The following is a 220,643-nucleotide window of genomic DNA, read 5'->3' as shown; positions in this document are numbered from 1 at the left end:
GCGACCGTCAGGGCGCTGGCTCCGTGGCGAGCCATTCGCGTGGGGAGGGTGCGCAGGCCGCGCAGCATGGCGTAGGCATCTTCCCCCGAGACCGCCCATCCCATGTGGTGGACCCCGTCGCCCAGTTTGCGGACCAGCGCCGGATCGCGGGCCGCGGCCGAGCCCATGAACACGTCAGAGTGGCCGCCCACGTACTTGGTTAGGGCTTGGATCGAGATGTCCACGCCGTGAGCCAGCGGCTTGAACAGCAGGCCGGCCGCCCAGGTATTGTCGATGGCGGTGAGAATGCCCCGCCCTCTGGCCAGCTCGGCGATGCGGGGCACGTCCTGCATCTCGAACGAGAGCGAACCGGGGCTTTCGAGCAGGATCATCCGCACGGCGTCGGACGCCGTGTCCACCAGGGTCTCGGGCGCCGTCCGCGGATCGAAGTAGGTGATGTCCACGCCGAAGCGCTTCAGCACCTGGTCGCAGAAGCGGCGGACGGGCTTGTAGACGTTGTCGACGACCAGGAGCTCGTCGCCCGCCTTCAGCAGCGCCATCATCGTTCCGGAAATGGCCGCGATGCCTGAGGGGTAGAGCGAGACGCCGACAGCTCCCTCCAGCACCGCCAGGCCTTCCTGCAGCGCGACCTGCGCGGACAGCCCGGCCCGACCATAGGTGAGATAGTTCGCGTCGTCGTACAGCGCCTGCGCGCTGGGCAGGAGAACGGTCGAGCCCTTCTGGATCGGCGGGCCAACGGTCTTGGCCAAGGGACCGATGGTGTTGCCGACGTGGATCAGGCGGGTTTCGTCCGACATGCGGGCTTGCGGGTCCTGGCGACGCTGGCGAAAGTGCCAGGGCTCTTAGAGCCCCAAGCTATTCTGCGTTTCAAGGAGCAGTGATGATCCGGCGCCTCACGGCGATTGCGGCGATGATGGCGCTTCTCGGCGCCTGCAGCGGCCCGCAGCCCGAAGCCAAGGCTCCGGCGAAGGCTCCGGCCCCGAAGGCGGTGGCCGCGCCTCCGGGCGCCTATGAAGCCGCCAAGAGCCCCACCCTGGAGGCGGTCCGAAAGCGTGGTTATGTCGCCTGTGGCGTCCACGCCGGCTTGCCGGGCTTCGCGCTCAAGGACGCCCGGGGCGAGTGGCGGGGCTTCGACGTGGACATCTGCCGCGCCGTCGCCGTCGCCACCCTGGGCGATTCCGCGAAGGTGCGCTTCACCGTCATCGGGGCCCAGGACCGCTTCGGCGCATTGCGAAAGGGCGCGATCGACATCCTGTCGCGGAACACGTCCGAGACGTTCGCGCGCGACGCGGGCCTGGGCGTCACGTTCCCGGTGATCACCTACTATGACGGCCAGGGCTTCCTGACCCGGCGCGCGATGCAACTGACCAGCGCGGAGGAATTGAACGGCGCGCGCGTTTGCGTCCAGGAGGGCACCGCGAGCGCCGGCAACCTGGCGGACTACTTCCGGGTCCGCGGGATGCGGTACCGCCCCGTCATGGCGGCGTCCGAGGAACAGGCGCGCGGCATGTACGAGAACGAGAACTGCGACGTGTTCACCGCCGACATCTCGGCGCTGGCGGCGTCGAGGTCATTGCTCGCGAATCCCAACGGCCACGTGATCCTCCCCGACGTGATCTCCAAGGAGCCCCTGGGACCGGTCGTGCGGCGCGACGACCCTGTCTGGGCCGAGATCGTGCGCTGGACCTTCTACGCCACGCTGCTGGGCGAGGAGCTGGGCCTGAGTTCGCGGACCGTTGAACAGGCGCGCGAGACGGCCACCGATCCCGAGACGCGACGCCTGCTGGGTGTCGAGGGCGACCTGGGCGCGCTGCTGGGCCTGAAGGCGGATTGGGCCTTCCAGGTCATCCTCCAGGTCGGCGCCTATCACGAGATCTTCCGTCGCGACCTCGGCCAGGATTCCGCGCTGCGGCTGGACCGTGGCCTCAACGCCCTGTGGAACGCTCCGGCGTCCGGCCTGATGTACGCGCCGCCGATGCGGTGAGGCCGCAGCCTATAGGTCCATGACCATGGCGCAGCGGTTCGCGAGGCCCTTGGCCGCCTCGTAGGTCAACATCTGGCGTATGCTGGCGGGCGCTTCGGTGGGATCCCACTCGCGAAAGCCGAAGGACGCATAGAAGGGCGCGTTCCAGGGCACGTCGCGGAAGGTGGTCAGGCTCAGCCGGCTGAGGCCTGCAGCCCGGGCGTGATCGGCGGCCGTCTGGAGGAGGCGCCGCCCAACGCCCCGGCCCTGGTGGGCGCGCAGGACATCCACCTCGTCGATGTGAAGGCGGTCGTGCTGGACGCTGGCGGCGAGGTAGCCGATCGGCGTCCCATCCGCCTCGGCGATCCAAAGCGTGCCGGCGTCGAGATGCGGGCGCCAGGCGTCCGCCGGAGACGCGTCGGTCAACAGCCAGGCCGGGACGTCGCGCCCTTCGAAGGCGGCGGCGGCCGACGTCTCGATGGCGGGGATAAGGGCGAGGTCGGCGTCTCGGGCAGGGCGTATCTCGATGGATCAGGCTCCGGTGACTACGGCGGTGTCGGCGCGTCCGCCCCACTCGGTCCACGAGCCATCGTAGACCGCCACGTCGAAGCGGCCCAAGCGCGCCAAGGCCAGGGCCAGGACCGAAGCGGTGACGCCCGATCCGCAGGTGGTGACGATCGGTCGGCCCAGATCGACGTGACCGAACGCAGCCTGCAACTCGGACGCCGATTTCAGCGTCCCGTCGGGGTTCACCACCTGGTCGAACGGAAGGTTCAGCGCGCCCGGCATGTGCCCCGAGCGCAGGCTGGCGCGGGGCTCCGGCGCCTCGCCGCGGAAGCGGCCGGCCGAGCGGGCGTCGACGACCTGCGCCGATCCGGCGCCGAGAATGTCCGTCACCGCGTCCAGGTCCTTCACGAGCGCCATGTCGGGGGCCGGGGCGACGGTGACCGGGACGGGCGCATGCGGCTCGGTCTCGACCGGGCGGCCCTCGGCGCGCCATTTCTTCAGCCCGCCGTCCAGCACGAAGACGTTCGGGTAGCCCATCACCCGCAGCGTCCACCACACCCGCGGGGCGGAGTAGATGCCGTGGGCGTCGTAGACGACGATGGTGGCGTCACGCGCCAGGCCCAGGGCGCCGGCGTCGCGGGCGAAGGCCTCGGCCGTCGGCAGCATGTGCGGCAGGTCGACCGTGGTGTCGGCGATGGCGTTGATGTCGAAGAACACCGCGCCGGGGATGTGGCCCGCCAGGTAGCTGTCGCGGCCGTGGCCGGGCTGGCCCACGAGGGGGAGGGTGGCGTCGACGACGCGAAGGTCCGGGTCGCCCAGCCGGTCGGCCAGCCAGGCGGTGGAGACGAGGGGGTCTATTCCAGCCATGTGGGGACGGGCAGGCCCTTCTCCCGCAGGAACGGCGGGTTGAAGATCTTGGACTGATAGCGCTGGCCGTGGTCGCACAGCATGGTGACGATGGTGTGGCCCGGGCCCAGGTCCTGGGCCATGCGGATGGCGCCGGCGACGTTGATCCCGGTCGAGCCGCCCATGACCAGGCCCTCGAACTCCATCAGGTCGAAGATGGCGAGCAGCATCTCCTCGTCCGAGATGCGATAGGCGCGATCTACAACAAGACCCTCCAGGTTGGCGGTGATGCGGCCCTGGCCGATACCCTCACTGATTGAGCCGCCTTCGGATTTCAACTCACCGTCGGTGTAGTAGCTGTAGAGCGCCGCGCCGTGGGGGTCGGCCAGGCCGATCTTCACCTTCGGATTGCGCGCCCGCAGCGCCTGGGCGACGCCGGCCAGGGTGCCGCCCGAGCCCACCGCGCTGATGAAGGCGTCGACCTTGCCGTCGGTCTGGGCCCAGATCTCGGGGCCCGTGCCGTGGACATGAGCCTCGCGGTTGGCGACGTTGTCGAACTGGTTGGCCCAGACGGCGCCGTTCGGCTCCTTCGCATCAAATTCGGCGGCCAAGCGGCCGGAAATCTTGATGTAATTGTTCTCGTTGGAATAGGGGACCGCGTCCACCTCGACCAGCTCGGCTCCGAACAGGCGGATGGCGTCCTTCTTCTCCTGGCTCTGGGTGCGCGGGATGACGATGGTGCACTTGTAGCCCAGCGCCTTGCCGACCATGGCCAGGCCGATCCCGGTGTTGCCCGCCGTGCCCTCGACGATCCGGCCGCCCGGCCGCAGCAGGCCCTTCCGCTCGGCGTCGCGGATGATGTAGAGCGCCGCGCGATCCTTCACCGACTGGCCCGGGTTCATGAACTCGGCCTTGGCGAGGATCTCGCACCCGGTCATCTCGCTGGCGCGGCGCAGCCGCAGGAGCGGCGTGTTGCCGATGAGGTCGAGGATGGACTGCGCGACTTGCATGGCCTGCTACTTAGGCAAGCCGGGCATCGGCGAACAGGGGGCCGCTCAAGCTTTGATGAGGCTGAGCTGGACGACGTCGGTCCGTTTCGTGCGGAAGCCGGCCTCGCAGTAGCTCAGATAGAACCGCCAGAGCTTGCGGAACCGCTCGTCGAACCCGAGGTGGGTGATCTCGTCCCAGGCCGCCTCGAACCGGCGCAGCCACTCGGCCAGGGTGTCGGCATAGTGGACCCCGAACCGCGAGACCTGGCCCCACGAGAGGCCGGCCCTGTCGGTCACCAGCTTCAGCCGCTCTTCCGAGGGCAGCATGCCGCCGGGGAAGATGTACTTCTGGATGAAGTCGGGCGTGCGCTTGTAGTGCTCGAAATATTCGTCGCGGATCGTGATGATCTGCAGCCCGGCCTGGCCGCCCGGCTTCAGGCTGTCGCGCACCTTGCCGAAATAGGTGGGCCAGTAGCGTTCGCCCACCGCCTCGAACATCTCGATGGACGCCACCCGGTCGAACCGGCCGTCCACGTCGCGATAGTCGACGAGGCGGATCTCGGCCTTCTCGTTCAGGCCCTCGCGGAACATGCGCTCCTGGGCGAACTTGAACTGCTCCTGCGAGATCGTGATGGCCGTCACCTTGGCGCCGACCTCCTTGGCCGCGAACTCGGCGAACCCGCCCCAGCCGCAGCCGATCTCCAGCACGTGGTGTCCCGGCGCCAGGTCCATGCTCTCGCACAGCGTGCGGTACTTGCGGTTCTGGGCGTCCGGCAGCGGCTCGCCCGGCCGCGCGAAGCGGGCGGCCGAATAGGTCATCGTCGGGTCGAGCCAGCGCGAATAGAAGGCGTTCCCCAGGTCGTAGTGGGCGTGGATGTTCTTCTTCGACCCCGACCGGCTGTTGTTCCGGCCCAGCAGGTGCTCCAGCACGTTCAGCGCCGCCATGAACGGGTTGCCGAACGACACCTTCTCGAAGCGCGCGTAGTTCGACGCCAGCACCTCCAGCAGCACCGGCAGGTCGGGGGTGTCCCACTCCCCGGCCATGTAGCCTTCGCCGAAGCCGATGGTCCCGTTCGAGATCGTGCGCTTGATGAAGTCGTAGTCGTGGACGACCAGCCGCGCCTCGGGGCCCGGCTCCACGCCCTCCAGACGCAGCTCGCGGCCGTCCGGCAGCACGAAGGTCATCACACCCCAACGCCAGTTCCGGATGATCGTCTTCGCCGCTGTGCGGAACACCAGCGGTGTTCCTGAAAGGTCCGTCACCGCCGAACCTCCGACCATTCTCACGCCCCCATACCCACGCCGAGGATAGCACCGACGGCTGCGCGCGCTATCGGTCGTCGGACGGATACGGTCAAGACGGCGATCGGGACGCACGGAAATGCGCTTGAGATGATCGGCGGGGCAGGCGACTAGAGCGCCGAACTGTATCCAAGGAGCCCCATGGCCGCCCTGACGCTCGATCGCTGGAACCTGTCCATCGGCGACGGCTACCCGCTGGTGGTGATCGCCGGCCTGAACGTGTTCGAAGACCTCGACATGGCCCTGGACGTCGGCCGCCGCCTGAAGGCGATCTGCGCCGACCTGGGGCTGCCCTATGTGTTCAAGGCCAGTTTCGACAAGGCGAACCGCTCGTCGATTCGCAGCTATCGCGGTCCGGGCCTGGCGAAGGGCCTGGAGATGCTGGCCGCCGTGAAGGCCGAGCTGAACGTCCCGATCTGCACCGACCTGCACGAGGCGGACCAGGCCGAGCCGGTCGCCGCGGTGGCCGAGCTGGTCCAGATCCCGGCCTTCCTCTGCCGCCAGACCGACCTCGTGGTGGCGACCGCGCGCGCCACCGCGGCGGCCGGCGGGCTGCTGCATGTGAAGAAGGGCCAGTTCCTGGCGCCCTGGGACGCGCGGGCCATCGTCGACAAGATCCGCGAGGCGACGCCGGGCCAGGAGCTCACCATCCTCTGCGAGCGCGGCGTCTCGTTCGGCTACAACAACCTGGTCGTCGACATGCTGGGCATCGAGCGGATGAAGGAGCTGGGCGTGCCGGTCACCATCGACGCCACCCACGCCGTCCAGCTTCCGGGCGCCGACCCGCGCAGCAACAGCGTCGCCACCGGCGGCCGCCGCGAGGGCGTGCCGGTGATCGCGCGCGCCGCGGTGGCCGCCGGCGCCGACGGCGTCTTCCTGGAGTTCCACCCAGACCCCGACCGCGCCCTGTGCGACGGCCCCAGCGCCCTGCCGCTGACGGCCGCCGAGGGCCTGCTGAAGCAGCTCAAGGCGATCCGCGAGGTGGTGGGGTAGGTCCCGAGGTCAGTGGCCGCTTCGGCCGAGCTCGGACAATCAAGACATAGTCCGCTTGCGGCGAGATCGCGCCAGAAGGCGACGATCGCCCCGCAGCTTGAAGCAGACATTCCGCAACACCCCGATCACCATGCTGTCGAACCGCCAGCCCGGCAAGAACTCGCCGTCGCTGGGCAATGAGACTAGAATTCCGCGGACGAGGGAGACTCCTGTCGATGCCCGCGCCGATGAGAGTGTTTTACTATTCTGATTTCCTTCCGCCTGAGCGGACGCTGAAAAAGGCGATCCTGTTCTTCGACGAATTCCATCTCATGGATCGGCCGTCGCTGAAGATCACCGACAAGAGCGGCCTCATAGGCGCGGCTTCCCCGATGCGGTCCTTTGAGCAGTCATTTCGGGAGGGCGGCTTCCCGATCTACGTGCATGCGCAACCGCGGGATTCGGTGGATGCAAGAATCCGCATGGCCTCAGACTTGGGCGACCTGGCCTATCTGGACACATTCCAGACAGGTCTCCGAACCTCGGCCCGGTTCGCCGAACTGATGGTGCCGCCGGGCCAGTATCCGGGGGGCATTGACGCTGCGACCCTTCGCCAACGGCTTGCATCCGTCGACTTCAAAGCATCGTCCGCAGGCCTATGCCCTGCGGATATCATTGAGGAAACATCCACGCAGCCGTTCGACGTTTCGACGCCCTTCGGCCAAGCGAAGGACCTTGCCCGGCTCGCGGCAAGTTGCTCAATCAGGATGAACTTTCTCACTCTGTACGCCGATAGCTTGGGGATGGTGCCGCTCGCCGACGCGAGGCCGCTGCAACAGCTCATGAATCGGACCTACGGCAATGCCGCCACCGCGGCCTCATCTCGAGTGATCGATCTTAGCTTCGCAACATTCGATCGGTTAGTGCCTGATGAGACCGTGGAGCGGCTAGGCATCGAGGACGTGCTTAACTATCGGCGTCTCTCGGAAGGTGAACGGCAGGACTTCCTCGGTCAGCTCACATTGATAGCTAACCGCGCAGGATCAATACCGCCGAGCGCGGACTATCCCGCGGCGATAGATCGCCTAGTAGAAGCCGAGTTGGTTCCCGCAGCGCGAGCATTCGAGAACAAGCTTGCCGCCATCACTGACAAGTTTCTGGGAGCGCTCGCCAAGGGCGCGATGGTTGGGGCCGCCGGGTTAAGCGGCACGACGACGATCCTGGGCACGGCGACGCTCTCAGCGGTGCTCCCTGCCGCGATCGTGGGCGGTGCCGCGTTCCTCGGTAAGGAACTCGTAGACGCGGCTGTAGCGCGACGAGCGGCGACGAGGGAGTCTGCAGTGTCTTACCTGCTGGATTTGGGTTGAGGCCGGCGTAGCGAGTCGGTTGTCGTCCGCGGCAGAACGATCGCGCGTTCCTGGGGCCCGCCCAGCGCCAGCAGATGACCTTGGGAGCAGGCCGCGGAGCTGACGTTCCGACTATCTCGGCTAGCTGTCGATGGGCTGAAACACCTCGGGCGCGACGAGCCAGGTTCCGCCGTCGTCCATCCGCTTAGGGAAGAGATTCAGGGCCCACAGGATGCGCTCGGTGTGCCGATGGAGCGCCAGGAACGGCGCGCGCGACTGCCAGCTTCCGGGCGTGTCCCAGAAGTCGGTCAGGTCGACGTTGAAGACCGGGAACCAGCCGCTCAGGCCCACCTTGGCCAGCCGCTCGTGGAGGTCTGCATCATCGGCCAGGACATCTTGGTCGAGGCCCGTCCTGTGGCCGGCGAGATGGGCGGCGGCCACGAGGATGGCGCTCGAACAGGCCAGGGCGGCCGCGTAGTAGGCCTCGAGGTCGTCGCCGGGCGACAGGGTCTCGATGATCGGGCCCAGGACGCTCGGCGCCCGTTCGATCGCATCGATCAGCGCCTCCCGGTAGCGCGCCTCGAACTTCGCCTCCGATCCGAAGCCTGCGCTCTGTAGCGCGGCGTGGAAGGCGAAGGCCGCCAGCATCGCCGGTATGGTCAGGCGGTGCGTGTGCAGGTCGTCGCTGGATTCGAGCAGGAAGCCGGGCAGCGCCTGATCGATGCGCCGCGCGGCGCTGACCTCCGCGAGCTGATGGGCGATCACGTGCAGCGCCGTCGGCACGTCGTCCGGTTCATCGTCGTCGGCCAGCGCCCAGCCGATGTCGGAGTCGATGTAGGTCCTGGAATACAGCTTCCCATCGCGGACGATGACCGGCGAGGCCGCGCTCAGGTCCTGCGGCAGCACGTCGAGGGTGTACGGCGGGAGCCGCGGGTCACCTCGGTCCAGCGAGATGAGGGCCATTTGCGGCACGGAGGCGAAGGTTACCCCGAGCAGCCGGTCGAGCGCCAGGTGCGGACTGAGCCGGGCGATCAAGGCCTGGGTGCGGGCGATGGCTCGGGCACTGTATTCGAGATCGCCAAACGACGCCTCCACCTCGCAGAGGCGCGGCGGCTCCGTCGGCGGCGCCACGCGGGCCGGCGCGGACGGCTGGCGCCCTTCGAACTCGCGCATGACCTTGTCGACGAGGTCGGCGCGGAATGGGGCGGTGATGGCGCCGATGCGGCCCTTCAGCGCCTCCATGTCCGACCGGCGGACATGGGCGACGAAGAAGTGGTCGCTGGACGCCGCCGCAGCACCATTGAAGTCCGCCAGGTTCGGCCAATCGCCATCCGGCGGTGCGGCCACGAGAAGCCGATCCGCGGCCAGCGGGAACGCGACGCCGGCCGTATCGGTCCGGTCGCAGAGCATGAAGGGGCGCAGCTCGCCGGCGCCGGTCACGCCGAGAGCCACGCAGTCGGGAAGGATGCAGCCGCCCTCGGGCGCAGCCTCGATCCGCCAGCGGTAGCTGTCTAAGAAGTCGACCCGTGCCTGCCCGGCGAGATCCTCGGCCAACATCTTCCGGTGCCCCTCCGCAGCCTGCGCCGGCGCCTGGGCGATGAGGGTCCGAAGAGCGTCTTCCACAAGCGCGGCCTGCGGGGTGAAGAGCGCGTCGTACCCCTCGCGCGCCTGCACATAGGCCATCGCCACGAGCATATCGTCTGGGACATCGTGCATGCGGGCCCGCCGCGGATTCGCGCAGATCTCCGGTAGGGCGCGGTCGCGAAACACCTCCGTGGGTTCCGGCCCCTCCAACCCAGCCAAGCTGCGGATGACCTCGGGCCTGTTGAAGTGATCGCTCGCCCGCTGGAAAAGGTCGCTCACGGTGTCGCCCATGAAGTGGCGGAACCCTGGCACGCGCCGGGTCAGGTGCGAGACGACCTCGGAGGCGTCCTCCGCTGGCGCGGTTTCGCCGATATCCAGGCGGCGAAGGCCCATGAGCAGGGTGGCGAGGCGGTCTTCGTAGCGCGTGATGGCGTCGTCGAGCGTCGGACGGCCGTCGGGCGATGGCGCGGAGTAGAAATCGTTCTGCGCTGCGACGCCAACGATGTTGGGCTCGAAGATGCGGCCCTCACGACGCGCCACCCAGACGTAGGTCCGTGCCTCGTCACCCCTGGAGCGGAAGGCCCGAAGAAGCATGCGCGGAATGAAGTGTTGATTGCGCCCAGACATCTGCTTCGAACACCTTGAGTCGGCAGCAGAGCCTACCGCGGCCAAGCTTCGACGGTGAGCAGACCTTCCGAACAGTCACCTGCCGAAGCCGCCCCCGTCGCGCAACTCCGCTCGCCCCCCCCCCCCCTCGGCGGGCATCGGCCGGTCCGCTCGTAGGGTCGTGGGGGTTGCGGCCGAGTCCGCTTGACCCGCCCGACAACGCGCCGCACAGGCTAGCGCCATGGATCTGGCCGCTCTCCAGCACCTGCTCGGTGATCTTCCCGGCAAGCGGGTCGCCTGTGTCGGCGACCTGATGGTCGATCGGTTCGTCTATGGCAGCGTGACCCGGGTTTCGCCCGAGGCGCCGATCCCGGTGCTGGCGCGCCAGCGTGAGCTGAAGATGCTGGGCGGCGCCGGCAACGTCGCGCGCAACATCGCGGCGCTGGGCGGTTCGGTTGCGTTGGTCGGCCTGGTGGGCGGCGACGCCGAGGGGCACGACGCCTCGCGCCTGGTGGGCGAGGAGGAGCCGGCCATCGAGGGCTACCTGGTCACCGATCCCGAGCGGCCGACCACGCTCAAGACCCGCTTCGTCTCGGGCGGCCAGCAGCTGTTGCGCGTCGATCTGGAGGAGAGCCGCCCGGTGACGGGCGACGTCGAGCAGCGGCTGATCCGCACGATCAAGGACGCCGCCCAGGGCGCGGGGGTCATCCTGATCTCGGACTACGGCAAGGGGGTGGTCACCGACGCGGTGATCGCCGCCGCCCACGACGCGGCCGCCGAGACGGGCGCCAAGGTGATCGTCGATTCCAAGGCCCGGTCGTTCGCCCGCTATGGCGACATCGACCTGGTGAAGCCGAACGCGTCCGAGCTGTCGTACGCCACCGACATGCCCACCGAGACCGACGCCCAGCTGGAGGCGGCGATCGCCCGGGCGCTCGAGCTGTGGTCGACCAAGGGCGTGCTGGTGACCCGCGCCGCCAAGGGCGTGTCGCTGGGCCTGCGCGGCCAGGCGGTCCGGCATTTTCGCACCACGCCGCGCGAGGTGTTCGATGCCTCCGGGGCAGGGGACACCGCCTTGGCCGCCCTGGGGCTCTCGATCGCGGCGGGCGCCACGCTGGACGAGGCCATCGGCTTCGCGCAGCTCGCCTCGGGCGTGGCGGTGGGCAAGGCGGGGACGGCTACGGTGAGCCCGGACGAACTGGTCGAGGCCGTGCTGTCGGCCCATACGGCCGTCGCCGAGGGCAAGGTCGCGACGCTCCAGCGGCTGGGCGAGGAAGTGGCGCGCTGGCGCGCGCAGGGGCTGAAGGTGGGCTTCACCAACGGCTGCTTCGACATCCTGCACAAGGGCCACGTGGCCTATCTGGCGCAGGCCCGGACCTGGTGCGACCGCCTGATCGTCGGGGTGAACTCCGACGGCTCGGTGCGTGAGCTAAAGGGCGAGGGGCGGCCGGTGAACGACCTGGAGAGCCGGGCGCTGGTGCTGGCCGGCCTGCGCAGCGTCGACCTGGTGGCGCCCTTCGAGGAGCTGACGCCCATCCGGCTGATCGAGGCGGCGCGGCCGGACGTGCTGATCAAGGGCGCCGACTATTCCGAGGACCAGGTGGTCGGCGGCGACCTGGTGAAGTCTTGGGGCGGCGAGGTGAAGCTGGCCGAGATCGTCGACGGCTATTCGACGACGGCGGCCATCGCCCGCATGGCCAAGAAGGAGCAGAGCGCATGACGGGGTCCTTCGCATGACAAGGCGTATCGTCTTCGTCACCGGTGGCGCGGGCTTCATCGGCTCGAACATCGCCGCGAAGCTGGCCGAGGATCGCGACCTGGACGTCGTGGTCTGCGACCGGCTGCACGAGGCGGAACTGGGCAAGTGGCGCAACATCGCCAAGACGCCGATCGGCGACTTCGTGGCGCCCGAAGACATGTTCGACTGGCTGGAGAAGCGCTGGCGCGACATCGAGCTGGTGGTGCACATGGCCGCCGTTTCGTCGACGACCGAGCCGGACGCGGACAAGATCGTCCACTCGAACTTCACGCTGAGCCGTGACCTGTTCCGCTGGTGCGCCGACCGGCAGCGGCGGCTGGTCTACGCCTCGTCGGCCGCCACCTATGGGGCGGGGGAGCATGGCTTCGACGACGACAACGACTACGAGGCGCTGGCCGCGCTCAGGCCGCTGAACACCTATGGCTGGTCGAAGGCGCTGTTCGACCTGTTCGCGGTGCGCCAGGCCAATCGCGACTACGCGCCGCCGCAGTGGGTGGGGCTGAAGTTCTTCAACGTCTATGGGCCGAACGAGGAGCATAAGCACTCGATGAAGTCGGTGGCCTCGCAGATCTGGCCGAAGGTGCGCGAGGGCCATGCGGTGCAGCTGTTCAAGAGCTATCGGCCGGACGTGCCCGACGGCGGCCAGAAGCGCGACTTCGTCTATGTCCGCGACGCGGCCGACGTGATCCGCTGGCTGTTCGAGACCCCGCAGGTGAACGGCATCTACAACCTGGGCTCTGGCCAGGCGCGGACGTTCGAGGACATGGCGCGGCAGGTGTTCGAGGCGGCGGGCAAGAACGCCCAGATCGAATACACGCCCATGCCGCCGGCCATCCGCGACAAGTACCAGTACTTCACCGAGGCGAAGATGGAGCGGCTGGCCGAGGCCGGCTACGCGGCTCCGCTCACGCCGCTTGAGGAGGGGATCGGCGACTATGTCGGCCGCTTCCTGAGCCAGCCGGACCCCTATCGCTAGCCATGGCGGACCGGCCGGCCCGGCAGCGAACGCGCTGGTGGCTGGCCACCCTGCTGAGTGCTGCGCTGGTGCTGGTGATCGGCGTCATCGTCTTCTGGGGCGACCTGGTCTCGACGGCGCTGGACCCCAAGGTGCCGTTCCAGACCTATGAGCCGCCGCCGGGGCCGGACTATTCGAAGTCGGCGGCCTGGTACCTGCGCCCGAAGCCGGGCGGGGACCTGCGGGCGGACGTGTTCTTCGTAGCGCCCACCACCTATGACGGCGGCCGCAACTGGAACGCCCGGCTGAACGCGCGCAAGGCCAACCGGCAGTTCGAGACCGTGATGGCGCCCAACTATGTGGGCCCCTTCGTGAGCGTCGGCCGGGTCTTCGCCCCGCGCTATCGCCAGGCCAGCCTCTACAGCCTCACCACCCTGCGCGAGGACGCCCGCGAGGCCCGCCAGTTCGCCTATGGCGACGTGCGCGACGCCTTCCGCTGGTACGTCGACCAGGACAACGGCGGCCGACCCTTCATCATCGTGGGGGTGGAGCAGGGCGGCACCCTGGCCAGCCGGCTGCTGGCGGAGGAGGTGGCGCGCGACCCGGTGCTGCAGAGCCGGCTGGTGGCCGCCTACCTGATCGACACGGTCGTTCCGGCCGATGCGCCGCCGATCCCGCCCTGCGTGCAGAAGGGCCAGGCCGGCTGCCTGGCCGCGTGGGCGCGCGTGTACGAGGGCGACTTCGACGCCGGCAAGCGGCTGCTGGACCGGGCGCTGGTGTGGAACGAGCATGGGGAGCTGGCGAACCTGTCGCCGCGGCCGGCGCTCTGCTTCAACCCCCTGCTGGGGGCCGTGTCCGACCAGCCCGCGCCCGCCCGCCTCCACCTGGGCGCGGCCAACGCCACGGGTCTGGAGTGGGGCGCGCGTCCGGCCTTCATGGCCCGCCAGGTGGCGGCGCGGTGCGAGCGCGGCGTGCTGGTGGTCAGCCATCCCAAGTCGTCGTCGCTGAAGCCGGGCGGCGACTGGGCCGATCGCCGGAAGGTCCCGGGCTTCAACCTGTTCTACGCCGACCTGGAGGCCGACGCGAAGGAGCGGCTGGCGGCCTGGCTGGCGCGGTGACAAGGTCGTTCCAAAGAGCCTGGAGAACGCCGTGACCAATCGCCAGATCGTGCTGGACCGCCTGCCGCAGGGCGACAAGCTGGCCCCGGACCACTTCGCCCTGTCGACCAGCGAGCGGCCGACGCCCGGCGAGGGCGAGGTGCTGCTGAAGACCCGCTACATCTCGCTGGACGCCGCCAACCGGGCCTGGATGCAGGGCGCGACCTACCGCGCCGCGCTGGGCGCGGGCCAGGTGATGGCGGGCGGAGGGCTCTCCGAAGTGGTTGAGTCCCGCGTTGACCACCTCAAGCCGGGCGACCTCGTCTTCGCCGATACCGGCTGGCAGGAGTATGCCGCATTGCCGGGCAAGCCCCTGAAGAAGCTGCCTGACCTGAAGCCCGAGACCCATCTGCTCAGCGTCTACGGCGTGGCGGGCCTGACGGCCTACTTCGGCCTGCTGGAGTGCGGCCAGCCCAAGGCGGGCGAGACGGTCGTCGTCTCCGCGGCGGCCGGCTCGGTGGGCTCGATCGTCGGTCAGATCGCGAAGATCAAGGGCTGCCGCGTGGTGGGGATCGCGGGCGGCGAGGCGAAGGGCCGCTGGCTGGTGGACGAACTCGGGTTCGACGCCGCGGTCGACTACAAGTCTCCGGAATTCAAGCGCCAGCTCCGGGCCGCCGTTCCGGACGGCATCGACGTCTATTTCGACAACACCGGCGGCGACGTCTTCGAGGCCTGCCTGTTCGCGATGAGGACGCACGGCCGCATCGCCTGCTGCGGGGCGGTCTCGCAATACGACGGCGCCGCGCCGCCGCACGGCCCGCGTGGCGTGCCCGGCCTGATCGTCACCAAGCGGCTGACCCTGCGCGGCTTCGTGGTGATGGACTTCGCCGACCAGAACGAGCGGGCGTTGGCCGATCTCCAGTCGTGGGTAGCCTCGGGCCAACTCAAGGTGCAGGAGGACATCATCGATGGCCTGGAGAACCTGCCCTCGGCGCTGATCGGCCTGCTGGCCGGCGAGAACCGCGGCAAGCGGATGGTGCGGGTCTAGCCGAAGTCGAGTTCGGGGCGCACCTCCACGGTGGCGTAGCGGCCGACCGGGATCCCGCTGGCGATCTCGACGGCCTCGGCCTGGTCCTTCGCCTCGATGAAGATGAAGCCGCCCAGCACCTCGCGGGTCTCGGCGAAGGGGCCGTCCGTCACCGAGCGGTCGCTGTCCGTCCGACGGATCGACACGGCGGTCGACGCGCCCTGCAGGGCGGAGGCGGCGATGAAGTGGCCGCGCCGCTCCAGCTCCTGGTCGTAGGCGAGGGAGGCCTTGTCCAGCGCCTCGCGCTCGGCGTCGGTCAGGTCGGCCATGGCGCCGGGGGCGAAATAGACGAGGCACAGGTACTTCACGGGAAACTCCTCTCGAGGCCTCCCTGGTCGTCCGGGCGGCTTGGAAATCGACATAGTCGCCGAGAAATTTCAGCCGGCGTCGCGCAGCGCCAGCCCGGCCTTCCAATCGAACAGCTCCTGGAGCACCTGCAGCGCCTGGCCGCGGGGACTGGTCAGCTCGGGATCGCGGTTCACGATCAGGCGGGCGTCGTCGCCGGCCACGGCGATCAGGTCGCGGTGCACGAAGGGATCGGCGAAGACGTAGTCGGGCAGGCCGCTCTGGCGCAGGCCCAGCGCGTCGCCGCCGCCGCGCAGCTCCAGGTCCTTCTCGGCGATGACGAAGCCGTCGTCGGTGCGGCGCAGGATGTCCAGCCGCTGCTGCGCCGTCTCGCTGAGCGGCGGATCGTAGAGCAGGACACAGGCGCTCTCGCGCGCCCCGCGGCCCACGCGCCCGCGGAGCTGGTGGAGCTGGGCCAGGCCAAAACGCTCGGCCTGCTCGATCACCATGATCGTGGCGTTGGGGACGTTGACGCCGACCTCGACCACGGTCGTCGCCACCAGCACCGACAGCCTGTTGTCGGCGAAGTCGGCCATGACGGCGTCCTTCTCGGCGCCCGTCAGCTTGCCGTGGACGAGGCCGACGCCGGCTCCAATCACCTTCCTGAGCGCGATCGCCCGCATCTCCGCCGCGGCCAGGTCGCTGACTTCGGACTCGGACACCAGCGGGCAGATCCAGAACGCCTGCGCCCCGCCGGTCACGGCTTCCTTCAATCGGCCGACGATCTCGTCCAGGCGCGGCATGGGCACGGCGCGGGTCGCCACCGGGGTTCGGCCGGGCGGCTTTTCGTCGATCCGGCTGACATCGAGGTCGCCGTACATCGTGAGTTCGAGGGTCCGGGGGATCGGCGTGGCGGACATGGCGATCAGGTGGACGGCCTGGCCCTTGGCCTGCAGCCGCTGCCGTTCCGCCACGCCAAACCGGTGTTGCTCGTCGATCACCACCAGCTGGAGCTTGTGGAAGGCGACCTCGTCCTGGAACAGGGCATGGGTGCCCACCGCCACCTGGGCCACGCCCGACGCCAAGGCCCGCAATTTCTCGGCCCGCGCCGCGCCCTTGTCGCGGCCCGTGAGCAGGACGGCGGTGATCCCGTGAGCGGCCAGCGGGGCGGAGATGGTCTCGAAATGCTGCCGGGCCAGGATTTCGGTGGGCGCCATCAGCGCGCTCTGGCCGCCGGCGTCGGAAACGTCGGCCATGGCGCACATGGCGACCACGGTCTTGCCCGAGCCCACGTCGCCCTGCACCAGCCGGCTCATGCGCTCGCCGGCCTGGAAATCGGCGCGGACGTCGGCCAGGGCGCGCTCCTGGGCGCCGGTGAAGGCGAAGGGCAGGTCTGCCTTCAGCCGCGCCGCGGTCTGGCCGGCTGGGACCTTCGCGGCGGGTTCGCGCCGCCGCGCCGCCTTGCGTTGGGCCATGGCGAGCTGATGGGCGAGCAACTCGTCGTAGGCCAGGCGGCGCCGGTGTCGGCTGAGCGGGGACAGATCCGCCTCGCTCTCGGGCGCATGCAGGCGGGTCAACGCCTCTCGCCACGCCGGAAGCTTCTCACGCGCCAGCCAAGCCGCATCCTGCCATTCCGGCATCTCGGGCGCCTTTTCCAACGCCTCGAGCACGAACTGCCTCACCCGGCGCGCCGGCAGCCCCTCCGTCGCGGGATAGACGGGTTCGATCTCCGGGATGTCGACCGGCTTGGCGGGGTCGGTCATGTAGTCGGGATGCACCATCTGGCGGCCGAATTGGCTCTCCTCGACCTTGCCCGAGACGATGCGGCGCGCGCCCACGGGGTGCCGCTGTTCGATCTGGTCCCCGAAGCGGCCGAAGAACACCAGGGTCAGGAAGCCCGTGGGGTCGGACACCCGCATGCGCCACGGCTGGGCCTTTGTCCGGGGCCGCTGATGCTCCTCGATCACCACGTCGAATGTCATGATCTGCCCGTCCACCGCATCGGCCAGCTTCGCGGGGGTGCGGCGGACGATCGAATGGGGCTGCAGCCACAGGACATCGCGCACGATCGGTCCGGCCACGCGCTCCAGGAGCGGAGCGACGCGGGGCCCCACGCCCTTGAGGGACGTGATCGATGCGAAGAGCGGGAACAGAATCTCGGGCCGCATGCTTGGATCATACCCGACTGGCGCGCAGGCCCGCGCCGCTCTATATCCGGCCCCTCTCGATGACGACGGATGATGCACGGCTCAAGAAACTGAAGCTGCGCGCCTGGCGGCGGGGCTTCAAGGAAGCGGACCTCATCCTGGGGCCGTTCGCGGACAGCCATGTCTCGACGTTCAGCCCCGCCGAACTCGACTGGTTCGAGGCGCTGCTGGACCAGCCCGATCAGGATCTCTACGGCTGGATCCTGGAGCGCGAGGCGACGCCGACCGAGTTTGACGGGCCTTTGATGAACAAGCTCAAGGCCTTCCGCGACGAAGCTCACAAGGGCATCTCGCCGAAGGGGCAGGCGTCCGGGGGGCAGGCCGATGGCTGACGGAAACCGGCCCGACCCCCGCGCCCAGATGCGCCGCGTCGCCGACGATCCCGGCCGGCTGGATCTGGTAGGCGCGCCCGAGGGCTTCGATGCGCTCGTCATGGCCGACGTGGTCAAGGCTCGGAAGGGGCTGTCGGTCTTCGTCGCCCGCGACGCCGGGCGCTTGTCGGCCTTCGTCGACGCCTTCGCCTTCTTCGCCCAGGACGTCGAGGTCCTGACCTTCCCGTCCTGGGACTGCCTGCCTTACGACCGCGTCGGCCCCTCCGCCGGCGTCGCGGCCCAGCGGATGGCGACCCTCTCGCAGCTCGCCGGAGGCCTGGACGCCAAGCCGCGCCTGCTGGTGACGACCGTGCCCGCGTTGCTCCAGCGCGTGCCGCCGATCGCGTCGGTGAAGCGCGCGAGCTATTCGGCGAAGACCGGAAACGTGGTGGAGATCGCCGACCTCGAGGCCTATTTCGCCGTCAACGGCTACAGCCGCGCCTCGACCGTCTCGGAGAAGGGCGAGTTCGCCATCCGCGGGGGCGTGATCGACGTGTTCCCGCCGACGGCCGAAGAGCCGGTGCGGCTGGACCTGTTCGGCGACACCCTGGAGAGCATCCGCGCCTTCGATCCCGAGACGCAGCGCTCGACGAAACAGCTCAAGGAGGTTTCGCTCCTGCCGGTCAGCGAGGCCCTGCTGGACAAGGACGCGGTCAGCCGCTTCCGGACCGGCTATCTGGAGACTTTCGGCGCGCCCGGCGACGACCCGCTGTACGCCACCATTTCCGAGGGCGGCCGGCGCGCGGGAATGGAGCACTACCTGCCGCTGTTCTACCCGGACCTGGCGACGCTCTTTGACTACCTGCCAGGCAACACCGCGATCGCGCTGGACCACCTGGCCCGCGACTCGCGCGACGAGCGCCTGGCGATTGTCCGGGACGCGTACGAGGCGCGCTCCAACACCGAACGCAAGACCCACTACCATCCGCTGGATCCCACCCGGCTCTACCTCGACGAGGCGGAGTGGGACGAGCAGCTCAAGGTGCGTCCGACCCGCCGGTTCTCGGCCTTCAACGAGGCGGAGGGCGAGGCGGTCATCGACATGGGCGCGCGGGCCGGGCGCAATTTCTCGGCCGAGCGCAAGCTGGACAGCGTCAACCTCTTCGAGGCGACGGTCGATCACGCCAACAAGCTCAGTGCCGACGGCAAGCGCGTGCTGTTCGCCTCCTGGTCGGACGGGTCCTCCGACCGGCTGATGCACATGCTGGCGGACCACGGGCTCAAGAGCCTTCCGCTCGCGCCCTATTGGGACGCCGCGAAGGCCGCGGATCCGAAGAAGCCGCAGCGGGTGGTCTTGCCGCTGGACGCCGGCTTCGAGACCGACAGCCTGGCGGTCATCTCCGAGACCGACATCCTGGGCGACCGGCTGGCCCGTCCCCGCAAGCGCCGGCGCGCCGCCAACTTCCTGGCCGAGGCGTCGGCGCTGACGCCCGGCGACCTTGTGGTCCACATCGACCACGGCATCGCCCGCTATCTCGGCCTCAAGACCCTCGACGTCCAAGGCGCGCCGCACGACACCCTGGAGCTCCAGTACGGCGGCGAGGCCAAGCTGTACCTGCCGGTCGAGAATATCGACCTGCTGACCCGCTACGGCGCCGACAGCGAGGGGGTGCAGCTCGACCGCCTTGGCGGTGCGGCCTGGCAGGCGCGCAAGGCGAAGGCGAAGGAACGTCTGCGCGAGATGGCCGACGGCCTGATCCGCATCGCCGCCGAGCGCGCCACCAAGCTCAGCGATCCGGTCGAGCCGCCGCAGGGGCTGTTCGACGAATTCTGCGCGCGGTTCCCGTACGAAGAGACCGAGGACCAGCTCAACGCCATCGGCGACGTGCTGGAGGATCTGGGCGCCGGCCGACCGATGGATCGCCTCATCTGCGGCGACGTGGGCTTCGGGAAGACCGAGGTGGCCCTGCGCGCCGCCTTCGTCGTGGCCATGAGCGGCCAGCAGGTCGCCATCGTGGCGCCGACCACGCTGCTGGCGCGCCAGCACTTCAAGACCTTCTCCGAACGGTTCGAGGGCTGGCCGGTGCGCGTGCGTCGACTCTCGCGCCTGGTCCCCGCCAAGGAGGCCGCCGAGACCCGCGACGGCCTGGCCAAGGGCGAGGTGGAGATCATCGTCGGCACCCACGCCGTGCTCTCGAAGCAGGTCAGCTTCAAGAACCTGGGCCTGGTGATCGTCGACGAGGAGCAGCACTTCGGCGTGAAGCACAAGGAGAAGCTCAAGGAGCTTCGCGCCGACGTGCACATGCTGACCCTGACGGCCACGCCGATCCCGCGAACCCTGCAAATGTCGCTGAGCGGGATCCGCGAGATGTCGATCATCGCGACGCCGCCGGTCGATCGCCTGGCGGTGCGGACCTACATCACGCCCTGGGACCCGGTCGTGCTGCGCGAGGCGCTGCTGCGGGAGAAGTATCGCGGCGGCCAAGCCTATTTCGTCGCACCGCGCATCGGCGACCTGCCCGAGCTGGAGCGGTTCCTCCGCGAGCAGGTGCCCGAGATCAAATTCGTCGTGGGCCACGGCCAGATGGCGCCGACCCAGCTCGAAGAGGTGATGACCGCCTTCTACGACGGCCAGTACGACGTGCTGCTGTCGACCACGATCGTGGAGAGCGGCCTGGACATCCCCACGGCCAACACCATGGTCATCCACCGCGCCGACATGTTCGGCCTGGCCCAGATGTACCAGCTGCGCGGCCGGGTGGGGCGCTCCAAGGCTCGCGCCTACGCCTATCTGACGACGCCCGCCCAGAAGCAGATCACCCTTTCGGCCGAGAAGCGCCTGAAGGTGCTGCAGTCGCTGGACAGCCTGGGCGCCGGGTTCCAGCTGGCCAGCCACGACCTGGACATCCGGGGCGGCGGCAACCTGCTGGGCGAGGAGCAGTCGGGCCACATCCGGGAGATCGGCGTCGAGCTGTACCAGCAGATGCTGGAGGACGCGGTCAACGAGCTGCGCGCTCGCGCCGGCGCCGAGGAGGTGGCCGATCGGGGCTGGTCGCCGCAGATCAACACCGGCGCCGCCGTGCTGATCCCGGACGAATATGTGCCGGATCTCAACGTCCGCCTCGCTCTGTACCGGCGGATTTCCGACGCCGAGAAGGCGCAGGATCGCGAAGCGCTGGCCGCCGAGCTGATCGACCGTTTCGGCCCCCTGCCGCCCGAGGCCGACCAACTGCTGAAGGTGGTCGCCATCAAGGGGCTGTGCCGCGAGGCCAACGTCGCCAAGATCGACGTCGGACCCAAAGGCGCGGTCGTTACGTTCCGCAACGACGATTTCAAGAACCCGATGGGCCTGGTGCAGTTCGTCGCGAAAAACCAGATCGCCTGGAAGGTCCGGCCCGACAACAAGGTCGTCGTGAAGGGCGAATGGGAAACCCCGAAGCAGCGTCTCGACGCCGCCGAGAGGGTATTGGCCGAACTGGCGAAGCTGGCCGGCCAGGCTTAGTGAACCTGAAAGAGGGCGGGACGCAGTCTGCGCCACCCCCGAGGAGATCCGACATGCGTCACGCCGTGACCGCCTTCGCCGCCGCAGCCGTCCTGGCTGGCCTCGCATCGCCGGCCCTGGCGCAGGAAGCCGACGGGCCCGACGTCCGCTGCCTGCTGGTCCTGCAGACCATCAGCCGCGACCCCGCGCAGCGCGAAAAGGCCTCGATGGGCGTGTTCTACTACCTCGGCCGCCTTGGGGCGCGCGGACCGCTGTCGCGGATCGAACCGACCATGCTGGCCGAGGGCAAGAAGCTGACGGCGCAGCAGGCCCAGGTCGAGCTGACCCGCTGCGGCAACGAGCTCAGCCGTAACGGCGGCGATCTGCAGGCCATGAACGCCAGGCTCTCGAAGCAGGTCGGCGCGGCGCCGGCCCCCGCGGCGCCGGCCCCCGCGGCGAAGGCCGCGCCGGCGAAGAAGTAGCTACCCGGCGGCCGCCGACCGGGAGTCGGCGATCATCCTGCGGGCGCGGATCCACCATTCAAGCCGCTGGGCCGAGACAACGCCCACGGCGAGCAGCAGGAAGCTGTCGGTCGCCTCGGCGGCCGTCAGGTGGAGCATCGACGACTCGCCGGCCACGGCGCCCCGCAGGAGATAGCGCAGGCCGAAGATCCCCAGGATCAGCAGCATGCCCAGAGGCGAGACCTTGCTGGTCACCACGTGGGTGGCGGGATCGACCGTGAAGGTGCTGGCGCGACCACGCCACCAGCCGAGGAGGGCGCCCAGCGCCACCGCCGCCAGGTCGAGCGCCAGGCCGATGGGGCCGGGCGGCGGGTTGTGGCTGAACGCCAGCACCGCCAGCAGCATGATGATCGCCGGCGAGATCCACAGCCGCTCGACCCGCAGCGTCCGGGCCCGCGCGTTGCGCAGGATCACCATGGCGACGACGATGAGCGGGATCAGGTAGGTCCAATAGCCGACGCCGGGAGGCATGGCGCCGAAGGTGACTTGGGGCATCAACTGGCCTTGAGCGTATGGGCCATCGCGGCCGCCTGCTCCAAGGCGTAGCCCACACTTTCCGGCGACGCCACTTCGGCGACGCCCAGGTCGAACTCGACGACGAAGGGCGTGGCGCCCTGGCCCGCTTCGAACGCCGTGCAGCCGATCACCGCGGCGATGCGCTCGCCCGCCGCGCGCGCCGCGTGCAAGGGTGTCGCGGGCAGGGCAAGCGCGAAGACCTCGGGCGCCAAGCGCGCGGCCGTGTCCTCCACCCGGACCAGGCGGCCGATCATCGAGCCGATCTGCGGAACGGCGCGGGCGACCCAGCCGCCGGCGCGCGGCGCCTTGAGGTCGGGCTTCTCCGAGACCTTGAGCATGCAGACGCTCAACGGCCGGTTGCGTTCGCGGGCGCTGCGGGCCAGCCGCATCAGGTGGCCCGCGAACAGATCGCGGGTGAACAGGCCGGTGGCGGCGTCCATCAGGCCGGAACTGCGCGCCTGTTCCAGGGCCGCGCGCACGGCCTTCTGGCGGCGGAACGCGCGGGCCAGCTCGACCACGCGCAGCGCCGTCTCGCTCTCGGGCGTCTCGGGCGAAGCCACGTCGGAGATGCCCCGGTGATAAGCCTCGGCCGCCGTGACCGCCGATTCGGCGCGCATGTAGAGCAGCGCGGGCGTGTGGTAGAGGCGGGTGTTGCGGCGCAGGCCCGCGGCGATCGAGAGCGCCTCGTGCGGGTTGTCGCCCGCCCACAGGACCACGGCGTCGAACGGCCGCTCGTGCAGATAGTCGAAGGCCGTGAAGGCGGTGAAGGCGCCCACCACCTCGGCGCCGTTGCGCTGCAAAGCGTTGGAGAGGGCCAGGAACTGCGGCGCGGGCTCGCCGATGGCCAGCACGCGGAACGGATGCGGATCGCTCTCGGGCGCATCCAGGGTGTGGCCACGCTCGGCGAAAGTCTCGAGCCGGACTTCGAACTCTTCCTCCGCGACCGCGGTGCGGACCAGGCTCTCGAGCCGCATGGCGGCCTGGGCCGGATGCAGCGGCGCGGCCAGGGTGAGGTCGTATCCGAGGTCCTTCTGGAACGGATCGAGAGCGCCCATCGCCATGATCGGCAGACGGCGTGGGGCGCAGGCGGCGCGCAGCCGGTCGGCCAGGCCCGCGGCGTTCTCGTCCATCTCGGCGAGATCGACGATGGCGGCCTGGATCTGGAGATCGGAGAGGGCCACGGCGGCCGCGGCTTCGCTGCGCGCGGTGACCGTGCGCCAGCCCAGCCGGTCCAGTCCCTCCGCCAGAGGGCCGGCCGTGGAATCGTCGCGAGCGACAATCAGCACTCGCGCCTGGACCCCTGTCGCCATATCCCCATCCATTCGCGCCCTGATCTGTCCTAAGAGGAATCACGCAGGGCCGGAAGAGTTGTCCCATACCCGCGCGCAGGTTGCGGAAGGGTTTCATTGTCGCAGGAGGGTGCGTCTTGGCTGTTGATTTGACCGGGAAGGTGGCGCTGGTCACGGGCGCGAGCGGCGGTCTGGGCGCTCATTTCGCCCGGTTGCTGGCGGCCAACGGCGCTGCGGTGGCGGTGACGGCGCGGCGGGTCGACAAGATTCAGGCCTTGGCGGACGGGATCAACGCCGAGGGCGGCCGCGCTATTGCGCTCGCCCTCGACGTCGCGGACGCCCACGCGGTCGCCCCCGCCATGGACAAGGTCCAGGCGGAATTGGGCGGGCTCGACATTCTGGTCAACAACGCGGGTGTGGGCGGCGAGGGGCTGGCCCTCGACATCTCGATCGAAGACTTCGACCAGACCTTTGCCGTCAACGTGCGCGGCCTGTTCTTCGCGGCCCGCGAGGCGGCGAAGCGGATGATCGCCGCGGGCGTCGAGGGGCGAATCGTCAACATCGCCTCGATCGCCAGCCACACGGTCCTGCCGGGCCTCTCGGCGTACTGCGGCTCCAAGGCGGCCGTGGCCATGCTGACGAAGAGCCTCGCCCGCGAGTGGGCCCGGAAGGGCATCGCCGTGAACGCGCTGGCGCCGGGCTACATCGAGACAGCCATCAACGACGCGTGGTGGCCGACCGAGGGCGGCCAGAAGCAGCTGAAGGGCTTCCCGCGCCGGCGGTTGATGGACGCCGCCGACCTGGACGAGGCGTTCCTGCTCATGGCCGGCCCCGCGGCGAGCGCCATGACCGGCAGCCTGATCACCGTCGACGACGGCCAGTCGCTTCCGGGGGGCGGCTGAACGGACGGCGGACGGGTTGGCTGACCGAGGGGCAAGCCGCTTAGATCGGCCGCGATAGAGGGAGGAAGTAAGTTCATGCGCCAGGGACCGCTCACCGGCCTGAAGATCGTCGAGTTCGCCGGCATCGGCCCGGGACCCTTCTGCGGCATGCTGCTGTCGGATCTCGGCGCCGACGTCGTGCGGATCGACCGCAAGGGGCAGGGCAGGGGCGCACCTTCCGACATCACCGCGCGCGGCCGCCGCTCGGTGGCGCTCGACCTGAAGACGCCCGAGGCGGTGGAGGCCTGCCTGAAGCTGATGGCCACGGCCGACGCCGTGATCGAGGGGTTCCGTCCCGGCGTGATGGAGCGCCTGGGCCTGGGGCCGGACGTCGCCCTGAAGCGCAATCCCAAGCTGGTGTTCGGCCGCATGACCGGCTGGGGACAGACCGGCCCCTACGCCATGGCCGCCGGCCATGACATGAACTACATCGCCATCACAGGGGCGCTGCACGCCATCGGCACAACGGACAAGCCGGTTCCGCCGCTCAATCTCGTCGGCGACTTCGGGGGCGGGGCGCTCTATCTGGCTTTCGGCCTGCTGGCCGGCGTGATCCAGGCCCGCGAGACCGGCAAGGGCCAAGTCATCGACTGCGCCATGAGCGACGGCGCGGCCTCGCTGATGGCCATGTTCTACGGCTTCAAGGCCGCCGGCATCTGGAAGGAGGAGCGGCGCTCCAACATGCTGGATGGCGGGGCCCACTTCTACGACACCTATCAGTGCAGCGACGGGAAGTGGGTTTCGATCGGCTCGATCGAGCCGCAGTTCTACGCGCTGCTGCTGGAGAAGACGGGCATCAACGACCCGGAGTTCCAGAAGCAGCACGACCGCTCGGCGTGGCCCGCCCTGCGCGAAAAGCTCGCCCACGTGATCGCCCAGAAGACGCGAGACGAGTGGACGGAGATCATGGGCGGCACGGACGTCTGCTTCGCTCCCGTGCTCGATCTGGACGAGGCGCCGAAGCATCCGCACAACGCGGCGCGCGAAACCTTCGTCGACCTGGGCGGCGTGATCCAGCCCGCGCCCGCCCCGCGCTTCTCCGCCACGCCCGGAAAGATCCAGGGGCCGCCCCCCGCCATCGGCGCGCATGACCGCGAAGCGCTGAGCGACTGGGGCTTCTCCGAAAGTGAGATCGGAACGCTGAAGACGTCGGGCGCGCTCGCCTAAGCTGAAGTGTAACAACACGTTATCTGAAAGCGCCGTTCAGCCGCGGTTCAGCCGCCGGGGCGCACCTTGTCCCCCGGATCGGACGTCGCGCTCTCCCGTCCCTCGAAGCGGCGGCCGGCCCGGATGGAAAGACACGCCCATCGGCGGCGCGCCACCTACTAACCCGGGTGGCGCGCCGTTACCATTTGGGCCAAGGCTTACCGGACCTTGAGTCGAGCCCTACTTCCGCGCGCATGAATGTCTCCGATCTGATCCGCCGTCTCCGCGAGCGGGACTGGGATCCCATCCACGGATTGCGGCTGAGCCTGACGGTGCTGGGCCGGTCGCTGACCCGGCTCTGGGGTCGCGACGTGATGCTCTACAATGGCGGTGTCTCGTTCTTCGTCATGCTGGCGATCTTCCCGGCCCTCGCCATCGTGATGGGGCTCTACAGCCTGCTGTCCGATCCGACCCAGGTGGCGGCGCAGGGCGAGGCGATGGCTCGAGTGATGCCCGATGCGGCGCGGCTGATCTTCCAGAGCGAGCTGGTCCGCCTGTCGCGGGCTCCGCCAGAGACGGTCTCGGTCCAGAGCGGCGTCGCGTTGCTGATCGGCGGCTACGCATCGCACCGTGGCTTCAAGGCGCTGCTCGCCGGGCTGTCGTTCATCCATGACGAGGACAAGCCGCGCGGCTTCGTGGGCTTCAACCTCCTGGCCCTGGCGGTGCTGATGGCGGCCCTGGCGGCGCTCGGCATCCTGTCGACGGTGTTCTTCGGCTTTCGGATCCTCGGAGAAACGTTCAACCTTCGGCCCTTGCGCGGAGCGCTGTGGCTCTACAGCGAATGGACCTGGGCCAGCGCCGGCATGACCCTGGGCATGGCGCTGATCTACCGCTGGGCGATGTCGCGCGAGCCGGTGGAGTGGCGGGCGTCCTTGCTGGGTGGCGCGGCCGCCGCGGCCCTCTGCATCTTTGCGTCGTGGGCGCTCGGCTTCTACGTCGAGGACATCGCGGAGCTTGGCGTCACCTACGGGTCGGTCGCCACCGTGGTGATCTTCCTGATCTGGCTCTCGTGGAACGTGAACGCCGTGTTCTTCGGCGGGGCGCTGGCCACCGAGGTGGAACTCGCGCTGCATCGCCGCCGCGTGCCGCTAGCCTCCGAAATGGGCGGCCTTGTCGGGTAGAACCTGTCCGGTTCAGATGGATCCATCTGAGCCTGATAACCAGGCTCCGGTTCATAAGTGTAGTGCGCGTCGGGCGGGTTAGCCGGCTTCCGCTTAGCCCTGACGCGCCTAGGCCGCCGGCTTGACCACGACGAAGCTCAATCCGCCGTCGGCCTCGGCCTGCTCCAGCACCTGAGCCCCGGCCTGGGCTGCGAAGTGCGGAACGTCGATACGGGCGAGGGGGTCGTCGGCGAGCAGTCGAACCCGCGTCCCCGCCGGCGCCGCTTCGAGCGCGCGCCGCAGGCGCAGCGTCGGGACCGGACAACGATGTCCGCGCGCATCCACCAGGATTTCGTCGTCTGCCATGGGCGGCGCATACACCAAGGCCGACGGATACGAAAAGGGCGGCTCCGCGTGACGGAGCCGCCCCAGAAGGTGTCGTTGCCGTCCGCGGCTACTTGGCCAGGTGGAGCGCGGCGATCTGGCCGGCGATGCTCTGGAAGACCGCCGTCAGGGTCGAGGACTTCGTCACGTTGTAGTAGTGATCGCGGTCCGTGGCGCAGGCCTCGAGCAGTTCGCTAGAACCCGCCTCCACCCGGATCGTGTAGATCTCGATGTCCTTGGCCTTCATGTTCGTGCAGAGCAGGCTCAGGCGATAGTCGAGGGCGGCCGTACGCGTCTCGTCCGTGGAGCCCTGGGCCAGGGGCAGGCCGTTCGACTTGATGACGCGTCCCTGCCAGATATAGCCGGTGGCCGCGTAGGTGCCGTCGTTGGGCGTGTCGCGCTGGGCGATCGTGTTCTCGCCGTCCGTCATCAGCACGACGATCTTCTGGTGCTTCGGCGTGTTGTACGCGACGCCGTCCGAGAACGGGCCGTTCGGCGAGAGCGTGTTCCAGCCCCAGGACATCCCGATCGGGATGTTGGTGTTTCCGTCGGCGTTGAGGGCATCAATGTCGTTTCGGATTCCCTGGAAGTCGGTCGACAGCCGCCGCATCTTCGAGACGCCGCAGCCGCGATTGGGGCCGAACGTCGTGCTGAGCGTGGCCTTCTTCGATCCGCCATACTTGGTGATCGAGCCCTGGCGGACGCGCCAGTTCGAGCTGCTCGTGCCGTCGGCGACGTAGTCGTTCTGATAGTCCGAGCCGTAGCCGCTGGTCTTGCTGTCGGGTTCGTCCACCGCGAAGAAGGGCGTGTACAGGGTCGCCGGCGTCCCACTGGTCGGGGCGGTGTCCTGCACGTCGTAGGGCGCCTTGCGCATCTCGACGCAACCGCGCCACGTGGTCCCGGCGGTGGAGAACAGCGTGAAGCGGTTGGCGTGCTGCGTCCCGGTCGAGGTGGTGAAGATCTCGTCGTTGATGGGCGACGCGCCGCTTTGGTCCATCCAGGTCGCGTTGCGGTAGGTGGCGCCGTCGACGCGAACCGTGTTGGAGAACGGCACGAGGGAGATCTTCACCGAGTCGGGCTCGACACTCTTGTTCGAGGCCTCTTCCATCTTGGTGACGAAGTCCTTGGCCGCCTTCTTCATGTCCGCAAGCTTGGTGCCTTCGTCCATCGACCCGGTGGTGTCGAGCACCAGCGCGACCTCGACCTTCACGCTGGCCCGCACGACCTCGCTCGTGGCCCCGATCTCCATGACGCCGTTGTTCAGCAGGCCCGCGATGTAGGGCCGCACCTGAAGTTGGGCCGAGGCGATGACGTTGCCGTTGTCGCCGAACCGGAACGAGCTCGACGCCAGGTCGAAGCTGGAATCGAGCGCGAGGTTTTGGGCGAGATATCGGTCGCCTGCGACCTTAAGGGCTGCGTCGTCCGTCGCGGGCGAGCGCGCGGCGGCCAGGGCGGCGGCGTCCAGCGCATCCTGCAGCTGCGACTTGGCGCTCGTCGCGCGGGCGAGGTCGACCGCGCCCATGCCGGCCAGAACCATCGGCCCCATCGCCAGCGCCGCCACGATCGCGACGTTACCGCGATTGTCGACCCGACTGACGAGCCGGCCGATCCCGGCGAAGCTTGACCTGCGCATGATCTATCCTGCGAGCTGTTGTTATTAACGGTGATGAATATCGCGGGACGGATAATCTCTCCTTAGTCGGGATCGTTAAGTTCTATTCACCTCGATTTGCAACGAGCTGTTGGTGCAACTGCGCCAGATTTGGCTCATGTTCCGGATTGCGCCGCACCTCGCCCGCGTCAGGGCCTTCCGCAACGACGCCAGGGGCGTCAGCGCGATCGAATTCGCCCTCATCGCCCCAGTGCTCTTCTTTGCTCTGCTGTCGCTCTTCGAGATCGGCGTCATGAGCATGATGAGCACCAGCCTGGACAACGCCGTGTTCGAAACCGCACGCCGCATCCGCACCGGCCGTAGCGACGCACCGACCTCGGCCTCGTCGTTCGAGGACATGGTCTGCGGCGCCATGGGTGGGCCGGGCGGCGACTGCCGTAACCGCCTGGTCGTGAGTGTCCAGAAGTACGCCGCCTTCTCGAGCGCGGGCGCGGCGGCGACCTCCGACCCGGCCGGCCAGTTCGACAAGGGCGGCCAGAACGACATCATCCTGGTGAAGGCCAACTACACCTGGCCGCTGATGACGCCGTTCGTCGCCACCGCCTACGGGCGCGACGGACCCATGAGCGTGACCCTCAGCTCACGCTTCGCCTTCAAGAACGAGCCCTTCGAATGATCACGCTCCTGCGCCGCCTCGCCGCGGACCGCTCAGGCGTTTCGGCCATCGAATTCGCCCTGATCTTCCCGCTCATCTTCCTGCTGCACATGGGCGCCGCGGAAGGCTTCCAGGCGTACGTCGCCCAGCGAAACGTGGCCCACCTGGCGGCCAGCATGGCCGACATCGCCGCGCGAAACCGGACGATCAGCTCGACGGAGTTGGACGACATCATGGGGGCCAGCGCCTCGATGATGTATCCGCTGCCGAATGTGCGGCTGCAGCAGCGTGTCTCCAGCCTCAGCGCCGACGCGAGCGGCACGGTCCGCACGGATTGGACGGTCAAGAAGTCCTTCAACTCCTCGGAGGGGCCTTCCGTGCCGGGCGGCTATCTCAAGCCCAACGAGAGCGTCATCGTCACAGACGTCGTGTACGACTACCAGCCGACCTTCGGCTTCTTCCTGCCCGCCTCCATCACCATGACCCGGCACGCCTATTCGAGGCCGCGCCTGTCGTCGAAGGTCGAAAAGGTCAGCTGACCGCAAGGCTGGTGGAGCGGCGGCCCGTCGCCTGCTAGAAGCCCCGCTCCGGACAGGTGGCCGAGTGGTTTAAGGCAGCGGTCTTGAAAACCGCCGTGGGTTCACGCCCACCGTGGGTTCGAATCCCACCCTGTCCGCCAGTTTGGCCAGGCCTCGCTATTCGAACCCACATCCCAGCGAAGGCGTGGGTTCGAATCCCACCCTGTCCGCCAGTTTGGCCAGGCCTCGCCATTCGAACCCACATCCCAGCGAAGGCGCGGGGTTCGAATCCCCCTGTCCGCCATATGGCCTTGAACGCCGTCAGCCCTGCCGGTCGCCGCGGTCGCCCTGGCCCTTCTTCGCAGGCGTCTGGGAGTGCTGCCGCTGGTCGGCGGCCGACGACTTGCCCACGTTCACCTGATCCTCGGTGAACTGGCCCTGGTCGTCGCGCCGCACATAGCGCTTGTCGGATCCGGTATCGATCGTTTCGCGGTTGGCCATCTGGCGCCTCCATTCCGGTGGAGGCGGAATCCGCGTCGTCCGCCAAGGTTCCGCGCCACGCCACCCACTCGCCTGAGCCGCGGGCGAAGTCGCCCGCCCGGCCTGCCTTTTGAGGGCCGCCGGAACGGAGCGTTCACCGCGCCGTTGGGCGTGGACACTTCAGCCCAGGGTGACAACAGATGGCCAAGGCGCCTCCCAAGACGACGTCTCGTAGCAAAGGGAAGGCGGCCGCCCCGCCGGCGAAGCCGCCGGTCCGCCCCGATATTTCCGAAAGTTACGCCGAACAACAAGCCGCGGGCGGCGAGACGCACCAGATCGCCGAGGGCGATGTCGCGATTCTCACCACCAGCCAGGGCGCGCCGGTCGCGGACGATCAGAACACCCTGCGGCAGGGCGCGCGGGGACCGGCCCTCCTCGAGGACTTCCACTTCCGTGAGAAGATCTTCCATTTCGATCACGAGCGCATTCCGGAGCGCGTCGTCCACGCGCGCGGCTATGGGGCCCACGGCTACTTCGAACTGACCGAGTCCCTGTCCGACATCACCCGGGCGGACATCTTCCAGCGGGTAGGCGAGCGTACCGAGGCCTTCGTGCGCTTCTCGACGGTGGCGGGCAACAAGGGCTCGTCCGACCTCGCCCGCGACGTGCGCGGCTTCGCCGTGAAGCTCTACACCCGGGAGGGCAACTGGGACCTGGTCGGCAACAACATCCCGGTCTTCTTCATCCAGGACGCGATCAAGTTCCCGGACGTCGTGCACGCCGCGAAGCCGGCGCCCGACCGCGATTTTCCGCAGGCGCAGACCGCCCACGACAACTTCTGGGACTTCATCTCGCTCACGCCCGAGAGCATGCACATGGTCATGTGGATCATGTCGGACCGGACGATCCCGCGATCGTTCCGCTTCATGGAGGGCTTCGGGGTTCACACCTTCCGGCTGCTCGACGCGGAGGGGCGCTCCACCTTCGTGAAATTCCACTGGAAGCCGAAGCTGGGCCTGCAGTCCGTGGTCTGGAACGAGGCGGTGAAGATCAACGGCGCCGATCCGGACTTCCATCGACGCGACCTTTGGGACGCGATCAACCTGGGCGCCTTCCCTGAGTGGGAACTGGGGCTGCAGCTTTTCGACCAGGCGTTCGCCGACCAGTTCGACTTCGACATCCTGGATCCCACCAAGATCATTCCCGAAGAGATCCTGCCGGTGCGGGTGGTCGGACGGTTGGTGCTCGACCGGGTGGTCGACAATTTCTTCGCCGAGACCGAGCAGGTGGCGTTCTGCACCCAGAACGTTCCCCCGGGGATCGACTTCAGCAACGATCCGCTGCTCCAGGGGCGGAACTTCTCGTACCTCGACACCCAGCTGAAGCGGTTGGGCGGGCCGAACTTCACGCACCTGCCGATCAATGCGCCGCGCTGCCCGTTCGCGAACTTCCAGCAGGACGGCCACATGGCCTTCTTCAACCCCAAGGGCCGGGTGAACTACGAGCCGAACAGCTGGGGCGCCGAGGGCGGTCCGCGCGAGAGTCCTGAGCGAGGCTTCCGCAGCTTCGCCGAAGAGGCGGATGGGCCGAAGACTCGACTGCGGCCCGAGAGCTTCGCCGACCACTACAGCCAGGCTCGCCAGTTTTACCTGAGCCAGACGGCGATCGAGCAGAAGCACATCGGCGACGCCCTGACCTTCGAGCTCAGCAAGGTCGAGCGTCCCGACATCCGCGCCCGGATGGTCTCGCACCTGATCAATATCGAGCCCGGCCTCGCCGGGACGGTGGCGAACGGGCTGGGCATGACCGAACTTCCGCCCCCGGCCCAGGCCGCCCTGCCGACCCGTGAAGACCTCCCGCCGTCGCCGGCCCTCAGTATCGTCCAGCGCGGTCCCGGTTCGCTGATGGGGCGCAAGCTGGGCGTCCTGCTCACCGATGGGGCCGATGCGGCGGTCTATGACGCCCTGGTGAAAGCCGCCGCCAAGGCCGGCGCCGTGGTGGAGGTCGTCGCGCCCAAGATCGCCGGCGCCGTGCTGTCGGACGGCCAACTGGTTCCGGCCCGGCAGAAGATCGACGGAGGCCCCTCGGTGCTGTTCGACGCCGTCGCGGTCCTGGCCTCGCCCGAGGGGGCGGCGCTGCTGGCCGGCGACGGGGCGGCCAAGGACTTCGTGAACGACGCCTTCGGCCACTGCAAGTTCATCGGCTACAGCGACGCCGCCGAGACGTTCTTCGAGAAGGCGGGACTGCTGTCGGACCTGGACGAAGGGTGCCTCAAGCTCGCTTCGGCCAAGGACGCGCGAGCGTTCATCGACGCCTGCGCGCCGCTACGCTTCTGGCCGCGGGAGCTGACGGTGGACCTAGACGCCAAGGCCTGAGGCCACGAGGCGCCGGCCCCGGCCGGCGCCTCCGCCGCTGAGGTCAATGGCAGAGCCTGGGGCCGGCGGCCGTCGCCAGGGCGGCGAGGTCCGGCAGCACCGCGAAGCCGTTGTTGATCTCGATGAGACCCTCCCGCCGTAGCTGTTGGAGGGTCCGGTTCACGTGCACCACGCTGAGGCCCAGGTGGTCCGACATCTGTTGTTGGGTGACAGGGAGGGGCAACCGCCGACCCGTCGCCATCCCGGCGGCCGTCAGGCGTTCGCCGAGTCCCAGCAGGAAGTCCGCAGTCCGCTCGCGGGCGGACTTGCGGCCCAGGCCCACGATCTGGCCCAGCAGCTGGCGATCCCGCGCATCCAGCGCGACGCGGATTTCTTGCTGGGCAGCGTTCCGCGCGCCCGGCTCGCCGCCGGTGTCCGCCGCCACGGAGGTCATGCGAACGCGCGTCACGGCCCGCACGTCGGTCGTGGCCAGTCCATTCAGGCCGGGGATGCCGGTGATGTCGCCGGGGAGCAGGAAACGGACGATCTGAATCCGGCCGTCCGGAAATGGATACTCTTCGCTCGCCCAGCCTTGGCGAACGATCATCGGACGACTCCGGCGGCCTATCTCGACCGCGCGAAGGCCGGGCAAATACGTGGCGGCCTCGCGACTCGGCAGTTGCCGGGGCGGCGGCGGGGAAGGCGCTGCGTGGGGCGCGTCTTGGTGATGCTGCATCTGGGTCCCTCTGTTCACCGCGAGACCCTGCAGACGCTGCTCGTGGAAAGACGATTAACTAAGTTTAACGCTGGGCATCGCGGAAAGGTTGCGGGTCGCGGGATTGCTCGCGCCAGGAGTTCGCATGGTCGACGCGCCTCGGACGCCAGCAGGCCAACCCGGACCCCAGGCTCGCCGCTCCAGCCAGCAATAGACGGTTAACCCTGTCGCAAGCTTCCCCGCCGAAGATTCCCGCCGAGTCGGAGGCGGACATGACGAATTCTCAGTGGGTCGGACGCGTAGCTCGCGTCGCGCTGATCGTAGCGGCCGGAGCGTCCGTCACCGCCTGTGTGACCCCGCGCTATCCCAGCCGCGCCGACGGCCTCGGCAAGGCTCCGCCGGCAGGGCAGGGCGAGTATAAGGTGGGCAAGCCCTATCAGGTCGGCGGCATCTGGTACGTGCCCCGCGAGCAACCCAACTACGACCAGCGCGGCATCGCCTCGTGGTACGGCGACCAGTTCCACATGAAGGCGACCGCCAACGGCGAGACGTTCGACATGAACGCGGTCACGGCGGCGCACACGACGTTGCCGCTGCCGTCGATGGTCGAGGTCACGAACCTCGACAATGGCCGGAAGCTGGTGGTGCGCGTCAACGACCGTGGCCCCTTCGTGGACAACCGCATCATCGACCTCTCCCGCGAGGCGGCGCGCCAGCTCGGGTACGACCGCGCCGGACTGGCCAACGTTCGCGTGCGCTATGTGGGACCGGCGCCGCTGCTCGGCCCGCGCGACGGACTGCGCTACGCCCAGGCGGCGCCGGCGCCCGTCGCGCCGGTCGCAGCGGCGAGGGCCTCGGACGACGTCATGGTCTTGGCGGCCGGGTCTCCGCCGCCGCGCGCCGTTGGGTCCAGCGCCCGGCCAGCCGACGACGTCAGCATCTCGTCGCTGCCGCCGATTACGGGCTCGGCGATCTCGAACGCGCCGATTGAGGGGCAGGGTCCGGTGCTCGCCGCCGCGTCGCCGTCGCCGTCGCTCGCCGGCCTGCGGATCCAGGCCGGCGCGTTCTCGAGCCAGGCGAACGCCCAGCGTGCGGTCGCCCAACTTTCGCCGGCCGGGATGGCGTCGATCGAGCCGCTGCAGCGGGACGGCCTGACCCTCTACCGCGTGGTGCTGCCTGCGCCACAGGACGAGGCCGCCGCCTATGCCCTGCGCGACCGGGTGGCCGAGATCGGTTTCGCCGAGGCCCGCGTGGTGCGCGCCTTCTAGACAAAGCCTCCGAACGCGCCAATTTGGCCGCGTGACACGCGGTCGGTTCATCACGTTCGAAGGCGGCGAGGGCGCCGGGAAATCCACCCAGGTGCAGCGCCTCGCCGCGCGCCTGAAAGGCCAGGGCCGCGAGGTCGTGACCACCCGCGAGCCGGGCGGGTCGCCGGGGGCCGAAAGCATCCGCGACATCGTGCTGCGCGGCGACGCCGACCGCTGGAGCCCGACGACCGAGACCCTGCTAATGTATGCGGCCCGGCGCGACCATATCGAGCGGGTGATCCGCCCCGCGCTGGCGCGTGGAGCGTGGGTGATCTGCGACCGCTTCGCCGACTCCACGCGGGCCTATCAGGGCGCTGCCGGTGGCGTGGATCCGCAATTCATCACGGCGCTGGAGACCTTCATCCTGGAGGCGACCCGGCCGGACCTGACCCTCGTCTTCGACCTGCCGGCCGAAGTCGGGCTCGAACGCGCCCATGCGCGGGCGGGGGCCGAGATGCGGTTCGAGTCCAAGGGCATGGCCTTCCACGAACGCCTGCGCGCTGGCTTCCAGGCCATCGCCGCCGCCGAGCCGGAGCGCTGCGCGGTGATCGACGCCACGGCGACCATCGATGGCGTCGAGGCCGCCGTCTGGGCCGCGGTCCAGGCCAGGCTGGCGGTCCATGGCTGAGCTCGAGGTCCCGCATCCGCGCGACGTCCATCAGCTGCAGGGCCAGGAGGCGGCCGAGGCGGCGTTCGAAGCGGCCCGTGCGCGAGGCCGGCTGCATCACGCCTGGCTCCTGACCGGCCCCGAGGGCGTCGGCAAGGCCACCTTCGCCTACCGCGCGGCGCGGCGGCTGCTGGGCGCAACGCCGGACAGCTACAACGGTGTGCTCGGCGCCGACGTCGAGCATCCCGTCAGCCGCCAGGTCAGCGCGCGCAGCCATCCCGACCTGATGGTGCTGGAGCGAGAGGGGCCGGACGGCAAGCCGCGCAAGGTGATCCCGGTCGACGACGCCCGGAAGCTGGCGGAGTTCTTCTCCAAGTCCCCGGCCAGCGCCCCGCACCGTGTGGCGATCATCGATGCGGCGGACGATCTGAACGTCAACGCGGCGAACGCCATCCTGAAGACGCTGGAGGAGCCCCCGCCGCGTGGCGTCCTGCTGATGGTCTCGCATTCGCCCGGCCGCCTGCTGCCCACCATCCGCTCGCGGTGCCGCCGGTTGGCGTTCCACCCGTTGGGCGTGGAGGCCACGGCCGAGTTCGTCAGCCATCGGGCGGACGTGAACCCCGAGGAGGCGCTCCGTCTGGCGACGATGGCCGATGGCGCGCCGGGGCAAGCCTTGTCGCTGGCGGCCACCGGCGCGCTCGCCATGGACGACGCCGCCCGCGAGCTGCTCGCCGAACTGCCCCGCATCGACGAGACCCGCGCCCTGTCGATCTCCGAGAAATTCCGCGGCGGCGAGGGCGCGACCCAGTTCAATCTGCTGTTCGACCGGTTGGCCGACCGCGTGCACCGGCTGGCCACCCACCGCGCCGGCGAGGGGATCGGGCGGCTTGATCCCTGGGCTGAGGCGTGGGAGACGCTGCAGCGCCTGCCGCGCGAGGTAGAGGCGCTGAACCTCGACCGCGCCGACGCCCTGTTCACCGCGCTGACGGAGCTCCGCCGGGCCGCCCAGGCCTGAAGCCGCCCATGCTGATCGACAGCCACGTCAACCTGCACGCCCCACAGTTCGACGAGGACCGGGACGCCGTCATCGACCGGGCCCGCGCGGCCGGCGTGCGGCTGATGGTCAACATCTCGGATCGTGTCTCGAACTGGGAAAAGGTGCGCGCCCTGGCCGACCAGCCGGATATCTGGTGCACCGTCGGCACCCATCCGCACGAGGCCAAGGAAGACCCCAACCTCTCGTCCGAGACCTTGGTCCGGCTGGCGATGGATCCGCGCGTGGTGGGCATCGGCGAGTGCGGCCTCGATTTCCACTACGACCTCAGCCCGCGCGACATCCAGGCTCGCGTCTTCCGCGCCCATGTGGTCGCGGCGCGGGAGACGGGCCTGCCCCTGGTGGTCCACACCCGCGAGGCCGACGAGGTGATGGGCCAGATCCTGGAGGAGGAATACGCCGCCGGGCCATTCCGCCTGCTGATGCACTGCTACACTTCGGGCGCGGAGCTCGCCCGTCGGGCCGCGGCCCTCGGCGCCTGGTTCTCGGTCTCCGGCATCGCCACCTTCAAGGCCGCCGAGGACGTGCGCGAGGTGATCCGCGAGATGCCGGCCGACCGGATCATCGTCGAGACCGACTGCCCTTACCTGGCCCCCGTGCCGCACCGGGGCCGCCGCAACGAGCCGGCCTACATTCCGCATATCCTGGCCAAGCTGGCCGAGGTGCGCGGCTGGTCGCTGGACGAGGCTGAACGGCGCACAACCGACGCGTTCTTCGACCTGTTCGACCGGATTCCGCGGCCATGAGCGGGACGCTGGAAGTGACCATCCTCGGCTGCGGCTCGTCCGGCGGCGTGCCGCGGGCCGACGGCGACTGGGGCATCTGCGATCCCGCCGAGCCGAAGAACTTCCGCATGCGCTGCGCCCTGCTCGTCCGGCGATTGGGGGAGGGGGCGCAGACGACGGTGCTGGTGGACGCTTCGCCCGAGCTGAGGATCCAGACGGCCAAGGCCGGGGTGAAGCGCTGCGACGCCGTGCTGCTCACCCACGACCATGCCGATCAGGTCCATGGCCTCGACGACGTGCGCGCGTTCTACCTGCGCCAGCAGGCGAGAATCCCCTGCTGGATGGATGCGGCCACCGACGCCACCATGATGCGGCGTTTCGGCTATATCTTCGAAGGCGAGGGCGGCTATCCGGCCATCTGCGATCGGCGTCTGATCCCGGCGCACGGCGTGGCCTGGGACGTCGGCGGTCCATCGGGCGCGATCCCGGTCACCACCTTCGATCAGGACCACGGCGGTGTGAGGTCTGTCGGCTATCGCTTTGGCGGTGTTGCCTATTCCAGCGATGTCGTCGGTCTCGACGATGCGGCCTTCGAGGCGCTGGCCGACCTGGACGTCTGGATCGTCGACGCTTTGCGTCGTCGGCCACACCCGACCCACGCGCACCTCGACCTCGCGCTGGAATGGATCGACCGTGTGAAGCCCAAGCGCGCGATCCTCACCAACATGCACATCGATCTCGATTATCAGCAGCTCAAGGCGGAGCTGCCGGCAGGGGTCGAACCCGCCTATGACGGCCTGACGTTCCAACATGAACTCGGGGCCCAAAACACGTGATTTCACCTCCCCTTAAGCTGGGTTTCCTCGCGTCGGGCAACGGTTCCAGCGCGGAGGCGGTCGTGGCCGCCGTCGCCGATGGAACCCTGGCGGCCGAGCCGCGCCTCCTGGTGAGCAACAAGAGGACCGCGCCCGCCTTCGCCTGGGCGGACGTTCGGGGCGTGCCGAGGCTGGCGATCCCGACGATCGGCGATGCCGATGCGGCCGACGAGGCGCTCGCGGCGGCGATGACGGAGGCGGGCGTCGAACTGATCGTGATGTCCGGCTATCTGCGCCGACTGGGTCCGAGGACGTTGGGCCGCTACGCGGGGCGGATCCTCAACATCCACCCCGGACCGCTGCCGCAGTTCGGCGGCGAAGGCATGTATGGCGCGCGCGTGCACCAGGCGGTGATCGCGGCGGGCGTGGCCGAGAGCGCCATCGTCATCCATGCTGTCGACGAGGAATACGACCACGGCCCCGAGATCGCGCGCCGTAAGGTGCCGCTGGCGCCCGGCGACACGGCGCAAGACCTGGAGGCTCGCGTGAAGGCGCTGGAGCCGCAGTTCTTCGTCGAAACGCTGCAGCGGATCGCCGCCGGCGAGCTCGAGCTGCCGCATGTTTGAGCGCCGAACGGTGCTGACGGGCGCGGCGGCGCTTGCGCTCGCCGGATCAGCCGCGAACGCCAAGGGAGCCGAGATGTACGGACTGATCGGAAAGATGCTGGCCAAGCCGGGCAAGCGCGACGAACTCATCGCGCTGATGCTGGCCGAGACCGGAGAGATGCCGGGCTGCCTCAGCTATGTGGTCGCCAGGGACGGCGCCAACGCCGACGCCATCTGGATCACCGAGGTCTGGGACAGCGCCGACAGCCACAAGGGCTCATTGAAACTGCCGTCGGTCCAGGCGGTGATCGCCAAGGCCCGGCCGCTGATCGCGGGCTTCGGCGAGAATTTCGAGACAGCGCCGGTGGGTGGCGTCGGCCTTCCTCGATAGCCTATCAATTATTTCCGATAATCTTCCTTAGGCGCGAAACATACGAGCGCTTCCGGAGCGATTGACACCACCTCTCACCTGGCCCCTGCTTCCAGCATGGCCGCTCCTCCATCGTCCTTCGTCACCGCTGTCGCCGCAGCATCGATCCTCGCGGTCGGCGCGGCCGTCGGCGGCGCCTTCATCGGCAAAGGCGTGGAAAACGCCCGTATCGGCGATCGCACCGTAACGGTCCGCGGCCTCTCGGAGCGCGGCGTCAAAGCCGACCTCGCGGTGCTGCCGCTGAAGTTCGCCGCCGCCGGCGACGACCTGGCCGCCGTCCAGGCCGAGGTGGCCACCGCGCTGGCGGCTGTCCGCCGCTACCTGGCCCAGCAAGGCTATTCGCCGTCCGAGATCGACCTGGGCCGCTTCGAGGTCACGGACCAGTACGCCCGCGAATATCAGCCCAGCGAAATCCGCGCGCGCTACCGCGTCGCCCAGACCGTGATCGTGCGCACGTCCAACGTCGATCGGGTCCAGGCCACGACGCGCGCCCTCGACGCGCTCGTGCGTCAGGGCGTGGTCCTGCAGGACTACAACGGCCCGTCCTACATCTTCACGAGGCTGAACGATGTCCGCCCCAAGATGATTGCCGAGGCGACGGCCAGCGCGCGCTCCGGCGCCCAGCAGTTCGCCAAGGACTCCGGCGCCGACCTCGCCGGCATCGCCTCGGCCACCCAGGGCTCGTTCGAAATCCTCGGCCGCGACGATGTCGGCGAGGAGAGCTCGCAGGTGTTCAAGCGCGTCCGGGTCGTGACGACCATCACCTATCGCCTGAAGTAGCCGCCTACGGCCAGAGGCGCATGACGGCCATGGCCAAGGCGCCCCAGAGTCCGAGAGAGACAATCGCCCCCACCAACAGGCCATAGCCCCGCGGCAATGGCCGCGGCGCGCGCGCCGGCGCAGCGAAGGTTCGGATACGCGGAGACGCCAAGTCGCTCATGCGGTGGCCTCCTACCGGCGCTGGGACTGGGCCTGCCGGTTTCGCGAAGAAATCTATGCAGATTCGCGCGAGAGGCGAATTTTGACGTTCTTGCGATCCGTCTTGCGCAACGTCCGCCCCCACCCTATCTTTGTACAGTAATTACTGTTGTCGGATTGGAGCCATCATGCGCCTCCTCGCCCTCACCGCCGCGGCCCTGCTGGCGAGCGCAACGACCGCCCTCGCCGCGCCCGCCTCCGTGACCGTCAACGTCGGCCCCGAACTGCAGAAGAAGTTCGACAAGACCTACGGCCAGCGCGAGGCCGGGTTCCTGACGGCCGACCTGAAGAGCGCGGTCGAGAAGGGTTTGGCTAAGAAGACTGCCTACGACGGCGCGCGCATCGAACTCACGCTCACCGACGTGAAGCCCAACCGACCCACCTTCAAGCAGCTCGGCGACACGCCCGGCCTGTCGTTCGACAGCTTCGGCGTCGGCGGCGCGGCCGTCGAGGGCCGGGTGATTTCGGCGGAGGGGGTCGAAACTCCCGTGAAGTTCGACTGGTACGAGACCGACATCCGCCAGGTGCGCGCGAACTGGGTCTGGAGCGACGCCGAGTGGGCGTTCGATCGTCTGGCCCGCAAGATGGCCCGCGGCGGCGAACTCGCAGAGCGCTAAGCCGGTCGGCACGGCTTGCGTCATCCCACGGCGCGCGGTCTGATCGCCGTGCGCCGTTTGCTGTTCGAGCCTCCCGAATGACCCGCCCTGCCCCGCCCGCCGATCTGCGGCCCATCGACCGGCTGCTGGCCATCATGGCGCGCCTGCGCGACCCGGCGGACGGGTGCCCTTGGGACCTCGAGCAGACATTCGCCACGATCGCCCCCTATACGGTCGAGGAGGCCTACGAGGTCGCCGACGCCATCCAGCGGGGCGATCTGACGGACCTGAAGGATGAGCTGGGAGACCTTTTGCTGCAGGTGGTGTTCCATTCGCGCATGGCGGAGGAACAGGGCGCCTTCGCCTTCGAGGATGTGGCTCAGGCCATCAACGACAAGATGGTCCGCCGTCATCCCCATGTGTTCGGCGACGAGAGCTACGCCGACCTCGACGCGCAGAAGGCGGGCTGGGATCAGCTCAAGGCGCAGGAACGCGCGAAGAAGGGCAAGGCGGAGAGCCTGCTGGACGACGTCCCGGTGGGCCTGCCCGGCCTGACTCGGGCTGTGAAGCTGTCGAAGCGGGCCGCCGGCGTGGGCTTCGTCTGGCCGACCGTGCAGGACGTGGTGGTCAAGCTGCACGAGGAGGTCGGGGAAATGCTGGCCGAGATCGAGGCTGGCGACCTGGACAAGGTGCGCGACGAGCTCGGCGACGTGCTGTTCGTCGTGGCCAACCTGGCCCGCACCCTGGACGTGGACCCTGAGGACGCCATCCGCTCGACCAACGCCAAGTTCGTGCGCCGCTTCAACTATGTGGAGCGCCGGCTCGCCGAACGCGGCAAGACGCCCGACCAGTCGGACCTGTTCGAGATGGACGCCCTGTGGGACGAAGCCAAGGCCGCCGAGCGAGCCTAGTCCTCGTCGGGTTCGACGTTGGGAAGGTGCAGGGCGGCGGCCACGCGCTTCGTATAGCTGGCGCCCACGTCGATGACGGCCCCGTCCTCCGTATGCAGACGCATGAGCCCACGGCGATTGCGTTCGACGCGCCGGATGGCCGAAAGGCGGACGAACGCGCTGCGATGCACCCGCACGATCTCGCGAGGGTCCAGCCGCTGTTCCAGTTCGCGCATGGTGGTGCGCAGGATGTGGGTTCGCAGATGGGTGTGGATGAGGGCGTAATCCTTGTCGGCTTCGATGCGACGGATGTCGGCCACCAGCACCCGGACCAGACCCTCACGGTGGCGGATCCAGAAGCCCGACTCGAAGTCGCCGGGCGGCGCGGGTGACGCGGCCTGCCCGCCCATACGCCGCCGCGCGCGGTTCATGGCCTCCTCCAGCCGATCGGGCCGGACCGGCTTCAGGAGGTAGTCGGCGGCGTCGAGTTCGAACGCTTCCGCCGCCCAGTGCGAGAACGCGGTGACGAAGACGACCTCTGGACGCGCGCGCCCTGCGAGCGTGCGCGCCACCTCCACGCCGCTTCGCCCCGGCATCTGTATGTCGAGCAGCACGACGTCCGGATCCAAGGCGGCGATCCGTTCCATCGCCAGGTCGCCGTCACCCGCCTCGCCCACCACTTCCACGCCCGGCAGCCGCCCCAGCGACGCTCGCAGCCAGTCCAGCGCCAGCGGCTCGTCGTCGACGATGAACACCCGCATCATCTGTCGGGGTCCACGAACGCAAGCGGCAATTCGACGGTCGCCTGAAAGCCGGCCGCCAGCTTCTCCGCCCGGAAGGTGGCCGCGTCTCCATAGAGCGCACGAAGACGTCCCGCGACGTTGCGCAGTCCGACCCCCTCGCCCGCCTCCCCGGCCCCGCCCGCGCCGTTGTCGCGAACCGCCACCGTCAGCCGGTCCTGATCCGCGCGGGCCGTCACGGACAGCGTCACCGGTCGTTTGCTGGGCGCCACGCCGTGCTTGATGGCGTTCTCCGCGAGCGGTTGCAGCAGGAAGTGCGGGACACGTGCGTAGACGAGCTCGTCCGGGAGCTCGATATCGACCCGGAGCCGGTCGCCGAATCGTGCGGCCTCGATGTCGAGATAGGCGCCCAGAACATCCAGCTCCTCCTCGAGGGACACCATCGCGTTCGGCTCGCTGGCCAGCGTGGCGCGGAAGAAGGCCGCCAAGCGGGCCACCACGTTCTCGGCGTCGCGATTGCGCCCGGAGCCGACCAGGGACATGACGGCGTTCAGGCTGTTGAACAGGAAATGCGGATTGATCTGAAACCGCAGGGCCGCGATCTGCGCCTCCTGGGCCGCCGCCAGCGCCGCCGCCAGCCGTTGCTCCCGCTCGTGGATCGCCCGCAGGGAAAGGCCCAGGCCGACGCCGATCGCATAGGTGACGTGGGCCGGCGACAGCAGCAGCACGTTGTTGAGGTACAGCAGCGCGTGCGGATCGAGCAGCGCGTTCGGACCCAGCACCGGACGCTGCCGCAGATAGTGCTCGATCATCCAGAGGTCCGCGGCGGAGTGCACGAGGACGGCGGCGCCGAGGGCCCCCGCGGCGACGGCCAGGCGGATCGCGGCGCGGCGTCCCGCGGTGGCCATCACCGCGCCGTAGAAGCCGAGCGACAACCCAAAGCCGATCCCGGCCGTGACCAGGAGGTAGAGCACCTCCTTCTCGCGCGTATTGTCCGACGCCACGCCCGGTGCGACGTAGCCCGCGAACGCCACCAACCAGATCAGCATGGCGAAGGCGACGGCGAACACCGAGGCCTGCCGCTTGAGGTCTATCTTCAAGTCCCGTTCCCCGCACCCCGGGCGTGTCGCTGCGCCATCCGTCCCATCTTCGCGACCGCAGAGCGACGAAGACGTGGATCGGCGCGACGAACCCGCAAGATCAGTGCGGGCTCACCCGCGCTTGCGGGAACAGCTGCTCGAACTGGCCGAGGGCCTGGGCGGTGAGGCTGACCGACAACCGCACGGCGCCGTCGTCGGCGTCCTCGCGCTCGATCACCCGCCCGTGGCGGTAGAGCCAGGCAAGGGCCGCGCCTTCGCCTGCCGGCGTACGGATCTCGACCGGCGGCGCTTCGTCCACAAGACCCGCCACCGCGACCAGAAGGTCGCTGCAGCCCGCCCCGGTAACCGCCGAGACGAGGACCGCCGGCGGGTTGGCGCGTCGCGCGTCGCTGATCGCCTCTGCCCGCGCCTCGTCGGGCAGCAGGTCGGCCTTGTTCCAGACCTCGAGGATCCGCCGCTCGTCCATGTCGACGCCCAGTCGGCCCAGGACCGCGCGGACGTCGGCCGCCTGGGCCTGGCTCTCCTCGCTGGCGATGTCGCGAACGTGCAGCACGACGTCGGCCTCGCGGACTTCCTCCAGCGTGGCGCGGAACGCTTCGACCAGTTCGTGGGGCAGGTCAGAGATGAAGCCGACCGTGTCCGACAGGATCGCCGGCCGGCCGTCGGGCAGCTTCAGCGACCGTAGCGTGGGGTCCAGCGTGGCGAACAGCATGTCCTGCGCCACCACCTCGGACTGGGTCAGCCGATTGAACAGCGTCGACTTGCCGGCATTGGTGTAGCCGACCAGCGCCACGCTGGGGAATGGCACACGCCGCCGCGCCGAGCGCTGCAGCGTGCGGGTGCGGCGCACTTCCTCCAGTTCGCGTTTCAGCTTGCCGATCTTCTCGGCGATCAGCCGCCGGTCGGTCTCGATCTGGGTTTCGCCCGGGCCGCCCATGACCCCGAAGCCGCCGCGCTGGCGCTCCAGGTGGGTCCAGGTGCGGACGAGCCGCGAACGCTCATAGGTGAGGCGCGCCAGCTCGACCTGCAGCCGGCCCTCGCGGGTGCGGGCGCGCCGCGCGAAGATCTCGAGGATCAGGCCGGTCCGGTCGATGACCTTTGCCTTCCAGGCCTTCTCCAGGTTCCGCTGCTGCACCGGCGTGAGCGCGTCGTCGATCACCACGACGTCGAGTTCCTCGACCTCGACGATGGTGGCGATCTCCTCCACCTTGCCCTTGCCGAACAGGGTCGCCGGCGTGAGCTTGCGCAAGGTCGCGACCATCGTCTCGCGGACCTCGAGGTCGAGGGCGAGCGCGAGGCCGGCGGCCTCCTCCAGTCGGGCCTGCGGATGGCGTGCGCCATCGCGCCCTTCCCGATCGGGATGGATCACCAGGGCGCCCTGGACGGGCGCCTCACGGTCTACGAATTTGGTGGAGCTCAATCGCCCTCGTCGTCAGCCGGTTCATAAAGCTGAACAGGCTGAGCCGGCATGATGGTGGAAATCGCGTGCTTGTAGACGAGCTGGGACTGCCCATCCCTGCGCAGCAAGACGCAGAAATTGTCGAACCAGCTCACCACGCCCTGCAGCTTGACGCCATTCACCAGGAAGATGGTGAGCGGGGTCTTGGACTTCCGCACGCTGTTGAGGAAGGTGTCCTGCAGGTTCTGTTTCTTGTCGCTCACGGCTTTCCGCCTTTTCGTTTTGATCGGGCGGCAGATCCGCCCACACACAAGGTCACGCTAAGCCGCAAACCGCGGCCGTTGCAATCGCAGGTTCGACCTAGATGGCCGTCTCCTTCGCGCGCTGGATATAGAGGCGTCGGAGCTTCGACGCCACCGGTCCCGGCGATCCATCTCCCACTGGCCTTCCATCGACGCTCACGACCGGCAGGACGAGGCTGCCGGCGCCGGTGATGAAGGCCTCCTTCGCCGCCCGCGCCTCGTCGGGCGTGAAGGGGCGCTCCTCGACCTTCAGGCCGATCTCGCGCGCCACCTCCAGCAACGAAAGCCGGGTCACGCCGCGCAGGATATTGGCGTTGGTGTCGCGGGTGCGCAGGACGCCGTCCTGGTCGAGGATCCAGGCGTTGGATGACGCGCCCTCCGTGACGAACCCCAGGTCGTCGACGAACCAGGCCTCCACGGCGCCGGCCTCGCGCGCCTTCTGCTTGGCCAGGGCGTTGGGCAGCAGGCCCACCGTCTTGATGTCGCAGCGGCCCCAGCGGTTCTCGGGCGTGGTCACCACGCCCACCCCCTTCGCCGCGCGCGCCTCGGTGGCCTCGCGATCGACACGGCCGACCGTGATCACGACCGCCGGGCGCACCGGAACGGTCGGGAAGGCGTGATCGCGGGGCGCCACGCCGCGGGTGATCTGCAGATAGACCAGCCCCTCCCGCACGCGGTTGCGCCGCACCGCCTCGCGCAGGACCATCGTCAGCGCGGCACGCGTCATCGGCATCTCGATGCGCAGCTCGGCCAGGCTCCGCTCCAGACGGGCGAAATGACCCTCCGGGTCGGCCAGCTTGCCGTCGAACAGCGCCCAGACCTCGTAGACCCCGTCGGCGAGCTGGTAGCCGCGGTCCTCGATATGGACGAAGGCCTCCGAGTGGGGAACGAAGCGACCGTTCACATAAGCGATGCGCCCCACCCGTCAGGCCTCCTCGGTTTCCAGCGACCGGGCGCCCGAGAGCCCCAGCGACTTCAGCTTACGGTGCAACGCCGAGCGCTCCATGCCGATGAAGGCCGCGGTTCGTGAAATATTGCCTGAGAACCGGAGCATCTGGGCGTTCAGGTACTCGCGCTCGAACACCTCGCGCGCCTCGCGCAGTGGCAGGGCGATGATCCGCTCGGCGCCCAGAGAGGTGGCCTGGTCGTTCACAGAGGCCTCGGCGGGCAGCATGTCGGCGGTGATCGGATCGGAGGGCGAGCCGGAAGCCAGGATCAGCATCCGCTCCACGTTGTTGCGCAGCTGGCGCAGGTTGCCCGGCCACCCGCGCACCTGCAGCATCGCCAGCGCATCGTCCGAGAGCTTGCGGCGCGGCAGGCCCGAGGCCTCGCAGATGCGGACGATGAAGTCCTCGACCAGCTCAGGGATGTCCTCCCGGCGTTCGCTGAGGCCCGGCACGTTCACCGGCACCACGTTCAGGCGATGGAAGAGATCCTCGCGGAAGCGGCCGGCGACGATCTCCTCCCGCAGGTCGCGCGACGTCGACGAGATGACCCGCACGTCGACCTGCACGTCGGCGTCGCCGCCCACGCGGCGGAACCGCTGCTCGACGAGCACCCGCAGGATACGCCCCTGCGTCTCGCGCGGCATGTCGGCCGCCTCGTCGAGGTACAGCGTGCCGCCGTGGGCACGCTCGAAGACGCCGATCTTGGCGGGCCGCCCGTTCGCGCCCTCCTCGCCAAACAGCTCCACGTCCATCCGCTCGGGGGTCATGCCGGCGGCGCTGATCGGGACGAACTCGTTGCGCGCGCGGTGGCTGGCGTCGTGGATCAGGCGCGCGACGGTCTCCTTGCCCGAGCCCGGCGGGCCCGAGATCAGCACGCGACTGTTGGCGCCCGCCAGCTTGGCGATCATCTGGCGCAGTTGCTGGGCGGCCATCGACTTGCCCAGCAGCCCTTCCGGCGCGATCGCCTGGGTGCGCAGGCGACGGTTCTCGCGCTTCAGGTTGGCGGTCTCCAGCGCGCGCTCGACCACCAGGATCAGCCTGTCCGATTTGAACGGCTTCTCCAGGAACTCGTAGGCGCCGCGCTTGATCGCGCTGACCGCGGTCTCGATGTTCCCGTGGCCCGAGATCATGATGACGGGCAGGTCGCGGTCCAGCTCCTTGACCATGTCGAGCAGCTCCAGGCCGTCCATGCCCCCGCCCTGCATCCAGATGTCGAGGATCAGCAGCGCCGGCTTGCGCGCCCGGAACGCGGCCAGCGCGCTCTCGGAGTCGTTCGCCGTGCGAACGTCGTAGCCTTCGTCCGTAAGGATTCCCGCGACCAGATCGCGGATGTCGGCTTCGTCGTCGACCACCAGAACGTCAGACGCCATCAGTCAGTCCTCATTTCGCCGATAGGGCGGCAGTGGATTTCGGTGTGGGGCGGGCGAGTGGCGCGGCCGGCAGCCGCAGGATGGCCAACGCCCCCTGCCCGCTCCGCGCGTCGGCCAGTTCGAGCTCGCCGCCGTGGTCTTCCAGGATGCGCTTGACGATGGCCAAGCCCAGGCCCGTCCCCTTCTCGCGCGTCGTCACATAGGGTTCGGTCAGGCGATCGCGGTCCTTGGCCGGCAGGCCGACGCCATTGTCCTCGATCTCGATGGCCACGGCTGCATCCTCGACAACCAGCCGCGCCGTGATCCGCCCCTTGAGGCGGGGCGACTTGGCGCGGCGCGCCTCGACCGCCTCGGCGGCGTTCTTCAGCACATTGGTCAGCGCCTGGCCGATCATCCGGCCATCCGCGTAGAGCGTGGCGTCGGCCTTCAGATCCTCGAGCTCCACGGCGAGGTCGGGACTGGCCACGCGCTGGGCGAACACGGCCGCGCGCAGCAGCTCGCCGGCCTCGAGCTTGGAGAACTTCGGCGCCGGCATCCTGGCGAAGGCCGAGAATTCGTCGACCATGCGCCCGATGTCGCCCACCTGCCGCACGATGGTGTCGGTGCAGCGATCGAAGGTCTCCAGCTCCGCCGGTGCGATATCCTTGCGGTACTTGCGGCGCAGGCGCTCGGCCGAGAGCTGGATGGGGGTGAGAGGGTTCTTGATCTCGTGGGCGATGCGCCGGGCGACGTCGCGCCAGGCGGCGTTGCGCTGGGCGGCCACCAGACGGGTCACATCGTCGAAGGTCAGCACGACGCCCCCTTCGCTCTGGCTGGCGCGCACCCGCAGGCGGCGGCTGTCGCGCCCGCGCACGACGTCGATCTCTTCCTCGGCCTCGCCGCTCCGGCCTGCGGCCGCGAGTTCCGCGAACTCCGGAACCACCTGCGAGAGCTTGCGCCCCCGGCCGTGGTCGCCCGGCAGCGCCAGCAGGGTGGCCGCCTGGGGGTTCGCCACCGAGATCCGCCCGTCCGGCGCCAGGCCGATCACGCCGGCGCTCACCTCGGCCAGCACCGTCTCGATGAACTGCCGCCGCTCCTCGGCCTCCTCGCCGGCGCGGCGCAGGGCCTCCTGCTGGGCCTGAAGATCGTGCGTCATACTGTTGAAGGCGCGGGACAAGACGGCGATCTCGTCGGGATCGCTGTCGGCGTCCACCCGGGCGCTGAGGTCGCCGCTCGCCACGCGGCCCGCCGCCTGCACCAGCCGCGCCACAGGCGCCGAAATGGCGTTGGCCGCGGCCAGTCCCAGCCACACGGCGCCCACGAGCACCAGGAGCGCCGTCTCCACATAGCTCAGCGCGAAGATCGTCTGGATCTTGGCGCGGCTCTCGCGCACCTCGCGGTACGAGATCAGCGAACTCTCGGCTTCGCGCAGGTTGGTGACGATCCCCTTCTCCAGCGGCCTGACGGCGTAGAGATAGACGTTCTCGTAGTCGGGGAGCCGGTAGAGCGCCCGGATCACGTCGCCGGCGCGCACATAGATCTCGCCGTCGTTGGCCGCGGCGTAGGCCGAGGCGGGCAGAGGCTCGTAGGCCGGCGCGGTCGCACCCTCGGTGCGCGCCATCACCCGGCCCGTGCGGTCCACCAGGTAGATCGCCGGAAACGAGTGATACGCCGCCAGCGCCGATAGCGCGCTGTCGAAGCCGCCGGCCTTGGCCTGCAGGTTGGGGGCCTCGCGGTTGACGTCGCGGGCCATCACGACGACCCGATCGGCGGCGTCCCGCGACTGCTCCTCCATGTAGGAGCGGAAGACGGTGGCGGAGTTTTCGACGACCGTCTGGACGCGTTCGCTGAACCACTTGTCGACGCCTTGGCTCACCAGGACGCCCGAGAACACGAAGACCACAAGGGCCGGCACCAGGGCGGCCAGGGCGAACAGGCGCACGAAGCGGACGTGGAGGCGCGCCCCGGCGTCGTGCGAGCGGGCCTTCAGCAGGTCCAGCAAGCGCAGCGATACGGCCAGGATCAACCCGAGGATCAGCACCAGGTTGAACCCGAGCACCGTCAGGATCAGTTGGCTGGCCGGCCCCAGGGGCCCCTTTTCGGGCGGTGAGGCGGCCAACAGGATGGCGAGGCCGGTCAGGCCCGCGGCGACGCCGTAGCCGACACCCAGCACGATGCGGGACTGGAGCGCGTTGCGGATCCGGCCCAGGACCGGATGGCGGAACGCCGGATGCGTGAGCAGCGCCATTGGAGCCGGAGCCTAGGGGGCTGTGCTCCGAAATCAACAGCTATGTTGCGCCGCTGCACGGCAAGGCTTCTGCCCTATCGCCGCAGGCGACCGTTCCCTTGTGGAATAAGGCGTCGGCTACCGCCGGCCCCTGGCCATCTCCACGCCGAGATCGTGGATCTTCTTGCGCAGCGTGTTGCGGTTGAGCCCCAGGATCTCGGCGGCCCGCACCTGATTCCCCCGCGTAGCGGCCAGCGTGAGCTGGATCAGCGGCCGCTCCACCTCCTCTAGGACCCGGTCGTAAAGGCCGGCGGGCGGGATGCCGTCGGGCTGGTCGGCGAAGTAGCCTGCCAGCTTCTGCTCGACGAGTTGCGACAGGGTGGCCGGGCCCTCCTGGCCCTGGACCGTCGGCTGCTGGTCGGCCAGCTCCTTTTCGATGATCCGCGCCGAGATCAGATCCTCGCCGTACAGCGCGCAGACGCGCCGCACGAGGTTCTCCAGCTCGCGGACATTGCCCGGCCAAGCGTGGCGCTTCAGGCGTTCCAGGGCGTTGGCGTCGATGGTCTTGGCCGGCAGCCCCTCGCGGTTCGCCCGCAGCAGGAAGGCGCGCGCCAGGTCCGGGATGTCTTCCGAACGGTCGCGCAGCGGCGGGATCCGCAGCGGAGCCACGTTCAGGCGGAAGAACAGGTCCTCGCGGAACAGCCCCTGCTGGATCAGGGCGCGGAGATCGCGGTTCGTGGCGGCGATGATGCGCACGTTCGGCCGGCGACCGGTCTTGGGGTTCACCGCCGGCTCCGAACCATCGATCACCCGCAGCAGGCGGGTCTGGGCGTCCAGCGGCATGTCGCCGATCTCGTCGAGGAACAGCGTGCCCCCGTCGGCGTCGAACAGCTTGCCGAAGTCGCCCTCTTCCTTGCCGAAGAGTTCGCTCTCCACCCGCTCGCGCGGCGTGGCCGCCAGGTTGATGACCACGAACTTGCCGTCGCGCCGGCGACCCATGTCATGCAGCGCCCGGGCGACCAGTTCCTTGCCGGTCCCGCTCTCGCCGGTGATCAGCACCGTGAGATCGGCGCCGACCAGCCGCGCGATGGTCCGGTAGACGTCCTGCATCGGGGCCGAGCGGCCGATCAACGGCAGGCGGTCGTCGCGCACCGCCCGGGCCTGGGCCTTTGACGCCTCGGCGTCGGCCGACCGTGACAGGGCCCGGCGCGCGGCGGAGGTCATGTCGTCCAGGTCGAAGGGCTTGGGCACATATTCGAACGCGCCGACCTCGGCCGCGTTGACGGCGGTGATCAGGTTGTTCTGCGCGCTCATCACGATCACCGGCAACTTCGGCCGCTGCTTCTTGATCCGCGGCAGGACGTCGAAGACGTTCTCGTCCGGCATGACCACATCGGTGACCACGAGGTCGCCCTCGCCGTCGGTCACCCACTTCAGCAACGTCGTCGCGTTGCCGGTGGCCCGCACCTGGTAGCCCAGGCGCGTGAAGGCTTGTGAGAGAACCAGCCGGATCGAGCTGTCGTCGTCGGCGATGAGGATCTTCTTCGAGGCGGCGTTCATCAGTGTGCGTCCTCGTAGGAGGCGATCGGCAGCAGCACCCGGAATACGGTGCGGCCCGGTTCGGATTCGAAATCGATGAGTCCGCCATGGGCGGCGACCAGCTTCGCGACCAGCGCCAGGCCGAGGCCTGCGCCGTTGGTCTTCGAGGTCACGAAGGGCTGGAACAGGCTTTCGCGGATGTGCTCGGGTATGCCCGGCCCGTTGTCGATCACCCGCACTTCGAGCGGGGCGCCGCGCAGGGCCTGGCCCTTGGCGGAACGGACCTTCACGCCGTGGCGATAGGCGGTGTGGATCGACACCTCGCCGCGGCCGTCGCCCCGGGCGTGCGCCGCCTCGGCCGCGTTCTTCACCAGGTTCAGGAACACCTGGATGAGCTGGTCCTCGTCACCCAGCACGGGCGGCAGCGAGGGGTCGTAGCTTTCCTTCAGGCCCAGCCCGTCGGCCACCCCGTTGGCGGCCAGCGCGCGGACGCGGTCCAGGATCTGGTGGATGTTGATCGGCGTCAGGCTGGGCAGGGCGTCGTCCGAAAACGCCTCCATGCGATCGACCAGCCGGCGAACCCGGTCGGTCTCATCGACGATCAGCTGGGCCAGCGGGGCGTCCTCGGCCTTTGCGCCGCTTTTCAGGAGCTGCGCCGCGCCGCGGATGCCCGCCAGCGGGTTCTTGATCTCGTGCGCCAGCATGCGCCCCAGGCCGACCAGAGAGCGAAGGCCCGCGGCCTCGTGCGCCGCGCGTTCGTTGCCGAGGCCGTTCTTGACGGTCAGCGTCAGCAGGACCGAGCCGTCCCCCAGCGGCGCGGCGGCGCCGTCGGCCTCGAACGGCGGAAGGCCGAACAGGCTGATCTGCACGCCGCGCTCCCGGACCCGGGCGTCCTCTTCCAGCGCGCGGTTCAGCAGGGAGACCAGCGCCGACCCCGGCGGCAGGGCGGCGCTGAAGCGTCCGCGCGCCAGCAGCCCCAGCCCCTGGCCAAACAGGGCCTCGGCGGCCTCGTTCACGGCCACCAGCGCCCCCTCGGCGTCGACGACCAGCGACGGGTCGGGACTGAGTTCGAAGGCCGCGGCCTTCAGGGCGTCCATGTCGACGCCCTTTTCGTGAAGCCTGATCTTTCCGGTCATGCAGCCAGCCTGTGGTCTGGAGGGCCCCAGAGGGCGGTCAGCCCCCGTTCGACCGATCGGGCGTCCTCCAGACGGCACAGGGCCGCGCGCGCTTCTCTCCGGGCCCGCGCGTCGGCGGGCCAGGGGGCGTTTTCGATGTAGGCGGCCAGGTGCTTGCGGAAGATCCGCAGACCCAGGCGTTCGCCGTAGAAATCCAGGCTCTCGCGCAGGTGCGCGATGGCGATCGCGAGGCGTTCTTCCGCGCCCGGCTCGTCGAACGTGCGGCCGTCCAACTCCGCTTCGAGCTGGGCGGCGATCCACGGCTTGCCGTAGACGCCCCGCCCCACCATCACCGCATCGGCGCCGCTGGCGTCCAGCGCGGCGCGGGCGCTGGCGCCGTCCACGATATCGCCGTTGGCGATCACCGGGATGGATACGGCGTCCTTCACCGGACGGATGGCCGCCCAGTCGGCCTGGCCCTTGTAGAATTGGCAGCGGGTGCGGCCGTGGACGGTCACCGCCCTCACCCCGATCTTCTCGGCGGCGAGGGCCAGGTCCGGCGCGTTCCGGCTGCCGTCGTCCCATCCCAGGCGCATCTTGACAGTGACCGGCACGTCCACCGCCCCGACCGCAGCGGCCATCAGCTCGGCCGCCAGGGCAGGTTCACGCATCAGCGCCGAGCCACCGTGGCCTCCGGTCACCTCCTTGGCGGGGCATCCGAAATTCAGGTCGATGATCTCGGCTCCGGCCTGCGCCGCCAGACGGGCGCCCTCGGCGATGTGCTTCGGGTCGCGGCCGACGAGCTGCACCACCATCAGAGGCAGGCCTTCGCCCACGGCGGCGCGGCGCACCACATCGGGACGACCCCGGGAGAATTCGGCGCAGGCGACCATCTCCGTCGCCACGTAGGACGCGCCGAGGCGGCTGGCCGCGCGCCGGAACGGCAGGTCCGAAATCCCGGTCATCGGCGCGATCCAAACCCGCCCCGCGACCTTCACGCCCCCGATGTCGAGCTCATTGCTCAATTTGTAGTCACCCCGTTCGCTACATTTCTAGGCAGATGTAACCGGTGTCGTAAAGCGCGAATGCTGGAATGCGACGCCACAGTTCCGTATGAACCGCCGCCATGAGTTTCTCCGCAGTGATCGTAGCGGCCGGCGAAGGGCTGCGGGCCGGGCCCGGCGAACCGAAGGCGTGGCGCGCCTTGGGCGGGCGGCCCATCGTGCGCTGGTCCGTGGAGGGTTTACTGGCCGCCGGGGCGCGCGAAGTCGTGGTCGTGGTCGCCCGCGACAGGCTGACGCAGGCCGACGAGGCGCTGGTCGGCCTCGAGGGCTGGAGAGCGGTCACCGGCGGCAAGACCCGCGCCGAGTCGGTGCAGGCCGGCCTCGCGGCCATCACGGCCAAGGCCGGCCAACCGGTGCTGATCCACGACGCCGCCCGGCCCTTCGTCGCCAAGAGCCACGTCGACCGCCTGCTGGCGGCGCTCGATCTCGCGGACGGCGCCATCCCCACCCTGCCCGTCCCAGATACGTTGAAGCGCGGCGAAGGCCTGGTGGACGAGACGGTCTCCCGCGACGGCCTCTGGCGGGCCCAGACCCCGCAGGCGTTCCGCTTCGGCAAGCTGAAGGCCGCCTACCGCCGCTGGCCCGCCGGCGAGGAGCCCACGGACGACGCCTCGGTGATGGAGCGCGCCGGCGGACACGTCGCCATGGCGCCCGGCGACCCGATGCTGATGAAGCTCACCTGGCCGGAGGACTTCTTGCTGGCCGAGCAGCTCGCGTCGAGCCGCCGGATCGTCCGGATGGGCCAGGGCATCGATGCGCACCGCTTCGGGCCGGGCGACGTGGTCTGGCTGGGCGGCATCCGCATCCAGCACGATCTGGGCCTGGTGGGCCACTCCGACGCCGACTGCGCCCTGCATGCCCTGACGGATGCGGTGTTGGGCGCGATCGCCGACGGCGACATCGGCGAACACTTCCCACCGTCGGACCCGCAGTGGAAGGGCGCGTCGTCCGACCGCTTCTTGCTGCACGCCGTGAGCCGGGTCGCCGCCAAGGGTGGCCGCATTCTGAACGCCGACCTGACCCTGATCTGCGAGCGGCCGAAGATCCGGCCGCACCGCGACGCCATGCGCGCCCGCATCGCCGAACTGCTGGGACTGCCGATCGACCGCGTGAGCGTGAAGGCCACCACGACCGAGGGCATGGGCTTCACGGGCCGCGAAGAGGGCCTGATGGCCCAGGCGGTCGTCGCGGTAGAGACCCCGTTCTAGCCAAGTCTCACGGCAGCCAGGTCCACCGGGCCTTGAGATTGGCGTACAGGGAGCCCGCGAGGTTCGTGTAGTCGTCGGTCCAGGGCCGGGCCTTGAACGGGTCGCCCCAGCGCCACTTGCCGCTCGCCATGAAGGCGTCGAGCGCAGCCTTGTTCCGGGCCACGATCACCGCGTCTTCGGAAGACTCCCAGGTGCCTTCCGGGTCCTTCTCCGGGGCCTGGTAGTTCTGCGCCAGCGCCCAGCCGCCCGCCGCGCGGGCCACGGCCTGGGCGGGGTGCATCAGGTCCAGGTTCCGGTTCGAGAGATGCAGGACGAGGACCCCGTCCGGCTTCAGCTTGGTCAGGTAGCCGCGCACCGCTTCCACCGTCAGCAGGTGCGCCGGCACCGCGTCCGACGAGAAGGCGTCGATCAACAGGATGTCGAAGCTGTCCGCCGGCTGGTGCGCCAGGGTCAGCCGCGCGTCGCCGATCACATAGTCCACCGGGCGCTTCGCGCATTCGGTCGTGTAGGTGAAGTTTTGGGGATCGCTCGAGACCTTCACGACCAGCGGGTCGATCTCGAAGAACGTCAGGTGGTCGCCCGGGCGCACATAGGCCGCCACCGAGCCGGTCCCCAGCCCGACCGCGCCGATCCGCAGCGCCGGCGCCAGGGCCTGCTTGGCCGTGAACACCTGCCCGATCGGCGTGTTCGGCGTGTAGTAGACCATCGGCCGGCAGCGGTAGCGTGGGTCCTGCGCCTGGGCGCCATGCAGCGTGGTGCCGTGGGCCAGCATCTTCACGTGGCCGATGCTGGGCACATAGGTCTCGGACCGCTTCAGCACGCCGAAGAAGCTGCGCCAGCTCGCCCGGGTGTCGGTCCGGTCGGCCGTGGTCTCGGCGGCGTAGGACAGGATCGACAGCACCGCGAAGAACAGCAATGCGTGCCGGCGCACCATGAAGGCGGCGATCACCGCCAGGACCAGCAGCGTCTTCATGCCCATGTCGAACAGTTCCGACTGGTCGAAGGCGCCGACGACGGATTCCGTGGTGAGATGACGGGACGCGAAGGTGACGGAGATCGGCGTCGCCACCGCCGCCGCCACGCCGACCACGAGCATCACCCAGCTCCAGGCTGGAATCCGGTTCAGGTTCCCCCAGGGCCGCGCCAGGCATGAGAGCGCCAGGACGATGGGATACTCCCAGACGTCGTTGAAGATCACCGGAGCCACGAAGGCGTTGAACCCGCCCCCCACCACGCCGCCGAGCGACAGGCAGAGATAGAACTCGGTCAGGTGGGCCGGGTCCGGCCGGCGCGCAACCAGCCGCTGGTGGCACATCAGCGCCGTCAGGAAGAACGCGGCGAGGTGGACGAAGAGCTGCAGGGCGAAGATCGTCGACTTGAACGGCAGCAGTGCGACGCAGGCCGCCACGGCCGCCGCCTGCAGGGTCAGGGTGAGCCCGGGCGAGATCGCCGGCTTCTCCTGGAAGGCGATGATGAACGTGACCAGGTAGAGCGCCAGCGGCACGACCCAGAGGAACGGCGCCGAGGCCACGTCGGTCGTGATGTGGGTCGTGACCCCGAGCATCAGGCTGGAGGGAATCGCGGCCAGCGCCACCCAGGCGGCGCGCTCACGCCAGCTCGGCGCAGGCGCGGTTGTCTCGACGCGCTCGGCGGCGACGGCGCTCGATCGAGACACGGCGACCGCCAGCGTCCCGATCACCAGTACGAACAGGGCATAGCCTGCGCTCCAGCCGTAGCGTTGGCCCGCCAGCGACGACAGCGGCTCGACGACGATGGGATAGGCCAACAGGGCGATCAGGCTGCCGAAATTGCTGGCGGCATAGAGGACGTAGGGTTCCTTGCCTTCGGCGGCGCCGACGGTTCTGGCGTGCCAGGCCTGCACCAGCGGCGCGGTGGCGGACAGGATCGCGAACGGCGCGCCGATCGAGAGGCCCAGCACGGCCAGCAGCCAAAGGTTCGGATGCTCCGACGACGGCGGCCCCGCCAGCCCGTTCACGCGCAGCGGCAGGGCGACGGCGGCGACGACCAGCGCCGCGACGTGGGTGATGGCCTGGCCGCGCACGGATGGAATCCGCTGGAGCAGATGGGCGTAGAAGTAGCCGGCCAGGAGCGCCAGCTGGAAGAACGCCATGGAGGTGTTCCACACCGACGGGCTGCCACCCAGCAGCGGCAGGACCAGCTTGGCGACCATCGGCTGCACCAGGAACACCAGGGCCGCGCTCGTGAAGACGGTGAGCGCGAACAGCGCCGGCGGCGCGCCGCGGGACGGCGCCTGGACATCCAGCGTGGTCATGAAGTCTCGAATCGCCTTGATCGACAGGGACGTGCGGTGCTCAGTTCGCGCGGCAGTAGAGGGACCTTCAAGCCGATGTTCAACCTGGAGATCGTCACCCTGGCGCGCCTCTTGATCGACGAGGCGCGGGAACGGTCCCTGCGCATCGTCACCGCCGAGAGCTGCACCGGCGGGCTCGTGGCCGGCGCCATCTGCTCCATTGCCGGTTCCTCCGATGTCTTCGAGCGCGGGTTCGTCACCTATTCCAACCGCGCCAAGCAGGAGCTGCTGGGCGTGCCCGGCGACCTGATCGCCGACCTGGGGGCGGTCTCCGAGCCGGTGGCGCGCATGATGGCCGAAGGGGCGCTGGAGAACTCCAACGCCCACCTCGCCGTGGCGATCACCGGCGTCGCCGGCCCTGGCGGCGGCACCCCGATGAAGCCCGTCGGCACGGTCCACATCGCCACCGCCCGCTCTAACCAGCGGATCATCCACGAGGACTATCTGTTCGAAGAAGACACCCGCGAGGGCGTGCAGCTCGCCGCGGTCCAGGCCGCGCTCCAGATGATGCGCGACCGGCTGGCCTGACCCCTGACCGAATGACCGTCGCCCCCTCCCAGCTCATGCGGGTCCTGCGGCGACGGGACCTCGTCGGCATCTTGCTAAACGCCATGATCGGCGCCGGGATGCTGGCGGCGCCCGCCAAGGTCTACGCCTTGGCCGGGGACTGGAGCTTCCTGGTGCTGGCGGCCGCGGCGATCATCCTGATCCCGCTGGTGCTCTGCTTCGCCGACCTGGGGAGCCGCTTCTCGGGAACGGGCGGAGCCTATCTCTATGCCCGCGCCGCGCTGCCGCCGTCCCTCGCCTTCGCCGTCGGATGGTTGCTGTGGCTGAGCCAGGGGCTCTCGGTCGCCACGCTCGCAAACCTGCTGGTCACCTACCTGGGCGGCTTCTTTCCGGCGCTGGAGGCGGGCTGGGGACGGATCTCGGTCCTGGTGGTCCTGGGGATCGTGCTGACCTCCATCGTGCTCGCGGGGATCCGGCAGTCCGCCGGCGCCAGCAACCTGCTGATCGTCATCAAGGTGACCTTCGTCGTGGCCTTCCTCGCCGCCGGCGTCGCCTTCGTGCAGCCCGAGCGGCTGGCGATCGCGCATCCTCCGCCCGACCTCGCCACCTTCGCCCAGGCGATCCTGGTCTACCTGTTCGCCTATTCCGGGTTCGAGCGCGGCGCCGTGGTGGCCGGGGAGGCGCGCGATCCGCAGCACGATGTGCCGCTGGCGCTGCTGGGCAGCGCCGTCATCGTGACCTTCGCCTATGCCGCGGTGATGCTGGTGTGCGTGGGCGTGCTGGCGGAACCGGCCGCTACCGACCGACCCCTCGCCGAGGCCGGCCGGCAGCTCTACGGGCAGACGGGCGCCGTGCTGGTTTCGGCGGGCGCGATCGCGGTGATCGTCGGCACGATCCTGGTGATCACCATCTCGATGCCGCGGATGCTGATGTCGCTGGCCGAGCACGGGCAGCTTCCCGCGTCGCTGGGCCGGGTGCACGCCACCTGGCGAACGCCTTACGTGGCGATCCTGGTTTCCAGCAGCCTCGCCTTCGGCTTCGCCATCGCGAGCGACCTGATCAGCGCCCTCACCTTCGCGACCGCCACGCGACTGCTGGGCTACATCCTGTGCTGCATCGCGCTCTGGCGGTTGTCCCGGCGCCCGGACGCGCCGCCGGCCATGTTCAACCTGCCGGCCCGTGGCGTGGTCGCCCTGGCCACCGCGGCCCTGTTCGCCGGCGTGCTGTTGATCGGCGCGACCAAGGAGCTCCCGTCATTGGCGGGCGTGCTGCTGATCGGCTTCGCGCTCATGGCCCTGACCCGAAGGCTGGCCCCGCCTCAGCCCGCCCCGTAGAGCACCTTCGCCCGTTCCTCGAAGCAGCCCATCAGCTTCTCGACGGCATGGTGGAAGTTCGCGGCCAGCAGGCCTTCCAGCAATCGGGATTTGAACTGGAAGTCGATGTCGAACTCGATCCGCGTTCCGGCCTCGTCCGGTAGGAAGCGCCAGGTGTTCGCGAGCTTTCGGAAGGGCCCGGACAGCAGGCTCACGTCGATCTGCTGCTGGTTGGCGTCGCGCCGCACGCGGGTCGCGAACCGTTCCTTAAGGAACGAAAAGCCGACCCCGGCCTCGGCGTCCAGGCTGTCGGCGCCCTCGCCCAGGTCGCGGGCGTTCCAGGTGCGCATGGAGGTGATCCACGGCACGAACTCGGGATAGCGCGCCACGTCGCCCACCAGCGTGAACAGCTGGTCCGGCGTGTAGGGCAGCACCCGTGAGACGTGGTGGTGCAAGGCGCGACTAGGCCGCCGCTTCCTTGGCCCGCCGCGCCGCCTGCAGCCGGGCGAAGTCCTCGTCGGCGTGGTGCGACGAGCGAGTCAGCGGGCTGGACGAGACCACCAGGAAGCCCTTGGCCCTGGCGATCTCCTCATAGGCCTTGAACTCATCCGGATGGACAAAGCGGTCGATGGGCGCGTGCTTGCGGGTGGGCTGCAGGTACTGGCCGATGGTGATGAAGTCGACGCCGGCCGAGCGCATGTCGTCCATCACCTGCATGACCTCCTCCTTCGCCTCGCCCAGCCCGACCATGATGCCGGACTTGGTGAACTGCGCCGGATCGCGCTCCTTCACCCGTTCCAGCAGGCGCAGCGAATTGTAGTAGCGGGCGCCGGGACGGATCGAGAGGTAGAGCCGCGGCACGGTCTCCAGGTTGTGGTTGAACACGTCGGGCCGGCTGTCGATGACCTCGTGCACCGCCGACAGCGGCTTCCTCAGGAAGTCCGGCGTCAGGATTTCCACCGTCGTGCCCGGCGAGGCGGCGCGGATCGCCAGCACCACGGCCGCGAAGTGCGCCGCGCCGCCGTCCGCCAGGTCGTCGCGATCCACCGAGGTGATGACCACGTGCTTCAGGCCCATCTTCGCCACGGCGTCGGCGACGCGCGCGGGCTCGGTGGGGTCCAGCGCGTTGGGCTTGCCGGTGGCGACGTTGCAGAACGAGCAGGCCCGCGTGCAGATCTCGCCCATGATCATCATGGTCGCGTGGCTCTTCGACCAGCACTCGCCGATGTTCGGACAGGCGGCCTCCTCGCACACCGTGACCAGGCCATGGCCCTTCACGATGTCCTTGGTGGCGTTGTAGCCGGCCGAGCCGGGCGCGCGCACGCGCAGCCACTCGGGTTTGCGCAGGATCGGCGTGTCCGGGTTCGCCTGCTTTTCGGGATGCCGCGGACGGCGCTGGTTCAGGGTGTCGATGACCACGGCCATGACCCCTAAATCGTCGTTCTGGCCCTGAGGATCAAGCCGGCAACGCATGCTGCTTGGTTGACAGCCTTGTCCCGGCAACCGGAGAGTGAGCCCACGGGCAAGGGGTGGCGCGTGATTGCAGTCAAAAGGGCCTTGGCCGTCGCGTTCTTCTTGGTGGCGGCGGCAATTTTCGTTGGGGGTCAACTCGCCGCGTCTGCCGCGGAGCCGCCGCGGTCCACAAAGGCCGATGTTGACGAAACGGAAGCCGCTTGTTCCAGAGGATCCCGAGCGGCTTGCGGGCGGCTTTCGTTCCTCGCGGCCGACGCATCACGCCAGCCAGAAGACGTCTCACGGATGGCTACAGTGCTTGAAGGAGCCTGTCGCCGAAGTGTTGCGGAGGCGTGCACCGGGTTCGGGTACCTCATGCAGAGCGGGCACGGCGTTGCGCAGGACAAGGCGCGCGCTGCTTCAATCTATCAGAGCGCTTGCGCAGCTTCCGAGGCCACCGCGTGCACAAACCTCGGCGTAATGCTGAGCAGGGGCGATGGTGTCGATCTCGATATGCGCCGCGCGTTCGGCCTTCACGAACGCGCCTGCACACTCCGCTCGGGCCTCGGCTGCCTCAACCTCGGCAACATGCATCGGGACGGAAGAGCTGGGGCTATCGATGTGGCCCGCGCCGTGGAGCTCTATGGCAAAGGGTGCGACCTTGGCGAGATGGATGCCTGCGTGAACTTGGGGACCGCCCATCTTGAGGGTTGGAGCATCGAGGTCGATCTCGACCGCGCCGCCAACCTATATGACCTCGCGTGCCGCCAAGGCTCGGCCCTGGGTTGCTTTGGGCTGGCTAAGATGCTCGACCGAGGGAGCGGCGCGCCGCCGGACAAGGCCCGCGCCGCGGAATTATATCTCAAGAGTTGCGTCGGTGGCCGCCTGGAAGCCTGCTACGACCTTGGCTTCATGCGTCAGCTCGGCGCCGGCGTGCCGCAGGACCTTGCCGAGGCTATGAGGCTCTATGATCGCGCGTGCAGCGGAGGCCTTCCGGTCGCCTGCCGAAGCCTGGGCATGGTTTTCCAAAACGGAGAAGGCGTGACGGTCGACCCAGCGATGGCGGCAAGGCTCTATGAGCGCGGGTGCGCGGGCGGCGACGGCGCCGCATGCTTGCTTCTAGGTGAATTTTACAGCGCAGGTTGGGCAGTGGCCAAAGATGAGACGCGGGCTGTCAGCCTGCGCCAGCGCGCGTGTTGGCTCGGCTACAGCGAAGCGTGCTGACCGACGCGCCGACCTCACGCCTCGTTACCGATCTTTTCACCGCGGCGTCCGGGCGATAGGTTCCCTCAACGATAATACGGGAGGCGCCGCTCTTGCGTGCGTTCGACAGCGCCCAGGCGCAGTCTTCAATTTTCGATGCGCTGATCGCGGCGTCGCGGAAACACGGGCCGAAGAAGCCGATCCTCGAGGATCAGGAGCGGAACCCACTCACCTATACCGACCTGATCCGCGGCGCGTTCGCCCTCGGCCGGAAGATCAGCGCCTTCACCAAGAAGGGCGAGCGAGTCGGGGTGATGTTGCCGTCGAGCGTGGGCGGCGTGGTCACGTTCTTCGCCCTGCACGCCTTCGGCCGCGTCCCCACGATGCTGAACTTCACGGCGGGAATCCGGAACCTGAAGGCCGCCTGCGACCTGGCGGGCGTGCGGACCGTGCTGACGTCCCACCGCTTCGTCGAACAGGGCAAGCTGCACGACCTCATCGACGCGCTGGAGAGCAAGGCGAACGTCGTCTACCTCGAGGAGGTCCGGAAGACCGTCGGGCTGTCCGACAAGCTGTTCGCCGCCGCGGCCGGCGCCCTGCCCGGGCAATTCCGCACGCCGGTCGCTCCGTCGGAGCCGGGGGTCATCCTCTTCACCTCGGGCAGCTTCGGCGCGCCGCGCGGGGTCGTTCTGAGCCATGCCAACCTGGTGGCCAACTGCCGCCAGATCAACCAGCACATTCCGCTCGACACCAACTGGGTCTTCTTCAACCCGCTGCCGATCTTCCACGTGTTCGGCCTGACGGGCGGCACGCTGCTGCCGCTGCTCACCGGCCTGAAGACGGTGCAATACCCCTCTCCGCTGCATATCAAGCAGATCCCGCCGCTGGTGAAGGACACCAAGGCCAACGTGCTGTTCGCCACCGACACCTTCATCAACCAGTACGCGCGCTCGGCCGCGCCCGGCGAACTCAGCGGCCTCACCTTCGTGGTGTGCGGGGCGGAGAAGGTGCGCGAGGAGACCCACAACCTGATCACCGAGAAATTCGGTCCGATCCCGCTGCTCGAGGGGTATGGCGCGACCGAATGCTCGCCCGTGATCGCGGTGAACAAGCCCGGCGACAACCGCCGCGGCACCGTGGGCGGCCTCCTGCCGGGGATCGAGACGCGGCTGGAGCCCGTGCCGGGCATTCCGGGGGGCGGCAAGCTGCTGGTCCGTGGGCCGAACGTGATGTCCGGCTACCTGCGCGCCGACGGCGGCATCGACCCGCCCGAGGGCGGCTGGCACGATACCGGCGACGTGGTCTCGCTCTCGGACGACGACTGGATCAAGATCCTGGGTCGCGTGAAGCGCTTCGCCAAGGTGGGTGGCGAGATGGTCTCGCTGACCGCCGCCGAGGACCTCGCCGCCGCCGTCTGGCCGGACTGCCGCCACGCCGTGGTCGCCCTGCCCGATCCCAAGAAGGGCGAACGGCTGATCCTGGTCACCGACCGGCGCGACGCCGATCCGGGCCCGCTCATCGCCCATGCCCAGCAGATCGGTGCGCCCGAACTCGCCGTGCCACGCAAGATCATCCGCGTGCCCGAGATCCCGGTCCTGGGAACTGGCAAGACCGACTACGTCGCGCTCCAGCGCATCGTCGACGCGGAGATGCAGCGCGCGGCCTAGAGAAGAGGAACAAGCCATGCCGAACCTCGCCGTCTGGGCGCCGCGTGTGCTCAGCCTGCTGCGGATCATCGCCGCCCTGCTCTTCATGGAGCACGGCCTGATGAAGCTGATCCACTTCCCTGCCCCGCAGCCCGGGGCGCCCGATCCGCTGCCCCCGCTCCTGCTGGCGGCGGCGTGGCTGGAAGTGGTGGGCGGCGGGTTGATCGCCCTCGGCCTCTTCACACGGGCCGCGGCGTTCGTCTGCTCGGGCCAGATGGCGGTGGCCTACTTCATGGCCCACGGCAGCCAGGGCTTCTGGCCGGCGCTGAACGGCGGCGAGGCGGCGATCCTGTTCTGCTTCATCTTCCTGTACCTGATCTTCGCCGGCCCCGGTCCGTGGAGCCTCGACGCCCAGGTCCGCAAGCGGACCTAGCCGCCCAGGCTCTCATACAGCGCCACCAGGTTCTGCGCCTCGTCCAGGCGGGTCTGCGCCAGGGTGCGCCGCGCCGAGTACAGCGTACGCTGGGCGTCCAGGGCGTTGAGGTAGGGGGCCGCACCCTCGCGATAGCGCGCGACGGCCAGGTCGTAGCTCTGCTGCGCCGCGGCCTCGAGCGCGGTTTGCGCCGAAAGCTGCGCCTGGATCGTGCCCCGGCGGGCCAGGGCGTCGGCCACGTCGCGGAAAGCCGACTGGATCGCCTTTTGATACTGCGCCACCGCCAGGTCGCGTTCGCCCTTGGCCTGGTCCAGGCCGCCCCGCAGCGCGCCGCCGGCGAACAGCGGCAGCGAGGCCGCCGCCTGTCCCTGCCAGGTGAAGGTCCCTCCCGAGAACAGGGCGCCCAGCGCCGGGCTCGCTGCCCCCGCCAGGCCGGTCAGGCTGATGCTGGGGAAGAAGGCCGCCCGCGCCGCGCCGATCTCTGCGTTGGAAGCCTTCAGGCGATGCTCGGCCTCGTCCACGTCGGGTCGTCCGAGCAGAATGGCGGAATCCAGCCCGGCCGGAACCTCCGCCAAGGCCCCGCCCAGATCCTCGATCGTGGCCGGAAGCTCGGCGTCGGCGACCGGGCCGCCCACCAGCAGCTCCAGCGCGTTGCGATCCTGAGCCACGTTCGTCGTGAACTGCGCCACGTCCGAGCGCGCCTGTTCCAGCACCGTCTGGGCTTGGTTGAGGTCGCTGCGCGGGGCCACGCCGCCGGTGAGCCTGGCCTGGGTCAGGTCGACCGTCTTCTGGGCGCTGGCCTGCGTCTCCTGGGCAATGGCGAGGAGGCTGCGATCCGACGCCAGGGTCAGCCAGGCGTCGGCCACGTCGCCGATCAGCGTCAGCCGCGCGGCCCGCGCGCCGGACTCGCTGGCCAGATACTGCTCCTGCGCCGCTTGGCTCAGGCTGCGCAGGCGGCCGAACAGGTCCAGTTCGAAGGCCGGCAGCGCCACGGCGACGGTATGGTCGCGCGTGGTGTCGCCCCGCTCGCGGCTCTCTGTGGCCTGCGCCGTGGCGTTCAGTTGCGGCAGCTGGTCCGCTCGCTGCACGCGGTACTGCGCGCGGGCGATCTCCACGTTGGCCAGCGCCGCCGCCAGGTCCTGGTTCTGGGTCAGCGCCCGGTCGAGCAGCGCCTTGAGCCGCGCGTCGCGGAACACCTCGGCGTAGGTGAGCGAAGGCCCGCTGCGCGGTGTGACCGCCGGATAGGCCGCGCCCACCGGCCAGGTCTGGGGCGCGGCCAGCGTCGGGCGCACATAGGCCGGCTCCAGCGTACAGCCGGTGAGCGCCAGCCCGGCGAAGAGGATCAGGGCGCGCTTCATGCCGCTGCCTCCTCGCTCGCGTGTTCGCGCCGGCGGAAGATCCGCCGTACCAGCACGAAGAACATCGGCACGAAGAAGATCGCCAGCGCCGTGGCGGTCAGCATGCCGCCGATCACCGCCGTGCCGATCTCGATCCGGCTCTTGGCCCCCGCGCCCGTCGCCAGGGCCAGCGGCAGCACGCCGAAGATGAAGGCGAAGCTGGTCATCAGGATCGGCCGCAACCTCAGCCGTGCACCCTCCAGCGCCGCTTCGAGCGCCGTCCGACCCTGCCGTTCGGCGGCCTCGGCGAACTCCACGATCAGGATCGCATTCTTGGCCGACAGTCCCATGGTGGTGAGCAGGCCGACCTGGAAGTAGACGTCGTTCGACAGGCCACGCACCGCCACCGCCACGGCCGCGCCCACCAGGCCCAGCGGAATCACCAGCAGCACTGAGAACGGTACCGACCAGCTCTCGTACAGCGCCGCCAGGCACAGAAAGACCACGAGCAGGGAGATGGCGTACAGCAACGGCGCCTGGCCGCCCGACAGCCGCTCCTGATACGACAAGCCGCTCCAGTCGACTGACACACCGGGCAGGGTCGAGACGATCTCGGTGACCCGCGCCATCGCCTGGCCGGTGCTCTTGCCCTGCGCTGCGTCGCCCTGGATCTCGTAGGATGGCGTGCCATTGAACCGCAGCAGGCTGGCCGGCGCCTGGGCCCAGCTCAGCTGGGCGAAGGACGAGAACGGGGCCATCTCGCCGTTCGACGAGCGCACGAACCAGCTCGCCAGATCTTCGGGTCGGCTGCGGTACGGGGCGTCGCCCTGGACATAGACCCGCTTCACCCTGCCGCGGTCCACGAAGTCGTCCACATAGTCGCCGCCCCAAGCGGTGCTGAGCGTAGAGTCCACGGCCGGTTGGGCGAGACCCAGGGCTCCGATCTTCTCCTCGTCCATGTCGACGTGCAGGGTCGGATTGTCCTCCAGCGAGTTCTGCCGCACGCCGGTCAGGACCGGGTCGTCGCGGGCGATGTCGAGGAACCTGTCCACCCGCGCCTTGAAGTCGGCGCGGCTCAGGCCGCCGGTGTTGAGCAGTTCGGCGGTGAAGCCGCTGGATTGGCCCAGCCCCCGCACGGGCGGCGGGTTGAGCGCGAAGAACTGCACGTCGCGCATCCGGCCCAGCGTCCTGCTGGCGCGCCGCGTGATCGCCTGGGCGGTGTTCTCCGCCCCATGGCGGTCGTCCCAGGGCTGCAGCGACAGGAAGCCTCGCCCCGCGTTCTGGCCAGCGCCCGCCTGCCCCTGACCGATCACGGTGTAGACGGCGCCCACGTTCGCCTTCTCGCGGGTGAGGAAGTAGTGCTCGATCTCCTTCGCCGCCGCGAGGGTGCGGGACATGGTGGCGCCGGGCGGCAGAGTGAACTGAAGCTGCGCCAGGCCCTGATCTTCCGACGGCAGAAAGCTGGTCGGCAGGATGAAGAACGCCCCCGCGAGCACCAGCACGAGCCCGCCGTAGGCGACGAGCGCCAGCGGAGTGCGGCGGACCACGGCGGCCACGCCCTCCCGATAGCGATCGGCGGTGCGGTCGAACCAACCGTTGAAGCGCTGGCCGAACCGCTCCAGCGCGCGGTCCAGCCGGCTGGTGGCGTGCTCGGCGCCGGGCGGCCGCAGCAGCCGCGCCGTCAGCGCGGGCGTCAGCACCAGGGCCACGATCACCGACAGCACCATCGACGAGACGATGGTGACCGAGAACTGGCGGTAGATCACGCCCACCGAGCCGCCAAAGAACGCCATCGGCAGGAACACCGCCGACAGCACCATGGCGATGGCGATCAGCGCCATCTGCACCTGGCCCATGGACTTGATCGTCGCCTCGCGCGCGGTCAGGCCCGGTTCCTCGGCCATCACGCGCTCGACGTTCTCGACCACCACGATTGCGTCGTCGACTAGCAGGCCGATGGACAGGACCATCCCAAACAGCGTGAGCACATTGATGCTGAAACCGGCCGCGGCCAGCACGCCGAACGTCCCAAGAAGCACGACCGGCACCGCGATCGCCGGGATCAGGGTCGCCCGCCAGCGCTGCAGGAAGACGAACATCACGATGACCACCAGCACGATGGCCTCGAACAGCGTCAGCACCACCTCGCGCACCGAAACCTTGATGAAGGCCGTGCTGTCGTTGGGATAGGCGTACTGGTAGCCGGCCGGGAAGCTCCTGGCCTGCCGCTCCACCTCCTGGCGCACCAGCTTGGCGGTCTTCAGCGCGTCGGCGCCGGGCGCGAGCTGGACGGCGATGCCGGCGCCGGGATGGCCGTTCAGGCGGCTCACCGTGGAGTAGTTCTCGCTGCCCAGTTCGACGCGCGCCACGTCGCTCAGCAGCACCCGCGAGCCGTCGGGCTGCGACTTCACCAGGATGTTCCTGAACTGGTCGACCGTGGTCAGTCGCGAGCGCGACGTGACGGTGGCGTTCAGCATCTGCGAATCCGGCGATGGCTGGCCGCCGATCTGGCCGGCCGCGACCTGGGTGTCCTGCGCCTCGATGGCCGAGACCACGTCCGACGGCATCAGCTTGAAACTGGCCAGCTTGAATGGGTCCAGCCAGATACGCATGGCATACTGCGAGCCGAACACGTTCACGTCGCCCACCCCCGCCAGCCGCCCGATCGGCTCCTGCAGGTGCGACACCAGATAGTCCGAAACGTCCGCGCTCGTGCTGCGGTCGGCGGCGTCGTAGATCGAGACCACCATCAGGAAGTCGGCGTTCGACTTGGTGACCACCAGACCCTGTTGCTGCACGGCCTGGGGCAGCCGGGGCAGCGCCTGCTGCACCTTGTTCTGCACCTGCACCTGGGCGATGTCGGGGTTCGTGCCCTTCTGGAAGGTCACGGTCACGTTGACCTGCCCCGCCGCGTTCGAGTTCGACGAGAAGTAGATCAGCCCGTCGATGCCCGTGAGCTGCTGCTCGATCACCTGGGTGACACTGGCCTCCAGCACCTCGGCCGAGGCGCCGGGATAGCTGGTCCGGATATTCACCGAGGGCGGCGCGATGTCCGGGTACTGCTCGACGGACAGCGTGCCGATGCCGGCCACCCCCGCCAGCATGATGGCGATGGCGATGACCCAGGCGAAGACCGGCCGGTCGATGAAGATGCGCGAGATCATCGGCTCACCGCCCGCCCCGCGCGGAGGCGCCGGGTCCGGGCAAGGGGGGCGATCCGGCTAGGACAGGCCGGATGGCGGCGCCGGGCCTCAGGCGATCGAGCCCCTCGACGATCACCTGGTCGCCGGGCACCAGGCCGGCCGTGACCAGCCACTTGTCGCCGATGGTTAGATCGGCCTTGATCGTCCGCAGTTCGGCCGTGTGGCCCTTGCCGACCAGCATCACCGTCGCGTTGCCCCGCGGGTCGCGGGAGACGCCCTGCTGCGGCGCGAGGATGGCGTTGTGGACCGTGACCTGGGACAGCCTGGCCCGCACGAACATGCCGGGCAGCAGCAGGCCGTCGGGATTGGGGAAGCGCGCGCGCAGGGTCACCGCTCCGGTGCTGGGATCCACGATCGCCTCGGCGAATTCGATGCGGCCCAGATAGGGATAGGCGCTGCCGTCCTCGAGGGTGAGCCGCACGCTGGCCGACGACGGCGCGGCCGACCCGCCGCTGGCCAGCTCGCGCTTGAGCGCCACGATGTCGGCGCTGGATTGCTGGATGTCGACGTACATCGGATCCAGCCGGGTGATGGTGGCCAGGGCCTCGGCCTGGCCCGAGGTCACGAGCGCGCCCGTCGTGGCGGCCGAGCGGCTGATCCGCCCGGTGATCGGCGCCGGCACGCGGGTGAAGTCGAGGTTGATCTTCGCGGTGGCGAGCGCCGCCCTCTCCTGCGCGACCTGGGCCGCCGCCTGCTTCGCCGCCGCCGCCGCGTCGGCGTAGTCCTGCTTGCTGACCGCCTCGATGTCGGCCAGCGGCTTGTAACGTTCGGCCTTGGCCTGCGCGGCGTCGCGCGTCGCCTCGGCGTTGGCGAGGTTGGCCTCGGCCTGCTGCTCCGCCGCGCGGTAGAGGCTGGAGTCGATCTCGTAGAGGGTCTGGCCCTGCTGGACGACCGCGCCCTCGACGAACTTCCGCGCCTGGATCACCCCCGACACCTGCGGCCGGACATCGGAGGTCTCATAGGCCGTCGTGCGACCGGCCAGTTCGATCTCCAGCGGCGCGTCCTGCGCCGTCATGACCACGTAGCCGGCCTCGGGGGCGCGGGCGCTGGTCTTCTGTGCGTGGGCTCCGCAGCCCGCCAGGAGCAGGGTCAACGCGAACGCCGGCCCGGTCCGAAACTTGAGGCCCATGGGGGATCTCGCCGTGACCGCGACCCCCCATCCGGGGCCGGAGCCCTAGGTGGTCCCCCAAGACGGCGCCCGCATGACCCCTTCCTTACATCCCTGTATGGGTTGCTGCGGCGCAGCAACGAACCTCATCGGTTGTGTCAGATGTGCAGGACCATGCCGTAGGCGTCGAGCGAGGCCTCGTGCATCGCCTCGCTCATCGTCGGGTGCGGGAACACCGTGGCCTGCAGTTCGGCCTCGGTCGCCTCCAGCGTCATGGCCAGGGTGAAGCCCTGGATCATCTCGGTCACCTCGTGGCCGATCATGTGCGCGCCGATCAGGGCGCCGGTCTTGCCGTCGAAGACGGTCTTCACGAAGCCGTCCAGCTCGCCCGCCGCGATCGCCTTGCCGTTCACGCGGAACGGGAAGCGGCCGACCTTGGGCTCCAGCCCTTGTTCCTTGGCCTGCGCCTCCGTCAGGCCGACCGACGCCACCTGCGGGGTCGTGTAGGTGCAGCCCGGGATCGGCGAGGTCAGGTTGGTGGGCTTCAGGCCCGCGATGTGCTCGATGCAGTGCACGCCCTCGTGGCTGGCCTTGTGGGCCAGCCAGGGCGGCCCCGCCACATCGCCGATGGCGTAGAGCCCGGGCACGCCCGTGCCGCCGTGGCCGTCGGTGACGATGTGGGTCTTCTCGATCTTCACGCCCAGGGCTTCGAGGCCCATGTCCTCGACATTGCCCACGATGCCGACCGCGACGATGGCGACCTCGGCCTCCAGGGCTTCGGCCTTGCCGCCGGCCTCGATCTCCAGGCTGACGCCCGACTTGGTCTTGGTGAGCTTCTTCACATTGGCCGGGACGCGGAACTTGATGCCCCGCTTCTCGAACGCCTTGTGCGCGGCCTTCGAGACCTCCTCGTCCTCGACGGGCAGGATCCGCGGCAGCATCTCGACGACCGTCACCTCCGAGCCCAAGGCCCGGTAGAAGCTGGCGAACTCCATGCCGATCGCGCCTGAGCCGATGACCACCATGGTCTTCGGGGCCGATTTCGGGACCAGCGCCTCGCGATAGGTCCACACCCGCTCGCCGTCCGGTTCCAGCCCGATCGCCGGGATCGTTCGCGCCCGCGCGCCGGTGGCCAGGATCACGTGCTTCGCGGTCAGCTTGCGATCGCCCACGACCACGGTGGGAGCGCCCTGCCCCTTCTCGAGCCTGGCCGAACCGACCACAACCTCGATCTTGTTCTTCTTCATCAGGAAGGCGACGCCCGAGTTCAGGGCCGAGGCCACTTTCCGCGAGCGCTGGACGACGGCGTCGAAGTCGAAGCCACGCTTCTCCACCGACAGGCCGTAGTCCTTCAGGTGGTCGAGCTGTTCGTACACCTCGCCCGACTTCAGCAGCGCCTTGGTGGGGATGCAGCCCCAGTTCAGGCAGATGCCGCCCAGTTCGGCCCGCTCCACGATGGCGGTCTTCATCCCCAGCTGCGACGCCCGGATGGCGGTGACATAGCCGCCAGGACCCGAGCCGATCACGATGACGTCGAACGCATCAGCCATCAGAGCAAAGCCTCGATCGCGCTTTCCAGCGCCTTGGGTTCAACATTGGGGGCGTAGCGGGCCGCGACCTGCCCGTTCCGGTCGATGAGGAACTTGGTGAAGTTCCACTTGATCCCGGCGGTGCCGAACACGCCCCTCTTCTGGCTCTTGAGCCAGGCGTAGAGCGGGTGAGCCTTGGGGCCGTTCACGTCGATCTTGCGCATCATCGGGAACTGCACGTCGTAGGTCAGCGAGCAGAAGTTCGCGATCTCCTCGGCGTCCCCCGGCTCCTGGTGGCCGAACTGGTTACAGGGGAACCCCAGCACCACCAGACCCCGGTCGCGGAAGCGCTTGTAGGTCTTCTCCAGCCCTTCGTACTGACGGGTGAAGCCGCACTTGCTGGCCGTGTTGACCACCAGGACCACCTTGCCCCGATAGTCCGCGAGCGGCGCCGGCTTGCCGTCGAGCGTCTCGGCTTCGAAGTCGTAGAAGCTAGCCATCAGACGATCAGCGTGATCGGGTCTTCGAGCAGCGGCTTGAACGCGGCCAGCCATTTCGCGCCGGTCGCCCCGTCCACCACGCGGTGATCGCAGGTCATGGTGACCGACATCACCGTGGCGATCTCGATCTTGTCGCCGCGCACCACAGGCCGCTTCTCGCCCACGCCCACCGACAGGATCGCGCCCTGCGGCTCGTTGATGATCGAGGCGAAGCTCTTGATCCCGAACATGCCCAAGTTCGAAACCGAGAAGGTGCCACCCTGGAATTCCTCGGGCTTCAGCTTCTTGTTGCGCGCCCGCTCGGCCAGGTCCTTGGCCTCGGTGGCGATCTGCGCCAGGCCCTTGGTCTCGCACGCGCGGATGATCGGGGTGATCAGGCCGCCCGGCACGGCCACCGCCATGGCGATGTCGGCGTGCTTGTGCATGGCGATGCCTTCCGGCGTGTACGAAGCGTTGGCCTCCGGCACGCGCATCAGGGCGACGGCGGCGGCCTTCAGCACCATGTCGTTCACGCTGACCTTCACGCCCTGCTTCTCCAGCATGGCGTTGATCTTCGTCCGCGCCGCCAGCAGCTCGTCGATCTCGATGTCGATGGTCAGCGGGAAGTGCGGAACGTCGCGGAAGCTGTCGGTCATCCGCCGCGCCACGGTCTTGCGCATGCCGTCCAGCGGAATGAGCTCGTAGCTGCCGGGCGCGATGCCCATCTGCTCCAACGTCTGGTTTTGGCGCGGAGCCGCCGCGGGGGCGCCGGCGGCCGGGGCCGCGGCAGGCGCCGTGGCTTGGCCGGGCTGGGCCTTGTCGATGTCGACCTTCACGATGCGACCATGCGGGCCCGAGCCCGCCACGCCGCTGAGGTCGATGCCCTTCTGCTCGGCCAGCCGCCGCGCCAGCGGCGAGGCGAAGATCCGTCCGCCATCGGCCGCCTTCGCAGGCGCGGCCGCCGGAGCCGGCGCGGGAGCCGCCGCGGGCTTCGGCGCCTCGGCCTTGGCGGGCTCCGGCGCCTTCGCCGGTTCGGCGGCCTTGGGGGCTTCGGCCTTCGGCGCGGGCGCCTCGCCTTCGCCGGCCAGCCGCGCGATCGGCGTGTTGACCTTCACCCCCTCCGAGCCCTCGGGGATCAGGATGTCCTCGACGACGCCCTCGTCGACCGCCTCGACCTCCATGGTCGCCTTGTCGGTCTCGATCTCGGCGATCACGTCGCCGGACTTCACGGTGTCGCCCTTCTTCACGTGCCACTTGGCGAGGGTGCCCTCCTCCATGGTCGGCGACAGGGCGGGCATCAGGACTTCGATGGACATTGGCTGTCTCTAGGCTTTCAGGATCTGGCCCGCGCGGCTCACGCAGGCTCCTTGGAGAGGTGCGCCAGGCTGGCGCCGTTGGCTTCCCAATTCTGGCCGTCGAACGCCTCGATCACGAGCTCGAGGTCGTCCACGGCGTCCAGGCAGCGGCCGTTGACGCTCCAGCCGTCCGGGTTCGAGCGCGGGCGGTAGAAGCTCTTGATGCCGCACTCCGAGCAGAACAGGTGCTTCGCCACCCGCGTGTTGAAGGTGTACTCGGCCAACCGGTCGGCGCCCTTGGTCAGGCGGAACCGGCTCTCCGGCACGATCACATGCACGAACCCGGTCTTGGCGCACATCGAGCAGTTGCAGCTCTGCGCCTCGACCCGGTGCGGCAGCGCCACTTCGAAGCGGACCCCGCCGCAGTGGCATCCGCCCGCCCGCCATTGAAACGGGCTGTCTGTCATTTGTAGCTGACCGCCTTGGCCGCCTTCACGATGCGCTCCACCGACGGCATCGAAAGGGCCTCCAGGTTCGCCGCATAGGGCAGCGGCACGTCCTCCTGGTGGACCCGCATCGGCGGGGCGTCGAGGTAGTCGAAGGCCAGCTCCGTCACCTTGGCGGCCACCTCGGCGCCGACGCCCATCGGGCCCCAGCCTTCCTCGACGGTGACCAGGCGGTTGGTCTTCTTCACGCTCTCGACGACCGTTTCGATGTCCATGGGGCGGATCGTGCGCAGGTCGACGACCTCGGCCTCGATGCCTTCCTTGGCCAGTTCCTCGGCCGCCTGCAGGCAGAAGCCCACCATGCGCGAGTAGGCCACCAGCGTGACGCCGGTCCCCTGGCGGCGGACCTTGGCCTTGCCGATCGGCACGACCCAATCGACGCCCTCCGGCACGTCGAACTCCTGGCCGTAGAGCATCTCGTGCTCCAGGAAGACCACGGGGTTCGGGTCGCGGATGGCGGCCTTGAGCAGGCCCTTGGCGTCGGCCGCGTCGTAAGGCGCGATGACCTTCAGGCCCGGCACGTGGCCGTACCAGGCGGCGTAGTCCTGGCTGTGCTGGGCCGCCACGCGGGCCGCCGCGCCGTTCGGGCCTCGGAAGACCATGCTGGTCTTGATCTGCCCGCCCGACATGTAGAGCGTCTTCGCGGCCGAATTGATAATATGATCAATGGCCTGCATGGCGAAATTGAACGTCATGAACTCGACGATCGGCTTCAGGCCCGCCATCGCCGCACCCACGCCCAGGCCGGCGAAGCCGTACTCGGTGATCGGGGTGTCGATGACGCGCTTGGGACCGAACTCGTCCAGCAGGCCGCGGCTCACCTTGTAGGCGCCCTGGTACTGCGCGACCTCCTCGCCCATCAGGAAGACGTCGGGATCAGCGCGCATCTCCTCGGCCATGGCGTCGCGCAAGGCGTCGCGGACCGTGACCTTCACCAGCTTCACGCCTTCGGGCAGCTCGGGATCCCGGAGCTCGACCTTGGGTGTCACCGGCGCGGCGCCCTCGCCTTCGGGCTTCGGCTTCGCCGTTTCCGGGGGCTGCTTCTCGGGATCGCCGGCGGCCGCTTCCGCCGCCGCTGCGGGCTTTTCGACCGGCGCGGGCGCGGAGGTCTGCGCCGCGCCGCCTTCGCCGCCCAGCCTCGCGATCGGCGTGTTGACCTTCACCTCCTCGGAACCTTCCGGCACGAGGATCTCGGAGATCACGCCCTCATCGACGGCCTCGACCTCCATGGTCGCCTTGTCGGTCTCGATTTCGGCGATCACGTCTCCGGACCGGACGTTGTCACCCACCTTCACGTGCCACTTGGCGAGGGTGCCCTCCTCCATCGTCGGAGAGAGCGCCGGCATCAGGATGTCGGTCACGCGCGCCCCCCTTGAGCGGAAACTTCCGTGTAGACGTCGGTGTAGAGCTCGGACGGATCCGGCTCGGGGCTGGTGCGCGCGTATTCGGCCGCGTCGGCGACGATCTTCTTCACCTCGGCGTCGATGGCCTTCAGCGTGGCCTCGTCGGCCCAGCCGTTCTTCTCCAGCAGCTCCTCGACGTGGTCGATGGGGTCTCGGGTCTTGCGGACCTCGTCCACCTCCTCGCGCGTGCGATACTTGGCCGGGTCGCTCATCGAGTGGCCGCGATAGCGGTAGGTCTTCATCTCGAGGATGTAGGGGCCCTTGCCCGACCGGGCGTGCTCGGCGGCGCGCTCGGTGGCGGCCTTCACCGCCAGCACGTCCATGCCGTCGACTTCCTCGCCCGGGATATTGAACGACACGCCGCGCTTGTGCAGGCGGGTCTCGGACGACGAGCGCTGGATCGCCGTGCCCATGGCGTACTGGTTGTTCTCGATCACGTACACGACCGGCAGCTTCCACAGCTCGGCCATGTTGAAGCTCTCGTACACCTGGCCCTGGTTGGCCGCGCCGTCGCCGAAGAAGGCGAAGCTGACCTTGCCGTCGCCGCGGTAGCTGTTGGCGAGCGCCAGGCCGGTGCCCAGCGGCACCTGGGCGCCCACGATGCCATGGCCGCCGTAGAAGTTGGCCTCGGTCGAGAACATATGCATCGACCCGCCCTTGCCCTTGGACGAGCCGCCGATGCGCCCGGTGAGCTCGGCCATGACCTCCTTGGGGTCCATGCCGCAGGTCAGCATGTGGCCGTGGTCGCGGTAGCCGGTGATGATCTCGTCGCCCGGCTTCTTTGCCGCCTCGACACCGACCGCGATGGCTTCCTGCCCGATGTAGAGGTGGCAGAAGCCGCCGATCAGGCCCATGCCGTAAAGCTGGCCGGCCCGCTCCTCGAAGCGGCGGATCAGCAGCATTTCGCGATAGTAGCCAAGGAGCTCTTCCTTGGTCGGGCCCGCCGCCCCCTTCTTGGGGGCGTCAGCCGCACCATTGGCCTTCCGCCGACCGGTCGCTCCGGTCTGCCCGCGCGCCATGCGTCACTCCGTGATCTTCTTGATGGCCGTAAGACCGACGAAGCGGCCCTAACGTTTCAAGCGGATCACATAATCCCTCGGGTCGGCGAAGCCTAGCAGGGAGCGCGCCCTTTCCTCCAGGAGATCGGCAGAAAGGCTCGTGTCGCGCAGCAGTTGGGCCCGGACTTCCAGATCGTGGCGCTGGGCGGTCAGCCGCTTCAGCTCCTGCGTCTTGGCCGCCAAGGTCGCGTCACGCTGGTTCGACCTCAGCAGGCCGCCCTCGCCGGTGAAGGCGTGCACCCCGAAATAGAATATGAGCAGCGCCAGAGCTGCGGTGGACAGGTACGGGCGGAGACGAGCGAGCACGGCGATTCCCAGAACAGCACCCTCAGATCGCGCCCACATACTTAATTTTGGGTTCACCCTTGCGGCGGATGGGCGCGCGGACCTCTGGCCCGCGCGCCCGCCCCGTCCTACGGATAGACGGAAAGGCTGCACTTCACGCGATAGCGGCCGCCGTCGCCGTTGAAGTTCATCGTGAACTGGTTGGCCGGGTCCGCCGTGAGGCCGGCCCAGTCGTAGTAGGATTTGGTCGCCGCCCCGAGGCTGAGTTGGATCGTCTTCATGGCGATCAGGTCATCCTTGAACCAGCTCATGATCCACTCGACCAAGAGGCCGACCAGCCAACCGACCGCGGCGCCCAGGCCGGCCCCCAGCGGGCCGAAGAAAGAGCCCAGCGCGGCGCCGATGGCGCTGCCCACGGCGCCCGCAATGGCCTTCTTCACCTCCGAGCCGATCTTCTCCCACAGCTCCTGCAGGAAGGCCCCGAAGCCGCCCTCGTCCTTCTCGGCCATGACCAGCACCGCGGTGTAGACGTGCGGCCAGTCGCTCGACTTCAGGAGGGTCCATTCGTGGAGCTTCTTACCCTTGCCGCTGTAGCTCTTCGTCTCGCCGGCGTCGAAGTCGTCCGAGACCATGAACTGGGCGATCTTGTGGGTCGTGCCGTTGGGATCGGTCGCGGTGCCGCCCATGGCGATCTCGTCCGACGCAGATAGCTCGCTGGTCTCTTCCAGGCACTTCACACTGTTCAGGAAGAGGCCGAGCTTCTTGTACTTGGCGCCCGCCACCCCGTCCGGGTTGAGCACCGTCAGCTTGCGGGCGGCGTCAAGGTTGAACGCCGTCAACTTCTTCGCCGCGAAGGCGCCGGGCCGGGCGTCGACCCGGACCGCGTCGTTCTCGCCGAACCGCGTCAGGGCCGCCTTGAGCTTCGCGCCGTCGACCCTCGCCTTGCCGACGGTGATCTCGGCCTCGTCGGAACCCTTGTAGCTGGCGGTGTCCAGCGCGCCGTAGCGGCCGAAGAAGTTCTGCCGGCTGGCCGCCGGGCCCGCCAGCATGCTCTGGGCACGCGCCTGCGCCTGCTGGCGCACCGCTTGCGGCCGGCTGGCGACCATCGCCTGGAACAGCTTGTCGGTCTCGGTGGCCTGGGCGGGCTTGGCGCCGGCGGCGGCCATGGTGAAGCTGAGCTTCATCCGATCGGCGACGTCGTTCAGCAGCGCGCGGACCTCAGGCGCGGTGGGCGCCTGCGGATCGACGATCACCAACGAGGGTTGGTCGGTCGCCGCGGCCGCGGCGGGCGTCTTGGCCGCGGTGGTCTTCGCGGCCGGGGCCCGGGTCAGGGTCTTGGTGGTCGGGGGCATGGGTCGTCTCCTTGTTCAAATCTGCGCGATGCCCGCGCAGCTGGGGATGACCCGTTCTAGATACCCACCTACAGTTGTACGTACCCCAATTGGGGGATGTGGAGGGCTGGCAGTTGGGTACAGCCGACCTCGTGTTCGACCTGGCCGACCGCTTCTACGAGGCGGCCGAAGACCCAACGGCCATGCCAGACGCCTTGACCCGCCTGGCTCTCGCCGTGGGCGGCCACCACGCCGTCACCGCCGAGCAGCGACGGACGGACGGTGGCTGGGGCGCCGCCGCCGGCAACGTCGATCCCGCGCTGTCCAAGCGCATGCTCGGCACCCTGGGTAGCGACGCGGTCAAGGTCTGGCTGGGCCGCTTCCCGCGCGCCGGCTGGGACCGCATGTGCGAGATGGTTCCCACTCAGACTTCGCTCAGCCGGGCGCTCTACGACAGCGAGTTCTACGCCGACTTCGTCCGTCCACTGGGCGGCCATCACGCGGCTCTGACCGCGCTCGACATGGGCGAGTGCCGCAGCTTCCTCTCGGTGTTCCGGCCCGAGAGCCACGGGGACTACGCGCCGGAGGCGATGCAGCTCCTCGAGGCGATCCGGCCGCATCTGGCGCGCGCCTTCCGCGTGCGCCGCCAGCTCGCCGCGGCCGAGGCTGGGGCTGGGGCGGCCTTCGCCATGCTGGATCGCCTGCACGCCGCCGTCGTCCTGCTCGACCGGCGCCAGCAGCTGCTGTTCGCCAACCAGGCCGCCCGGGAGCTCGCGGCGGCCTCGGACGTCCTCGTACTCGACAGCTTCGGCCTGCGGCTGCGCTCCGCGGGGTTCGCACGCCACTTCCAGGCGATGCTGACGGCCGCGGCCGGGGACCTCGCTCCGCCGGAGCAGGCGATGCGCCTCGCCGTCCCGCGTGACGGATCGCCCTTCCCGCTTCTGCTTCAGGTCGAGCGGCTGGAGACACCAGGCCTGCGCGCGGCCGGCGCCAGCGTGGGCGTCTTCATCGACGATCCGGGCGTGACCCTGGACGTGGACGCCTCGGTCCTCGTGGACGCGTTCGGGTTGACGCCCCGCGAGGCAGCCCTGGCCACGGCGCTCGCCCGCGGCGGCGCGCCCAAGCAGGTAGCGTTCGAGCTCTGCATGTCGGAAGCCACGGCCAAGACCCACCTGAAGCGGATCCTGGACAAGGCCGGCGCCCATCGCACCGCCGAGCTGATCAGCCTGATCGGCGGCCTGAGCCGCTGACGGCTAGAGGTTCCGCAGTGCGCCCTTGCCGGCGTAGATCGCCTGATCGCCCAGTTCTTCCTCGATCCGCAGCAGCTGGTTGTACTTCGCCGTCCGGTCGGAGCGCGCGAGCGAGCCGGTCTTGATCTGACCGCAGTTGGTGGCGACGGCCAGGTCGGCGATGGTCGAGTCCTCGGTCTCGCCCGAACGATGGCTCATGACGGCGGTGTAGGCGTTGCGATGCGCCAGGTCGACCGCGTCCAGGGTCTCGCTGAGCGTGCCGATCTGGTTGACCTTCACCAGGATCGAGTTGGCCAGGCCCTTGCCGATGCCCATGCCCAGGCGCTCGGGGTTGGTCACGAACAGGTCGTCGCCCACCAGCTGGATCTTGCCGCCCAGCTTGTCGGTCAGCAGCTTCCAGCCCTCGAAGTCGTCCTCGCCGCAGCCGTCCTCGATCGTCACGATCGGGAACTTGCTCACCAGGCCGGCGAGGTAGTCGACCATGCCGGCCGGATCGACCGTCTTGCCTTCACCTTCCATGACGTATTTGCCGCCCTTGAAGAACTCGGTCGACGCCACGTCGAGGCCCAGGTGGAAGTCCTTGGCCGCCTTGTAGCCCGCGCTCTCGCCCGCTTTGACGATGAACTCCAGCGCCTCTTCCGCGCTCGACAGGTTCGGCGCGAAGCCGCCCTCGTCGCCCACGTTGGTGTTGTGGCCGGCGGCCTTCAACTGAGCCTTCAGGGCGTGGAAGATCTCGGCGCCCATGCGCAGGCCTTCGGCGAAGGTCTCGGCGCCGGTCGGCAGGATCATGAACTCCTGGATGTCGATCGGATTGTCGGCGTGGGCGCCGCCGTTGATGATGTTCATCATCGGCACCGGCAGCACGCGCGCCGAGACGCCGCCCACGTACTTGTAGAGCGGCAGGGCCGCCGAGCTCGCCGCCGCCTTGGCGGTCGCCAGGCTGACGCCCAGGATGGCGTTGGCGCCCAGGCGGGCCTTGTTCTTCGTGCCGTCCAGTTCGATCAGCAGCTTGTCGATCCGCCGCTGGTCCTCGGCGTCGGAGCCGGACAGGGCGTCGTAGATCTCGCCGTTGACGGCTTCGACGGCCTTCTGGACGCCCTTGCCGCCATAGCGGCCCTTCTCGCCGTCGCGCTTCTCCGAGGCCTCGTGGGCGCCCGTCGAGGCGCCCGAGGGCACGGCCGCGCGGCCCATCGAGCCGTCCTCGAGGATCACGTCCACTTCCACGGTCGGGTTGCCCCGGCTGTCCAGGATCTCGCGGGCGGTGATGTCGACGATCTCGGTCATAGCTTCCTCTGGCGGCGTACGGGCGCGGCTGGTGCTTAGCCAGCTTCTCCTTCGGGGGCAACGCCGCTCGCCCGCTTGACGCCCCTAGGGGCAGCGGCCCATCCCACCGCGCGTAGAGGAGAGCCCCATGCTGCTGGTCGAGAAGCCCCTGGACGGCGTCGCCGTCGTCACCCTCAACCGCCCCGAGGCGATGAACGCCCTGTCGCGGGATCTGCGCGCCGCCCTGCAGTCGGCGATGCTCGAGCTGGACGCCGACCCCGAGGTGAAGGTGATCGTCCTCACCGGCGCGGGCGAGCGGGCTTTCACCGCCGGCCTGGACCTCAAGGAGCTCTCCACGGACCCGCTGGGCATGGGCGCGGCCAACGCGATCGATCCGGCCCAGAACCCGGCCCGCGCGGTGCTCGCCTGTTCCAAACCCATCATCGGCGCGATCAACGGCGTGGCGATCACCGGCGGCTTCGAGGTCGCCCTGGCCTGCGACGTGCTGCTCTGCTCGACCAATGCCCGGTTCGCCGACACCCACGCCCGGGTCGGCATCACGCCGGGCTGGGGGCTGTCGCAGAAGCTGTCGCGCTGCATCGGTCCTTACCGCGCCAAGGAGCTGTCGCTGACCGGCAACTTTCTCAGCGCCGCCCAGGCCTATGAATGGGGCCTGGTGAACCGCGTGGTCGCGCCGGAAGAGCTGATGCCCGCCGCCCTGCAGCTCGCCGCCCAGATGGCCGACATCGATGCCGACATGCTGGTCACCTACAAGGCGATGATCGACGACGGCTACGACCTGCCCATGGGCGAGGGCCTGAAGCTCGAGCACGAGCGCTCGGTCGTCCACAATCGCGAAGTCACGCCGGACATGGTCGCCGCGCGTCGCGAGAAGGTGCAGGCCAGAGGGCGCAACCAGTAGCCGCTAAAGGCAGCCTTCGACGTATTCGATCGAGGGCCCGCCCGCATGGATCGTCGTCACGAGACCTTGCTGGTTGGTCTCGTAGCGCACGCCCCGCTTGCCCCTGACGGCCCAGGCGGTGAGGTAGTGGGCCGGCGGATCGTCGTACTTGTGCGGGCCGACCTCCAGCGGCGGGCCATAGGCTCGGCGGATATCCGCCTCCCGGGCCCCCAGGCCGAAGCCGCGATCGGTCTTCGTCGTACTGTCGGAGAACGCGCTGATCCGGGTGATCTTGCCGTCCTCGGCCATCACCACGAGATCGGGGCCGCCGTCCGGAAAGGTGAGTTCTCGACAGGCCGGAGAACTCACGCCGTCGTCGCTGGACGGGACCTTCAGCTTGAACCGCCGCACAGCCTCGGCCTCGGACATCCCGATCCGTAGCGAACCCCATCCGTCTGGGGTCAGCGGCGTGCCGCGGCCCGGGGCCGCCGCACCCACGGCGAGGACGGCCAGGACGCTCAACGCAATATGGATCATCCGCCCCTCATGCCTCAGGCCTTGAACCGGCTCCACGGTCCAGTAATCGCCAGCGTCATCCCGGGCCAGTAGGCGTTGACGAACATCGTCGTCCCATCCGGCGAGAAGCAGATACCGGCGAGCTCGGTCGTCGGCATCGGATCTGCCGGGTTGGAGCGCACCAGCTTGCCCATGGCGTAGACCTTGCCGGCGGGCGTCACCCCGCGCAGCATGTTCACGCCCCGCGGCTCCACCTTGTCTTCGCAGACCATCAGGTGGCCCCAGGGCGCGACCGCGATGTTGTCGCACATGTTCATGACGCGGGCGTCGGCGGACTCCACGAACAGCTGCAGCCGGCCCGGCTCGTCCTTCTCCCGGGGGTCGCCCTCGAAACGGCTAGGCTTGTAGCGCAGGATCTGGCCCAGGCGGCGGGGCCCGCCGCTAGTGCAGGTGAAGTAGAGCTCACCCTTCCCGAAGAAGATCCCCTCGCCTCTCGCGAACCACGCCGCCCCCTTGCCATGGCCGCGATGGCGCAGGTCGTCGTTTGGATTGTCGACGCCATCCAGGTCGATCCAGACGGCGTCCCTCCAGTCGCCCGGCGCCCAAGTTCGGTCGCCCCAATTTCGGCTGTCGTCGCTGCCCTTGAAGCCCAACGCCTGCAGGCGTCCGCCTTTCAGCGGCGCCTTCCGGTCGTTCGGCAGGAAACGGTAGAACAGGCCGCGTCCGTCGCCCTCGTCCTCGGTCAGATAGGCGACGCCCGTGCGCGGGTCGATGCAAACGGCCTCGTGCTTGAAGCGGCCCATGCCGGTGATCGGCTGGGGTGACACGACGCCCCGATGCGCCGCGGGCACTTCGAACACCCAGCCGTGTGAGCGGCCCAGGGTCTGCCCGTCGGCGTGCGGCCCTGCCGACCGGACAATCTCCTCGCAGGTGATCCAGGAACCCCACGGGGTGACGCCGCCGGCGCAATTGGTGCTGGTGCCGATCAGGCTGACGTGTGAGGCCTCCAGCCGCCGCTTGCGAAGGTCGTAGACCAGCGTGGTCGTGCCGCCGCTCAGCGCCTTGCCGTCCTGGTTGCGGTCATAGGCCAGGCTGGCGTCGATCCTGCCGCGCAGCGCGTCATCCTTCCCGAACGGGCCCACCAGCAGTTCCGTGGGCTTGAGCTCCTGGTTGCGAACCAGGGCCACGCGATCGCGGTCGATGGCGAAGCAGCCCATCCCGTCCATCTTGTGCGGCGCGAGCAGGCCATCGCTCATCACATCGCCCGCGCGCTGGACGACCGTGTAGGAAAACCCTTCGGGCAGGTCGAACACGCCAGCGGGGTCGGCCTTCAGCGGGCCGTAGCCGCCCACCTCGTTCACATAGGTCTCGCCGGCGGGCGCCTGGCCCTGCGCCTCGGCGAAGCGGGACAGGCCCGCGAAGGCGGCCCCCGTCGCGGCGACGGACAACAGGTGGCGGCGTGAAAGCGTCATGAATCCCCCGGGAAGCTGCGGGCAGCTTATTCCGGTCCGGTGTCTCCGGCGCATGACATTTCCAACACGTTCATGAACGCAAAACGCCGGCCTCGCGGCCGGCGTCTCGAAGTCTCACGCTGATGCGGAAGGAAGCTCTTAGTCTTCCTTCGGCGTCAGGACCTGGCGGCCCTTGTACATGCCGGTCTTCAGGTCGACGTGGTGCGGACGCTTCAGCTCGCCCGTTTCCTTGTCTTCGTGAAAGGTATTGGGGCCGAGCGCGTGGTGCGAACGGCGCATGTTCCGCCGCGAGGGCGAAGTTTTGCGTTTAGGAACAGCCATCGGAAGATCTCGCGGGCGTGAAAAAGGTTGCGGCGGCCAACTGGGGCCGCCACGTGAGCGGGGGCTTATGCATGAAACCCCGCGCGCGATCAACCCACCTGCGCTAGCTTACAGCGTCAGCGGATAGCCGGGAGCGCCATCGTGCCGCAGGAAGCCATTTTCGCCCCTATGGGAGCCATGGCGCTCCTCACCTTCATCGTGCTGGGCTTCATTCCGGCGACTCGCTTCCGGGCGGTTTTCGCGCGTCAGGTTACGCCCGAGGACTTCAAACTCGGCGAATCGGTTCGCGTCCCGCCGCACGTGGCGGTCACCAACCGCAACTTCATGAACCTGCTCGAGCTGCCGATGCTCTTCTATGTGGCGGGGCTCATGTACTACGTGGCCGGCCGGGTCGATCAGACGGCGCTGGCGCTGGCCTGGGCCTACGTCGGGCTGCGGACGATTCATTCGATCATCCACCTCAGCTACAACAACGTTGTGCACCGGCTGAGCGCCTACGCGCTGTCGAACCTCGTTCTGGCGGCGCTCTGGATCGTCTTCTTCATGTGAGAAGCCGCCTCTATTTGAGCAAACGACGCGGCGCCACGTTCGCCCAGGCCATCCGCATCAGCTCCGGCAGCTGGCCGGGCTCCAGCTTCTCGTACCAGACGAAGGTCGCGCCGTTCTTGCCCCAGTAGCCGGGCACAGGCTCGATCGCCTCCCCGTCCGACAGGTTGTGCTGATCCTCGGGATCCAGCTTCAGCATGATCCGCGGGTGATCCTTATGGATCGTGCAGAAGATCTTCTTCGCCACCCGGAACGATGGGATGTCGAAATGCGCCTCTTCGTAGGCCTCGGGCAGCGCGAGCGCGGCGGCGCGGATGTCCTCGGGCGTCAGCATCGCCGACCTCCTAGACCAGCCGGCTCCGTTCCTTCGCCGCGCCGATGAAGCTGGCGAACAGCGGGTGCGGATCAAACGGCCGGCTCTTCAACTCGGGATGGTACTGCACGCCCACGAACCAGGGATGGTCCTGCCGTTCGCACAATTCCGGCAGCACGCCGTCGGGCGAGAGGCCGGTGAACTTCAGCCCCGTCTGCTCGATAGCCTCGCGGTAGGCGATGTTCACCTCGTAGCGATGACGGTGGCGCTCGGAGATGCTGGACGCGCCGTAGATCTCAGCCACCCGGCTCCCGGGCGTCAGCACGGCCTCATACGCGCCGCACCGCATGGTGCCGCCCAGTTCGCCGCCCTGGCTTCGCACTTCCTTCTCGTTGCCGCGCACCCATTCGGTCATCAGACCGACGATCGGCTCGGATGTAGGTCCGAACTCGGTGGACGAGGCCTGCTTGATGCCGGCCAGGTTTCGCGCCGCCTCGATCATCGCCATCTGCATGCCGAAGCAGATGCCGAAGTACGGCACCTCATGCTCGCGGGCGAACTGCACCGAGCGGATCATGCCTTCCGAACCGCGCTCGCCGAAGGCGCCCGGCACCAGCACGCCGTGCACGCTGTTCAGCCGCTCGGCGATCAGCGCCTCTTCCTTCTCGAAGACCTCGCCCTCGATCCAGTCGAACTTCACACGCACGTTGTTGGCCACGCCGCCGTGCACCAGGGCCTCGATCAGCGACTTGTAGGCGTCCGTCAGCGCCGTGTACTTGCCGACGATGGCGATGTTCACCTCGCCGTCGGGGTGGCTGAGCGTGTGGGATATCTGCTCCCACTTGGTCAGGTCGGGCTTCGGCGCCGTGTCGGCCAGGCCGAAGACGTCCAGCACCTCGGTGTCCAGGCCCTGGGCGTGATAGTCCAGGGGCACTGAATAGATGTTGGCGCTGTCCATCGCCTGGATCACGGCGCTCGGGCGCACGTTGCAGAACAAGCCCAGCTTCTTCCGCTCGCTCTCCGGAATCGGCATCTCGCAGCGGCACAGCAGGATGTCGGGCTGGATGCCGATCGACCGCAGCTCCTTCACCGAGTGCTGGGTCGGCTTGGTCTTCATCTCGCCGGCGGTCTTGATGTACGGCAGCAGCGTCAGGTGGATGAAGCAGGCGTGGCCGCGCGGCAACTCCTGGCCCAGCTGGCGGATAGCCTCGAAGAACGGCAGGCCCTCGATGTCGCCGACGGTGCCGCCCACCTCGACCAGCACGAAGTCGACGCCCTCGCCTGGATCGCTCAGCACGAAGTCTTTGATCTCGCCCGTGACGTGCGGGATCACCTGGACGGTCGCGCCGAGGTAGTCCCCTCGCCGCTCCTTCTCGATGATCTTCTTGTAGATCTGGCCCGTGGTGATGTTGTCGGCGCGCGTGGCGTTCACGCCCGTGAAGCGCTCGTAGTGCCCCAGGTCCAGGTCGGTCTCGGCGCCGTCGTCGGTGACGAACACCTCGCCGTGCTGGGTGGGCGACATCGTGCCCGGATCCACGTTGAGATACGGGTCGAGCTTGCGAAGACGGACCTTGTAGCCTCGCGCCTGCAGGAGCGCGCCGAGTGCGGCGGACGCGAGACCCTTACCAAGAGAGGAGACCACGCCGCCGGTGATGAAGATGTACCGGGCCATGGGCGTTCAGATTAGCGGTGATTCGGTCACGCGACTCCGGGGGTTTCGCGTCTATCCACGACTTACTTCTGGGCGGGAGCCGCCGGTTGTGCGGCCGGATCGGCGGGCGCGGCGCCGAAGGGATTGTTGATCGTGGGCGTGGGGGCCGTGAGCGGCGCCGGGGCGCTGCCGGCCGGGCCGGGCTGCGCCGTGCCGGCCGGCGGCTGGGGCGGTTCGCGGGTCAGGTCGGCCGGGTTCACAGCGTTGACCTTCATGCGGTCGACGACCGAGGCGGCGCCGCGCTCACGGCCGGCCACGATGGTCAGCAGCAGGCCCAGGATGAAGAAGGTGCTGCCCAGGATCCAGGTGATCCGGGTGAGCAGGTCGCCGGCGCCGCGCACCGAAACCAGCGAGTTCGTCCCGCCGCTCACCAGGCCGCCGCCCTCGGAGCGCTGCAGCAGAACCACGACGACGAGGAAGAAGGCGACGATCACCTCGATCACCAGCAGCAGGTTCAGCAGCATCGGGCAGTCTTTCCAGTGCGTTCGGTGCGGTCGGGCGGACACACCCCGCCGAAATGAAGCGCGCGCTCTATCACCGAGCCGGCGCCAAGGCCATAGCTAGTGCGTCGCACCCCGTCAGCAAAGGGTGCGGGGGCTGATCGATGATTCTCGACCTGAAGCGTCTTCCGATCCTGGAGACGGAGCGGCTGCGGCTGGAACCTCTCGCGGCGGGCGACGCCGCCGACCTCTACCCGATCATGGGCGACCCCGAGGTCATGGCTTACTGGGACATCCCCGAGATCGACGATCCCGATATCGTGGCTCAGATCGTCCAGGGTCAGGTCGAGGGGATGGCTGGCGGCCGCGCGATCTACTGGATCATCCGCACCCTCGCCGACCGTGAGTTCCTGGGTTCCTGCGACCTTTCCGAGATCGACCGCTGGCACCGGAGGGCCGAGGTCGGCTTCATGCTGGGCCGCGACGCCTGGGGCCAGGGATTCGCGCTCGAGGCCATGCGCACCGTGATCGCCTTCGCCGCCACCAGCGGACTGCGCAAGCTCACCGCCCGCACCCACCTGGGCAATCGCCGTTCCGAAGCCCTGCTCCAGCGGCTGGGATTCCAGGAAGAGGGCCTGCTCCGCGGCCACATCCTCAAGGACGGCGAGCGCCGCGATTGCCGGGTGTTCGGCCTGCTGCTCTAGGCGCGGCTAGGGCCTGGCGTCCCGCGCCTCACGGTGTTCCTCGCGCGCCGCCTCCAGGACCTCCCGGGCCGCATCGAGGTTCATCAGCGCGATCCCCAGGCCCACCACGATATCCGGCCAGATGGAGTGGGTCGCGAAGGTCAGCAGGCCGGCGGCGACGATGGCGACGTTCGCGAAGACGTCATTGCGCGCGGACAGAAAGGCGGCCTTGGTAAGGCTCCCGCCATGGTCGCGGAACCGGGCCAGCGTCAGCGCGCAGAATGCGTTCACCGCCAGCGCCCCAAGGCCTGCGAGACTAAGCAGATCAGGCGCGGGCGGCGTCGGCGCCTCGAACTTGCGCCATAGGGTCCAGAGGAAGGCCGCGGCGGGGATCATCAGGACCCCTGCCAGGAGCATTCCCACCTGCGCGCGCCGTCCGGGGCTCCACCCCAGGGCCGCGAAGATCAGGAAGTTCACGGCGGCGTCCTCGAAGAAGTCCGCGCTGTCGGCCAGGAGAGAGACGCTGTCGATGGCGAGCGCCACCGATAGTTCGACGCCGAAGTAGGCCAGGTTCAGAAGCGCGACGAGACGGACCGCAGACCGCAGGTCAGGAACGATCTTCATTGGGCCTCCCGCTCCGCCCGCGGGCCTCCGACGCGCTCGCGAGCGCCTTGCGGTCCCGTCTCAGCGAGCTATCTCCCCTACATGAGCCATCCTATCGCCGTGACCGGCTTCGACCACATCGTCCTGCGCATCCGCGACAAGGATCGCATGTTGGGGTTCTACGTCGGCGTCCTGGGCCTATCGGTGGATCGCGAACGGCCCGATCTCGGGCTGACCCATGTGCGCGCGGGCCAGCAGATGATCGACCTGGTCACGCTCGACGGCACGCTGGGGCGCAAGGGGGGCGAAGGTCCCGCCGCCACCGGCCGAAACCTGGACCATTTCGCGCTGCAGGTCCGACCCTTCGACGAAGCCGCCATTCGCGCTCACCTGGCCGCGCACGGCGTCGAGGTGATCGAGGAAGGCGACCGTTATGGGGCCGATGGCGACGGCTTCTCGCTCTACGTGAAGGACCCCGAGGGCAATGTCGTCGAGCTGAAGGGGCCTGCCGTCTAGAGCGCGCGGATGATGCCGAGGAAGTCCTCGGCCTTCAGCGACGCCCCGCCCACCAGCGCCCCGCCCACTTCGTCGGCATGCAGGATCTCGGCGGCGTTGGAAGGCTTCACCGAGCCGCCATAGAGGATCGGCGGCGCCCTGCCCGCTTCGCCGAACATCTCGACCAAGGTGGCGCGGATGGCCCGGTGGACCTCTTCGATCTCGGGCGTGGTGGGAGTGAGCCCCGTGCCGATCGCCCAGACCGGTTCGTAGGCGACCGAGAACGCCGTGCCGGCCAGTTCTGAGGGCAGCGAGCCCCTCACCTGCCCGGTGACCACGGACAGAGCCTGCCCCGCCTTGCGCTGCTCCAGGGTCTCACCCACGCAGACGATGGGTTCCAGGCCCGCCCGCAGGGCCGCCCCGGCCTTGGCGGACACCAACTCGTCGGTCTCGCCATACCCGGCCCGGCGCTCGGAATGTCCGAGGATCACCAGGCTCGCGCCGGCGTCCTTCAACTGTTCAGCCGCAACGTCGCCCGTGAAGGCGCCCGAGGCCTCGACGCGGCAATCCTGGCCGCCCACCGCGACCGCCGTATCCTTCAGCGTCCACGCCATCTGGGCGATAAGCGTCGCCGACGGGCAGATCGCCACCCGCGCCTTCGCCTGGCCCAGGCCGGCCGCGACAGCCTTCGCTTCCGCCAGCGAGGCCGACACCCCGTTCATCTTCCAGTTTCCAGCGATCAGGGGCGTGGGCGCGGTCATCGGTCCTCCAGCGTGGCCTAGCGCTGCGCGGTTAAGGCAAGCCGCCGCGCCTGTCACGCGCTTGCCGTACGGAACGCCACTCCACTATACCGGCCCGCACGCTTCTCCCGGGAAAGGACCCGAATGCTCGCCGCGGTACGCACCTTCGCCAAATCCTGGCCCGCCAAGATCCTGATGGCGGTCCTGGCGGTGAGCTTCGTCGGCTGGGGCGTGAACCAGGGGGCCGGGTCCATGGTCGCCGGCGACAGCGTCATCAAAGTCGGCTCGCGCACCATCAACTCGGTGGAGTTCCGCAGCGAGTACGACAACTACAAGAAGCGCCTTGAACAGCAGCAGGGCCAGCCGATCACCGTCGAGCAGGCCCAGCAGGGCAACCTCGACGCCATCGTCCTGAACGGCGTGGCCACCCGCGAGGCGATGGCCGAGCTGATGTCGCGCATCGGCGTGCGGCCCGGCGACAAGCTGATCCTCGACCAGATCGAGAAGATTCCCGGCTTCTTCGACCCGATCTCGGGCCGCTTCGACAAGAAGATCTTCCAGCAGCGCCTGGCCGAGAACGGCATGACGCCCGAACGTTTCGACGCGGTGCTCCGTGACGAGATGGCGACCCAGCATTGGGTGGCGGCCGTGCAGAATGGCCTCGTCGCGCCGCGAGCCTACGGCGCGCTGGCCTCGGTCTTCTCTCTGGAAGCCCGGGATCTGGCCTACGTCACCTTGGGCGTGAACTCGGTGCCCAAGCCGGCCGCGCCGACGGAGGCGCAACTCCAGGCCTTCGTGAACGAGAACAAGACGCAGCTCACCCTGCCCGAGATGCGGGTCCTGACCGTCGTCCCGTTCACGCCGCAGGCCGTGGGCGCCGCGGTGGCCGGCGCGCCGATCGATCCCGCCGAACTGCAGAAGCGCTACAACTTCCGCAAGGACACGCTGTCCAAGCCCGAGGTCCGCACCATCGTGCAGATCCCGGCCAAGGACGCGGCGACCGCGCAGAAGATCACCGCCGGCCTGCGCGCCGGCCAGTCGCCCGACGCGGTCGCCAAGTCGGTGGGCGTCGACGCCGTCACCTTTGCCGACCGCCCGCTCACCGCGATCTCGGACCGCAAGGTGGGCCAGGCCGCGTTCAAGATGCAGGCCGGCGAAGTAGCCACCGTCCAGGGCGACCTGGGCTCGGCCGTGGTCAAGGTGGTCAGCGTCGTGCCGGGCCGCGAGGTCTCCCTCGAAGAGGCCCGCCCGATGCTCGAAGCCGAGATCCGCAAGGATATGCTGGCCGAGAAGGTGTACGCCCAGACCCAGGCTTACGACGACGCCCACCAAGGCGGGTCCAGCCTGGCCGAGTCGGCCCAGAAGGCCGGCGTCGCCGCCACGACCGTCGGACCGATCACCGCCCAGGGCGTCAACGAACAGGGCGGCCAGTTGCAGGGCTTCCCGCCGAAAATCCTGGAAACCGCCTTCGCCCTGCCCGCGGGCGGCGAGAGCGAGATCACCGAGCTGGGCGACGGCGCCTATTTCGCCGTCCGGGTCGAGCGGATCATCCCTGCCCACGTGCCGCCGCTGGCCGAGATCCGGCAGGAGGTCACCCAGGTCTACATGCAGCGCGAGATCGTGAAGGCGCTGGAGGCCAAGGCTGAGGCCATCCGCGCCCGCGTGGCGAAGGGCGAGAGTCTGGACGCCGCCGCCGGCACGGCCGTGTCGCGCCTGCCGGGCCTGACGCGGCAGACCGCCAACGCGCACCAGGACCTCGGTCGCGAGGTCCTCGGCCGCACCTTCGCCGCCAAGCAGGGCGAGGTCTGGGTGGCGCGCGCGCCGAACGGCATCGTGGTCGGCCGGGTGGAGGCCGTACGCACCGACGCCGGACCTACCGCCGCGCGGCTTGCCGAACAGAACCGCGGCGCGCTCGCCCAGGCGATCTTCCGCGAGATGGGCGAAGCCGCTCAGCTTTATGCGCGCACCAAGCTCAAGGTGAAACTGGACCCGGCCAAGGCCCGGTCGGCGGTCGGGTTCGAGCCGGTGGCCGAGCCCAAGGGCGCCGCGGAGAAGAAGAAGTGACGTCCGAGCCGCCGTTCGAGGCCTTTCGTTCGACCTACGACGGCGGCGCCCCCCAGGTTGTCTGGACGCGCCTCGTCGACGACCTGGAGACCCCGGTCTCCGCCTTCCTGAAGATCGGCCACGGCAAGCCGTACGCCTTCCTCTTCGAGTCGGTGGAGGGCGGCGCGTTCCGGGCCCGCTACTCGATCATCACGCTCAATCCCGACCTCGTATGGCGCTGCCGGGGTGACCAGGCCGAAGCGGCCACCGGCGCCGACATCGCGGCCAATCGGTTCACCGCCCAGGCCGGCGGCGCGCTCGACAGCTTGCGCGACCTGCTGGCCAAGTCGCGGATCGAACTTCCGCCCGCTCTTCCGCCGATGGCGGCCGGCGTCTTCGGCGCCCTGGGTTACGATACGATCCGGCTCGTCGAGAACCTGCCGGACATCAATCCCGATCCGCTGGGCCTGCCCGACGGGGTGCTGGCCCGTCCGTCGATCGTCGCGATCTTCGACGCCATCGCCCAGGAGATCCTGCTGGTCACGCCGGTCCGGCCCGAAGGCGCATCGGCCGAGGACGCCTATTCGGCGGCCCAGGCCCGCCTGCAGGCGGTCGCCGACGACCTGCGCAAACCCGCCCCGCCGCTGACTGGCGCGGCAAAGCCGCAGCCCGACCGTTTCACCACGCCGGTGAGCCGCGAGGACTATCGGGGCATCGTCCACCGGGCCAAGGAGTACATCCGCGCCGGCGACATCTTCCAGGTGGTGCCCAGCCACCGCTTCCGCGCGCCGTTCGAGCACGATCCCTTCGCGCTCTACCGCTCGCTGCGCCGAAGCAACCCCTCGCCGTTCCTGTTCTATCTGAACTTCGGCGACTTCCAGCTCGCGGGCTCCAGCCCCGAGATCCTAGTGCGGCTTCGCGACGGCAAGATCACCATCCGCCCGATCGCCGGCACCCGCCCACGCGGCGCCACCCCGGAAGAGGATCGCCGCCTGGAGGAGGAGTTGAAGGCGGATCCGAAGGAGCGCGCCGAGCACCTCATGCTGCTTGACCTGGGCCGCAACGACGTGGGCCGTGTCGCCATGCTGAAGCAGGCTGGCGCCAACGAGCCGCAGCCTCGCGCCCGCGGACCTCGGGTCCGGGTCACGGACAGCTTCTTCGTCGAGCGCTACAGCCGCGTGATGCATCTGGTGTCCAACGTCGAGGGCGACGCGCCGGATGGACTGGATCCCGTGGATGTGGTGATGGCCGCACTGCCCGCCGGCACGCTGTCCGGCGCCCCCAAGGTCCGGGCGATGGAGATCATCGACGAACTCGAGATCGAGAAGCGGGGCATCGGCTATGCCGGGGCCGCCGGCTACTTCGGTTCGGACGGCTCGGTGGACACCTGCATCATCCTGCGCACCGCCCTGTTCAAGGACGGTATGATGTACGTCCAGGCCGGCGGCGGCGTCGTGGCCGACAGCGATGCCGACGCGGAGTATGACGAGACCCTGCACAAGGCCCGCGCGCTCCGCGACGCGGCAGAGGAAGCCTGGCGCTTCATCTGACGCGGCAAGTTTAGCGATTGCTATTATCTGAAATAGCGCGCAAGATTCTTGCGTCAAATATCGCCTTGGCTCGTATCCGTTTGGTGCCGAAACTGAAGTTTCGGCATTGGATTCGCGACCGACCCTCTCCGACAATTTGATTTCGACGTCCATTTCGGACGCGAGAATTCATGCGCGAAAGGGACGTACATGCAAAGCGGATCCGTGAAGTGGTTCAATGGTCAAAAGGGCTTCGGATTCATCCAGCCCGAGGACGGCGGCTCTGACGTCTTCGTCCACATCTCGGCGGTGGAGCGCGCAGGCCTCGCGTCGCTCAACGAGGGACAGAAGTTGAGCTTCGAAGTCGAGCGCGACGCTCGCAGCGGTAAGCTCGCGGCCAGTCAGCTCCAGGTCGCCTAAAGCCAGGCGCAAGCGTTGAGCGTTCAATACGACACCCGTCGCGACAGCCAGGGCTGGACCGTCTTCGATCGCTGGACGGGGCACGCCGTTGTCCTCACCGGCGCCGCCCAGTCGGGCCTGTCATGGGTCGACGCCGATGAACTCGCGGAGCGGCTGAACCGTCGCCGCTTCGAGGGCGACCGGAGCATCTTGCAGTGAGCTCCGACCAACGCCACCGCTGCACCTTGCAGATCGCCGCGGACGGCTCGCCCTATTTGGCGTTCGAACCGTTCGAGGGCGGCGTCTCCTCGTTCAGCAACTCGCTATTCACCCTCGACCTCAAGCCGGGGGTTTCCGCCGACGACGCGCGTCAATTGGCCGACGCGATCAACGCCCGGCTCTGGGGCGTCTCCTCCACCATTTTCTAGCAGCAAGGACAGCCCGCATGATCCGAAAGAAGCCGGAACTCGTGGAGGGCGCAGGACGCGTCCGCTTCAGCGGCCACGAGGGCGTCGTGCAGTATGCGATCGAGGGCGACCCCGTGCGGTTACGGCTGGGCCAGGGCCGCCTGCGGGGCTCGTTCGTCCTCGACGCGGACGGCGCGCTAGAGGCCTTCCGCGCCGGGGCCGGCGTGCTCACGCTCGACACCGGCGGGGAATACCGGATCACCATGGTGGGGCACACCAAGGGCGACGGCGAAGTCTTCGTCGAGCTGCGGGTGTAGGATGCAGGACCTCTCCGGCGGTGAACTGCAGACCCTTCGACAGCTGGCGATCCGCCGCGACGGAGAGGATAGACCCTTCCTCAAGATCGCGGCCGCGCGGCGCCTGACCGATCTCGGGTTCGCTGCCCGGACGCGCCAGGGCTGGGACATTACGCGGGCCGGGTCAGCCTATCTCGTACGTCTCGACACGACGTTCGGCCGCCCCGCCTGAGGGCTGCGCGCCCTCATTTCTTCTCAAGCGCTCCGGAGAGGGCGCTGCGGACCCGCTCCGGCGGCTTAGGGGCGGGCCGCCTGGGCTTGCCGACTTCCTCCTTCGACCGCTTGTGACCTTTGACCATCTCAGTCGTCTCCGGGAAAATATTCGTCGGCCAGAATCACGGACGACGCCGGTAATCCATGATGCGAAGACGATGCCGAAGGGATAATTCTGGCGCGAACGACCATCGCTCCAGCTGTGAATCGCGCCAGAAAGTGGCGCGAATATATGACGGCAACTCCCGCTGTTTTTACGACAGAGGTTGAGGATATTACGGTCAGTCCCCATATATTTGGCTGAATCATTTCTGGAGGTCAGATGTCCGAGTACGCAACCAAGGCCGCCGATTACCGCGCGAAGGCCGCCTCCGAAGCGCTCGCAGGCGCCGCGGCGTCCTTGGGTCATGTGCGCGCAAAGCACGACCGCGCCGCTCAGGTCTGGACCGATCTCGCCGCGGCGGAAGATGTGCGCGAGGCTCAGCGTCTTCGCCGCCAGGACATGGCGAACGAGCGTCTGTCGGCCGCCGCGCCAAGCGCCTAACCCGGGGCGCCCTGGGCCGTGTGCTCGGTCTGAACCGGGGGCGCCAGCACCATCACCGTCGCGAAGATCACCGACGTCACGGCCAAGGCCGTCGCGGCGACCAGCGCGGGCCACATGGGGTCCCTGCGCACGGGCGTCTTGAGAAGCGTGCGCGCGCGCGCCACTTCCGAAGCGTCGAGGGCCGAATCGTTCATCGACATGCGCCCAGCATCCCGCTTGGCGTGCGCCGCGGCAAAGCCTATGGAACGCCCATGATCCTGGTGATCGATAACTACGACAGCTTCACCTACAACCTCGTCCATTACCTGAACGAGTTGGGGGCGGAGACGGTTGTCCATCGCAACGATGCGATCTCCGTCGAGGACGCGCTGGGCCTGCGCCCCGAAGCCGTGCTGCTGTCGCCCGGGCCGTGTACGCCAAATGAAGCCGGAATCTGCCTCGGTATCATCGGCCATGCGCCGGAATCCCTGCCAGTTCTCGGCGTCTGCCTCGGCCATCAGGCGATCGGACAGGCGTTCGGCGGCGAAGTCGTCCGCGCGCGCGCCCTCATGCATGGGAAGACCAGTCTTATCCATCACACCGATAGGGGTGTCTTCGCAGGACTGAAAAACCCGTTCACGGCGACGCGCTATCATAGCCTTTCCGTGGAAAAGGACGATCTGCCGCAGGTGCTGGAGGTCACGGCCCGGACCGAGGACGGCGAGATCATGGGAATTCAGCATCGGACGCGTCCGATCCACGGCGTGCAGTTCCACCCGGAATCCATCGCCACGGAATGCGGCCACGAACTGCTGGCCAACTTCATGGACCTGGCCGGCGTGAAGCGGCTGGCCCAGGTCTAAGCCCAGCCGCATGTCCGACGCCTTCAAGCCGCTTCTCTCGCGCCTCGCCGACGGCGGCACGCTGTCGGAGGACGACGCCGGCGAATTCTTCGCCGCCTGCCTGCGTGGCGAGCCCACGCCAGCCCAGGTGGGCGCCGCGCTCACCGCCATGCGCATGCGCGGCGAAACCCTGGGCGAGATCACCGCCTGCGCGCGCTCGATGCGCCGCGCCGCGATCCACCTCGAACCGCCCTACCCCACGATCGACGTCTGCGGCACCGGCGGCGACGGCCTGCACACGCTCAACATTTCGACCGCCGTGGGCTTCGTGGCCGCGGGCGGTGGGCTGAAGGTGGCCAAACACGGCAACCGCGCGCTGTCGTCCAAGTCTGGCGGCGCCGACGTGCTGTCGGAGCTGGGCGTGGCCATCGACCCCGGCGCGGAACGCCAGCTCAAGGCGCTGGACGAGGCCAACATCTGCTTCCTCTACGCCCCGGCCCACAACGGCGCGATGCGGCACGTCTCGCCGATCCGCCAGGAGCTGGGCTTCCGCACCATCTTCAACCTGCTCGGCCCGCTGACCAATCCGGCGGGCGCCAGGCGTCAGGTCGTGGGCGTCTTCGCCGAGCGCTGGGTGGCGCCGCTGGCCCAGGTGCTGGGCGCCCTGGGCTCGGAACGGGCCTGGGTGGTCCACGGCGGCGGCATGGACGAGATGTGCACCACGGGCGAGACCAGCGTCGCCGAGTTCCGCGAGGGGCAGGTGCGCCTGTTCACCGTCACCCCCGAGGCCGTCGGCCTGAAGCGCGCGGCGCTGGCCGATCTCACGGGGGGTACGCCCGCCCAGAACGCCGAGGCCTTGCGCAGCCTGCTCAAGGGCCAACCCGGCGCCTATCGCGACATCGTCCTCCTCAACGCCGCTGCGGCCTTCCTGGTGGGCGACCGGGTCGAGACCTTGCGCGAGGGCGTCGAATTGGCCGGCCAGGTCATCGACGACGGCCGCGCCCAGGCTGCGCTGGACAAGCTGGTCCAGATCACCAGCCCATGAGCGACATCCTCGACCGGATCGCCGCCTACAAGCGCGAGGACGTGGCCGTCCGGAAGGCCGCGCGCCCGGCTGTGGCCACCGACGCGGCCTCCCCGCCCCGAGGCTTCCGCGCCGCCCTGGAGCGCGCGCATGCGCCCGGCCGCCTGGCCCTGATCGCCGAGATCAAGAAGGCGTCCCCGTCGAAAGGCCTCATCCGGGCCGACTTCGATCCGCCGGCGCTCGCCCGCGCCTATGAGGCCGGTGGGGCGGCCTGCCTGTCGGTTCTAACCGATGCGCCTAGCTTCCAGGGCGCGGACAGCTTCCTGACCGCCGCCCGCGACGCCGTCTCGCTGCCCTGTATCCGCAAGGACTTCCTGGTCGACGCCTGGCAGGTGGCCGAGAGCCGGGCGCTGGGCGCCGACGCCATCCTGGTGATCCTGGCTATGGTCGACGACGCCCTCGCCGCGGACCTGATGTCCGAGGCCCACCGCCTGGGCATGGACGCCCTCGTCGAGGTGCACGACGAGGCCGAGATGGCCCGGGCCGGCGCGTTGGGCGCCGACCTGGTGGGCGTCAACAATCGCGACCTCCGAACCTTTACGGTCGACTTGGCGATTACTGAAAGGCTGGCTGCCAGCGCGCCCGTTGGCGCGCTGCTGGTGACCGAAAGCGGCCTCTTCAGCGCCGCCGACGCCGCCCGCCTTGAGCGCTCCGGCGCCAAGGCGATGCTCGTCGGCGAGAGCCTTATGCGCCAGGACGACGTGGCGGGCGCCACCCGAGCCCTCCTCGGCGCTTAACGATCCGACTCACCGAGTCGCCGCAACCGTAACCGCCATTCCCTATCGGATTGGATTTGTTCCGTTTTCCGCGCGGCAACCCTGTAACTTGACATTAATGCGGAACACCTGGAGAACATCCACAGACGTTTGTGATTTGTTCTTCGAGGCCCCGCAATGCTCACGCGCAAGCAACATGAACTTCTCATGTTCATTCACGAACGGATCAAGGAAACGGGCGTCTCGCCGTCGTTCGACGAAATGAAGGAAGCTCTGGACCTGGCGTCCAAGTCCGGCATCCACCGGCTGATCACGGCGCTGGAGGAGCGGGGATTCCTGCGCCGGCTGCCCCATCGGGCCCGCGCCCTCGAAGTGGTGAAGCTGCCGCAGCAGGCCACCGCGGCGGCGCCGCCCAAGGGCCGCGCTCCGTTCAAGCCCCAGTTCGTCGAGGCCGGGACGGCTGTCCCCGCCGCCGCCAACGACACCCGCGAGCTGCCGATCCTGGGCCGCATCGCCGCCGGTACGCCCATCGAGGCGATCCAGCAGGAGCGCGACCGGATCCCGGTGCCCGAGACCATCCTGGGCGCGGGGGAACACTTCGTCCTCGAGATCGCCGGCGACTCCATGATCAACGCCGGCATCCTGGACGGCGACTTCGTGGTCATCCGCCGCACCGACAGCGCGGTCTCCGGCGACATCGTCGTGGCCCTGGTCGATGGCGAAGAGGCCACCCTGAAGCGCCTGCGCAAGAAGGGCGCATCCATCGCCCTGGAGGCCGCCAACCCCTCCTACGAAACCCGCATCTTCGGCCCCGACCGCGTCTCGGTGCAGGGCAAGCTGGTCGGCCTCATCCGCCGCTACCACTAGGGAATGGCGCGCCGCCGCGACACGATCGCGGCGGGTGCTGCAGAAAGATCCGACGCGTCCAACCCCGTCCGCGGGGATGCTGCGTAGAGCGTCATGCAAGGCCCAGGAGGCGCGCATGACGACGAAGACGATGATGCTGGCGCTGCGGCGCCCAGCGTACGAGGGGCGCCGGCCCCTGCCATTTCCCGCCGGGGGCGGCTATGTGCCGAATCCGCCAGGCTTGCCTTAGCCTTCGCGCCCGACCGTGCAAACGCTAGGCTTGGCCTTGATGGAGACGGACGCCGGAGACGACGCTGCGCTGCTATGTCGGCACGCCGCCGGCGATCCGCTCGCGTTCGGCCAGCTCTACGACCGGCATGACCGAGCCTGCTTCCGCTTCATCCGCCGCCTGCTGGGCGCCGCGCATGGTGATGCGGCTGAGGACCTCCACCAGGAGACCTGGATCGCGATAGCGAGGAACGCCGGCGCTTTCGATCCCGGCAAGTCGAGCTTCCCCGCATGGCTCTTCACCATCGCGCGCCGCAAGGTGTGGGATCACTTTCGGCGCCAGAAGGTCGCCCTTCTCGCGGCGTTTCGGGAGGATGCGGCCATGAGCGTTTCCGACCCGGGCCAGACGCCCCTGGAGCAGGTCCAGTCGCGCGAACTGGCGCAGGAGATCGTCGCCGCCGTCGACGCGCTGCCGCCCGAACAGCGGGGAGCCTTCATCATGTTCGCCGACGCTGGCCTGTCGCTGGAGGAGATCGCCCAGATCACCGGCGTTGCCGTGGAGACCGCCAAGAGCCGGCTGCGTTACGCCCGCGCGAAACTGCGGCAATCCCTGGCGCGAGAGAGGGCAGCCAATGTCTGACCGCGACGCGCTGGACCCGATCGATAAGGCCTATGGCGAGGCCGAAGCCCTGCTGCACGACGAGGCCGCCCGCGCGGCGCGGCGGGCACGCGTACTGGCCGCGGTGGCCGAGGCGCCGGCAGAACCGCGCACCGCTCCGCCGACACGGCGCGCGTGGCGGTACGGCGGCGCGCTGGCGGCGGCCAGCGTCGCGGGCCTGAGCGTGCTGATCGCCACCCAGATCCGCCCGCCGGTGTCGACCGAGAATCCGGTCCGAGCCGCCCCCACGGTCGTGCGGCCTCCGACGATGCAGCCGCCCACGACGGCGACATCGCACCTCGCGGACATTCAGAAGGCGCCGGAGCGGGTGTCGCGCGCGCCGGAGCCGGCGGTCGACACCCTGCCGGGTCCCGCGGCCGGGAACGTCCCACCGCGGCCCAGCCCGCCACCGCCGCCGCCGCCGCCGCCGCCGAGTCTGGCCCCAGCGCCCCCGCCTCAGGCCCCGCCCGCGCCCCTGCCCAGGGAAGAAGGCCTGTCGGAGGTCGTCGTCACCGGCTCGCGGATCGCGCCGCCGGAGGCCCGCGTCGCGGCCGCCCGGACCGCGACTCCGGACCGGCTGGGCGCGAGGCTCCGCGCGGCCGCCGCACGCGGGCGGACCGCTGAACTCGCCGCGCTCCTCGAGCAGGGCGCACCCGTCGACGCGGCGGACGACGACGGCGACACGGCCTTGTTGAAGGCCGTGCGGAGCCGCCGTCCGGATGCGGTCGCGCTGCTGCGTCGCCATGGCGCCGATGCCGGCCTGCGGAACCACGCGGGCCAGTCCGCGCGGGATCTCGCGGCGTCGATTGGCGACCCCGAGCTCCAGCGTGCGCTCGACCCGGATCGATGAGCCCGCCCCGCTTCAGCCCGGCACGAAGACGAAGTCCACGAGGAACACTCGTTCGCCGCGCCCGTGGCGCGCGGTCTCCAGGAGGGCGGCTAGGGAGGCGAAGCCCCCTTCCCGCGCCGTCGCCTCGGTGACGTCCGCCAAGTCGATCTCCTGCAGCCGGGTGACCTCTATGTGGCCGTCGAGCAAACGGTAGCGCCCGCCGACCTTCACCCGCGGCGTCAGCCAGATGCGCACGCTGGTGGTGATCTCGCCTGAGCGGACGCGCTCGCGGAGCGGCTTGGCGAACATCATCGCGGGTCGTATCCCCAGGTCCAGGGCCGTCGGCCCCGCAGATCCTGCGCCCACACGATGCGCCAGCCCGCGGCCTGTCTGTAGAGCTCGGCCGATCCGCCGCGTGCGAAGTCGTCGCCGGTCAGCACGAGCGGTGCAGCGCACGTCTCCGGCCTGAAGTCGTTGCGCAGGATGACCACGTCCGACCTGCCGCACAGGGCGTCCAGCCGGCCCGGCTTCAGGGCCCGCTTGAGGTTCCAGGCGGCGGCCAGTCTGACGGGCGCCGCGGGCTTCGGCGCGCAGCTCCAAGCGTCGCATTCGAAACGCAAGTCGCGCTCGGCCTCGCTCGGCAGCGGGGTCAGGCCCCGCCGCCGCGACCACAGCTCGGCGCCGAACAGCTTCACGTCGGGCCGCAGCAACACGGCCTGCCGGCCCTCGCGAACGGCCACCGCTGCGCCGTCGGCCGAGACCCAGACATCCGGAGCCGGGGGCCGTGGCGCCCACAGGATCGCCAGCGCCAGCGGAAGGCCCGCCCACCGTAGCGGGCCGCGCCAAAGGCATACGAACAGCAGGCCTAGGAAGCTGGCGGGCAGCACCCAGTCCGGCGCGCTGGCGATAACGATCTGGGCGCGGGGGGCCGCGGCCGTCCACGCGGCCACCTGGTTCATCAGCCCGATGGACCATCCCGCCACCTCCAGCGGCGCCTGCCCAAGGCCAAGCGGCGTCAGCGCCGCGCCGAGCGCGAGGCCCGGCATCATCAGGAACGACGAGATGGGCGCCACGGCCAGGTTGGCGAACAGTCCCCAAGTCGAGACCCGGTTGAAGTGCTGGATTGCGAACGGGCCGGTGGCCAGGCCGGCCACGAAGCTCACCGCGATACTCGCCGCGGTCCAGGTCAACGTCGCCTGGACCGCGCGGATCGGCCAGGGCACGTCGATCTCCTTCACCGGCCGTGGCCAGATCTCGGCCAGCGCCACCAGCGCGGCGGTGGCGGCGAACGACATCTGGAAGCCCGGCTCGGTGACCGCCTCCGGCTGGATGAGGAGCACGCCCATGGCCGCGAGCGCCAGGGCGTGCAGGCTGATGGCCTGGCGGTCCACCAGGATCGCCGCAAACGCCACCGCCGCGGTGATCGCGGCCCGCTCGGCCGGCGGCGGCGCGCCCGACAGCAACAGATAGCCGCCCACAGCGGCGAGCCCGACCAACGCCGCGATCTTCTTGCCTGGCGCGCGCAGCGCCAGCCAGGGCCACGCCGCCACCGCAAGCCGCGCGGCGGCGAAGGCGAAGCCGCCGACGATCGCCATATGCAGCCCGCTGATCGAGATGATGTGCGCCAGGCCGGCGGCCCGCAGGTTGTCGACCTGCTCGCGCGGGATGAAGGCCTCGTGGCCCGTGGTCATGGCCGCCGCCAATCCGCCGGTCTCTGGCCCCAGGGCCGCAACGATCCGCTGGGTCAGCGCCCAGCGCGTGGCGTTCACCGCCATGGCCAGCCGCAACCGCCAGGGCGCCGGGGCCGCGGCGGGCACGACCTCAGGCTCGCGCAGGGCGAGGCCCACCGCGCCGACGCTCTCGAAATAGGCGTCACGCGCGAAGTCGTACGAGCCCGGGCTGGCCGGGGGCGGTGGCGGATTGACGATGGCCAGCAGCCGGACGACCTGGCCAGGTCTCGGCAACGGCATGCCCGGCCGCAAGGTCACACGCGACCGGATCGGCGTCGCCCGAACGTCCCAGTCGCCGACACGGATCGGCGCCAGCAGCAGCCGCTGGCCGCTCTCGCCCGGCTGGGCGATATCGACCACCCAGGCCTCGATGGGCTGCGGCCGCGCGCCGGCCTGCGCCACGGGCGCCTTCACCGCCTCGGTCCTGAGCTTGGCCACCGCGAACCCGGCGAGGGCGCAGGCCGACAGCACCAGCGCCATGGTTGTCCACCGCCAGACGCTCCAGCGGGTGGCGATCAGCAGGACGAACGCGAGCGGCAACAGCGCCCAGGCCACCCAGGCCTGAGGCTCGCGCAGCAGGCCGAAGTAGAGCGCGCAGCCACAGCCCAGCGCCACGGGCGTCCACAGCGTCCAGCGGTCGGCCTGCGCCTCAATCTGGTCGGCCAGCCAGGCTCCCAGCCGCGATCGCGCCGCTGGCCTGTCCTCGAACGGCGCCTCGGAAATTCCGACACTCACGCAGTCAATGTCCCCACACCGGCCCGCAGCTTGCAGCAATCGGCCCGGAGAGGCCACGTCGGCCTCGTGGGGACAGTCCAATGTTTCGTTTCGCTACGTTCGCGGCCGCGACGGCCGCCGCACTCGCGCTCGCCGCACCGGCCTCCGCCGCCGTGACCTTCAACTTCGGCGGCGCCAACACCACCCTGGCCACGGGTGCGGCTCTGACCCAGACCCAGGGCGGCATCACCGTCTCGGCGACGGGCTACAGCTTCGCGGCCAGCCCGGCGAACTTCCAGACGCTGATGAACGGCCAGAACGCCGCGACGGTCCTCAGCAGCCTGACCGCCAAGCAGATCCGGCGCGAGGCGACGGGCATCGGCGTCTGCTGGCCGGGTGAAGCGGGCAACCAGTGCAATCAGGTCGACGCCGATGGCACCAACGAGATCCTGCGCATCTCCGTGTCGCAGGGCGTCTCGCTGATCTCCGCGACCTTCGACCGGGTCGACAACAACGACACGCTGAAGCTCTACGGCGTCACCCTAGACGGCAAGCTGCAGCACCTGGGCTATGGCGGCATCTTCGACGGCTCCGGCACGACCATGGGCATCACCGGCGCCAACGGCGGCGCCTGGCTCAGCGGCACGGGCGACGACCAAGTCTACAAGGTCACGCTCAACACGGCCGGCTACAAGGAATTCTGGTTCGGCAACAACAACGACGCCGCCGACGGCTATCGCCTCGATTCCATTACCCTCGCCCCGGCGCCGGAGCCGGGAACCTGGGCCCTGATGATCATGGGCTTCGGGCTCGCGGGTTCGGCCCTGCGCCGCCGCGGCCCCGTCCTGGCCCGCGCCAAGCTCCAGTAAGTGTAAGCGTACGCGTACCGACGCCGCCGTGGCTCCCCGCCGCGGCGGCGTTTCCTTTTCGAGGCGCCGTGGTAAGAGGCCGGCCCCATAGCGCCCTTGCAGATCCTCCGATGACCGACCGACCCGTCCGCACCCGCATCGCCCCCTCGCCCACCGGCATGATGCACATCGGCACCGCGCGGACCGCGCTGTTCAACTTCCTCTACGCGCGCCACACCGGCGGCCAGTTCCTGATCCGCATCGAGGACACCGACCGCGAACGCTCCACCGAGGCCAACGTCCAAGTGATCTTCGAGGGCATGAAGTGGCTGGGCCTCGAGGCGGATGAGCCGCCGGTCTTCCAGTTCGCCCGCGCCGACCGACACCGCGAGGCGGTGGCCGAGATGCTGGAGCGTGGCCAGGCCTATCGCGATTACATGACCGCCGAGGAGCTGGAGGCCGAGCGCGAGGCCGCCCGCGCTGAGGGCCGCGTGGTCCGCTCGCCCTGGCGCGACGCCGACCCCTCGACCTGGCCGGATCGGCCCTATGCCGTGCGCCTGAAGAGTCCGCTGGAGGGCGAGACCGTCGTGGCCGACGCGGTGAAGGGCGACGTGACCTTCCAGAACGCCAGCCTGGACGACCTGATCCTGCTGCGCTCGGACGGTAACCCCACCTATAACCTCGCCGTGGTGGTCGACGACCACGACATGGGGATCACCCACGTCATCCGCGGCGACGACCACCTGAACAACGCCGCGCGCCAGACGGTGATCTACAAGGCGCTGGGCTGGGAAGTCCCCGTCTGGGCGCACCTGCCGCTGATCCACGGACCGGATGGCGCGAAGCTCAGCAAGCGCCACGGCGCCCAGGCGGTCAGCGAATTCGACGACATGGGCTACCTGCCCGAGACCATGCGCAACTACCTCGCCAAGCTGGGTTGGGGCCATGGCGACGACGAGATCTTCTCGGACGCCCAGGCGATCGCCTGGTTCGACGTCATCGATGTGGTCAGCGCGCCGGCTCGCCTCGACTGGGCGAAGCTGAACCACCTCAACAATCACTACATCCGTCAAGCCGAGCCGGCCCGGCTGGCCGCCCTGGTCGCGCGGATCCTCGAGAGCCGCGACGTGAAGCTGCGCCAGGGCGATCTGACCCTGATCGAGCGCACCATCCCCTTCGTCCGTGACGGCGCCAAGACGACGCTGGAACTCGCCGACGCCGTGCTCTTCGTGCTGAAAGCGCGCCCGCTGGAGCTGCCCGAGAAGACCCGCGGCCAGCTCGCCGAGGACGAGATGCGCGGGCGCTTCACCCGCCTACGCGCTGCGCTTGCGAACGTCGGCGCCTGGGGCGTGCCTGGCCTCGAGGGCGCCCTGAAGCAGTTCGCGGAGTCGGAAGGCGTCGGACTGGGGAAATTCGGTCCGCAACTTCGGTCGGTTCTCTCGGGCGGCGCGCCCGCCCCCGACCTCGCCGGAGCCATGACCGCGCTCGGTCGCGACGAGAGCCTCGGGCGCATCGACGACGCACTTTCCCTTGGGTCGTAAAGGGGTATAAGCGCCCCAACAGTTGTTTCATCTCGCAGCCGCGAAGGGGGTCATATGGCCGATACGGCGAAATTCGAAATCGACGGCAAGTCGGTCAGCCTGCCGGTGCAGCGCGGCACCGATGGTCCCGCGGTCGTCGACATCCGCAAGCTCTACGCGGAAGCCGACGTCTTCACCTACGATCCGGGTTTCACCTCGACGGCCTCCTGCGAGAGCAAGATCACCTTCATCGATGGCGACAAGGGCGTGCTGCTGCACCGCGGCTACCCGATCGACCAGCTGGCCGAGAAGTCCAGCTTCCTCGAGGTCTGCTACCTGCTGCTGCACGGCGAGCTGCCGACCGCCAGCGAGTTCGCCGAGTTCGACAAGAACATCACGTACCACACCATGGTGCATGAGCAATTCGACCGCTTTTTCCAAGGCTTCCGTCGGGATGCTCACCCGATGGCGATCATGTGCGGCGCGGTCGGCGCCATGTCGGCCTTCTACCACGACAGCACCGACATCGACGATCCGGAACAGCGGATGATCTCCGCCCACCGGCTGATCGCCAAGATGCCGACGATCGCCGCCCGGGCCTTCAAGTACTCGCGCGGCCAGCCGTTCGTGTATCCGCGCAACGACCTCTCCTACGCCGAGAACTTCCTGCGCATGTGCTTCTCGGTCCCGGCCGAGGACTGGAAGCCCAATCCGGTCCTGACGCGCGCGATGGACCGCATCTTCATCCTGCACGCCGACCACGAGCAGAACGCCTCGACCTCGACCGTCCGCCTCGCGGGGTCGTCGGGGGCCAACCCGTTCGCCTGCATCGCGGCCGGCATCGCCTCGCTCTGGGGCCCGAAGCACGGCGGCGCGAACGAAGAAGCGCTCAACATGCTCAAGGAGATCGGCACCGTCGATCGCATCCCTGAGTTCGTCCAGGGCGTGAAGGACCGCCGCTACCTGCTGATGGGCTTCGGCCACCGGGTCTACAAGAACTACGACCCGCGCGCGAAGGTGATGCAGCAGGCCTGCCACGAGGTGCTGGCGGAAGTCGGCCACGGCGACGACCCGCTGCTGAAGGTGGCGATGGAGCTGGAAAAGATCGCGCTCAACGATCCGTTCTTCATCGAGCGCAAGCTCTACCCGAACGTCGACTTCTACTCGGGCATCACCCTGCGCGCCCTGGGCTTCCCGCCCGAGATGTTCACGGTGCTGTTCGCCCTGGCCCGCACCGTGGGCTGGATCTCGCAGTGGAAGGAAATGATCGAGGATCCGTCGCAGAAGATCGGCCGTCCGCGCCAGATCTACACGGGCGCGCCGCTCCGCGATTACGCCCCGGTCGACAAGCGCTAAAGAACGCCGTTCTCGTAAAGGTTGCGCTTTGGCGCAGGACTCCTAGGATGATCGGGCCGCGCATGCGGCTCGGTCATCCAGGGAGGCAGCCATGCCTGTCATGGCGATCTACGAGCGTCAGGACGTCTCGTCTCAGCTTTACAACCAGTATCGGGCCCTTGTGCCCTTGGACACCGCCCCGCTCGGTGCGCTGGTCCATGCCTATGGCCGTGAAGGCCCGGGCTTCGTCACGGTCGATGTCTGGGAAAGCCGCGACGCGCTCGATCGCTTCATCGCAGAGCGCATCAAGCCGGCGTGCCGTGCCCTCGACGTCGAGTTCGAGGAGCCCCGGATCGTCGAACTGGAAACGTTCCGAGCAACCCCGGCCGCCACGGCGCAGAAGCACCTCCTGCCGTTCGTACGGACGCTGACGCCCGCCTAGCGGGAGACCAGATCTAGGATCGCGGCGGCCGCGGCCTCGCTGGGGTCAGGACCGCCACGGCCCATCTTCAGCAGTGCTTCCGACTGCCGCGCCACCTGGCGCCGGCGAAGGTCGACGTCGTCCAGCCGCAAGGCGATTTCGCGCGCCAGAGCCTCGCCGTTGCAGTCGTCCTGGATCAGCTCGGGCGCCACGAAGTCCCGGGCCGCGATGTTGAACAAGGTCACCCACTTGGTGCGGATCAGCCGCTTCAGGATGGCGTAGGTCACCGGCGCGAGCCGATAGCCCACGACCATCGGGCAGCCGGCCACGGCCAGCTCCGTGGTGACGGTCCCGGAACAGGCCAGCGCCACCGTCGCGGCCTTCATGGCGTCGCGCTTGGCGCCCTCGCCCTCCACCACATGCGCCCGGTGCGGCCAGCCGGCGACACGCGCTTTCACCAGGTCGGCGACCGTCGGCGCGGCGGGAACGACCACGTGCAGGCCGGGGCGCTCGGCCTTCAGACGCTGCACCGCGTCCTCGAACGGCGGCAGGACGCGCTCGATTTCGGACGGGCGACTGCCCGGCAGGACCAGCAGGATCGGATCATCCGGCCCCGCCCCGATCTCGCCCCGCAGCCGCGCCGGGTCGGCGGCGCCGAAGTCCATCGCGAGGGTGGAATCCCCGACCAGGACGGTGCGCAGGCCCTCCTTCTCGAACAGCGGCGCGTCGAAGGCATGGATGGTGAGCAGCAGGTCGAAAGCCTGCGCCGCCGTCCGCGCGCGCTCCGGCCGCGACGCCCAGACCTGCGGCGCCACGTATTTCACCAGCGGCAGCCGGGGATCCAGCCGGCGCAGGCGTTGCGCCACCCGTAGCGTGAAGCCCCAGGAGTCGATCAGGACGGCCACGTCGGGCTTCTCGCGCGCGGCCAGCGCGGCCGTCTCATCGGCCCGTCGCACGACCTTGCGCCAGGCCAACAGGCCCTCCAGCAGGCCGAAGATCGAGAGGTCGGCGATGTCGAAGGGGCTCTCCACGCCCTCTGCGCGCATCTTGGCCCCGCCGACGCCCACGAACCGGACGCCCGCGCCCAGGCGCCGCTTCAACGCGCGCGCCAGACCGGCCCCGCGGTCGTCGCCCGAGGCCTCGGCCGCCACCAGCATCACGGTGAGCGGCCGCCCGCTCATCCCGCGTCGTGCTCGACGCCCAGGATGAACACGCCCAACTCGTCGGCCAGCGCGATCACCGCCTCCCGGTCGAGCACCAGCAGCCGGCCCGCCTCGCCGACGATGCCCGCCAGCCCCGCGCGCGCCACGCCCTGGACGGTGGCCAGGCCGATGGTGGGCAGGTCCACCCGCGTTTCCTGGATCGGCTTGGGCGCCTTGGCCAGCACACCCATGCCGGCTCCCGGTCGGCCGCGAAGGTGCCCGGGCAGCTCGGCCACCCGCTTCAGCAGCGCGTCGGTCCCCTCCTGGGCCTCGACGGCCAGCACCAACCCGTGCGCCACCACGGCCGCCTGCCCCACGTCCAGCGCCCCGATGGCGCGCGCCACCTTCAACGCCCGCTCCGCATCGGTCAGGTCGTCGCCCGACGGCTTGTGCACGCCCAGCACGCCGGCCGGGAGGGAGAGGTCCTCCATGACATCGTGCGCGCCCTCAACGGCGAAACCTTCCTTCTCGAACTCGCCGACCAGCAGCCGCAGCAGGGCGTCGTCGCCCTTGCGCGCCGCGGCGACCGCCCTCGGCAAGACCACCAGGCCCCGCAGGTCGGGCACGAGGCTGCTGAAGTCGGGGCGCGCCACATTCCCGGCGAGGCAGATCGAGCGGCAGCCCGCCCGCTTCAGCGCTCGGAAGCACTTGCCCAGCTCGGCGAGGCCCACCTCGGCGCCGGCGTAGGGCGAGAGGTCGGCGCCGGCGAAGCCCTTCAGGCGGATCACGAACAGCGGCCGTCCGGACCGCTCGCAGTGCTGGGCGATCTCCACCGGCAGCGACCCGCCGCCGGCGATCAGGCCGAGCTTCTGCACGGGCCTAGACTTCCCGCTCGGGCAGGCAGAGCGGGCGGCTGGCGTCGGCGCGGATGAAGTCGATGATCTCCATGACCTGCGGCGAGGCCGCATAGGTCTGGGCGGTGTCTTCCAGGCGCTCCTGGAACGTGCCCTCATCGGCGAACAGCAGGCGATAGGCGGCGCGCAGGGTGTTGATCGTGTCGCGGTCGAACCCGCGGCGCTTCAGGCCGACCAGGTTCAGCCCCTCGAGGTGGGCGTGGTTGCCCCAGACCGAGCCGTAAGGAATGACGTCCTTCACGACAGCGGCCAGCCCGCCGATCATGGCGTGCTTGCCGACCCGGCTGAACTGGTGGACCGCCGCCAGCCCGCCGACGATCACGTAGTCTCCGATCTCGCAGTGGCCGCCCAGGGTGGCCTGCTTGGTCAGGATCACGTGGTCGCCGACCGTGCAGTCGTGTCCGACGTGCGACTCGATCATGTAGAAGCCGTCCGACCCCACGCGCGTCACGCCGCCGCCATTGACGGTGCCGATGTTCATCGTCGCGTGTTCGCGGATGATGTTGTTGTCGCCGATCTCCAGCGCCGTCGGCTCGCCCTTGTAAGCCGTGTGCTGCGGCGGCCCGCCCAGGACGGCGAAGGCGTGGACCGTGTTGCCGGCGCCCAGCGTCGTGCGCCCGTCGATCACCACGTGCGAGGCCAGCTTGGTCCCCTCGCCGATCTTGGCGGCAGGCCCGATCACGCAGAACGGCCCGATGCTCACGCCGTCGGCGATCTGGGCGCCGTCGGCGATCACGGCGGTGGGATGGATGTCTTGCGCCAAGGACTCAGGTCTCCACGACCATGGCGGCGAACTCGGCCTCGGCCGCCACCTTGTCGCCCACCAGGCATTGCCCGGCGAACTTGAACACGTCGCCCCGGTGGCGGACCACCTTCACCGGCATCCGCACCACGTCGCCCGGCCGCACCGGGGCGCGGAAGCGGCAGTTGTCGGCCGACATGAAGAAGATCGCCTTGCCGGTTGTATCGACCTCGAGCGACTTCGACATCAGCACGGCGCCGGTCTGGGCCATGGCCTCGATCAGCAGCACGCCGGGCATCACCGGATAGTCCGGAAAATGGCCCTGGAAGAAGGGCTCGTTCACCGTCACGCACTTGATGCCGACGATGGATTCGTTCTGCTTGTACTCTTCGCAGCGATCGACCAGCAGCATCGGAAACCGGTGCGGGATTCGCGCCAGCACCTCGGTGATGTCGATCTGGGTCGGGTCCGCCCCGACCGGAGCCTTGCGCGTCATTGGTCCCCTCCCGCCCTGCGATTCGCCATGCGGGCGAGCCACGCGGTCTCCTTCAGCCAGTGGCGGATCGGCCGCGCGGGCATGCCGCCCCACGTCTCGCCCGCCGGAATGTCCTTCATCACGCCGGCCGCCGCGCCCACGCGCGCGCCGGCGCCGATCGTCACGTGGTCGGCCACGCCGGCCCGGCCGCCGAACTGGGCGCCGTCGCCGATGGTCACGCTGCCCGAAATGCCCGTGTGGGCGGCCATGACGCAGTTACGTCCTATGCGGACGTTGTGGGCGATCTGCACCAGGTTGTCGATCTTGGTGTTCTCGCCGATCACCGTGTCGTCGAAGGCGCCGCGGTCGATCGTGCTGTTCGCGCCGATGGACACGCCGTCCTGGATGATCACCCGCCCCAGCTGGGGAATGTCGATGAGGCCCTTGGGGCCCGCCGTGGCGCCGAAGCCGGGCTCGCCGATCCGCGCGCCGGCCAGGATCTTCACCCGGTCGCCGACCAGCGCGAAGCCGATGGTCACGTTGGGGGCGATATCGCAGTCGCGGCCGATAGCGACGCCGGGACCGATGACGGTGTTGGCGCCGATCCGGGTGCCGCGCCCGATCTGAACGGCCGGCCCGACGACGACTCCTGGACCTAGCACGACGCCGGTCTCCATCATCGCGTCCAAGGCCACGGCCTGGGCTCCCGCGCCGCGCGGGCGGTGCAACCGCTGCGCGGCCATCGCATAGGCGCCTTGCGGATTGGCGCTGGTCAGAACGGCGCAGCCTTCTGGCGCGAAAGCCTCGAGCCCCGGCGGCAGGAAACAGGCGCCCGGCCGCACCTCCGCCAGCGACGCGGCATACTTCCGGTCGGCCAGGAAGGTGATCGTCTCAGGCGTCGCCTGGGCCAGAACGGCCACGCGGCCCACCAGGCGGTCGGCCGCATTCGCATCGGTGAGCACGGCCCCGGTCAGGGTCGCGAGCTCGCCCAGGCGGACCGGGCCGAGATCTTCGAAGAAGCGCGGGTCGGGCATGAATCGCGTTTTAGGCGGACTCGACCCGCGCGTCGTCGGTCTACTTGCGCGGCGGCGTGGCGGCGGGAGCCGCGGCGGCCGCAGGACGGGCCTGCTGGTCGAGGCGTTCGCGCTCGAAGGCGAACTGGGTGATCTTGGCGTTCAGCGCCGTCACGACCGCAGGCGTGATGTCCGACGCGGGGTTGCCCAGGATGATCGAGTTGCGGTTGATCAGCACCGAGCACTGCTTCTGCTGGTAGGCCTGCCGGATCAGGGGCTCCATCTCGACGCCGACGCGATTGATCGCCTTTTGCTCGGTGGCCTGGATCTCCTGGTCGCGCTGCTGGGCCTTGCGCTGCAGGGCGTTGGCGCGAACCTGCAGGGCGGCTGCACGCTGCTCCAGCGTGTTCTGGTCGAGCGTCGCGCGCTGCCCGTCGAGGGCCTTGGCGTCGTTGTCGATCGCGGTCTTCTCGGCGTTCAGCTCGGCATTGACCTGGGCGACCAGTTGCTGGAGCCGGGTGTTGACGTACTTGCCCACCGTCGAGGCGCCGATGGCGTTCTCCACCGACACGATGCAAAGCCCCGGCACGGGCGCGCCGTGGGTCACCGCCGGCGCGGCGGCGGGAGCCGGCGCCGCGGCGGCCGGTTGCTGGGCGAAGGCCGGGGCCGCGCCCGAGAGCGCGAGGGCCACGGCGCTACCCGCCACGGCGAAGATCTTGAAGGTCATGTGTCCTAGAACCTGGTTGAAGTGGAGAACCGGAAGGTTTCTTCCTTGTCGTAGTCTTCCTTGGCCAAAACGCGGCTGAAGTCGAAGCGGATCGGACCCATCGGCGACTTCCAGAAGACGCTGATGCCGGCCGAAGCGCGGAGCGAGAGGTCGTCGCGGATACAGACGTTGCGCGCCCCCGGGGTCGCCAGGTTGGGTATCGTCTTGGTCGGATCCGTCGGGTCGGCGATGCTGGGCTGCAGGCAGTCCACGTCGCCCACCTGGTAGACCTTGTCTTCCTTGTCGAGCTTGCCCAGCGTCCCGAAGTCGCTGAACAGCGCGGCCTTGATCCCGTACTGCTCGGGCAGGAAGGTCGGCACCGTCAGTTCGACCGTCCCGATGGCGTACATCTTGCCGCCCAGGGCGTCCGCGCGCTGCAGCGAGACGTCGCGCGGGCCAATGCCGGCGGTTTCGAAGCCGCGGAAGTTCAGGCCGCCCTTGTAGTAGCGATCGTTGATCCGCACCGAGTCGCCGCCCCAGCCGACGACGTAGCCCGCCGAGCCGGTCAGCGAGAGGATGAAGTCCTTGTTGAACCCGTGGAACCAGCCGCTCTCGAGGTCGGTGCGGACGAAGTTCACGTCGCCGCCCAGGCCGGCGACATCCTGGTTGAAGTCGACGTACCAGCCCCGCGTCGGGTTCAGGTAGTCGTTCCGACGGTCGATCCGGGCGCCGTAGCCGACCAGCGAGGTCAGGAAGGTGCCGACCTGGTCGCAGAACGCTCGGCTGACGATCGCGCCCGAGGTCGGGTCGCAATAGAACGAGTCGATGTCGATCTCGTCCTGGCGCAGCGTGTAGCGAATGGCGCCGCGGCTATCGATGCTGAGCGGGAAGTTGGCCCGCAGCGTGATGCCGTAGGTGGTGGTCTTGTACGCCGAATAGTCCGACAGGTCGTAGCGGTAGCCGTACAGGTCGATGCCGGCCGCCACGTCGCGGTTCAGGAAGCGCGGCTCCGTGAACGAGAAGTCCAGCTGCTGGCGCAGCGAGCCCACCGAGACCCGCGCGCGCACGTCCTGGCCGCGGCCGCGGAAGTTGCGCTGGGTAATGCCCAGGTCCAGCACCAGCTGGTCCACCGACGAATAACCGGCGCTGAACGACAGTTCGCCCGTCGGCTGCTCTTCCACCTTCACCTGCAGCGCGGTGCGGTCGGGCGCCGAGCCCGGCACTTCGCTGATGTCGACGTCCTTGAAGAAGCCCAGCGCGCGGATCTGGCGCTTCGAGCGGTCGACCAGGGCGCGGTTGTAGGCGTCGCCCTCCACCACGCTCATCTCGCGGCGGATCACATAGTCGAGCGTCTGGGTGTTGCCGACGATGTCGATGCGGTCGACGTAGACGCGCGGCCCTTCCCGGACCTGGAAGGTGACGTCCACGGTGCCTTTCTCGCGATCGGGCGTGTAGCGCGGACGGACGTCGACGAACGCGAAGCCCGCGGCGCCGGCGGCGAAGGTCAGGGCGTCGGTCGAGGTCTCAATGGCCTCGTCCTGATACTCCTGGCCGCTGCGGATCGGCACCAGGGCGGTGAGGACTTCCTTGTCCAGCTTCTGGAGCTCGGTCTCGACGGCGATCTTGCCGAACTTGTACCGCGGGCCTTCGTCGACGTTGTACGTCACCACGAAGCCGTTCTTGTCCGGCGCCAGCTCGGCGACCGCCGAAGTCACGCGGAAGTCGTAGTAGCCGCGGTTGCGATAGTGCTTCCGCAGCTGTTCCTTGTCGTACTCGAGGCGGTCCGGATCGTAGTTCGCGTTGCTCGAGAAGAATTTGTACCAGCGGCTCTCCTCGGTCACGACCACGTCGCGCAGGTCGTTGTCCGAGAAGGCCTTGTTGCCGAGGAAGTTGACCGAGAGGATCCCGCTCTTCGGGCCTTCGTCGATCTTGAAGATCAGGTCGACGCGCTTCTGCGGCAGCTCGATGATCTGCGGCGTCACCGTCGCCGAGATCCGGCCCGAGCGTCGATAGAGTTCGACGATGCGCTGGACGTCGCCCTGCACCTTGGCGCGGGTGAAGATGCCGCGCGGGCGCACCGTGACCTCGTCGCGCAGCTTGTCTTCCTTGAGGCCCTTGTTCCCCTCGAAGATCACCCGGTTGATGATCGGGTTTTCCACGACCGTCACGATCAGGTCGCCGTTCTGGAAGTTCACCGACACGTCCGAGAACAGGTCGGTGCGGAACAGCGCCTTGATGGCCAGGTCGAGCTTGGCGGCGTCGACCGTCTCGCCGGGAGAGATCGGCAGGTACGAGACGACGGTGGATTGCTCGATCCGCTCGTTGCCCTGCACCAGGATGCGCTGGATCACACCCCCCTGCGTCTGCTGGGCGGCGGCCACGCCGGGCGCGACAAGAGCGGTTGTGCCCAGCAGTAGGGCAAGACCTGAGGCGAGCGCGGCGCGGGAGGCGCGGGTTCTAAACATCGAATCAGCCGGTTGAGGGACGAACGGGCCTAGGAGAATAGGCCGCCGAACAGATTGAACACACGCAGGCGCTGCAAGTCGTTCCAAGTGGCGAACAACATCAAACCGAGGACGAGCGCAAGACCCACTCGGTACCCTGCCGCTTGAACCTTGGCGGCAAGAGGGCGCCGCGTGATCGCCTCGAAGGCGTAGAACATCAAGTGGCCGCCATCGAGGACCGGCACGGGCAGCAGGTTCATGAAGCCGATGCTCACCGAAATCAGCGCCGCCAGCTGGGCCAGGTTCAGAGCCGCGCCCGCCAGCATCGAGGGGATGTCGGGCGCGCCCTGGACCCCGAGTCGGGTGACGTTCTTGGTCACGTCGGCGATTCCCAGCGGGCCCCGCAGCTGGTCGGCGCTCACCTGCCCGGTGACCATGCGGCCCAGGTAGTAGACCGTCGATTCGAGGACGCCCCAGGTGCGCTTGGCGCCCTGCGCCACCGCCTCGAACGGCCCATATCGCACGCGGACGTAATCTTCAGGGGCCTGCGCCGGACGTACGCCCAGCACGCCCACCTTCTGCTCGCCCGCCACCGGATCCTTCTGCACCTGCCACTGCGGCGTGGCGGTGAGGTCGGTCCGGGCGCCGTCCCGCTCGACGGTGAAGGAGGTGGGCACGCCGCCGCGGATGCGGATCACCTGCAGCACGTCGTTGAAGGCATGCATCTCGCGGCCGTTCACCGCCACGATCTTGTCGCCGACCTTGAAACCGGCCTCCGCCGCGGCGCTGCCCGGCGAGATGGCCGCCACCCGGAACGGCAGCACCAGGTCGCCCAGGCTCATCAGCAGGGCCGCGAAGATGGTGATCGCGAGGATGAAGTTCGCGAACGGGCCGGCGGCCACGATGAGCGCGCGCTGCCAGATCGGCTTGAAGTGGAAGTAGCGGGGGATTTCGGCCCCCCTGCCCTGGTCGATCAGCGACCGGCGCATCTCCTTGAGATCCTCGGCGTCGGGGATGCTGGCCGCGTTCTCATCGCCCGCGAACCGCACGTAGCCGCCGATGGGCAGCCAGCCCAGCCGCCACTCGACGCCCGACTTGTCCGTCCACGACGTGATGGCGCGGCCGAAGCCGATGGAAAAGCGGTCGATCTTCGTCCCAACCGCCTTGGCGGCCAGGAAGTGGCCCAGCTCGTGGACCGTGACCACCAGGCCGAGCACCAGCAGGAATGGGATCACGGCAAAGAAGACGGTCTGCAGCGCGTGCATCGGGAGTTTCTACTCCATCAGGCGGCGAAGAGGCCGATGACGACCTCGTCCGCCACGCGCCGGGCCGCGGCGTCGGTTTCGCGGGCGCTCTCGACGGCGTCGTTGGCCGTGGAGAAGGTTCGGCTGCGGTCCATCCGCTCGAGGGTTTCGGCCACCACGTTGGGGATATCCAGAAACCTGATGCGTCGGTCAAGGAACGCCGACACCGCGCGCTCGTTCGCCGCATTCATCGCCGCCGGGGCCTGGCCGCCCGCGGTGAGCGCCTGCTTGGCGATGGAAAGCGCCGGGAACTTGGCGGGATCGGGGTGCTGGAAGGTCAGCGGACCGGAGGTTACCAGGTCCAGCTTCGGCGCCGGCCAGGGCAACCGGTCGGGCCAGGCGAAGGCGCAGGCGATCGGCGGCCGCATATCGGGCGGGCCAAGCTGGGCCAGCGTCGAGCCGTCGGCATACTCCACGAGGCTGTGGATGATCTGCTGGGGGTGGACCAGGACTTCGATCCGCTCCGGCGGCATGGAAAACAGGTAGGCAGCCTCGATCACCTCGAGGCCCTTGTTCATCATGGTCGCGGAATCGATCGAGATTTTGGCGCCCATGGAGAAATTCGGGTGGGCCAGCGCCTGCTCCAGCGTGGCGGCCGCCATCTGTTCGCGCGTGGCGTCGCGGAACGGGCCGCCCGACGAGGTGAGGATCAGGCGCGACACGTGCGCGGCGGCCTGAGGGTCCAGAACCTGGAAGATCGCCGAGTGCTCCGAATCCACCGGCACCACGGCGCCCCCCGCCAGCTTGGCGGTGCGCAGCAGCGAGGGGCCGGCGCAGACCAGGCTTTCCTTGTTGGCCAGCGCGATCACCGCCCCGGCCTTCGCCGCGGCCAAGGTGGGCGCCAACCCCGCGAAGCCCACGATGGCCGACATCACCCACTGGGCGTCGGCGGACGCGAGGTCGGTCACCGCCTGCGCGCCGGCCGCGGCGGCGATTCCCGAACCCCTGAGGCGCTCGCGCAACTCGGGCAGCAGCGTCTCGTCCTCGATGACGGCGACCTGCGGCCGCCACTCCAGCGCCTGCTCCGCCAGCCGCGCGACATTGCGGCCCGCCGCCAGCCCGACCACATCCACCTCGACGCCGGCCTGGGCGAAGAGGTCCAGGGTCGAAACCCCGATCGAGCCGGTCGACCCCAGGATGCTGACCTTCCGCGGCAGGCTCAATGCCACCCCCACTGGTTGGCGAGCCGGGCTGCGGCCATCACCACGACGGCGAACATCAACCCATCGACCCGGTCGAGCAACCCGCCGTGACCCGGAATCAGGTCGCCGGAATCCTTGACGCCGAACCGGCGCTTGATCGCCGATTCCCACAGATCTCCCGCCATCGTCGCCAGGCCGACGATCAGCCCGATCAGCGCCGCGGCGAAGATGTTGAGGTTGAAGTTGCCGAACTCGACCATGACCGTGCTCGCCAGCGTCGCGGCGGCCAGGCCGCCGAAGAACCCGGACCAGGTCTTGTTCGGCGAGAAACGCGGCCAGAGTTTCGGCCCCTTCAGCGCGCTGCCCACGGCGAAGGCGCCGATGTCGGCGGCCCAGGTGGCCGCGAAGAGCATCATGGTCCACCAGGCGCCCTGGTCGGTGGACCGCAACCAGACCAGGCAGAGGGCCGCGGGCGCGATGTAGAGCACGCCATAGGCCGCGTCAGCGGGGCGTTCGGCGACGCCTCGAGCGATCACGGCGGCCCCTGCGGCGGTCAGGACGATCGCGCCCCAGGCCCAGATGAAGTCGCCGCGATAACCCACGAATACGGCGATCAAAACCGCCGCCGCCACCGCCGCCGCGACGCGTGTCGGCGCGCCGGGCGCGGTCATGCCGCCCCACTCGATGGCGAGCAGCGCCACGCCGATGGCGATCAGCACGAGATAGGGCCAGCCGCCGAACCAGGCGGCGGCCAGGGCGGCCGGCACCAGCACCACGGCCGACGCAACGCGCAGGCCGAGGTTGGACCAGTCGAACCGCTTAGCCGGCGGCGAGGACGTCATCGGCAACGATCGCGCCATAGCGTCGGTCCCGCGCGGCGAATTCCGCCAGCGCCGCCCGCAGATGTTCCTCGCCGTAGTCGGGCCACAGCACGTCCTGGAACACCAGTTCGGCGTAAGCGGCCTCCCACAGGAGGAAGTTCGAAAGCCGCTGCTCGCCCGACGGGCGCACGATCAGGTCGGGCGGCGGCGTCCCGGCCGTCGCCAGCAGCCCCGCGAACATGGCCTCGTCCAGCTCATCGGGGCGACGGAGGCCAGCGGCCACCTCCTCCGCGAACCGCCGGGCGGCGTCGGCGATATCGGCCTGTCCGCCATAGTTGAAGGCGATGTTGAGGTTGAAGGCGGTGTTGTCCTTCGTCCGCGCGTGCGCGTCGTCGATCAGCTTCAACAGTTCGCCCGATAGGCCCTCGCGCCGCCCGATCACCCGCACGCGCACGCCCTCGCGGTGGAGCCGGGCCAGGTCGGTCTCGAAATACCGCTTAGGCAGCGCCATCAGTTCGGCGACCTCAGCGGCGGGCCGGCTCCAGTTCTCGGTCGAGAAGCCGAAGACGGTCAGCGAATTGATGCCGACCTTGGCGGCCGCCGACACCGTGCGCTTCAGGGCCTCCACGCCCGCCCGGTGTCCCAGCGATCGAGGCAGTCCACGTTGCTTCGCCCAGCGGCCGTTGCCGTCCATGACGATCGCCACGTGCAGCGGCGGGACAGCCCCCGGGGCATCCCTTGGGGCGTCCGCGGACGGTGGCTTCTCGGCGGCGGCCATGGGGGAACGCTAATCCTTACGCGGGCGTCAGACGTGCATGATCTCTTGTTCTTTTGTTTTCAAGGCTTCGTCCACGCGCTTGATGGCTTCGTCGGTGATCTTCTGCACCTCCGCCTCGAAGCGCTTCTCCTCGTCCTGGCTGATCACGCCATCCTTCTGGGCCTTGCGGCAGTCGTCGTTGGCGTCGCGGCGCACGTTGCGCACGGCCACCTTCTGCTGCTCGGCATACCTGCCGGCCACCTTGACCAGGTCCTTCCGCCGCTCTTCGGTAAGCGGCGGGATCGGCAGGCGCAGCGTCGTGCCGTCGACCACGGGGTTCAGGCCCAGGTCCGACGCGCGGATCGCCTTCTCCACCGACACCACCAGGGCCCGGTCCCAGACGCTGATGGTGATCATCCGCGGTTCCGGCACGCTGATCGCGCCCACCTGGTTCAGCGGAGTGGATGAGCCGTAGGCGTCCACGCGGATCTGGTCCAGCAGGCTGGCCGAGGCGCGGCCGGTGCGCAGGGAGCCGAACTCCTCCTGCAGCGCCGCGACGGCCTTATCCATGCGGTCCTTGTACTTCGAGAGCACGGGCTTTTCGGTCGTGGCCATGGCGGCGTCTCCGTCCTTTGTATCTCTGGTGGCGAATGTAACGCCTAGGCGATGGTCGTGAAGACGCCTTCGCCGTTGAGCACCTTCAGCAGGTTGCCCCGCTCGCGGATATCGAACACCACGATCGGGATGTGGTTCTCGCGCAGCAGGCTGACGGCCGAGGCGTCCATCACCTTAAGGTTCTTCGAAAGCACCTCGTGATAGCTCAGCGTCTCGTAGCGCTTCGCGTCCGGGTCTTTCTTGGGGTCGGCGGTGTAGACGCCGTCCACGCTGGTGCCCTTGAACAGCGCCTGACAGCCCATCTCGGCGGCGCGCAGGGCCGCGCCCGAATCGGTCGTGAAGAACGGCGCGCCGACGCCGGCGGCGAAGATCACCACGCGACCCTTCTCCAGGTGGCGCAGGGCGCGGCGGCGGATGTAGGGCTCGCAGACGGCTTCCATCGGGATCGCCGACTGCACACGGGTGTAGACGCCCAGCTTCTCCAGCGAAGCCTGCAGCGCCAGGGCGTTCATCACCGTGGCCAGCATGCCCATGTAGTCGGCGCTGGCCCGCTCCATCCCCGCCTCGGCCAGGGCCGCGCCGCGGAAGATGTTGCCGCCGCCGACCACGACGCACACTTGCACGCCGGCCTTGGAGACCTGGGCGATCTCCTCGCAGACCGCCGCCAGGGTCTTGGGATCGATGCCGAAATTGTCACCCCCGACACCCGCCTCGCCCGAGAGCTTCAGCAGGATGCGCTTGTACTTGGGGGCTTCGGCCATCGGTCGGGAATCCTGCGTGGTTTCGGGAACATACAACAAGGGCGCGGTGCGTCTAACGCACCGCGCCCCTGGAAGTCAGCCGGCGTCTCTTACGAGGCGCTGGTCATCGACGCCACTTCGGCGGCGAAATCATCTACTTTCTTCTCGACGCCTTCGCCGAGGGCGAAGCGCACGAAGGCCTTCAGGGTCGCCGGCGCGCCGGTTTCCTTGGCCGTGTCGGCGACCAGCTGCTCGACGGTCTGGTCCGGGTTCATGACGAAGGGTTGCTTCAGCAGCACCACTTCTTCCTGCCACTTCCGGATCCGGCCCTCGACCATCTTCTCGGCGATCTCGCGGGGCTTGCCCGATTCCATCGCCGTCTGGGTCTGGATCTCGCGTTCCTTGGCGACGACGTCCGGGTCCAGCTCGTCGGTCGACAGCGCGAGCGGCGCAGTGGCCGCCACGTGCATGGCGATCTTCCGGCCGACGTCCTGCAGCTTCGCCGCATCGCCGCCGCCTTCCATCGCCACCAGCACGCCCATGCGGGCCACGCCGTCACCCTGCGCGTTGTGCAGGTAGAGCGCCACGGCGCCTTGCGACACCGACAGCTTCACCGAGCGGCGCAGCTGCATGTTCTCGCCGATGGTCGCGATCAGGTTGGTGATCGCGTCCTGCACGACTTCGCCCTTGGCGGTCTTGGCGTTGCGGATGGCTTCCACATCGCCGTCGACGTTCAGCGCCACGTCCGCGAAGTCGCGGGCGGCCGACTGGAACGAGTCGTTCTTGGCCACGAAGTCGGTCTCGGCGTTGAACTCGACCAGCACGCCGGTCTTGCCGTCGGCCGAGATCTTGCCGGCCACGAGGCCTTCGGCGGCCGCGCGGTCGGCCTTCTTGGCCGCCTTGGCTAGGCCCTTGGTGCGCAGCCAGTCCATGGACGCCTCGACGTCGCCGCCGTTCTCTTGCAGCGCCTTCTTGCAGTCCATCATGCCAGCGCCGGATTTTTCGCGCAGGTCCTTGACCAGCGCAGCGGTGATTTCCGCCATGGTCAGCTCCTTATGAGTCTCGTTGAATCACGACGGACCCTCATGTGAGGGCCCGCCGTCAGGGTTTTGTGACAGCTCAGCGCCCTAGAGAGTGATAGCCAAAAGTGTGAGCGGTTTTGGCGGCCATCACTCTCTAAAACTTTAGATCAGAGCCTTTTCACGAGTGAAAAGGCTCGGGGCGCTCAGCCGGCTTGGTCTTCGCTCGCCGCATCCGCCGCGGGAGCTTCGGCGCCGGTCATCTCGGCCTCGAGGGCCGCGGCTTCCGGCGCGGTGACCTCGGGTTCGGCGGCGGGCGCCGGCGTCAGCTCGCGGGCCAGCGTCGGCTCGATCGGGGCTTCCGAAGCGCCCAGGTCCACGCCCGCGGCCGACTGGCCGGCGGCCAGGCCGTCCAGGATCGCGTCGGCCATCAGGTCGCAGTAGAGCTGGATCGCGCGCGCAGCGTCGTCGTTGCCCGGGATCGGATAGGTGATGCCGTCCGGATTCGAGTTGGTGTCCAGGATGGCGATGACCGGGATGTTCAGCTTCCGGGCTTCCTGGATCGCGATCGCTTCCTTGTTGGTGTCGATCACGAACATCAGGTCGGGGATGCCGCCCATGTCCTTGATGCCGCCCAGGCTCAGCTCCAGCTTGTCGCGCTCGCGCGTCAGCTGCAGCAGCTCCTTCTTGCCGCGGCCCTGGCCTTCGCCGCCCACCAGGGTGTCGACTTCGCGCAGGCGCGCGATCGAACCCGAGACGGTGCGCCAATTGGTGAGCGTGCCGCCCAGCCAGCGGTGGTTCACATAGTACTGGGCGCAGCGCTTGGCGGCCGTGGCGATCGGCTCCGAGGCCTGACGCTTGGTGCCGACGAACAGGATGCGGCCGCCGCCGGCGGCGACTTCGCGCACCTTCACCAGGGCCTGGTGCAGAAGCGGGATCGACTGCGACAGGTCGATGATGTGGATGTTGGAGCGCGAGCCGAAGATGTACTTGTCCATCTTCGGGTTCCAGCGGTGCGTCTGGTGGCCGAAGTGGGCGCCGGCTTCCAGCATCTGGCGCATAGAGAATTCAGGCAGAGCCATAGTCTGTGTCTCGTCTTTCTTCCGGTTGGACCGCCGCAGGCAAACCCTCCGAAGAGGACCGGAACGGACTGGGACGGGATGTCTCCCCGGCCAAGCCGAACACCTGCGTGTGGATTGGAGGCGCGCATGTAGGGCGAAAGCGGCGAAAAATCAAGCGGGCGGGGCTTGGGCCCGCTGGCGGCGACCCTCGTCGCGCTTGGATCAAGGCGCCCGCTTGCGATTGACGGCCTGCCTTCGGCGACTGAGGCTGATGTCGCGGCTGACGAGTGGGGTACGATCGTGCGATCTGCTGGACGTGTTCTGACCCTGTCGGCGGTGCTGATCCTCAGCGGTTGCGCGACGCGCCAAAGGCCGCCTGCTGCCTGTCCCCAGCTCGACCCCGGCAAGGAAGCCGACATCATCTTCCCGCTTCTGCAGAAGGAGTTCGGCCACCTTCCTGAAGGCTACACCGCGAAAGTCGTCGCACGCAGCGTCGACAAGCGTGGCGATGCCATGCTCGAGCTCGGCTCGATCATGTCTTCGACAGCCACAGACAGCGTTGGAGGCGAACGCCTCACCATCGTTGTCCAGAAATGTACGCTGAAGGTGCTGAGCGCGCGGCGCCCCGCCGACCGCGATGCGCAGCGGGCGCGCTAGTAGCGCTTCTTCTTGGCGTCGGGGCCGTAGACGCTGCCGGGCTTGTAGGGCTGATAGGGCTTGAACGCCTCGGGCTTCGCCGTGGCCGGCGGGCTGTAGATCTTCGCGGTCGTGGAGCCCCGGTACGCCGGCGCCGGCGTGGCGGACGGGACACCATAGCTTCGCGGCGGCGAGGACGCGCTCGGCGAGCCGACGTGACCGGGCGCGCCGGTGACGGGGTCTCGCGACAGGGCGAAGCGGCCCTCCGCCATCGCCGGCCCCGCCGTTAGCGCCAAGGCCGTCACCAGCACCACCTGGAATTTCATCACGCCCTCCGGAAACCTTTCCGAGCAGAAGAGCCCAGACGGAGTTACGCGCGCCCTAACGCCTCACAGGTCTTCGACGAACACCACGCCCGGCGCGGTCTTGATCGCCCCGCGCACGGCGCCGTCCAGGGTGAAGCGGCCGGGCAGCTTCAACTCCACCTCGCGCCCGCCGTCGATGCCGGCCACCAGCACGATCTCGCCGCCGCGGGCGTTGGTCACGGTCTCCAGCCGGCGCTTCAGCGCCTCGATCTCGGCGCTGCGCGGCGCCACATGCACGCGCAGGCCGGCGACCACGTTCTCGACGGCCTTCTCCACCGGCTCCACGCTCTCGCCGAAGAACCGCACCTCGCCCTCGCTGGCCTTGGCGCGCACGCGGAGAGAGACGGCCTTTCCGGGCTCCAGCTGGTCGCGGCACTTCCGTAGCGCCTCGGGCGGGAACAGCACCTCGTACTCTCCCGTGGGGTCCGAGAAGGTGACGAAGGCGAACTTCTCCCCCGAGCGCGACGGGCGCTCTTGCTTGCGGCGGATCACGCCCGCCATGCGCAGCGCCTCGGCTCCGGCAACCGCCTTGGCGATGGCGTCGGTGAGCAGGTCCGTGCGCCGCCGGCGTAACGCCTCGACCATGTCGTCCAGCGGGTGGCCCGACAGATAGAAGCCCACCGCCGAGAGCTCCTCGTCCAGGCGCTCGGTCGGCGTCCAGGGATCGCGCCTCGGCATCTTCCGCTTCTGGGCCTCCACCAGGTCGGCGTTGGAGTCGCCGAACAGGCCGCCCTGGTCCGACTCCCGCTGCGCCGCCACGCTCTGGCTGAAGCTCACCAGCAGCTCGGCCGCCTCGACCAGCTGCGCGCGGTTCTCGTGGATCCGGTCGAACGCCCCGGCCCGCGCCAGGGTCTCGAAAGTGCGCTTGTTGACCTGTTTCGGATCCACCCGCTCGACGAAATCGAAGATGTCGCGGAACGGCCCGCCGGCGCGGCGCACCTCCACCACATGCTCCATGGCCTGCTGGCCGACGTTGCGGATGGCGCCCAGCGCGTACAGCACCTCGCCGTTTTCGACGTCGAAGTCGGCCATCGAACGGTTCACGCACGGCGGCTGGATCTTCACCCCGAAGCGCTTGGCGTCCTGGTAGAAGACCGCCAGCTTGTCGGTGTTGGCGATATCCAGGCTCATCGACGCCGCGAAGAACTCCACGGGGTGGTTCGCCTTCAGCCAGCCGGTCTGGTAGCTCAGGAAGGCGTAGGCGGCGGCGTGGCTCTTGTTGAAGCCGTAGCCCGCGAACTTGTCCACCAGATCGAAGATCGAGCCCGACTGGGCGGGCGGCACGCCCTTGGCCTCGGCGCCGGAGACGAAGCGTGCACGCTGCAGCTCCATCTCCTCCTTCTTCTTCTTGCCCATGGCCCGGCGGAGCAGGTCGGCTTCACCCAGGCTGTAGCCCGCCAGGATCTGGGCGATCTGCATCACCTGTTCCTGGTAGACGATGATCCCGTAGGTCTCCTTCAGCACCCCCTCCAGCATCGGGTGCAGGTAGTCGATCTCCTTGCGGCCGAACTTGCAGTCGACGAACGTTGGGATGTTGTCCATCGGGCCGGGCCGGTAGAGGGCGCCGATGGCGGTCACGTCTTCGATGGAGTTGGGGCGCAGCTGGCGGAGCGCGTCGCGCATCCCCTGCCCCTCGAACTGGAAGACCCCGATCGTGAGCGCGTTGCTCATCAGCTCGTAGGTCTTCTCGTCGTCCAGCGGCAGCTTGGCCATGTCGACCACCTCGCCGCGCTTCTCCAGGTACTTCACCCCGCGGTCGATGACGGTCAGCGTCTTCAGCCCCAGGAAGTCGAACTTCACCAGGCCGGCGCTTTCCACCCACTTCATGTTGAACTGGGTGGCCGGCAGCTCCGAACGCGGATCGCGGTACAGCGGGGTCAGCTTCGTGAGCGGCCGGTCCCCGATCACCACGCCGGCGGCGTGGGTCGAGGCGTTGCGGTAGAGGCCTTCCAGCTCCAGCGAGATGTCGATCAGCCGCCCGACCGCCTCGTCGCGTCGCGCCTCCTCCTTCAGCCTGGGCTCGATCTCCAGCGCCTGCGCCAGCGTCACCGGGTTGGCGGGGTTGGCCGGCACCATCTTCGCCAGCCGGTCCACCTGGCCCAGCGGCAGTTGCAGCACCCGGCCCACGTCCCGCAGCACGGCCCGCGCCTGCAGGGTGCCGAAGGTGATGATCTGGGCCACCTTGTCCTTGCCGTAGCGCTGCTGGACGTAGCTGATCACCTCCTCCCGCCGCTCCTGGCAGAAGTCGATGTCGAAGTCGGGCATCGAAACCCGCTCGGGGTTCAGGAAGCGCTCGAACAGCAGGCCGTACTGCAACGGGTCGAGGTCGGTGATGGTCAGCGAATAGGCCACCAGCGAGCCCGCGCCCGAGCCCCGCCCCGGCCCCACCGGAATGCCGCGCGCCTTCGCCCACTTGATGAAGTCGGCCACGATCAGGAAGTAGCCGGGGAACCCCATCTGGGTGATCACGTCGATCTCCCGTTCGAGGCGCTTCTCGTAGTCTTCCACCGGGAACACGTTCGCCCGCCCCGCCGCCATCCGGGCCTTCAGCCCGTCGCGGGCCTGCTGCGCGAGTTCCTCGGCTTCCGATCGTTCGCCGACCGTGAAGCGCGGCAGCAGCGGGTCGCGCTTGCTCACCATGAAGGCGCAGCGGCGGGCGATATCCAGAGTGTTGTCGCAGGCCTCGGGAAGGTCGGCGAACAGCGCCCGCATCTCGGCCTGCGACTTGAAGCCGTGCTCGGCGGTCACGCGCCGCCGCTCGTCCTGGCCCACGAAGCTGCCGTCGGCGATGCACAGCAGCACATCATGCGCCGCATAGGCCTTGGCGCTCTTGAAATAGACGTCGTTGGTGGCGACCAGTGGCACATCCTGGTCATAGGCGAAGGCGACGAGCTCCCCCTCCGCCGCCGCCTCGGCCGGCGCGCCATGCCGCTGCAGCTCGACGTAGAACCGGTCGCCGAACACCGCCTTCATATCGGCCAGCGCCGCGCGGCCTTCCTTGACCTTGCCCGCGGCGAACAGGTGGTCGACTGGCCCGTCGGGTCCGCCCGACAGCAGGATCAGTCCGTCCGAGAATTGCCGGACCTTTTCCCAGGGCACATGCGGCTCGTCGCTCGCCTCGATGTCCAGGTAGGCGAACGACGAGAGGTCGCAGAGGTTGAGATAGCCCTGCTCGTTCTGGGCCAGCAGCATCACCGTAGGCGTCTTCGCCCAGCGCTCGGGCAGGTCTTCCCCGATCCCGCTCACCGGCAGGGCGCAGCCGATGATCGGCTGCACGCCCTCGCCCTTGGTGGCCACCGAGAATTCCAGGGCGCCGAACAGGTTGGCCCGGTCGGCGATCGCCACAGCGGGCATGTGGTCGGCCTTGGCCAGCCCACCGATCTTGTCGGCCTTGATGGCCCCTTCCAGCAGCGAATAGGCCGAGCGGACCCTGAGGTGGACGAACCCTGTTTCGCCGTCCTGCACCTGAGCCGCCTCCCCCATTCGCATGGCGGTCAGCCCATCAGACCGGCCACGGAACAGACCATCCAGACAAAGCTCGCCACCGACGCAAAGGCCAGCGATTCCCGGGCCAGACGAACCATCTTCGACATCCTTCTGTGAGGCCCTTGTGGATACTCAGCGGAGAACCCGTGGGCCGTTCCGCTTTCGTTCTTATTCCACTTTTGTTCTCATCGTCAAGCGTGAGGCATTTCCCGGTCCACAGCGCCTGTAAGAACTTTCCGAGGGCGGCGACTATCCTCTCTGAAAGGGCCGCTTCGGACGTGGACAGGGACGCCAACCAGGACGAGCGCTACCGCCAGGCGGCCGAGGCCTACGGGCCCGCGCTCGAGCGGCTGGCGCGCGGCTACGAGCGCGACGCGCACCTGCGCCGCGACCTGGTCCAGGACATCCACGTCGCCCTTTGGCGCAGCTTCGCCGCCTTCGACGGCCTCTGTTCGCTGCGCACCTGGGTCTATCGCGTGGCCCACAACACCGCGACCAGCCACGTCCTGCGCCGCCGGCGCGCGACCGTGGGCCTGGCCGGGCTGGACGAGATCGCCGACCTCCCCGGCCCCGACGACCCGGAGGCCAACGCCGGCGCCCGTCATGCGCTGGACCGCCTGCTCGCGCTGGTCCACGCGCTGAAGCCGGCGGACCGCCAGGTGGCCCTGCTCTATCTGGAAGACCTGGACGCCGCCGCCATCGGCGAGATCACCGGCCTCTCGGCGGGCGCCGTCGCCGTCCGCATCCATCGCCTGAAGGCGATCCTCGCCGCCCGCTTCCACGACCGGAGGCCGTCATGACCGGCCAGCCCGACGACCTCAAGAACCTCTGGCGCGACCAGCCCACGGAGACCCAGCCCATGACTCTCGAACAGATCCACGCGCGCGGCTTCCAGGACCGCGTCCAGCGCCGCAACCGCATCGAGTACGTGGCCTGCGCCATCGTCGTCGTGGTGTTCTCCGCCTACGTCTTCATCCTGCCGGGCGCGGTCCTCAAGGCGGCGAGCGCGCTGTGCGGCCTGGCGGCGGTCTACGTCGCGTTCCAGCTCCATCGGCGCGGATCGGCCCGGCCGGCGCCGGTCGCCGACGCCCTCGCGTTCCATCGCGCCGAGCTCGTCCGCCAGCAGGAGGCCCTGCGGAGCGCCTGGGCCTGGTATCTGGCGCCCTTCCTCCCAGGCTTCGCACTGTTCCTGACAGGCCTTCTGCAGGCCCAGCCCGAAGCGCCGCTGGCCTGGAAGCTGACGCTGCCGGTGATGCTGCTGCTCTATGGTTCGCTTTGGTTCTGGAACAATCACCGGGCCATCCGCCGCCTGGAAGCCCAGATCGCCGAGATCGACGCCCTGCGGCGCGACTAGCTGAGCGCGGCCTTCATCGCGGCGAAGAACCCAGCGCGGTCGGCGGCCTTGATGACCCGGGCGTTCGGCGCCTTGCGCACAAGCTCCGGGTCGGCCAGCTCGGCGTCGGGCAGGATCGGGTGCGAGACGCTGAGATAGCCGCGCGTCAGCTCGCCCTTGGTCTCCACGTCCACCGCGCACATGTCGCTGTCCAGGATCAGGCGCTCGTCCAGCGCCAGGGCACAGGTAAGCGCGTCGGGATGCAGGCTGCCGCCCAGGCCCTGCGTCTTCTGCGCGAAGTCGAGCGACGCCCGGTTCACCGCCGTGAAGAACCGCGACCGGGGCGTGTCCAGCGCCTCCAGCTCGGCAAGCTGCTCCAGGGTGAACAGGCCGTCGCGCAGGGTCGCCGTCCACGTGACGATCGAGACGTCGAAGCCGGCCGCCAGCACGATCTTCGCCGCCTCGGGATCGACGTAGAAGTTGTACTCCGCCGCCGGCGTCACATTGCCCACCCCGTTGTCCGTGCCGCCCATGATCCAGAGATGGCGGCAGGCCCAGGCGATCCGCGGCTCCATCATCACCGCCAAGGCCAGGTTGGTCAGGGGCGCCTGGGCGATCAGGGTGATCTCGCCGGGGGCGCCCATGATCCGGCGCACGATCTCGTCGGCCGCTTCGCCTGCCGCCGGACGCTGCGCCGCGCGCGGGATTCCCGCGTCGCTCATGCCGTCCGCCCCGAACACATAGGTCGCCGCCAGGGGCGCGCGGCTCAGCGGCTGCTCCGCGCCCAGGTAGACCGGCGCTTTCCCGCCTTGCCCGCAGGCCTCAAGCGTCGCCAGCGCATTTTCGGCGTGCTGCGCGAAGCCCACGTTGCCGTGCGCGATGGTGATGGCCTCGACCGTCACGCCCGGCCGCGTCAGCGCGATCATAAGCGAGAAGACGTCGTCGCCGGCCGTGTCGGTGTCGATGATCAGGCGCATGCCGCTGCCCTAGCGGCGGGCGCCGCGCGCGTACAGCTCCCGTAACGGGAGAACGGGATATGCAATATCGCCGGTCGGCGTATGCTCCCGGTCGGACTGACGGGGGTTCGGGGTGTCCCACGCATACCAGATGCCGATGGAGACGGTGTGGACCGGCGCGTCTCAGGGGGACGTCCGCGCCCGCGACCGGCTGCTGGCCGCGCACTATGCCGAGTTCCGCCGCATCGCCCGACGCGTCCTGCGCGAAGACGCCGGCCGCCTGGCCATCCAGCCTACCGACCTGGCTCACGAGGCCGCGATCCGGATCCTGAAGCTGGAACGGATGGACTGGCGCGATCGGACGCACTTCCTGGCCATGTCGGCCCGCATCATGCGCCAGACGCTGCTGGACGAGGTGCGCCGCTACAGGGCCAGCAAGCGGCAGGCGCCGCCGATCCTGACCTTCTGGTGCGAGCCCCAGCGCGGGGGAGCCTTCGACCTCGAGGAATTCGACAAGGTGCTCGCCAAGCTGTTCGAGGTGGACGCCGAGCGCGCCCGCGTCGTCGAGCTGCGCTTCTACGCCGGCCTGACCCTCGCCGAGGCCGCCGCGGCCCTCGAAGTGTCCGAGAGTACGGTCGAGCGTCGTTGGCGCGGGGCCCGCGCCTGGCTGTTGAGCGCCCTGGAGGCCGCCGCCTGAGATGGATCCCGGCTTCGAGTGGCGGGTCCTGGAACTCTTCGACGAGGCCATGGCGTGGCCGCCAGCCAGCCGCGAGGCCCGGCTCGATGATCTGGCGGATCCCGCCCTCGCCGCCGCCGTCCGCCGTCTGATCGCCGCCGAGTCGCGTTCCGACCTCCTGCCGACGCAGCCGCCCGAACCCGTCAGTCCCTTCGAGATCGAGCCCCCCGAACAAATCGGCGCCTACCGCCTGGTCGAGGAGCTCGGCCGCGGCGGCATGGGCCGGGTCTATCGCGGCGAGCGGATCGAGGGCGGCTTCGAGCAGACCGTCGCCATCAAGCTGATGCGCGGCGGCCTGTTCTCCCAGGCCGCCGCCGACCAGTTCGCCCAGGAGCGCCGCATCCTGGCGCGCCTGCGCCACCCGCACGTCACCCAGCTCTTCGACGGCGGGGTCACCGCCGAGGGCCTGTCCTTCATCGTCATGGAGCGGGTGGCGGGTCTGCCGATCACCGAGCATGCCGAGCGTGCCGCCCTGCCGCTGCGCGCGCGCCTGGGCCTGTTCCTCCAGCTCTGCGCCGCCGTCGAGCACGCCCACGCCAGCGGTGTGGTTCACGCCGACCTGAAGCCCAGCAACGTGGTCGTCGACCCCGGCGTCGGCGTGAAGGTGCTGGACTTCGGCATCGCCGCCCTACTCGACGCCGAGCGCGCCACCCGGCCGCGCGCCGCCACCGCCCGCTACGCCAGCCCGCAGCAACAGGCCGGCGAGCCGGCCGGCGTGGGCGACGACGTCTTCGCCCTGGGTGTCCTGCTGGCTGACCTATCTGGACCCGCGCCCGACGCCGAACTGTCGGCGGTGATCGCCAAGGCCAGCGCGCCGTCGCGGGAGGCCCGCTATGGCGACGTGCGCGCGCTCGCCGCCGACGTCGAACGCTGGCTGTCCCGCTATCCGGTGAGCGCGCGCCCCGCCGGCCCCGCCCGCCGATGGACGTTCTTCGCCCGCCGCCATCCCCTCGGCGTCGGCGCCGGCGTCGCCGCAGCCATTGCGCTCATCGTGGGCCTGGTGGTCACCACCACGCTCTACCTGCAGGCCGAGCAGCGCTTCACCCAGGTCCGCAGCCTGGCAGTCTATCTGCTGGACGACCTCACGCCGGCGCTCCAGCGCGCGCCTGGCACCGCCCCGCTCCGTCACGCCGTGGCCGATCGGAGCCGCGCCTATCTGGAGGCGCTGGACGCCGCCGGATCGCGCCCGGACATCCAGCTGGAGGTCGCCCAGGGTTTCGGCCGCATGGGCGAGGCCCTGACCCAGATCTCGGGCAACTCCGTGGGCGAGATCGCCGCGGGCAAGGCCGACCTGGCCCGCGCCGAGGCCGACCTGCGCCGCCTCCTGTCGGGCTCTCGCCGCAACGACGCGGCCGAGCTCAGCCTGGTGCGCACGCTCAACGCCCGCGGCGGGGTGCTGCAGAACATCGACAACGACAAGGCCGCGGCCACCCGCGTCTACGACGAGGCCTGCCGCCGCGCCGACGCCCTCATCCGGCGCCTGCCCGCCAGCACGCCGGCCCGCATCCTCAAGCTGGAGTGCATCATCGGGCAGGCCAATCTCATGGACTACGAGGGCGAGTTCGCGGCCATGCCGCCCCTGCTGGAGGCGGCGATCATGGGCTATCGCGATCCGCCCCCCGGCGCCGATCCCGACGACGTGGCGCTGGGCCTGGCGCGCGCCTACACGCTGCTGGGCGACGCCCGCTACTTCCTGGGCAGCCCGCCCGAGGCGCTACAGCTGTACCAGCGGTCAGCCCAGGTGCTCGAGACCGCCCACGCCCAGCGCCGCGACGTGCGCATGCTCTCGCCGCTCGCCTATGCCCAGTTCAACGTCTCCAGCACCTGGCAGGAGCTCAAGCGGCCCAAGGAGGAACTGACCTCGATCCTGCGTGGCGTCGAGATCTCCAGTCTTCTCAATTCCGTGGAGCGAAGTCCTCAGTCGCGTCATATCGGCAACATCGTGAACATGCAGCTGGCGGTGGCGCTCTCGCACAACGGCCGCCACGACGAAGCCATCACCGCTGCGCGCGCCAGTATCGCCGGTCGCCGCGCCGCCGCCGCCGAGCGTCCCGAGGACCAGAACGCAGCCCGCACCGTGGCGGTCGGCTACACGCCCCTGGGCGACATCTACCTGGCGGCTGGTCGCCGTTCCGAGGCCTGCAACGCCTATCGCGAGGCCCTGGCCCTCTGGACAGGCCTCCAGAAGCGCGCCCGCCTCAACGGCTACGACGCCGGCGTGGGCCTGGCGGAGATCGACCAGAAGGTGAAGGACGCCTGCGGCCGCTCCTAGCGCGTCTGCTCTTCGAGATGGCCGTCTTTCAGGGCGAAGACCCGGTCCATGTGGCTGGCAAGCTCCAGGTTGTGCGTCGCCACCACGGCCGCCACGCCCTGGCTGCGCGCCAGCGCGTAGAGGCTGTCGAACACCGCGCCCGAGGTCGTGGGGTCCAAGTTGCCGGTGGGTTCGTCGGCCAGCAGCAGGCGGGGCGAGTTGGCCAGGGCGCGGGCGATGGCCACCCGCTGCTGTTCCCCGCCCGACAACTGGGCCGGCTGATGGTCGACGCGGTCCTTGAGTCCCAGGTCGGCGAGCAGCTTCGCCGCCCGCTCGCCGGCCGCCTTGCGCTCGACGCCCGCGATCATCATCGGCAGCGCCACATTGTCGAGCGCCGAGAACTCCGGCAGCAGGTGGTGGAACTGGTAGACGAAGCCGATGGTGGCCAGCCGCACCCGCGTGCGCTCGCGCTCGTGCAGGTTCGAGCAGTCGACGCCCTGGATCGAGATGCGGCCCGCGTTGGGATGCTCCAGCAGCCCGGCCGCGTGCAGCAGGCTGGACTTGCCCGAGCCCGACGGCCCGATCAGCCCCACGATCTCGCCCGGCTGTACGTCCAGATCGACGCCGCGCAGGACGGTCAGCGAGCCCGCCGCCGTCACATAGGTCCGCTCCAGCCCGCGGATGGAGAGCACGGGCTCACTCATAGCGGAGCGCCTCCACCGGATCGAGCTTGGACGCCCGCCAGGCCGGCAGCAGGCTCCAGAAGCAGGCCATGCCCAGCGAGAACGCCGAGATCGCGGCGACTTCGGCCCAGTCCACCTTCGCCGGCAGCCGCGACAGGTAATAGACGTCCGAGGCGAACACCTGCGTGCCGGTGACCCATTCGACGAACCCCTGGATGGGGCCGATATAGATCGAGAACAGCACGCCCAGCGTCACGCCCGCGAGGGTGCCGAGGGCCCCGATGCTGGCGCCGGCCATGAAGAAGATCCGCAGGATCGAGCCCTGCCCGGCCCCGATGGTGCGCAGGATCGCCACGTCGCGGGTCTTGTTCTTCACTAGCATCACCAGGCCCGAAATGATGTTCAGCGCCGCGATCACGATCAGCATGCCGAGGATCAGGCGCATGGCCGTCCGCTCGACGGCGAGCGCGCCCCAGAAGGCGGTGTCGCGCTGGGTCCAGTCGTTGACCACGGCCGAGGGGCCGGCGGCCCGGGTGATCGGCGCACGCAGCTTGGCGGCGTGGTCCGGGTCGACGACCTTGATCTCGATGGCGTCGGCCGTGTCGTCGCGGCCGAAGAAGAGCTGGGCCTGCGCCAGCGGCATGTAGATGTAGGCCTGGTCGAACTGGCTCATGCCCACCGTGAAGGTGGCGCCGACCGTATAGGCCTTCTGCAGGGGCGTGCCCCCGAACGCCGTCGCGCCGCCGGCCGGCGAGATCAGGGTCAGGGTGTCGCCGGGCGAGACGCCCAGTTGCTGGGCCAGCCGTTCGCCGACCACGATCACGTCGCCGCCGAACTCCCCGTCGCCGAAGCCCCTCAGCGTGCCGCGCGTGATGTTGCCGGAAACCAGCCGGGTCTCCTGCAGGTCCTTGGGGCTGATACCGCGCACCAGGGCTCCGGTGATCTGCGCGGGCCCGATGGCGATCGCCTGGGCCTCGACGATCGGCGCCGCCTGCAGCACGCCGGGCACCTTGACGATGCGGGCGACCGCCCGGTCGCGCTCGGCGCCGTCCAACACGCCGCCGGTGACGAACAGGTGGCCCTGGAAGCCCAGGATCCGGCCCAGCAACTCCGACCGGAAGCCGTTCATCACCGACATGGTCGCGATCAGCACGCCGACCGCCAGCATGATGCCGGTGAACGAGATGATTGAGATCAGCGCCACGCCGCCCTGCTGCCGCTTGGCGCGCAGGTAGCGGCCGGCGAGCATCCGCTCCCAGAGGCCGAACGGCGGCGCGCGGCCGCCTGTGACGGCGTGGGGCTGGCTCAACCGATGATAGCCTTCAGCGCCGCGTCGAGCGACACGGTCTGGCGCTCACCGGTGGCCCGGCGCTTCAGCTCGACCACGCCGTCCGCCACGCCCTTGGGGCCGACGATCAGCTGCCAGGGGATGCCCACCAGGTCCGTGGCGGCGAACTTCGCGCCCGGCCGGTCGTCGCGATCGTCGTACAGGGGGTCGAGCCCGGCGTCCGACAGCGCCTTGTAGGCCTTCTCGCAGACCTCGTCGCAGGCGGCGTCGCCGGCCCGCAGGTTCAGCACCGCCGCGCCGAACGGGGCCACGGCGTCGGGCCACACGATCCCGCTGTCGTCATGACTGGCCTCGATGATGCCCGCCACCAGGCGCGAGACGCCCACGCCGTACGAGCCCATCTGCACCGGCGTGTCCTTGCCGTCCGGGCCGGTGACGTTGGCCTTCATCGGCGCGGAGTACTTCGTGCCGAAGTAGAAGATGTGCCCGACCTCGATTCCTCGAGCGGTCATCCGCTTGTCCTCGGGCAGAGCCTCGTAGGCGGCCTTGTCGTGCATCTCGTCGCTGGCCGCGTAGAGCTGCGTGCGCTTGTCGACCAGCGGCTGCAGGTCGCCCTCCCAGTCGATATCGGCTCCAGGCGCGCCCATCTCCACCAGGTCGCGGTGCGCGAACACCTCGCTCTCGCCGGTGTCGGCGAGGATGATGAACTCGTGGGAAAGGTCGCCGCCGATCGGACCGGTGTCGGCCCGCACCGGGATCGCCTTCAGCCCCAGCCGCGCATAGACGTTGAGGTAGGCCAGGAACATCCGGTTGTAGGACCGCCGCGCCGAGGCCTCGTCGATGTCGAAGCTGTAAGCGTCCTTCATCAGGAACTCGCGGCCGCGCATGACCCCGAACCGGGGCCGGCGCTCGTCGCGGAACTTCCACTGGATGTTGTAAAGATTCTTCGGCAAGTCCTTGTACGACTTGATGTAGCTACGGAAGATGTCGGTCACGACCTCTTCGGCCGTGGGTCCGTACAGCAGGTCCCGGTCGTGGCGGTCCTTGATGCGCAGCATCTCGTCGCCATAGGCCTCGTAGCGGCCGCTCTCGCGCCACAGGTCGGCCAGCTGCAGGGTCGGCATCAGGATCTCGACCGCGCCGGCGCGGTTCATCTCCTCACGCACCACCTGCTCGATCTTCTTCAGCACCTTCAGGCCCAGCGGCAGCCAGGCATAGATGCCGGCGGCCTCCTGCCGGATCAGGCCCGCGCGCAGCATGAGCTGGTGCGAGACGATCTGCGCGTCGGCGGGCGCCTCGCGAAGGGTCGGCATGAAGTATCGCGAAAGGCGCATGGAATCTTCGGCTCTCAGGTCAGCAGGAGGCGACCTGATAGCCTTGCCGCTGGAACCTTGGCAACGATGAGGCGCCCCTGAGGTTCCTCAGTAGGTGCTGGGCAGGCCCGGCAGCTTGATGACGCCCAGCTTGATCACCGTCCAGATGATCGCGAACAGCACGACCGAGATCCAGGTCGTGGTGAAGAACTTCTTCTTAAGCTTCGGGTCCACCGGCGCGCCCGGGTCGCCCCCATCGCCCCGGTCGATCCCCGCTTCGGCGTGACTGGTCACGCCCAGCGGCAACACGGCGAACAGCACCGTCCACCATATGGTGAGAAAGATCGCGACCGAGGTGAACGGACCCATCAGTGGGCTCCAGCCTTGGGGGTTTCCATGAGCTCGACCAGCACGCCGCCCATGTTTTTGGGGTGCACGAAGATCACCGGCGTTCCATGCGCGCCGATCCGGGGCTTGCCGCCGTTCAGCACCGTCGCGCCCTTGGCGGCCATGTCGTCCCGCGCCGCCTCGATGTCTTCCACCTCGAAGCAGATGTGGTGCTGGCCGCCGGCCGGGTTCTTCTCCAGGAAGCCCTTCAGCGGCGAGGCGTCCCCGTGCGGCTCGATCAACTCGATCTGGCTGTTCGGCAGGTCGACGAAGCACACCCACACGCCCTGCTCGGGCATGGCGAACTTCTCGCCGATCTTCGTCGCCCCCAGGACGTCGCGATACAGCTTCACCGACTCTTCAATGGAGGGCGTCGCGACGCCCACGTGGTTCAGTTTCCCGATCATCCGGGCGGTATACGCCGGGACGCGCGCCGGCGCGAGATCACCTTGGGGAACGATGCTGCGGCGTTAGAACACGGCCCCCGCCGCCAGCAGCGCCGCGATCCGCTCCGGTGCGATCCCGTAGTCGCCCAGCACCTCCGCCGAATGCTCGGCCAGCTCGGGCGTCGGGCGGGAGAAGCCACTGGGCGTGCGTGAGAATGCCGAGAGCGCCGTGGCCGTGATCATCGGGCCAAGCCGCGGATGGACCCAGCCTTCCACGAAGCCGTTCTGCGCCAGGAACGCATCCTCCAGCGCCTCCCCGCCACGGATCGCCGGCGCCGCGGCGACGCCCTCTCGGCGCAGCGCCGCCAGCGCATCGGCTCGCGGCCTGCCCGCCAGCGCCGCTTCGATCTGCCCCGCGAGCGGCCCGTCCCGCGCCTCCGCCAACGGCCCCGCGCCAAGATCCACGTCCAGCGCCCGTCCGAGCGCCGCGGCCTCGCCCGCCGTCTCGGCCACCAGCCCGATCCAGCCGTCGGCGCAGGCGTAGTAGCGGTGCAGCGCCGAGACGCCCAGGCAGTCCACCCCGCCGAGAGGGTTCGCGGGCCGCCCCTCGTACGTCACCAGCTCGCCCAGCTGGTAGAGCAGGCTCTGCCCCATCAGGCTGGTCAGCAGTTCCTGGCCCTCGCCCGTCCTCTCGCGGGCGTTCAGCGCCGCGATGACCGCCCCGGCCACCGTCGCCGCCGTGGCGATGTCGTTGACGGCGATGGTGTGCAGGATGGGATCGCCCGCCCCGCCCTGCGCGGCCATCATCCCGCCCTCGGCCTGCAGGAGCGGATCGAAGCCGGGCAAGGCGGCCCGCGGCCCGCTCTCACCATAGGCGTTGATGGAGCACGAGATGATCTGCGGGTTCACCGCCTTCAGCGCCGCATAGTCGATCCCAAGCCGGCCCCGCACGCCCAGCCGGTAGTTGTCGATGACGACGTCGGCGTCCTCCGCCAGCTCCAGGAACAGCTCCCGCGCCTCGGGCCGCTTCAGATCCAGGCCCAGCGCGCGCGCACCGCGGTTGTACGCCAGGAACTGCGAGCCGTCCGAACGGAACGGATCGGCCTCCCGCGACTCGATCTTGATCACATCGGCGCCGAGCTGGGCGAGGATGGTCCCGGCATAGGCGCCTGCGATCACCGTGCCCAGGTTCAGCACCTTCACTCCGGCCAGCGGCGCCGACGCCGTCCCGGCGCCGGTCGACGCCGTCTTCGCCTCCCAGGCCGGCGGCGCGGCGGCGGGCTGCGGCAGCGCCCGGATGCTGGCTGGCGTGCGCTTGAACTTCACCGACGGCGACGGCATCGCCACCTCGCCCCGCTCTGGATGCCGCAGGACCGTTCGCAGCCCGGCGTTCCCGACGGTGTCACCGGCGAACCACGCTTCGCGTGGGCCGATCGGCGCGCACGGCACGTCGTTGGCCCTGAGCGCCTCCAGCCATTCGTCACGCGTGCGGCCGAGGAACATCCCCTCCAGAAGGTCGCGCGCGGCCAGCATGTCGGCCTCCAGCACATCGAACGCGTCGTCGAGGCCCACCACCTCCAGCGCCTTGCGGTAGAAGTTCGTGAACAGGGTCCCCAGGAAGAACCATTCCCCGTCCGAGCCCTGATAGAGCCGGTAGCGCGGATTGGCCCCTGGCGGCGTTCCACGGGGCAGCGGCGGCTCGCCCAGGATCCGCGCGGGCGGCGCCGCCTCGGCCGAGCCGTGCAGGCCGCTGACCACGAGCGCCTGTCCCTGCCCGCTACGCCCGCGCTCGAACAGCGCCGCGCCAATGGCGCCCGCCCCCAGGACAGCCTGGGAATAGAACGCGATCGGGATCACCAGGTGGACCGGCTGATCCGCCCACGCGCCCTGGCGGAACGCCACGCCGGTCAGGCCGGCCAGCAGGCTGTGGTGCGCCGGCAGGTCGCTCCACTCGCCGGTCGTTCCATAGGGGGGCATCCAGGCGTGCACCAAGGCGGGATGCGCCGCTGTCAGGGTCGCCCCGTCCAGCCCGAGCGACTCCAGCACGCCCGGCGGATGATCGAACAGCGCCACGTCCGCGCCCGCGATCAGCGTCTTCGCCGCGGCCAGGCCTTCGGGTGTCGCAAGGTCCAGCGTCACGACCTGCTTGTTGCGGTTCCAGGCCAGGTAGCCGGGGTGGTCCTTCAACCGGTCGCCGCCGGGCGGTTCGACCTTCACCACCTCGGCCTCGAAGTCGCCCAGCAGCATCGCCGCCATCGGCCCGGCGAGACCCTGACTGAAATCGGCGATGCGGACGCCCCGGTACGCGGACATAGGCGCTCTCCCCTGCGCTGGCCGCGCGCTTCCCGCATCTGGCCGTCCGCCATCAAACCCGTCCTTCGAACGAGCGGCAACATGCTAGCGTCGCCAAAACGACGGGAGGAATACGATGCGGACCGCCACGCTGGGCCCGTTGGGCGAGGTCAGCCGCCTCACGCTGGGCGGCGGCATCGGCCAGATCTGGGGCGAGACCACCCACGAAGAGGCGCTGGCCACCGTGCACGCCGCCGTCGACGCAGGGATCACCCTCATCGACTGCGCGCCCATGTACCGCAACGCCGAGGCCTTCGTCGGCGAGGCGTTCGGCGGCCGCCCACCGGCCGGCGTCCGCTTCACCAGCAAGTGTCAGCTCGGCTCACCCGATCCCGCCGACGTCGCCCCCGCCCTCACCGCCTCGTTGGAGGCCAGTCTCGCGGCCATGCGACTGGAACGCCTCGACGCCTTCTTCCTGCACTCGAATATCCACCTGAACGGCTTCACCTACGCCCACGGCGACAGCGGCAAGGACCGCTTCTCCACCGCCTGGTCGCTCTACGAGCATGAGGTGGTCCCGGCGATGGAAGCGCTGAAGGCCCAAGGTCGCATCGGGGCCTGGGGGATCACCGGCATCGGCGTGCCCACGGCGGTGTTGAAGGCGCTGGATCACACGCCCAGGCCCGACGTGGTCCAGGTCATCGCCAACCTCATGGACAGTCCCGGCGCCCTGAAGCGCTACGCCGAGCCCGCGCGGCCGCGTCAGATCGCCGCCCGCGCCAAGGCGGCCGGACTCGGCGTCATGGGCATCCGCGCGGTCCAGGCCGGGGCGCTTACCGCGGCCGTCGACCGCGACCTCTCGCCCAAGAGCCCCGATCGCGCCGACTATGATCGCGCCGCCCCGTTCCGCGCCCTCTGCGCCCGCTGGGGCCAGGACCCGGCCTACGTCGCCCACCGCTACGCCCTCAGCCTGCCGGACTTCGACACCGTAGTCCTTGGGGTGAAGAACCGCGCCGAACTGGCCATGTGCGTCGCGGCCGAGGCGGCGGGGCCGTATTCGGCACACGAGCTCGCCGAAATTGACGGCTTGGCGCTGGCGCCGGCCTAGTTCGCCTCAAGCGCGAGCCTATACGCACCCGTCGCGAATTGAACCGGCTTGGTCGCGCGCGGGCCGCTCCTCCGCGCGGCGGCTGCTAGCGACGCCTTCCCCGAGTTCAGAAAAGGTGCGTCATGTCTCGCAGTTTCATCGGCCCGGCCGTCGCCGGCCTCGCGCTCTCGCTTGTCGCCGGTGCGGCGTCCGCCGCCACGACCATCGTGCTGAATTTCGACGATCTCACCGGCTCTGGCCTGGTGCCGTCGGAGTACCAGGGCGTGATTTTCGGCGATGACTTCAGCTACTACTCGCCGCCCAAGCTGCCCGAATACCCCACCGCTTCGGGTCTGACGGCGATCTACACCAACTACGAGAAGTACGAGCCAGGTAGGAACGGCGTCAGCACCTTCCGCTTCGGCGACGCGGTCCGCTTCGACGGCGCTTACTTCTCGGGCCATCTCGGCGTGGTCTACGAACTCTTCCGCGGCGGCGAGCGCGTCTTCACCAGCCAGTCGCAGACCCTCGACGACGTCGCCACCTTCTACGCCTCCGGGTACGGCGGCCTCGTGGACGAGGTCCGCCTCTACGGCAACAGCGGCAACTGGGTGATGGACGATCTCACCTACACGACCGGCATCACCGCGGCCGTCCCCGAGCCCACCACCTGGGCGCTGATGATCCTGGGTTTCGGCGCGGCTGGCGCGGCGCTGCGTTCGCGCCGCCGGACGGCCCTCGCCTAGATCCGCAGGACCGTCGTCTCCACGACCGGCCGGCGGCCCCAGATCCGCTGGCTGGCCTTCTTCACGGCGCGGGAGATGGCGGTCTCGATGCTGTCGTCCAGCTCCCGCTCCTCGCCCTTCAGGCGCTTGATCGCGCCTTCCGCCTCGTCGGCCAGTTCCTCGAGCACCTCATCCAGGTGCTCCTCGTCCTCGGTCGGCAGGCCCAGGGCGCGCACCTGCGGGCCGCTGGCGATCTTCCCCCGCCCGTCCAGCACGACGGACACGGCCAGCACGCCGTTGAACGCCGCATGCCGCCGCTCGCGCAGCGCCTCGCCGTTCTCGGGCGTCAGCACGCCGGCGTCCACGAACAGGCGCCCGGACGGCACCTCGTCGATGATCTCCGCCCGGCCCGGCGCCAGGCGCACCATGTCGCCGTTGCGCGGTGTCACCTGCTGCGGCACCTGCAGATCGCGGGCGAAGGCGGCGTGCTCCATCAGGTGCCGGCGTTCGCCGTGGGTGGGCACCGCGATCGTCGGCCGGGCCCAGGCGTACATCTCGGCCAGTTCGTCGCGGCAAGGGTGGCCTGAGACGTGGATGCCCGGGTGGTCGCGCTCGGTGTAGAGGCGCACGCCGTTCTCGGTCAGCTTGTTCTGCAGGTTGCGGATCGGGATCTCGTTGCCCGGGATGACCCGGCTGGAGAACACCACGCTGTCGCCCGCCCCCAGCTTCACATGCGGATGCGTGCCGTCGGCGATGCGCGCCAGCGCCGCCCGCGGCTCACCCTGACTGCCGGTGCACAGGTACAGCACCTTGCTCTCCGGCAGGTGCTTGGCTTCGGTGTCGTCCAGGAACGGCTGGATGTCCTGCATCAGGCCCACGGACTTCGCCGCCGCCGACATCCGGTGCATCGACCGCCCCGCCAGGCAGACCCGCCGCCCATTGGCCTCGGCCGCGCGGATCACGCTGTCCATCCGCGCCACGTTCGACGCGAAGCAGGCCACCGCCACCTTGCCCTTCAGGCCTCCGATCAGGTTGGTCATCGCCACCCGCACGTCGGCTTCCGACCCGGCGTGGCCGTCCACGAAGACGTTGGTGCTGTCGCACACCATCGCCAGGACGCCCTCGTCGCCCAGCTTGCGGATGGCGGCCGCGTCGGTGACGTCGCCCAGCAGCGGATCGGGATCGATCTTCCAGTCGCCGGTGTGCAGGATCGTGCCCAACGGCGTCTTGATCGCCAGGCCGTTCGGCTCGGGGATCGAGTGCGTCAGGGTGATCAGGTCCAGCTTGAACGGACCCAGCTCGATCGATCCGCCCAGCGGGACCTCGGTGATCTCCACCTCGTCCAGCAGATCGGCCTCGCGCAGCTTCTCGCGCAGGATGAAGGCCGTGAACGGCGTCGCATAGACCGGCGCCTTCAGCCGCGGCCACAGCCAGGCCACCGCGCCGATGTGATCCTCGTGGGCGTGGGTCAGCACGATCCCCAGGATCCGGTGCGCGTACTCTTCGATGTACTCGGGGTCGGGCAGGATCACCTCGACGCCCGGCGTGGTCTGGTCGCCGAACGTCACGCCCAGGTCGACCACGATCCACTTGCGGTCGTGCGCCGGCCCGAAGCCGTACAGGTTGAAGTTCATCCCGATCTCGTTCGACCCGCCCAGCGGCAGGAAGACGAGCTCGTCGTCCTTTTGTGTCTTAGCCATTCAAGCCTTGGCCGCGTTGCGGCGGTAAATCTCTAGCATTCCGCGGATCGTGAGATCCGGGTCGAAGTGATCGATGGAATCCGTGGCTCCGTGGAAGAGCGAGGCGACGCCGCCGGTGCCGATCACGGTCATGGGCTTGCCCCACTCGGCCTTGATCCGCGCCACCAGGCCCTCGATCAGGGCGATATAGCCCCAGAAGACGCCCGACTGCATGGCCGCCACCGTATCCTTCCCGATCGCGGTGTTCCCGCGCGGGCGTTGGATCGCCACGCGCGGCAGCTTCGCCGCCGCCTGGTGCAACGCTTCCATCGACAGGTTGATCCCCGGCGCGATGGCGCAGCCTTCCATCCCGCCGTCGGCGGCGATCACGTCGAAGGTGGTGGCCGTCCCGCTGTCGATGACGATCAGGTCGCCGGGATAGACGGTGTGCGCCCCGATGGCGTTGACCAGCCGGTCGGCGCCCGCCTCCGACGGCTTCTCGATCCGCACCTCGATCCCCAGGTCGACATTCTCGCCGATCACCATGGGCTCCACGTGCAGGTAGCGCCGCGCCAGGTTGCGCAGGTTGAAGATCGACTGCGGCACCACGCTGGAGATGATGCACCCGTCGAACGCGCCCAGCGACAGCCCAGCCATACCCAGCAATTGCGACAGCCACACCGCATATTCGTCGGCCGTGCGACTCGAGTGGGTCGCCGCACGCCATTGCGCCGTCCACGTCTCGCCGTCATGCACCGCGAAGAGGGTGTTGGTGTTGCCCTGTTCGATCGCCAGCAGCATTCACGCCTCCCCGAAAAACACGTCGCCGGCCGTTATGCGCTCCACGCCGCCGTCGTCCAGCCTGAGCCTGAGCGCGCCGTCCGGATCCAGGCCTTCGGCCACGCCCTCGATCGTCCGGCTGGGCAGCCGCGCGACGCAGCGCTCGCCGATTCCGGTCGCGCGCTCGGACCAGCCTGCCGCGATCGGTGAAAATCCCTGCGTCGCCCATGCGGTGCGCCAGCGTTCGAAGGCCACCGCCAGCACGTCCAGCGCCGCCAGCGGCTCGGGCGGCGGCCCGGCCATGTGGTCGGCGAAGGCGGTGGCCGGTCGCTCCAGGTCCTGCGGCGCGTGCTTCAGGTTCACGCCGACGCCGACCGCCAGCCACAGCCGGCCGTCCGGCCGCGCGCCCGACTCCACCAGGATGCCCACCGCCTTGCGGCCGTGCACCAGCACGTCGTTAGGCCACTTCAGGCGCGCCGCGCCCGGCCCCAGGCAGGTATCGGCCAGGTCGCAGGCCGCCAGCGCCGCCACGAACGACAGCTGCGCCGCCTCGCCCGGCGGACGATCCGTGGTGGTCAGCAGGGTGGCGGCCAGGTTGCCGGTCTCGGTCGACCAGGCCCGGCCCCTCCGGCCGCGACCCGCCGTCTGCACGCCGGCCGAGATCCACACAGGCCCCGCCTCGCCCGCCTCGGCCCGCCGACGGGCCTCCGCGTTCGTGGAGTCGAGTTCGACGTAGGACTCGATCGGCGGGCGGTTCGCCAAGCGTCAGGCCAGGCCGAAGGCGTGCGCCGCGCGCTCGGCCAGCGGGTTCAGCCAGGTCAGGGCGACCATCACGACCGGGAAGGCGAAGACAGCGGCCGCCAGGCCGATGGCCTTGGCTTCCATCGGCGGCTTGTCGGTCGCGCCGGTGCTGCCGTCGAACCACATCGCCTTGATCAGGCGCAGGTAGTAGAACGCCGCCACGACCGAGCCCACGAGGCCGATCACGGCCGGGCCCCACAGGCCGGCGTCCAGCGCCGCCTTGAACACGAAGATCTTGGCGAAGAAGCCCGAGAACGGCGGCAGCCCAAGCGCCGACAGCGAGAAGGCCGTCATGGCGAGCGCGATGCCCGGCTGTTCCTTGATCAGGCCCGCCATGTCGTCGATCGTCTCCATCGCCCGGCCCTGGCGCGAGAGCGCCGCGAGGCAGGCGAAGAAGCCGGTCACGTCGATCATGTAGAGGATCATGAACACCAGCATGGCCTGCACGCCCTCGCTGGTGCCCGAGGCCAGGCCCAGCAGCGCGTAGCCGATGTTGGCGATCGAGGAGTAGGCCCACAGGCGCTTCAGGTTCTTCTGCACCAGGCCCGCGAAGGCGCCCACGGCGACCGAGATCAGGGCGATGGCGATCAGCACCTGCTGCCACTGGCCCGCCGCGCCGGCGAAGCCGTCGGCCAGGACGCGGGCGAACAGCACCATGGCGGCCAGCTTGGGCGCCGCCGCGAAGAAGGCCACGACCGGGGTCGGCGCCCCCTCGTAGACGTCCGGCGTCCACATGTGGAACGGCGCGGCCGAGACCTTGAAGGCGAGGCCACAGATCAGGAAGACCAGGCCGAACAGCAGGCCGGTGTTGGCCGACGACCCCGCCGCGACCGCGATGTCGCTGAACAGGGTCGAGCCCGCGAAGCCGTAGATCAGGCTGGCGCCGTAGAGCAGCAGGCCCGACGACAGCGCACCCAGCACGAAGTACTTCAGGCCCGCTTCCGACGCCTTCGCGTTCTCGCGGTGCATCGCGGCCAGCACGTAGAGCGCCAGCGAGTGCAGCTCGACGCCGACGTAGAGCGAGATCAGGTCGCCCGACGACGCCATCATGCCCATGCCCAGCGCGGCAAGCAGGATCAGCACCGGGTATTCGAAGTTCCTCACGCCGCGGCGCGCGAACCAGCCCTGGCCCAGCGGGATCGCCACGGCCGACGCCACGTAGATCGCGACCTTGGAGAAGGTGGCGGCCGCGTCCGAGATCAGGCCGCCGGAGAAGGCGACGCCGAACGGCTGCGTGGCCGAGGCCACGGCGGCGGCCAGTAGCACCAGCACGCTCGCGCCGCCGACCAAGCCGGTCTGCTTCGGCAGGAACGCGCCCAGCACGAGCAGGGCCAGCGCCCCAACCGCGAGGATGATTTCAGGATAGGCGTAGGCCAGGTGGGCGGAGATCATCTTTGGTCCCTTACCCGCCGATCGCCGCCTGGTAGACCCGCACGAGCTGGTCCACCGACGCCTGCGTCAGGCTGAACACGGAATTGGGCTGCACGCCCATGTAGAGCATCGAGACGATCAGCGGCGCGAAGATCGCCACCTCACGCCAGTCGAGGTCGGTGATGGCCTCGAGCTTCGGGTTGGTCAGCGGGCCGAACACGACTGCGCGGTACAGCGTCAGCATGTAGACGGCCGAGAGGATCACGCCGGTCGCCGCGATGATCGCGGTCCAGGTCGACACCTGGTAGACGCCGGTCATCGACAGGATCTCGCCGACGAAGCCCGAGGTGCCCGGCAGGCCCACATTGCCCATCGTGAACAACATGAAGACCGCGGCGTACACCGGCATCCGCGTCACCAGTCCGCCGTAGAACTTGATCTCGCGGGTGTGCATCCGGTCGTAGATCACGCCCACGCAGAGGAAGAGCGCGCCCGAGATCACCCCGTGGCTCAGCATCTGATAGATCGCGCCCTGCTCGCCCTCGGCGTTGCCCGAGAAGATGCCCATGGTCACCAGGCCCATGTGCGCCACCGACGAATAGGCGATCAGCTTCTTCACGTCGGTCTGCCGGAAGGCGACCAGCGAGGTGTAGACCACGGCGATGACGCTCAGCGCGAACACCAGCGGCGTGAAATAGTCCGAGGCGTTCGGGAACATCGGCAGGCTGAAGCGCAGGAAGCCGTAGCCGCCCATCTTCAGCAGGATGCCGGCCAGGATCACCGAGCCCGCGGTGGGCGCCTCGACGTGCGCGTCGGGAAGCCAGGTGTGGACCGGCCACATCGGCATCTTCACCGCGAACGAGGCGAAGAAGGCGAGCCACAGCCACGTCTGCGCTTCAGGCGTGAAGTGGAAGGCCATCAGCTCGGGGATCGAGCTGGTCCCGCTGGCGCCGATCATCCAGAGGATGGCGGCCAGCATCAGGATCGAGCCGAGTAGCGTGTAGAGGAAGAACTTGAAGGCCGCGTACACCCGCCGCGCGCCGCCCCAGATGCCGATGATCAGGAACATCGGGACCAGACCGAACTCGAAGAAGACGTAGAACAGCACGATGTCGAGGGCGCAGAACACGCCGATGACCAGCGTCTCCAGCAGCAGGAACGCGATCAGGTACTCGTGCACCCGCTTGTCGATCGAGCGCCACGAGGCGGCGATACAGATCGGCATCAGGAACGCCGTCAGCAGGACGAACAGGACCGAGATCCCGTCCACGCCCATCCGGTAGTAGAGGCCCATGAACCAGGGGGCCTCCTCCACGAACTGGAAGCCCGGGTTCTTCGGGTCGAACTCCACCACCAGGAAGATCGACAGCGCGAAGGTCGCCATCGTGGTGATGAACGCCATCCAGCGCGCGGTCTCGGCGGTCTTGGCCTCGTCCCGCCCGAACAGCTTGAGGGCCAGGATGCCTACGACGCCGACCAGCGGGGCGTAGGTGATGAGGGAAAGCAGCGGCATCTAAGGTCGTCCCCTCAAGCGGCCCAGGCCCACAGCGCGTAGGTCAGGAGACCCGCGACGCCGAGAAGCATGACGAAGGCGTAGTGGTAGACGTAGCCGGACTGCAGGCGGCCGGCGCCCTTGCCCACCTGGACCGACAGCGCCGAGACCCCGTCCGGGCCCAGCCCGTCGATGATCTTCTGGTCGCCGCCCTTCCAGAACAGGTCGCCCAGGAACTTCGCCGCGCGGACGAAGGTGGCCTGGTAGATCTCGTCGAAGAACCACTTGTTGTAGAAGAAGGTGTAGAGCAGGCCGTTGTTGGCCGCGAGCTTCGCGCCCAGGCCCTCGCGCCAGATGTACATGTAGGCCGCGACCAGCAGGCCGCCCACCGACACCACCAGCGGCGCCCACACCACCCACAGCGGGGCGTGATGCTCGGCCGCGGCGTGCTCGACCGGCGCGTGGAAGATCGCGCCGCGCCAGAACTCGTTCTGCTCCGCGCCGATGAACTGGTGATGGAAGGCGAAGCCGGCGGCGATGGCGCCGACCGAAAGGACCAGCAGCGGGATGCGCATGGTCCAGGGGCTCTCGTGCGGCTTGTGGTCGTGCCCATGGCCGTGACCGTGGTCCGTATCCGGCTCTGAATGGCTCTCGGCGTGCGCGGCGTCGGCGTGGGCATGGTCGTCATGCACCGCGTCGCCGTGCGCGTGGTCGCGGTTGTGCCAGTGGTGCTCCAGGTCCTCGCTCGTCCAGCGGGCGTGGCCGTTGAACGTGAAGAAGGCGACGCGCCACGAGTAGAAGGCGGTCAGGCCGGCCACCAGGATGCCGATGGCGAAGGCGAAGTAACCCATCGGATGCCCTGCCCCGCCGGCCTCGTAGGCGGCGTGGATGATGGCGTCCTTCGAGTAGAAGCCCGCGAAGCCCAGCTCCACGCCCGGGATGCCCAGGCCGGTGATGGCGATCGTCCCGATGGTCATCACCGCATAAGTGATCGGCAGGTACTTCTGCAGCGCGCCGTAGCGGCGCATGTCCTGCTCGTGCGCCATGCCGTGGATCACCGAGCCGGCGCCCAGGAACAGCAGGGCCTTGAAGAAGGCGTGCGTGAACAGGTGGAACATCGCCGCCTGGTACGCGCCCACGCCGGCGGCGAAGAACATGTAGCCCAGCTGCGAGCAGGTCGAATACGCGATGACCCGCTTGATGTCGTTCTGCGTCAGGCCGACCGTCGCGGCGAACAGCGCGGTCACGGCGCCGATCACCGTCACGATGTTCTTGGCCACCGGGGCGTACTCGAACATCGGCGATAGCAGGCAGACCATGTAGACGCCCGCGGTCACCATGGTGGCCGCGTGGATCAGCGCCGACACCGGCGTCGGGCCTTCCATGGCGTCGGGCAGCCAGGTGTGCAGGAAGAACTGCGCCGACTTGCCCATGGCGCCCACGAACAGCAGGAAGCAGGTCAGGTCGATCAGCGAGAAGCGCCCGCCCGCGAAGTCCCAGCCCTGGCCCACCGAGGCCTGGATCAGCGGGAACAGTTTCGCGAACTCGATCGTGCCGAAGGCCCAGTAGGCCGTCATGATCCCCAGCGCGAAGCCGAAGTCGCCCACGCGGTTGACCACGAAGGCCTTGATCGAGGCGGCGTTGGCGGTGGCCTTGTGGTGCCAGAAGCCGATCAGCAGGTACGACGCCAGGCCCACGCCTTCCCAGCCGAAGAACAGCTGCATGAAGTCGGCCGCGCTGATCAGGCTCAGCATGGCGAAGGTGAACAGCGACAGGTAGGCGAAGAACCGCGGCTTGCTCGGATCGTCCGCCATGTACCCCCACGAATAGAGGTGCACGAGCGACGAGACGGTGGTCACCACCACCAGCATCACCGCCGACAGGCCGTCCAGGCGGAAGGCCCAGTTGGAGATGAAGTTCCCGACGTGGATGAACGGCGCGTAGGTGACCGTGAACGGCTCCAGGCCGCCCCAGGTCCACTGGCTGAAAACCACCCACGACAGGATGGCCGACAGGAACAGGAAGCCGGTGGTGACGCTCATCGAGGCGACGTCGCCGATGCGCTTGCCGAACAGGCCCGCCACGGCCGCGCCGATCAGCGGGCCGAACAGGATGATGGTGACGAGGGCTTGGGGATCCACTTGCGCTTAGCCCTTCATCATCGAGGCGTCGTCCACGGCGATGTCGCCGCGGTTGCGGAAGAACGTGACCAGGATCGCCAGGCCCACGGCGGCCTCGGCGGCCGCCACGGTGAGCACGAACATCGCGAAGATCTGGCCGACCAGGTTGCCCAGGTAGACCGAGAAGGCGACCAGGTTGATGTTCACGGCGAGCAGCATCAGCTCTACCGACATCAGGATGACGATGATGTTCTTGCGGTTCACGAAGATGCCGAAGACGCCCGTGGTGAACAGGATCGCGGCGACCGCGAGATAGTGTGCGAGGCCGATGATCATTCGCCGATCCCTTCGCCGGGCTTGGGGTTTGCCAGCTTCATGCCGGTCTTCGGCGTGCGCAGGACCTGGTTCATGATGATCTGGCGCTTCACACCGGGCTTGTGGCGCAACGTCAGCACGATCGCGCCGATCATCGCCACCAGCAGCACCAGGCCGGCAGCCTGGAAGAAGTAGATGTAGTCCGTGTAGAGCACCCGCCCGATCGCCTCGGCGTTCGTGAGCGCGGAGTCCTTGCCCGAGGCCAGCGGCGCCACCGCATGCTTGGCAGCGCCCTGGTTCGACACCGTCGTGGCCACCAGCACCATCTCGGCGGCGAGGAACGCCCCGATCAGCAGGCCCAGCGGCATGTACCGCGCGAAGCCCTGCCGCAGGGCGGCGAAGTCCACGTCCAGCATCATGACGACGAACAGGAAGAGCACCGCGACGGCGCCCACGTAGACCACCACCAGCAGCATCGCCAGGAACTCGGCGCCCAGAAGGACGAAGAGCCCGGCGGCCGAGAAGAAGGCCAGGATCAGCCACAGGACCGAGTGCACCGGATTGCGGGCCGAAACCACGCAGAATCCGGCGGCCACGGTCACCGCCGCCATGAGGTAGAATGCGATCGCCTGCAGGGCCATTTCGGCTCTCTAAAGTCCCTCGAATTACGCTTCACGACAGGGGGCGCGGAATCGCGCCGCCTGCTTATCGGTACGGCGCGTCCAGTTCCAGATTCTTCGCGATCTCGCGTTCCCAGCGGTCGCCGTTATCCAGCAGGCGCTCCTTGTCGTAGTAGAGTTCCTCGCGCGTCTCGACCGCGAACTCCAGGTTCGGGCCTTCCACGATGGCGTCCACCGGGCAGGCCTCCTGGCACAGGCCGCAGTAGATGCACTTCACCATGTCGATGTCGTAGCGGGTCGTCCGGCGGCTGCCGTCGGCGCGCGGTTCGGCCTCGATGGTGATCGCCTGCGCCGGGCAGATGGCCTCGCACAGCTTGCAGGCGATGCAGCGCTCTTCCCCGTTGGGATAGCGGCGCAGCGCGTGCTCGCCGCGGAAGCGCGGGCTCTGCGGGTTGCGCTCGTGCGGGTACTGCACGGTCTTCTTCGGCGCGACCATGTACTTCATGCCGAGCCCGAAGGCGCCGACGAAGTCCATCAGCGCGGCGCCCTTCAGGGCCTGTCCGATCCGGTTCAGCATCACTTCTTCTCGCAGGCGTAGTCGTCCAGGTACTGGACGTCGCCGTTCTTCTGGAGCTTCAGGGTCCCGCCCTTGGCGGCGCAGGCTTCCTGCGCCGCCTTGAGGTCGTCATAGGTCGCGATGCCGCCGCTCTTGCCGAAGCCGGCGCCGCCGGCGCAGCCCGCCAGCGAGAACATGGCCAGGATCGCGAGCCCGGTCTTCACTGCGCCACCCCCGACGGCAGGCCGGTGTAGACCAGCCAGCCGGCCACCACGAACACCGCCACCAGCGACGTGGGCAGGAACACCTTCCAGCCCAGGCGCATCAGCTGGTCGTAGCGGTAGCGCGGCACGATCGAGCGGACCATCGCGTTCATGAAGAACACGAAGAAGGTCTTCAGCGCGTAGAACACCAGGCCGTGCAGGCTGGCCAGCCACGCCGGCCACGAGGCCAGGTAGCCTTCCGGCCACGGCGCGTGCCAGCCGCCCAGGAACAGCACAGCCATCAGGCCGCTCATCAGGACGATGTTCGCCGTCTCGGCCAGATAGAACAGCATGTACGGCGTCGAACCGTATTCCACCGCATAGCCGGCCACGAGCTCGGACTCGGCTTCGGGCAGGTCGAAGGGCGGGCGGTTGGTCTCGGCCAGGCTCGAGATGAAGAAGATCACGCCCATCGGGAACATGATCACGATCAGCGGCCAGTTGGTCATCCAGTTGGGGCCGCCGCCGAACATGAACCAGTGCCAGAAACCGCCGGCCTGAGCCTCGGTGATCTGGTTCAGGTTCATCGAGCCGGCCAGCAGGATCACGGTGATGATCACGAAGCCGATCGAGACCTCGTACGACACCATCTGCGCCGCGGACCGCAGCGAGCCCAGGAACGGGTACTTCGAGTTCGAGGCCCACCCGCCCATGATGATGCCGTAGACGCCCATCGAGCTCACGGCGAAGAGGTAGAGGATGCCCACGTTGATGTCGGCGACCGCCCAGCCGGGCGCGATCGGCATCACCGCCCAGGCGCCCAGCGCCAGGGTCACGCTGATGATCGGCGCGAGCAGGTAGACCGCCTTGTCGGCGCCCGCCGGGATCACCAGCTCCTTGATCAGGAACTTGCCCAGGTCGGCGAAGGACTGCAGCAGGCCGAACGGCCCCACGACGTTGGGACCCTTCCGCGCCTGCACGCCGGCGAAGATCTTGCGGTCGCCATAGATGATGAAGGCGATCGTCAGCAGCAGGACGACGGTGACCGCCAGGATGTGGGCGACGGTCAGGATCGTCCAGCCGATGGGGGTGGTCCAGAACTCCATGGGTCCCCTACTCCGCCGCGATCTTGGCCGCGCCCGAGGCGAGCGAGGCGCATTCGGCCATCGTCGTGCTGGCGCGCGCGATGGGATTGTTCAGGTAGAAGCGCTTCACGGCGCTGGCGAACGGCGCGTCCGAGACCTCGCCCTTCTTGCCCAGAGCCGCGAAGTCGACCGCCGCGGCCGTCGCCGGCACGTAGTCGATGCGCCCGAAGGTCGGATGCTCCTCGAACAGCTTGGCCCGCAGCTGGTCCAGGCTGTCGTAGGGCAGCTTGGCGCCGAGGTACTCGCTGAGCGCCCGCAGGATCGCCCAGTCCTCCTTGGCCTCGCCCTTCGGGAACACGGCGCGGAAGCCCATCTGCACCCGGCCCTCGGTGTTGACGTAGAGGCCGTTCTTCTCGGTGTAGGCGGCGCCCGGCAGGATCACGTCGGCCCGGTGCGCGCCGGCGTCGCCGTGCGTGCCCAGGTAGACGACGAAGGCGCCCGACTTCGACAGGTCGATCTCGTCGGCGCCCAGCAGGAACAGCACATCCGCGCCGCCCGGCGCCACCAGCTCGCCGGCGCTCTTGCCGCCTTCGGCCGGGACGAAGCCCAGGTCGAGGCCGCCCACGCGGGCCGCCGCCGAGTGCAGCACGTTCCAGGCCATGCCGAAGGTCTTGGCGACCCCGGCCGCGGCGCTCAGCACCGCCAGGCCGTCGGCACGGCTCAGCGCGCCGGCGCCCACGATGATCGCCGGGTTCTTGGCCGTCTTCAGGCCCTGCACGAAGTCGGACTTCGACTTCGAAAGGTTCGCCAGCGAAGCCGGGCCCGCGCCCAGGTGCTCGTAGCTGTAGGTCAGGTCGACCGCGTCGCCGATCATCCCGATCTGGAGCGCGCCGGCCAGCCAGCGCTTGCGCAGGCGGGCGTTCAGCACCGGCGCCTCGAGCCGTGGATTGCTGCCGACCAGCAGGATGTAGTCCGCGTCTTCAAGGCCTTGGATCGACGAGTTCATCAGCCAGCTTTCGCGCTGGCCGCCGCCCAGGACCATGCCGTCCTGGCGGCAGTCGAGGCTCTTCACGCCCAGGCCGCCGAACAGGTCCTTGGCGGCCTTCATCGACTCGACGTCCTGCAGGTCGCCGGCGATGACGCCCGCGCGGTCCGGGCCCGCCGCCTTGATCTTTGCCGCCACGACCTCGAGCGCCTCGGTCCAGGTCGCGGGTCGCAGCTTGCCGTTCTCGCGGATGAACGGGCGGTCGAGACGCTGACGAGACAGCCCGTCGACGGCGTAGCGCGTCTTGTCGGAGATCCACTCCTCGTTCACCGCCTCGTGGGTGCGCGGCAGCACGCGCAGCACCGCAGGCCCGCGGGCGTCCACGCGGATCGCCGAGCCCAGCGCGTCCATTACGTCGACGCTCTCGGTCTTCTTCAGCTCCCACGGCCGCGCGTTGAAGGCGTACGGCTTGGAGGTCAGCGCGCCCACCGGGCACAGGTCGATCACATTAGCCGACAGTTCCGACGCCACGGCCTTGTCGAGATAGGTCGTGATTTCAACGTCTTCGCCGCGCGAGATGAGACCGATGTCCGGCACGCCGGCCACTTCGGTAATGAAGCGGACGCAGCGCGTGCACTGGATGCAGCGGGTCATGACCGTCTTGATCAACGGCCCCATGTACTTCTCTTCGACCGCCCGCTTGTTCTCGGCGTAACGGCTGTCGTCGCGGCCATAGCCCATGGCCTGGTCCTGCAGGTCGCACTCGCCGCCCTGGTCGCAGATCGGGCAGTCCAGCGGGTGGTTGATCAGCAGGAATTCCATGACCCCGTGGCGGGCCTTCTTCACCATCGGCGTGTCGGTGAAGATCTCCATGTTCTCGGCGGCCGGCAGCGCGCACGAGGCCTGCGGCTTCGGCGGCCCGGGCTTCACCTCGACCAGGCACATGCGGCAGTTGCCGGCGATGCTGAGGCGCTCGTGGTAGCAGAACCGCGGGATTTCCTTACCGGCGAGCTCGGCCACCTGCAGGACGTTCATCCCGGCTTCGAACTCGACCTCGACCCCGTCGACCTTGGCGATAGGCATTCCGGTTACTCCGCCGCGATGGAGGCGCCGGCGTAAGAGCCCTTGCGCGCGCGGTATTGGGTGATGCGGTCTTCGACTTCGTGGCGGAAGTGGCGGAACAGGCCCTGGATCGGCCAGGCGGCCGCGTCGCCCAGGCCGCAGATCGTGTGGCCCTCGACCTGGCTGGCCACGTCCAGCAGCATGTCGATCTCGGACATCTCGGCTTCGCCGGTGACCATCCGCTCCATCACGCGCCACATCCAGCCGGTGCCTTCGCGGCACGGCGTGCACTGGCCGCAGCTCTCGTGCTTGTAGAAGTAGGACGCCCGCGCGATCGCCTTCACCAGGTCCGCGTCCTTGTCGAACACGATCATGGTGCCGGTGCCCAGGCCCGAGCCCCGCGCCTGCAGGTCCTCGTAGGTCATCACGGCTTCTTCGCACTGATCCGCCGGGATCATGCGCACCGAGATGCCGCCGGGGATCACGGCCTTCAGATTGCCCCAGCCGCCGCGCACACCGCCGAAGTGGTCCTCGATCAGCGATTTCACGCTGATGCCGACCGCGTCCTCGACCACGCAGGGCTTGTTCAGGTGGCCCGAGCCGGCGAACAGCTTGGTGCCCGTCGACTTCTCGGTCCCGAACTGGGCGAACCAGTCGGCGCCGCGGCGCAGGATGGTGCCGACGACGGCGATGGTCTCGACGTTGTTCACCGTGGTCGGGCAGCCGTAGATGCCCGCGCCGGCGGGGAACGGCGGCTTCAGCCGCGGCTGGCCCTTCTTGCCCTCGAAGCTCTCCATCAGGGCGGTTTCGTCGCCGCAGATGTAGGCGCCGCCGCCGTGCTGCACGCGGACGTCCACGTCCCAGCCCAGGATCGACCCCGGCCCGAGCAGCTTGGCGTCATAGGCCTCGCGGATGGCCGCCAGCAGGCGCTCGCGCTCGTGCACGTATTCGCCGCGGATGTAGATGTAGGCCGTGTGCGCGCGCATCGCCTTGCAGGCGATGACGCAGCCTTCGATCAGCAGGTGCGGATCGTTGCGCAGGATGTCGCGATCCTTGCACGCGCCCGGCTCGGACTCGTCGGCGTTGACCAGCAGGTAGTGCGGACGCTCGCTCTCCTGCTTGGGCATGAAGGTCCACTTCAGGCCGGTGGCGAAGCCCGCCCCGCCGCGCCCGCGCAGGCCCGACGCCTTGATCTGGTCGCAGATCCACTCCGGCGTCTGCGCCACGATGTCCCTCGTGCCGTTCCAGGCGCCGCGCTTCATCGCGCCCTCCAGGCCCCAGTCGTGCAGGCCATAGAGGTTCAGGAAGATGCGGTCCTTGTCGGCCAGCAATCCAGCCACGTCAGGCTCCTTTGCCCGGGCCACGGAGCCCGGCGATAAACCAGATCTGCGCCGCGAACCCTGCCAGCAGGGCCACGACGAAAACGACGAGCGCCCAACCGAGCGCGAACTTGAAGTAACCGACCAGCGACACGAGCGCGGTCAGCGCGGCCAGCACGTTGACGACCATCATCACGGTCCGCCGCTTCTTGATGCCGGCGACGTCCACCGTCATGCCGGAGCCTTCGCGGGCTTCGGCGGCTTGGTCGGCAGGTTCGGGATCTTGATCTTCTTCCCCAGCGAGCCGTCGTACAGCTTCGGGTCCGTCAAGGTCATCGGCCCGCCCTCGGGGGCCGAGCCGCTGCGGCCGATGGCCGAACCCGGCTTGGGCTTCTTGCCCGCCGCGAAGTCGTCCAGCAGCTTCTCGAAGCTCTCGGGCGTCAGGTCCTCGTAGTAGTAGTCGTTGATGGCGGCCATCGGCGCGTTGGCGCAGGCGCCCAGGCATTCGACTTCCTGCCAGTAGAACTTGCCGTCGGCCGACTTGTGGTTCTGCGCGCCGATCTTGCGCTTGCAGACCTCCATCAGAGCTTCCGAGCCGCGCGTCTGGCAGGGCGTCGTGCCGCAGACCTGCACCAGCGCATGGGTGCCCACCGGCTCCAGCATGAACATCGTGTAGAAGGTCGCGACCTCCAGCACCCGGATGACCGGCACGCCCAGCAGCTCGGCGACGGCGCGGATGGCGGGCTCGCTGACCCACCCTTCCTGCTTCTGGACCAGCCACAGGATCGGCACCATGGCCGACTGCTGCCGGCCGGCCGGGAAGTTGGCCATCCAGGCCTTGGCGGCCTTCAGCGTCGCCGGGTTGAAGGCGAAGCTCTCGGGCTGGTTCGGCGAAAGGCGACGGACGCTCACGCGGGCCTCACTTACGGAAATCCACGCGGGCGATCTTGCCGCCGGCGAGGGTGTAGATGGCGATGACCTGGAAGGCCTCGTTCACGCCGTCGCGGAACACGCGCTCATGGTCGACGACGGTTTCGCCCACCACGATGCGGTTCACGAGCTCGGCCCGGTTCTTGGGGAAGTCGGCGAAGACCTGCACGTACTTGGCGCGATAGGCCTCCAAGCCCCGGATCGTCACCTCGCCGTTCAGGTCGGCCACCACGACGTCGGCGGCGAAGAACGCGCAGTGCGCGTCCAGGTCCTGGACGTTGTAGGCGTCGAGCTGGCCCTGGGCGAGCTCGGCCGGCTTGAGGTTCGCGGGCGCCGTCACCGGTCGATCTCCCCGAACACGATGTCCAGCGAGCCCAGGATCGCCGACACGTCGGCCAGCATGTGGCCGCGGTTCATCCAGTCCATCGCCTGCAGGTGCGGATAGCCCGGCGCGCGGATCTTGGCCCGGTACGGCTTGTTGGTGCCGTTCGAGACCAGGTAGACGCCGAACTCGCCCTTCGGCGCCTCGACGCAGGCGTAGACCTCGCCCGGCGGCGTGCGATAGCCCTCGGTGAAGATCTTGAAGTGGTGGATCAGCGCTTCCATCGAGCGCTTCATCTCGCCCCGGCGCGGCGCGGCGATCTTGTTGTCCTCGATCAGCACCGGGCCCGGCGTCTTCAGCAGGCGTTCGCAGCACTGCTTCATGATCTTGGTCGACTCCCGCATCTCCTGCATGCGGCAGAGGTAGCGGTCGTAGCAGTCGCCGTTCACGCCCAGCGGGATGTCGAATTCCATCTCGTTGTAGGCGGCGTAGGGCTGGCTGCGGCGCAGGTCCCAGGCGATGCCCGAGCCGCGCACCATCACGCCCGAGAACGAGCGCGCGATCGCGTCTTCCTTGCTGACCACGCCGATATCGACGTTGCGCTGCTTGAAGATGCGGTTGTTGGTGATCAGGCCCTCGATGTCGTCGCAGATGCGCGGGAAGCCGTCGCACCAGTCGAGAATGTCGCGCACCAGCGCTTCCGGCAGGTCCTGCCGCACGCCGCCCACGCGATAGTAGTTGGCGTGCATCCGCGCGCCCGAGGCCCGCTCGTAGAACACCATCAGCTGCTCGCGCGGCTCGAAGCCCCAGAGCGGCGGCGTCAGCGCGCCCACGTCCATGGCCTGGGTCGTGACGTTCAGCAGGTGGTTCAGGATGCGGCCGATCTCGTCGTACAGCGTGCGGATCAGCTGCGCCCGGTACGGCGCCTCGATCTGCAGCAGCCGCTCGATGGCCAGGCAGTAGGCGTGCTCCTGGTTCATGGGCGCCACGTAGTCGAGGCGGTCCATGTACGGGATCGTCTGCTGATAGGGCCGGGCCTCCATCAGCTTCTCGGTGCCCCGGTGCAGCAGGCCGATGTGCGGGTCGACCCGCTCCACCACTTCGCCGTCCAGTTCGAGGACCAGGCGCAGCACGCCGTGGGCCGCCGGGTGCTGCGGGCCGAAGTTGATGTTGAACTTGCGAACGGGCGTCTCGCCGGCCCCGGGCGCGGTCGGCTCGGGCGCGAAGAAGTCCGTGGATTGGGCGGGGGCGTTGGAGCCGGTCATGGCTTGCTCTTCTCGCTCGACTTCTCGTCGCCGGGCAGCATGGCGGCGAAGCCCTTCTCCGCACCCTCCCAGGGGCTCAGGAAATCCCAGTTGCGCCATTCGACGGACTTCACGGGCTCGTACACCACCCGCTTCAGCTCCTCGTCGTAGCGGACCTCGACGTAGCCGGTCATCGGGAAGTCCTTCCGCAACGGGTGGCCGTGGAAGCCGTAGTCGGTGAGGATGCGCCGCAGGTCAGGATGACCGTCGAAGAAGATCCCGTACATGTCGAACGCCTCGCGCTCGAACCAGTCGGCGGCCGAGAACACGTTCACGACCGACGGCACGGCGGTGTCCTCGTCGGTCTGCACCTTGAAGCGCACCCGCGTGTTCTTGGTCATCGACAGCAGGTGGTAGACCACGTCGAAGCGCTTCTCGCGCTCGGGGTAGTCCACGCCGCACAGGTCGATCAGCTGGTGGAAGCCCTGCGCGTCGCGCAGGTACGTCAGCGCCTCGACCGCGGTCGAGGCCGGTCCGGTCAGCGTCAGCTCGCCGAACGCCACGTCGGCGGCGGTGACGACGCCCTTCATGTCCTTCAGGATCGCCTTGCCCAGCTTCCCGAGGTCGGAATCGGAAACCGGCCAGCTCATCGGATGATGGTCCCCGTCCGGCGGATCTTCTTCTGCAGTTGCAGCACGCCGTAGACCAGCGCCTCGGCGGTCGGCGGGCAGCCCGGCACATACACGTCCACCGGCACGATCCGGTCGCAGCCGCGCACGGTCGAATAGCTGAAGTAGTAGTAGCCGCCGCCGTTGGCGCAGCTGCCCATCGAGATCACGTACCGCGGCTCGGGCATCTGGTCGTAGACCTTGCGCAAGGCCGGAGCCATCTTGTTCACCAGCGTGCCGGCCACGATCATCACGTCGCTCTGGCGCGGGCTGGCGCGCGGCGCGAAGCCGTAGCGCTCCAGGTCGTAGCGCGGCATGGACGCCTGCATCATCTCGACCGCGCAGCAGGCGAGACCGAAGGTCATCCACATCAGCGAGCCAGTGCGCGCCCAGGTGATCAGGTCGTCGACGCCGGCGGTGACGAAGCCCTTGTCGGCCAGCCGCTGCGAGACGCCGTCGAAGAACGGGTCGTGCTTCTGCGGGTCGTAGCCTTCTACCGTCGTACGGCCGGCCGAGCCGGCCGGCACGATCGCGCCGGAACCAAGCCCGGAATTGGGGGGAACGATCACTCCCATTCCAGGGCTCCCTTCTTCCACTCGTAAATGAAGCCCACCGTCAGCACGCCCAGGAAGGTCATCATCGACCAGAAGGCGTACTTCGCGACGTCGGGCGGCAGCTTCATCAGCGCCACGGCCCACGGGAACAGGAACGCGACTTCCAGGTCGAAGATGATGAACAGGATCGAGACCAGGTAGAATCGCACGTCGAACTTCATCCGCGCGTCGTCGAAGGCGTTGAAGCCGCATTCGTACGACGACAGCTTTTCCGGGTCGGGCGCCTTGGGCGCGAGCACCGTGGCGGCCAGGATGAAGACGATGCCCAGCACCGCCGCGATCCCGAGGAAGATCGCGATCGGCAGGTACTCTTTGAAATAGTCGACCATGAGGTCTCCAAAGGGAGTCGCGGCGCCCTTCTAGACCGATCATCCGGGCGTTTCAAACAGGCCTTGTGCGACGCGAAATGGCGTTCTTCCACTCATCTGCGAATGCGTCGCAATTGCCTAATCCGACCACAGGTCCAGCCGCTCCACGACCAGCGGCAGCCCGCCCTCCGGCCGCAGCGAGAAGTCTCCCTGCGGACGCACCTCGCGGTCGCGCACCGGCGTGAAGCCGTACTCGCACAGCCAGCGCGACAGCACGATCAGCGCCTCGGTCTGGGCGAACCCCATGCCGATGCAGACCCGCGGCCCGGCGCCGAACGGGATGTATTGGTAGCGGTGCATGGCCTGGCGGCCTTCCGGATCGAAGTTCTCCGGATTGAACACGTCCGGCTCGGCCCACAGCGTCCGGTGCCGGTGAACCACCCACGGCCAGACTGAGATCATGTCGCCACGCCGGATCGGCTGTCCGCACAGCTCGTCGTCGGCCACGGCTTGCCGCTCGATCCGATGCACGGGCGGATAGAGCCGCAGCGTCTCGTCCCAGACCATCTTGAGGTAAGGCAGGCGACCGAGGAGCGCGTCGGGATCGCCCCCGGCCGCCGCCCAGGCCGCCCTCGCCTCCTCCCGCGCCCAGGCCTGCGCCTGCGGGTCGCCGCTGAGGAGATAGAGAGCCCAGGCCAGGCCGTTGGCGGTCGTCTCGTGGCCCGCCACGAAGAAGGTCATGGCGTTGTCGATGGTGAGCTGGACCGCCTCCTCGGGCGGATGCTCCTCCAGGAAGGCGGCGTAGAGTCGGGCGATGAAGTCCTCCGGCGCCGCCGCGCCGCCGGTGCGGCCGCGGATGAACGCGGCCATCCGCCGGACCAGCGCGCGACGCGCGCGTCGCGCCTTCCGCTGCCCCGGCCCCACGTCCAGCGCCTCCAGCCCCAGGAGCAGGGCCAGCCGCACTTCGGTGGATCCGGCCATGAAGTCGCGGACATGCGCCGAGGTCTCGTCGAACGACATGCCGCTCTCTCCAGAGAATAGCGCCTGATCGATCACCTCCAGGGTCGTGCGGGTCGCTTCCTCCGCCATGTCGACCACCAGCCCGCCGGTCGACAGCCGCGCGGCGCTCCGCTCGGCCACCTCGGAGAACAGAGGCGTGAAGGCTGACAGCACGTGCGGCGAGAACACGGGCGCCAGCATCCGCCGCTGGGCGCGCCAGCTCTCGTCCTCGGCGTTGAACAGGCTCTCGCCGATCGCCGGCCGCAGCAGGCGCTTCACCAGGTCGGACCGGCGATAGTTCTCGGCATTGTCCACGAAGACCCGCTTGATCCCATCCGGGTCGCTGACCCCGTGGTAGACGAACTGCAGCATCCGGACCTTGCGATAACGCTGCTCGAACGCCGCTCGCGGGATGGCCGCCAGCAGGTTCTTCGCCGCCTTGGGCCCCAGGAGGGTCAGGAGGCCGGGCTCCCGTTCCAGAGGCTCCGGCGCCGAGGGACGGAAGCGTTCGGGCCGGGCGGCCAGAGCGCCGGACAGGCTGAGGTCGGTCATGGCGGCCCTCGTGTGCGACGGACAGGAACATCCTCCCGGTTGCAGGCGCGTCACAAACGATATAACGGCGCTCTTCTTGTGAGCTGAGATCACAGGACTCGAGGCCCGTGGACACGCGCCGCACCCTGCCGCCGCTGACCGCGCTCCGCGCCTTCGAGGCGTTCGCCCGCCGGGGCCGCATGACCCTGGCCGCCGACGAGCTGTGCGTCACCCACGGCGCCGTCAGCCGTCAGATCCGCAGCCTAGAGGAGACCCTTGGCGTAGAGTTGACGGAGGGACCGCGCCACCGCCTCGCCCTCACCGAGGCCGGCCAGCGCCTGGCCGCCGCCCTCTCCTCGGCCTTCGACCAGGTCGAGCACGCCGTCGCCGACCTGAAGAGCGCCGCCCGCGTCGACCTGCACCTGTCCTGCGTCGGCACGCTGGCGATCCGCTGGCTGATTCCGCGCCTCCAGGCGTTCCACGCCCGCCATCCGGCGATCCGCGTCCGCGTCACCGAATCCTACGCGCCGGTCGACTTTGCCCGCGAGCGATTCGACGCGGCGATCCGCGTGGCCGAGACCGCGCCCATCGTCGGCGCCGAGGCGGTCGCCTTCCTGGAGAACTTCCATGGCCCGGTCTTGGCGCCCGGCCTCGTGGGCGACGGCGCCACCGGCATTGAGGGGCTGACGCGCCTGACGACCGGCACGCGCCAGACCGCCTGGGCCGAATGGGAGAGCCACTCGGGCGTCAGCCTGCCGACGCCGCCCGACACCCAGGAATTCGAGCACATCTTCTACACGCTGGAGGCCGCGGCCGCCGGGCTGGGCGTGGGCCTCAGCCCTTGGATCTATGTGGCGGGGGACGTCGCCGCGGGCCGACTGGCCGCGCCGCTGGGCTTCGCGCCGACCCCGTCGCGGTTCTGGTTCCTGACTCCCGCCGGCCCGCCCCGGCCGCATGTGGCGGCGTTCCGCGCCTGGGTCCTCGAGGAGGCCGCCAAGGCCCCGCCGCCGCCTCGGATCGTGCGCCCGTTCGCGGTCGACGCGCAGATGGCAGGCGGCGGCTGACGATCGCGGCGAACGGGTTTTCCACCGCCTGGATCAAATGCCGCGCACTCTTCCGTTGACACGATTCCACCCCGCCCATATGAGAGCCGCCTTCGCATCGGCCGGACGGCCTACGCGGGTGTAGCTCAGTTGGTTAGAGCGCCGGCCTGTCACGCCGGAGGTCGCGGGTTCGAGCCCCGTCACTCGCGCCACGTCCCCTCGGGGCCGGCGAAGAAATCCGCCCAGCATCCATGATCGACCGCGCCGCGCGACAGCGGCATCGCGTGCGCACGCCGACGGCGATCCAGCTCCGTCCAAACCCCTACGGGATTCCCCGTAGGTAATCGGACGAGATTTCGACCGACCCCTCCTGCGTGGTTCAACTTGGTTAACGAAATTGAACGGGACGGCCCGCGGGACAGCGGCCTCCCCCACCAGATTGGGAGATACGGTGATGCAAGTTCTCGTCGTCGAAAGCCAAGCCGCCGCCGCCAAGAGCCTGGAGATTCTGCTGAACGCCGAGGGCCACACGGTCTACGTCACCGACAACGGCGAGGAAGCCTGCGACCTGGCCAAGATCTACGACTATGACGCGGTGTTCCTGGCGACCGACCTCGACGACATGACCGGCGTCCAGGCGCTCCGGGCGCTGCGGGCCCGCAAGATCGCCGCCCCCGTCATCATGCTGGGCGGCGCCCAGGTCGAGGCCCGTGTCGAGGCCCTCGCCGCCGGCGCCGACGACGTGGTGACCAAGCCCTTCCACAAGGCCGAACTGCTGGCCCGCCTGACCGCCGTCGTCCGCCGCTCGCGCGGCCACACGGACTCGGTCCTGCGTACCGGCCCGATCGCGCTCAATCTCGCCACGCGCCAGGCCGAAGTGGCCGGCCAGCCGGTCCACCTGACCCCCAGCGAGTACAAGATCCTCGAGCTCTTCTCGCTGCGGAAGAACCAGGCCCTCTCCAAGGAGCAGTGCCTGAACCACCTCTACAACGGCATGTCCGAGCCCGAGCCCAAGATCATCGACGTCTTCGTCTGCAAGCTGCGCAAGAAAATCGCCGCGGCCACCGGCGGCGACGTCCAGATCGAGACGGTCTGGGGCGGCGGCTACATGCTCCGCGACACCCCGGCCGAGCCGCAGCGCCTCGCCGCCTAAGCCTTCCTGTAGCGCCTCCCCAACGACGCCTCACGGCCGCCCAGCGATGGGCGGCCGTTCTGTCAATCGCCGGGCCGGTAGGTTCGCTCGATGTGGCCCTGCAACTGCTCGGGATAGAAGTAGACTGGCCGCAGGTTCCCTTCGGCATAGCGCTGGGCCTGGTCCAGGAAGTGCTTGCTTTCGGGATGGCCGCTCTCGCCGCCCGCGCTCACCGCCACCGCCCGCACCTTCGGACCGAACTCCACCGCGGCGACGAAGCTGTTGCCGCTGGTCCCGTAGTAGCGCTTCGTTCCCGGGTAGCGCTTCGCCCCGAACGAGGCCAGCGACCCCCATTGCGACGAGGCGAACGGCACGGGGATCGACGGCCCATCGTCCCTGAACTGCTGCACGATGTCGCCGTTCAAGCGCTGGAACCGGTTGATCTCGCCCCACGGCGTCTTCCATGTCCCGAAGTCGGCGACCAGCCGGTCCGACGCCTCGCTCAGCGCCGCCAGCCGGTCGGCGTCGCTGCTCTTCGTGGCCATGTAGTCCCAGACGCTCATCTTCTCGGCCTTGGCGGCCGCAGCCGCCTTGGCCCAAAGCGCTTCGCCCCAGAAGACCGCCAGGGACGTCTCGGTCGAAGCCTTCGACCATCGGCGGTCCCACGCCTTCAGCGCCGCGACCTGCTCGCCCAGCTTCGCCTTCAGCGGATCTCCGGCCGGCGCCGCGTCATAGGCCTTCGCCAGCGTCGGGATCAGCCGGTCGAACGCCGGGAGGAACGGGTCGTAGGCCCGCGACACCAGGCTCTCCAGCGTCATGTCCTTCGCGCCGCTCAGCACCAGGGTCGCATGGTCGGTCCGCGGATTGCGTCCCGTGGCGTCCATGTATCGGGGATAGGCCGCCTGCTTGGGACTCTCCGCGCCCGCGCCCCACCAGGGTCCGTCGTTGACGTTGAACACCCAGCCCTGGCCAGGGCTCACCACCCGCGGCGCTTCGGTCAGCGCATGCAGCCCCTTCCAGTCCGTCGCCGGGTTCGAGCCGTCCACCGCCTGGGTATAGTCGAACCGGTCGTCGCGCCGGGGGATGAACTGCGGATGCAGATAGGCCGTCGCGCCCTTGTCGTCGGCGAACAGGGTGTTGTTCGAGCTGTTGGCCTTGAACGCGTCCGCCACCTTCAGGAACGAGCCCAGGTCGTTCTGCTTGGTCCGCAGGAACGACTGCTGCAGCGCCTCCACCGGCTTGTGCATCATCGCAAACGCGATCCACCGGTCGCCGTCCGCCCGCACGATCGGTCCATGGTGGGTCCGATAGACCGTGAAGCTGCGGCTCTGCATCGCTCCGTCGGCGCCCTTGAACGGCACGACGATGGTCTCGGTCTTCACCGGCCGGGCTTCCTTGCCATAGCGGTACATCAGCGTGCCCGGCGTGCGGATGATCGTCTCGGCGAACTCGTCCACCACGTCGGCGGTGCTGGAGGTGTGCATCCATCCCGCGTGCGCGTTGAAGCCCTGGTAGATGAAGAACTGGCCCCACGTGACCGCCCCATAGGCGTTGAGCCCTTCCTCGCTGGTCATCTGCAGCTCCGAGCGGAAGAAGAACGAGGTGTGTGGATTGATCAGCAGCAGGGCGTGGCCGTCCTTGGTGATCTTCGGGCCGATCGCGAACCCGTTCGATCCGGACGGCTCCCGGAATGCGAGGGGGTCCTCCAGCGCTGCCGACCGGGTCCCGCCATAGAACGCCTCCAGCTCCTTGAGCGAGATCCGCTCGATGTCGCCGCCGATGCTGCCCTCCGTGAACGACAGCGCCATCCAGGGTTCGAACCGCGTGATGACCCTCGGCTTCACCTCCGGGTGCGTCGCCAGGTAGAAGTTCAGCCCGTCGGCCCAGGCGTCCATCAGCGCCTTCAGCCAGCCCGGGCTCTTCGCATAGTCCGCCTTCAGCGCCTCGGGCTGCATATACAGCTTGGCCCGAAGGTCGGCCCAGATCGCGCCGGCCCCCTCCGCCTCGGCCGTCCGGCCCAGGTTGGTGAGGTAGTTTGTCTCCACCCGGTTGAAGTCGTCCTCGGCCTGGGCGTAGGCCATGCCGAACACCGCGTCGGCGTCGGTCTTGCCCTTCACGTGGGCGATGCCCCAGTCGTCGCGCGCGATGCTGATCCGTGCGGCTTGGGCGCGCCAGCCGGCCATCTCGTCGGCCAGCGCCGGCGTGGCCAGCAGGGACAGCACCAGGGCAAACGATCCGACGCGCACGAGCAGGCCTCCCGACTCCGAAGAGGCGCACCTCGCCCGCTCGTCCACAGCTTGTCCAGCCTGCGACGCTCGGCCCCGGCCGGCCACGCTTGGAACTGTCGGAGACTCAAGCTCTTTTCGTCATCGGGGCATACTGGAGTTCACCCGATGACCGACGCCACCTACGTCGCCTTCGTGCCCAACGGCAAGAGCGCCAAGCTGCGTTCCGTCCTGCAGGCCGAGGATACCGGCGCGCTGACCTGGCGCGAACGCAAGGTCATGTTCGGCAGCGAATTCTACTTCTCCGGCCCGCCGAAGCTCGCCCGCGCCACTCACGCCTACGTCAGCCAGTGGGTCGTCGCCCACTGAGGGAGCGCCTGGGCCTCAGGCCTTGCCCTCGGCCCAGCCGTTGCGTTCCAGCTCCGCGAGCCGGCGCACGATCGAGACGAAGAAGGCGGTCGACCAGCCCAGCAGGATGATGCCGTTGACGCCTTCGATGGCCCCGACGATGCGCCAGGCTCGGGAGAGCACGAGGTCCCCGTAGCCGATCGTCGCGTAGGTCGAGGTCGAGAAGTATAGCGCGTCCTCGAAGTCTGGCATCTCGCCCGCGACGGCATAGACGGCCGCGTAGAGCCAGATTTCGACACCGTGCAACGCGAATAGCGCGAAGACCGAGATCAGCACGAGCAGCGCCTGGGTCAACCGCACGTGCGGCATCCGCACCCGCCCGGCATGCGCCTGCAGCAGCGCGATCAGGACCGCCAGACCTGCCAGGTGCAGCAACGCGGTCAGCGCCACCAGCACCGTGGAGACCATCAATTGCGATATCAGGCTCACGCCGGGCAGGTGACCGACACGAGGGCGCCAGCGAACGGCGCCGCGCCCATGCGCGGATAGGCGTGCAACGCCTGCGCCGCCTGGACGATCCGGGCGCGGCCGCCGGAGCCGTACTCCGTGAAGTCGGGCATGCCGATGCCATTGTCCCGGACGGTTAGCGTGAGCCGGCCGCGGTCATGGAACAGGCGGATCCAGACTCGGCCCTCGATATGGTTGGGGAAGGCGTGGCGCAGCGCGTTGTCGACGGCTTCGCGAGCGACCACGCTGAGGTGTTCCACAACATTGGCGGGAAGCCTCAGGGTCGGATCGCAGTCCACCACCAGGTGATGGGGGCCTGCCGGGAAGCGGGCGGCGACAGCATCGAACGCGGGACGGGCAAGGACGAGCTCCTCGCCTTTCGCCGCGGGGGGAGTGTCGGCCATGGTGGTCATGCGAAGCCCTCGTTGTTCCGGAACGCTGGCTCCAACGCCTGAGGGCGGCCTTGATTCAGATCACACCAGCGGCCACCCCGCGAGGCGTCGGCCGAGCCTCGTCGAGCGCTTGACGGAGAATTCCCGATGTGAGGGTTTCCTATCGGCGAGCGGACGCCACCTCGATCCTCTCGATCCGCCATTCTAGCTGCTCGGCCGTGGCGCCGGGCACGTCGTTCACGCGCCGCAGCAGCGCCTTGCTCGAGGCGTGGTATTCGCCGCCCGTGGCATATCGCCCGTACAGCACCACCGGCACCTCCACGAACAACGAGCCGGCCGCGCCCTCCACCCGGCCGGGCGCACCCACCTGGGCGTGCAGGCTCGCGAAGCGCTTCAGGTCCTCCGGCTTCCCGTCGGTCCGCAGCTTCGCCGCCTCCGCGGTCCGGCCGCTCTCCACCAGGGCGTAATAGGTCTCCACAACGGTCGCCGCCGCCTGGGCGCTGCCCGCGGCGGCCGGCCGCTCGTCCAGCGGGGTCCGATCGTCGGGCAGCCCGCCCGGCGTCCCCGGGGGCGGTGGCTGGACCGGCGCGCGCTCGGGCGGCACGCAGCTGACGCCGGGCGCGCTCGCGATCTCCTCGCCGGGCTTCAGCGGCGCGAGCATCCCCTCGTCGCCCTTGGTCCACCACTGCAGGGCGTCGCCCACGTAGCGCGCGCCGCTGCCCGAGCGAGCGATGCGCAGCACGTGCATGCTGCGGTCCAGCTGGATCTGCGCCGTCTCGCCATCCGGATATCGCGCGCTCAGCGTCCGACCATCGGCGCAGACATAGTGGGTCCATGGGGTCGCCTGGACGACCTTCTTGGGCGGCGGCGCCTCCGCGGCAGGCTCGCCGGAACAGGCCGCGAGCACCAGGACCAAGGGGGAGAGGGCAAGGCAAAGCTTCATCATCGCTTCCCTAACGCACGAGAGCCGCAAGCGTCGCCTCCGGGCGGCCGTTTGCTTCGCGGCGCGCCGGTTTGACCTCGATCAAGGCTCAGCTTCGGCAGCCACGCGACCTGGGCGGAAACAACAGGAGCCTGCCCATGCCCACTGAGACCGCCATCATCGTCGGAGGCATCGTCGCCATGTTCGCCATCTTCATGGCGGTGTTGGGCGCGGTCTGGGTCTGGTCCAACCAGAAGCCCCGCTAGCGGGCACCCGCCCTACTTCTTCATCCAGGGCTTCGACTTCGACTGCGAGCGGGCCGCGGCGACGCTTTCGTGCTCCAGCCGTCCGCCGGGCGGGCCGCCCTTCGCCTGGGCGGCCTTCTTCAGGCGCAGGGCCCGCTGGATCGGGGTTTCACCGGCCGGCCCCTCACCTGCCTTGGACTCGTCCTGGGGGTCGGCCATGCTGCAACTCCTCTGTGCTCGTGCAAGCCTAACGCGTCTGCGGCCCCTGTCGCGCAATGTTTGCGCTCCCGGACCGGCTTGCTAGTCATGGCTCCAGCAAAGGGGCCTCTATGAAACTCAAGCTCGCCGCCGTCCTCCTCGCGTCCGTGGCCGTCGCGCCGGCTCTCGCGCAGACGCCGCCCCCGCCCCAGCCGCCGGTAGCGAAGACGCAAGGCCCCGAGAACCAGGCGATCAAGCCCGAATCGGCGCCCGCCCAGCGCCAGGCGACTCCCGCCGCCGCGCCCGCGAAGCCCGCCAAGTGGGACGTCAACAATCCGCCCGGCGCGGTCATCCGCCAGGTCCCGATCAACGTGGACGAGGGCACCTGGATGAACGTCGACGTCAGCCCCGACGGCAGGACAGTCGCCTTCGACCTGCTGGGCGACATCTACCTGATGCCGATCGCCGGCGGCGCGCCCACTCGGATCGCCGAGGGCCTCAGCTGGGACGTCCAGCCGCGCTTCTCGCCCGACGGCAAGCGCATCGCCTTCACCTCCGACCGCGGCGGCGGCGACAACATCTGGGTGATGAACGTCGACGGCAGCGACAAGCGCCAGGTGACCAAGGAGGATTTCCGTCTCCTCAACCAGCCCACCTGGAGCCCGGACGGCCAGTTCATCGCCGCCAAGAAGCACTTCACGACGGGACGTTCGCTCGGCACCGGCGAGGTCTGGCTCTACCACGTCTCCGGCGGCGCTGGCGTGCCGCTGGTCAAGAAGCCTAACGAGCGCCACCAGAAAGAACTGGGCGAGCCCACCTACGCCCCCGACGGCAAGTCGATCCTCTACACCCGCAACATCACGCCCGGGCCGATCTTCGAATACGCCCAGGACTCGAACACCGACCTCTTCAACATCGAGCGCTACGACATTGAAACCGGCGAGGTTTCCACCGTCGCGTCCGGTCCTGGCGGCTCGGTGCGCCCGACGCCTTCGCCGGACGGCAAGAAGATCGCCTTCGTCCGCCGCGAGAACACCCGCTCCAAGCTCTACGTGAAGGACCTGGCCTCGGGCGCCGAGCGCAAGGTCTACGACGCCCTGGACCAGGACGTGCAGGAGACCTGGGCCGTCCAGGGCCTCTACCCCAACATGGACTGGACGCCGGACGGCAAGACCATCGTCTTCTGGGCCGGCGGCAAGCTGCGCCGGGTCGACGCCGATGGCGCCAACGCCGCCGTCATCCCCTTCCGCGTCAACGACACCCGCGCGGTCATCGACGGGCTGCATCCCAAGGTTCCGGTGTCGCCCGACAGGTTCCAGACCAAGATGACCCGCTTCGCCGCCGTCTCGCCCGACGGCCGGCAGGTGGTGTTCGAGAGCCTGGGCAAGCTCTGGGTGAAGCCCATGGCCGGCGGCGAGCCCCGTCGGCTCACCAAGGGCGACGAGGCGGGCTTCGAGCTGTTCCCCGCCTGGTCGCGCGACGGCAAGACCATCGCCTTCGTGGCTTGGACCGACGCCGGCCTCGGCCGCGTCCGCACCGTGGGCGCCGCCGGCGGCGCGGCCCGCGACGTCACGCGTGAGCCCGGCCACTACGCCCGCCCGGCCTTCTCGCCGGACGGCCGCACCATCGTCTTCGAGAAGACCCAGTCGAACGGCCTGACCTCCGGCGCCGGCGGCGAGAACCCCGGCGTCTACCGCGTGCCTACCGCCGGCGGCGCTCCGGTCCGGATCGTCAAGGACGCCGGCGCGCCGCAGTTCGGCGCCTCCAACGACCGGGTCTTCGTCACCGCCTCGGCCAACGGCAAGCAGCAGCTTGTCTCCCTCGACCTGTCGGGCGAGGCCCGACGTGTCCACGCCGAAGGCGAACTGGTCACCGACTACGCCGTCTCGCCGGACGGCCGCGTCTTCGCCTTCCGCCAGAACTACGAAGCCCTGGTCATGCCGCTCATGCCCGGCGGCCAGGACGTGCCGGTCGACCTCAAGGGCGGCCCCATGCCGGTCACCCGCGTCTCGTACGGCGGCGCGGAATGGATCCATTGGACCAACGGCGGCGCCGAGCTGCACTGGTCCATGGGCCCGACCGTCTACACGGCCCGGACCGACGCCTTCTTCCGCAACGCCCCCGCCGCCGAGGGCGCGGCGAAGTTCGAGCCGCCCAGGACCGGCGTCTCGCTCTCCACCGAGGTCGCCGCCGACCGCCCGCGCGGCGTGGTCGCCTTCACCGGCGCCCGCGTGGTCACCATGGCCAAGGCCGACGGCGGCATCATCGACGACGGCGTCGTGGTGGTCCGCGATCATCGCATCGTCGCCGTGGGCAAGCGCGGCGAAGTCCAGGTCCCGGCCGAGGCCAAGGTGGTCGATGTCGCCGGCAAGACCATCATCCCAGGCCTCGTCGACGCCCACGCCCACGGGCCGCAGGGCGAGGACGAGCTGGTGCCGCAGCAGAACTGGTCGCTGATGGTCAACCTGGCGCTGGGCACGACCACCATCCACGACCCGTCCAACCGCGCCGCCGAGATCTATGCTGCATCGGAGCTGCAGCGCGCCGGCAAGATCGTGGGCCCGCACATCTTCTCCACCGGCGAGGTGGTCTACGGCGCGAAAGCTGCGCGCAACTACGCCCAGATCGACAGCTACGACGACGCCCTGGCCCACGCCCGGCGGCTCAAGGCCGAGGGCGCCTACTCGATCAAGAACTACAACCAGCCCCGCCGCGAGCAGCGGCAGCAGCTCATCCAGGCCTCGCGCGACGAGGGCATGCAGGTGGTGGCCGAGGGCGGCGCCCTGTTCGGCCAGGACATCAACATCATCGCCGACGGCAACTCGACGCTGGAGCACAACATCCCGCAGCTCGCCCTCTACGAGGACGTGCTGAGCTACTTCGGCCAGTCGAAGACCAACTACACGCCGACCCTGGTGGTCACCTTCGGCGGCCTGGCGGGCGACCCCTACTGGCGCAGCCACACCGACGTGTTCAACCAGCCGATCCTGAAGGCGTTCATCCCGCCCGCGCAGCTCGCCGCGGACAATGCCCGCCGCGCCATCGCGCCCGAGGACAACTACGTCGACGACGACAGCGCCCGCGAGGCCCACAAGCTGGCCAAGCGCGGCGTGCTGGTCTCGATCGGCGCCCACGGCCAGCAGGCCGGCATCGGCCCGCACTGGGAGCTGTGGTCGTTCGTCCGCGGCGGCATGAGCCCCATCGAGGCGCTGGCGGCCGGCACCATCGTCCCCGCGAAGTCTCTGGGCATGGACGCCGACATCGGCAGCCTCGAGCCCGGCAAGCTGGCCGACCTGGTCATCCTCGACGCCGACCCCACGGCCGACATTCGCAACTCAGAGAAGGTCTCGCGGGTCATGGTGGGCGGGCGCCTCTACGATGTGCTCACCCTGAACGAGGTCGTCACGGGCGACCGCAAGCGGGCCCCCTGGTGGTGGGAGAAGAAATGAGCCCAAACCCTAAGCAAGAAGGGCCCGAAAGCGAAGGCGGCTTCGACACCGACGACTGGCAGCGCCTGACGCCCTTCGCCGGCCGCGTCGCCACGCTCGACGACGTCCAGGCCCGCAAGGCGATCTTCGCCCTCAGCGACACCCACAACGGCAGGCCCATCGCCATGGATCTGCCCCAGCCGGTGATCTGGTGGGCCGACGACGGCGAGCAGGCCGCCGTCGCCGTCCAGGCCGAGGCCCACGACAGCGACGAAGGCGAGACCATGGAGGTCCTGGGCCTCATCCTGCCCGACGGCGACGGCGCGGTGGCCCTCCTGGAGGACGTCGACCTCGTCGACGACACCGACCCCACCTGGCGCAAGCTGGTCGAGGACGCCATCGGCGACGAAACGGGGGACGAGGACTGACCTCCCCGGCCCCGCCCATGAAGCAGACGCGCCTCAAGGGGCCGGAACGGCGCGACCGGTTCCTGGACGCCGCCGCCGCCATCGTGATCGAGCAGGGTGTCTCGGCGGTCACCATGGACGGCGTCGCCGCCCGCAGCGGCGTCAACAAGGCGCTTGGCTACCGCTTTTTCAGCGACCGCGACGATCTGCTGACCGCCCTCTTCGACCGCGAGGTTGCTCGGCACGAGAGCCGCGTCGAGCACGAGATCTCCCGCGACGCCGGCTTCGAGGCCTGGATCCGCTACGGCCTGCGCCACTGGTTCCGGCGGATGGACGAGAGCGGCGAGCTCTTCCTGCGGCTCACCAGCGACAACGGCCCGCTCGCCGACAAGGCCACCGCGCGCCGCCAGGCCGACGTGGCCGCCTGGGCCCAGGGCCTGCAGCGCAGCTTCGGCATCGCCCCTCGCCCGGCCGAGCACCTGGCGGCCTTCCTCGTCGCCGGAACCGCCGGCGCCATCGCGGTGCGCAACGGCCAGGACGACGACGACGTGATCGAGACCATCACCGTCTCCGTCCTCGCCGCCGCCGAAGCCCTCAAGGCGCGACAAAGCCGCTGACCCCGGCCTTGCGGCGCACCTCTTGTAACGCTAGCGTGACTTAATAGGCGCGCGGATCGATGCGCCATCGGGGGAGAAACAGCATGACGATGAAGCTCGGCCGGCGCGGGTCGCTGGCGGTCCTCGCAGGCCTCGCGGTCGGAGCCACGGCCCAGGCCGCGCCGCGGAAGGGCGCGCCGCTCCCGTCCATCACCATCTACCACCTGGAAGGCCGGCGCTCCGAACGCATCGTCTGGCTGATGGAAGAGCTGGGCCTGCCCTACAAGCTGGAGTTCAATCGCGGCGACCTCATGGGCTCGATGGCCGCGATCCGCGCCATCAACCCGATCGTGCCTATGGCCCCGACGGTCATGTACGGCGACCAGGTGCTGGTCGAATCCGGCGCCATCATGGACCTGATCGTCACCCGCCACGCCCCCGGCAAGCTGCGGCCCGCCGACGACAGCCGCGACTTCCCGAACCACCTGATCTTCATGCACTACGCCGAAGGCTCGCTGGCCGCGCGGCTGTTCTCCGACTATCGCGCCTGGCGCGCGGCGCCACCCAAGGCGCGCTCGCCCCTCGTGGACTCCGAGGCCTGCGTCCAGTTCGCCGAAGACCACCTCTCCAAGCATCCCTGGTTCGGCGGGGCCGACTTCTCCACCGCCGACATCATGATGCTGTTCCCGCTGAACGTGGCGACCACGCTCAACCTCGTGGACGCGGCCCAGTTTCCCAAGGTCGCCGCCTGGAAGGCCAAGGTCGAGGCTCGGCCCGCCTACCAGCGCATGCTGGCCAAGGCGCGCCCGGATGGCATGATCGGCAACCTGCCCGCCCTGCCCCAGCACGCCCCCGCGGGCCCGCGCCCCTCCATGATCCCGCCCCGCTAGGAAGCCTCCCCATGCCCCAGAGCCGCCAGATCCAGCTTGTCCGCCGCCCCCAGGGTGTCCCCGTCGCCGACGATTTCGCCGTCGTCCCGGTCGATGCGCCCGACGCCGGCCAGGGCGAGATCCAGCTCGAGACCCTGCTCCTGTCGGTCGATCCCTACATGCGGCCGCGCCTCGACGCCGACCAGCCGCTGGGCGCGCCGCTGCTGGGCGGCGGCATCGCCCGCGTGGCCCAGTCGCGTCACGAGGGCTTCAAGGAGGGCGACATCGTCCGCCACATGGCCGGCATGCGCGAACGCTTCGTCTCCGACGGCCGCGGCGTCACCCGCCTCAACCCCGACCCGGCCCTGCCGCTGAGCGTCTACATGCACGCCCTCGGCGGCACTGGGCTCACGGCCTACGGCGGCTTGCTCGAGGTCGGCGCGCTCAAGGACGGCGAACAGGTCTTCGTGTCCACCGCGGGCGGCGCGGTGGGCTCGGTCGTCGCCCAGATCGCCAAGCTCAAGGGCTGTTACGTGGTCGGCACGACCGGCTCGGACGACAAGGCCGCCTGGCTGCGCGACGTGGCCGGCCTCGACGCGGTCATCAACTACAAGACGGGCCCGCTGGCGCCCGCGCTCAAGGCCGCCACGCCCAAGGGCATCGACGTCTATTTCGAGAACGTCGGCGGCGCCCATCTCGACGCGGCCCTGGCCCGCATGAACGTCCGCGGCCGCATCCCCGTCTGCGGCATGATCTCCACCTACAACGGCGACCGCGAGGGCGTCCGCAACCTGTCGAACATGATCTACAACCGCATCCGCATGGAGGGCTTCGTCGCCAGCGACTTCGGCCACCTGCGCCAGCAGTTCGAGGCCGACATGACCGCCTGGCTCAAGGCCGGCCAGGTCAAGTACCAGGAGACCATCCTCGACGGCTTCGAACGCGCCCCCGAGGGCCTCATCGGCCTCTTTGAAGGTCGCAACGCCGGCAAGATGCTGATCCGGGCGGGGTAGGCCGAGGTGCTGCCGGCGTGCGGGTCACCTCCACGCCGGAAGCGGACGACTGGCAGCGTCAAAGCTCGCGGACGATCCGGCTCGTCGCACGATCACCGCACCTGCAGCGCCGTCTCTCATGCCGCGCTTGTGGCCAGCAAGGCTTGGAGGCTGACGCCGAGCACGTGAGCGCCTGCCGAGCCCCACATAGTCACTTCACCGCCCGACGCGCCTCATCGTAGATGCTGGCGTCGATCAAGCGGGCGAGCTGTGCGCGCGTGCGCGGAGCGCGACCATCCTGCGCAGCCAGCCACGCCTCCTCCTCGACGAACTTGTCCAACATGTTGGGGGTGACTTCGCAGGCAAACCTGTAGTGCCACGATTGGGTCATCAGATCCGCCGAGTAGGCATTCAGCGGCCCGATCAGGCTTCGGGCGTGGCTCGGATCCGTCGAGATTGCTCGGCAGGCTTGGAGCAGGTTCTTGACGTAGGCCACGATCGCCGCCCGCTTTTGCGGATTGTTCAGCGCGGCTTGCGTGGTGTGGAGCGAATAGAGCTCGCGGTACCCCTGGGGCGGGGCGATCAGCACGGCGTCGTCCCCGAGCGTTCGCAGCGCTCGCTCCGAATGCGGCTCCCAGGTCGAGATGGCGTCGATGGACCCCGCGATCAGGGCGTCCTCCGAAGCCTGCGGTGACAGAGTGACGATCGTGACGTCCTTCTCCGTCAGGTTGGCGCGCTGGAGCGCCTTGTGGAGGTAGAAGGCCGCGGATGTGCCGGGATATGTGCCGATCCTCTTGCCCTTGAGATCCGCCTCGGTGGCGATGCCCCTGGAGCGCCGCGCGACGATCCGATAGAGGCCCTCGGTCACCGTGAGCAGATAGCGGCCGTCCGGATGCGCGACCGTTACGCGCAGCAGTTGGGTCTCCGCGTTGCCGGCGAGATCGGCGAGCTTGGTGCTCGGCGGGGCTGACTTCGCGCCGGGGGAGACCGCCACGGTCAGGCTGGCCAGCTCCAGGTCCCAGAGGTTCGCGACGCCGCCAAGCGCGATCTCGACCTGCCCGCCTGACGCTTCCGAAGCGAGCACAAGAGGGGCGATTTCCATCACCTTGATATTGCCGACCACGCGCAGCGGCTCGGCCCAGACCGCTGTCGGAAGGACGACCAGCGCGGCGACCGCGGAGATGAGCTTCCCCCATCTTCTTCTCATTGCGTCCATCCTCCCGATTGTTCGAGCCGCTGATCGAGGGCGCCGGGCGCAACAGTCGCGCCCGGCCATCTCCTCAGAATTGCGAGCGAATGCCGATTTTATAGTTGCGACCCACCGGCGGGAAATAGAGCCCGTTGCCGTTGAGGCGCAGTTCCGGCGGCGGGTCGGTGTCGAAGACGTTATTCACCCCCCCGAACAGCTCCAGCCGCTTGTCTTTGGAACCTGAGAGGCTGACCCGGGCGCTCAGGTCGAGATAGGTCCGGGCCGAGACGTGATTGTAGGTGACGCTGTTCGGCAAGTACGGGCTGTAGCCGTCCTGCTCTGGCCCGATCCAATCTGGATTTTGCAGGGCCTTCGGGATGTGGGCCACGTGCGCCGTCACCGAGTACCTGGGCTGGCTGTAGGTGACGACCGCATCGGCGCGCCACCGCGGCACGCCCAGGATGTTGGTGACCCCGCCGGAATTGCCCGTGAAGTTGGAAAGCTCCTTCTTCGTCCCGTTGGGGAGCAGGGTGGACAGCGTATCGACGTAGGAGGCGTTCAGCGAAACGCTGAGGTCGCCACTCATCCATTGCGCGACCTCGGCGAGATCGACGGCGTAGTTCGCGACGAGCTCGTAACCCCGGGTGCGGAGCTTGTTGATGTTCTGATAGGTCGCGAACAGCGCAAGGATGCGGTCAGGATTGCCGTTGGCGTCGGCGCCCAGCGTGCAGATCGCCGGGTTGGCTCCCGAGCGGCAGATGCTGATGGCGAGATTCGCCGCGGGGATGTCGATCGCCCCGTCGACCGAGATGTCGTAGTAGTCGACCGAGAGCTTGAAGTTCGGGAACCAGTCCGGCTGAAGCACCACCCCCGCGGTGAAGGTGTCCGCAGTCTCCAGCTCGAGGTCTGGGTTGCCGCCGCTGAGCGTCGGCATCAGGTACTGCACGCCGTACTTCGGATCAGCCAGCGACAGCGTCGTCGTGCTCTTGTTCGGATTGAGTTCCAGCGGCGACGGCGCGCGGATGTCGCGCGAGCGGGTGATGCGAAGCATGTACTGGTCGTCGGGTCGGTACACCGCGCCGACTTTCCAGGTCGTGGCGTTGCCAGACAGGCTGTAGTGCGTGCGTCGCACGGCGCCGTCGACGTCGAGAGACTTGCCCAGGGGCGAGTCCTTGAGGACGGGCACGCTGACCTCGAGATAGCCTTCCGTCACCTTCTGGGTGGTCGGCGGGAGGTAGGTCCAGGCGACCTGGGAGAAGCGCGCAGCCTTGCTGTTCGCGTCGTTCTCGCCCTCCGAGGCGCTGCTGCGGTACTCGACGCCCGCCGCGGCCGAGACCGGGCCGGCCCACCCCTCGAACAGGTCGCCCCTGACGTTGGCGGCGACGTTGTGATCGGTGAATTTGCGGGTCGACCAGGCGACCGTATTGATCCAGGCCGCCGCCTCGGGGCTGATCTTGCCAGGCCCCATGATGTTGGACGGAATGCAGCCGTTGGTCGGCGCCGTGATCGTCGTTCGGCAGATGATCGTGCCCGCCGCTATCCCCGGTAGGCCCGCAGGCGCCCGAACGGCGTCGATGGAGTCCTTGAAGCGCTGCTCAAGGCGGGAGTTGGCGTTGCTCTGGCGGCCCGTCGTTCGGCCGAACTGGTAGTAGGCGTCCCATTTCCAATCGTTGGCGAACTTGCCCTCCACGCCGGCGAAGGCATGCCAGGTCTCGTTCCTCGACGAATAGACGTTGGGGCCGAGTTCGTAGTTGATGCGGCTCACCGGAAGGAAGGTGGTGCGCGCGGCGTCCATCATCGCCGCCGTCGCAGGCGTGAGGTAGGCGTTGTCCCGCTGGATCCGCAGCGCGCCGTTCGGGTCGGATCGCGGGTTGGCCCCGGTCGGCCCGCCCCGAACCTCGGCGTAACCAAGCTCCGCCGAGACCGTGATGGCGTCGGTCAGGTCGTAGTTGACGTGGCTCAGGATAGACCCGTGCTTCGTGCCCACGACGAACGGTCCCACGGCGCCGTAGTAGCCTGTGATGCTGGGGTCGCCGCCGATCATCAGCGAGCTCGGCTTGGCCCGATTGTAAAGGCCGCCGAACTGGAAGGGGATGAGGTTGCCGCTGCTGTCGAACTGCATCCCCTGCAGCGGATGCACGATGGTGATCGAGCCGGCCGGGGTGAGCGACGTCACGACGTTGTCCGCAGCGACATTGGCCGGCAGGCCGTTGCTCAGCGCCGGATTAGTGGAGAAGAACGGGTTGGGGATGAAGTCGTGAAGGCGGCGGCTCCAGTCACGGCTCAACTCGGCGACAGGCCCCTCCTTCGAATACTCGCCGCCGATGACCAGATGACCGCGTCCGTCGGCGAACGACTTGCCCCCGGCCGCCGCGACATAGGTGTTCCGGGCGTCGCCCTGCTCGCTGACACCGTAGCTCGCTTCGGCCTTGAACCCTTCCAGCCGGGTGTCGGTGATGAGGTTCACCACGCCTGACACAGCTCCGGCGCCATAGGCGGCAGAGGCGCCTCCGGTGACGACCTCCGATCGCTGGATCAGGATCGAAGGGATCGAGTTGAGATCGAATGTGCCGTCGTCCGAACTCCCGACATGCCGACGGCCATCGATCAGGGTCAGCGTCCTGATCGCGCCGAGACCCCGCAGGTCCAGGCTGCGGCCCGCGATGTTCGCGCTCGAGCGGAAGGAATTGGTCGCCGGGCCGACGATCGGGCGGAAGGACGGGATTTGAGTGAGCGCGTCCCCGACGTTGGTGATGTTCAGATTCTGAGAGCGCTCCTGGCCGATCACGCTGACCGGCGTCGGGGAGTTGAAGCTGGTCCGTCCGAGGCGCGAGCCCGTGACGACGACCTCGTCCATCGTGGTTTCAGTCTCCGCACCCGGGCCACCGGTGGGATTCACCTGCGCCATGACGGGCGTTGCGCTGACAGCGGCGATCGCCGCGAGCACAGCGCTGGAGTTCAAAAGATTCGATAACCCCCTCGTACGCACACATTTCCCCCTTCGATTTCAAATATTTTTGCAAGTCAGGCGCGTTGTTGCGCGATGCACTCGTAGGTTGGCGCCCCGAAAACCGAGCTTCAGGCTGCCGTGACGTGCGCGGCTAAATTGCAGCCACGGCAGTCACCTAACCATCTGGATTTGATTGTTGCTTTGAAAGCCGCGCACCCAATGCTTGCCTTGTTGAGGGCGACCTTGGTGCACTGGGCGCGGGGACGGAAGCGCCGAGTTTTAGCTTTCCGCAGAGCGGAAGTCTCGGACGCTCCGCGTGCCACGCGACGTGGCCCACCTCGACGCGGCCGACCTCGACGCGACCATGACGCCTCTGGGGACCGGGGCGCCGGATCTGCCGTCCCATCGGGCGCGCGGCGATGAGCCGCCGCTGCCGCAAACCGCCAGCGCCGGCATCGATACCGCCCGCATTCCACGCTGACCGGCCGGCCGGGCTGGACAGGCCCGCGACTTCGCGATGATCTTCGCGGGGGCGGGTTCGTGGATCTCCGCACGCCAAGCGAATGTACTCGATCGGAAGGGGTCATGCGGTGGGCGCGCCCAAGGCATTCCACGCGATCGCCGACCTCGTCGGCCACGTCTACGACGCGGCGCTGGACCCCCAACTCTGGCCGGGCACGGCCGGCCGGATCGCCAAGGCCTTCGGGTCGACAAGCGCGGTGGTCAAGCTGCACGGCGACGATCAGCAGGTGCGGTTGCTGGAGACTACGACCAACCTCTCCGCGCCCGACGCCGACTGGGCCGACCACTGGCATAGCAGGGACCTGTGGGTGCAGCGTTCCCTCGGCGTGGGATTGTCGCGGATCGTCACCAGCGACGAACTCGTCATGCCCGAGGAGGTCGACCGCAGCGGCTTCTACCAGGAATGGCTGCCTGTGCTCGAAATCCACCACATGGTCGGCGCGGTGTTCGCCGCCGAGGGCGGGGCCGTCGGCGTTCTCGGGATCCACCGGCCGGTGGACGCGCGCGCCTACAGCCGCGGCGACCGCGCCCTGGCCGCGGCCTTCCTGCCTCACCTCGCCCGCGCCCTCCGGATTGGCGAGCGGCTGAATCAGGCTTCGTTCGCCCAGGCCGCAGCGCTGGAGAGCCTGGAGAGGTTGGACACCGGCGTGGTGTTGGCCGATGCGCGCGGCCGCGTCCGCCACATGAACGCCGTGGCAGAGGCGATGCTGGCGCGCGATGAGGGTCTCAGCGTTCGCGCCGGTCGCCTGCGCGCCGCTTCGCCTCGAGCGCAGGCCGCGCTCGCGACGGCGATTCGGCAGGCGGTGGAGACCGCGGCCGCACGCCGGCTGGGTGCGCCTTCGGCGGTGCGCCTCGAACGCGAAGGCCGCGCGGCGTGGACGCTCGCCGCGTCGCCCCTGCGGCCGCGCTGGGCGGCGCTGGCCTGGACGGAGCCCCTGGCCATCGTCCTGCTGCGCGACCCCGAATTTCCGCCCTACCGCATCGACCACCTGCGATCGCTGTTTTCGATGACACGGATGGAGGCCCTGACCGCCAGCGAACTGGCCCGCGGCCGCAGCGTGCCCGAGATCTCCAAGGCGCTGGGCGTCGGCGAGGGCACGGTGCGCACCCACCTCAAGCAGGTGTTGTCCAAGACGGGGACCCGCCGGCAGGCGGAGGCGGTGGCGGTTATCGCCCGCAGCGTCGCCGCCCTCCCGACCGCTTAGGCCGTCGCCCGGATCTATCCTGTTTGGGAGAGGAGGCCCGAAATCCGGCGGCTTAGCGTGCCGCCATGTCCAAGCTTTCCCAGACCCGTTTCATCGCCGCCTGCGCCCTGGGCCTCGTCGCCGCCGCCTGTGGAAAGAGCGGCCCCGTCAAGCCCGCCGAAACCAAGCCGCTGAAGCAGGGCGAAGGTCCGCACGGCGCGATGACCTACGGGGGCAAGAAGGTCGAGCTGAACTGTCCCCGCCGCTTCGACATGCCGCCGCCGGCCGCGGGCGCGCCGGTCGACGACATCCGCGGCCTCCGGCTGGGCGTGCCCTACGACGTGGCCGTGCGCTACGCCCAGTGCCCGGACGGTAAGGAGGCGGATTCGATCCTGGCCGAAGGCTTTGGCCCCAGCTTCTCGCGTGACAATCGTGGCCTGAAGATCCGCACCTCGGCCTATGTCGCGGTCGGCAAGCACCCTGAGAAGCCGAAGTACGACCGCAACCCGATGGACTTTAACCCATCCAAGGGGCTCGCCGAGGTCGACTCGATCTGGAAGTTCGTCGCCGACGGCATGCCGGGCAAGGAAGTCGTCTACGGCATCTGGCGGATCCAGCCCTTCGCGGAGGGCCAACAGCCGACGATCCAGAGCCAGGTCGATGCCCTGACGAAGAAGTACGGCCCGCCGGCGACGACCGACAACGACGGCCGCCGCCTGGCCTGGGTGCAGACCCCGGACGGCAAACCCGTGGCCGCCTACGATCGCGACCGCATCGGCCGGTGCAAGTATTCGGTCAGCGCCAGCAACGAAGAGCTGCGCTGGGGTCCGGAGTGCGGCCGGGTGATCGTCGCCGAGATCGAGCCTACGCAGAACCAGCAGCAGGCCCGCTCGGTCAGCGTGGCTGTGTTCGACCCCGCGCGGCTGTTCGACTACCAGGAGCACCGGTTCGAAACCGAGCGGGACGCGGTCGTCGCCGCCCAGGCCGCGACCTCGTCCAAGGGCGCCAAGGGCGGCGACTTCTGATGGGCCGCGCCGCGCTTTCCGTCTTCGCCGGCCTCGCCCTCGCGGCGTGTTCGCCGAAACCCGGCCCCGAAGACGCCGGCGCCGCGGCAACGCCAGCGTCCTCGACCGCGTCGGGCCACTCGCCCTCCGCCCTGGCCGGCGGCGCCATGCCGGCCGCCTCCACCGCGACCGCCGGCGGCGCGCCCTGTGCCGAGTATCGGGCGGACCCCGAACCGGGCGACATGGTGATGATCTACCACGCGGTCTCCGGCCTCGCGCCGCCGATGGACAAGTGGGCCGACACCATCCTCTACCGCTTCGACCGCCAGGGTGATCCCGAGGGGGCTTGGAAGCAGGCCAACGATCAGGTCAAGGCGCAGTACGCGGCGGTCGCGCCGGTGCGTTGCGTCACTCTTCGCACGGCGGCCGGCGTGCGCGCCTACGACCCGGCGCGGGGCGGCGTGATGATCGGCGCCCTGGGTCCCGACACCTACTATCCCTTCGCCGCGTTCGGCGAGCAGGTGCGGCTCAAGATCCGCAACGCCGAGGCGGTGTCAGTCTGGAAGCTGCCGCCCGACCGGGCCCAGGCGCTGCTCCGGGGAAGCTCGGGCCTGTCCGGCGCGAACGTGGTGGCCCGGCTGCGGATCGTTGCGGCTCGGCCGAGTTCCGGCGACGGCCTCATCGAGGCGGACGTCGACAGCTACGACCTGGAATCGGCCAACGGCGCCAAGCTGACGACCGTCTCGGCCTCCGGCGCGCCCTGACCCGAGCGGCCGCGGTCCTGGCCCTCCTACCCCCGCAGTCGCTCCGCGTGCCAGGCCACGTGGTCGGCGATGAAGGTGGCGATGAAGAAGTACGAGTGGTCGTAGCCCGGCTGCATGCGCAGGATTACGTTCTGGCCCGCCGCCTTGCAGGCCTCGACGAACAGCTCCGGCTTCAGCTGGGTCTCGAGGAAGCTGTCGGCCTCGCCCTGATCGATCAGGATGTCGTCGAACGTCCCCCTCGCCGCCCCCGCCTCGATCAGCCGGCAGGCGTCGTGTTCCGCCCATTGCGCGTCGTCCGGGCCGAGGTAGGCGGCGAAGGCCTTGCGGCCCCAGTCGCACCGGGTCGGCGACACGATCGGGGCGAAGGCCGAGACCGAGCGGTAGAGGTCGGGATGGCGCAGCGCCAGCGTCAGCGCCCCGTGCCCGCCCATGGAATGGCCGAAGATGCCGCGTTGGCCCGCCGCCGCCGGAAACGCGCCCTCCACCGCCGCGATCAGGTCGCGGGTGACATAGCTCTCCATCCGGAAGTGCGGCGTCCAGGGCGCCTCGGTGGCGTCGACGTAGAAGCCGGCCCCCTGCCCCAGGTCGTAGGCCGGATCGTCCGCCACGCCCTCGCCGCCCCCATGGTTCCGGGGGCTGGTGTCGGGCGCCACGATCATCATCGCGTGCTCGGCGGCGGCCGCATAGGCGCCGGCCTTGGTGGTGAAGTTGTCCTCGGTGCAGGTCAGGCCCGACAGCCAGTAGAGCACCGGGAAAGGCCCCGCGCCCGGCGGCGTGAACACCGACAGCTTCATCGGCGTGCCGGTGGCGGCGCTGTCGTGTCGGCCATAGGCCAGGGTCCCGCCCTGGGTCCGATGCTGCTGGATGATGTCCATCTGGCGACCTCCGTGACGCGGCGACTGCGCCCGCGTGTACCAAGCCCGCGCCCCGCCTGCGACAACTAGCCTCGCGATTTAACCAACGGCTTTCACCACGCCTTTTCCATCGTGGGCGATCTTGCAAGCGTGACTATGCAGCCCCTGTCGATCCCGACCCCCGAAGGTCCCGAGACCGTCGCCCTCCAGCGGCGGCTCTACCAGGCGTGGCTGCGCCAGATCGGGGCCCGCAGCCGCGGGCGCCACATCGTCCTCGGCGCCGTCGACGCCGTGCTGATCGCCTGCCTCGCGCTCTGCCTGTTCGCCATCGGCCTCGGTCTCGACCGCATGTACCCGGTCGTCCGTCCCAGCCTGAACCACGCCCTCCACGAGGACCTGCCGGTCCGCCCCTATCCCAGCTGCGAGGCCGCCCACGAGGCCGGCGTCTTCAGCATCCCCAAGGATTCCCCCGCCTACGCCCCCGAGCAGGACGGCAACAACAACGGCCTGGCCTGCGAGCCGGGCTGAGCGCGGCCCCGCCCTCCCGGCCGAACGAGACCTTCCGCCCCGCCGTCGCGCCCCCCATCCTGGCGCCATGAGTCGGACCCGGGCGGACGCCCTTGCCCTGATCCTGCCGTTCGCCGCCGTCATCGGCGCCACCTGCGCGTTCCAGGTGGGCGCCGCGCTGGCCAAGGGCCTGTTTCCCGCCGTGGGCGCCCAGGGCGCCGCCGCGTTGCGCCTGGTGCTGGGGGCCGCCATGCTGATCGCGGTGCTGCGGCCGTGGCGCAACTGGCCGGGGTCGAAGGCCCTGGCGCCCATGATCGGCCTGGGCCTCGCCACCGCCGGGGCCATCCTCTTCTTCTACCTGGCCATCGGCCGCCTGCCTCAGGGCGTGGCCATCGCGCTGCAGTTCCTGGGGCCGCTGGGCGTCGCCATCGCCCATTCGCGCCGCGCGGGCGACCTCGTCTGGGCCGCGCTGGCCGCCGCCGGGGTCTGGGGCCTGGTGGGTCACGACATCGCCGCCGATGGGCCGACGCGGCTAGACCTGCTGGGCGTGGGCTTCGCGCTCGCCGCCGCCGCGTCGTGGGCCGCCTACATCGTCTGGGGTCAGGCCGCCAGCCGCGCCTTCGGCCACGCGACCCCGGCCGTGGCGGTGGGCATCGCCACCCTCGTCGTCGTGCCGGTGGGGGTGCAGCACGCCGGCCTCGACGCCCTGCTCGACCCGCGCCTGCTGCCGTTGGCGCTGGCGGTCGCGCTGATCTCGACGGCGATCCCGTTCAGCCTCGAGATGTACGCCCTGCCGCGCATGCCGGCCCGCACCTTCGCCGTGCTCACCAGCCTGGAGCCGGCCTTCGGCGCGCTCGCGGGCCTGCTCATGCTGCACGAACGGCTGGCGCCGGCCCAACTGCTCGGGGTGACGGCCGTCATGGCCGCCGCCGCCGGCGCGGCCTGGTCCAGCAAGCCCCCAGCCCGCGGAAGTTCGGCCGACACGGCGGACATCCCACCCACCTGAGTGCTAGAAGCCCGCCATGACCGAGAACCGCCCAGATCCCCACGCAGACCCCGACGCCGCCCGCGACCGCCGCAACAAGCTCTTCGGCCGCCTCATGGTCATCGGGATGCTGCTGCTGGTGCTGGTCTACGTCGGCCCCATGCTGCTGGACATGTTCCGCTAGCAGCGGTCCTTGCGATCGATCTCGCGGCCCAGCAGCCCGCCGGCCGCGGCGCCCAGGATCGTGCCGGTCGCCCGGTTGCGGCCGCCGTCCAGTTCGCGGCCCAGCAGCGCGCCGGCCGCCCCGCCCACGATCAGGCCCGTCGTCCCGCCCGAGCGGCAGCTGCGGTAGGCGCGCCGCGGCTCCACATAGCGCTCGCGCTGATAGGCCCGCGGCGGCGCATAGCTCTCGCGGTAATAGACCGGCCGCTCGTCGTAATAGCGATAGACGCGCTCGTGCTTGTGATGCCCGCGCCCGTGTCCCCGCCCGTGGTCGTGCGCCATCGCCGCCGACGGGATCGCCACCGCCGCCACCGCCGCCGCCATCACCAGTTTGCGCCAGGTCATCTCTCGAACCCTCCATCTTCGCGTCGATGGCGAAGGGCTCCCACGACTCCGCTGCCGCCTGGCTGAAGACCGGTTTCAGGTTCGGTTCATCTTGCGGTTGTCACGGTCACGCTTACTGGGCGAGTTGGTGCGCGCCCGCCTATGCGGAGGGCCCGATCCTGCAGGTCACCCTCGTGCCGCCGCCGCTCCGGGCCGACCGCCGGACGCCGCCGCGTCGCCTGTCGGTCCGCCGCGAGCCTCGAGAGACCACGGTCGCGCCCCGCATCGCCGTGCCGCAGCCCGACCCCGCCCCGGTCCTGCCCGGCCCCGCTGCCCTCGCCGACGACCCGTCCGCCCGCGCCCGCCAGGCGCTGCGCGGCCTCGCGGGCTGCGATCGGCCCGGGCTCTCCCGCGACGAGCGCGAGCGCTGTGAGACCCGCCACTGGGCCGCGACGCCTCCGCCCGCGCGGCTCCACCTCGACCCGACCGGACGTTACGCCGAGAATCCCGAACCCTTCCTCTCCCGCCGCCCCGCCAAGGGCTGCCGCGTCCGCGCCGCCGGCGACATCGACGCCATGGGCGAGACCGGCAATGTTCGCGGCGGCGTCACCTGCGTCGTGCCGTTCTAGGCTTCAGCCCTGGGCGGCGGGCTGGAACAGCTCCACCACATTGCCCGACGGGTCCTCGGCCAGGATCTGCTGGCCGCCCGGGCCTTTCAGGATCTCGTTGCGGAACGCCACGCCCCGGCCCCGCAGCCGCGCGACCTCGCCCTCGATGTCCTCGACGACGAGCTGGAAGCGGTTCCAGCCCCCCGGCTCGGGCTGGCGGCCGTCGGGCATCGGCCGCCCCGCCGAGCTCGCCCGCCCGCTCAGCAGCACCCTGAGCGCGCCCTTCTCCACCGAGGCGAAGGCCGGCGCCGCGTTCAGCTGCACGGCAAAGCCGAAATGCCCCACGTACCAGTCCACCGACGCCTGCACGTCGCCGACCATGTACCGCACGTTCACCGAGGTCTCGCTCATAGGATCCTCCTCAAGCTTCCGGCGCCAGCGTGCGCCGCAACAGGGTCTTCAGCGCCGCCAGGGTCGCGTCGCGGTCCGCGCCGCCCGCCACCGCCCGCGGCGCCTCGTCGATGGCGGCGAACAGCAGCCGCGCCGTGGGGTCGGGATCCACCGGGGCGAACGCGCCCGCCTCCTGGCCCGCCCGGATGATCGCCGACAGCCGCGTCACGGCGTTGTCGCCCACCCCCCGGCGCTCGGCGAACTCGGAATGGAACAGCGCCTGGCCGATCCCCTGGCGGGCGCTCGCAAAGTCGACGTAGGCCGCCGCCAGGCCGTCCAGCACGCCCGGCCAGTCCACCGGGCGCTCCACCTCGGTGGGCAGCGGATAGGCCGCGTCGAATGCCGCCACCAGCCGCGCGCGAACGGTCTCCAGCAGGTCGTCCCAGGTGGGGAAGTAGAGGAAGAACGTGCCCTTCGCGACGCCCGCCTCGCGCACCACGTCCTCGACGCGCACCCGCGTCCCGTGGGCCTGCAGCAGCCGCTCCGCCGCCTCGACGATCTCCAGCTTCCGCGCCTCGGGCTGGAGACGCCGCCGCACTGGTCTGCCCATCGGAAAACCCGCTAATGACCTCAGGTCATTAACTACTGACCACCGGTCAGTGTCAAGCGCCCTCCGAAGCCTCCCGCCGCGCCGACCACAGCATGCTGACCGCCGCATAGGTCGCCACGACCACCACCAGCAGCCGCAGCCCGTCCAGCGGCAGCGACTTGACCACATAGGCCGCCACCAGCACCGCCGGGATCCCGCCCAGCGCCAGCCCCAGCGCCGCCGGCAGGCTGTAGCGGCCGCTGGCCACGAAGCGCCAGCCGCCCACCGGCATCAGGAAGGCGCACGACCCCATCATGATCGGAAACGCCGTCAGCGGGCTCATCCCCAAGAGGCTCACCAGGATCAGGCACGGCGCATAGAGCCCGATCCCCAGCATCATCAGCGCCCCCAGCCCGAAGTTGGCCGCCACCGCGAATGCCAGCTTGCCGCCCGACAGCCCCTCGGCCTCGCCGCCCGCCGGCATCACGCCCAGCACGCTGGCCAGGAACAGCCCCGCCGCCACCAGCAGCGCCAGCCCCATGGCCGCCTGCAGGACCCGCCGCGGCGCCCGCGCCACGAAGCCCACGCCCAGCCAGGCCCCCGCCACCGCCGCGGCGATCATGCTCACCAGGGTCAGCGGCTCCACCTTGACCACGGCGATGAAGATCAGCGCCTGCGCCACGGTGGCCAGGGCGTGGCCCACGTTCATGGTGCCGGGGATCAGTTCGTCCGGCACGCGCCGCAGCAGCTTGAACGCCGCCGTCGTGGTGGCGAACGCCCCCACGCCCAGGGTGTCGAAGAAGTTCGCCACCGCCCCGATGGCCAGGTCCGCCGGCCCCGGCCACCGCCGCCCGCCCGCCGCGCCAGCCTGCGCCGCCCGACCCCGCTCGATCCGCTGCCAGCGGAACACGAACACCCCGGCCACGACCACCAGCGCCGCCAGCACCAGCGGCGTCACCGCCACGCCCGCCAGCCCCGCCGCCGTCTCGCCCGCCGCTCCCGCTTCCTGCAAAGCCAATCCCCCGCGCCGGGCCGAGGCGAGCACGCCGCCCTATCCCGCGCAACCCCGCAGCGCCGCCCGAAAGGCCGCGTTGGCCGCCGCGTTCATGGTCGCCACCTCCGCCTCGCTCAGCGCCCCCGAGCGCACCTGCGCCTTGATGCCGTCGGCCTCCGCCTGCGGCAGGCCGCGCACGGCGCCCGTCACGTCCAGCACCTTCTTCTCCGGCGTCACCGCGAAGTGGCGCACCTCGAACACCGGCCGCGCCGCCGCCCGCGCCGCCGCTTCCGCCGCCGCCGCCGCGATCCGCGCCGCCGCCACGGCTTCCAGGTCCGCCGCCCGCCCGTACTTGCGCGGCGACAGCCGCGTCACCCGCCACTTCAGCGTCTGGATCTTCAGCCGCGCCGTCGGCACGGTGTCCTCCGTCGCGTCGCACGCGATCCGCCAGGCCAGGTCGAACAGCCGGTCCGCCTGCGCCGCCCGCGCCCGGCCATAGGCCTCGGCATACTCCGGCCGCTCGTCCAGCCACCGCATGACGGTCGAGACCACCGGCATGTCCGGCTCGGCGCACACCTCGCGCAGCCCCCGCCCCTCCGCCACGCGCGACAGCACCTCCGCGGCCAGCTTGGGGTTCCAGCGGTGACAGCGCCGCCGTGGCGGAAACCGCTCGGCCGCGCGGGCCTTCGCAGCCTCCATCATCTCGTTCAGTTCCGGATTGGCCAGCAGCCACGACACGAAGGTCGACCGCTGCGGCATCGTCGGATCGCGGCACACGTCGGCCACGCTCTCCCCCGCCTCGATGCGCGCGCAGGCCTGCTGCGTCAGCGCCACCTTCCGCACATACGCCGACCGCTCATAGCGCCTGCGCGCCACGCTTCCGTTCGTCATCGCCATGTCCCTGAAAACCCGCCGTCGCGCGCGGACCCCAGGGCCCCAGGCGCACGTCACAACGCTGACAGAAATCTCGCAGATCCGCGCGCGAATGTCAAGAACAAATGACGAACATAACGCCTCACCGACAGCCGCCCCCGCCTGCGCGCCCCGCCAGGACGGCGACGGCGGATCCCGTCGACCGCCCCCCGCCCGCGCCAGACCTCGAAATTTTTTGCCGCCTCGGGTCTTGCGAAGCTCCGACGAGCTTCCGATGTCATCGACGCGGGACCGGGCCCCTCTGACGATCGACGACGATCGTGATGTCGGACCGCACAGGTGCGCCTGGGGCCCGGTGAGCAAAGCCTCTCCCCCTAAGCAGCCCAGCGGGCTCTAGGCGCGCCTCCACATCGGAGGAGCAAATGAACCATCATCGCATCTGGCGTCTTCGCAACCTTCACCGCGAGCTGAAGCAGTTGATCCGCGAGGAGGAACGCCGGGCCAAGCCCGACGCCCTGATCCTCAGCGACCTCAAGCGCCGCAAGCTTCAGGTGAAGGACGAGCTGTTCCTGGCGGAAGCCGGCCCTGCGCCGGTGACCACCCACATGAGCCACGGCTGATCGCATCCGGGAGGCGCGCTGCGGCGCGCCTCCCGACCGCTCCGGAAAAGACGACGCTGGCCGACCGCCCGCCGAGGCCGGCGCAGGTCGGCTGGAGCTCGGATGGCGGAGGGGGCAAGCCTCGCCGCCGGCATGTCTCCCCGCACTTAACCCTTCCCGTTCACGCCCCCTTACCCAGCGCAACCACAACCTTGCCGCGTGAACACCCGCACCACACCGCTTCGCGCCCTCGAAGGCCCCGGCAGCGCCCAGCGCGCGCGCCAGCTGCAACGCCGCTTCCGCCAGGCTGAGCGGCAGGCCGCCCGGGGCCCCCTGGCGCGCCTCGGACGGCGCCTGCTCGTCGCCTACTGGGCCGCCTGCCTCACGGTCATCGCCCTGGGCCTCGACAGCCTCTACCCCGACGTCCGCCCCGCCCTCGCCGCCCGCTTCCCCCCCACCGCGCAAGCACCGGCGGCCGCAGCCGCCATCCCGTCCGACACGCCTGTGGAAACCGCCCCGCTGCTGGAGCGCACCCTTCCCCCGCCCCAGCCCGCACCGGCGCCCGACCTCGACCGCCCCTTCCGCACCTGCGCCGCCGCCCACGCCGCCGGCGTCTACGACATCCCCGCCGGCTCCCCCGCCTACTCGCCCCACCAGGACGGCGACGGCGACGGCCTCGCCTGCGAGCCGTACTGAGCCCTCACTCGCCTCGTCATGGCCGGGCCTGACCCGGCCATCCAAGCGACGCTCTCGGCCGGCATGACGCGCGCTGCGCGGACTCTGGAATGGATGGCCGGGTCAGGCCCGGCCATGACGAGCGGTTGGGTGTGAAAGGCGCGTCCTTCAGGACGCACCCCACCCTGAAGGCCATGGTCAGCCCCTGCCAGCCTCTGGAGATTGGTCAAGGATTGGGCCGGCCCCCGGACCAACCGCCCCAGCGGCGGCCCGCCAGGGCCGTCCTTGAGGAAGCGGAAGAGGCTGGCATGCTGCGGCGGGCCGACTGGATGGCAACGTCCATGCGCCAGTTCCCGAACTTGGGTACGCGGCGGGAAACGAACCTTCGTTGAGCAAGCCGCGGCGGGGCGGTAAGCAGCCGCATGCCTCCGCCGCACGCTCAACTTGAACTCGGTCGAGATGGTGCCGAGTTATCTTCACAAGTGCTCGACAGTTCCACTCTTGCTGCCTTGGAACGGGTGCTTGCGGGCCAACCGCACAACGTTGCTGGCGTGAGGCTCTTCGGCGTGGGAGACCTGCTGCCCTTCCTTGCGAGCGACGGCCCGATCGGATCCCTCGAAGCGCGATGGCTGGGTGAGTCTGCCCAGCCCGTCCGGGCCATTCTCTTCGATAAGACTCCAACGGCGAACTGGTCGTTGGCGTGGCATCAAGACCGCGTGGTGGCGGTGCGTGAGCGCATGGATGTTGACGGCTTCGGACCTTGGACGCGCAAACACGGCGCGTTGCATGTCGCGCCACCCTTCGAGGTGCTGGAGCGCATGCTCACATTGCGTGTCCATCTGGACGCGGTGCCTGAGACGAACGCCCCACTGCTCGTTGCGCCCGGCTCGCATCGTCTTGGCAGGATCCCCGAGGCTGATATTCGAGGTGTCGTGAGCGAGTGCGGCATCGCGATGTGTCTCGCTGAGGCCGGCGACGTCTGGACCTATGCCACCCCAATGCTACACGCGTCCGAAAGGGCGTCAGTGGCAACACACCGCCGCGTGCTGCAGGTTGACTACGCCGTCGACGAACTTCCCGGTGGATTGCAGTGGCTTGGAGTCTGACTGGCGCCGACTGTGGCGCTGGCTCATATGGGGCTCGACCGAAGTGGTCACTCTTTAGGCTTGCCCATCTCCTCCTCGATGAGATCGGCCATCCAAGTCGGAAGCCGACGAACTACGGCAGGCGTGCTCCAATCCGCCAATCCGGGTTCAAAGCTTAAGGTCGCACTAGCAACTATGGGCTTCGCCATATTCGTCGCGCTGATCTCAAGATCGATGGCCCCTCCCGCGTCGTCGGGGCCGACGACAAATACGGCTTTCACGCGCCGCTGTTCTGGACGGAATTCTTCACAAGTCAGGACTGCCTCACGTTCGCCAGTCGGCTTTTCGAGCCAGTAGAATCCGGTCGGGTCTCGGCGCGGCTCCCGCAGATCGGCCAAGGGACGGTGAAACATGGGGAGCTCATAGCGCTGTGGGGCTTTAGGCCTGTGGATGCGCGGGAGCGACCCACCGTAGCTCTCCATGCCGGAGCGGTCTCCGAAGAGCGCGAGCCCCTGCGAACAGGTAATGGCCGTCCGAAGATTGACGGCAGTCACGTGGCTGCTGTTGTAGATTTCATAGCGCACCTCGCCAAACCGCAGCGCCCTCGTCATAAGTTCGTGCAATCGCGCAAACTGCATCCGCGATTTCTCGATGAAAGCGTCGTATTCGGCATAGTACTTATCGACAGCATACTCGGTTATTGTGCCGAAGGATCCGCCGATATCCCAAGGCTCACGACGGTCTGCTTTGACATGCTGGCGAGGCAGCCTCGACCGCACCTCGGCCAGCAGCCGCTCCTGTACTTGCAGCGACAAAGGCGGCAGCTGCGGAATCAAGAGACGCAGCTGGCCGTCTGCCGCGTCGCAAAACCCGGCTTCCAAAACAGGACGCGTAGATTTCGCTGCGGCGAGATCCCTTTCTAACTTGGCGATCCTTTGCTCAGCCTGGTCCTGTTGCGGTGGCAACGCCCAAGAGTCCGGTGCCCGGTAGGCGTTCAGGCCAACGTTGCGCGCGCGAATGATCGGTCCGGCGTCGAAGCTCAGCAGTGATGCCGGCTCGGCTCCGGGCTCACTGAGCGCTGCCGCCACGAGCTGATCATCGGGCCTCGTCGGATCGAGTCGCGGGAATGCCGACCAATCCACCCGCGGAGCCACGGCGACGACCAACCACACGGCGTTCGGCGTCTTCCGAAGCTGGATTCGCATCCCTGGCTCGGCTGAAGCGGAAAGGATTTGCTTGAGGGCCGCCCGACACCGATCGCGGATTCGCCCACTCTTCTCAACCTTCAGCCGATCCAGTTCGTCGACAACGATCGGGGCGACGAGAACTTCGACATCGCCGGACCGTAGATCCGCCCAGGGGAGATCCTTCAGGTCACGGAGGTGAATGAAGCAGTTGGTGTCGACAAAGATCCGATTCGACATGCGCGCATCGTAGCGAAACGCTTACCTCCCCGCGATCTAGCGACCGCCCGATCAATCTGGTTGGCAGGCGGGGTGGGGGCAACCTCGCCAACCCTTTAGATTCACATGTTCTACCAGCGGGCCGCCCCGTTGGGCGGATGCCGTGGGCACAATCGTCTGCGCGTAGCGTGTAGGAAGCGGGCTCGGGGAACGTCCCCCACTCCCCCTTAAACCCCCCGCTCAAAATACCGCACCGCCTTGCCGCCCTCCGGCAGCACCGCGGCCCCCACCTCCACGAACCCCAGCCCCGCGTGGAACGCGTCCGACGCCGGGTTCGGCGGGTCGGAATTGACCTCGCACACCACCCGCACATGCCCGGCCGCCCGCGCGGCGTCGAACAGGGTCTCGTACAGCGCCCGCGCCAGCCCCCGGCCGCGCGCCGCCTCCGCCACCACGATGCGGTCCACGTAGACGAAGCGGTCGTAGCGGTCGCGGAACCACAGGAAGTTCGGGCTGTCGTAGGCGGCGTCCTGGTCGAAGGCGATCAGCAGGGCGTCGTCCAGGCCCACCCGCCGCGCCAGAAACGCCTCGCCCACCATGGCCGCCAGCTTCTGCGGCTCCAGCCACGACAGTTCCTGCGCGTGGGCGTTGTTCAGCGCCAGCAGCGCCGAGCCCACCTCGCCCTCCAGGTCCGCCACCGTCACCGCCTGCACGCCACGCCCTCCGCCGAATCCGCCGCAGGATAGCCGACCCGCGCCACGGTTCGCCTGGCGCGCGACGCGCTCGCCGCGCAGGCGAAGCGGACCGGGCGTCCGTCGTTCAGGTGGTCCATTCGTCGCGGAGCGGCTGGAGGCGCGGCGCCTGCCGCCGCTTCAACCAGGCTCCAACCTCAGGAGCCATCATGAAATCCGTCACCCTCGCCCTCGCCGCGGCCGCCCTGCTCGGCGCCGCCTCGCAGGCCCAGGCCGCCGTCACCGTCATCGACTTCGACGAGTTCGCCCACACCAAGCCCGGGCCGTACGGCGCCGACTACTATTCCAGCGTGATCAGCGGGGGCTTCGAGTTCACCAACTCGCTCGGCGCGAACAGCCTGGCGATCCTGGCCATGAACCACGTCTACAACGCCGATCCCGACGGTGCGGCGCTGACCACCATCGCCAGCGGCGTCACCAAGGTCCGCCGCGTCGACGGCGCCCTGTTCAACCTGTTGTCCTTCGACTTCGGCGACCTCGCCAACAGCGGCGCCCCGGGCTCGACGTTCAAGCTCACCTGGTCCGACGGGAAGACCCAGTCCAGCCGGACGCTGGCCTTCGACGGCGCGCGCGGTCTTCAGACGGCCGACCTCAACCTGGGCGGCCTGCAATGGTTCACGGTCGACACCCAGGCCCATTTTGACAACATCCGCGTCAGCGATCTCGCCGCCGTGCCCGAGCCCGGAACCTGGGCGCTGATGATCCTGGGCCTGGGATCCACCGGCGCCATGCTGCGCCGTCGCCGCGCGCTGGCGCTCGCCTAGCGCCCTCTGCCTTCCGGCCAAGCCGCGCCGCAGGCGCGGTCATTGGTCTGATCTTGCCGGGCGCTGACGCGCCAACGGCGCCCGGCCTACTTCTGCACCGGCCGCAGCAGCGGTGACTTCACGGGCGGCGGCTCGGCCGGCGCGTCGGCCTTCGCCGCCTCGGCCAGCAGGTCTTCGACGAAGCCCGGCAGCCACGAGTTGCGCCCCGGCTTCATCCGTTCGCCGCGATAGATGTGGCCCAGGTCGGCATAGGCGCGGTCGAAGTTCTTGTTGACGATGACGTAGTCGTACTCGGCCCAGTGCTGGATCTCCTCGCGGCCCAGCTCAAGGCGGGCGGCGATGGTCTCCTCGGTGTCCTGGGCGCGCGCCCGCAGGCGGCGCTCCAGGTCGTCCCAGGCGGGCGGCAGGATGAACAGGCGCACGCTGTCTTCCGGCGCCTTTTCCGCGATCTGCTGCGCCCCCTGCCAATCGATGTCGAACAGCACGTCGTGGCCGGCTTCCAGCGCCGCCATCACCGGGGCCTTGGGCGTGCCGTAATAGTTGCCGTTGACCGTGGCCCACTCGAGGAACTCGCCGGCGGCGATCATCCCCTCGAACTCGGCGCGGGTCTTGAAATAGTACTCGCGCCCCTCCTCCTCGCCCGGCCGCGCCGCGCGCGTGGTCGCCGAGATCGAGAGCGTCAGGTCCGAATGGTCGGCCACCAGCCGCCGCGTCAGCGACGTCTTCCCCGCCCCCGCCGGACTCGACACCAGCAAGAGCAGCCCCCGCCGCACCGTCTCCCAGGGCTTATGATGGTCGTCCGGCGTCAACTAAGCCCCTCCGGTCGCGCAGCGACCCATACTTGAACCACGAAAGACACGAAAAACACGAAAGAAAGGGTCTGACCCCGCACCGTCAGACAGCCGCGGCGCTTTCGTGCCTTTCGTGTTTTTCGTGGTTGAACCGATCGCCGGCGGCGGGAGGCTACTCCACATTCTGCACCTGCTCGCGGAACTGCTCGATGGTGGCCTTGAGGTCCAGGCCGACCGTCGTCAAGGCGCCCGTCTGCGACTTCGAGCAAAGGGTGTTGGCCTCGCGCATGAATTCCTGCGTGAGGAAGTCCAGCCGGCGCCCCACCGCCGCATCCGAGGCCAAGAGACCGCGCGCGGCGTCCACGTGGCCCGACAGCCGGTCCAGTTCCTCCTGCACGTCGGCCTTGACCGCCATGGCGGCGGCCTCCTGCACGATCCGCTCCTCGCTGGCCGCCTCGCCGGCCAGCTCCTTCAGCCGCGTCTCGAAGCGGGCCTTGATCGCCGCCGGCTGGCCGGCCGCCGTCTCGCGCGCCTGGTCCGCCAGGTCGCCGATCCGGTCCACCTGCGCCGACAGCACCGACAGCAGCGCCCGTCCCTCCTCGCGCCGCGCGGTCAGCAGTCCGTCCAGGGCCAGGGCGATGGAGCCGCCGATCGCCGCCTCCAGCTCGGCCTGCGCCTCGGGCTCCAGCCCCGCGTCGTCGGCCTCGATCACGCCCCGCAGGGCCAGCAGGCCGTCCAGGCTGGGCGGCATGATCCGGCCGTCGGCCATGAACGGCGCGCCCAGCGTCAGGTAGCGTTCCAGCTGCTCCACATTGACCCGCACCGCCACCGCGCCTTCGCTGCGCTTGGCCTGCACGCCCACGCTGATGTTGCCGCGCTGGAAGCGCCCCTGCGCGCCCTCCCGCGCCGTCCGCTCCAGGCTCTCGAACCCCGGCGGGCCCCGGAACCGCACCTCCAGGTTCCGGCCATTGACGCTCCGCGCCTCGACCGCCCAGGTCCAGCCCGCATGCGCGCCCTCGGCCCGCCCGAACCCCGTCATCCCCGAGATCGGCATTCAGCGTCCTCCGTTCGCGCGTTCGCGTTCGATGGCGCGCCAGCGTTCGACGTTCTTGGTGTGCGCCTCGTAGGTGGTGGCGAAGGCGTGGCCGCCCGTGCCGTCCGCCACGAAATAGAGCTCGTCGGTCTTCGGCGGGTTGAGCACCGCCGCCAGGGCGTCGCGGCCCGGGTTGGCGATCGGTCCCGGCGGCAGGCCCGCGACCTTGTACGAGTTCCACGGGCTGTCCGCCGCCAGTTCCGAGGCGCGGATGCCGCGGCCCAGCGGCCGGCCCTTGGTGAGACCGTAGATGATCGTCGGGTCGCTCTGCAGCAGCATGCCGGCGCGCAGGCGGTTGATGAAGATCGCCGCCACCCGCGGCCGCTCCGAGGCCACGCCCGTCTCCTTCTCGACGATCGAGGCCAGGGTCACCGCCTCCTGGGGCGAGCTGAGCGGCAGGCCCGGCTGGCGCGCGGCCCACAGCTCCGCCAGCAGCTTGTCATGCGCGTCGCGCATCCGCTGGATCACGGCCTCGCGGCTCTCGCCCCGCTGGACGTCGTAGGTGTCGGGCAGGATCGAGCCCTCGGGGGGCTCGGCGGCTGTCCCGGTCAGCACCGGCGAGGCGTTCACCGCGTCCAGCACCATGCCGCTGGTCCAGCCTTCGGGAATGGTGATCGCCCGGCGCACCACCTTGCCGGCGCGGATGTCGGCCAGCACCCGGGCCATCGACCGGCCCGAGGCGAACTCGTACTCACCCGCCTTCAGCTCGGACGCCGCGCCGCTCAGCCGGGCCGCCACCGCGAACAGGCCCGCCGAGGAGATCACCCCGGCCTTCTCCAGCGCCCGCCCGATCTGGCTGACGCCTGAGCCGCGCTCCAGCACCACCACGGTCGCCTCGCCCGTCGGCGCCTTGGGGCCGGGCCCCGCGTAGGTCCACACGCCGGCCAGCGCGAGCAGGATGGCCAGGCCCAGGGCGATCAGCGCGCCCCCGCCCGCGGCCCGCTTGCTGATCCGGCGTCGGCTCACGCGTATTTCTTGAAGATCACCGAGGCGTTGGTGCCGCCGAAGCCGAAGCTGTTCGACAGCGCCACATTGATCTCCATCGGCTTGGCCTTGTGGGGCACCAGGTCGATGGCCGTCTCGACGGAGGGGTTGTCCAGGTTGATGGTCGGCGGCGCCACCTGGTCGCGGATCGCCAGGCAGGTGAACGCCGCCTCGATGGCGCCGGCCGCGCCCAGCAGGTGGCCGGTGGCCGACTTCGTCGAGCTCATGGTGGCCTTGGCCGCCGCATTGCCCAGCAGCCGCTCGACGGCGCCCAGCTCGATCTCGTCGCCCAGCGGCGTCGAGGTGCCGTGGGCGTTGATGTAGTCGATGTCCGAGGGCTGGATGCCGGCGTCCTTGATGGCCGCCTTCATGGCCCGGAAGCCGCCGTCGCCATCCTCGGCCGGGGCCGTGATGTGGTAGGCGTCGCCCGCCAGGCCGTAGCCGATGACCTCGGCGTAGATCTTGGCTCCGCGCGCCTTGGCGTGCTCCAGCTCCTCCAGCACCACGATGCCGGCGCCCTCGCCCATGACGAAGCCGTCGCGGTCCTTGTCGTAGGGGCGGCTGGCCTTCTCGGGCTGCTCGTTGAAGCCGGTCGACATGGCCCGGCAGGCGATGAATCCGGCGATGCCCACCGGCACCACGCTGGCCTCGGCTCCGCCGGCGATCATCACGTCGGCGTCGCCGTATTTGATCAGGCGGCAGGCGTCGCCGATGGCGTGGGCGCCCGTGGCGCAGGCCGTCACCACCGCGTGGTTCGGGCCCTTGAATCCGTAGCGGATCGAGACCTGGCCCGAGACCAGGTTGATCAGCGCCGAGGGGATGAAGAACGGGCTGACGCGGCGCGGGCCCTTCTCGTGCAGCTCGATGGCCGTTTCGGCGATGGTGCCGAGGCCGCCGATGCCCGAGCCGATCATGACGCCGGTGCGCTCGCGGCCCTCGTCGTCCTCGGGCTGCCAGCCCGAATCCTTCACCGCCTCGTCGGCGGCGGCGATTCCGTAGAGGATGAAGTCGTCGACCCGGCGGCGGTCCTTCGCCGACAGGGTCTGGTCGGGGTCGAACGAGCCCTCGACGTCGGGCCCGCCGCCCCCGCGCCCGTCGACGCGCGGCACTTCGCAGGCCACCTTGCAGGCGTAGTCGGACACGTCGAAGGCCGTGATGTTCCCGGCCCCGGACTTGCCCTCCAGGAGCTTCTTCCAGCTCAGCTCCGTGCCCTGCCCCAGCGGGGTCAGGAGCCCAATGCCGGTGACGACGACTCGACGCATGGCGTTACCTCAGAAACGAAAACCGCCGCGCCATCGGGCTCGAACGACCCAGGGACGCGGCGGCTCTTGATCCAGTGCGTGAAGAAACGGCCTCAGCCGCCCAGACGCTCTTGAATAAACTTCACGGCGTCGCCGACCGTCTGGATGTGCTCCGCGGCGTCGTCGGGGATTTCGATATCGAACTCTTCTTCGAACGCCATCACCAGCTCGACGTTGTCGAGGCTGTCGGCGCCCAGGTCGTCGATGAAGGAAGCCTTCTCGGTGACCTTCTCGGGGTCGGCGTCGAGATGCTCGATGACAATCTTACGGACGCGTTCAAGGACGTCGGACATTTGAGTAGGTCCCTCAGGGCTTAGTCAGTGCTTGCATCGACGACGGTGAGGTTGAAGTCAACTGTCGCCTTGGTGATCGAATTCGGGGGCCGGGTAGCATGTTCCCCCCAGGCTTGGCGATAGTCAGATCATCGCCATGCCGCCGTTGACGTGCAGGGTCTGGCCCGTGACGTATCCGGCCTCGTCGGAGGCCAGATAGGCGCACGCGGCCGCCACGTCACCCCCCGAGCCAAGCTTTCCAGCCGGGATCGTTCCGAGGATGGCCGCCTTCTGCTGCTCGTTCAGGGCATCGGTCATCGGGCTCTCGATGAAGCCCGGCGCGACGCAGTTCACGGTGATTCCCCGAGTCGCCACCTCCTGGGCCAGCGCCTTGGAAAAGCCGATCATGCCGGCTTTCGATGCCGCGTAGTTCGCTTGGCCCGGATTGCCCATCACGCCCACGACGGAGGTGATGCCGATGATCCGGCCGAAGCGGCGCTTCATCATCCCACGCATCGCCGCGCGGCTGAGGCGGAAATAGCTCTCGAGATTGACCTTGAGGACTGTCTCCCAGTCCTCGTCCTTCATCCGCATGAGCAGCCCGTCCTTGGTGATGCCCGCGTTGGCCACCAGGATGTCGATCGGCGCGCCGGCCGCCCCCTCGGCGGCTTCGATCAGTCCGTCCACGGCGGCGGCGTCCGAAAGGTTCGCCGCCGCTACCGAAACGCGCTCGCCCAGCGTCGCCGCCAGCTCTTGCAGCACCGGTTCGCGGGTGCCGGAGAGCACGACGTGCGCGCCCTGGGCGTGCAGCGCCTTGGCGATGGCCCCGCCAATGCCGCCGGTGGCGCCGGTCACGAGAGCGGCCTTGCCAGTCAGGTCGAACATGATCCCTCTCACAGGCTCTTGGCGAAGGCTTCGAGGTCGGCCGGGCCGTTCAGCGGCGTGGCTTCGGCGGCGGGCGCGATGCGCTTGGCCATACCGGACAGCACCTTGCCGGCGCCGGCCTCGGCGAAGCGGGTGACACCGCCGGTTTCCGCCATCCAGACCATGCTCTCTCGCCAACGGACCCGGCCAGTGACCTGTTCGACCAGCATCCGGCGGATCGCCTCCGGGTCATTGGTCGGCGTCGCGATCACGTTGGCCACGAGCGGAGCGCGGGGGCTTTGGATCGTGGCGCTTGCCAGCGCCTCGGCCATCTCGTCCGCCGCAGGCTGCATCAGCGGACAATGGAAGGGGGCAGATACGTTCAGCGGGATCGCTCGCGCGCCCAGCTCCTTGGCCTTTTCGATGGCCTTGTCGACGGCAGCCTTGTCGCCCGAGATCACGACATTGCCTTGGTTGTTGTCGTTGGCCACGACGCAGACGCCGACCTCCGACCCCGCCTTCGCCGCCTCTTCGGCAAGGGCAAGATCGGCCTTCGGGCCGATCAGCGACGCCATGGCGCCCTGCCCGACCGGCACGGCCCGCTGCATGGCCTGCCCCCGCAGCTTCAGCAGCCGCGCGGTGTCCGACAGGCTGATCGCGCCCGCTGCGGCCAAGGCGGAATATTCGCCCAGGCTGTGACCGGCCACGAAGGCGGCCTTTTCGACGCCAACACCGAATTCCTTCTCCAAGGTGCGCATCACCGCCACGCTGACGGCCATCAGCGCGGGCTGGGCGTTCTCGGTGAGGGTGAGTTGGTCCTCGGGCCCGTCCTTCATCAGGGCCGACAGCTTCTGATTCAGCGCCTCGTCGACTTCCTGGAAGACTTCCCGTGCGGAAGCGAAGGCATCTGCCAGGTCCTGGCCCATGCCGACGGCCTGGCTGCCCTGTCCGGGGAAGAGAAACGCGAGGGTCATGACGATCCCGTTCCTGGTGATTCCGAGGCGCGAGGGTTAGGGGATAGAGCCGGCGCGTACAAGAAAGACGAGTTGGGGAGTGAACGCATGAAGGCCGTGATCCGACGCGACAAGCGCTTGGTCTGCGACGAGATCGCTGATCTGCAACCCGCCGCCGGCCAAATCCTGGTGAAGACGCTCGCGTGCGGGATCTGTGGGTCGGACCTCCACGCGCTGCATCACATGGAGCACATGATCGACCTGTCGCGGCGCGCCGGCGGCCTGGACAACGGCTTCGACCCAACGGCCGACACGGTCTTCGGCCACGAGTTCTGCGCCGAGATTCTCGACCACGGACCAGGGTCGCCCAAGACGCTCAAGGCGGGCGCCCGTGTGGTGAGCATACCTGTGACTATGCACGGCGCCGGCGTGGAAATGCTCGGCTTCTCCAACCGCCTCCCGGGCGGTTTCGCGGAGCAGATGCTGCTGACCGAGGCCATGGTGCTTGAGGTGCCGAACGGCTTGCCGACCGACAAGGCGGCGCTGACCGAGCCCTTCGCAGTGGGCGCGCACGCGCTCGCCAAGGCGCGCCTGGAGCCGAAATCGGTGTCGCTGGTGGTGGGGTGTGGCCCCGTCGGCCTCGCCGTCATCGGGGCGCTGAAGGCCGCGGGTCATGGTCCGGTCATCGCGGCCGACTTCTCGCCCCGCCGGCGCGCGGCCGCCGAGCGCCTCGGCGCCGACATCGTGGTGGATCCCGCGGTCGAGAACCCGCACGATCGGTGGGAGGCGCTCGGTGTTCCCCGCAGCCGCGCAGCGCAGTCGATGATGCAGATGATGGGCAACGCCATCGCCCGCCCGGTCGTGTTCGAATGCGTCGGCGCGCCGGGCGTGTTGCAGGCGCTGATCGAGGCGGCCCCCGCCGGGGCGCAGATCGTGGTTGCCGGCGTCTGCATGGAGACCGACCGGATCGAGCCCTCCATCGCCATCACCAAGGAGATCGAGCTCACCTTCGTGTTCGGCTACTCGCCCGAAGAGTTCGCCCTGACCCTTCGCCAGCTTGCCGAGGGCGTCATCGACGTGACCGGCCTGGTGACCGGAGAGGTCGGTCTGGAGGGCGTGGCCGGCGCCTTCACCGCGCTGGGCGACCCCGAGGCGCACGTGAAGATCCTGGTGCGCCCGGAAGCCTAGAACCCGGCCCCGCGCCTTTGTGACCGGCGATAACCATCGCCCCTTGCACCCCAGGAAACAGGGGTATTCAACTGTCCCGCTCTTTCAGGCTTCAAGGAACCTCGCCCATGCGCCTCGCCATCGCCGCCGCCACGCTCGCCGCGCTGTGCGCCACGCCCGCCCTCGCGGCCCTGAAGAACGGTGACAAGGCTCCCGATTTCACCGCCGACGGCTACCAGGCCGGCAAGCCGCTGCACTTCTCGTTGGCGGACGCGCGAAAGAAGGGGCCGGTGGTTCTGTACTTCTTCCCGGCCGCCGAGACGAAGGGCTGCAACATCGAGGCGAAGATGTTCGCGGACGCCTCCGAGCAGTTCAAAGCCGCCGGCGCGACGCTGATCGGCGTGACGGCCGGCAACCTGGACAAGCTGGCCAGCTTCTCGGCCGACACCGAGAAGTGCTCGGGCAAGTTCCCGGTCGCGGCCGATCCTGGCGCCAAGATCGCCAAGCAATACGATAGCGTCCTGGCCATGAAGCCGGACTGGTCGGACCGCACCTCGTACGTGATCGCTTCGAACGGCCAGATCGTGCACGCCTACACCAAGATGGACCCCACCGAGCACGTGTCCGAGACCCTGGCCGCTGTGAAGGCGCTCAAGGGCAAGAAGTAGCGTCGGACTGGGCCGAGCGCTGGGCCGAAAACCCTTGCCCGCGCTCGGCTTTTCGCCTATTTGCGCGCCTCTTCACGGAAGGCGGTCTCTTCGCGGAACCCCAATGGACCGGGAAACTCCCGGTCGCCGCGCCTGAGATCCATCGTCGCCAGCGGACTTCCGCCACTGGCCGCGCCGCCTCCCACAACGGAAGAAGGAAAGCATGGCGCTCTACGAGCACGTTGTCATTTCGCGGCAGGATATCTCGCCGCAGCAAGCCGAAGCCCTCAACGATCAGCTGAAGCACCTCATCGAGGAAGGCGGCGGCAACGTCGCGAAGATCGAATACTGGGGCCTTCGCAACCTCACCTATCGGATCAAGAAGAACCGCAAGGGCCACTATTCCCTGCTGGCGATCGACGCCCCGGCCGACATCGTCAAGGAAATGGAACGCCAGCTGTCGATCAACGAAGACGTGCTGCGCTACATGACCGTGCGCGTCGACGAGCTCGACCTGGAGCTCTCGCCGATCCTCGCCCGCCGCGATCGCGACCGCGAACGCCGCGACGACGTCCCGCAATTCTAAGAAAGGGAGGCTCATCACATGACTGACGAAACCTCCGCCGCCCCGGCTCCCGCCGCTGGCGCCGCCGCGGGTGGCCAACGCCGTCCGTTCTTCCGCCGCCGCAAGGTCTGCCCGTTCTCCGGCGCCAACGCCCCGAAGATCGACTACAAGGACGTGAAGCTGCTCCAGCGCTACGTGTCCGAGCGCGGCAAGATCGTGCCGTCGCGGATCACCGCGGTGTCGGCCAAGAAGCAACGCGAACTGGCCAAGGCCATCAAGCGCGCCCGCTTCCTGGCCCTGCTCCCCTACGTCGTGAAGTAAGGGAGAGGCACAGATGAAAGTCATTCTGCTCGAACGGCTGGAAGGCTGGGGCACCCTCGGCGACGTCGTGAACGTCAAAGACGGCTACGCCCGCAACTTCCTGCTGCCCCGCCAGAAGGCGCTCCGCGCCAACGCCGCGAACCTGAAGGTCTTCGAAGCGCAGCGCGCCGACATCGAAGCCCGCAACGCCAAGGCCAAGGCCGCGGCGGGTAACGCCGGTGAGAAGCTGGACGGCACGTCCTACGTCATGATCCGCCAAGCCGGCGAGAGCGGTCAGCTCTACGGTTCGGTCGCGGGTCGCGACGTGGCCGATGCGGTCAATGCCGAAGGCGGCAAGATCGAACGTTCGATGGTCGTGCTGGACAAGCCGATCAAGACGCTCGGCCTGCACGAAGTGAAGGTTCGCCTCCATTCGGAAGTGACCGTCACCGTGACGTTGAACATCGCCCGCAGCCAGGATGAGGCCGACCGCCAAGCCCGCGGCGAGGACGTGATCAACGCCCAGTTCGAAGAAGAGCGCGTGGCTGCCGAACAGGCCGCCGCCGATCTGCTCGAAGGCGGCGCGGGTCAAATGGCCCAGGAATTCACCGAGGCCTAGCCTTCGGCGTCGAGTGCTCGACGGATAACGGCGCGGAACTCCGGTTCCGCGCCGTTTTCTTATGTTCGTGTTGCAATTTTGTCATTTGCGTCAAAACCGTGACTACCTAGCTTCCCCTGAATGAAGGCCGACAGACCGGGATGATCCGGCGGCCTCCGGGGAGAACCATGAATCATCGCACCCTGCTTTTCGCAGCCGCTTCGGCCGCAAGCCTGCTGGCGACCGCAGCTGCGGCCCAGACCGCTGCCCCCAGCGCCGAAGTCGACGAATTGGTAGTGACCGGGACCCGCACCGAAGGGCGGACCCGTCTCGAGTCCCTCGCGCCCGTTGACGTGATCAGCGACGAGGCTTTGCAGCGCCAGGGCACGACCGAACTCGGCGCGGCCCTGGCCACCCTCGCTCCGGCCCTCGACTTCCCGCGCCCGGCCATCACCGACGGCACCGACTCGGTCCGACCGGCGACGCTGCGCGGACTCGCGCCCGACCAGACGCTGGTGCTGCTGAACGGCATGCGTCGCCACGCCTCCGCGCTGGTCAACGTCAACGGCTCGATTGGCCGCGGATCGGCCGCCGTCGACCTGAATTCCATCCCCACCGTCGCCATCGACCGGGTCGAAGTGCTGCGGGACGGCGCCTCTGCGCAATACGGTTCGGACGCCATCGCCGGCGTGATCAACATGCGCCTCCGTGAGGCTCGCCAGGGCGGCGGCGCGTCCTACACCTACGGCTACTACAACACCGACGTCGAAACGGCCCGCGTGCCCGACGGCTACAAGAAGAAGGACGGCGTCTCGAACACCGTCTCCGGCTGGGTCGGCCTGCCCCTGGGCGCTGAGGGCTTCCTGACGGTCTCCGGCGAGTACCGCCACCAGAACCCCACCAGCCGCGGCGACCTCGACCCGCGTGTCCTGCCTACGCCGAAGATCACCTCGCGCTACGGCGATCCGCAGTCCGAGAACATCACGGTCTACGCCAACGCCGGCCTGCCGGTGAACGACACCTGGAGCCTGTACAGCTTCGGCGGCTACCAGAACCGCAAGACCGACAGCGCGGCCAATCCCCGCCTGGCCAACAACCCCAACAACGTGCCCGCCATCTTCCCCGGCGGCTTCCTGCCCCGCATCACCACCGACATCGACGACTTCACGGTCGCCTTCGGGACCAAGGGCGAGGTGGCCGGCTTCAACGTCGATGCTGGCGTCGTCTACGGCTACAACAAGGTCCACTACGGCGTGATCGACTCGGTCAACGCCTCGCTGGGCGCGGCGTCGCCGACCAGCTTTGACGCAGGTACGATGCAGTACGACCAATGGGTCGCGGGCATCGACTTCACCCGGCCGCTCGAGTTCGGCATGGCCAAGCCCGCCACCCTGGCCTTCGGCGTCGAGTACCGGCACGAGGGCTATGAGATCGGCGCCGGCGACCTGGCCTCGTATACGTTCGGCGGCATCGCCGGCAAGGCGGCCGGGGCCCAAGGTTTCCCCGGCTTCCAGCCCGGGAACGAGGTCGACAAGAACCGGCACTCCTACGCCGCCTACATCGACCTGGACGTCCCGCTCACCGACGCGTTCGGCGTGGACGTCGCCGGACGCTTCGAGGACTATTCGGACTTCGGCTCTACGGTGAATGGCAAGATCTCGGCCCGCTACGAGTTCAATGACGCCTTCGCCCTGCGGGGGACCATTGCGAGCGGCTTCCGCGCCCCGGCCCTACAGCAACAGTACTTCACCGCCACCTCGACCAACTTCATCGTCATCAACGGCGTGAACACGCCTGTCGAAGTCGGCACCTTCCCGTCGGTCAGTCCCATCGCCACCGCGCTTGGCGGCAAGCCACTGGAAGCGGAGAAGTCGGTCAACTACTCGGTGGGCGCCGTCTTCCATCAGGGTCCGTTCGAGTTGACCATCGACGCGTACCGCATCGAAATCGACAACCGGATCGTCCTCTCCGAAAACATCCAGGGCTCCCCGACGGGTTCGGCGACGGCGCAGGCGATCTTCCGCCTGATCAACCCGCCGGGCAGCAGCGGCCTTGGCGCGGCGCGCTTCTTCATCAACGGCGTCGACACCACCACCAAGGGCGTCGATATCGTGGCCCGTTATCGGCTCGACACCGACACGGCGGGCCGGTTCGACATCACCGCGGCGGCGAACTTCAACTCCACCGACGTGACCAAGATCCCGACCACCTCGGTGCTCTCGGCCCTGCCGGTGCCGCCGATCCTGTTCGACCGCGGCAACCGTCTGACGTTCGAGGAAGGCACGCCCGACCAGAAGCACGTGCTGGCCGTGGACTGGTCGCTGGGGAACTTCGGCGCGACGGCCAAAGCCACCTACTATGGCGACGTGCTGATCCCGAACAACACGGCCACGCTGGACTACAAGGCCGGTGATCACACCCTGATCGACCTCGAGGCGCGGTATCAGTTCCCGCATGGCGTGAACCTCGCGCTGGGCGTCAACAACCTGTTCGACGAGTACCCGAACGCCACGCCGACCAACGTCAACACCAACGGCCCGATCGGCTTCCCGAGCTATTCTCCGTTTGGTTTCAACGGCCGGTTCCTCTACGGGCGCGTCGGCATCAGCTGGTAACTGTACGACCGTTTCTGACGTAGCGGCGCGGGATGATTCCCGCGCCGTTTTCGTATGGGACCTGAGCCATGGCCGAGCTTTTCCACAGGCCCGAAATCGTGTGTGGACAGGTCCACAAATGTGTCATGCGCGGCCCCTCGGTTGGCTATCCGTAAAGCCATGTCCCTCGTCCCGGCGCTCGATCTCCGCCCTGTGTCCAACGACGTCACGATCACGCGCGCGCCTTCCAATGTGGAGGCCGAACAGGCGCTGCTGGGCGCCCTGCTCTACGATAACGCCGCGTTCGAGCGGCTGAGCGACAACCTGCAGCCGCAGCACTTCTACGAGCCCTTCCACCAGCGCCTGTTCCAGGCGATCTCGACCAACATCCGCAAGGGTCAGCTGGCCGAACCGATCCTGCTGGCCGAACAGTTCAGCCGCGACCCGGCGTTCGAAGAGCTGGGCGGCGTGCGCTACCTCGCCGACTTGCTGGACCGCGCGCCGCCGGCCGCGAACGCGCCGGACTATGCCAACGCCATCTACGACCTGGCCCTGCGCCGCGACCTGATCCGCATCGGCGGCGACATCGCGGCCCAGGCGCAGCTAAGCGACGCCGAGCTGGACGCCCGCGATCAAATCGAAGCCGCCGAGCAGCAACTCTACCAGCTCGCCGAGAGCGGCGGCGTGTCCCAGGGCTTCGTGAACTTCGCCGACGCCTTGCGAGGCGCGGTCGCCATGGCCGCCGAGGCACACAGCCGCGACGGCGGCCTGGCCGGCCTCTCCACGGGCCTGATCGACATGGACCAGAAGATCGGTGGCATGCACCCCTCCGACCTGATGATCCTCGCCGCGCGCCCCTCGATGGGGAAGACCTCGCTGGCCTGCAACATCGCCTTTGACGTCGCCCGCAATTATGCGTGGGAGCCGCAGCCCGATGGGTCGAAGAAGACGGTCCGCGGCGGGGTGGTGGCGTTCTTCTCGCTCGAAATGTCCGCCGAGCAGCTCGCCATGCGCCTGCTGGCGGAAGCTTCGGGCGTCTCCGGGGACCGGCTCCGCAAAGGTGAGATCGACGCCATGGAGTTCGGGCGGATCCGCGACGCGGCGCTCGAGATCCAGGAAGCCCCCCTCTACATCGACCCCACAGGCGGCATCACCTTGGCTAAGCTGGTGGCCCGAGCACGCCGCCTGAAGCGCATGGTTGGCTTGGACCTCATCATCGTCGACTACCTGCAGCTCATCACCACGGGTGCTGGAGGACCCGACAACCGGGTGCAGGAAGTCTCCATGATCACCCAGGGCCTCAAGGCCTTGGCCAAGGAGCTGAACGTGCCGGTGATGGCGCTCTCGCAGCTGAGCCGCCAGGTGGAGAACCGCGAGGACAAGAAGCCCCAGCTGTCGGACCTGCGGGAATCCGGCTCGATCGAGCAGGACGCCGACATGGTCATGTTCGTGTACCGGGAGGAGTACTATCTGAGCCGCCTCGAGCCGCGGGAGAACACCCCGGAGCACTTCGACTGGCAGACAAAGATGGACGAAGTCAGGGGCCTGGCCGAGCTCATCATCGGAAAGCAACGCCACGGCCCCATCGGCACGGTGCGGCTGTCGTTCAACTCTGACACGACCAAGTTCGGAAATCTGGCTCGTGACAGCAGCCGTTACGACCCGCACTAAGGCGGCATGGATTCACCCGACCGCGCGCGACTGACGATCGATCTCGACGCGCTGGCCCACAATCGCGCTGTCCTCGCCGAGGAAGCGGCCGGCGCCGAGGTGGCCGCCGTGGTGAAGTCCGACGGCTATGGCCTGGGTGCGGGCCCGATCGCGCGCCGTCTCCACACCGAAGGGACGCGCAGCTTCTTTGTGGCGCGGATCGCCGAGGGCGAGGCGCTGCGCGCCGAGCTCGGCGCGCGCGACGCCGAGATCCTCGTGCTCGACGGCTTGTTGCCCGGCACGTCCGAACGCCTGGGCGCGGCGCGCCTCACGCCGGTGATCTCCACCCTCGCCCAGGCCCACGCCGCCCTGGCGTTGGCGGCGAACGGCGGCTATCGCGCCGCGCTGCAGGTCGACACCGGCATGAACCGCCAGGGCCTGACGCTCGAGGACACTCGCGCGCTGGTCGCGGCGCCGGGCGCGCTGCGCGGACTCGACGTGCCCTTGCTGGTCAGCCACCTGGGCTCCGCCACCGAGCCTGGCGAAGACCGCAACGCCCAACAACTCGCCGGCTTCCGTGAGGTGCGGGCGCTTTTCCCGGAGAGCCGGGCCAGCCTGGCCGCGTCGGCCGGCACGTTCCTCGGGCGGCCGTATCGCTACGACATGGTCCGAGCGGGCATCGGCCTGTTCGGCGGCGGGCCCGAGGAGCGTCCGGATCCGCGGCTCCGCGCCGTGGCGACCCTCACCGCGCCGGTGCTCGACATACGCGAACTGCGAGCCGGTGACCGCGTGGGCTACGGGTCTGCCTTCACCGCCGACCGACCGACGCGCGTGGCCGTGGCCGCGGCCGGCTATGCCGACGGCATCATCCGCGCGGCCATGGGCAAGGGCTACGCCTGGGCGGAGGACGCACGGCGTCCGCTGCTGGCAGTCAACATGGATCTGTCGGTGATCGACATCGGTGACGCTCCCATCACGGTCGGCGACGCCGTGGAATTCCTGGGCCCGAACGCGTTGCTCGACGATCTCGCCAGCGCCGCCGGCACGGTGGCGCACGAGGTGCTGGTGCGTCTCAGTCGACGCGCCGAGAGGATCTATCTCGGGGCGTAGGAGGCCGAGAGCGGCCCGCCCAGTTCCGCCGCCTTGGCGGTCAGCACGCCTCGCCCCACGCCCAACAACAGGATCGCGATCAGGATGACCGCGAAGGCGGTCAATCTCCGGTCTTCCGGCACGCCCATCATCACGGGCAGGCCGATGTAGAGGGCGTACAGGCTGTAGAGCGCGGCCAGGATGCCCACCGGAATGCCCAGGCTGGGATAGATCTCCGCGACGCCGCCGATCCACATGGCGGTGGCGGCATAGACCACGAGGTTTAGGGCTGCGCGCCGGTCTCGCAGCCCGCCGAACGCCGGGACGACCCGCTCCACGAAGGCGGCCAGCGCCCAAACCGCGGCCAGTGTCACGACATAGCCCGTCAGCGCGCCGAGAATCAGGCCGACCACGCTCATATGGACGCCGACGTTGGCGATGTTGAAGCCGAACGTCAGGACGCCCACGATGCTGCAGATCGCCGGAAGGGCCGCCAGCGGCAAGGCGTAGCGCAGGACCAGGGGTCTTGGCTCGGCCGGTGCGTCGGCGATCCGGCTCCAGGCTCGGCCGGGCGTCAGCAACAGTCCCACGGCGCGCGGGATGCCGCCCGCGGCGCCCGACCCATCCATTCCCGGCCCTCGCGACACCATCCGGCGGACCTAGCCCGCCTTGGCGAGTCCTTCCAGCCGCCCCGCGTCGACCGAGCCGACGGCCGCCTTCAGTTCGTCCATGGTGACACCGTCGCCTTCGGCCTGGACCATGAAGCGCTCACCGACCAGGACGCTGTATTCGCCGTGCTTCGAGGCGCGGTCGTAGCTTTCCTGGGTCATCCGGCCGCCGACCATGCCGACCTTCTCGTAGCTAGTCCCGCTCTCCTTCGAGGACTTCACGTTGAAGGCGCTGGCCATGCCGGCCAGCGCGCCCGCGGCGCCGAGATCCGTCACCTCCAACCGCATCGACGCGCCGTCCTTCGTGTATTCCGCATCCGCCTGCGAGCCCTGGTAGCCGCCAGCGCCGCCGCTCGAGGAGCTGACCTCACCGCGGGTGTAGCCGGCGACGCTGGCGGGCAGGAACGCCTTCAGCGCGTCGGGATCGGTGGCGGTGGCCGTACCGGCTTCGGCCTGCTTGGCAGCGGCCTCCATGCGCTTGGATGCGGCTTCCAGCTTGGCGAGGTCCATCTCGCCGCCGCCCGGAACCTTCACCGTGCCGCCGACGTGGCCGGCGTTGGCCAGGCCCGCCGCGCCGCCCGTCAGGCCGGCGATGGAGCCGGCCGCGACGCTGATCACGAAGCTGACGATGATGGCCACCACCAGCACGACGACGAAGTACGGAAGCCCCTTGTCCTGCGGCGTCTTCATCAGCTTCGGCAGGCCGACGTAGAGCAGATAGAGGCTGTAGAGCCCGCCCAGCACGCCGATGATCGCCAGGGCGGGGACAAGGCTGAACACGCCGGCTACCCACGACGCCGTCGGGAAGTAGGCCGCGATTTTGAGGGCCTGCAGCCGATCCTTTTCGCCGCCGAAGTTCGGGGCCAGCGCCTCGATGATCAGCGCGATGACGTACACCATGCCCAGGCTCAGGGCATACTGGACGATGGCCTGCGTCACCGCGAACGGGATCGACGGCTTGTAGCTGAATCCGAAGGCGCCGATGCCGATCGTCAGCGAGCCGATCAGCATGCAGATCACCGGGATCGCCGCCAGCGGCATCACATAGCCAGTGTAGAGCGCGCCGACCGTCGGCCGCTCCCCGTCGATCACATCCCAGGTCGAAGCAGGCTTCAGCAGGATGCTCTTCACCCGTTCGACCAGGCCCGCGCCTGCGGACCCCGGCTCAACCACGCTCATCGTCTCTCTCCAGCCCTTGTCCAGGTCGTCCCCCGACGACACCTAAGCCTATCCCAGCGCGGTGGGACGGCAAGCCACCGCACAGACCCGCCGCCGCGGGTCGGTTAGACTCTGTCGCACTCGAATCAGGAGACCCCATGGCCCGTGACGGCGCCGTCTATGCCTGTACGTCCTGCGGCGCCGTCCAGACGCGGTGGGCGGGCCAGTGCCCCGCGTGCGGCTCCTGGAACACCCTCGTCGAGGAACTGACCAGCCGACCGCCCGGCGCCTTGAAGCCGACCAAGGCGACGAAGACCCGCCATCTCGCCTTCGAAGGCCTCCAGGGATCGACCCCGGCCCCGCCGCGAATCGTCACCGGCGTCGGCGAATGGGACCGGGTCTGCGGCGGCGGCGTCGTGCCGGGTTCGGCGATCCTAGTGGGTGGCGACCCCGGCGTCGGCAAGTCCACCCTGTTGCTGCAGGTGGCGGCCGAGGCTGCGCGCCGAGGCCAGCGCTGCGCCTACATCTCGGGCGAAGAGGCGATCGAGCAGGTTCGGGGCCGCGCCCAGCGAATGGGCCTGGCCGACGCGCCGGTCCAACTCGCCGCCGAGACCAGCCTGCGGGCCATCCTCGACGGCCTGAAGGCCGAACCCTTCGACCTGGTGGTCATCGATTCCATCCAGACCATGTGGAGCGACAATCACGAGGCGGCCCCAGGCTCGGTCACCCAGGTGAGGGCGGCGGCGGGTGAGCTCGTCCGCCTGGCCAAGAAGCGCGGCGTCTCCGTGATCCTCGTGGGCCACGTCACCAAGGAAGGCGCGATTGCCGGTCCGCGCGTCGTCGAGCACATGGTGGACGCGGTCTTCGCCTTCGAGGGGGAGCGCGGCTATCCGTTCCGCATCCTGCGCGGCGCCAAGAACCGCTTCGGGGCCACCGACGAGATCGGCGTCTTCGAAATGGGCGATGCGGGCCTGAACGAGGTGAAGAACCCGTCGGCCCTGTTCCTCAACACCTCGGGCGAGCGCGCGGCCGGCGCCGCCGTGTTCGCCGGCATCGAGGGTTCGCGTCCGGTGCTTGTGGAGATTCAGGCCCTTGTGGCGCCGTCCGCCTACGGCACGCCGCGGCGCGCGGTGGTGGGCTGGGATTCTGGCCGCCTCGCGATGATCCTGGCCGTGCTCGAGGCCCGCTGCGGCCTCGGGTTCGGCGACAAGGACGTCTATCTCAACGTCGCCGGGGGGCTCCGGATTTCGGAGCCTGCCGCTGACCTCGCCGCCGCCGCCGCCCTCGCCTCCTCCGCCTTCGATGTGGCCCTGCCGCAGGACTGCGTGGTCTTCGGCGAGATCAGCCTGTCAGGAGAAGTCCGTCAGGTCAGCCGGATGGACGGCCGGATGAAAGAGGCCGCGAAACTGGGCTTCCGCCGTGCGCTCGGCCCCGCCGACGTGGACAAGCCGGCTCTAGCCTACACGGGCGCCAACCGGCTGGCCGACGCCATCCAGCGGATCCACGATGCCGACTGGGACACCCGCAAGTGACGCAGTTCGACTTCCTGGTCCTGGGCCTGCTCGCGATCTCGGCCTTCGTAGGTTTCGCGCGTGGCGCCGTGCGCGAGATCTTCGCCCTGGTGGCCCTCGTCGTGGCCGCCGGCCTGGCGATCTTCGGACTGCCGGTGTTCGCTCCGATCTTCCGCGGCTTCGTGCGGCCGGACTGGCTGGGGACGGTCAGCGCCCTGGTCGTCGTGTTCGCGGTCGCCTTCATCGCCCTGCGTCTGATCGGCGCAGGTATCGCGCGCTCGGTGCAGAGCACCCAGATGCTGGGCCTCCTCGACCGCTCGCTGGGCCTGCTGATCGGGCTCGGCCGCGGCCTTATCGTCCTGGGCGCGCTCTATCTCATGTTCAACGCCGCCACGCCTGAAGACCTCCGCCCCAAGTGGATCACGGGAGCGCGCACCTGGCCGGTCGCCGGCAACATGGGCAGGTTGTTGGAGAGCCTCGCGCCACAAGGCCTGGATGTAGCCGGGCGCCTGAAGCCCGCTTTTGATCGCGCCGTGGGCGAAGGGTCAGGTGACAGATCGGCGACAGAGAGGTACGAGGCGCGCGAACCCACCGACACCGACCGTTCGGAGCGATCCCGATGAGCCAGTCGCACGAGCGTTGGTCCCCCCCGGCGCGCGACCCAGACGATGATTCCCCGCGGCTGGAGTGCGGGGTGTTCGGGGTGTTCGACGTGCCGGAAGCCTCAGGGATCACCGCGCTTGGCCTGCACGCCCTGCAGCACCGCGGCCAGGAGGCCTGCGGCATCGCCTCGTTCGACGGCCAGCGCTACCACACCGAACGCCACATGGGGTACGTGGGCGACGCGTTCGGCGGGGGGGACCTCAACAAGCGCCTGCCCGGGCACGTCGCCATCGGCCACACCCGCTATTCGACGGCCGGCGGCAGCTTCATCCGCAACGTCCAGCCGATGTTCGCCGATCTGGAAGCCGGCGGCATCGCCCTGGCGCACAACGGCAACCTCACCAATTTCCTGACCCTGCGCGAGCAGCTGGTGCAGGAAGGCGCCATCTTCCAGTCGACGTCCGATTCCGAGGCGATCCTCCATCTGATCGCCCGTTCACGCCGGCCGCGCTTCCTCGAGCGGTTCACCGAGGCGCTGCAGCAGATCGAGGGCGGCTATGCCCTGGTCGCCATGACCAACAAGAAGCTGGTCGGCGTGCGCGATCCGCTGGGCATCCGCCCGCTCGTCCTGGGCGATCTCAACGGCAAGGCGGTGCTGGCGTCCGAGACCTGCGCCCTCGACATGATCGGCGCGAAATTCGTCCGCGACGTCGAGCACGGCGAGATGGTCGTCATCGACGACAAGGGCATCCGCAGCTTCCGGCCGTTCCCCGCGCAACAGGCCCGCCCCTGCATCTTCGAATACGTCTACTTCGCCCGCCCGGACTCGGTCGTGAACGGCCGCTCGGTCTACGAGGTGCGCAAGCGCATGGGCCGCCGCCTGGCGCAGGAGTCGCCGGCCGACATCGACGTGGTCGTGCCCGTGCCGGACTCGGGCGTGCCCGCCGCGCTCGGCTTCGCCCAGGAAGCCGGCGTCCCCTTCGAGATGGGCATCATCCGCAACCACTACGTCGGACGCACCTTCATCCAGCCCACCCAGGGCGAGCGTGAGCTGGGCGTCCGGATGAAGCTGGCGCCGAACCGCGCGGTCCTGGCGGGCAAGAAGGTGCTGCTGGTCGACGACAGCATCGTGCGCGGCACCAACTCGATCCGCGTCGTGAAGATGGTGCGCGAGGCGGGCGCGGCCGAGGTGCACCTGCGGTCCGCCTCCCCGCCGATCCAGTGGCCGGACTACTACGGCATCGACATGCCGGACCGCGAGAAGCTGCTGGCGGCCAACCATTCGGTCGAGGAGATCGCCAAGATCCTGAACGTCGACTCGATGGGCTATCTGTCGGTCGACGGGCTGTACTGGGCCATGGAAGCGGTCCGCGACCCGCAGAACCCGCAGTACACGGACCACTACTTCACGGGCGAATACCCCACGCGCCTGCTGGATCGCGAGATCGCGCTGGGGCGCAACGAGCTCGTCGAGCGTCAGCTCTCGTTCCTGGTCGACGCGTGAGCCAGGGCTGGCGGGCCCGCTTCAAGCCCGACTGGTACCTCGTTCTGATCCTGCTGATGGCCGCCGCGGCCGCGGTCTTCCCGGCTCGCGGCGATGGGGCGCTCTGGTTGGGCTGGGTCACCAAGGCGGCGATCGCCATGGTCTTCTTCCTGCACGGCGCACGGCTGTCGCGGGAGGCGGTGATCGGCGGCCTGGCGCACTGGCGTCTCCACCTCCTGGTGCTGGCCTGTACGTTCGCGCTCTTTCCATTGCTGACGGTGGGCGTGACAGCCCTGCCCGCCTGGATCACGCCGCCTGAACTGGCGGGCGGAATCGTCTTCCTGGGCTGCCTACCATCGACGATCCAGAGCTCGATCGCCTTCGTCGCCGTGGCGCGGGGCAACGTACCGGCGGCGGTGGCCTCGGCGTCGGCGTCGAATCTGCTGGGCGTGTTCCTGACGCCGCTGCTGGTGGGCGTCCTGCTGCAAGCCCAGGGCGGCGTCAGCGCGTCGTCGTTCTGGGCAATCGTGCTGCAGCTGCTGGTCCCGTTCATCGCGGGCCAGGTCCTGCGGCCTTGGATCGGGGAATGGGTGAAGGCCCGCAATCCGATCCTGTCCAAGCTCGACCGAGGCTCGATCCTGCTGGTGGTCTATACGGCGTTCTCCGGCGCGGTGGTCGAAGGGGTCTGGAGCAAGCTGAGCGGGCTGGACCTCGTCCGGCTGCTGCTGATCTGCCTCGTCCTCCTGGGCGCTGTTCTGGTGCTCACGGCGTTCGCGGCGCGGACGCTGGGGTTCTCGAAAGAGGATGAGATCGCCATCGTCTTCTGCGGCTCGAAGAAGTCGCTGGCCAGCGGCGCGCCCATGGCGGCAGCCATCTTCCCGCCGGCCGCGGCGGGCGTGGCGCTGATCCCCTTGATGATCTTCCACCAGGTCCAACTGATGGCCTGCGCCGCGATCGCGCAGCGCTACGCCCAGCGGCCTGACACAGAGGCGCAAAGCGGTTAGGAAGCCGCCCTCATGACCGATCTGCCCCTCAAAGACCGTATCGCCCTCGTCACGGGCGCCAGCCGCGGCATCGGCAAGGCCGCCGCCCTCGCACTGGCGGACGCCGGGGCCCACGTGGTCGCCGTGGCGCGTACCCAGGGCGCGCTGGAGGCCCTGGACGACGAGATCCGCACCCGCACCGGCCAGTCGGCCACGCTCGTGCCCATGGACATGGGCGAAGGCGACGGCATCGATCAGCTGGGCCTGGCGATCCACCAGCGGTTCGGCCGGTTGGACGTGCTGGTGCACGCCGCGGCTCTGTTGGGGTCGCTGACGCCGGTGTCGCACATCGAGCCGAAGCATTGGGACCGGGTCGTCTCGGTGAACCTCACGGGGACCTGGCGGCTGATGCGCAGCATGGAGGGCCTGCTGCGGGCCTCGGATCGGCCGCGTGCGATCTTCCTCACCACGGGGCGCGTCGCCCGACCCAAAGCCTTCTGGGGGCTCTATGGCGCCACGAAGGCGGGCATGGAGCATCTGGTGCGGACCTGGGCCGACGAACTTGAGCAGACCGCCATCCGCGCCGTGCTGGTCGATCCCGGCGCCATGCGGACCCGGATGCGGGCCGAGGCCATGCCCGGCGAAGACCCGGCCCACCTGCCGGCCCCCGCCGAGATCGGCCCCCTGATCGTCGAGCTGGCCCAGACCGACCGGGGCCTGCCGACCGCTAACGTGGTCTTTTCGGACTGGAAGGCCGCGACGCCCGCTTCGGCTTGACGCCCGGCCGGCTCAGCTTGGCTGCCCGCCCGCGGGGGTTGCCCGCCTTGGCCTTCTTGGCCTTCGCCGCGGGCTTGGGCTTGGCGTCAGCGCCGGCCTTCGCCTTCTCCGCCGCCATGCGACGGGCCTTAGCCACCATGCCGGTCTTGGCCGAGGTCGGCGCGGTCTTGGACGGACCCGGCCCGCTCTTCTCCTCGCCCTCGGCGTAGGGGTTCTTGTTCGACCGGACGCTGAGCCGGATCGGCACGCCCGGCAGGTCGAAGCTCTCGCGGATCGAGTTGATCAGATAGCGCTTGTAGTGGTCGGGCAGCTGGTCGGCGCGGCTGGCGAACAGCACGAACGTCGGCGGCCGGGCCTTGGTCTGCGCAACGTACTTGGGTTTCACGCGACGTCCGCCGACGGCGGGCGGCGGGTGGCGCTCGACGGCCATCTTCAGCCAGTCGTTGAGGTCCCGGGTTTTGACCTTGGTCGTCCAGTCGCCGTGCGCCTTGAGGACCGCCGGCATCAGCCGGTCGAGGCCGCGGCCGGTCTCTGCGGACAGGGCCACCATGGGCGAACCGCGCACCTGAGGCAGCAGACGGGTCACTTCCTCCTGGAACTCGGCGAGCTTGGCCTGGCCGTCCTCGATCAGGTCCCACTTGGCCAGTACGAAGACCAGCGCCCGGCCCTCGCGCTCGACCAGGTCGGCGATCTGCAGGTCCTGGATCTCGAAGGGATGGGTGGCGTCCATCACCAGGATCACCACCTCGGCGAACGTGATGGCGCGGATGGAATCGTGGGTGGAGAGCTTCTCCAGCTTCTCCTGCACCCTCGCCTTGCGGCGCAGGCCGGCGGTGTCGACGAGGCGGATGGCGCGGCCGTCCCAGTCCCAGTCGACGGGAATGGCGTCGCGGGTGATGCCGGCCTCGGGACCGGTCAGCAGGCGGTCCTCCCCGATGACGGCGTTGACCAGCGTCGACTTGCCGGCGTTAGGACGACCGACGATGGCGATGTTGATCGGCTTGCCGGCCGCCTCGGCGTCGTCGTCCTCGTCGTCCTCGTCCGGCGCCAGGGCGGCGACGGCGGCGTAGAGATCGGCCATGCCCTCGCCGTGCTCGGCGGAGATGGGGATCGGCTCGCCCAGGCCCAGGCCGAACGCCTCGAGCACGCCGCTCTCCGAGGCCTTGCTCTCGGACTTGTTGGCGGCCAGCACCACGGGCTTGTTCTTGCGGCGCAGGACGTCGGCGAAGATTTCGTCAGCGGGCGTCACGCCTTCACGCGCGTCGATGACGAACAGCGCGACGTCGGCCTCGTCGACGGCGAGCTCGGTCTGGGCCCGCATCCGCGCCTCGAGGCTCTCGTCGGTGACGTCCTCGAAGCCGGCGGTGTCGATCAGCTCCAGATCGAGGTCCCCTAGGCGGCCCGTGCCGAACCGGCGGTCGCGGGTGACCCCCGGCTGGTCGTCGACAATGGCCAGTTTCTTGCCGGCCAGCCGGTTGAACAGCGTGGACTTGCCGACATTCGGCCGCCCGACGATCGCGAGTTTAAGCGTCATTCGGGCAGTCTATAGCGTCCTGATCAGCGAATCGCGATCAGGTCGGCCTCCTGGGTCACCACATACACGGTATCGCCCATGGCGATCGGCTCGAGGGTCGAGGTCCCCTTCAGCTCCAGACGCTTCTCGATTTCCCCGGTTCGGGCGTTCAGCGCGACAAGCTGGCCGGTCTGGCCGACCACGAGCAACTTGTCATTGGAGAGCAGAGGACCCGACCAGACCGGCCGCGTCTGGCGCTGGCCGCCAATGCCGAGGATGCCCCCCTTCTTCTTGGCCTTGAAGCCTTCGTTGAGGTTACGCATCCAGTAGATCTGGCCGTTCTCGCGGCTGGCGCAGATCACGTCGCCGGTCTTGGAGACGACGTAGACTACGTCGCCAGCGGGGAGCGGCGCCGAGATGCCCACCACCGGCAGGCTCCAGCGGGCCTGGCCCGTGCGCAGGTCGGTGGCGGCGAAAACGCCCGAATGGCTGACCGCGAAGACGTCGCCCTGATAGATGACGGGGCGACCGGGGATGTCGCGGATCTCGCTGAGCGCGCTGGTGCGGCTCGCGCGCGAGAGCGCCTCGTTCCACAGGTCGTTGCCGTTGGAGGCCCGCAGCGCGACCAGTTCGCCCGAACCAAAGGCCGCGACCACACTGTCGCCCGAGATGGCCGGGCTGGAGGCCGACAGGATGCGCGCCGATTCCGACAGCGCCTGATACGTCCAGGACGGCGCACCGGTGGCGGCGTCGAAGGTCATCAGCGTGTTGTCGAGCGAGATGGCGAAGACGCGGCCCGCCGAAACGGTGGGGGCGCCGTGGATCGACTCCGGCGTCTTGGTCCGCCAGCCGATGGCGCCGGTTTTGGCGTCCATCTGAAGGACTTCGCGATAGCCTGACGAGACGTAGAGCTTGCCGTCCGCGTAGGCCATGCCCCCGCCGAACGCGAGCTTGTCGCGTTTGTTGTCGCCGGGATTGGTTCCCGTGCGCCAGATCTGCGCTCCGGACTGTGCGTCGACCGCGACGACGCGGCCGTCCGCATCCATGACGAACACCTTGCCGTCCGCCGCCACGGGGGGAGCGGTGACATAGCGGCCGCGCTTCTGGCCCTGGCCGAAGCTCTTGCGCCAGGCCACCGAGAGGTTCGCGCCCGCGCTCACATTACCCATCGACTGCTCGGGCGTGCCGCCGGGCAGCGGCCAAGCGGCGACCGTCTCGACCGTCGGCAGGGAGAAGCCCACACCCTTCAGAGCCTCGGCGGGCGCCAGGATCTGATCGGGCGGGATGATCGAAATGCGCTGGCCTTCGCCCGCGAGCTCGGCCGGGCCCTTATCCTTCTTTCCGAAGGGATTCAGGTTGCTGACCGTCGAGCATCCGCTCGCGCCCAACGCCGCGATCAGGACGGCGGTGAGGATCGTCTGGCGGCGGATCATTGCTGAGCGGGACCTTGGGGTTGCTGCGGGGCGGCGGCCCCCGGCGGCGGGCCGATCATCGCATTCGGATCGACCATCGGCATCGGCGGCAGGGCCTTGGCGGCCTTTACCACTTCCGGCACGGCCTTGGCCGACCCGGAATCGATCAGGCCGATGGCGGCCTGGGCGCGGGCCTGGGCGCCCTGCTGGGCGTCAAGGGACTGGGAGATCAGGACGAAGTCACCGCGTGCGCCGGCCAGGTCACCGGCGTTGAGCTTCGCGAAGGCCAGCGCCTCGCGGGCCTGCACCCGGAACGGGCGACCTTCTTCCATCAGCGGCTTCAAGCGCCCCTCCAGATCCTTCAGAGGAGCGGTGTCGAGGAGCGCGAAGGCGGATTTGAGGCGGGCGGCGTCGCCGATTACCGGATCGGGGGACGCCTCGGCGGCCTCGTCGTAGAGCTTGGAGGCATCGGCAGGCTTGTTCGCCTCCTGGGCGATGGCGCCCAGGTGCATCAGGGACAGGGCCTTGTAGGCTTTTGCGTCCGACTTGGAGACCTCGGTCCAGAGCTGGCTGGCCTTGGCCCGGTCGTTGGCGACGAAGGCGTCCATGGCGGCGGCGTACTTCTCGGACGCGCTCGCGGTTTGCTTGCTGCGATAGGCGTCATAGGCCCAGTACGCCAGGAAGGCGACAAGCACGGCGGCGGCGATCCCCAGCATCCACGGCAGCGCCTTTTGGGCGAACTGCTTGTAGCGGTCGGAGCGAAGCTGCTCTTCGACCTCTTCGAATAGATCCGTCACGTCTTGGGGGCTCCGGCGCGGGGTGTCGCTTAACGAGGGGCGGAACCTATAGCGGCCCGCCCTGCGCCTCAAGTGTGGGCTATGCCCGAGCGGAATGAGGGAGGAGGTCCTCCCTACCCCGCCTTGGCGAAGTAGATTTCGGCGGGGCCGGGAAAGCGGCGCTGGCGGACGTCGTCGGCGTAGGCGGCGACGGACTTGGTGATCTCCTTGCGGAGGTCGCCATAGCGACGGACGAACTTCGGGGTCCAGTCGAACAGGCCCAGCATGTCGTCGGTGACCAGGATCTGGCCATCGCAGCCGGCGGAGGCGCCGATGCCGATGGTGGGGACCTCGATGGCCTGGGTGATCTCTCGGGCGAGGCCCTCGGCGACGCCTTCGACCACGACGCAGAACGCGCCGGCCTCGGCCGTGGCGCGCGCCTCGTCCAGGATGCGGCGGCGCTCGTGATCGGCCTTGCCCTTGGCCTTGAAGCCACCGTCCACCATCACCGCCTGGGGCCGCAGACCCACGTGGCCGACGACGGGGATCCCGCGCTTGACGAGGTATTCGACGTTTTCGACCACGGCCGGCCCGGCCTCGACCTTCACGGCGCTGCAGCCGGTCTCCTTCATCACGCGGGCGGCGTTGGCATAGGCCACCTCGGGCGCGCCTTCGTACGAGCCGAACGGCAGGTCCACGACCACCATGGCCTTGCGCGAGCCACGCATGACCGCCTGGCCGTGCAGGATCATCATGTCGAGGGTGACGCCGACGGTGTTCGGCAGGCCGTGAACCACCATGCCCACGCTGTCGCCCACCAGCAGCAGATCGCAGTGATCGTCGAGGATCTCGGCGACCGGAGCCGTGTAGGCGGTCAGGCAGACAATGGGGACGCCGCCCTTGCGCGCGGCGATATCCGGCGCGGTCAGGCGTCGGACCGTCTCCTGGCGATGACTGGACAAACTAGAGCTCCTCGAACACCCGCACCACGGCGAAGCCCATGGTCAGGACCGCGACGCCGACGGCGATCCAAAGTCCATAGCCTCCGGAGAGCGCCGACACCATGTCGGTGGTGGGCGTCACGCGCGCAAGGCCCTGGCCCAGGACGCGGGCCGATTGCTCGGCGGATTCCACGCGCTGGAACAGGTTGGACATCAGGAGCTGGCTGGCGCCGATGACGCCGCCGGCCAGGCCCGCGGCCCCCAGCAGCCAGCGGCGGGTGGTCCACCCGCGGTTCAGCCGGCCCTCGATCCGTACGGTGAAAGCCGCCGCGTCCGGCAGCTCGGGCGCGTCGGCGAAGAGGCGTTCAAGCCGTCGTTCGAAATCGATCTCAGCCATTGCCACGCCTCCCCTCAAGAACCGCACCATCAGTCGTCGCTCCATTGGGCGCCAGTCGCGCTCGGAGCTTCTCCAGACCACGTTTGACATGGGACTTGACCGTTCCAAGCGGCAGATTCAAGGCGTCCGCCGCCTCGCCGTGCGAGAGGCCCGCGCCGTAGCACATGGACACGCACAGCCGTTCGGCCGCCGACAGGCCGCGCAGGGCCTCGTCCAGGTCGATCCGGTGGTCCGCATCGCCGGCGCTGGCGTCGGCTTCCTCGGCGCCGCCCTCGGCCGCCAGCGCGCTGAGGCGCTTCTCGCGTTGCAGGCGGCGCAGGTACTGCCGCGCCGCGATCTTCTTCACCCAGCCCGCGAAGGTCCCCTCCCCCCGGAACTCGGCGATCCGCTCAAACGCCGCCAGGAACGCGTCCTGGGCCACGTCGTCGGACTCGGCCGCCTGGGCGCCCATCCGGCGCAGCAGGTAGCGTACGCTGGAGCCATGACGACGCACCAGCTCTCCGAAGGCGCGCCGCTCGCCGGCCGCGGCGTACGAGCAGAGCTCGACGTCGTGGAAGCTTGCGAAGCTCGATGTTGTGGCGCCCGACATGGGCATCGTCCCCCAGGTGCCCTCAGGGCTGCTTCTTGTTCAGGAGGCCGAGGGCGATGAACGCCAGGCCGATGAAGGTGGGGAAGCTGGCCAGGCCCAGGCACGGGAACAGGGCGTCCGGCTCCTCGAAGCTGATCACCAGGCCCAGGGCGGCGAAGCCCACGCCCACGCCCAGCCAGATGATGCCGGTGCGAAGGTCGCGCTGGGGCGAAGGCGGCAGGCCCGGGTTGCGGACGTTGCTCGACATGGCGTCGACCACTTCCGGCGGCAGGGGCTGGCCCTTCTCGATGGCGACACGGAGCGTCTCGGCCATCTTCTGGCGTTCCTGGCTCTTGAAATACCGCGGGGCGATGAAGATCGCCGCGATCATCGCGAAGAACGCGAGGGGGATGAGAACCTCATCCATTCTGTTTTCTCCTCTCCAAGTCATGGACGGGAATGGCCCGCCTCTGACCCTTAAGAGACCCGGCGCCCCGTCCGCAGATGCAACAGCGAGGATGAAACCTTATCCATGATTCCGCCGCGGCATCGGGATGCGGCCGTCCAGCAGCATCACCGCGGCGACGGCCAGGGTCGCGCAGGCTCCTAGCGGGGCCAGGCCGTGGGCCAGGGCGGGCAAGGCGGGCTGCAGCCCGGGCCATGCGAGCCAGAGGGCGAAGCCGCCGGCCACCGCCACCGCCGCCGCCAGGGCCACATCGCCCACGAAACGTCGGCGCGCCAGTTCCTCCATCACCGCCGTCGAGAAGACAGGATCGCGCACGGGCGGCTCGTCCTCGACGAACAGCGCCTTCAGCCGATCGTCAGCTTCGGTCATCCGAACCTCCCAACGCTTCGAGGAGCCGCGCGCGGCCCCGCGTGACATGCGACTTCACCGTGCCCAGCGGCAGGCCGAGCGCATCGGCGGCCTCCGCGTGGCTGAAATCCGCCGCCAGGCACAACGCGACACAGGCGCGCTGGTCCGACGGAAGCTCGGCCATGGCGGCCTCGAGCGTCAGCCGCTCGTCAGCCATGGCCCCGCTTGATGGCGGTTTTTCGGCCTCGTAGGCTGCCTCTCGCGCGCGGCTGCGGCCGGCCGAGCGCAACGCCGTAAGGTGCTTGTTGTACCCGATCCCGCAGAGCCAGGCGCGCACGCTGGCGCCGGCCTCCAGCTTGTCGATCCGCTCCCAGGCGGAGAGGAAGGTCTCCTGCGCCAGGTCGTCGGCCTGGGTCCAGTTCCCGCAGGTGCGCCGCAGAAAGGCGCGCAGGGCCTGCTGGTGGCGCTCCACCAGCCGCGCGAAGGCGCCGGTCGAGCCGGCCTGGGCCGCTTCGACCAGAACCTCGTCAAGGTTCTCCGGGCTCATCGGCTCCGGAAGGCCGTGGAGAAGATCGCCACCACCAGATGCCCCGCCGCCACGCAGGTCATGATGATCGCGACGAGGCGGAAGGGCCAGTCGATGCCCGGAAGGTCGGCGTATTCCGACGCCAGCCAGAAGCCGGCGGCGACGCAGCCGGTGATGACGGCCGTGCGCCAGGCCCAGTACGGCCCGTGGCGCCAGTAGCGGCGATAGTAGCGGCGGGGATAGCGGCCGTAGCGGTCGTAGGGCGCGTACGCCGAATCCGCGTCGTCCTCGTCCTCGTCGCGCGCCAGCGCCTTGATCAGCTCTGGCGGCGGATCCTTGCCGGCGTCGGTGTAGCTGCGGAGGATCTGCAGGCGATCCTGGCTCTTCCTGTAGGCCAGCCAGCGGTCGAACGACATGGCGATGAAGAAGCCGATCGGGAAGACCAGCCACCAGAAGCTGTAGAAGAAGTGTTCCATCGCAAAGGGGCTCCCGCGAGCGCCCCGAAGCCGTCTCCGGCGCGCTCCTTGCCCCTAGTCGCCTCCGCGGGCCTCATCGGATGCAGCCCCCAGCTCAATTGCTCAGCTGAGCGTAGGTCTCGGGCTTGAAGCCGACGTAGAGCTTGTCGCCGTGCGCGAGCACCGGGCGCTTGATCATGGACGGCTGGGCCAGCATGAGCGCTATGGCCTTGCCCTCGTCAATCCCGGCCTTGTCAGCGTCGGGCAGCTTCTTGAAGGTGGTCCCGGCGCGGTTGAGCAGCACCTCCCAGCCGACCTGGCGCACC

226 protein-coding genes and 3 tRNA genes (2 of these 229 cut by a window edge) are annotated in these 220,643 nt (G+C 69.0%); 98 read left to right on the top strand and 131 right to left on the bottom strand.

The features are described 5' to 3' along the window. A protein-coding gene (gene metC / locus ACODSY_RS08895) for a cystathionine beta-lyase (protein ID WP_488951356.1) crosses the window boundary here: on the bottom strand, positions 1–797 show its 5' portion. The gene continues 361 nt to the left of window position 1, outside the view; the window shows 797 of its 1,158 coding nt (coding positions 1–797); it begins with the start codon at positions 795–797; its stop codon lies off the left edge, out of view. Positions 798–880: 83 nt separating this feature from the next. On the opposite strand from metC, the gene ACODSY_RS08890 reads away from it, so the two are divergent. Next, complete coding sequence (locus ACODSY_RS08890; protein ID WP_488951355.1) at positions 881–1,984, top strand: amino acid ABC transporter substrate-binding protein; 1,104 nt, start codon at positions 881–883, stop codon at positions 1,982–1,984. Positions 1,985–1,993: 9 nt separating this feature from the next. Here ACODSY_RS08890 and ACODSY_RS08885 read toward each other — a convergent pair whose 3' ends face one another. From ACODSY_RS08885 to ACODSY_RS08870, 4 genes are all read right to left on the bottom strand, one after another. Beyond that, positions 1,994–2,389, bottom strand: a complete 396-nt coding sequence (locus ACODSY_RS08885) for a GNAT family N-acetyltransferase (protein ID WP_488951354.1) — start codon at positions 2,387–2,389, stop codon at positions 1,994–1,996. A 105-nt stretch (positions 2,390–2,494) separates the two neighbouring features. Further along, positions 2,495–3,337, bottom strand: a complete 843-nt coding sequence (gene sseA / locus ACODSY_RS08880; protein ID WP_488951353.1) for a 3-mercaptopyruvate sulfurtransferase — start codon at positions 3,335–3,337, stop codon at positions 2,495–2,497. After that, positions 3,325–4,326, bottom strand: a complete 1,002-nt coding sequence (locus ACODSY_RS08875) for a cysteine synthase A (RefSeq protein ID WP_488951352.1) — start codon at positions 4,324–4,326, stop codon at positions 3,325–3,327. The genes sseA and ACODSY_RS08875 overlap by 13 nt, the downstream gene beginning before the upstream one ends. Before the next feature lie 45 nt (positions 4,327–4,371). Beyond that, the gene (locus tag ACODSY_RS08870) at positions 4,372–5,586 is read right to left on the bottom strand and encodes a class I SAM-dependent methyltransferase (protein ID WP_488951351.1); all 1,215 of its coding nucleotides are present in this window, start codon (positions 5,584–5,586) and stop codon (positions 4,372–4,374) included. A gap of 162 nt (positions 5,587–5,748) precedes the next feature. Here ACODSY_RS08870 and kdsA point away from each other — a divergent pair, with 162 nt between their 5' ends. Then, complete coding sequence (gene kdsA / locus ACODSY_RS08865) at positions 5,749–6,600, top strand: 3-deoxy-8-phosphooctulonate synthase (protein ID WP_488951350.1); 852 nt, start codon at positions 5,749–5,751, stop codon at positions 6,598–6,600. 215 nt (positions 6,601–6,815) lie between these two features. Further along, a complete protein-coding gene (locus tag ACODSY_RS08860) occupies positions 6,816–7,946 on the top strand; it encodes a hypothetical protein (RefSeq protein ID WP_488951349.1) in 1,131 nt (376 codons plus the stop codon). Positions 7,947–8,066: 120 nt separating this feature from the next. Here ACODSY_RS08860 and ACODSY_RS08855 read toward each other — a convergent pair whose 3' ends face one another. Further along, positions 8,067–10,136, bottom strand: a complete 2,070-nt coding sequence (locus tag ACODSY_RS08855; RefSeq protein ID WP_488951348.1) for a DUF4238 domain-containing protein — start codon at positions 10,134–10,136, stop codon at positions 8,067–8,069. A gap of 220 nt (positions 10,137–10,356) precedes the next feature. On the opposite strand from ACODSY_RS08855, the gene rfaE2 reads away from it, so the two are divergent. The 4 genes from rfaE2 to ACODSY_RS08835 are packed head-to-tail and all read left to right on the top strand — an operon-like array spanning position 10,357 to position 14,974. Further along, entirely contained in the window at positions 10,357–11,835 is a 1,479-nt protein-coding gene (rfaE2, locus tag ACODSY_RS08850; RefSeq protein WP_488951347.1) for a D-glycero-beta-D-manno-heptose 1-phosphate adenylyltransferase, read from the top strand. Between the two features lie 13 nt (positions 11,836–11,848). Next, positions 11,849–12,850 (top strand): ADP-glyceromanno-heptose 6-epimerase, encoded by a 1,002-nt coding sequence (gene rfaD / locus ACODSY_RS08845; RefSeq protein ID WP_488951346.1) that lies wholly within the window; start codon positions 11,849–11,851, stop codon positions 12,848–12,850. Positions 12,851–12,852: 2 nt separating this feature from the next. Beyond that, entirely contained in the window at positions 12,853–13,947 is a 1,095-nt protein-coding gene (locus ACODSY_RS08840; protein WP_488951345.1) for a DUF3089 domain-containing protein, read from the top strand. Positions 13,948–13,978: 31 nt separating this feature from the next. Beyond that, positions 13,979–14,974, top strand: coding sequence for an NADP-dependent oxidoreductase (locus tag ACODSY_RS08835; protein WP_488951344.1), 996 nt, complete (start codon positions 13,979–13,981; stop codon positions 14,972–14,974). Here the strand turns inward: ACODSY_RS08835 and ACODSY_RS08830 are convergent. After that, positions 14,971–15,321, bottom strand: coding sequence for a YciI family protein (locus ACODSY_RS08830; protein ID WP_488951343.1), 351 nt, complete (start codon positions 15,319–15,321; stop codon positions 14,971–14,973). The genes ACODSY_RS08835 and ACODSY_RS08830 overlap by 4 nt on opposite strands. A 69-nt stretch (positions 15,322–15,390) precedes the next feature. Beyond that, the gene (gene recG, locus ACODSY_RS08825; protein ID WP_488951342.1) at positions 15,391–17,466 is read right to left on the bottom strand and encodes an ATP-dependent DNA helicase RecG; all 2,076 of its coding nucleotides are present in this window, start codon (positions 17,464–17,466) and stop codon (positions 15,391–15,393) included. Between the two features lie 59 nt (positions 17,467–17,525). Here recG and ACODSY_RS08820 point away from each other — a divergent pair, with 59 nt between their 5' ends. Genes ACODSY_RS08820 through ACODSY_RS08810 form a run of 3 tightly spaced genes read left to right on the top strand, consistent with a single transcriptional unit; the run spans position 17,526 to position 21,779 of the window. Beyond that, on the top strand, positions 17,526–17,837 hold the full coding sequence (locus tag ACODSY_RS08820) for an FAD assembly factor SdhE (RefSeq protein ID WP_488951341.1): 312 nt from the start codon (positions 17,526–17,528) through the stop codon (positions 17,835–17,837). A gap of 28 nt (positions 17,838–17,865) precedes the next feature. After that, positions 17,866–21,318, top strand: a complete 3,453-nt coding sequence (gene mfd / locus ACODSY_RS08815; RefSeq protein WP_488951459.1) for a transcription-repair coupling factor — start codon at positions 17,866–17,868, stop codon at positions 21,316–21,318. A gap of 53 nt (positions 21,319–21,371) precedes the next feature. Beyond that, the gene (locus tag ACODSY_RS08810) at positions 21,372–21,779 is read left to right on the top strand and encodes a hypothetical protein (RefSeq protein ID WP_488951340.1); all 408 of its coding nucleotides are present in this window, start codon (positions 21,372–21,374) and stop codon (positions 21,777–21,779) included. On the opposite strand, the gene ACODSY_RS08805 is transcribed toward ACODSY_RS08810, so the two are convergent. Beyond that, positions 21,780–22,313, bottom strand: coding sequence for a CcdC protein domain-containing protein (locus ACODSY_RS08805; protein WP_488951339.1), 534 nt, complete (start codon positions 22,311–22,313; stop codon positions 21,780–21,782). Next, positions 22,313–23,644 (bottom strand): diguanylate cyclase domain-containing protein, encoded by a 1,332-nt coding sequence (locus ACODSY_RS08800; protein WP_488951338.1) that lies wholly within the window; start codon positions 23,642–23,644, stop codon positions 22,313–22,315. The genes ACODSY_RS08805 and ACODSY_RS08800 overlap by 1 nt, the downstream gene beginning before the upstream one ends. Before the next feature lie 116 nt (positions 23,645–23,760). Here ACODSY_RS08800 and ACODSY_RS08795 point away from each other — a divergent pair, with 116 nt between their 5' ends. The 3 genes from ACODSY_RS08795 to ACODSY_RS08785 all read left to right on the top strand — a co-directional run bounded on the left by ACODSY_RS08795 (position 23,761) and on the right by ACODSY_RS08785 (position 26,891). Continuing rightward, the gene (locus ACODSY_RS08795) at positions 23,761–24,525 is read left to right on the top strand and encodes an SDR family NAD(P)-dependent oxidoreductase (protein ID WP_488951337.1); all 765 of its coding nucleotides are present in this window, start codon (positions 23,761–23,763) and stop codon (positions 24,523–24,525) included. Positions 24,526–24,600: 75 nt separating this feature from the next. Further along, positions 24,601–25,731 carry a CaiB/BaiF CoA transferase family protein gene (locus tag ACODSY_RS08790; RefSeq protein ID WP_488951336.1) on the top strand — a complete coding sequence of 377 codons (1,131 nt, stop codon included), beginning with the start codon at positions 24,601–24,603 and terminating at the stop codon, positions 25,729–25,731. Positions 25,732–25,964: 233 nt separating this feature from the next. Further along, positions 25,965–26,891, top strand: a complete 927-nt coding sequence (locus tag ACODSY_RS08785) for a YihY/virulence factor BrkB family protein (protein ID WP_488951335.1) — start codon at positions 25,965–25,967, stop codon at positions 26,889–26,891. A gap of 108 nt (positions 26,892–26,999) precedes the next feature. Here the strand turns inward: ACODSY_RS08785 and ACODSY_RS08780 are convergent, their stop codons facing one another. After that, the gene (locus tag ACODSY_RS08780; RefSeq protein ID WP_488951334.1) at positions 27,000–27,236 is read right to left on the bottom strand and encodes a sulfurtransferase TusA family protein; all 237 of its coding nucleotides are present in this window, start codon (positions 27,234–27,236) and stop codon (positions 27,000–27,002) included. An 88-nt stretch (positions 27,237–27,324) separates the two neighbouring features. After that, positions 27,325–28,887: a pilus assembly protein TadG-related protein gene (locus tag ACODSY_RS08775; protein ID WP_488951333.1), complete on the bottom strand. Its 1,563-nt coding sequence runs from the start codon at positions 28,885–28,887 to the stop codon at positions 27,325–27,327. A gap of 136 nt (positions 28,888–29,023) precedes the next feature. Between ACODSY_RS08775 and ACODSY_RS08770 the strand changes: the two genes are divergently transcribed. The 4 genes from ACODSY_RS08770 to ACODSY_RS08755 all read left to right on the top strand — a co-directional run bounded on the left by ACODSY_RS08770 (position 29,024) and on the right by ACODSY_RS08755 (position 30,272). Next, complete coding sequence (locus ACODSY_RS08770; protein ID WP_488951332.1) at positions 29,024–29,542, top strand: TadE/TadG family type IV pilus assembly protein; 519 nt, start codon at positions 29,024–29,026, stop codon at positions 29,540–29,542. Continuing rightward, entirely contained in the window at positions 29,539–30,060 is a 522-nt protein-coding gene (locus tag ACODSY_RS08765) for a TadE/TadG family type IV pilus assembly protein (protein WP_488951331.1), read from the top strand. The genes ACODSY_RS08770 and ACODSY_RS08765 overlap by 4 nt, the downstream gene beginning before the upstream one ends. 50 nt (positions 30,061–30,110) lie before the next feature. Then, positions 30,111–30,200: transfer RNA gene (locus ACODSY_RS08760), tRNA-Ser, on the top strand. Then, a tRNA-OTHER gene (locus ACODSY_RS08755) sits at positions 30,193–30,272 on the top strand. The genes ACODSY_RS08760 and ACODSY_RS08755 overlap by 8 nt, the downstream gene beginning before the upstream one ends. A gap of 88 nt (positions 30,273–30,360) precedes the next feature. On the opposite strand, the gene ACODSY_RS08750 is transcribed toward ACODSY_RS08755, so the two are convergent. Next, positions 30,361–30,540 (bottom strand): hypothetical protein, encoded by a 180-nt coding sequence (locus ACODSY_RS08750; RefSeq protein WP_488951330.1) that lies wholly within the window; start codon positions 30,538–30,540, stop codon positions 30,361–30,363. A gap of 179 nt (positions 30,541–30,719) precedes the next feature. On the opposite strand from ACODSY_RS08750, the gene katE reads away from it, so the two are divergent. Further along, entirely contained in the window at positions 30,720–32,894 is a 2,175-nt protein-coding gene (gene katE, locus ACODSY_RS08745; RefSeq protein WP_488951329.1) for a catalase, read from the top strand. Between the two features lie 43 nt (positions 32,895–32,937). On the opposite strand, the gene ACODSY_RS08740 is transcribed toward katE, so the two are convergent. Beyond that, a complete protein-coding gene (locus ACODSY_RS08740) occupies positions 32,938–33,480 on the bottom strand; it encodes a Crp/Fnr family transcriptional regulator (RefSeq protein WP_488951328.1) in 543 nt (180 codons plus the stop codon). Between the two features lie 380 nt (positions 33,481–33,860). Here ACODSY_RS08740 and ACODSY_RS08735 point away from each other — a divergent pair, with 380 nt between their 5' ends. The 10 genes from ACODSY_RS08735 (at position 33,861) to mazG (ending at position 41,616) form a co-directional block, all read left to right on the top strand. Next, positions 33,861–34,856, top strand: coding sequence for a septal ring lytic transglycosylase RlpA family protein (locus ACODSY_RS08735; RefSeq protein WP_488951327.1), 996 nt, complete (start codon positions 33,861–33,863; stop codon positions 34,854–34,856). 31 nt (positions 34,857–34,887) lie between these two features. Next, the gene (tmk, locus tag ACODSY_RS08730; RefSeq protein ID WP_488951326.1) at positions 34,888–35,523 is read left to right on the top strand and encodes a dTMP kinase; all 636 of its coding nucleotides are present in this window, start codon (positions 34,888–34,890) and stop codon (positions 35,521–35,523) included. Beyond that, positions 35,516–36,517: a DNA polymerase III subunit delta' gene (locus ACODSY_RS08725; protein WP_488951325.1), complete on the top strand. Its 1,002-nt coding sequence runs from the start codon at positions 35,516–35,518 to the stop codon at positions 36,515–36,517. Before tmk ends, ACODSY_RS08725 begins: the two co-directional genes overlap by 8 nt. Positions 36,518–36,525: 8 nt before the next feature. After that, positions 36,526–37,302 carry a TatD family hydrolase gene (locus ACODSY_RS08720; protein ID WP_488951324.1) on the top strand — a complete coding sequence of 259 codons (777 nt, stop codon included), beginning with the start codon at positions 36,526–36,528 and terminating at the stop codon, positions 37,300–37,302. Beyond that, positions 37,299–38,117 carry an MBL fold metallo-hydrolase gene (locus ACODSY_RS08715; RefSeq protein ID WP_488951323.1) on the top strand — a complete coding sequence of 273 codons (819 nt, stop codon included), beginning with the start codon at positions 37,299–37,301 and terminating at the stop codon, positions 38,115–38,117. Before ACODSY_RS08720 ends, ACODSY_RS08715 begins: the two co-directional genes overlap by 4 nt. Continuing rightward, the gene (locus ACODSY_RS08710; protein WP_488951322.1) at positions 38,114–38,722 is read left to right on the top strand and encodes a formyltransferase family protein; all 609 of its coding nucleotides are present in this window, start codon (positions 38,114–38,116) and stop codon (positions 38,720–38,722) included. Before ACODSY_RS08715 ends, ACODSY_RS08710 begins: the two co-directional genes overlap by 4 nt. Continuing rightward, positions 38,715–39,092 carry a putative quinol monooxygenase gene (locus ACODSY_RS08705; protein WP_488951321.1) on the top strand — a complete coding sequence of 126 codons (378 nt, stop codon included), beginning with the start codon at positions 38,715–38,717 and terminating at the stop codon, positions 39,090–39,092. Before ACODSY_RS08710 ends, ACODSY_RS08705 begins: the two co-directional genes overlap by 8 nt. 96 nt (positions 39,093–39,188) lie before the next feature. Then, positions 39,189–39,911: an SIMPL domain-containing protein gene (locus ACODSY_RS08700; protein ID WP_488951320.1), complete on the top strand. Its 723-nt coding sequence runs from the start codon at positions 39,189–39,191 to the stop codon at positions 39,909–39,911. Positions 39,912–40,237: 326 nt separating this feature from the next. Continuing rightward, the gene (locus tag ACODSY_RS08695) at positions 40,238–40,726 is read left to right on the top strand and encodes a hypothetical protein (RefSeq protein ID WP_488951319.1); all 489 of its coding nucleotides are present in this window, start codon (positions 40,238–40,240) and stop codon (positions 40,724–40,726) included. Positions 40,727–40,803: 77 nt separating this feature from the next. Beyond that, on the top strand, positions 40,804–41,616 hold the full coding sequence (gene mazG / locus ACODSY_RS08690; RefSeq protein ID WP_488951318.1) for a nucleoside triphosphate pyrophosphohydrolase: 813 nt from the start codon (positions 40,804–40,806) through the stop codon (positions 41,614–41,616). Here the strand turns inward: mazG and ACODSY_RS08685 are convergent. The 10 genes from ACODSY_RS08685 to dusB form a co-directional block, all read right to left on the bottom strand. Further along, a complete protein-coding gene (locus tag ACODSY_RS08685; protein ID WP_488951317.1) occupies positions 41,613–42,359 on the bottom strand; it encodes a LytR/AlgR family response regulator transcription factor in 747 nt (248 codons plus the stop codon). The two genes, mazG and ACODSY_RS08685, sit on opposite strands and share 4 nt — an antisense overlap. Then, positions 42,356–43,435 carry a sensor histidine kinase gene (locus ACODSY_RS08680; RefSeq protein WP_488951316.1) on the bottom strand — a complete coding sequence of 360 codons (1,080 nt, stop codon included), beginning with the start codon at positions 43,433–43,435 and terminating at the stop codon, positions 42,356–42,358. Before ACODSY_RS08680 ends, ACODSY_RS08685 begins: the two co-directional genes overlap by 4 nt. 100 nt (positions 43,436–43,535) lie before the next feature. Continuing rightward, positions 43,536–44,855, bottom strand: a complete 1,320-nt coding sequence (hflX, locus tag ACODSY_RS08675; protein ID WP_488951315.1) for a GTPase HflX — start codon at positions 44,853–44,855, stop codon at positions 43,536–43,538. After that, entirely contained in the window at positions 44,852–45,097 is a 246-nt protein-coding gene (gene hfq / locus ACODSY_RS08670; RefSeq protein WP_068875468.1) for an RNA chaperone Hfq, read from the bottom strand. Before hfq ends, hflX begins: the two co-directional genes overlap by 4 nt. Before the next feature lie 97 nt (positions 45,098–45,194). Next, positions 45,195–46,058 carry a D-amino-acid transaminase gene (locus tag ACODSY_RS08665; protein ID WP_488951314.1) on the bottom strand — a complete coding sequence of 288 codons (864 nt, stop codon included), beginning with the start codon at positions 46,056–46,058 and terminating at the stop codon, positions 45,195–45,197. Between the two features lie 3 nt (positions 46,059–46,061). Further along, positions 46,062–47,453, bottom strand: a complete 1,392-nt coding sequence (gene ntrX / locus ACODSY_RS08660; protein WP_488951313.1) for a nitrogen assimilation response regulator NtrX — start codon at positions 47,451–47,453, stop codon at positions 46,062–46,064. A 10-nt stretch (positions 47,454–47,463) separates the two neighbouring features. After that, complete coding sequence (locus ACODSY_RS08655; RefSeq protein ID WP_488951312.1) at positions 47,464–49,680, bottom strand: sensor histidine kinase NtrY-like; 2,217 nt, start codon at positions 49,678–49,680, stop codon at positions 47,464–47,466. Positions 49,681–49,797: 117 nt separating this feature from the next. Continuing rightward, positions 49,798–51,219 carry a nitrogen regulation protein NR(I) gene (gene ntrC / locus ACODSY_RS08650; RefSeq protein ID WP_488951311.1) on the bottom strand — a complete coding sequence of 474 codons (1,422 nt, stop codon included), beginning with the start codon at positions 51,217–51,219 and terminating at the stop codon, positions 49,798–49,800. Further along, positions 51,219–52,334, bottom strand: a complete 1,116-nt coding sequence (locus tag ACODSY_RS08645) for a two-component system sensor histidine kinase NtrB (RefSeq protein WP_488951310.1) — start codon at positions 52,332–52,334, stop codon at positions 51,219–51,221. The genes ntrC and ACODSY_RS08645 overlap by 1 nt, the downstream gene beginning before the upstream one ends. After that, complete coding sequence (dusB, locus tag ACODSY_RS08640; protein ID WP_488951309.1) at positions 52,331–53,338, bottom strand: tRNA dihydrouridine synthase DusB; 1,008 nt, start codon at positions 53,336–53,338, stop codon at positions 52,331–52,333. Before dusB ends, ACODSY_RS08645 begins: the two co-directional genes overlap by 4 nt. A gap of 101 nt (positions 53,339–53,439) precedes the next feature. Between dusB and ACODSY_RS08635 the strand changes: the two genes are divergently transcribed. Next, the gene (locus ACODSY_RS08635; protein WP_488951308.1) at positions 53,440–54,585 is read left to right on the top strand and encodes a bifunctional 2-C-methyl-D-erythritol 4-phosphate cytidylyltransferase/2-C-methyl-D-erythritol 2,4-cyclodiphosphate synthase; all 1,146 of its coding nucleotides are present in this window, start codon (positions 53,440–53,442) and stop codon (positions 54,583–54,585) included. 7 nt (positions 54,586–54,592) lie between these two features. Here ACODSY_RS08635 and ACODSY_RS08630 read toward each other — a convergent pair whose 3' ends face one another. Further along, positions 54,593–56,878 (bottom strand): spermidine synthase, encoded by a 2,286-nt coding sequence (locus tag ACODSY_RS08630; protein WP_488951307.1) that lies wholly within the window; start codon positions 56,876–56,878, stop codon positions 54,593–54,595. Positions 56,879–56,953: 75 nt separating this feature from the next. On the opposite strand from ACODSY_RS08630, the gene ACODSY_RS08625 reads away from it, so the two are divergent. Next, positions 56,954–57,445 (top strand): CinA family protein, encoded by a 492-nt coding sequence (locus ACODSY_RS08625; RefSeq protein WP_488951458.1) that lies wholly within the window; start codon positions 56,954–56,956, stop codon positions 57,443–57,445. 11 nt (positions 57,446–57,456) lie between these two features. Beyond that, positions 57,457–58,758: an APC family permease gene (locus ACODSY_RS08620; RefSeq protein ID WP_488951306.1), complete on the top strand. Its 1,302-nt coding sequence runs from the start codon at positions 57,457–57,459 to the stop codon at positions 58,756–58,758. Here ACODSY_RS08620 and ACODSY_RS08615 read toward each other — a convergent pair. Beyond that, positions 58,743–59,192: a type II toxin-antitoxin system RatA family toxin gene (locus tag ACODSY_RS08615; RefSeq protein ID WP_488951305.1), complete on the bottom strand. Its 450-nt coding sequence runs from the start codon at positions 59,190–59,192 to the stop codon at positions 58,743–58,745. The genes ACODSY_RS08620 and ACODSY_RS08615 overlap by 16 nt on opposite strands. A 7-nt stretch (positions 59,193–59,199) precedes the next feature. Beyond that, on the bottom strand, positions 59,200–60,162 hold the full coding sequence (lipA, locus tag ACODSY_RS08610; protein WP_488951304.1) for a lipoyl synthase: 963 nt from the start codon (positions 60,160–60,162) through the stop codon (positions 59,200–59,202). 333 nt (positions 60,163–60,495) lie between these two features. Here lipA and ACODSY_RS08605 point away from each other — a divergent pair, with 333 nt between their 5' ends. The 3 genes from ACODSY_RS08605 to ACODSY_RS08595 all read left to right on the top strand — a co-directional run bounded on the left by ACODSY_RS08605 (position 60,496) and on the right by ACODSY_RS08595 (position 63,471). Further along, entirely contained in the window at positions 60,496–61,413 is a 918-nt protein-coding gene (locus ACODSY_RS08605) for a tetratricopeptide repeat protein (RefSeq protein WP_488951303.1), read from the top strand. Between the two features lie 92 nt (positions 61,414–61,505). Beyond that, positions 61,506–63,059, top strand: coding sequence for an AMP-binding protein (locus tag ACODSY_RS08600; protein ID WP_488951302.1), 1,554 nt, complete (start codon positions 61,506–61,508; stop codon positions 63,057–63,059). A gap of 16 nt (positions 63,060–63,075) precedes the next feature. After that, positions 63,076–63,471: a DoxX family protein gene (locus tag ACODSY_RS08595; protein WP_488951301.1), complete on the top strand. Its 396-nt coding sequence runs from the start codon at positions 63,076–63,078 to the stop codon at positions 63,469–63,471. Here the strand turns inward: ACODSY_RS08595 and ACODSY_RS08590 are convergent. The 11 genes from ACODSY_RS08590 to ACODSY_RS08540 all read right to left on the bottom strand — a co-directional run bounded on the left by ACODSY_RS08590 (position 63,468) and on the right by ACODSY_RS08540 (position 77,026). Next, a complete protein-coding gene (locus tag ACODSY_RS08590) occupies positions 63,468–64,829 on the bottom strand; it encodes an efflux transporter outer membrane subunit (protein ID WP_488951300.1) in 1,362 nt (453 codons plus the stop codon). The genes ACODSY_RS08595 and ACODSY_RS08590 overlap by 4 nt on opposite strands. Beyond that, positions 64,826–67,972, bottom strand: a complete 3,147-nt coding sequence (locus ACODSY_RS08585; protein WP_488951299.1) for an efflux RND transporter permease subunit — start codon at positions 67,970–67,972, stop codon at positions 64,826–64,828. The genes ACODSY_RS08590 and ACODSY_RS08585 overlap by 4 nt, the downstream gene beginning before the upstream one ends. Positions 67,973–67,976: 4 nt before the next feature. Further along, complete coding sequence (locus tag ACODSY_RS08580) at positions 67,977–69,140, bottom strand: efflux RND transporter periplasmic adaptor subunit (protein ID WP_488951298.1); 1,164 nt, start codon at positions 69,138–69,140, stop codon at positions 67,977–67,979. Between the two features lie 137 nt (positions 69,141–69,277). Continuing rightward, positions 69,278–70,669 carry a dihydrolipoyl dehydrogenase gene (lpdA, locus tag ACODSY_RS08575; protein ID WP_488951297.1) on the bottom strand — a complete coding sequence of 464 codons (1,392 nt, stop codon included), beginning with the start codon at positions 70,667–70,669 and terminating at the stop codon, positions 69,278–69,280. After that, entirely contained in the window at positions 70,669–71,148 is a 480-nt protein-coding gene (locus tag ACODSY_RS08570; protein WP_488951296.1) for a glutathione peroxidase, read from the bottom strand. Before ACODSY_RS08570 ends, lpdA begins: the two co-directional genes overlap by 1 nt. Then, positions 71,148–72,443, bottom strand: coding sequence for a pyruvate dehydrogenase complex dihydrolipoamide acetyltransferase (locus ACODSY_RS08565; RefSeq protein WP_488951295.1), 1,296 nt, complete (start codon positions 72,441–72,443; stop codon positions 71,148–71,150). The genes ACODSY_RS08570 and ACODSY_RS08565 overlap by 1 nt, the downstream gene beginning before the upstream one ends. 38 nt (positions 72,444–72,481) lie before the next feature. Next, complete coding sequence (locus ACODSY_RS08560) at positions 72,482–72,889, bottom strand: GFA family protein (protein ID WP_488951294.1); 408 nt, start codon at positions 72,887–72,889, stop codon at positions 72,482–72,484. After that, complete coding sequence (locus ACODSY_RS08555) at positions 72,886–74,289, bottom strand: pyruvate dehydrogenase complex E1 component subunit beta (RefSeq protein WP_488951293.1); 1,404 nt, start codon at positions 74,287–74,289, stop codon at positions 72,886–72,888. The genes ACODSY_RS08560 and ACODSY_RS08555 overlap by 4 nt, the downstream gene beginning before the upstream one ends. Further along, positions 74,286–75,350, bottom strand: coding sequence for a pyruvate dehydrogenase (acetyl-transferring) E1 component subunit alpha (pdhA, locus tag ACODSY_RS08550; protein ID WP_488951292.1), 1,065 nt, complete (start codon positions 75,348–75,350; stop codon positions 74,286–74,288). Before pdhA ends, ACODSY_RS08555 begins: the two co-directional genes overlap by 4 nt. A 48-nt stretch (positions 75,351–75,398) precedes the next feature. After that, positions 75,399–75,695, bottom strand: a complete 297-nt coding sequence (locus ACODSY_RS08545) for an FtsB family cell division protein (RefSeq protein ID WP_488951291.1) — start codon at positions 75,693–75,695, stop codon at positions 75,399–75,401. Between the two features lie 107 nt (positions 75,696–75,802). Further along, positions 75,803–77,026 (bottom strand): hypothetical protein, encoded by a 1,224-nt coding sequence (locus tag ACODSY_RS08540; protein WP_488951290.1) that lies wholly within the window; start codon positions 77,024–77,026, stop codon positions 75,803–75,805. A gap of 113 nt (positions 77,027–77,139) precedes the next feature. Between ACODSY_RS08540 and ACODSY_RS08535 the strand changes: the two genes are divergently transcribed. Beyond that, positions 77,140–78,255, top strand: coding sequence for a helix-turn-helix transcriptional regulator (locus ACODSY_RS08535; RefSeq protein WP_488951289.1), 1,116 nt, complete (start codon positions 77,140–77,142; stop codon positions 78,253–78,255). Between the two features lie 3 nt (positions 78,256–78,258). On the opposite strand, the gene eno is transcribed toward ACODSY_RS08535, so the two are convergent. Beyond that, positions 78,259–79,539, bottom strand: coding sequence for a phosphopyruvate hydratase (gene eno / locus ACODSY_RS08530; RefSeq protein WP_488951288.1), 1,281 nt, complete (start codon positions 79,537–79,539; stop codon positions 78,259–78,261). 127 nt (positions 79,540–79,666) lie between these two features. On the opposite strand from eno, the gene ACODSY_RS08525 reads away from it, so the two are divergent. After that, positions 79,667–80,440, top strand: a complete 774-nt coding sequence (locus ACODSY_RS08525; RefSeq protein ID WP_488951287.1) for an enoyl-CoA hydratase — start codon at positions 79,667–79,669, stop codon at positions 80,438–80,440. A 3-nt stretch (positions 80,441–80,443) separates the two neighbouring features. Here the strand turns inward: ACODSY_RS08525 and ACODSY_RS08520 are convergent, their stop codons facing one another. From ACODSY_RS08520 to rpmF, 3 genes are all read right to left on the bottom strand, one after another. After that, complete coding sequence (locus tag ACODSY_RS08520; RefSeq protein WP_488951286.1) at positions 80,444–80,956, bottom strand: hypothetical protein; 513 nt, start codon at positions 80,954–80,956, stop codon at positions 80,444–80,446. A gap of 14 nt (positions 80,957–80,970) precedes the next feature. Continuing rightward, positions 80,971–82,407: an alkaline phosphatase PhoX gene (locus ACODSY_RS08515; protein WP_488951285.1), complete on the bottom strand. Its 1,437-nt coding sequence runs from the start codon at positions 82,405–82,407 to the stop codon at positions 80,971–80,973. A gap of 138 nt (positions 82,408–82,545) precedes the next feature. Further along, a complete protein-coding gene (gene rpmF / locus ACODSY_RS08510) occupies positions 82,546–82,728 on the bottom strand; it encodes a 50S ribosomal protein L32 (protein WP_293359783.1) in 183 nt (60 codons plus the stop codon). Between the two features lie 168 nt (positions 82,729–82,896). Between rpmF and ACODSY_RS08505 the strand changes: the two genes are divergently transcribed. Beyond that, positions 82,897–83,277 (top strand): MAPEG family protein, encoded by a 381-nt coding sequence (locus ACODSY_RS08505; protein WP_488951457.1) that lies wholly within the window; start codon positions 82,897–82,899, stop codon positions 83,275–83,277. A 10-nt stretch (positions 83,278–83,287) separates the two neighbouring features. On the opposite strand, the gene ACODSY_RS08500 is transcribed toward ACODSY_RS08505, so the two are convergent. The 3 genes from ACODSY_RS08500 to secG all read right to left on the bottom strand — a co-directional run bounded on the left by ACODSY_RS08500 (position 83,288) and on the right by secG (position 85,762). Continuing rightward, entirely contained in the window at positions 83,288–83,608 is a 321-nt protein-coding gene (locus ACODSY_RS08500) for an MmcQ/YjbR family DNA-binding protein (protein WP_488951284.1), read from the bottom strand. A 10-nt stretch (positions 83,609–83,618) separates the two neighbouring features. After that, entirely contained in the window at positions 83,619–85,259 is a 1,641-nt protein-coding gene (gene pyrG, locus ACODSY_RS08495) for a CTP synthase (RefSeq protein WP_488951283.1), read from the bottom strand. 62 nt (positions 85,260–85,321) lie between these two features. After that, positions 85,322–85,762 carry a preprotein translocase subunit SecG gene (secG, locus tag ACODSY_RS08490; RefSeq protein WP_488951282.1) on the bottom strand — a complete coding sequence of 147 codons (441 nt, stop codon included), beginning with the start codon at positions 85,760–85,762 and terminating at the stop codon, positions 85,322–85,324. 140 nt (positions 85,763–85,902) lie between these two features. On the opposite strand from secG, the gene ACODSY_RS08485 reads away from it, so the two are divergent. Continuing rightward, positions 85,903–86,442 carry a GNAT family N-acetyltransferase gene (locus tag ACODSY_RS08485; RefSeq protein WP_488951281.1) on the top strand — a complete coding sequence of 180 codons (540 nt, stop codon included), beginning with the start codon at positions 85,903–85,905 and terminating at the stop codon, positions 86,440–86,442. Between the two features lie 6 nt (positions 86,443–86,448). Here ACODSY_RS08485 and ACODSY_RS08480 read toward each other — a convergent pair whose 3' ends face one another. After that, the gene (locus tag ACODSY_RS08480) at positions 86,449–87,045 is read right to left on the bottom strand and encodes a cation efflux transmembrane domain-containing protein (RefSeq protein WP_488951280.1); all 597 of its coding nucleotides are present in this window, start codon (positions 87,043–87,045) and stop codon (positions 86,449–86,451) included. 81 nt (positions 87,046–87,126) lie between these two features. Between ACODSY_RS08480 and ACODSY_RS08475 the strand changes: the two genes are divergently transcribed. After that, the gene (locus tag ACODSY_RS08475; RefSeq protein WP_488951279.1) at positions 87,127–87,540 is read left to right on the top strand and encodes a VOC family protein; all 414 of its coding nucleotides are present in this window, start codon (positions 87,127–87,129) and stop codon (positions 87,538–87,540) included. Here ACODSY_RS08475 and tpiA read toward each other — a convergent pair. After that, positions 87,537–88,280, bottom strand: a complete 744-nt coding sequence (gene tpiA / locus ACODSY_RS08470) for a triose-phosphate isomerase (protein ID WP_488951278.1) — start codon at positions 88,278–88,280, stop codon at positions 87,537–87,539. The two genes, ACODSY_RS08475 and tpiA, sit on opposite strands and share 4 nt — an antisense overlap. A 123-nt stretch (positions 88,281–88,403) precedes the next feature. Between tpiA and ACODSY_RS08465 the strand changes: the two genes are divergently transcribed. From ACODSY_RS08465 to ACODSY_RS08430, 8 genes are all read left to right on the top strand, one after another. Continuing rightward, entirely contained in the window at positions 88,404–90,323 is a 1,920-nt protein-coding gene (locus ACODSY_RS08465; RefSeq protein WP_488951277.1) for a peptidylprolyl isomerase, read from the top strand. Then, positions 90,320–91,852, top strand: coding sequence for an anthranilate synthase component I (trpE, locus tag ACODSY_RS08460; RefSeq protein WP_488951276.1), 1,533 nt, complete (start codon positions 90,320–90,322; stop codon positions 91,850–91,852). The genes ACODSY_RS08465 and trpE overlap by 4 nt, the downstream gene beginning before the upstream one ends. A gap of 189 nt (positions 91,853–92,041) precedes the next feature. Beyond that, complete coding sequence (locus ACODSY_RS08455) at positions 92,042–92,251, top strand: cold-shock protein (RefSeq protein ID WP_488951275.1); 210 nt, start codon at positions 92,042–92,044, stop codon at positions 92,249–92,251. Positions 92,252–92,266: 15 nt separating this feature from the next. Next, entirely contained in the window at positions 92,267–92,449 is a 183-nt protein-coding gene (locus tag ACODSY_RS08450) for a hypothetical protein (protein WP_488951274.1), read from the top strand. After that, a complete protein-coding gene (locus ACODSY_RS08445) occupies positions 92,446–92,658 on the top strand; it encodes a hypothetical protein (protein ID WP_488951273.1) in 213 nt (70 codons plus the stop codon). Before ACODSY_RS08450 ends, ACODSY_RS08445 begins: the two co-directional genes overlap by 4 nt. A gap of 17 nt (positions 92,659–92,675) precedes the next feature. After that, the gene (locus ACODSY_RS08440; protein WP_488951272.1) at positions 92,676–92,954 is read left to right on the top strand and encodes a hypothetical protein; all 279 of its coding nucleotides are present in this window, start codon (positions 92,676–92,678) and stop codon (positions 92,952–92,954) included. A gap of 1 nt (position 92,955) precedes the next feature. Further along, a complete protein-coding gene (locus ACODSY_RS08435) occupies positions 92,956–93,165 on the top strand; it encodes a hypothetical protein (RefSeq protein WP_488951271.1) in 210 nt (69 codons plus the stop codon). Between the two features lie 363 nt (positions 93,166–93,528). Beyond that, positions 93,529–93,750, top strand: a complete 222-nt coding sequence (locus tag ACODSY_RS08430) for a hypothetical protein (RefSeq protein WP_488951270.1) — start codon at positions 93,529–93,531, stop codon at positions 93,748–93,750. Here the strand turns inward: ACODSY_RS08430 and ACODSY_RS08425 are convergent. Beyond that, complete coding sequence (locus tag ACODSY_RS08425) at positions 93,747–93,950, bottom strand: hypothetical protein (RefSeq protein ID WP_488951269.1); 204 nt, start codon at positions 93,948–93,950, stop codon at positions 93,747–93,749. The genes ACODSY_RS08430 and ACODSY_RS08425 overlap by 4 nt on opposite strands. 51 nt (positions 93,951–94,001) lie before the next feature. On the opposite strand from ACODSY_RS08425, the gene ACODSY_RS08420 reads away from it, so the two are divergent. The 6 genes from ACODSY_RS08420 (at position 94,002) to ACODSY_RS08395 (ending at position 98,953) form a co-directional block, all read left to right on the top strand. Beyond that, positions 94,002–94,592: an anthranilate synthase component II gene (locus ACODSY_RS08420; protein WP_488951268.1), complete on the top strand. Its 591-nt coding sequence runs from the start codon at positions 94,002–94,004 to the stop codon at positions 94,590–94,592. A 10-nt stretch (positions 94,593–94,602) separates the two neighbouring features. Beyond that, positions 94,603–95,616, top strand: a complete 1,014-nt coding sequence (trpD, locus tag ACODSY_RS08415; protein WP_488951267.1) for an anthranilate phosphoribosyltransferase — start codon at positions 94,603–94,605, stop codon at positions 95,614–95,616. Beyond that, positions 95,613–96,392, top strand: coding sequence for an indole-3-glycerol phosphate synthase TrpC (trpC, locus tag ACODSY_RS08410; RefSeq protein ID WP_488951266.1), 780 nt, complete (start codon positions 95,613–95,615; stop codon positions 96,390–96,392). The genes trpD and trpC overlap by 4 nt, the downstream gene beginning before the upstream one ends. Before the next feature lie 156 nt (positions 96,393–96,548). Then, complete coding sequence (gene lexA / locus ACODSY_RS08405) at positions 96,549–97,238, top strand: transcriptional repressor LexA (RefSeq protein WP_488951265.1); 690 nt, start codon at positions 96,549–96,551, stop codon at positions 97,236–97,238. A 268-nt stretch (positions 97,239–97,506) separates the two neighbouring features. Next, positions 97,507–98,085 (top strand): RNA polymerase sigma factor, encoded by a 579-nt coding sequence (locus ACODSY_RS08400; RefSeq protein WP_488951264.1) that lies wholly within the window; start codon positions 97,507–97,509, stop codon positions 98,083–98,085. Next, positions 98,078–98,953 (top strand): ankyrin repeat domain-containing protein, encoded by an 876-nt coding sequence (locus tag ACODSY_RS08395; RefSeq protein WP_488951263.1) that lies wholly within the window; start codon positions 98,078–98,080, stop codon positions 98,951–98,953. Before ACODSY_RS08400 ends, ACODSY_RS08395 begins: the two co-directional genes overlap by 8 nt. Positions 98,954–98,965: 12 nt before the next feature. Here the strand turns inward: ACODSY_RS08395 and ACODSY_RS08390 are convergent, their stop codons facing one another. Further along, positions 98,966–99,244, bottom strand: coding sequence for an ASCH domain-containing protein (locus ACODSY_RS08390; protein WP_488951262.1), 279 nt, complete (start codon positions 99,242–99,244; stop codon positions 98,966–98,968). Beyond that, a complete protein-coding gene (locus tag ACODSY_RS08385) occupies positions 99,241–101,397 on the bottom strand; it encodes a ComEC/Rec2 family competence protein (RefSeq protein WP_488951261.1) in 2,157 nt (718 codons plus the stop codon). Before ACODSY_RS08385 ends, ACODSY_RS08390 begins: the two co-directional genes overlap by 4 nt. An 80-nt stretch (positions 101,398–101,477) precedes the next feature. On the opposite strand from ACODSY_RS08385, the gene ACODSY_RS08380 reads away from it, so the two are divergent. The 4 genes from ACODSY_RS08380 to ACODSY_RS08365 all read left to right on the top strand — a co-directional run bounded on the left by ACODSY_RS08380 (position 101,478) and on the right by ACODSY_RS08365 (position 105,521). Further along, positions 101,478–102,245 carry a PEPxxWA-CTERM sorting domain-containing protein gene (locus tag ACODSY_RS08380; RefSeq protein WP_488951260.1) on the top strand — a complete coding sequence of 256 codons (768 nt, stop codon included), beginning with the start codon at positions 101,478–101,480 and terminating at the stop codon, positions 102,243–102,245. A gap of 110 nt (positions 102,246–102,355) precedes the next feature. Beyond that, positions 102,356–103,765, top strand: coding sequence for a glutamate--tRNA ligase (gene gltX, locus ACODSY_RS08375; protein WP_488951259.1), 1,410 nt, complete (start codon positions 102,356–102,358; stop codon positions 103,763–103,765). 54 nt (positions 103,766–103,819) lie between these two features. Next, entirely contained in the window at positions 103,820–105,100 is a 1,281-nt protein-coding gene (gltA, locus tag ACODSY_RS08370; protein ID WP_488951258.1) for a citrate synthase, read from the top strand. Positions 105,101–105,191: 91 nt separating this feature from the next. Continuing rightward, positions 105,192–105,521 carry a hypothetical protein gene (locus ACODSY_RS08365; RefSeq protein WP_488951257.1) on the top strand — a complete coding sequence of 110 codons (330 nt, stop codon included), beginning with the start codon at positions 105,192–105,194 and terminating at the stop codon, positions 105,519–105,521. On the opposite strand, the gene lpxB is transcribed toward ACODSY_RS08365, so the two are convergent. The 15 genes from lpxB to rpsB form a co-directional block, all read right to left on the bottom strand. Next, on the bottom strand, positions 105,518–106,681 hold the full coding sequence (gene lpxB / locus ACODSY_RS08360; RefSeq protein WP_488951256.1) for a lipid-A-disaccharide synthase: 1,164 nt from the start codon (positions 106,679–106,681) through the stop codon (positions 105,518–105,520). The genes ACODSY_RS08365 and lpxB overlap by 4 nt on opposite strands. Continuing rightward, a complete protein-coding gene (gene lpxI, locus ACODSY_RS08355) occupies positions 106,678–107,517 on the bottom strand; it encodes a UDP-2,3-diacylglucosamine diphosphatase (RefSeq protein WP_488951255.1) in 840 nt (279 codons plus the stop codon). The genes lpxB and lpxI overlap by 4 nt, the downstream gene beginning before the upstream one ends. 4 nt (positions 107,518–107,521) lie before the next feature. Then, positions 107,522–108,319: an acyl-ACP--UDP-N-acetylglucosamine O-acyltransferase gene (gene lpxA / locus ACODSY_RS08350; protein ID WP_488951254.1), complete on the bottom strand. Its 798-nt coding sequence runs from the start codon at positions 108,317–108,319 to the stop codon at positions 107,522–107,524. Between the two features lie 4 nt (positions 108,320–108,323). After that, positions 108,324–108,794, bottom strand: coding sequence for a 3-hydroxyacyl-ACP dehydratase FabZ (gene fabZ, locus ACODSY_RS08345; protein WP_488951253.1), 471 nt, complete (start codon positions 108,792–108,794; stop codon positions 108,324–108,326). Then, positions 108,791–109,807 (bottom strand): UDP-3-O-(3-hydroxymyristoyl)glucosamine N-acyltransferase, encoded by a 1,017-nt coding sequence (lpxD, locus tag ACODSY_RS08340; RefSeq protein WP_488951252.1) that lies wholly within the window; start codon positions 109,805–109,807, stop codon positions 108,791–108,793. The genes fabZ and lpxD overlap by 4 nt, the downstream gene beginning before the upstream one ends. A gap of 40 nt (positions 109,808–109,847) precedes the next feature. Then, positions 109,848–110,513, bottom strand: a complete 666-nt coding sequence (locus tag ACODSY_RS08335) for an OmpH family outer membrane protein (protein WP_488951251.1) — start codon at positions 110,511–110,513, stop codon at positions 109,848–109,850. 5 nt (positions 110,514–110,518) lie between these two features. Next, on the bottom strand, positions 110,519–112,957 hold the full coding sequence (gene bamA, locus ACODSY_RS08330; protein ID WP_488951250.1) for an outer membrane protein assembly factor BamA: 2,439 nt from the start codon (positions 112,955–112,957) through the stop codon (positions 110,519–110,521). 29 nt (positions 112,958–112,986) lie between these two features. Further along, a complete protein-coding gene (rseP, locus tag ACODSY_RS08325) occupies positions 112,987–114,201 on the bottom strand; it encodes an RIP metalloprotease RseP (RefSeq protein WP_488951249.1) in 1,215 nt (404 codons plus the stop codon). A 17-nt stretch (positions 114,202–114,218) separates the two neighbouring features. Continuing rightward, on the bottom strand, positions 114,219–115,409 hold the full coding sequence (gene dxr / locus ACODSY_RS08320; RefSeq protein WP_488951456.1) for a 1-deoxy-D-xylulose-5-phosphate reductoisomerase: 1,191 nt from the start codon (positions 115,407–115,409) through the stop codon (positions 114,219–114,221). Next, a complete protein-coding gene (locus ACODSY_RS08315; RefSeq protein WP_488951248.1) occupies positions 115,400–116,224 on the bottom strand; it encodes a phosphatidate cytidylyltransferase in 825 nt (274 codons plus the stop codon). Before ACODSY_RS08315 ends, dxr begins: the two co-directional genes overlap by 10 nt. Beyond that, positions 116,202–116,981, bottom strand: coding sequence for a polyprenyl diphosphate synthase (gene uppS / locus ACODSY_RS08310; protein ID WP_488951247.1), 780 nt, complete (start codon positions 116,979–116,981; stop codon positions 116,202–116,204). The genes ACODSY_RS08315 and uppS overlap by 23 nt, the downstream gene beginning before the upstream one ends. A 27-nt stretch (positions 116,982–117,008) precedes the next feature. Continuing rightward, positions 117,009–117,575 carry a ribosome recycling factor gene (gene frr, locus ACODSY_RS08305; protein WP_488951246.1) on the bottom strand — a complete coding sequence of 189 codons (567 nt, stop codon included), beginning with the start codon at positions 117,573–117,575 and terminating at the stop codon, positions 117,009–117,011. A 44-nt stretch (positions 117,576–117,619) separates the two neighbouring features. Beyond that, positions 117,620–118,336, bottom strand: a complete 717-nt coding sequence (gene pyrH, locus ACODSY_RS08300; protein WP_488951245.1) for a UMP kinase — start codon at positions 118,334–118,336, stop codon at positions 117,620–117,622. Positions 118,337–118,425: 89 nt separating this feature from the next. Beyond that, complete coding sequence (gene tsf / locus ACODSY_RS08295; protein WP_488951244.1) at positions 118,426–119,358, bottom strand: translation elongation factor Ts; 933 nt, start codon at positions 119,356–119,358, stop codon at positions 118,426–118,428. A 182-nt stretch (positions 119,359–119,540) separates the two neighbouring features. Beyond that, the gene (gene rpsB, locus ACODSY_RS08290) at positions 119,541–120,416 is read right to left on the bottom strand and encodes a 30S ribosomal protein S2 (protein ID WP_488951243.1); all 876 of its coding nucleotides are present in this window, start codon (positions 120,414–120,416) and stop codon (positions 119,541–119,543) included. Between the two features lie 165 nt (positions 120,417–120,581). Here rpsB and ACODSY_RS08285 point away from each other — a divergent pair, with 165 nt between their 5' ends. Beyond that, entirely contained in the window at positions 120,582–121,052 is a 471-nt protein-coding gene (locus ACODSY_RS08285; protein ID WP_488951242.1) for a hypothetical protein, read from the top strand. On the opposite strand, the gene ACODSY_RS08280 is transcribed toward ACODSY_RS08285, so the two are convergent. The 3 genes from ACODSY_RS08280 to sidA form a co-directional block, all read right to left on the bottom strand. Further along, positions 121,049–121,357, bottom strand: coding sequence for a hypothetical protein (locus ACODSY_RS08280; protein WP_488951241.1), 309 nt, complete (start codon positions 121,355–121,357; stop codon positions 121,049–121,051). The genes ACODSY_RS08285 and ACODSY_RS08280 overlap by 4 nt on opposite strands. 63 nt (positions 121,358–121,420) lie before the next feature. Continuing rightward, on the bottom strand, positions 121,421–124,879 hold the full coding sequence (dnaE, locus tag ACODSY_RS08275; protein ID WP_488951240.1) for a DNA polymerase III subunit alpha: 3,459 nt from the start codon (positions 124,877–124,879) through the stop codon (positions 121,421–121,423). An 11-nt stretch (positions 124,880–124,890) separates the two neighbouring features. Then, the gene (gene sidA / locus ACODSY_RS08270; RefSeq protein ID WP_068878982.1) at positions 124,891–124,980 is read right to left on the bottom strand and encodes a cell division inhibitor SidA; all 90 of its coding nucleotides are present in this window, start codon (positions 124,978–124,980) and stop codon (positions 124,891–124,893) included. Positions 124,981–125,160: 180 nt separating this feature from the next. On the opposite strand from sidA, the gene ACODSY_RS08265 reads away from it, so the two are divergent. Further along, positions 125,161–125,682 carry an RNA polymerase sigma factor gene (locus ACODSY_RS08265; RefSeq protein ID WP_488951239.1) on the top strand — a complete coding sequence of 174 codons (522 nt, stop codon included), beginning with the start codon at positions 125,161–125,163 and terminating at the stop codon, positions 125,680–125,682. Further along, positions 125,679–126,236: a hypothetical protein gene (locus ACODSY_RS08260; protein WP_488951238.1), complete on the top strand. Its 558-nt coding sequence runs from the start codon at positions 125,679–125,681 to the stop codon at positions 126,234–126,236. Before ACODSY_RS08265 ends, ACODSY_RS08260 begins: the two co-directional genes overlap by 4 nt. Here ACODSY_RS08260 and ACODSY_RS08255 read toward each other — a convergent pair. Further along, positions 126,233–127,192, bottom strand: a complete 960-nt coding sequence (locus tag ACODSY_RS08255; protein ID WP_488951237.1) for a nucleoside hydrolase — start codon at positions 127,190–127,192, stop codon at positions 126,233–126,235. The two genes, ACODSY_RS08260 and ACODSY_RS08255, sit on opposite strands and share 4 nt — an antisense overlap. 112 nt (positions 127,193–127,304) lie before the next feature. On the opposite strand from ACODSY_RS08255, the gene ACODSY_RS08250 reads away from it, so the two are divergent. Then, a complete protein-coding gene (locus ACODSY_RS08250) occupies positions 127,305–127,868 on the top strand; it encodes an ECF-type sigma factor (RefSeq protein ID WP_488951236.1) in 564 nt (187 codons plus the stop codon). 1 nt (position 127,869) lies between these two features. Further along, positions 127,870–130,179: a protein kinase domain-containing protein gene (locus tag ACODSY_RS08245; protein WP_488951235.1), complete on the top strand. Its 2,310-nt coding sequence runs from the start codon at positions 127,870–127,872 to the stop codon at positions 130,177–130,179. Here ACODSY_RS08245 and ACODSY_RS08240 read toward each other — a convergent pair. From ACODSY_RS08240 to ACODSY_RS08215, 6 genes are all read right to left on the bottom strand, one after another. Then, entirely contained in the window at positions 130,176–130,862 is a 687-nt protein-coding gene (locus tag ACODSY_RS08240) for an ABC transporter ATP-binding protein (RefSeq protein ID WP_488951234.1), read from the bottom strand. The two genes, ACODSY_RS08245 and ACODSY_RS08240, sit on opposite strands and share 4 nt — an antisense overlap. Beyond that, positions 130,855–132,090: a lipoprotein-releasing ABC transporter permease subunit gene (locus tag ACODSY_RS08235; RefSeq protein ID WP_488951455.1), complete on the bottom strand. Its 1,236-nt coding sequence runs from the start codon at positions 132,088–132,090 to the stop codon at positions 130,855–130,857. The genes ACODSY_RS08240 and ACODSY_RS08235 overlap by 8 nt, the downstream gene beginning before the upstream one ends. Positions 132,091–132,146: 56 nt before the next feature. Then, a complete protein-coding gene (gene proS, locus ACODSY_RS08230; protein ID WP_488951233.1) occupies positions 132,147–133,463 on the bottom strand; it encodes a proline--tRNA ligase in 1,317 nt (438 codons plus the stop codon). Between the two features lie 87 nt (positions 133,464–133,550). Next, complete coding sequence (locus ACODSY_RS08225; protein ID WP_488951232.1) at positions 133,551–133,811, bottom strand: DUF1467 family protein; 261 nt, start codon at positions 133,809–133,811, stop codon at positions 133,551–133,553. After that, the gene (gene mce, locus ACODSY_RS08220) at positions 133,811–134,236 is read right to left on the bottom strand and encodes a methylmalonyl-CoA epimerase (protein ID WP_488951231.1); all 426 of its coding nucleotides are present in this window, start codon (positions 134,234–134,236) and stop codon (positions 133,811–133,813) included. Before mce ends, ACODSY_RS08225 begins: the two co-directional genes overlap by 1 nt. 63 nt (positions 134,237–134,299) lie before the next feature. Further along, positions 134,300–136,528, bottom strand: coding sequence for a CaiB/BaiF CoA-transferase family protein (locus tag ACODSY_RS08215; protein WP_488951230.1), 2,229 nt, complete (start codon positions 136,526–136,528; stop codon positions 134,300–134,302). A 115-nt stretch (positions 136,529–136,643) separates the two neighbouring features. Here ACODSY_RS08215 and ACODSY_RS08210 point away from each other — a divergent pair, with 115 nt between their 5' ends. Beyond that, the gene (locus ACODSY_RS08210) at positions 136,644–137,615 is read left to right on the top strand and encodes an aldo/keto reductase (RefSeq protein WP_488951229.1); all 972 of its coding nucleotides are present in this window, start codon (positions 136,644–136,646) and stop codon (positions 137,613–137,615) included. Positions 137,616–137,737: 122 nt separating this feature from the next. After that, complete coding sequence (locus ACODSY_RS08205) at positions 137,738–138,340, top strand: PEPxxWA-CTERM sorting domain-containing protein (protein WP_488951228.1); 603 nt, start codon at positions 137,738–137,740, stop codon at positions 138,338–138,340. Here ACODSY_RS08205 and ACODSY_RS08200 read toward each other — a convergent pair. The 21 genes from ACODSY_RS08200 to ACODSY_RS08100 all read right to left on the bottom strand — a co-directional run bounded on the left by ACODSY_RS08200 (position 138,337) and on the right by ACODSY_RS08100 (position 158,344). After that, entirely contained in the window at positions 138,337–140,019 is a 1,683-nt protein-coding gene (locus ACODSY_RS08200) for a ribonuclease J (RefSeq protein WP_488951227.1), read from the bottom strand. The two genes, ACODSY_RS08205 and ACODSY_RS08200, sit on opposite strands and share 4 nt — an antisense overlap. Then, positions 140,020–140,799, bottom strand: coding sequence for a type III pantothenate kinase (locus ACODSY_RS08195; protein ID WP_488951226.1), 780 nt, complete (start codon positions 140,797–140,799; stop codon positions 140,020–140,022). It abuts the gene before it with no gap. Then, entirely contained in the window at positions 140,800–141,540 is a 741-nt protein-coding gene (locus ACODSY_RS08190; RefSeq protein WP_488951225.1) for a biotin--[acetyl-CoA-carboxylase] ligase, read from the bottom strand. It lies immediately after the preceding gene. Between the two features lie 3 nt (positions 141,541–141,543). Continuing rightward, positions 141,544–142,971 (bottom strand): NADH-quinone oxidoreductase subunit NuoN, encoded by a 1,428-nt coding sequence (gene nuoN, locus ACODSY_RS08185; RefSeq protein ID WP_488951224.1) that lies wholly within the window; start codon positions 142,969–142,971, stop codon positions 141,544–141,546. A 10-nt stretch (positions 142,972–142,981) separates the two neighbouring features. Next, on the bottom strand, positions 142,982–144,463 hold the full coding sequence (locus ACODSY_RS08180) for an NADH-quinone oxidoreductase subunit M (protein ID WP_488951223.1): 1,482 nt from the start codon (positions 144,461–144,463) through the stop codon (positions 142,982–142,984). A 14-nt stretch (positions 144,464–144,477) separates the two neighbouring features. Continuing rightward, positions 144,478–146,583 (bottom strand): NADH-quinone oxidoreductase subunit L, encoded by a 2,106-nt coding sequence (gene nuoL / locus ACODSY_RS08175; RefSeq protein ID WP_488951222.1) that lies wholly within the window; start codon positions 146,581–146,583, stop codon positions 144,478–144,480. A 6-nt stretch (positions 146,584–146,589) separates the two neighbouring features. Next, positions 146,590–146,895, bottom strand: coding sequence for an NADH-quinone oxidoreductase subunit NuoK (gene nuoK, locus ACODSY_RS08170; RefSeq protein ID WP_488951454.1), 306 nt, complete (start codon positions 146,893–146,895; stop codon positions 146,590–146,592). Further along, positions 146,895–147,518: an NADH-quinone oxidoreductase subunit J gene (locus ACODSY_RS08165; RefSeq protein ID WP_488951221.1), complete on the bottom strand. Its 624-nt coding sequence runs from the start codon at positions 147,516–147,518 to the stop codon at positions 146,895–146,897. The genes nuoK and ACODSY_RS08165 overlap by 1 nt, the downstream gene beginning before the upstream one ends. 64 nt (positions 147,519–147,582) lie before the next feature. Beyond that, positions 147,583–148,074, bottom strand: coding sequence for an NADH-quinone oxidoreductase subunit NuoI (gene nuoI / locus ACODSY_RS08160; RefSeq protein ID WP_068875394.1), 492 nt, complete (start codon positions 148,072–148,074; stop codon positions 147,583–147,585). Further along, the gene (locus tag ACODSY_RS08155) at positions 148,074–148,277 is read right to left on the bottom strand and encodes a hypothetical protein (protein WP_488951220.1); all 204 of its coding nucleotides are present in this window, start codon (positions 148,275–148,277) and stop codon (positions 148,074–148,076) included. Before ACODSY_RS08155 ends, nuoI begins: the two co-directional genes overlap by 1 nt. Further along, the gene (nuoH, locus tag ACODSY_RS08150) at positions 148,274–149,362 is read right to left on the bottom strand and encodes an NADH-quinone oxidoreductase subunit NuoH (RefSeq protein WP_488951219.1); all 1,089 of its coding nucleotides are present in this window, start codon (positions 149,360–149,362) and stop codon (positions 148,274–148,276) included. The genes ACODSY_RS08155 and nuoH overlap by 4 nt, the downstream gene beginning before the upstream one ends. Before the next feature lie 7 nt (positions 149,363–149,369). Beyond that, on the bottom strand, positions 149,370–151,409 hold the full coding sequence (nuoG, locus tag ACODSY_RS08145; RefSeq protein WP_488951218.1) for an NADH-quinone oxidoreductase subunit NuoG: 2,040 nt from the start codon (positions 151,407–151,409) through the stop codon (positions 149,370–149,372). A 5-nt stretch (positions 151,410–151,414) separates the two neighbouring features. Continuing rightward, complete coding sequence (nuoF, locus tag ACODSY_RS08140) at positions 151,415–152,728, bottom strand: NADH-quinone oxidoreductase subunit NuoF (RefSeq protein WP_488951217.1); 1,314 nt, start codon at positions 152,726–152,728, stop codon at positions 151,415–151,417. A gap of 1 nt (position 152,729) precedes the next feature. Beyond that, positions 152,730–152,942: a hypothetical protein gene (locus ACODSY_RS08135; protein ID WP_488951216.1), complete on the bottom strand. Its 213-nt coding sequence runs from the start codon at positions 152,940–152,942 to the stop codon at positions 152,730–152,732. Next, positions 152,939–153,619, bottom strand: a complete 681-nt coding sequence (nuoE, locus tag ACODSY_RS08130) for an NADH-quinone oxidoreductase subunit NuoE (RefSeq protein ID WP_488951215.1) — start codon at positions 153,617–153,619, stop codon at positions 152,939–152,941. The genes ACODSY_RS08135 and nuoE overlap by 4 nt, the downstream gene beginning before the upstream one ends. A 7-nt stretch (positions 153,620–153,626) precedes the next feature. Next, entirely contained in the window at positions 153,627–153,977 is a 351-nt protein-coding gene (locus tag ACODSY_RS08125) for a nuclear transport factor 2 family protein (protein ID WP_488951214.1), read from the bottom strand. Then, positions 153,974–155,224, bottom strand: a complete 1,251-nt coding sequence (locus ACODSY_RS08120; protein ID WP_488951213.1) for an NADH-quinone oxidoreductase subunit D — start codon at positions 155,222–155,224, stop codon at positions 153,974–153,976. Before ACODSY_RS08120 ends, ACODSY_RS08125 begins: the two co-directional genes overlap by 4 nt. Further along, entirely contained in the window at positions 155,221–155,853 is a 633-nt protein-coding gene (locus ACODSY_RS08115) for an NADH-quinone oxidoreductase subunit C (protein ID WP_488951212.1), read from the bottom strand. The genes ACODSY_RS08120 and ACODSY_RS08115 overlap by 4 nt, the downstream gene beginning before the upstream one ends. Beyond that, the gene (locus ACODSY_RS08110) at positions 155,850–156,467 is read right to left on the bottom strand and encodes a NuoB/complex I 20 kDa subunit family protein (RefSeq protein ID WP_488951211.1); all 618 of its coding nucleotides are present in this window, start codon (positions 156,465–156,467) and stop codon (positions 155,850–155,852) included. Before ACODSY_RS08110 ends, ACODSY_RS08115 begins: the two co-directional genes overlap by 4 nt. Next, positions 156,437–156,814 carry an NADH-quinone oxidoreductase subunit A gene (locus tag ACODSY_RS08105; RefSeq protein ID WP_488951210.1) on the bottom strand — a complete coding sequence of 126 codons (378 nt, stop codon included), beginning with the start codon at positions 156,812–156,814 and terminating at the stop codon, positions 156,437–156,439. The genes ACODSY_RS08110 and ACODSY_RS08105 overlap by 31 nt, the downstream gene beginning before the upstream one ends. 117 nt (positions 156,815–156,931) lie before the next feature. Beyond that, complete coding sequence (locus ACODSY_RS08100; RefSeq protein ID WP_488951209.1) at positions 156,932–158,344, bottom strand: cytochrome P450; 1,413 nt, start codon at positions 158,342–158,344, stop codon at positions 156,932–156,934. 107 nt (positions 158,345–158,451) lie between these two features. On the opposite strand from ACODSY_RS08100, the gene ACODSY_RS08095 reads away from it, so the two are divergent. The 3 genes from ACODSY_RS08095 (at position 158,452) to ACODSY_RS08085 (ending at position 160,519) form a co-directional block, all read left to right on the top strand. Continuing rightward, complete coding sequence (locus ACODSY_RS08095) at positions 158,452–159,387, top strand: LysR substrate-binding domain-containing protein (RefSeq protein WP_488951208.1); 936 nt, start codon at positions 158,452–158,454, stop codon at positions 159,385–159,387. A gap of 114 nt (positions 159,388–159,501) precedes the next feature. After that, a tRNA-Asp gene (locus ACODSY_RS08090) sits at positions 159,502–159,578 on the top strand. A 242-nt stretch (positions 159,579–159,820) separates the two neighbouring features. After that, positions 159,821–160,519 carry a response regulator transcription factor gene (locus ACODSY_RS08085; RefSeq protein WP_488951207.1) on the top strand — a complete coding sequence of 233 codons (699 nt, stop codon included), beginning with the start codon at positions 159,821–159,823 and terminating at the stop codon, positions 160,517–160,519. Positions 160,520–160,581: 62 nt separating this feature from the next. Here the strand turns inward: ACODSY_RS08085 and ACODSY_RS08080 are convergent, their stop codons facing one another. Further along, positions 160,582–162,744 carry a penicillin acylase family protein gene (locus tag ACODSY_RS08080; RefSeq protein WP_488951206.1) on the bottom strand — a complete coding sequence of 721 codons (2,163 nt, stop codon included), beginning with the start codon at positions 162,742–162,744 and terminating at the stop codon, positions 160,582–160,584. A gap of 147 nt (positions 162,745–162,891) precedes the next feature. Here ACODSY_RS08080 and ACODSY_RS08075 point away from each other — a divergent pair, with 147 nt between their 5' ends. Further along, positions 162,892–163,092 (top strand): hypothetical protein, encoded by a 201-nt coding sequence (locus ACODSY_RS08075; RefSeq protein WP_068875381.1) that lies wholly within the window; start codon positions 162,892–162,894, stop codon positions 163,090–163,092. Positions 163,093–163,107: 15 nt separating this feature from the next. Here ACODSY_RS08075 and ACODSY_RS08070 read toward each other — a convergent pair whose 3' ends face one another. The 4 genes from ACODSY_RS08070 to ACODSY_RS08055 all read right to left on the bottom strand — a co-directional run bounded on the left by ACODSY_RS08070 (position 163,108) and on the right by ACODSY_RS08055 (position 165,356). Continuing rightward, positions 163,108–163,539 (bottom strand): potassium channel family protein, encoded by a 432-nt coding sequence (locus ACODSY_RS08070; protein ID WP_488951205.1) that lies wholly within the window; start codon positions 163,537–163,539, stop codon positions 163,108–163,110. 17 nt (positions 163,540–163,556) lie between these two features. Then, the gene (locus ACODSY_RS08065; protein WP_488951204.1) at positions 163,557–163,991 is read right to left on the bottom strand and encodes an ATP-binding protein; all 435 of its coding nucleotides are present in this window, start codon (positions 163,989–163,991) and stop codon (positions 163,557–163,559) included. A 139-nt stretch (positions 163,992–164,130) separates the two neighbouring features. After that, entirely contained in the window at positions 164,131–164,913 is a 783-nt protein-coding gene (locus ACODSY_RS08060) for an MliC family protein (RefSeq protein WP_488951203.1), read from the bottom strand. Between the two features lie 257 nt (positions 164,914–165,170). Further along, a complete protein-coding gene (locus tag ACODSY_RS08055; RefSeq protein WP_488951202.1) occupies positions 165,171–165,356 on the bottom strand; it encodes a hypothetical protein in 186 nt (61 codons plus the stop codon). A gap of 110 nt (positions 165,357–165,466) precedes the next feature. Between ACODSY_RS08055 and ACODSY_RS08050 the strand changes: the two genes are divergently transcribed. The 5 genes from ACODSY_RS08050 to ACODSY_RS08030 all read left to right on the top strand — a co-directional run bounded on the left by ACODSY_RS08050 (position 165,467) and on the right by ACODSY_RS08030 (position 171,648). Beyond that, positions 165,467–168,784 (top strand): amidohydrolase family protein, encoded by a 3,318-nt coding sequence (locus tag ACODSY_RS08050; protein ID WP_488951201.1) that lies wholly within the window; start codon positions 165,467–165,469, stop codon positions 168,782–168,784. After that, positions 168,781–169,191: a hypothetical protein gene (locus ACODSY_RS08045; protein WP_488951200.1), complete on the top strand. Its 411-nt coding sequence runs from the start codon at positions 168,781–168,783 to the stop codon at positions 169,189–169,191. The genes ACODSY_RS08050 and ACODSY_RS08045 overlap by 4 nt, the downstream gene beginning before the upstream one ends. A gap of 17 nt (positions 169,192–169,208) precedes the next feature. Then, positions 169,209–169,787 carry a TetR/AcrR family transcriptional regulator gene (locus tag ACODSY_RS08040; RefSeq protein WP_488951199.1) on the top strand — a complete coding sequence of 193 codons (579 nt, stop codon included), beginning with the start codon at positions 169,209–169,211 and terminating at the stop codon, positions 169,785–169,787. 83 nt (positions 169,788–169,870) lie between these two features. Next, positions 169,871–170,656, top strand: coding sequence for a glutathione S-transferase family protein (locus tag ACODSY_RS08035; RefSeq protein ID WP_488951198.1), 786 nt, complete (start codon positions 169,871–169,873; stop codon positions 170,654–170,656). An 11-nt stretch (positions 170,657–170,667) separates the two neighbouring features. Next, complete coding sequence (locus tag ACODSY_RS08030) at positions 170,668–171,648, top strand: NADP-dependent oxidoreductase (RefSeq protein ID WP_488951197.1); 981 nt, start codon at positions 170,668–170,670, stop codon at positions 171,646–171,648. Positions 171,649–171,838: 190 nt separating this feature from the next. On the opposite strand, the gene ACODSY_RS08025 is transcribed toward ACODSY_RS08030, so the two are convergent. Together ACODSY_RS08025 and ACODSY_RS08020 are read right to left on the bottom strand one after the other, a co-directional pair. Further along, positions 171,839–172,834 (bottom strand): ABC transporter substrate-binding protein, encoded by a 996-nt coding sequence (locus tag ACODSY_RS08025; RefSeq protein ID WP_488951196.1) that lies wholly within the window; start codon positions 172,832–172,834, stop codon positions 171,839–171,841. A 73-nt stretch (positions 172,835–172,907) separates the two neighbouring features. Further along, positions 172,908–175,673, bottom strand: a complete 2,766-nt coding sequence (locus tag ACODSY_RS08020) for a TonB-dependent receptor domain-containing protein (protein ID WP_488951195.1) — start codon at positions 175,671–175,673, stop codon at positions 172,908–172,910. Positions 175,674–176,082: 409 nt separating this feature from the next. On the opposite strand from ACODSY_RS08020, the gene ACODSY_RS08015 reads away from it, so the two are divergent. From ACODSY_RS08015 to ACODSY_RS08000, 4 genes are all read left to right on the top strand, one after another. Further along, entirely contained in the window at positions 176,083–176,247 is a 165-nt protein-coding gene (locus tag ACODSY_RS08015; protein ID WP_488951194.1) for a hypothetical protein, read from the top strand. Positions 176,248–176,356: 109 nt separating this feature from the next. Continuing rightward, on the top strand, positions 176,357–177,493 hold the full coding sequence (locus ACODSY_RS08010; RefSeq protein WP_488951193.1) for a helix-turn-helix transcriptional regulator: 1,137 nt from the start codon (positions 176,357–176,359) through the stop codon (positions 177,491–177,493). A gap of 65 nt (positions 177,494–177,558) precedes the next feature. After that, positions 177,559–178,497 carry a hypothetical protein gene (locus ACODSY_RS08005; RefSeq protein ID WP_488951192.1) on the top strand — a complete coding sequence of 313 codons (939 nt, stop codon included), beginning with the start codon at positions 177,559–177,561 and terminating at the stop codon, positions 178,495–178,497. Next, positions 178,497–179,240 carry a hypothetical protein gene (locus ACODSY_RS08000; protein ID WP_488951191.1) on the top strand — a complete coding sequence of 248 codons (744 nt, stop codon included), beginning with the start codon at positions 178,497–178,499 and terminating at the stop codon, positions 179,238–179,240. The genes ACODSY_RS08005 and ACODSY_RS08000 overlap by 1 nt, the downstream gene beginning before the upstream one ends. Positions 179,241–179,266: 26 nt before the next feature. Here ACODSY_RS08000 and fghA read toward each other — a convergent pair whose 3' ends face one another. Next, the gene (gene fghA / locus ACODSY_RS07995) at positions 179,267–180,115 is read right to left on the bottom strand and encodes an S-formylglutathione hydrolase (RefSeq protein ID WP_488951190.1); all 849 of its coding nucleotides are present in this window, start codon (positions 180,113–180,115) and stop codon (positions 179,267–179,269) included. A 135-nt stretch (positions 180,116–180,250) separates the two neighbouring features. Here fghA and ACODSY_RS07990 point away from each other — a divergent pair, with 135 nt between their 5' ends. The 3 genes from ACODSY_RS07990 to ACODSY_RS07980 all read left to right on the top strand — a co-directional run bounded on the left by ACODSY_RS07990 (position 180,251) and on the right by ACODSY_RS07980 (position 181,770). Beyond that, entirely contained in the window at positions 180,251–180,622 is a 372-nt protein-coding gene (locus tag ACODSY_RS07990) for an excalibur calcium-binding domain-containing protein (RefSeq protein ID WP_488951453.1), read from the top strand. Positions 180,623–180,689: 67 nt separating this feature from the next. Then, complete coding sequence (locus tag ACODSY_RS07985; protein ID WP_488951189.1) at positions 180,690–181,607, top strand: EamA family transporter; 918 nt, start codon at positions 180,690–180,692, stop codon at positions 181,605–181,607. Positions 181,608–181,623: 16 nt separating this feature from the next. After that, positions 181,624–181,770: a hypothetical protein gene (locus ACODSY_RS07980; protein ID WP_488951188.1), complete on the top strand. Its 147-nt coding sequence runs from the start codon at positions 181,624–181,626 to the stop codon at positions 181,768–181,770. Here the strand turns inward: ACODSY_RS07980 and ACODSY_RS07975 are convergent. After that, positions 181,767–182,153 carry a glycine zipper 2TM domain-containing protein gene (locus tag ACODSY_RS07975; RefSeq protein WP_488951187.1) on the bottom strand — a complete coding sequence of 129 codons (387 nt, stop codon included), beginning with the start codon at positions 182,151–182,153 and terminating at the stop codon, positions 181,767–181,769. The two genes, ACODSY_RS07980 and ACODSY_RS07975, sit on opposite strands and share 4 nt — an antisense overlap. 26 nt (positions 182,154–182,179) lie before the next feature. On the opposite strand from ACODSY_RS07975, the gene ACODSY_RS07970 reads away from it, so the two are divergent. After that, entirely contained in the window at positions 182,180–182,761 is a 582-nt protein-coding gene (locus ACODSY_RS07970; protein WP_488951186.1) for a hypothetical protein, read from the top strand. Between the two features lie 3 nt (positions 182,762–182,764). Here ACODSY_RS07970 and ACODSY_RS07965 read toward each other — a convergent pair whose 3' ends face one another. The 4 genes from ACODSY_RS07965 to ACODSY_RS07950 are packed head-to-tail and all read right to left on the bottom strand — an operon-like array spanning position 182,765 to position 185,604. Further along, positions 182,765–183,151: a VOC family protein gene (locus tag ACODSY_RS07965; RefSeq protein ID WP_488951185.1), complete on the bottom strand. Its 387-nt coding sequence runs from the start codon at positions 183,149–183,151 to the stop codon at positions 182,765–182,767. 10 nt (positions 183,152–183,161) lie between these two features. Continuing rightward, a complete protein-coding gene (locus ACODSY_RS07960; protein ID WP_488951184.1) occupies positions 183,162–183,740 on the bottom strand; it encodes a TetR/AcrR family transcriptional regulator in 579 nt (192 codons plus the stop codon). A 52-nt stretch (positions 183,741–183,792) separates the two neighbouring features. Then, entirely contained in the window at positions 183,793–184,764 is a 972-nt protein-coding gene (locus ACODSY_RS07955; RefSeq protein ID WP_488951183.1) for a TSUP family transporter, read from the bottom strand. Between the two features lie 6 nt (positions 184,765–184,770). Then, complete coding sequence (locus ACODSY_RS07950) at positions 184,771–185,604, bottom strand: terminase small subunit-like protein (protein ID WP_488951182.1); 834 nt, start codon at positions 185,602–185,604, stop codon at positions 184,771–184,773. Between the two features lie 404 nt (positions 185,605–186,008). On the opposite strand from ACODSY_RS07950, the gene ACODSY_RS07945 reads away from it, so the two are divergent. The 3 genes from ACODSY_RS07945 to ACODSY_RS07935 all read left to right on the top strand — a co-directional run bounded on the left by ACODSY_RS07945 (position 186,009) and on the right by ACODSY_RS07935 (position 187,966). Then, positions 186,009–186,206: a YdcH family protein gene (locus ACODSY_RS07945; RefSeq protein WP_488951181.1), complete on the top strand. Its 198-nt coding sequence runs from the start codon at positions 186,009–186,011 to the stop codon at positions 186,204–186,206. Positions 186,207–186,404: 198 nt separating this feature from the next. Then, positions 186,405–186,881 (top strand): excalibur calcium-binding domain-containing protein, encoded by a 477-nt coding sequence (locus ACODSY_RS07940; RefSeq protein ID WP_488951180.1) that lies wholly within the window; start codon positions 186,405–186,407, stop codon positions 186,879–186,881. Between the two features lie 461 nt (positions 186,882–187,342). Further along, a complete protein-coding gene (locus ACODSY_RS07935) occupies positions 187,343–187,966 on the top strand; it encodes a phytanoyl-CoA dioxygenase family protein (RefSeq protein ID WP_488951179.1) in 624 nt (207 codons plus the stop codon). 47 nt (positions 187,967–188,013) lie between these two features. Here the strand turns inward: ACODSY_RS07935 and ACODSY_RS07930 are convergent, their stop codons facing one another. Both ACODSY_RS07930 and ACODSY_RS07925 read right to left on the bottom strand, forming a co-directional pair. Beyond that, the gene (locus ACODSY_RS07930) at positions 188,014–189,369 is read right to left on the bottom strand and encodes a PIN domain-containing protein (RefSeq protein ID WP_488951178.1); all 1,356 of its coding nucleotides are present in this window, start codon (positions 189,367–189,369) and stop codon (positions 188,014–188,016) included. A gap of 206 nt (positions 189,370–189,575) precedes the next feature. Next, positions 189,576–190,061 (bottom strand): GNAT family N-acetyltransferase, encoded by a 486-nt coding sequence (locus ACODSY_RS07925; protein WP_488951177.1) that lies wholly within the window; start codon positions 190,059–190,061, stop codon positions 189,576–189,578. A 188-nt stretch (positions 190,062–190,249) separates the two neighbouring features. On the opposite strand from ACODSY_RS07925, the gene ACODSY_RS07920 reads away from it, so the two are divergent. Continuing rightward, entirely contained in the window at positions 190,250–190,864 is a 615-nt protein-coding gene (locus tag ACODSY_RS07920; protein ID WP_488951176.1) for a PEPxxWA-CTERM sorting domain-containing protein, read from the top strand. Positions 190,865–190,950: 86 nt separating this feature from the next. Here ACODSY_RS07920 and gmk read toward each other — a convergent pair whose 3' ends face one another. The 7 genes from gmk to fabD form a co-directional block, all read right to left on the bottom strand. Next, on the bottom strand, positions 190,951–191,673 hold the full coding sequence (gene gmk / locus ACODSY_RS07915; RefSeq protein ID WP_488951175.1) for a guanylate kinase: 723 nt from the start codon (positions 191,671–191,673) through the stop codon (positions 190,951–190,953). A 154-nt stretch (positions 191,674–191,827) separates the two neighbouring features. Beyond that, on the bottom strand, positions 191,828–192,709 hold the full coding sequence (locus ACODSY_RS07910; RefSeq protein WP_488951174.1) for a YicC/YloC family endoribonuclease: 882 nt from the start codon (positions 192,707–192,709) through the stop codon (positions 191,828–191,830). Further along, positions 192,710–193,714 carry an endolytic transglycosylase MltG gene (gene mltG, locus ACODSY_RS07905; protein ID WP_488951173.1) on the bottom strand — a complete coding sequence of 335 codons (1,005 nt, stop codon included), beginning with the start codon at positions 193,712–193,714 and terminating at the stop codon, positions 192,710–192,712. Next, positions 193,711–194,994: a beta-ketoacyl-ACP synthase II gene (gene fabF, locus ACODSY_RS07900; RefSeq protein WP_488951172.1), complete on the bottom strand. Its 1,284-nt coding sequence runs from the start codon at positions 194,992–194,994 to the stop codon at positions 193,711–193,713. Before fabF ends, mltG begins: the two co-directional genes overlap by 4 nt. Before the next feature lie 92 nt (positions 194,995–195,086). Continuing rightward, positions 195,087–195,326, bottom strand: a complete 240-nt coding sequence (locus ACODSY_RS07895; RefSeq protein ID WP_068877152.1) for an acyl carrier protein — start codon at positions 195,324–195,326, stop codon at positions 195,087–195,089. 123 nt (positions 195,327–195,449) lie between these two features. Next, positions 195,450–196,190, bottom strand: coding sequence for a 3-oxoacyl-[acyl-carrier-protein] reductase (fabG, locus tag ACODSY_RS07890; protein WP_488951171.1), 741 nt, complete (start codon positions 196,188–196,190; stop codon positions 195,450–195,452). An 8-nt stretch (positions 196,191–196,198) separates the two neighbouring features. Beyond that, positions 196,199–197,143, bottom strand: coding sequence for an ACP S-malonyltransferase (gene fabD, locus ACODSY_RS07885; RefSeq protein WP_488951170.1), 945 nt, complete (start codon positions 197,141–197,143; stop codon positions 196,199–196,201). Between the two features lie 87 nt (positions 197,144–197,230). Here fabD and ACODSY_RS07880 point away from each other — a divergent pair, with 87 nt between their 5' ends. The 8 genes from ACODSY_RS07880 to alr all read left to right on the top strand — a co-directional run bounded on the left by ACODSY_RS07880 (position 197,231) and on the right by alr (position 205,753). After that, a complete protein-coding gene (locus tag ACODSY_RS07880; protein ID WP_488951169.1) occupies positions 197,231–198,310 on the top strand; it encodes a zinc-binding dehydrogenase in 1,080 nt (359 codons plus the stop codon). 107 nt (positions 198,311–198,417) lie between these two features. Next, positions 198,418–198,957 carry a peroxiredoxin gene (locus ACODSY_RS07875; protein WP_488951168.1) on the top strand — a complete coding sequence of 180 codons (540 nt, stop codon included), beginning with the start codon at positions 198,418–198,420 and terminating at the stop codon, positions 198,955–198,957. Positions 198,958–199,159: 202 nt separating this feature from the next. Next, positions 199,160–199,522, top strand: coding sequence for a 30S ribosomal protein S6 (rpsF, locus tag ACODSY_RS07870; protein ID WP_488951167.1), 363 nt, complete (start codon positions 199,160–199,162; stop codon positions 199,520–199,522). Positions 199,523–199,540: 18 nt separating this feature from the next. Continuing rightward, on the top strand, positions 199,541–199,822 hold the full coding sequence (gene rpsR, locus ACODSY_RS07865; RefSeq protein WP_293345945.1) for a 30S ribosomal protein S18: 282 nt from the start codon (positions 199,541–199,543) through the stop codon (positions 199,820–199,822). 13 nt (positions 199,823–199,835) lie between these two features. After that, on the top strand, positions 199,836–200,420 hold the full coding sequence (rplI, locus tag ACODSY_RS07860; protein WP_488951166.1) for a 50S ribosomal protein L9: 585 nt from the start codon (positions 199,836–199,838) through the stop codon (positions 200,418–200,420). A gap of 167 nt (positions 200,421–200,587) precedes the next feature. After that, positions 200,588–203,014 (top strand): TonB-dependent receptor plug domain-containing protein, encoded by a 2,427-nt coding sequence (locus tag ACODSY_RS07855; RefSeq protein WP_488951165.1) that lies wholly within the window; start codon positions 200,588–200,590, stop codon positions 203,012–203,014. Between the two features lie 159 nt (positions 203,015–203,173). Continuing rightward, positions 203,174–204,664 (top strand): replicative DNA helicase, encoded by a 1,491-nt coding sequence (locus tag ACODSY_RS07850; RefSeq protein ID WP_488951164.1) that lies wholly within the window; start codon positions 203,174–203,176, stop codon positions 204,662–204,664. A 6-nt stretch (positions 204,665–204,670) separates the two neighbouring features. Further along, positions 204,671–205,753 (top strand): alanine racemase, encoded by a 1,083-nt coding sequence (gene alr / locus ACODSY_RS07845; RefSeq protein ID WP_488951163.1) that lies wholly within the window; start codon positions 204,671–204,673, stop codon positions 205,751–205,753. Here the strand turns inward: alr and ACODSY_RS07840 are convergent. Together ACODSY_RS07840 and ACODSY_RS07835 are read right to left on the bottom strand one after the other, a co-directional pair. Then, a complete protein-coding gene (locus tag ACODSY_RS07840) occupies positions 205,738–206,361 on the bottom strand; it encodes a Yip1 family protein (protein ID WP_488951162.1) in 624 nt (207 codons plus the stop codon). The two genes, alr and ACODSY_RS07840, sit on opposite strands and share 16 nt — an antisense overlap. A gap of 30 nt (positions 206,362–206,391) precedes the next feature. After that, entirely contained in the window at positions 206,392–207,579 is a 1,188-nt protein-coding gene (locus ACODSY_RS07835) for a Yip1 family protein (protein ID WP_488951161.1), read from the bottom strand. Between the two features lie 137 nt (positions 207,580–207,716). Between ACODSY_RS07835 and radA the strand changes: the two genes are divergently transcribed. The 5 genes from radA to ACODSY_RS07810 are packed head-to-tail and all read left to right on the top strand — an operon-like array spanning position 207,717 to position 212,915. Continuing rightward, a complete protein-coding gene (gene radA / locus ACODSY_RS07830; protein WP_488951160.1) occupies positions 207,717–209,090 on the top strand; it encodes a DNA repair protein RadA in 1,374 nt (457 codons plus the stop codon). Beyond that, entirely contained in the window at positions 209,087–209,692 is a 606-nt protein-coding gene (locus ACODSY_RS07825) for a CvpA family protein (protein WP_488951159.1), read from the top strand. The genes radA and ACODSY_RS07825 overlap by 4 nt, the downstream gene beginning before the upstream one ends. After that, positions 209,689–211,176: an amidophosphoribosyltransferase gene (purF, locus tag ACODSY_RS07820; protein ID WP_488951158.1), complete on the top strand. Its 1,488-nt coding sequence runs from the start codon at positions 209,689–209,691 to the stop codon at positions 211,174–211,176. The genes ACODSY_RS07825 and purF overlap by 4 nt, the downstream gene beginning before the upstream one ends. After that, entirely contained in the window at positions 211,173–212,159 is a 987-nt protein-coding gene (locus ACODSY_RS07815; protein ID WP_488951157.1) for a bile acid:sodium symporter family protein, read from the top strand. Before purF ends, ACODSY_RS07815 begins: the two co-directional genes overlap by 4 nt. Positions 212,160–212,171: 12 nt before the next feature. Then, positions 212,172–212,915, top strand: a complete 744-nt coding sequence (locus tag ACODSY_RS07810; protein ID WP_488951156.1) for an SDR family NAD(P)-dependent oxidoreductase — start codon at positions 212,172–212,174, stop codon at positions 212,913–212,915. Here the strand turns inward: ACODSY_RS07810 and der are convergent. The 11 genes from der to ACODSY_RS07755 form a co-directional block, all read right to left on the bottom strand. Continuing rightward, the gene (gene der / locus ACODSY_RS07805; protein ID WP_488951155.1) at positions 212,866–214,449 is read right to left on the bottom strand and encodes a ribosome biogenesis GTPase Der; all 1,584 of its coding nucleotides are present in this window, start codon (positions 214,447–214,449) and stop codon (positions 212,866–212,868) included. The genes ACODSY_RS07810 and der overlap by 50 nt on opposite strands. A 23-nt stretch (positions 214,450–214,472) precedes the next feature. Next, positions 214,473–215,861, bottom strand: a complete 1,389-nt coding sequence (locus ACODSY_RS07800; RefSeq protein WP_488951154.1) for a PQQ-like beta-propeller repeat protein — start codon at positions 215,859–215,861, stop codon at positions 214,473–214,475. After that, positions 215,858–216,637 (bottom strand): tetratricopeptide repeat protein, encoded by a 780-nt coding sequence (locus tag ACODSY_RS07795; protein WP_488951153.1) that lies wholly within the window; start codon positions 216,635–216,637, stop codon positions 215,858–215,860. Before ACODSY_RS07795 ends, ACODSY_RS07800 begins: the two co-directional genes overlap by 4 nt. 113 nt (positions 216,638–216,750) lie before the next feature. Continuing rightward, positions 216,751–217,578 carry a 3-methyl-2-oxobutanoate hydroxymethyltransferase gene (gene panB, locus ACODSY_RS07790; protein ID WP_488951152.1) on the bottom strand — a complete coding sequence of 276 codons (828 nt, stop codon included), beginning with the start codon at positions 217,576–217,578 and terminating at the stop codon, positions 216,751–216,753. Position 217,579: 1 nt separating this feature from the next. Further along, positions 217,580–217,954, bottom strand: coding sequence for a hypothetical protein (locus tag ACODSY_RS07785; protein WP_488951151.1), 375 nt, complete (start codon positions 217,952–217,954; stop codon positions 217,580–217,582). Then, entirely contained in the window at positions 217,947–218,543 is a 597-nt protein-coding gene (locus ACODSY_RS07780; RefSeq protein WP_488951150.1) for an RNA polymerase sigma factor, read from the bottom strand. The genes ACODSY_RS07785 and ACODSY_RS07780 overlap by 8 nt, the downstream gene beginning before the upstream one ends. A 22-nt stretch (positions 218,544–218,565) precedes the next feature. Further along, positions 218,566–218,949, bottom strand: coding sequence for a DUF6249 domain-containing protein (locus tag ACODSY_RS07775; RefSeq protein ID WP_488951149.1), 384 nt, complete (start codon positions 218,947–218,949; stop codon positions 218,566–218,568). Positions 218,950–219,048: 99 nt separating this feature from the next. Next, complete coding sequence (locus ACODSY_RS07770; protein ID WP_488951148.1) at positions 219,049–219,357, bottom strand: hypothetical protein; 309 nt, start codon at positions 219,355–219,357, stop codon at positions 219,049–219,051. Then, positions 219,344–219,883: an RNA polymerase sigma factor gene (locus ACODSY_RS07765; RefSeq protein ID WP_488951147.1), complete on the bottom strand. Its 540-nt coding sequence runs from the start codon at positions 219,881–219,883 to the stop codon at positions 219,344–219,346. Before ACODSY_RS07765 ends, ACODSY_RS07770 begins: the two co-directional genes overlap by 14 nt. Next, positions 219,880–220,338 (bottom strand): hypothetical protein, encoded by a 459-nt coding sequence (locus ACODSY_RS07760; RefSeq protein WP_488951146.1) that lies wholly within the window; start codon positions 220,336–220,338, stop codon positions 219,880–219,882. The genes ACODSY_RS07765 and ACODSY_RS07760 overlap by 4 nt, the downstream gene beginning before the upstream one ends. 94 nt (positions 220,339–220,432) lie before the next feature. Then, positions 220,433–220,643, bottom strand: partial view of an ArsC family reductase gene (locus tag ACODSY_RS07755; protein WP_488951145.1) — the 3' portion only. 137 nt of this gene lie beyond the right edge of the window; 211 of the gene's 348 nt are visible here — the last part of the coding sequence; its start codon lies off the right edge, out of view; its stop codon occupies positions 220,433–220,435.

It is taken from the genome of Phenylobacterium sp. FG114 (genome assembly GCF_057809855.1).
This window is presented reverse-complemented; position numbering and strand designations above follow the sequence as displayed.

Excerpts from the sequence above, each read along its gene's own strand:
- ACODSY_RS08020 (WP_488951195.1), bottom strand. The coding sequence starts at position 175,673 with ATGGACGAGGTCGTCGTCACGGGCTCGCGCCTCGGACGGACCAGCTTC.
- lpxD (WP_488951252.1), bottom strand. The coding sequence starts at position 109,807 with ATGCCCGACCCGCGCTTCTTCGAAGATCTCGGCCCGGTCCGCCTGGGC.
- ACODSY_RS08790 (WP_488951336.1), top strand. The coding sequence starts at position 24,601 with ATGCGCCAGGGACCGCTCACCGGCCTGAAGATCGTCGAGTTCGCCGGC.
- tpiA (WP_488951278.1), bottom strand. The coding sequence starts at position 88,280 with ATGACCGCGCCCACGCCCCTGATCGCTGGAAACTGGAAGATGAACGGG.
- rseP (WP_488951249.1), bottom strand. The coding sequence starts at position 114,201 with ATGCACGCGCTGCAGACCGTCTTCTTTGCCGTGATCCCATTCCTGCTG.
- ACODSY_RS08855 (WP_488951348.1), bottom strand. The coding sequence starts at position 10,136 with ATGTCTGGGCGCAATCAACACTTCATTCCGCGCATGCTTCTTCGGGCC.
- fghA (WP_488951190.1), bottom strand. The coding sequence starts at position 180,115 with ATGGACATCATCCAGCAGCATCGGACCCAGGGCGGGACCCTGGCCTAT.
- ACODSY_RS07840 (WP_488951162.1), bottom strand. The coding sequence starts at position 206,361 with ATGGATGGGTCGGGCGCCGCGGGCGGCATCCCGCGCGCCGTGGGACTG.
- ACODSY_RS07850 (WP_488951164.1), top strand. The coding sequence starts at position 203,174 with ATGTCCCTCGTCCCGGCGCTCGATCTCCGCCCTGTGTCCAACGACGTC.
- ACODSY_RS08035 (WP_488951198.1), top strand. The coding sequence starts at position 169,871 with ATGACGATGAAGCTCGGCCGGCGCGGGTCGCTGGCGGTCCTCGCAGGC.
- ACODSY_RS08420 (WP_488951268.1), top strand. The coding sequence starts at position 94,002 with ATGATCCTGGTGATCGATAACTACGACAGCTTCACCTACAACCTCGTC.
- ACODSY_RS08715 (WP_488951323.1), top strand. The coding sequence starts at position 37,299 with ATGAGCGGGACGCTGGAAGTGACCATCCTCGGCTGCGGCTCGTCCGGC.
- tsf (WP_488951244.1), bottom strand. The coding sequence starts at position 119,358 with ATGGCGGAAATCACCGCTGCGCTGGTCAAGGACCTGCGCGAAAAATCC.
- rpsF (WP_488951167.1), top strand. The coding sequence starts at position 199,160 with ATGGCGCTCTACGAGCACGTTGTCATTTCGCGGCAGGATATCTCGCCG.
- ACODSY_RS07875 (WP_488951168.1), top strand. The coding sequence starts at position 198,418 with ATGCGCCTCGCCATCGCCGCCGCCACGCTCGCCGCGCTGTGCGCCACG.
- ACODSY_RS08480 (WP_488951280.1), bottom strand. The coding sequence starts at position 87,045 with ATGAAGATCGTTCCTGACCTGCGGTCTGCGGTCCGTCTCGTCGCGCTT.
- ACODSY_RS08520 (WP_488951286.1), bottom strand. The coding sequence starts at position 80,956 with ATGATCCATATTGCGTTGAGCGTCCTGGCCGTCCTCGCCGTGGGTGCG.
- ACODSY_RS08335 (WP_488951251.1), bottom strand. The coding sequence starts at position 110,513 with ATGACCTTCAAGATCTTCGCCGTGGCGGGTAGCGCCGTGGCCCTCGCG.
- ACODSY_RS08595 (WP_488951301.1), top strand. The coding sequence starts at position 63,076 with ATGCCGAACCTCGCCGTCTGGGCGCCGCGTGTGCTCAGCCTGCTGCGG.
- proS (WP_488951233.1), bottom strand. The coding sequence starts at position 133,463 with ATGCGCCTTTCGCGATACTTCATGCCGACCCTTCGCGAGGCGCCCGCC.
- uppS (WP_488951247.1), bottom strand. The coding sequence starts at position 116,981 with ATGGCCGCCGCCGAGAAGCCACCGTCCGCGGACGCCCCAAGGGATGCC.
- mazG (WP_488951318.1), top strand. The coding sequence starts at position 40,804 with ATGACCCGCCCTGCCCCGCCCGCCGATCTGCGGCCCATCGACCGGCTG.
- ACODSY_RS08620 (WP_488951306.1), top strand. The coding sequence starts at position 57,457 with ATGACCGTCGCCCCCTCCCAGCTCATGCGGGTCCTGCGGCGACGGGAC.
- ACODSY_RS07970 (WP_488951186.1), top strand. The coding sequence starts at position 182,180 with ATGGCGAAGGGCTCCCACGACTCCGCTGCCGCCTGGCTGAAGACCGGT.
- ACODSY_RS07800 (WP_488951154.1), bottom strand. The coding sequence starts at position 215,861 with ATGATCCGCCGCCAGACGATCCTCACCGCCGTCCTGATCGCGGCGTTG.
- ntrX (WP_488951313.1), bottom strand. The coding sequence starts at position 47,453 with ATGGCGTCTGACGTTCTGGTGGTCGACGACGAAGCCGACATCCGCGAT.
- radA (WP_488951160.1), top strand. The coding sequence starts at position 207,717 with ATGGCCCGTGACGGCGCCGTCTATGCCTGTACGTCCTGCGGCGCCGTC.
- ACODSY_RS08740 (WP_488951328.1), bottom strand. The coding sequence starts at position 33,480 with ATGATCGTTCGCCAAGGCTGGGCGAGCGAAGAGTATCCATTTCCGGAC.
- ACODSY_RS07910 (WP_488951174.1), bottom strand. The coding sequence starts at position 192,709 with ATGCCGATCTCGGGGATGACGGGGTTCGGGCGGGCCGAGGGCGCGCAT.
- ACODSY_RS08725 (WP_488951325.1), top strand. The coding sequence starts at position 35,516 with ATGGCTGAGCTCGAGGTCCCGCATCCGCGCGACGTCCATCAGCTGCAG.
- ACODSY_RS07990 (WP_488951453.1), top strand. The coding sequence starts at position 180,251 with ATGCAGCCCCTGTCGATCCCGACCCCCGAAGGTCCCGAGACCGTCGCC.
- fabG (WP_488951171.1), bottom strand. The coding sequence starts at position 196,190 with ATGTTCGACCTGACTGGCAAGGCCGCTCTCGTGACCGGCGCCACCGGC.
- ACODSY_RS08645 (WP_488951310.1), bottom strand. The coding sequence starts at position 52,334 with ATGACCGGAAAGATCAGGCTTCACGAAAAGGGCGTCGACATGGACGCC.
- nuoI (WP_068875394.1), bottom strand. The coding sequence starts at position 148,074 with ATGCTGAACCGGATCGGACAGGCCCTGAAGGGCGCCGCGCTGATGGAC.
- eno (WP_488951288.1), bottom strand. The coding sequence starts at position 79,539 with ATGACCGAGATCGTCGACATCACCGCCCGCGAGATCCTGGACAGCCGG.
- fabZ (WP_488951253.1), bottom strand. The coding sequence starts at position 108,794 with ATGACGCGCAAGGCTCCGGTCGGGGCGGACCCGACCCAGATCGACATC.
- ACODSY_RS08840 (WP_488951345.1), top strand. The coding sequence starts at position 12,853 with ATGGCGGACCGGCCGGCCCGGCAGCGAACGCGCTGGTGGCTGGCCACC.
- trpD (WP_488951267.1), top strand. The coding sequence starts at position 94,603 with ATGTCCGACGCCTTCAAGCCGCTTCTCTCGCGCCTCGCCGACGGCGGC.
- katE (WP_488951329.1), top strand. The coding sequence starts at position 30,720 with ATGGCCAAGGCGCCTCCCAAGACGACGTCTCGTAGCAAAGGGAAGGCG.
- ACODSY_RS08465 (WP_488951277.1), top strand. The coding sequence starts at position 88,404 with ATGCTCGCCGCGGTACGCACCTTCGCCAAATCCTGGCCCGCCAAGATC.
- gltX (WP_488951259.1), top strand. The coding sequence starts at position 102,356 with ATGACCGACCGACCCGTCCGCACCCGCATCGCCCCCTCGCCCACCGGC.
- ACODSY_RS08770 (WP_488951332.1), top strand. The coding sequence starts at position 29,024 with ATGTTCCGGATTGCGCCGCACCTCGCCCGCGTCAGGGCCTTCCGCAAC.
- ACODSY_RS08005 (WP_488951192.1), top strand. The coding sequence starts at position 177,559 with ATGTCCAAGCTTTCCCAGACCCGTTTCATCGCCGCCTGCGCCCTGGGC.
- ACODSY_RS08200 (WP_488951227.1), bottom strand. The coding sequence starts at position 140,019 with ATGGCTAAGACACAAAAGGACGACGAGCTCGTCTTCCTGCCGCTGGGC.
- ACODSY_RS08565 (WP_488951295.1), bottom strand. The coding sequence starts at position 72,443 with ATGTCCATCGAAGTCCTGATGCCCGCCCTGTCGCCGACCATGGAGGAG.
- ACODSY_RS08655 (WP_488951312.1), bottom strand. The coding sequence starts at position 49,680 with ATGGCGCTGCTCACGCATCCGGCGTTCCGCCATCCGGTCCTGGGCCGG.
- ACODSY_RS08205 (WP_488951228.1), top strand. The coding sequence starts at position 137,738 with ATGTCTCGCAGTTTCATCGGCCCGGCCGTCGCCGGCCTCGCGCTCTCG.
- ACODSY_RS08810 (WP_488951340.1), top strand. The coding sequence starts at position 21,372 with ATGCGTCACGCCGTGACCGCCTTCGCCGCCGCAGCCGTCCTGGCTGGC.
- ACODSY_RS08255 (WP_488951237.1), bottom strand. The coding sequence starts at position 127,192 with ATGCGCCTGATCATCGACACCGACACGGCCGGCGACGACGTCTTCTCG.
- ACODSY_RS07960 (WP_488951184.1), bottom strand. The coding sequence starts at position 183,740 with ATGGGCAGACCAGTGCGGCGGCGTCTCCAGCCCGAGGCGCGGAAGCTG.
- ACODSY_RS08055 (WP_488951202.1), bottom strand. The coding sequence starts at position 165,356 with ATGGCCGACCCCCAGGACGAGTCCAAGGCAGGTGAGGGGCCGGCCGGT.
- ACODSY_RS08785 (WP_488951335.1), top strand. The coding sequence starts at position 25,965 with ATGAATGTCTCCGATCTGATCCGCCGTCTCCGCGAGCGGGACTGGGAT.
- nuoG (WP_488951218.1), bottom strand. The coding sequence starts at position 151,409 with ATGCCTATCGCCAAGGTCGACGGGGTCGAGGTCGAGTTCGAAGCCGGG.
- ACODSY_RS08780 (WP_488951334.1), bottom strand. The coding sequence starts at position 27,236 with ATGGCAGACGACGAAATCCTGGTGGATGCGCGCGGACATCGTTGTCCG.
- purF (WP_488951158.1), top strand. The coding sequence starts at position 209,689 with ATGAGCCAGTCGCACGAGCGTTGGTCCCCCCCGGCGCGCGACCCAGAC.
- ACODSY_RS08030 (WP_488951197.1), top strand. The coding sequence starts at position 170,668 with ATGCCCCAGAGCCGCCAGATCCAGCTTGTCCGCCGCCCCCAGGGTGTC.
- ACODSY_RS08625 (WP_488951458.1), top strand. The coding sequence starts at position 56,954 with ATGTTCAACCTGGAGATCGTCACCCTGGCGCGCCTCTTGATCGACGAG.
- nuoH (WP_488951219.1), bottom strand. The coding sequence starts at position 149,362 with ATGGAGTTCTGGACCACCCCCATCGGCTGGACGATCCTGACCGTCGCC.
- ACODSY_RS08075 (WP_068875381.1), top strand. The coding sequence starts at position 162,892 with ATGACCGACGCCACCTACGTCGCCTTCGTGCCCAACGGCAAGAGCGCC.
- ACODSY_RS08870 (WP_488951351.1), bottom strand. The coding sequence starts at position 5,586 with ATGGTCGGAGGTTCGGCGGTGACGGACCTTTCAGGAACACCGCTGGTG.
- frr (WP_488951246.1), bottom strand. The coding sequence starts at position 117,575 with ATGGCCACGACCGAAAAGCCCGTGCTCTCGAAGTACAAGGACCGCATG.
- ACODSY_RS08085 (WP_488951207.1), top strand. The coding sequence starts at position 159,821 with ATGCAAGTTCTCGTCGTCGAAAGCCAAGCCGCCGCCGCCAAGAGCCTG.
- dnaE (WP_488951240.1), bottom strand. The coding sequence starts at position 124,879 with ATGGGGGAGGCGGCTCAGGTGCAGGACGGCGAAACAGGGTTCGTCCAC.
- ACODSY_RS08765 (WP_488951331.1), top strand. The coding sequence starts at position 29,539 with ATGATCACGCTCCTGCGCCGCCTCGCCGCGGACCGCTCAGGCGTTTCG.
- ACODSY_RS08280 (WP_488951241.1), bottom strand. The coding sequence starts at position 121,357 with ATGAAATTCCAGGTGGTGCTGGTGACGGCCTTGGCGCTAACGGCGGGG.
- ACODSY_RS08775 (WP_488951333.1), bottom strand. The coding sequence starts at position 28,887 with ATGCGCAGGTCAAGCTTCGCCGGGATCGGCCGGCTCGTCAGTCGGGTC.
- ACODSY_RS08455 (WP_488951275.1), top strand. The coding sequence starts at position 92,042 with ATGCAAAGCGGATCCGTGAAGTGGTTCAATGGTCAAAAGGGCTTCGGA.
- ACODSY_RS08860 (WP_488951349.1), top strand. The coding sequence starts at position 6,816 with ATGCCCGCGCCGATGAGAGTGTTTTACTATTCTGATTTCCTTCCGCCT.
- ACODSY_RS08050 (WP_488951201.1), top strand. The coding sequence starts at position 165,467 with ATGAAACTCAAGCTCGCCGCCGTCCTCCTCGCGTCCGTGGCCGTCGCG.
- mfd (WP_488951459.1), top strand. The coding sequence starts at position 17,866 with ATGCGCCGCGTCGCCGACGATCCCGGCCGGCTGGATCTGGTAGGCGCG.
- ACODSY_RS08105 (WP_488951210.1), bottom strand. The coding sequence starts at position 156,814 with ATGGTCGACTATTTCAAAGAGTACCTGCCGATCGCGATCTTCCTCGGG.
- lexA (WP_488951265.1), top strand. The coding sequence starts at position 96,549 with ATGCTCACGCGCAAGCAACATGAACTTCTCATGTTCATTCACGAACGG.
- ACODSY_RS08215 (WP_488951230.1), bottom strand. The coding sequence starts at position 136,528 with ATGTCCGCGTACCGGGGCGTCCGCATCGCCGATTTCAGTCAGGGTCTC.
- ACODSY_RS08395 (WP_488951263.1), top strand. The coding sequence starts at position 98,078 with ATGTCTGACCGCGACGCGCTGGACCCGATCGATAAGGCCTATGGCGAG.
- ACODSY_RS08705 (WP_488951321.1), top strand. The coding sequence starts at position 38,715 with ATGTTTGAGCGCCGAACGGTGCTGACGGGCGCGGCGGCGCTTGCGCTC.
- ACODSY_RS08820 (WP_488951341.1), top strand. The coding sequence starts at position 17,526 with ATGACGACGGATGATGCACGGCTCAAGAAACTGAAGCTGCGCGCCTGG.
- ACODSY_RS07855 (WP_488951165.1), top strand. The coding sequence starts at position 200,588 with ATGAATCATCGCACCCTGCTTTTCGCAGCCGCTTCGGCCGCAAGCCTG.
- ACODSY_RS08630 (WP_488951307.1), bottom strand. The coding sequence starts at position 56,878 with ATGACCACGCTGGATGTCCAGGCGCCGTCCCGCGGCGCGCCGCCGGCG.
- ACODSY_RS07945 (WP_488951181.1), top strand. The coding sequence starts at position 186,009 with ATGAACCATCATCGCATCTGGCGTCTTCGCAACCTTCACCGCGAGCTG.
- nuoN (WP_488951224.1), bottom strand. The coding sequence starts at position 142,971 with ATGATCTCCGCCCACCTGGCCTACGCCTATCCTGAAATCATCCTCGCG.
- ACODSY_RS07895 (WP_068877152.1), bottom strand. The coding sequence starts at position 195,326 with ATGTCCGACGTCCTTGAACGCGTCCGTAAGATTGTCATCGAGCATCTC.
- fabF (WP_488951172.1), bottom strand. The coding sequence starts at position 194,994 with ATGCGTCGAGTCGTCGTCACCGGCATTGGGCTCCTGACCCCGCTGGGG.
- kdsA (WP_488951350.1), top strand. The coding sequence starts at position 5,749 with ATGGCCGCCCTGACGCTCGATCGCTGGAACCTGTCCATCGGCGACGGC.
- rpmF (WP_293359783.1), bottom strand. The coding sequence starts at position 82,728 with ATGGCTGTTCCTAAACGCAAAACTTCGCCCTCGCGGCGGAACATGCGC.
- ACODSY_RS07985 (WP_488951189.1), top strand. The coding sequence starts at position 180,690 with ATGAGTCGGACCCGGGCGGACGCCCTTGCCCTGATCCTGCCGTTCGCC.
- bamA (WP_488951250.1), bottom strand. The coding sequence starts at position 112,957 with ATGTTTAGAACCCGCGCCTCCCGCGCCGCGCTCGCCTCAGGTCTTGCC.
- ACODSY_RS07880 (WP_488951169.1), top strand. The coding sequence starts at position 197,231 with ATGAAGGCCGTGATCCGACGCGACAAGCGCTTGGTCTGCGACGAGATC.
- ACODSY_RS08475 (WP_488951279.1), top strand. The coding sequence starts at position 87,127 with ATGAGCCATCCTATCGCCGTGACCGGCTTCGACCACATCGTCCTGCGC.
- ACODSY_RS07980 (WP_488951188.1), top strand. The coding sequence starts at position 181,624 with ATGACCGAGAACCGCCCAGATCCCCACGCAGACCCCGACGCCGCCCGC.
- der (WP_488951155.1), bottom strand. The coding sequence starts at position 214,449 with ATGACGCTTAAACTCGCGATCGTCGGGCGGCCGAATGTCGGCAAGTCC.
- ACODSY_RS08635 (WP_488951308.1), top strand. The coding sequence starts at position 53,440 with ATGAGTTTCTCCGCAGTGATCGTAGCGGCCGGCGAAGGGCTGCGGGCC.
- lpdA (WP_488951297.1), bottom strand. The coding sequence starts at position 70,669 with ATGGCTGATGCGTTCGACGTCATCGTGATCGGCTCGGGTCCTGGCGGC.
- ACODSY_RS08060 (WP_488951203.1), bottom strand. The coding sequence starts at position 164,913 with ATGAAGCTTTGCCTTGCCCTCTCCCCCTTGGTCCTGGTGCTCGCGGCC.
- recG (WP_488951342.1), bottom strand. The coding sequence starts at position 17,466 with ATGCGGCCCGAGATTCTGTTCCCGCTCTTCGCATCGATCACGTCCCTC.
- ACODSY_RS08045 (WP_488951200.1), top strand. The coding sequence starts at position 168,781 with ATGAGCCCAAACCCTAAGCAAGAAGGGCCCGAAAGCGAAGGCGGCTTC.
- ACODSY_RS08580 (WP_488951298.1), bottom strand. The coding sequence starts at position 69,140 with ATGGGCCTCAAGTTTCGGACCGGGCCGGCGTTCGCGTTGACCCTGCTC.
- ACODSY_RS08235 (WP_488951455.1), bottom strand. The coding sequence starts at position 132,090 with ATGCTCGCCGGCCGCTACCTGCGCGCCAAGCGGCAGCAGGGCGGCGTG.
- ACODSY_RS07810 (WP_488951156.1), top strand. The coding sequence starts at position 212,172 with ATGACCGATCTGCCCCTCAAAGACCGTATCGCCCTCGTCACGGGCGCC.
- ACODSY_RS08365 (WP_488951257.1), top strand. The coding sequence starts at position 105,192 with ATGCCTGTCATGGCGATCTACGAGCGTCAGGACGTCTCGTCTCAGCTT.
- ACODSY_RS07770 (WP_488951148.1), bottom strand. The coding sequence starts at position 219,357 with ATGACCGAAGCTGACGATCGGCTGAAGGCGCTGTTCGTCGAGGACGAG.
- ACODSY_RS08000 (WP_488951191.1), top strand. The coding sequence starts at position 178,497 with ATGGGCCGCGCCGCGCTTTCCGTCTTCGCCGGCCTCGCCCTCGCGGCG.
- ACODSY_RS07780 (WP_488951150.1), bottom strand. The coding sequence starts at position 218,543 with ATGTCGGGCGCCACAACATCGAGCTTCGCAAGCTTCCACGACGTCGAG.
- mce (WP_488951231.1), bottom strand. The coding sequence starts at position 134,236 with ATGATCGGGAAACTGAACCACGTGGGCGTCGCGACGCCCTCCATTGAA.
- fabD (WP_488951170.1), bottom strand. The coding sequence starts at position 197,143 with ATGACCCTCGCGTTTCTCTTCCCCGGACAGGGCAGCCAGGCCGTCGGC.
- gltA (WP_488951258.1), top strand. The coding sequence starts at position 103,820 with ATGGCCGATACGGCGAAATTCGAAATCGACGGCAAGTCGGTCAGCCTG.
- ACODSY_RS07835 (WP_488951161.1), bottom strand. The coding sequence starts at position 207,579 with ATGAGCGTGGTTGAGCCGGGGTCCGCAGGCGCGGGCCTGGTCGAACGG.
- ACODSY_RS08440 (WP_488951272.1), top strand. The coding sequence starts at position 92,676 with ATGATCCGAAAGAAGCCGGAACTCGTGGAGGGCGCAGGACGCGTCCGC.
- ACODSY_RS08585 (WP_488951299.1), bottom strand. The coding sequence starts at position 67,972 with ATGATCTCGCGCATCTTCATCGACCGGCCGGTCTTCGCCTGGGTCATC.
- pdhA (WP_488951292.1), bottom strand. The coding sequence starts at position 75,350 with ATGGCGCGCGGGCAGACCGGAGCGACCGGTCGGCGGAAGGCCAATGGT.
- ACODSY_RS08430 (WP_488951270.1), top strand. The coding sequence starts at position 93,529 with ATGTCCGAGTACGCAACCAAGGCCGCCGATTACCGCGCGAAGGCCGCC.
- ACODSY_RS08505 (WP_488951457.1), top strand. The coding sequence starts at position 82,897 with ATGGGAGCCATGGCGCTCCTCACCTTCATCGTGCTGGGCTTCATTCCG.
- rplI (WP_488951166.1), top strand. The coding sequence starts at position 199,836 with ATGAAAGTCATTCTGCTCGAACGGCTGGAAGGCTGGGGCACCCTCGGC.
- ACODSY_RS07950 (WP_488951182.1), bottom strand. The coding sequence starts at position 185,604 with ATGACGAACGGAAGCGTGGCGCGCAGGCGCTATGAGCGGTCGGCGTAT.
- lpxB (WP_488951256.1), bottom strand. The coding sequence starts at position 106,681 with ATGAGCGGGCGGCCGCTCACCGTGATGCTGGTGGCGGCCGAGGCCTCG.
- ACODSY_RS08315 (WP_488951248.1), bottom strand. The coding sequence starts at position 116,224 with ATGACGTCCTCGCCGCCGGCTAAGCGGTTCGACTGGTCCAACCTCGGC.
- lipA (WP_488951304.1), bottom strand. The coding sequence starts at position 60,162 with ATGGCCGTGGTCATCGACACCCTGAACCAGCGCCGTCCGCGGCATCCC.
- ACODSY_RS08525 (WP_488951287.1), top strand. The coding sequence starts at position 79,667 with ATGCTGCTGGTCGAGAAGCCCCTGGACGGCGTCGCCGTCGTCACCCTC.
- pyrG (WP_488951283.1), bottom strand. The coding sequence starts at position 85,259 with ATGGCCCGGTACATCTTCATCACCGGCGGCGTGGTCTCCTCTCTTGGT.
- ACODSY_RS08425 (WP_488951269.1), bottom strand. The coding sequence starts at position 93,950 with ATGTCGATGAACGATTCGGCCCTCGACGCTTCGGAAGTGGCGCGCGCG.
- ACODSY_RS08065 (WP_488951204.1), bottom strand. The coding sequence starts at position 163,991 with ATGACCACCATGGCCGACACTCCCCCCGCGGCGAAAGGCGAGGAGCTC.
- ACODSY_RS08100 (WP_488951209.1), bottom strand. The coding sequence starts at position 158,344 with ATGACCGACCTCAGCCTGTCCGGCGCTCTGGCCGCCCGGCCCGAACGC.
- ACODSY_RS08890 (WP_488951355.1), top strand. The coding sequence starts at position 881 with ATGATCCGGCGCCTCACGGCGATTGCGGCGATGATGGCGCTTCTCGGC.
- rpsR (WP_293345945.1), top strand. The coding sequence starts at position 199,541 with ATGACTGACGAAACCTCCGCCGCCCCGGCTCCCGCCGCTGGCGCCGCC.
- ACODSY_RS08700 (WP_488951320.1), top strand. The coding sequence starts at position 39,189 with ATGGCCGCTCCTCCATCGTCCTTCGTCACCGCTGTCGCCGCAGCATCG.
- ACODSY_RS08540 (WP_488951290.1), bottom strand. The coding sequence starts at position 77,026 with ATGCCCCCGACCACCAAGACCCTGACCCGGGCCCCGGCCGCGAAGACC.
- ACODSY_RS07775 (WP_488951149.1), bottom strand. The coding sequence starts at position 218,949 with ATGGATGAGGTTCTCATCCCCCTCGCGTTCTTCGCGATGATCGCGGCG.
- ACODSY_RS08025 (WP_488951196.1), bottom strand. The coding sequence starts at position 172,834 with ATGAGAAGAAGATGGGGGAAGCTCATCTCCGCGGTCGCCGCGCTGGTC.
- ACODSY_RS08720 (WP_488951324.1), top strand. The coding sequence starts at position 36,526 with ATGCTGATCGACAGCCACGTCAACCTGCACGCCCCACAGTTCGACGAG.
- ACODSY_RS08040 (WP_488951199.1), top strand. The coding sequence starts at position 169,209 with ATGAAGCAGACGCGCCTCAAGGGGCCGGAACGGCGCGACCGGTTCCTG.
- ACODSY_RS08135 (WP_488951216.1), bottom strand. The coding sequence starts at position 152,942 with ATGACGGTGGACGTCGCCGGCATCAAGAAGCGGCGGACCGTGATGATG.
- ACODSY_RS08115 (WP_488951212.1), bottom strand. The coding sequence starts at position 155,853 with ATGAGCTGGCCGGTTTCCGATTCCGACCTCGGGAAGCTGGGCAAGGCG.
- ACODSY_RS07975 (WP_488951187.1), bottom strand. The coding sequence starts at position 182,153 with ATGACCTGGCGCAAACTGGTGATGGCGGCGGCGGTGGCGGCGGTGGCG.
- ACODSY_RS08605 (WP_488951303.1), top strand. The coding sequence starts at position 60,496 with ATGGCTACAGTGCTTGAAGGAGCCTGTCGCCGAAGTGTTGCGGAGGCG.
- ACODSY_RS08240 (WP_488951234.1), bottom strand. The coding sequence starts at position 130,862 with ATGAGTGAGCCCGTGCTCTCCATCCGCGGGCTGGAGCGGACCTATGTG.
- ACODSY_RS08225 (WP_488951232.1), bottom strand. The coding sequence starts at position 133,811 with ATGGGTCCGTTCACCTCGGTCGCGATCTTTCTCACCATATGGTGGACG.
- secG (WP_488951282.1), bottom strand. The coding sequence starts at position 85,762 with ATGCTGCTGAACCTGCTGCTGGTGATCGAGGTGATCGTCGCCTTCTTC.
- trpC (WP_488951266.1), top strand. The coding sequence starts at position 95,613 with ATGAGCGACATCCTCGACCGGATCGCCGCCTACAAGCGCGAGGACGTG.
- ACODSY_RS08180 (WP_488951223.1), bottom strand. The coding sequence starts at position 144,463 with ATGCCGCTGCTTTCCCTCATCACCTACGCCCCGCTGGTCGGCGTCGTA.
- ACODSY_RS08210 (WP_488951229.1), top strand. The coding sequence starts at position 136,644 with ATGCGGACCGCCACGCTGGGCCCGTTGGGCGAGGTCAGCCGCCTCACG.
- ACODSY_RS08685 (WP_488951317.1), bottom strand. The coding sequence starts at position 42,359 with ATGATGCGGGTGTTCATCGTCGACGACGAGCCGCTGGCGCTGGACTGG.
- ACODSY_RS08695 (WP_488951319.1), top strand. The coding sequence starts at position 40,238 with ATGCGCCTCCTCGCCCTCACCGCCGCGGCCCTGCTGGCGAGCGCAACG.
- ACODSY_RS08400 (WP_488951264.1), top strand. The coding sequence starts at position 97,507 with ATGGAGACGGACGCCGGAGACGACGCTGCGCTGCTATGTCGGCACGCC.
- ACODSY_RS08485 (WP_488951281.1), top strand. The coding sequence starts at position 85,903 with ATGATTCTCGACCTGAAGCGTCTTCCGATCCTGGAGACGGAGCGGCTG.
- ACODSY_RS07765 (WP_488951147.1), bottom strand. The coding sequence starts at position 219,883 with ATGAGCCCGGAGAACCTTGACGAGGTTCTGGTCGAAGCGGCCCAGGCC.
- rfaE2 (WP_488951347.1), top strand. The coding sequence starts at position 10,357 with ATGGATCTGGCCGCTCTCCAGCACCTGCTCGGTGATCTTCCCGGCAAG.
- ACODSY_RS07785 (WP_488951151.1), bottom strand. The coding sequence starts at position 217,954 with ATGGCTGAGATCGATTTCGAACGACGGCTTGAACGCCTCTTCGCCGAC.
- ACODSY_RS08120 (WP_488951213.1), bottom strand. The coding sequence starts at position 155,224 with ATGACCGGCTCCAACGCCCCCGCCCAATCCACGGACTTCTTCGCGCCC.
- ACODSY_RS08500 (WP_488951284.1), bottom strand. The coding sequence starts at position 83,608 with ATGCTGACGCCCGAGGACATCCGCGCCGCCGCGCTCGCGCTGCCCGAG.
- ACODSY_RS08590 (WP_488951300.1), bottom strand. The coding sequence starts at position 64,829 with ATGAAGCGCGCCCTGATCCTCTTCGCCGGGCTGGCGCTCACCGGCTGT.
- ACODSY_RS08735 (WP_488951327.1), top strand. The coding sequence starts at position 33,861 with ATGACGAATTCTCAGTGGGTCGGACGCGTAGCTCGCGTCGCGCTGATC.
- ACODSY_RS08165 (WP_488951221.1), bottom strand. The coding sequence starts at position 147,518 with ATGGCCCTGCAGGCGATCGCATTCTACCTCATGGCGGCGGTGACCGTG.
- ACODSY_RS08805 (WP_488951339.1), bottom strand. The coding sequence starts at position 22,313 with ATGCCCCAAGTCACCTTCGGCGCCATGCCTCCCGGCGTCGGCTATTGG.
- ACODSY_RS08750 (WP_488951330.1), bottom strand. The coding sequence starts at position 30,540 with ATGGCCAACCGCGAAACGATCGATACCGGATCCGACAAGCGCTATGTG.
- ACODSY_RS07760 (WP_488951146.1), bottom strand. The coding sequence starts at position 220,338 with ATGGAACACTTCTTCTACAGCTTCTGGTGGCTGGTCTTCCCGATCGGC.
- ACODSY_RS08435 (WP_488951271.1), top strand. The coding sequence starts at position 92,956 with ATGCAGGACCTCTCCGGCGGTGAACTGCAGACCCTTCGACAGCTGGCG.
- ACODSY_RS08380 (WP_488951260.1), top strand. The coding sequence starts at position 101,478 with ATGTTTCGTTTCGCTACGTTCGCGGCCGCGACGGCCGCCGCACTCGCG.
- ACODSY_RS07965 (WP_488951185.1), bottom strand. The coding sequence starts at position 183,151 with ATGAGCGAGACCTCGGTGAACGTGCGGTACATGGTCGGCGACGTGCAG.
- rpsB (WP_488951243.1), bottom strand. The coding sequence starts at position 120,416 with ATGGCTCTGCCTGAATTCTCTATGCGCCAGATGCTGGAAGCCGGCGCC.
- ACODSY_RS07930 (WP_488951178.1), bottom strand. The coding sequence starts at position 189,369 with ATGTCGAATCGGATCTTTGTCGACACCAACTGCTTCATTCACCTCCGT.
- ACODSY_RS08390 (WP_488951262.1), bottom strand. The coding sequence starts at position 99,244 with ATGATGTTCGCCAAGCCGCTCCGCGAGCGCGTCCGCTCAGGCGAGATC.
- sseA (WP_488951353.1), bottom strand. The coding sequence starts at position 3,337 with ATGGCTGGAATAGACCCCCTCGTCTCCACCGCCTGGCTGGCCGACCGG.
- ACODSY_RS07920 (WP_488951176.1), top strand. The coding sequence starts at position 190,250 with ATGAAATCCGTCACCCTCGCCCTCGCCGCGGCCGCCCTGCTCGGCGCC.
- pyrH (WP_488951245.1), bottom strand. The coding sequence starts at position 118,336 with ATGGCCGAAGCCCCCAAGTACAAGCGCATCCTGCTGAAGCTCTCGGGC.
- ACODSY_RS08195 (WP_488951226.1), bottom strand. The coding sequence starts at position 140,799 with ATGCTGCTGGCGATCGAACAGGGCAACACCAACACCCTCTTCGCGGTG.
- ACODSY_RS08070 (WP_488951205.1), bottom strand. The coding sequence starts at position 163,539 with ATGGTCTCCACGGTGCTGGTGGCGCTGACCGCGTTGCTGCACCTGGCA.
- ACODSY_RS08800 (WP_488951338.1), bottom strand. The coding sequence starts at position 23,644 with ATGGCGACAGGGGTCCAGGCGCGAGTGCTGATTGTCGCTCGCGACGAT.
- ACODSY_RS08260 (WP_488951238.1), top strand. The coding sequence starts at position 125,679 with ATGACCGGCCAGCCCGACGACCTCAAGAACCTCTGGCGCGACCAGCCC.
- ACODSY_RS08560 (WP_488951294.1), bottom strand. The coding sequence starts at position 72,889 with ATGACAGACAGCCCGTTTCAATGGCGGGCGGGCGGATGCCACTGCGGC.
- rfaD (WP_488951346.1), top strand. The coding sequence starts at position 11,849 with ATGACAAGGCGTATCGTCTTCGTCACCGGTGGCGCGGGCTTCATCGGC.
- ntrC (WP_488951311.1), bottom strand. The coding sequence starts at position 51,219 with ATGAACGCCGCCTCGAAGAAGATCCTCATCGCCGACGACGACAGCTCG.
- ACODSY_RS08515 (WP_488951285.1), bottom strand. The coding sequence starts at position 82,407 with ATGACGCTTTCACGCCGCCACCTGTTGTCCGTCGCCGCGACGGGGGCC.
- ACODSY_RS08570 (WP_488951296.1), bottom strand. The coding sequence starts at position 71,148 with ATGGCTAGCTTCTACGACTTCGAAGCCGAGACGCTCGACGGCAAGCCG.
- ACODSY_RS08875 (WP_488951352.1), bottom strand. The coding sequence starts at position 4,326 with ATGCAAGTCGCGCAGTCCATCCTCGACCTCATCGGCAACACGCCGCTC.
- sidA (WP_068878982.1), bottom strand. The coding sequence starts at position 124,980 with ATGGTTCGTCTGGCCCGGGAATCGCTGGCCTTTGCGTCGGTGGCGAGC.
- alr (WP_488951163.1), top strand. The coding sequence starts at position 204,671 with ATGGATTCACCCGACCGCGCGCGACTGACGATCGATCTCGACGCGCTG.
- ACODSY_RS08245 (WP_488951235.1), top strand. The coding sequence starts at position 127,870 with ATGGATCCCGGCTTCGAGTGGCGGGTCCTGGAACTCTTCGACGAGGCC.